Source organism: Micromonospora inyonensis (genome assembly GCF_900091415.1).
GTDB classification, from domain to species: Bacteria; Actinomycetota; Actinomycetes; order Mycobacteriales; family Micromonosporaceae; genus Micromonospora; species Micromonospora inyonensis.
In genome coordinates this window covers 3434915-3600009 of the sequence record NZ_FMHU01000002.1, presented here as the reverse complement: position 1 = coordinate 3600009, position 165095 = coordinate 3434915, and the positions used below count along the sequence as shown (strand labels likewise).

At 72.7% G+C, this 165095-nt stretch carries 155 protein-coding genes, 6 pseudogenes and 1 riboswitch (1 of these 162 cut by a window edge); of the genes and pseudogenes, 101 read left to right on the top strand and 60 right to left on the bottom strand.

Going from position 1 to position 165095, the window contains the following annotated elements:
- Positions 1-101: 101 nt before the first annotated feature.
- Complete coding sequence (locus GA0074694_RS30375) at positions 102-728, top strand: ATP-binding protein (protein ID WP_091463277.1); 627 nt, start codon at positions 102-104, stop codon at positions 726-728.
- A gap of 640 nt (positions 729-1368) precedes the next feature.
- Positions 1369-1611, top strand: a complete 243-nt coding sequence (locus GA0074694_RS30365; RefSeq protein ID WP_091458390.1) for a hypothetical protein — start codon at positions 1369-1371, stop codon at positions 1609-1611.
- A 61-nt stretch (positions 1612-1672) separates the two neighbouring features.
- Here GA0074694_RS30365 and GA0074694_RS30360 read toward each other — a convergent pair whose 3' ends face one another.
- From GA0074694_RS30360 to GA0074694_RS32080, 9 genes are all read right to left on the bottom strand, one after another.
- The gene (locus tag GA0074694_RS30360) at positions 1673-1945 is read right to left on the bottom strand and encodes a hypothetical protein (protein ID WP_091458392.1); all 273 of its coding nucleotides are present in this window, start codon (positions 1943-1945) and stop codon (positions 1673-1675) included.
- Positions 1932-2108: a hypothetical protein gene (locus tag GA0074694_RS32090; protein ID WP_176737908.1), complete on the bottom strand. Its 177-nt coding sequence runs from the start codon at positions 2106-2108 to the stop codon at positions 1932-1934. The genes GA0074694_RS30360 and GA0074694_RS32090 overlap by 14 nt, the downstream gene beginning before the upstream one ends.
- Positions 2105-2506, bottom strand: coding sequence for a hypothetical protein (locus tag GA0074694_RS30355; RefSeq protein ID WP_218105690.1), 402 nt, complete (start codon positions 2504-2506; stop codon positions 2105-2107). Before GA0074694_RS30355 ends, GA0074694_RS32090 begins: the two co-directional genes overlap by 4 nt.
- Positions 2507-2780: 274 nt before the next feature.
- Positions 2781-3353, bottom strand: coding sequence for a hypothetical protein (locus tag GA0074694_RS30350; protein ID WP_091458395.1), 573 nt, complete (start codon positions 3351-3353; stop codon positions 2781-2783).
- 107 nt (positions 3354-3460) lie between these two features.
- A complete protein-coding gene (locus tag GA0074694_RS30345) occupies positions 3461-4099 on the bottom strand; it encodes a hypothetical protein (protein ID WP_091460910.1) in 639 nt (212 codons plus the stop codon).
- Positions 4096-4386 carry a hypothetical protein gene (locus GA0074694_RS30340; protein ID WP_091463275.1) on the bottom strand — a complete coding sequence of 97 codons (291 nt, stop codon included), beginning with the start codon at positions 4384-4386 and terminating at the stop codon, positions 4096-4098. The genes GA0074694_RS30345 and GA0074694_RS30340 overlap by 4 nt, the downstream gene beginning before the upstream one ends.
- A 262-nt stretch (positions 4387-4648) precedes the next feature.
- A complete protein-coding gene (locus GA0074694_RS30330; protein ID WP_091460905.1) occupies positions 4649-7282 on the bottom strand; it encodes a phage/plasmid primase, P4 family in 2634 nt (877 codons plus the stop codon).
- A complete protein-coding gene (locus tag GA0074694_RS32085) occupies positions 7279-7455 on the bottom strand; it encodes a hypothetical protein (protein WP_176737955.1) in 177 nt (58 codons plus the stop codon). The genes GA0074694_RS30330 and GA0074694_RS32085 overlap by 4 nt, the downstream gene beginning before the upstream one ends.
- Complete coding sequence (locus GA0074694_RS32080; RefSeq protein ID WP_176738043.1) at positions 7445-7648, bottom strand: helix-turn-helix domain-containing protein; 204 nt, start codon at positions 7646-7648, stop codon at positions 7445-7447. Before GA0074694_RS32080 ends, GA0074694_RS32085 begins: the two co-directional genes overlap by 11 nt.
- Positions 7649-7777: 129 nt before the next feature.
- Here GA0074694_RS32080 and GA0074694_RS32075 point away from each other — a divergent pair, with 129 nt between their 5' ends.
- Complete coding sequence (locus GA0074694_RS32075; RefSeq protein WP_176738042.1) at positions 7778-8362, top strand: hypothetical protein; 585 nt, start codon at positions 7778-7780, stop codon at positions 8360-8362.
- Positions 8363-8486: 124 nt separating this feature from the next.
- Here GA0074694_RS32075 and GA0074694_RS30320 read toward each other — a convergent pair whose 3' ends face one another.
- The 3 genes and pseudogenes from GA0074694_RS30320 to GA0074694_RS30310 all read right to left on the bottom strand — a co-directional run bounded on the left by GA0074694_RS30320 (position 8487) and on the right by GA0074694_RS30310 (position 11731).
- Positions 8487-9905, bottom strand: coding sequence for a recombinase family protein (locus GA0074694_RS30320; RefSeq protein ID WP_176738041.1), 1419 nt, complete (start codon positions 9903-9905; stop codon positions 8487-8489).
- A 20-nt stretch (positions 9906-9925) separates the two neighbouring features.
- A pseudogene (locus GA0074694_RS30315) lies at positions 9926-11356 on the bottom strand (YifB family Mg chelatase-like AAA ATPase); the annotation flags it as partial.
- A gap of 15 nt (positions 11357-11371) precedes the next feature.
- A complete protein-coding gene (locus tag GA0074694_RS30310; RefSeq protein ID WP_091463271.1) occupies positions 11372-11731 on the bottom strand; it encodes a YraN family protein in 360 nt (119 codons plus the stop codon).
- A gap of 234 nt (positions 11732-11965) precedes the next feature.
- Between GA0074694_RS30310 and GA0074694_RS34050 the strand changes: the two genes are divergently transcribed.
- The 9 genes and pseudogenes from GA0074694_RS34050 to GA0074694_RS34430 all read left to right on the top strand — a co-directional run bounded on the left by GA0074694_RS34050 (position 11966) and on the right by GA0074694_RS34430 (position 21312).
- On the top strand, positions 11966-13174 hold the full coding sequence (locus GA0074694_RS34050; RefSeq protein ID WP_425413656.1) for a hypothetical protein: 1209 nt from the start codon (positions 11966-11968) through the stop codon (positions 13172-13174).
- A 335-nt stretch (positions 13175-13509) separates the two neighbouring features.
- Positions 13510-14346 (top strand): 30S ribosomal protein S2, encoded by an 837-nt coding sequence (gene rpsB / locus GA0074694_RS30300; protein ID WP_091463269.1) that lies wholly within the window; start codon positions 13510-13512, stop codon positions 14344-14346.
- Between the two features lie 200 nt (positions 14347-14546).
- The gene (tsf, locus tag GA0074694_RS30295; protein ID WP_091463268.1) at positions 14547-15374 is read left to right on the top strand and encodes a translation elongation factor Ts; all 828 of its coding nucleotides are present in this window, start codon (positions 14547-14549) and stop codon (positions 15372-15374) included.
- A 161-nt stretch (positions 15375-15535) separates the two neighbouring features.
- Positions 15536-16303 (top strand): UMP kinase, encoded by a 768-nt coding sequence (gene pyrH / locus GA0074694_RS30290; RefSeq protein ID WP_091463267.1) that lies wholly within the window; start codon positions 15536-15538, stop codon positions 16301-16303.
- Positions 16304-16359: 56 nt separating this feature from the next.
- On the top strand, positions 16360-16917 hold the full coding sequence (frr, locus tag GA0074694_RS30285) for a ribosome recycling factor (RefSeq protein ID WP_091463266.1): 558 nt from the start codon (positions 16360-16362) through the stop codon (positions 16915-16917).
- A gap of 312 nt (positions 16918-17229) precedes the next feature.
- Positions 17230-18555, top strand: a complete 1326-nt coding sequence (locus GA0074694_RS30280; protein WP_091463265.1) for a phosphatidate cytidylyltransferase — start codon at positions 17230-17232, stop codon at positions 18553-18555.
- Positions 18556-18677: 122 nt separating this feature from the next.
- Positions 18678-19817 carry a dual-specificity RNA methyltransferase RlmN gene (gene rlmN / locus GA0074694_RS30275; protein ID WP_091463264.1) on the top strand — a complete coding sequence of 380 codons (1140 nt, stop codon included), beginning with the start codon at positions 18678-18680 and terminating at the stop codon, positions 19815-19817.
- Positions 19818-19848: 31 nt separating this feature from the next.
- Positions 19849-20028, top strand: a pseudogene (locus tag GA0074694_RS34435) (DivIVA domain-containing protein); the annotation flags it as partial.
- A gap of 393 nt (positions 20029-20421) precedes the next feature.
- A complete protein-coding gene (locus GA0074694_RS34430) occupies positions 20422-21312 on the top strand; it encodes a DivIVA domain-containing protein (RefSeq protein WP_425413680.1) in 891 nt (296 codons plus the stop codon).
- A gap of 96 nt (positions 21313-21408) precedes the next feature.
- Here GA0074694_RS34430 and GA0074694_RS30255 read toward each other — a convergent pair whose 3' ends face one another.
- Positions 21409-21630 (bottom strand): DUF2631 domain-containing protein, encoded by a 222-nt coding sequence (locus tag GA0074694_RS30255; protein ID WP_091463263.1) that lies wholly within the window; start codon positions 21628-21630, stop codon positions 21409-21411.
- 202 nt (positions 21631-21832) lie between these two features.
- Between GA0074694_RS30255 and GA0074694_RS30250 the strand changes: the two genes are divergently transcribed.
- Complete coding sequence (locus GA0074694_RS30250) at positions 21833-23398, top strand: Rieske 2Fe-2S domain-containing protein (protein WP_091463262.1); 1566 nt, start codon at positions 21833-21835, stop codon at positions 23396-23398.
- Here the strand turns inward: GA0074694_RS30250 and GA0074694_RS30245 are convergent.
- Positions 23316-24059, bottom strand: a pseudogene (locus GA0074694_RS30245) (phytoene desaturase family protein); the annotation flags it as partial. The gene GA0074694_RS30250 and the pseudogene GA0074694_RS30245 overlap by 83 nt on opposite strands.
- 11 nt (positions 24060-24070) lie before the next feature.
- A complete protein-coding gene (locus GA0074694_RS30240; RefSeq protein ID WP_091463261.1) occupies positions 24071-24832 on the bottom strand; it encodes a TetR/AcrR family transcriptional regulator in 762 nt (253 codons plus the stop codon).
- 110 nt (positions 24833-24942) lie between these two features.
- On the opposite strand from GA0074694_RS30240, the gene GA0074694_RS30235 reads away from it, so the two are divergent.
- Entirely contained in the window at positions 24943-27117 is a 2175-nt protein-coding gene (locus tag GA0074694_RS30235) for an MMPL family transporter (protein ID WP_091463260.1), read from the top strand.
- A gap of 68 nt (positions 27118-27185) precedes the next feature.
- A complete protein-coding gene (locus tag GA0074694_RS30230) occupies positions 27186-28352 on the top strand; it encodes an alkaline phosphatase PhoX (RefSeq protein ID WP_091463259.1) in 1167 nt (388 codons plus the stop codon).
- Between the two features lie 54 nt (positions 28353-28406).
- On the opposite strand, the gene GA0074694_RS30225 is transcribed toward GA0074694_RS30230, so the two are convergent.
- Positions 28407-29264 carry a YhjD/YihY/BrkB family envelope integrity protein gene (locus tag GA0074694_RS30225; RefSeq protein ID WP_091463258.1) on the bottom strand — a complete coding sequence of 286 codons (858 nt, stop codon included), beginning with the start codon at positions 29262-29264 and terminating at the stop codon, positions 28407-28409.
- A 51-nt stretch (positions 29265-29315) separates the two neighbouring features.
- Here GA0074694_RS30225 and GA0074694_RS30220 point away from each other — a divergent pair, with 51 nt between their 5' ends.
- On the top strand, positions 29316-29870 hold the full coding sequence (locus tag GA0074694_RS30220; protein ID WP_091463257.1) for a GNAT family N-acetyltransferase: 555 nt from the start codon (positions 29316-29318) through the stop codon (positions 29868-29870).
- A 47-nt stretch (positions 29871-29917) separates the two neighbouring features.
- On the opposite strand, the gene GA0074694_RS30215 is transcribed toward GA0074694_RS30220, so the two are convergent.
- Positions 29918-30202, bottom strand: a complete 285-nt coding sequence (locus tag GA0074694_RS30215; protein WP_245714987.1) for a hypothetical protein — start codon at positions 30200-30202, stop codon at positions 29918-29920.
- A gap of 349 nt (positions 30203-30551) precedes the next feature.
- Between GA0074694_RS30215 and GA0074694_RS30210 the strand changes: the two genes are divergently transcribed.
- Complete coding sequence (locus tag GA0074694_RS30210; protein ID WP_091463255.1) at positions 30552-31358, top strand: helix-turn-helix domain-containing protein; 807 nt, start codon at positions 30552-30554, stop codon at positions 31356-31358.
- On the top strand, positions 31349-31555 hold the full coding sequence (locus GA0074694_RS30205; RefSeq protein ID WP_091463254.1) for a DUF397 domain-containing protein: 207 nt from the start codon (positions 31349-31351) through the stop codon (positions 31553-31555). The genes GA0074694_RS30210 and GA0074694_RS30205 overlap by 10 nt, the downstream gene beginning before the upstream one ends.
- 50 nt (positions 31556-31605) lie before the next feature.
- Here GA0074694_RS30205 and GA0074694_RS34425 read toward each other — a convergent pair whose 3' ends face one another.
- Together GA0074694_RS34425 and GA0074694_RS30195 are read right to left on the bottom strand one after the other, a co-directional pair.
- Entirely contained in the window at positions 31606-31839 is a 234-nt protein-coding gene (locus tag GA0074694_RS34425) for a hypothetical protein (protein WP_425413655.1), read from the bottom strand.
- A complete protein-coding gene (locus GA0074694_RS30195; protein WP_218105838.1) occupies positions 31731-33071 on the bottom strand; it encodes an RNA-guided endonuclease InsQ/TnpB family protein in 1341 nt (446 codons plus the stop codon). The genes GA0074694_RS34425 and GA0074694_RS30195 overlap by 109 nt, the downstream gene beginning before the upstream one ends.
- 92 nt (positions 33072-33163) lie before the next feature.
- Between GA0074694_RS30195 and GA0074694_RS30190 the strand changes: the two genes are divergently transcribed.
- From GA0074694_RS30190 to GA0074694_RS30165, 6 genes are all read left to right on the top strand, one after another.
- Positions 33164-33475 (top strand): Uma2 family endonuclease, encoded by a 312-nt coding sequence (locus tag GA0074694_RS30190; protein ID WP_176738166.1) that lies wholly within the window; start codon positions 33164-33166, stop codon positions 33473-33475.
- A gap of 43 nt (positions 33476-33518) precedes the next feature.
- Complete coding sequence (gene dxr, locus GA0074694_RS30185) at positions 33519-34730, top strand: 1-deoxy-D-xylulose-5-phosphate reductoisomerase (RefSeq protein ID WP_091463251.1); 1212 nt, start codon at positions 33519-33521, stop codon at positions 34728-34730.
- Complete coding sequence (locus GA0074694_RS30180) at positions 34730-35980, top strand: M50 family metallopeptidase (RefSeq protein WP_091463250.1); 1251 nt, start codon at positions 34730-34732, stop codon at positions 35978-35980. The genes dxr and GA0074694_RS30180 overlap by 1 nt, the downstream gene beginning before the upstream one ends.
- A 9-nt stretch (positions 35981-35989) precedes the next feature.
- Positions 35990-37162, top strand: a complete 1173-nt coding sequence (ispG, locus tag GA0074694_RS30175; RefSeq protein ID WP_091463249.1) for a flavodoxin-dependent (E)-4-hydroxy-3-methylbut-2-enyl-diphosphate synthase — start codon at positions 35990-35992, stop codon at positions 37160-37162.
- Positions 37163-37313: 151 nt separating this feature from the next.
- A complete protein-coding gene (locus tag GA0074694_RS30170; RefSeq protein ID WP_091463248.1) occupies positions 37314-38153 on the top strand; it encodes a GNAT family N-acetyltransferase in 840 nt (279 codons plus the stop codon).
- A gap of 100 nt (positions 38154-38253) precedes the next feature.
- The gene (locus GA0074694_RS30165) at positions 38254-41913 is read left to right on the top strand and encodes an ATP-binding cassette domain-containing protein (protein ID WP_091463247.1); all 3660 of its coding nucleotides are present in this window, start codon (positions 38254-38256) and stop codon (positions 41911-41913) included.
- A 162-nt stretch (positions 41914-42075) separates the two neighbouring features.
- On the opposite strand, the gene GA0074694_RS30160 is transcribed toward GA0074694_RS30165, so the two are convergent.
- From GA0074694_RS30160 to GA0074694_RS30150, 3 genes are all read right to left on the bottom strand, one after another.
- Positions 42076-43143, bottom strand: a complete 1068-nt coding sequence (locus GA0074694_RS30160) for an NADH:flavin oxidoreductase/NADH oxidase (RefSeq protein ID WP_091463246.1) — start codon at positions 43141-43143, stop codon at positions 42076-42078.
- Between the two features lie 98 nt (positions 43144-43241).
- A complete protein-coding gene (locus GA0074694_RS30155; protein WP_176738212.1) occupies positions 43242-44552 on the bottom strand; it encodes a dicarboxylate/amino acid:cation symporter in 1311 nt (436 codons plus the stop codon).
- 268 nt (positions 44553-44820) lie between these two features.
- Positions 44821-45453 (bottom strand): DUF998 domain-containing protein, encoded by a 633-nt coding sequence (locus GA0074694_RS30150; protein WP_091463244.1) that lies wholly within the window; start codon positions 45451-45453, stop codon positions 44821-44823.
- A gap of 78 nt (positions 45454-45531) precedes the next feature.
- Between GA0074694_RS30150 and GA0074694_RS31265 the strand changes: the two genes are divergently transcribed.
- The 6 genes from GA0074694_RS31265 (at position 45532) to GA0074694_RS30125 (ending at position 54960) form a co-directional block, all read left to right on the top strand.
- Complete coding sequence (locus GA0074694_RS31265; protein ID WP_141714309.1) at positions 45532-45747, top strand: hypothetical protein; 216 nt, start codon at positions 45532-45534, stop codon at positions 45745-45747.
- Between the two features lie 98 nt (positions 45748-45845).
- On the top strand, positions 45846-47051 hold the full coding sequence (gene pcaF / locus GA0074694_RS30145) for a 3-oxoadipyl-CoA thiolase (RefSeq protein ID WP_091463243.1): 1206 nt from the start codon (positions 45846-45848) through the stop codon (positions 47049-47051).
- 96 nt (positions 47052-47147) lie between these two features.
- Complete coding sequence (locus GA0074694_RS30140) at positions 47148-47966, top strand: SAM-dependent methyltransferase (protein ID WP_091464412.1); 819 nt, start codon at positions 47148-47150, stop codon at positions 47964-47966.
- A gap of 42 nt (positions 47967-48008) precedes the next feature.
- Positions 48009-50189, top strand: coding sequence for a putative bifunctional diguanylate cyclase/phosphodiesterase (locus GA0074694_RS30135; RefSeq protein WP_176738211.1), 2181 nt, complete (start codon positions 48009-48011; stop codon positions 50187-50189).
- A 268-nt stretch (positions 50190-50457) separates the two neighbouring features.
- The gene (locus GA0074694_RS30130; RefSeq protein WP_091463241.1) at positions 50458-51009 is read left to right on the top strand and encodes a pyridoxamine 5'-phosphate oxidase family protein; all 552 of its coding nucleotides are present in this window, start codon (positions 50458-50460) and stop codon (positions 51007-51009) included.
- Between the two features lie 243 nt (positions 51010-51252).
- A complete protein-coding gene (locus GA0074694_RS30125; RefSeq protein ID WP_425413654.1) occupies positions 51253-54960 on the top strand; it encodes a SpoIIE family protein phosphatase in 3708 nt (1235 codons plus the stop codon).
- 24 nt (positions 54961-54984) lie between these two features.
- On the opposite strand, the gene GA0074694_RS30120 is transcribed toward GA0074694_RS30125, so the two are convergent.
- Entirely contained in the window at positions 54985-55299 is a 315-nt protein-coding gene (locus tag GA0074694_RS30120; protein ID WP_245714986.1) for an STAS domain-containing protein, read from the bottom strand.
- Between the two features lie 98 nt (positions 55300-55397).
- Here GA0074694_RS30120 and map point away from each other — a divergent pair, with 98 nt between their 5' ends.
- Together map and GA0074694_RS30110 are read left to right on the top strand one after the other, a co-directional pair.
- Entirely contained in the window at positions 55398-56255 is an 858-nt protein-coding gene (gene map, locus GA0074694_RS30115) for a type I methionyl aminopeptidase (protein WP_091463239.1), read from the top strand.
- Complete coding sequence (locus tag GA0074694_RS30110) at positions 56252-56968, top strand: VIT1/CCC1 transporter family protein (RefSeq protein ID WP_091463238.1); 717 nt, start codon at positions 56252-56254, stop codon at positions 56966-56968. The genes map and GA0074694_RS30110 overlap by 4 nt, the downstream gene beginning before the upstream one ends.
- A gap of 91 nt (positions 56969-57059) precedes the next feature.
- On the opposite strand, the pseudogene GA0074694_RS33505 reads toward GA0074694_RS30110, so the two are convergent.
- From GA0074694_RS33505 to GA0074694_RS30085, 6 genes and pseudogenes are all read right to left on the bottom strand, one after another.
- Positions 57060-57227 (bottom strand): annotated as a pseudogene (locus GA0074694_RS33505) (nucleotidyltransferase domain-containing protein); the annotation flags it as partial.
- A 75-nt stretch (positions 57228-57302) separates the two neighbouring features.
- The gene (locus GA0074694_RS30105; RefSeq protein WP_091463237.1) at positions 57303-58070 is read right to left on the bottom strand and encodes an SDR family oxidoreductase; all 768 of its coding nucleotides are present in this window, start codon (positions 58068-58070) and stop codon (positions 57303-57305) included.
- A 21-nt stretch (positions 58071-58091) separates the two neighbouring features.
- Positions 58092-58808: a triose-phosphate isomerase gene (locus tag GA0074694_RS30100; protein ID WP_091463236.1), complete on the bottom strand. Its 717-nt coding sequence runs from the start codon at positions 58806-58808 to the stop codon at positions 58092-58094.
- A complete protein-coding gene (locus GA0074694_RS30095; protein ID WP_091463235.1) occupies positions 58805-59611 on the bottom strand; it encodes a sugar phosphate isomerase/epimerase family protein in 807 nt (268 codons plus the stop codon). The genes GA0074694_RS30100 and GA0074694_RS30095 overlap by 4 nt, the downstream gene beginning before the upstream one ends.
- Positions 59608-61068 (bottom strand): FGGY-family carbohydrate kinase, encoded by a 1461-nt coding sequence (locus GA0074694_RS30090; RefSeq protein ID WP_176738165.1) that lies wholly within the window; start codon positions 61066-61068, stop codon positions 59608-59610. Before GA0074694_RS30090 ends, GA0074694_RS30095 begins: the two co-directional genes overlap by 4 nt.
- Before the next feature lie 17 nt (positions 61069-61085).
- A complete protein-coding gene (locus GA0074694_RS30085; protein ID WP_091463233.1) occupies positions 61086-61583 on the bottom strand; it encodes a YjbQ family protein in 498 nt (165 codons plus the stop codon).
- 123 nt (positions 61584-61706) lie between these two features.
- Between GA0074694_RS30085 and GA0074694_RS30080 the strand changes: the two genes are divergently transcribed.
- The 3 genes from GA0074694_RS30080 to GA0074694_RS34420 all read left to right on the top strand — a co-directional run bounded on the left by GA0074694_RS30080 (position 61707) and on the right by GA0074694_RS34420 (position 64821).
- On the top strand, positions 61707-62612 hold the full coding sequence (locus GA0074694_RS30080; RefSeq protein WP_091463232.1) for a LysR family transcriptional regulator: 906 nt from the start codon (positions 61707-61709) through the stop codon (positions 62610-62612).
- A gap of 115 nt (positions 62613-62727) precedes the next feature.
- Positions 62728-64299: an APC family permease gene (locus tag GA0074694_RS30075; protein WP_091463231.1), complete on the top strand. Its 1572-nt coding sequence runs from the start codon at positions 62728-62730 to the stop codon at positions 64297-64299.
- Between the two features lie 177 nt (positions 64300-64476).
- Positions 64477-64821 carry an Orn/Lys/Arg family decarboxylase gene (locus GA0074694_RS34420; protein ID WP_218105837.1) on the top strand — a complete coding sequence of 115 codons (345 nt, stop codon included), beginning with the start codon at positions 64477-64479 and terminating at the stop codon, positions 64819-64821.
- A gap of 40 nt (positions 64822-64861) precedes the next feature.
- Here GA0074694_RS34420 and GA0074694_RS30065 read toward each other — a convergent pair whose 3' ends face one another.
- From GA0074694_RS30065 to GA0074694_RS32065, 3 genes are all read right to left on the bottom strand, one after another.
- Entirely contained in the window at positions 64862-65290 is a 429-nt protein-coding gene (locus GA0074694_RS30065) for a ferritin-like domain-containing protein (RefSeq protein ID WP_091463230.1), read from the bottom strand.
- A complete protein-coding gene (locus GA0074694_RS30060; protein ID WP_176738164.1) occupies positions 65287-65736 on the bottom strand; it encodes a hypothetical protein in 450 nt (149 codons plus the stop codon). Before GA0074694_RS30060 ends, GA0074694_RS30065 begins: the two co-directional genes overlap by 4 nt.
- 78 nt (positions 65737-65814) lie before the next feature.
- Positions 65815-65991: a hypothetical protein gene (locus GA0074694_RS32065; protein ID WP_176737959.1), complete on the bottom strand. Its 177-nt coding sequence runs from the start codon at positions 65989-65991 to the stop codon at positions 65815-65817.
- On the opposite strand from GA0074694_RS32065, the gene rimP reads away from it, so the two are divergent.
- From rimP to GA0074694_RS30010, 10 genes are all read left to right on the top strand, one after another.
- The gene (rimP, locus tag GA0074694_RS30055) at positions 65969-66610 is read left to right on the top strand and encodes a ribosome maturation factor RimP (RefSeq protein WP_091464401.1); all 642 of its coding nucleotides are present in this window, start codon (positions 65969-65971) and stop codon (positions 66608-66610) included. The two genes, GA0074694_RS32065 and rimP, sit on opposite strands and share 23 nt — an antisense overlap.
- On the top strand, positions 66607-67650 hold the full coding sequence (gene nusA / locus GA0074694_RS30050; protein WP_091463229.1) for a transcription termination factor NusA: 1044 nt from the start codon (positions 66607-66609) through the stop codon (positions 67648-67650). The genes rimP and nusA overlap by 4 nt, the downstream gene beginning before the upstream one ends.
- A gap of 16 nt (positions 67651-67666) precedes the next feature.
- Positions 67667-67999, top strand: a complete 333-nt coding sequence (locus GA0074694_RS30045; protein WP_091463228.1) for a YlxR family protein — start codon at positions 67667-67669, stop codon at positions 67997-67999.
- A 93-nt stretch (positions 68000-68092) separates the two neighbouring features.
- A complete protein-coding gene (gene infB / locus GA0074694_RS30040) occupies positions 68093-71104 on the top strand; it encodes a translation initiation factor IF-2 (RefSeq protein WP_091463227.1) in 3012 nt (1003 codons plus the stop codon).
- Between the two features lie 88 nt (positions 71105-71192).
- Entirely contained in the window at positions 71193-71486 is a 294-nt protein-coding gene (locus GA0074694_RS30035; protein WP_091463226.1) for a DUF503 domain-containing protein, read from the top strand.
- Between the two features lie 148 nt (positions 71487-71634).
- The gene (rbfA, locus tag GA0074694_RS30030; RefSeq protein WP_091464397.1) at positions 71635-72123 is read left to right on the top strand and encodes a 30S ribosome-binding factor RbfA; all 489 of its coding nucleotides are present in this window, start codon (positions 71635-71637) and stop codon (positions 72121-72123) included.
- A 53-nt stretch (positions 72124-72176) separates the two neighbouring features.
- On the top strand, positions 72177-73205 hold the full coding sequence (locus GA0074694_RS30025; protein ID WP_425413679.1) for a DHH family phosphoesterase: 1029 nt from the start codon (positions 72177-72179) through the stop codon (positions 73203-73205).
- A gap of 52 nt (positions 73206-73257) precedes the next feature.
- Complete coding sequence (locus GA0074694_RS30020; protein ID WP_091463225.1) at positions 73258-73665, top strand: hypothetical protein; 408 nt, start codon at positions 73258-73260, stop codon at positions 73663-73665.
- Positions 73665-73874 carry a DUF6186 family protein gene (locus tag GA0074694_RS30015; RefSeq protein ID WP_176738210.1) on the top strand — a complete coding sequence of 70 codons (210 nt, stop codon included), beginning with the start codon at positions 73665-73667 and terminating at the stop codon, positions 73872-73874. The genes GA0074694_RS30020 and GA0074694_RS30015 overlap by 1 nt, the downstream gene beginning before the upstream one ends.
- Positions 73875-74379: 505 nt before the next feature.
- On the top strand, positions 74380-75702 hold the full coding sequence (locus GA0074694_RS30010; protein WP_091463223.1) for an MATE family efflux transporter: 1323 nt from the start codon (positions 74380-74382) through the stop codon (positions 75700-75702).
- A gap of 27 nt (positions 75703-75729) precedes the next feature.
- Here GA0074694_RS30010 and GA0074694_RS30005 read toward each other — a convergent pair whose 3' ends face one another.
- Positions 75730-76056, bottom strand: coding sequence for a hypothetical protein (locus GA0074694_RS30005; RefSeq protein WP_245714985.1), 327 nt, complete (start codon positions 76054-76056; stop codon positions 75730-75732).
- A 202-nt stretch (positions 76057-76258) separates the two neighbouring features.
- Between GA0074694_RS30005 and truB the strand changes: the two genes are divergently transcribed.
- The 6 genes from truB (at position 76259) to dapB (ending at position 83524) form a co-directional block, all read left to right on the top strand.
- On the top strand, positions 76259-77143 hold the full coding sequence (gene truB / locus GA0074694_RS30000; RefSeq protein WP_091464385.1) for a tRNA pseudouridine(55) synthase TruB: 885 nt from the start codon (positions 76259-76261) through the stop codon (positions 77141-77143).
- A gap of 48 nt (positions 77144-77191) precedes the next feature.
- A complete protein-coding gene (locus GA0074694_RS29995) occupies positions 77192-78121 on the top strand; it encodes a bifunctional riboflavin kinase/FAD synthetase (RefSeq protein ID WP_091463222.1) in 930 nt (309 codons plus the stop codon).
- Positions 78122-78311: 190 nt separating this feature from the next.
- The gene (rpsO, locus tag GA0074694_RS29990; RefSeq protein ID WP_043962418.1) at positions 78312-78581 is read left to right on the top strand and encodes a 30S ribosomal protein S15; all 270 of its coding nucleotides are present in this window, start codon (positions 78312-78314) and stop codon (positions 78579-78581) included.
- Between the two features lie 232 nt (positions 78582-78813).
- Complete coding sequence (locus tag GA0074694_RS29985; protein ID WP_091463221.1) at positions 78814-81180, top strand: polyribonucleotide nucleotidyltransferase; 2367 nt, start codon at positions 78814-78816, stop codon at positions 81178-81180.
- A gap of 109 nt (positions 81181-81289) precedes the next feature.
- The gene (locus GA0074694_RS29980; RefSeq protein ID WP_425413653.1) at positions 81290-82690 is read left to right on the top strand and encodes a M16 family metallopeptidase; all 1401 of its coding nucleotides are present in this window, start codon (positions 81290-81292) and stop codon (positions 82688-82690) included.
- A gap of 69 nt (positions 82691-82759) precedes the next feature.
- The gene (dapB, locus tag GA0074694_RS29975; protein ID WP_091463220.1) at positions 82760-83524 is read left to right on the top strand and encodes a 4-hydroxy-tetrahydrodipicolinate reductase; all 765 of its coding nucleotides are present in this window, start codon (positions 82760-82762) and stop codon (positions 83522-83524) included.
- Between the two features lie 67 nt (positions 83525-83591).
- On the opposite strand, the gene GA0074694_RS29970 is transcribed toward dapB, so the two are convergent.
- A complete protein-coding gene (locus GA0074694_RS29970) occupies positions 83592-85712 on the bottom strand; it encodes an amylo-alpha-1,6-glucosidase (RefSeq protein ID WP_091463219.1) in 2121 nt (706 codons plus the stop codon).
- A gap of 144 nt (positions 85713-85856) precedes the next feature.
- Between GA0074694_RS29970 and GA0074694_RS29965 the strand changes: the two genes are divergently transcribed.
- From GA0074694_RS29965 to GA0074694_RS33490, 6 genes are all read left to right on the top strand, one after another.
- On the top strand, positions 85857-86852 hold the full coding sequence (locus tag GA0074694_RS29965) for a LacI family DNA-binding transcriptional regulator (RefSeq protein ID WP_091463218.1): 996 nt from the start codon (positions 85857-85859) through the stop codon (positions 86850-86852).
- A gap of 39 nt (positions 86853-86891) precedes the next feature.
- Positions 86892-87446, top strand: coding sequence for an extracellular solute-binding protein (locus GA0074694_RS33855; RefSeq protein ID WP_281190365.1), 555 nt, complete (start codon positions 86892-86894; stop codon positions 87444-87446).
- Positions 87447-87469: 23 nt separating this feature from the next.
- Positions 87470-88138: a sugar ABC transporter substrate-binding protein gene (locus tag GA0074694_RS33850; protein ID WP_281190364.1), complete on the top strand. Its 669-nt coding sequence runs from the start codon at positions 87470-87472 to the stop codon at positions 88136-88138.
- Positions 88139-88226: 88 nt separating this feature from the next.
- A complete protein-coding gene (locus GA0074694_RS33500; protein ID WP_245714984.1) occupies positions 88227-88859 on the top strand; it encodes a carbohydrate ABC transporter permease in 633 nt (210 codons plus the stop codon).
- Complete coding sequence (locus tag GA0074694_RS33495; protein WP_245714983.1) at positions 88781-89344, top strand: carbohydrate ABC transporter permease; 564 nt, start codon at positions 88781-88783, stop codon at positions 89342-89344. The genes GA0074694_RS33500 and GA0074694_RS33495 overlap by 79 nt, the downstream gene beginning before the upstream one ends.
- Before the next feature lie 209 nt (positions 89345-89553).
- Positions 89554-89820 carry an ABC transporter permease family protein gene (locus tag GA0074694_RS33490; protein ID WP_245714982.1) on the top strand — a complete coding sequence of 89 codons (267 nt, stop codon included), beginning with the start codon at positions 89554-89556 and terminating at the stop codon, positions 89818-89820.
- Positions 89821-89867: 47 nt separating this feature from the next.
- Here GA0074694_RS33490 and GA0074694_RS29945 read toward each other — a convergent pair whose 3' ends face one another.
- Together GA0074694_RS29945 and GA0074694_RS29940 are read right to left on the bottom strand one after the other, a co-directional pair.
- The gene (locus GA0074694_RS29945) at positions 89868-90245 is read right to left on the bottom strand and encodes a VOC family protein (RefSeq protein ID WP_091464378.1); all 378 of its coding nucleotides are present in this window, start codon (positions 90243-90245) and stop codon (positions 89868-89870) included.
- Positions 90246-90360: 115 nt separating this feature from the next.
- A complete protein-coding gene (locus GA0074694_RS29940; protein WP_091463217.1) occupies positions 90361-90942 on the bottom strand; it encodes a GNAT family N-acetyltransferase in 582 nt (193 codons plus the stop codon).
- Positions 90943-90977: 35 nt separating this feature from the next.
- Between GA0074694_RS29940 and GA0074694_RS29935 the strand changes: the two genes are divergently transcribed.
- Positions 90978-92264, top strand: a complete 1287-nt coding sequence (locus GA0074694_RS29935) for a glycosyltransferase family 87 protein (RefSeq protein ID WP_091463216.1) — start codon at positions 90978-90980, stop codon at positions 92262-92264.
- Here GA0074694_RS29935 and GA0074694_RS29930 read toward each other — a convergent pair.
- Positions 92160-92714, bottom strand: a complete 555-nt coding sequence (locus GA0074694_RS29930) for a GNAT family N-acetyltransferase (protein ID WP_091463215.1) — start codon at positions 92712-92714, stop codon at positions 92160-92162. The two genes, GA0074694_RS29935 and GA0074694_RS29930, sit on opposite strands and share 105 nt — an antisense overlap.
- A gap of 77 nt (positions 92715-92791) precedes the next feature.
- On the opposite strand from GA0074694_RS29930, the gene GA0074694_RS29925 reads away from it, so the two are divergent.
- The 5 genes from GA0074694_RS29925 (at position 92792) to GA0074694_RS29905 (ending at position 98358) form a co-directional block, all read left to right on the top strand.
- The gene (locus GA0074694_RS29925; protein WP_091463214.1) at positions 92792-94021 is read left to right on the top strand and encodes a winged helix-turn-helix domain-containing protein; all 1230 of its coding nucleotides are present in this window, start codon (positions 92792-92794) and stop codon (positions 94019-94021) included.
- Complete coding sequence (locus GA0074694_RS29920; RefSeq protein WP_091463213.1) at positions 94011-94598, top strand: DUF2752 domain-containing protein; 588 nt, start codon at positions 94011-94013, stop codon at positions 94596-94598. Before GA0074694_RS29925 ends, GA0074694_RS29920 begins: the two co-directional genes overlap by 11 nt.
- A gap of 224 nt (positions 94599-94822) precedes the next feature.
- Positions 94823-95566: an FAD-dependent thymidylate synthase gene (thyX, locus tag GA0074694_RS29915; protein ID WP_091464374.1), complete on the top strand. Its 744-nt coding sequence runs from the start codon at positions 94823-94825 to the stop codon at positions 95564-95566.
- 124 nt (positions 95567-95690) lie between these two features.
- Positions 95691-96614 carry a 4-hydroxy-tetrahydrodipicolinate synthase gene (dapA, locus tag GA0074694_RS29910; RefSeq protein WP_091463212.1) on the top strand — a complete coding sequence of 308 codons (924 nt, stop codon included), beginning with the start codon at positions 95691-95693 and terminating at the stop codon, positions 96612-96614.
- A 55-nt stretch (positions 96615-96669) separates the two neighbouring features.
- Positions 96670-98358, top strand: a complete 1689-nt coding sequence (locus tag GA0074694_RS29905; RefSeq protein WP_091463211.1) for a ribonuclease J — start codon at positions 96670-96672, stop codon at positions 98356-98358.
- Positions 98359-98429: 71 nt separating this feature from the next.
- Here GA0074694_RS29905 and GA0074694_RS29900 read toward each other — a convergent pair whose 3' ends face one another.
- The 3 genes from GA0074694_RS29900 to GA0074694_RS29890 are packed head-to-tail and all read right to left on the bottom strand — an operon-like array spanning position 98430 to position 100827.
- Positions 98430-98678 carry an isocitrate lyase/phosphoenolpyruvate mutase family protein gene (locus GA0074694_RS29900; RefSeq protein WP_281190363.1) on the bottom strand — a complete coding sequence of 83 codons (249 nt, stop codon included), beginning with the start codon at positions 98676-98678 and terminating at the stop codon, positions 98430-98432.
- Positions 98679-98698: 20 nt separating this feature from the next.
- Positions 98699-100399 (bottom strand): YbjN domain-containing protein, encoded by a 1701-nt coding sequence (locus GA0074694_RS29895; protein WP_425413678.1) that lies wholly within the window; start codon positions 100397-100399, stop codon positions 98699-98701.
- Complete coding sequence (locus tag GA0074694_RS29890) at positions 100348-100827, bottom strand: type III secretion system chaperone family protein (RefSeq protein ID WP_091464368.1); 480 nt, start codon at positions 100825-100827, stop codon at positions 100348-100350. Before GA0074694_RS29890 ends, GA0074694_RS29895 begins: the two co-directional genes overlap by 52 nt.
- A 124-nt stretch (positions 100828-100951) precedes the next feature.
- On the opposite strand from GA0074694_RS29890, the gene GA0074694_RS29885 reads away from it, so the two are divergent.
- Entirely contained in the window at positions 100952-103432 is a 2481-nt protein-coding gene (locus tag GA0074694_RS29885; RefSeq protein ID WP_091463209.1) for a DNA translocase FtsK, read from the top strand.
- Positions 103433-103660: 228 nt separating this feature from the next.
- Here GA0074694_RS29885 and GA0074694_RS29880 read toward each other — a convergent pair whose 3' ends face one another.
- Together GA0074694_RS29880 and GA0074694_RS29875 are read right to left on the bottom strand one after the other, a co-directional pair.
- Positions 103661-103903, bottom strand: coding sequence for a hypothetical protein (locus GA0074694_RS29880; protein WP_091463208.1), 243 nt, complete (start codon positions 103901-103903; stop codon positions 103661-103663).
- A 141-nt stretch (positions 103904-104044) separates the two neighbouring features.
- A complete protein-coding gene (locus GA0074694_RS29875; RefSeq protein WP_091464365.1) occupies positions 104045-104359 on the bottom strand; it encodes a DMT family transporter in 315 nt (104 codons plus the stop codon).
- A gap of 60 nt (positions 104360-104419) precedes the next feature.
- Positions 104420-104488, bottom strand: a riboswitch (guanidine-III (ykkC-III) riboswitch).
- Positions 104489-104595: 107 nt separating this feature from the next.
- Between GA0074694_RS29875 and GA0074694_RS29870 the strand changes: the two genes are divergently transcribed.
- The 7 genes from GA0074694_RS29870 (at position 104596) to pspM (ending at position 110879) form a co-directional block, all read left to right on the top strand.
- Complete coding sequence (locus GA0074694_RS29870) at positions 104596-105522, top strand: ornithine cyclodeaminase family protein (RefSeq protein ID WP_091463207.1); 927 nt, start codon at positions 104596-104598, stop codon at positions 105520-105522.
- A gap of 127 nt (positions 105523-105649) precedes the next feature.
- Entirely contained in the window at positions 105650-107143 is a 1494-nt protein-coding gene (gene rimO, locus GA0074694_RS29865; protein WP_091464362.1) for a 30S ribosomal protein S12 methylthiotransferase RimO, read from the top strand.
- 68 nt (positions 107144-107211) lie between these two features.
- Positions 107212-107802 (top strand): CDP-diacylglycerol--glycerol-3-phosphate 3-phosphatidyltransferase, encoded by a 591-nt coding sequence (gene pgsA / locus GA0074694_RS29860; protein ID WP_091463206.1) that lies wholly within the window; start codon positions 107212-107214, stop codon positions 107800-107802.
- Positions 107803-107851: 49 nt separating this feature from the next.
- Positions 107852-108406: a CinA family protein gene (locus GA0074694_RS29855; RefSeq protein ID WP_091463205.1), complete on the top strand. Its 555-nt coding sequence runs from the start codon at positions 107852-107854 to the stop codon at positions 108404-108406.
- 158 nt (positions 108407-108564) lie between these two features.
- Positions 108565-109008 carry a helix-turn-helix domain-containing protein gene (locus tag GA0074694_RS29850; RefSeq protein ID WP_091463204.1) on the top strand — a complete coding sequence of 148 codons (444 nt, stop codon included), beginning with the start codon at positions 108565-108567 and terminating at the stop codon, positions 109006-109008.
- Between the two features lie 195 nt (positions 109009-109203).
- The gene (locus tag GA0074694_RS29845) at positions 109204-110070 is read left to right on the top strand and encodes a PspA/IM30 family protein (protein WP_091463203.1); all 867 of its coding nucleotides are present in this window, start codon (positions 109204-109206) and stop codon (positions 110068-110070) included.
- Positions 110071-110093: 23 nt separating this feature from the next.
- Positions 110094-110879, top strand: a complete 786-nt coding sequence (pspM, locus tag GA0074694_RS29840; protein ID WP_091463202.1) for a phage shock envelope stress response protein PspM — start codon at positions 110094-110096, stop codon at positions 110877-110879.
- Between the two features lie 9 nt (positions 110880-110888).
- On the opposite strand, the gene GA0074694_RS29835 is transcribed toward pspM, so the two are convergent.
- The 4 genes from GA0074694_RS29835 to GA0074694_RS29820 all read right to left on the bottom strand — a co-directional run bounded on the left by GA0074694_RS29835 (position 110889) and on the right by GA0074694_RS29820 (position 116612).
- Positions 110889-114536 carry a hypothetical protein gene (locus GA0074694_RS29835; RefSeq protein WP_425413652.1) on the bottom strand — a complete coding sequence of 1216 codons (3648 nt, stop codon included), beginning with the start codon at positions 114534-114536 and terminating at the stop codon, positions 110889-110891.
- Positions 114537-114561: 25 nt separating this feature from the next.
- Positions 114562-115404, bottom strand: a complete 843-nt coding sequence (locus GA0074694_RS29830) for a DNA-formamidopyrimidine glycosylase family protein (protein WP_091463201.1) — start codon at positions 115402-115404, stop codon at positions 114562-114564.
- 131 nt (positions 115405-115535) lie between these two features.
- Positions 115536-115778: a CPCC family cysteine-rich protein gene (locus GA0074694_RS29825; RefSeq protein WP_091463200.1), complete on the bottom strand. Its 243-nt coding sequence runs from the start codon at positions 115776-115778 to the stop codon at positions 115536-115538.
- Positions 115779-115826: 48 nt separating this feature from the next.
- Positions 115827-116612, bottom strand: a complete 786-nt coding sequence (locus GA0074694_RS29820) for an SAM hydrolase/SAM-dependent halogenase family protein (protein WP_091463199.1) — start codon at positions 116610-116612, stop codon at positions 115827-115829.
- Between the two features lie 187 nt (positions 116613-116799).
- Between GA0074694_RS29820 and GA0074694_RS29815 the strand changes: the two genes are divergently transcribed.
- A complete protein-coding gene (locus GA0074694_RS29815; protein WP_091463198.1) occupies positions 116800-117390 on the top strand; it encodes a hypothetical protein in 591 nt (196 codons plus the stop codon).
- 15 nt (positions 117391-117405) lie between these two features.
- Here the strand turns inward: GA0074694_RS29815 and GA0074694_RS29810 are convergent, their stop codons facing one another.
- A complete protein-coding gene (locus GA0074694_RS29810) occupies positions 117406-121947 on the bottom strand; it encodes an ATP-dependent helicase (RefSeq protein ID WP_425413651.1) in 4542 nt (1513 codons plus the stop codon).
- Positions 121948-122128: 181 nt separating this feature from the next.
- Here GA0074694_RS29810 and GA0074694_RS29805 point away from each other — a divergent pair, with 181 nt between their 5' ends.
- From GA0074694_RS29805 to GA0074694_RS29760, 10 genes are all read left to right on the top strand, one after another.
- On the top strand, positions 122129-122500 hold the full coding sequence (locus GA0074694_RS29805) for a hypothetical protein (RefSeq protein ID WP_091463197.1): 372 nt from the start codon (positions 122129-122131) through the stop codon (positions 122498-122500).
- Between the two features lie 105 nt (positions 122501-122605).
- Positions 122606-125440, top strand: coding sequence for a Na+/H+ antiporter subunit A (locus tag GA0074694_RS29800; RefSeq protein WP_091463196.1), 2835 nt, complete (start codon positions 122606-122608; stop codon positions 125438-125440).
- On the top strand, positions 125437-125895 hold the full coding sequence (locus GA0074694_RS29795; protein ID WP_245714980.1) for a Na(+)/H(+) antiporter subunit C: 459 nt from the start codon (positions 125437-125439) through the stop codon (positions 125893-125895). Before GA0074694_RS29800 ends, GA0074694_RS29795 begins: the two co-directional genes overlap by 4 nt.
- Entirely contained in the window at positions 125892-127394 is a 1503-nt protein-coding gene (locus tag GA0074694_RS29790; RefSeq protein ID WP_091463195.1) for a Na+/H+ antiporter subunit D, read from the top strand. Before GA0074694_RS29795 ends, GA0074694_RS29790 begins: the two co-directional genes overlap by 4 nt.
- Positions 127391-128017: a Na+/H+ antiporter subunit E gene (locus tag GA0074694_RS29785; protein WP_245714979.1), complete on the top strand. Its 627-nt coding sequence runs from the start codon at positions 127391-127393 to the stop codon at positions 128015-128017. The genes GA0074694_RS29790 and GA0074694_RS29785 overlap by 4 nt, the downstream gene beginning before the upstream one ends.
- Positions 128014-128277 (top strand): MrpF/PhaF family protein, encoded by a 264-nt coding sequence (locus GA0074694_RS29780; protein ID WP_091463194.1) that lies wholly within the window; start codon positions 128014-128016, stop codon positions 128275-128277. The genes GA0074694_RS29785 and GA0074694_RS29780 overlap by 4 nt, the downstream gene beginning before the upstream one ends.
- The gene (gene mnhG, locus GA0074694_RS29775) at positions 128274-128609 is read left to right on the top strand and encodes a monovalent cation/H(+) antiporter subunit G (RefSeq protein ID WP_091463193.1); all 336 of its coding nucleotides are present in this window, start codon (positions 128274-128276) and stop codon (positions 128607-128609) included. The genes GA0074694_RS29780 and mnhG overlap by 4 nt, the downstream gene beginning before the upstream one ends.
- A gap of 147 nt (positions 128610-128756) precedes the next feature.
- Positions 128757-130100 (top strand): hemolysin family protein, encoded by a 1344-nt coding sequence (locus tag GA0074694_RS29770; RefSeq protein ID WP_091463192.1) that lies wholly within the window; start codon positions 128757-128759, stop codon positions 130098-130100.
- A complete protein-coding gene (locus tag GA0074694_RS29765; protein WP_091463191.1) occupies positions 130097-131161 on the top strand; it encodes a hemolysin family protein in 1065 nt (354 codons plus the stop codon). Before GA0074694_RS29770 ends, GA0074694_RS29765 begins: the two co-directional genes overlap by 4 nt.
- Before the next feature lie 7 nt (positions 131162-131168).
- Positions 131169-132092, top strand: coding sequence for a sporulation protein (locus tag GA0074694_RS29760; protein ID WP_091463190.1), 924 nt, complete (start codon positions 131169-131171; stop codon positions 132090-132092).
- 84 nt (positions 132093-132176) lie between these two features.
- Here the strand turns inward: GA0074694_RS29760 and leuE are convergent, their stop codons facing one another.
- Positions 132177-132848: a leucine efflux protein LeuE gene (gene leuE, locus GA0074694_RS29755; RefSeq protein WP_091463189.1), complete on the bottom strand. Its 672-nt coding sequence runs from the start codon at positions 132846-132848 to the stop codon at positions 132177-132179.
- Positions 132848-134095: a bifunctional pyridoxamine 5'-phosphate oxidase family protein/GNAT family N-acetyltransferase gene (locus GA0074694_RS29750; RefSeq protein ID WP_091463188.1), complete on the bottom strand. Its 1248-nt coding sequence runs from the start codon at positions 134093-134095 to the stop codon at positions 132848-132850. Before GA0074694_RS29750 ends, leuE begins: the two co-directional genes overlap by 1 nt.
- Positions 134096-134133: 38 nt before the next feature.
- Here GA0074694_RS29750 and GA0074694_RS29745 point away from each other — a divergent pair, with 38 nt between their 5' ends.
- From GA0074694_RS29745 to GA0074694_RS29715, 9 genes and pseudogenes are all read left to right on the top strand, one after another.
- Positions 134134-135474 (top strand): aminotransferase class I/II-fold pyridoxal phosphate-dependent enzyme, encoded by a 1341-nt coding sequence (locus tag GA0074694_RS29745; protein ID WP_091463187.1) that lies wholly within the window; start codon positions 134134-134136, stop codon positions 135472-135474.
- 104 nt (positions 135475-135578) lie between these two features.
- Positions 135579-136283, top strand: a complete 705-nt coding sequence (locus tag GA0074694_RS29740; protein WP_091463186.1) for a UdgX family uracil-DNA binding protein — start codon at positions 135579-135581, stop codon at positions 136281-136283.
- A gap of 61 nt (positions 136284-136344) precedes the next feature.
- Complete coding sequence (locus GA0074694_RS29735; RefSeq protein ID WP_091463185.1) at positions 136345-137487, top strand: acyl-CoA dehydrogenase family protein; 1143 nt, start codon at positions 136345-136347, stop codon at positions 137485-137487.
- 85 nt (positions 137488-137572) lie between these two features.
- Positions 137573-138913: an MFS transporter gene (locus GA0074694_RS29730; RefSeq protein ID WP_091463184.1), complete on the top strand. Its 1341-nt coding sequence runs from the start codon at positions 137573-137575 to the stop codon at positions 138911-138913.
- A 21-nt stretch (positions 138914-138934) separates the two neighbouring features.
- Positions 138935-139135 carry a DUF3046 domain-containing protein gene (locus GA0074694_RS29725; RefSeq protein ID WP_091463183.1) on the top strand — a complete coding sequence of 67 codons (201 nt, stop codon included), beginning with the start codon at positions 138935-138937 and terminating at the stop codon, positions 139133-139135.
- 180 nt (positions 139136-139315) lie between these two features.
- Positions 139316-140167 (top strand): annotated as a pseudogene (gene recA, locus GA0074694_RS33845) (recombinase RecA); the annotation flags it as partial.
- 60 nt (positions 140168-140227) lie between these two features.
- A pseudogene (locus tag GA0074694_RS34415) lies at positions 140228-140776 on the top strand (LAGLIDADG endonuclease); the annotation flags it as partial.
- Between the two features lie 177 nt (positions 140777-140953).
- Positions 140954-141454: a hypothetical protein gene (locus GA0074694_RS33835; protein WP_425413677.1), complete on the top strand. Its 501-nt coding sequence runs from the start codon at positions 140954-140956 to the stop codon at positions 141452-141454.
- Positions 141455-141462: 8 nt separating this feature from the next.
- Complete coding sequence (locus tag GA0074694_RS29715; RefSeq protein WP_091463181.1) at positions 141463-142200, top strand: regulatory protein RecX; 738 nt, start codon at positions 141463-141465, stop codon at positions 142198-142200.
- Positions 142201-142840: 640 nt separating this feature from the next.
- On the opposite strand, the gene GA0074694_RS29710 is transcribed toward GA0074694_RS29715, so the two are convergent.
- The gene (locus GA0074694_RS29710; RefSeq protein ID WP_091461346.1) at positions 142841-144085 is read right to left on the bottom strand and encodes an IS110 family RNA-guided transposase; all 1245 of its coding nucleotides are present in this window, start codon (positions 144083-144085) and stop codon (positions 142841-142843) included.
- A gap of 239 nt (positions 144086-144324) precedes the next feature.
- On the opposite strand from GA0074694_RS29710, the gene rny reads away from it, so the two are divergent.
- Complete coding sequence (gene rny / locus GA0074694_RS29705) at positions 144325-146091, top strand: ribonuclease Y (protein ID WP_091463180.1); 1767 nt, start codon at positions 144325-144327, stop codon at positions 146089-146091.
- Between the two features lie 500 nt (positions 146092-146591).
- Here rny and GA0074694_RS29700 read toward each other — a convergent pair whose 3' ends face one another.
- From GA0074694_RS29700 to GA0074694_RS29685, 4 genes are all read right to left on the bottom strand, one after another.
- Positions 146592-147458, bottom strand: a complete 867-nt coding sequence (locus tag GA0074694_RS29700; protein ID WP_091464343.1) for an amino acid ABC transporter permease — start codon at positions 147456-147458, stop codon at positions 146592-146594.
- Positions 147455-148111 carry an amino acid ABC transporter permease gene (locus GA0074694_RS29695; RefSeq protein WP_091463179.1) on the bottom strand — a complete coding sequence of 219 codons (657 nt, stop codon included), beginning with the start codon at positions 148109-148111 and terminating at the stop codon, positions 147455-147457. The genes GA0074694_RS29700 and GA0074694_RS29695 overlap by 4 nt, the downstream gene beginning before the upstream one ends.
- Positions 148112-148192: 81 nt before the next feature.
- On the bottom strand, positions 148193-149128 hold the full coding sequence (locus GA0074694_RS29690; RefSeq protein WP_091463178.1) for a glutamate ABC transporter substrate-binding protein: 936 nt from the start codon (positions 149126-149128) through the stop codon (positions 148193-148195).
- 56 nt (positions 149129-149184) lie between these two features.
- Positions 149185-149931 (bottom strand): amino acid ABC transporter ATP-binding protein, encoded by a 747-nt coding sequence (locus GA0074694_RS29685; protein ID WP_091463177.1) that lies wholly within the window; start codon positions 149929-149931, stop codon positions 149185-149187.
- A gap of 274 nt (positions 149932-150205) precedes the next feature.
- On the opposite strand from GA0074694_RS29685, the gene selD reads away from it, so the two are divergent.
- Positions 150206-151192 carry a selenide, water dikinase SelD gene (gene selD, locus GA0074694_RS29680; protein WP_091463176.1) on the top strand — a complete coding sequence of 329 codons (987 nt, stop codon included), beginning with the start codon at positions 150206-150208 and terminating at the stop codon, positions 151190-151192.
- Between the two features lie 219 nt (positions 151193-151411).
- Entirely contained in the window at positions 151412-151891 is a 480-nt protein-coding gene (locus GA0074694_RS29675; protein WP_091463175.1) for a hypothetical protein, read from the top strand.
- A 60-nt stretch (positions 151892-151951) separates the two neighbouring features.
- Here GA0074694_RS29675 and GA0074694_RS29670 read toward each other — a convergent pair whose 3' ends face one another.
- Positions 151952-152224, bottom strand: coding sequence for a DUF2277 family protein (locus GA0074694_RS29670; RefSeq protein WP_091463174.1), 273 nt, complete (start codon positions 152222-152224; stop codon positions 151952-151954).
- A 53-nt stretch (positions 152225-152277) separates the two neighbouring features.
- On the opposite strand from GA0074694_RS29670, the gene miaB reads away from it, so the two are divergent.
- Positions 152278-153831, top strand: a complete 1554-nt coding sequence (gene miaB / locus GA0074694_RS29665; RefSeq protein WP_091463173.1) for a tRNA (N6-isopentenyl adenosine(37)-C2)-methylthiotransferase MiaB — start codon at positions 152278-152280, stop codon at positions 153829-153831.
- A gap of 173 nt (positions 153832-154004) precedes the next feature.
- Here the strand turns inward: miaB and GA0074694_RS33485 are convergent, their stop codons facing one another.
- The 3 genes from GA0074694_RS33485 to GA0074694_RS29655 all read right to left on the bottom strand — a co-directional run bounded on the left by GA0074694_RS33485 (position 154005) and on the right by GA0074694_RS29655 (position 156586).
- On the bottom strand, positions 154005-154244 hold the full coding sequence (locus GA0074694_RS33485) for a cellulose binding domain-containing protein (RefSeq protein WP_245714978.1): 240 nt from the start codon (positions 154242-154244) through the stop codon (positions 154005-154007).
- 2 nt (positions 154245-154246) lie between these two features.
- Positions 154247-155167, bottom strand: a complete 921-nt coding sequence (locus GA0074694_RS29660; protein WP_245714977.1) for a glycoside hydrolase family 5 protein — start codon at positions 155165-155167, stop codon at positions 154247-154249.
- A gap of 210 nt (positions 155168-155377) precedes the next feature.
- Entirely contained in the window at positions 155378-156586 is a 1209-nt protein-coding gene (locus GA0074694_RS29655; RefSeq protein WP_091463172.1) for a DUF349 domain-containing protein, read from the bottom strand.
- A 255-nt stretch (positions 156587-156841) separates the two neighbouring features.
- Here GA0074694_RS29655 and GA0074694_RS29650 point away from each other — a divergent pair, with 255 nt between their 5' ends.
- From GA0074694_RS29650 to dapF, 4 genes are all read left to right on the top strand, one after another.
- A complete protein-coding gene (locus GA0074694_RS29650) occupies positions 156842-157291 on the top strand; it encodes a Cif family virulence factor (RefSeq protein ID WP_091464340.1) in 450 nt (149 codons plus the stop codon).
- A gap of 80 nt (positions 157292-157371) precedes the next feature.
- The gene (locus GA0074694_RS29645) at positions 157372-158094 is read left to right on the top strand and encodes a class III extradiol dioxygenase subunit B-like domain-containing protein (RefSeq protein WP_141714308.1); all 723 of its coding nucleotides are present in this window, start codon (positions 157372-157374) and stop codon (positions 158092-158094) included.
- Positions 158079-158996, top strand: a complete 918-nt coding sequence (miaA, locus tag GA0074694_RS29640) for a tRNA (adenosine(37)-N6)-dimethylallyltransferase MiaA (protein ID WP_245715061.1) — start codon at positions 158079-158081, stop codon at positions 158994-158996. Before GA0074694_RS29645 ends, miaA begins: the two co-directional genes overlap by 16 nt.
- 43 nt (positions 158997-159039) lie before the next feature.
- Positions 159040-159867 carry a diaminopimelate epimerase gene (gene dapF / locus GA0074694_RS29635; protein ID WP_091463171.1) on the top strand — a complete coding sequence of 276 codons (828 nt, stop codon included), beginning with the start codon at positions 159040-159042 and terminating at the stop codon, positions 159865-159867.
- Positions 159868-159973: 106 nt separating this feature from the next.
- Here dapF and GA0074694_RS29630 read toward each other — a convergent pair whose 3' ends face one another.
- Positions 159974-161497: an NAD-dependent malic enzyme gene (locus GA0074694_RS29630; RefSeq protein ID WP_245715060.1), complete on the bottom strand. Its 1524-nt coding sequence runs from the start codon at positions 161495-161497 to the stop codon at positions 159974-159976.
- Positions 161498-161652: 155 nt separating this feature from the next.
- On the opposite strand from GA0074694_RS29630, the gene hflX reads away from it, so the two are divergent.
- On the top strand, positions 161653-163146 hold the full coding sequence (hflX, locus tag GA0074694_RS29625) for a GTPase HflX (RefSeq protein WP_245714976.1): 1494 nt from the start codon (positions 161653-161655) through the stop codon (positions 163144-163146).
- Between the two features lie 4 nt (positions 163147-163150).
- Positions 163151-164800, top strand: a complete 1650-nt coding sequence (locus tag GA0074694_RS29620; protein ID WP_091463169.1) for a hypothetical protein — start codon at positions 163151-163153, stop codon at positions 164798-164800.
- 44 nt (positions 164801-164844) lie between these two features.
- Here GA0074694_RS29620 and lexA read toward each other — a convergent pair whose 3' ends face one another.
- A protein-coding gene (gene lexA / locus GA0074694_RS29615) for a transcriptional repressor LexA (RefSeq protein WP_091463168.1) crosses the window boundary here: on the bottom strand, positions 164845-165095 show its 3' portion. The gene runs 535 nt beyond the window's last position; 251 of the gene's 786 nt are visible here — the last part of the coding sequence; its start codon lies beyond the right edge, outside the window; its stop codon occupies positions 164845-164847.

Below are 165095 nucleotides of genomic sequence, written 5' to 3'. Positions count from 1 at the left end.
CGCCGGGTTCCGGCTTCCCGTCGACCAGGTGTGGCCCGACCCGGTGCGCGGCGAGCACCCGGCATGCTGGAAATCTACGTGTCCGACAAGCCGTCAGCGCGATGCGGCAACCGCCGTGGCCGCTGCTGGAGGAGGGCACCACCGACTACTTCGAGCCGTTCCCCTACGGGGCCGACGTGCGGCTCCGCCCCGTCACCTGGTCACTGGCCGAACGGAACAGCCTGTTCGGTGGGGTGCCCGGCTCCGGCAAGTCCCTCGCCGCCCGCAACGTGCTGCTGGGTGCGGTGCTCGATCCGCTGGTCATCCCCGTCATCAGCGAGCTCAAAGGCTCCGGTGACTACGACTGCTTCGAACAGCTGTGCCGCCCGGCATGTACGTGGTGCGGCGCAGACGAACGGTCCATCGCCCGCACGTTGGACATCATCGAATGGCTGTACGGGCTGTGCGAGGAACGCGGCCCCCTGGTCGCCAAGTACGCCCGCGCCGGCATGAACAGCGTGAAGAAGGTCAACCGGGCCATGGCCGAACATGACGAACGGCTCCGCCCGGTGGTGGCGATGTTCGACGAGGTACAGGAGTTCATGTCGTCGAAGCACGGCATCAAGGGGCCGGGTGCGCCGATGCTGCTGGTCCACCATCAAACGGGCCCGCGCCCTCCGGCATTCACGTCATCGTCGCCACCCAACGCTTCGACAAGGACTCCTTGCCGAAAGCGATTTCCAGCCTGATCACCAAACCGGGCCGCCCTCGCGGTCCCGGCGCAGCCGGAAACGGACATGATCCTCGGCACGTCGGCGTACCGCACCGGGCCCGGCCGACGGCGTTCGTGCCCGGTGAGGACTCCGGTTGGATGGTCCGCGCCGGGTTCACCGCCGGCTACGAAACCGTCCGCGCCGCGCTCGTCGACGACGACCAGGCCGCCGCCGTCTGCGCTCGTGCCCTGGCGCTGCGCTCCCGGTGTCCGCCCCGAGCCGGGTCCGGTCCGCGTGCACGCCCGGAACCTGCTCGACGACGTCCGTCGGGTGTGGGACGGCAGTGAGCCGGCCCTGTGGTCGGAGCTGATCGTGCCGCGGCTACCGGCACCTCGACCCCGAGGTGTACGGGGACCTGACCGTCGAGATTTTCGGCGCTCGGATGGCCGCCGCCGGGTGCCCACCGCCGACATCGGACGCCGCATCGACGGCAAGGCCACCACCCGCAAGGGCGTCCGCCTGGCGGCCCTCGACGCCCGGATCAAGGCCGCCGAACTCGAATCGCGCTAGCACCCGGCAGGGGCTAGCGATAGCCCCACCGCTAGCCCGCTGGCCAGCGGAAACGCGGCTAGCCCCACCAACCCACCAACCCCCGAAACCCGCCCCAGGAGGGCACATGCAGGCCACGTTGACCGCTATCGCAATCGGCACCCTCGCCGCCCTCGGCTACGCCGTGTCGTGCGCCGTGTGGCCGTTCGCCCGCTGCTGGGTGTGCGACGGCAAAGCCCACCACACCCCGAAGGGCAACACCCGGATCTCCCGCCCCTGCCGCTGGTGCAAGGCCACCGGCCGGCGGTTGCGGCTCGGCCGCCGCGTCTGGAACCGCATCAGGGTCGCCCACCACAACGGCACCCGCTGACTCACAGACGCAGCGAACGGCCCGCCAGGGACGATCCTGGCGGGCCGTTGTTGTGGCAGGGCTACGGATGCCGCTCCGCGCTCTCGTGATCGGTCCACCGCGACCACTCGGGGCGGAACGTCTCGACGTAGCTGCGGCCTGTCTCGGCGCACCAGCGGCGGCGGGCGTGCAGGTGCCGGCGGAACGCCCGGATGTGCCGCCACGACGGCCACGACTCACCCGCGTGATGCGGCGGCTGCTGCTCCGACTCGTCCGCCCAGTCGGCGTACCGGAACCGCACCAGCGTCGGCGGCGGCCCGTCGCCCAGCGGAACGGGCCGCTCACGCCGCCGCATCGACGCCCCAGCGGGCCCGGTGCGCGTCACGGCGGGCGAACAGCACGTCGAGCACCCGGTAGCCGTTCTGCGCGCACCACGCCCGGGTGTCGGCCGCCGGCACGCCCTGGGCGAGCAGCCACGCCGGCATCACCGGCCGTTCGCCGTCACCGCGGCGCCTCACGCCACACCCCGAATGCCGTACGCGCCCCGGGCGGCACCACGACGCTGTGGACGCCGCAGGTGCGCCGGCTGGTCGCCTTCCTCACCCGCCGGCAGACGCAGCGACGCCGACAGCCGCGACAGAGCGATCCGCATCTGCCGGGCCTCCACGATCGCCGGGTGCACCCGCTGAGTCAGGCCCGGACCGGGAACCATCGTCCCCTCGGCGGCGACGATCGCCGCCAGGTCGTCGAGCAGGTCGACGGTACGGACCATCTCCCGCAGCAACGCCACCTCGTGTTGCTCCAGCTCGTACACGTCGAGCACCGACCGCCACAGCCTCAGCCCTGACTCCCGGGTGCCAGGGGGCGGCAGGGCGATGTCACCCTCAGTGGTTTGGTTACTGTCTGTTACTGCCACGAGCAGACTCCAATCGGACTCTCGTTCGATTCAGACCACAGCCGCACCCGAAAGCCTGGCCCCGGGGGTCCGGAGGCCGACTGGTCTTGCGTGTCGACCCCATCCCCCTCACCGTGCGTCACCAGGGGGATGGTGACGCACGGTGAGGTTCGGCGCTGGTCGGTTCATCGCGCGCGATGGAATTGACCCGCTCACCGACCATCGATCCACTGACCTGCGCAAGCGTTGACGCAGCAGCGGTGACGTTGACGCCGGGCATGGGGTCAGCGGCCGTTCACCGGGCGCGTCCGGTGCGTGCGTCGCGCCGGGCCTTGGCCTGCTGCACCCAGCTCGTGTCGTACCGCGCGGGCGCGGGGACGTCGGGGGCGTCGGCGGTGAGGATCTCGCGCCCGCGGCGGGTGTCCTCGAGGTCCTGCACGGCCGAGAAGTAGCGCAGGGCCTCGGCCTTGGTGCGCCCGGAACGCGGGTCCTGCACGTCCTGGAGGGCGGCGTGGTACCGCTGGGCCTCGGCCCGCGCCTCCTCCTCCTGCCTACGCGCCCGGGTGTCCTCGAGGTCCTGCACGGCCGAGTAGTACGACAGCGCCTCGGCCTTGGTGCGGCCGACCGCGGCACCGCCGGTGCGCCACACCTCGGCCGGGTTCACGACCGCGCCCTGCTGCTCGGCCAGCAGCATCGCCGCGCGGATGGCCTGTTCCTCGGCGGTGCCGGCGACGGCACGGCGCCGCTGGTTGTCGGCGGCGAGTTCTCGCAGGTAGTCGCGGTTGTCGGCGTCGCACCGGGCGCGCAGGGCCGGGGACATGCGGTCGTAGCTGGCACCCCAACCGCCGGGGGTGGTGATGGTGTCCATGTCTTCTCCTTGTGCCGCATCGTGTTCGGCGGGTGGCCCGGTGCGGCTCCGGGCTTCCGCCACCTTCGTGACCGTCACGGCACGAAGTCGTCTGAGAGGGCGCCCGTTCACCGGCGGGGCCCTTTGCCCCGGCCGCGTCCACGTCGACCGCGTGGGCGGGCCCTTCCCGTACCCCTCGGCCGGTCCTGTTCGGCCGTCTGCGTGGCGCTGAGCGGGCCGGGGTCGGCGGTGATCGGCTTGCAGTCGCCGCACACGCCGTACTGGTAGACGAGCGGACCGAGCTGCACCATGCCCGGGTGGATGCCGTCGCCGTGCTCGACGCCGGCGCACACCCTTCCGCAGGCGTCGCAGGTGCGGTCCCGGTCGCTGCCGCGAGGCAGGGCGGTCAGGTAGGTGCAGGCGTGGCAGACGATGAGGCCGGGTTTCCACGCGGCGGCCACCACCGGGCGCGGCCGGTGCGGGTCGGGTTGGTGCCGGCACGTCGACGCCCGGCCGCCGATCCATGCGGTGACGGTGTCGAGCAGCGGCAGGCGCAGCCATCCGGGCACGTCAGCGGCGTCGAGGCCGCAAGCGTTGCTCTCCCCGAACACAGTCCGCGCGGTGTCGGTCATCAGCCGGTGGGCGTCGACGCTGGCCGCGTCGACCTGGTCGACGACGTGTACCGGGGCGTGGGCCCGAAGGTACGCGGCCAACTCGGCGTAGCGGGGGTGCAGCATCAGCGCTTCGAGGGCCAGGGCGGGGTTCACCGGGCCAGCCCTTCGCCGAGGGACTGGCCGGGCTGCCACGCGGTGAGTGCCTCGGCCCACGCCTCCGCACCTACGGCGGCGGGGCCGAGGGCGGCGACAAGGTGAAGCAGCGGGTAGGCGAGGCGGGCCACGTTGGTGGAGGCGAGCACAGCGGCGGCGCCCCGGTGGTCCCCGCGGTGCATGGCGGCGAGGCAGGCGATGACGTCGGCGTTCGCGTCGTCGAAGTCGAGCAGCGCCGGATCGATGTCGGCCGGGGCCTGGTGGGAGGGGGTGAACGGTTCGTTCACCCTGGGGTGGGCGGTGCCGGCCTGGGTGAGCTGCCGGAGGTTCCACGCGGCGTCGTCGTCGGTGGGCCCGTAGGCGAACCGCCGGTCGGGATCGAACGGGAGCGCCTGGGGGCCGTCGGGGGTGTCGATGACGGGGGTGAGGTGGCCCCATCCCTCGCCGGGGTTGCCCCAGCCGACGACGGGCCAGGTGATGAGGGTGCCGCTGTCGGGGTGGTGTAGGCGATGTGCTGGGCGCCGTGGTCGTCGTTGGGCTGGTAGGTGGTCATCGGGTTGCCTCGCAGTTCTGGTAGTGGGCGGCGGCGTCGTACGGCCAGCCGCAGTCGGGGCAGGCGGGCGGTTCCTCGGGCCACAGCGGGACCGACCCCGCCTCGCGCTCGATCGATGCCCGCTGATTTGGCAAGGGTGGCAAGGCAGAGTCTGGTGAACTCTCGCGCGTATAGGAATCTCTGTTCACCGGAACTTGCCTTGCCACCCTTGCCACCGGGTCGCCGTCGCCGCTTTCGTCCAGGTCAGCGGCTCGATCCGTCTCGGTGGCGAACCGAATGCCCAACCACGCCGTGTAGCGGGCTGGTATCGCTGCGCTGTTGAGGTTGAACGTCTCCGTGGGACGGCGTGAGAGCCCTGTCCGGTCCCGCATCTGCCGCTTCTCGACGCGGTGTTTGGCCAACTCGTCGTGCTCTCCGAAGCGGCTGGTGAACATCTTGTCCGCCCATGCGCGGTGGCCCCGGGCGGTCAACCACTCGTTGAAGTCGGCCAGCAGCTCTGTGGAGATGACGTGGCTGTCGCGGTCGGCCACCAGGCGATCGTCGACGTAGGCCAGCACCAGGTCGGATTCGGCCCGCCACGCGCGGGTTGCCTCCACGACCCGCGGCGGCTGCTCCGGCATCACCCGCCCCGCCTGATACCAGCGGTGGGCACCCTCGACCATCCATGCGAGGGCAGCCTCACGGGCCTGCTCGCTGGCCATCAGCCGCTCACGCAACGTCGGGTCGCCGAGCCGGTCGTCGGGCCCGGTGAGGTCCGCCTCGCGCTTGACGAAGCGGTACGGGAACCGGACCAGCGCCAGCCGCCGCCACGTCCCGTGGTCGGTTTCTTCCACCACCGGCCGGTAGTTCGTCGACAGGAACAGGCTGTGCGTGGCCGTGAACGTGACCGAGTCCTGCCGGATGTACCTGGCCTCGATCTCCGGCGTGCCGACGACCTTCTTGAGCCGGCCGACGGACAGCCGCCGCGCCTCGGGCGTCTCCTCGACCAGCGCCAGCCGTGCGCCACGCAGCTCCATCAGTTCGGTCGGGTGCGCCCCCGCGTCGGCCAGCAGCACCCGGTCGGACACGAGCACGTAGTAGCTGCCAAGGACCTTGCTCGCGGTTCCGAGGACGGTGGTCTTGCCGTTCTCCCCGCCGCCCTGGTTGACGACCAGCACGTCGTCGGGCGTCATGTGGCCGGTGATGCCCTGCCCGACGCGCACCTGGTACCAGTCGCGCACGTCGCCAGGGATGGCCTGTAGCGCGGTCGTCCAGTCGGGGTGCACGGCGTTGGGCCGGTAGGCGACGGCGGTCATCTTCGTGAGCAGCAGTGCCGGGTCGTGCGGCATGAGCTGCTTGGTGCGGAGGTTGACCACACCCGAGGGCGTGTTGAGCAGGTCGGGGTGCTGATCGAAGCTGGCCGCGTCCTGGAGGAGAATGCCCTTGGCCAGTGAGGCGATGGCACCGATGCGGCCCCGGCCGAGCAGCCCGGATAGCATCTTGCGCCGCTCGCCGGCGGCTCCGGCCTGCACTTCGCGGCTGAACAGGTCGAGCACGTACTGCCGGACGACCTCGACGACGGCGGCTTCGTTGCTGCGCCTCCACACCTGGCCGTCCCACTCCATCCAGCCGAGGGCGGCGGTCCAGCAGAACCGGTCGCCGAGCACTCCGGTGCTGATGGTTTCGGCCATCCGCGCGTCAGAAAGGTCGTCGGCGGCCCCGCCGGTTGCCGGCCGCTCGGCGCCCGTGGCCGTGTTGCGACCGGGCTTGCCCCACGACCGGGCGACCTCGGCGGCGACCCGGCCGACGTACTTGCTGTGCCGCTCGCACCAGGGCGTGAGGACGGTGACGGCCTGGCCCTGGGTGAGTCCGGCCTCGGCGAGCTCCCGCACGATCCGGTGGAACCGTTCCGACCGGTCCCCGGGGTCCGCGTCGAGCAGCTCGGCGACCCGGCGCGGCAGCGGGCCGGCGAGGGGTTCGGCGGCGACGGCCGACAGCGGCGGCGCGGCCTTCACGGTGAGCGCGTCGGCCAGCCACCCGGGCAGCTCGGCGAACGGCGCGGCCGGGTCCTCGGGGGCGTAGACCGCGCCGGACTGGTGGACGCTGCCGGGCCCGACGACGTAGCCGCCCACCCCGCGTACGTCCACCCCGGCGGGCAGTGCACCGCGGGCGGTGCCGAGCTTGCTGCCTCGGGGGGCCCGGAAGTACAGGTGCCGGCCCCCGCCCGCCCGGCCGGTGGCCACGGTGAAGGTGCGGGGGATCGTGTGGCCGTGCTCGTCGGCGTACCGCTGGAACGCGCCGGGTGTGTCTTCGTCGATGACGAGCAGGTGCGAGGCGCGGCAGTCGATGCCGTAGTTGCGGAGGGTGCCGGCGAAGTGCGCGGCGATGTCGACGACCTTCGCGGTGGACTCGATCGACCACTTCCCCACGGCCGGGTGCTTGCCCCGTTTGGTGCAGGCGTCGGGGTCGTGGTCGGGCGTGCGCACTCCGACGCACTTGGGCAGTTCGGGGTGGTCGACGGGGAAGATGTAGCAACCTCGGTCGACCATGGCCAACGCAGCGTCGAGGGTCGTACCCCCGTCGTAGGTCTCGTCAACCTGTTCGCCGGCCGCCTCGTTCACCGCGAGGCGGCCGTTTTGCGTGATGCTCATGCGGCGGCCGCTCCCTGCTCGCGGGCGGCCGGCGCGGTCCGCTGCCGGGGCGCCGGGCGGTCGGCGACCGGTCGGAGGATGGTGGCGAGCCGGGACCGCTGCCCTTCGCTGAGCGGCGGAGCGGCGTCGACCAGGCGGCGGATGTAGTCGGCGTGCGGGTGGTCAGGCAGCATCGACGGTCACCGCCTCGCCCATCTGCCGGGCCAGGTACTCGTCGGCGGCCTTGACGGGGATGCGCCTCAGCGCGCCGATCTTCACTGACCGGAGTTCGCCGGAGTCCATCAGCTTGTAGATGGTGCTCTTGCCGCACCGGAAGAGGTCGCAAACCTCGTCGATGGTGTAGAGCCGGTTGTCCGTGGTCGCCACTTCCGTACCTCCGAGGGGATGCGCGGCTTGACCGAGTAAGCCGCGCTGATCTTCGGAGGTAGATAAGCACGTCCAGGGGGGTGTGCGCAAGCCGGCTCGCTTACGCGGGTGTGCGTCGGTGCTTGCGCGGTGAAGTCGCGCGGTGCGATGCTGGCCGGCATGCGTTGGGTGGAGTTCGGCTCGCAGGGCTGGGTGCGTGTGAACGGCCTGAGCGACGGTGACGAGAAGTTCGTCGTGATCGCCAAGACGAAGGAGTGGGAGGGCCGCCGGATCATCGTTGACCTGGTCATCAGCTCCGACCCCTGGTCGCCGGGGGTCACTGCCGGGAAGTTGAAGGCGGTCCCGATCGGCTGGATTGAGAGCGCGGTCAACACCCCTGAGGCTCTGGAGTGGCTCGCCCAGCGGGACGACGGGGACCAGAAGGCCGACCCGACGCGGACGGCGCTGCACGAGCGCAAGCGCGAGTACTTCGAGCAGCTCGCGCCGTTCAGCACGGAGGAGATGCCGAAGCTGACCAGGCCGGACGGCACGAACCCGGATGGCTTCTACCGCCTGGTGGCTGCCGCGTACGTGGCTGCGGTGGCCAGCTCGGGCAAGCCCGCTGCGGTGATCGCGGAGCGGAGCGAGGTACCGGTGGCCACCGTGCACCGGTGGATTGCTGAGGCGCGGCGGCGGGGTTTCCTGCCGCCTGCTCGGAAGGGCCGGGCCGGCTGATGCGCGGGCACGGCAGGGCCTAGGATCCTGCATGGGTCTGCTCGCTTTCTGTGGGAGCGGAGCGGATCAAGTCGTCCCCGGCAGGCGTTGCAGTCGCCTCGCCGGGGGCGCGTTCAGTTGTGGGTCAGTGCTTCCATTCGATCTCGACCGTTTCCGGTCGGAACGTTCGTGTACCGCGCCCAGGAGGGTGCAGGCGAACGGTCATGAGCGTGTCGATCACGGCGCGCTGCCGTTCGACATCAAGGGCATCCCAGGCTGCGCGGATGTCGTCGGCGTCGATGAGCGGGCCGAGGATGTCGACTCGTCCGGCGTCGGCCAGCTTCGCCTCTACCGCCGCGATCTTCTCGGCGAGTCGGCCCGCCCGGTCGCGTATCTCAGCGTCGGTGTAGGTGCCGTCTTCGACCAAGCCGAGCAGCGCCTTTCGTCGACCGCGCAGGGCAATTGCTTCGGTGCGGAGCTGCTCAACGTCGGCTCGGTCGCGGTCGATCAGGAGGTCCCGGGCGTCCGGCCGACTGAGACGCTCCAGGGCAACGGCGGTGACGAACTCGTCGACCGGCTCGGCGGCCCGCCCGACGTGTCCGTACGCGGCTCGGCACCGGTACGTCCGGTAGCCCTCTCGGCCCTTCCGGCTCGGCGCCGCGCCGGCGTGCACGGTGGCCGGGGTGTCCTCACCGCAGACGCCGCAGAAGGCGAGGCCGGTGAGCAGGGACCGACCGCCACGCGGCGGGTTGGCACGTGCAGGGTCGGCGATCACCGCGACGGCGGCCCGCCAGGTCGACTCGGGCACGATTGCCTGCCACTCGGCGGCGGCCATCACCTGCTGGCTCTTACCGCGCCCACGGGCGCGCAGACCGGCGTACCGAGGGTTCAGCAGGGTCGGACGGACGGTCTGTGACGTCCAGAGCGACGGGCTCCCGTCGCGCTTGCCCTGGGGCGTGTGGAGGCCGCGGGTGTTCCAGTCGCGGGCGACGCCGCCGAGTGATACCCCGGTGAGCACGGCCGCGTAGGCGTCGCGGAGGGCCGCCGCCTCTGCCTCACGGATCGTGCACCCATCGGCCTCGTATCCGAAAGGCCGGCGGCCACCTACCCATCGTCCCTGCTCCGCGGCTTGCAGCGCGGCCCGCCGCTGCCGGTCGGACTTCACCGCGATCTCGTTGCGCGCCACGCCGGCGAGGATGTCGGCGATGAGTCCGCCGGCCGGGGTCGACAGGTCGAGGTCCGTGCCACGAACGAAAGCGAGGGTGATCTTCGCGCGCTCTCCGGCCTCCAGTAGACGGACCGTATCGCGCCGGTTCCGGCTCAGCCGGGTCATGTCCCACGCGATGACGGCCCCGACTTCTTGCGCCTCGATGGCGGCTAGGACAGCTTCGAACTGGGGCCGCTGCCGCTTGCCCGATGCACTGGTGTCGTTCTCCGGCAGCTCACGGATCACCTCCCATCCGCGCAGCTTGGCGAGTTGGCGGGCGTCCGCGAGTTGGCGGGCGATGCCAAGCTCTTCGCCGGACCGATCCTGCGACTGTCGAACGTAGATCAGGGCCTTCACATCGGCGAGTATTGCATACTTGCCAGCCGGATGATCCGGTCGAAGCCCCGGGCGGAGAGCGATCCGCTGTCCAGGCGTCGGCGCAGCTCGACGGTGTCCCGGGCGGGCAGTCGGAACGGCGGGCGGCGCAGCACCGGGCCGGGCAGCTCCGCGTTGAGGCGGTGACCGACGGCCGCCCACCGTTCGGCGGCCGCCGAACGGGCCGCCGCCACCCGGACCGCCACCACCGCCGACGGCTCGCCCACCTCACCGGTCTCCATCAGTTGGGCGGCGCGCAACGGCGGTACCGTCACCTGGACGTCGATCCGGTCCCGCAGCGGGCCGGACAGCCGGCCGAGGTAGCGACGGCGGGCCAGCGGGCTGCACTCGCAGGCGGTGTCCCCCACCGGCCTGGCGCACGGGCAGGGATTGGCGGCCAGCACCAACTGGATCCGTGCCGGATACTCGGTGGCCCCCCGGGCGCGGGCGAGATGGACGTGCCCGTCCTCCAGGGGTTGCCGCAGGGCCTCCAACGCGCCCCGGCTGAACTCCGGGGCCTCGTCGAGGAAGAGAACCCCACGGTGGGCCAGCGAGACCGCCCCGGGGCGGGCCAGCCCCGGGCCGCCACCGACCAGCGCCGGCACGGTCGCCGTGTGGTGCGGGGCCTGGAACGGCGGCCGGCGCAGCAACCCGCCGGCGGGTGGCAGCAGACCGGCGATCGAGTGCAACGCGGTGACCTCCAGGGCAGCCTCGTCGTCCAGCGCCGGCAGGATCGACGGGAGTCGCTCGGCGAGCATGGTCTTCCCGGTACCGGGTGGCCCGAGCAGCGCCAGGTGGTGACCACCGGCGGCGGTCACCTCCAGCGCGCGGCGGGCGTACTCCTGCCCGGCCACGTCGGCGAGGTCCGGGCCGGGCGCGATGGTGGTCGCCGCGACGGGTGGCGGATCGGCCAGCGGCGTGCCCTCCCGGACGAAGGCGACCAACTGGTGCAGGGTGCCGGCCGCGCGGACCTGCACCCCGGGGATCACCGCGGCCTCGGTGGCGTTCCGCACCGGAACGATCGCCCGGGTCACGCCGGCGCGGGCCGCCGCGGCGACCATCGGCAGGACGCCCCGGACCGGCCGCACCGCCCCGTCGAGTCCCAGCTCGCCGAGGAGCACCACCCCCTCCAGGGGCAGCAGCGGCAGCTGACCGGCGCTGCCGAGCAGGGCCGCCGCGATGGCCAGGTCGAAGGCGGAACCGTACTTCGGCAGCGTCGCGGGGAGCAGGTTGAGGGTGATCCGGCGGTTGGGCCAGGTCTCGCCGGAGTTGACGATCGCCGCCCGGACCCGGTCGCGGGCCTCGTGCAGGGCGGTGTCCGGCAGTCCGCTGATCGTGAGGGCGGGTAGTCCCGGCGCCAGGTCGGCTTCCACCTCCACCAGGTGCCCGGTCATCCCGACCAGGCCGACGCCGAGCACCCTGGCGTAGCTCATCGGTGGCCGCCCATCTCAGAACGCGCCCTTGAGATGCTCGACGCGGGCGGCCCCGGCGGCGGACAGGTGCACCGAGAGCACGTCGAAGCGCAGGTCGTCCGCGCGCGTCCCGGTCTCGGCCAGCCACCGCACCGCGAGCCCGCGCAACCGACGGGCCTTCGCCGGGACGACGGCCTCGGCGGGGCTGCCGAAGCTGCCGTCGCGGCGGGTCTTGACCTCGCAGAAGGCGAGGATGTCGCCGTCCCAGGCGATGATGTCGATCTCGCCGTCCGGGCAGCGCCAGTTGCGGGCGACCGGGCGCAGCCCCGCCCCGATCAGGTGTCGGACGGCGCACCGCTCGCCGTACGCGCCGACCGCCTGGCTTCGTCTCGTCATGCCGGCACGGTGCCCCGGACCGACCTGCGCCCGCAGCCCGGACGGCCCCGCCTGTGGACGACGGGGGCGGCTGTGGACAGCCGGACGATCATGCCCCTGCTGTGCTATGACGGCCCGCGCCGGACCCGGTGCGCAGCCCGTCGATCTGCACTCCGGGTGACGGCCGTGGTCGGTAAAGGTGATCTCGGAGCGGCGAATGGCGCGCGATGGCTCCTGTCACATACCGTGCCGGTCGTGGACGGACGACGGAGCTTTCCCGAAGATCAGGAGTCACGCTGGTACTCCGGTGACCGTGGCTACGGCGAGTCCGAGTGGCACACCGGTGGCGATGATCGCTACCGGGGTGACGACCTCCGGACGCCTGAGCAGCGCGGTGACACCGGTGAGCGACGGTACGGCGACCTGACCGACCCGCCGGCCAGCCGGTATGCCGAGTCGGGCCGGTACCACGCGGACGACCCACTGGGGGTGGAGCGTCCGGATGCGGAGAGTTACCGGGCGCCTCGGTCCCGGCGCGCCGAGCCCACCGCCAGCGGAGTCACCGCGAGTGACCTGCGGGGCGAACGCCCGTCCCGCCGCTCCCGCGAGGCGCGATCCGCCGGGGAGGAGTTGGCCTTCCGCGACGACGTCGACTCCTTCCGTGACGGCGTGGAGGTGCCGGAGCGGGAACGGGTTCCGGACCCCATGCGGCAGTCCCCGCTCGCGGGGTACCCGGTCATCGAACCGTCCCGCCCCGGGGAGGTGGGCCGGGGGGTCGAGCCGGGCCGGACGGTCGACGCCGACCTGGGCACGGACCCGGGCCGGACCGCCGAAGCCGACCACGGTCGTGGGGTCGTCCTCGACCGTCGGGGTGGCGACCTCGACCGGGGTGCCGACCTCGACCGTGGCGTGGACGCCGGCCGGAGCTTCGACGGGGGCCGGGGTGTCGAAGGGGGCCGGGGTGTCGACATCCCCCGGGCCGCCGACCTCGAGCGTGGTGCCGAGGTCGGGCCGCCCGTCGAACCGCCCCACCCGCTGGAGATGCCGACCGGTCCGATGCCGCCGGTCACCCCGCGTCCGGACCTGCCGCCGCCGGGGGTGGATCCGCTGGGCTACCCCGCCGTGGGAGCGCTCGGCCGTCCCGGCCCCGTCGCCGGCGACGGCGTCTACCGGACCCGGCGTCCGGCACTCGCGGTCCCCATCGCCCTGCTGGTGCTGCTCTTCGAGGTTCCCGCCCTGCGGGTGCTGCTGCACGGGCTGACCGCCGATCCGGCACCGGTGTCCCACGTCGTCGTCGGGATCCTCCTGGTCGGCGGTCTGCCGATCTTCGGTGCCGGCCTCTACGGGCTGCGTACCGGCGGCCTGGCGCTGGCCGACGGCAGCCGCGGCTGGCTACGCCCGCCCACCGCGTACCTGACCGTCGGGTTGGTGCTCTTCGTCGCGGCCGCCCTCGCCGCCGGCTGAGCACCGACCCCGACCCCCCGAGGGCCACCCACCCGGCGTCGACGTCCGGGTGTGGGCGCCGTCCGTGTCGACCTCCGGGGGCGGGCGGGGCCGTGACCACGGGCCCGTCCGTCTGCTACACCCCGGGGGTAAGGGGTCGGGTGGGGGCGTACACTTGTCGACTGGCGACCGCCTCGCGCGGTCGACTTCGCGCGTCCTCTCCACGGTCGTCCCGTGGGGCGACGGTCCCCTGGTCCCGATGCCGATCGGGCCCACCATGACCGGCGACCAGACGCCAGGACGCCCGGCCGCCGGCCGGGCGTGACAACCAGGGACCTTCTGAGGAGTACCCCACCATGGCCGTCGTGACCATGCGTCAGCTGCTGGAAAGCGGTGTCCACTTCGGGCACCAGACCCGGCGCTGGAACCCGAAGATGAAGCGCTTCATCATGACCGAGCGCAACGGCATCTACATCATCGACCTGCGCCAGACCCTCGACTACATCGAGAAGGCGTACGACTTCGTGCGCAACACGGTCGCCGAGGGCGGCAGCGTGCTCTTCGTCGGCACCAAGAAGCAGGCCCAGGAGGCCATCGCCGAGCAGGCGACCCGGGTCGGCCAGCCGTACGTCAACCACCGCTGGCTCGGTGGCATGCTGACCAACTTCCAGACGGTGTACAAGCGGCTCCAGCGGATGAAGGAGCTCGAGGCGCTCGGTGACCTGAGCGGCACCGCCGCCGGTTACACCAAGAAGGAGACGCTCCAGCTCTCCCGCGAGAAGATCAAGCTGACCCGCACCCTCGGTGGCCTGCGGGACATGCAGAAGCTCCCGGCCGCGATCTGGGTGGTCGACACCAAGAAGGAGCACATCGCGGTCGACGAGGCGCGCAAGCTGAACATCCCGGTCATCGCGGTACTCGACACCAACTGCGACCCGGACGAGGTCGACTTCCCGATCCCGGGCAACGACGACGCGATCCGCTCGGCCGAGCTGCTGACCAAGGTCGTGGCCGCCGCCGTCGCCGACGGTCTGATCGCCCGCTCCGGCCGTCGCCGGGGCGCGGACGAGAAGCCCGAGGCGGGTGCCGTCGGTGCGGACGAGCCGCTGCCCGAGTGGGAGCGCGAGCTGCTCGAGGAGCCGAAGAAGGCCGACGAGGAGCAGCAGCAGCCGGCGGCCGTCGCCGCGGAGTGATCGCGCCGCCGCTCCCCGCCCGTCGGCACCGGCCGGCGGGGAGCGGCGGAACCGCCGGTCGCGCCCGACCCGCCGGTCGCGCCCGACCCCGCGCCGCGCCCGACCCGCCGGTCGCGCCCGACCCCGCGCCGCGCCGGCCCGCCTGCGGACGACCGGTAACCCAGACCATCCCACCGAGCCTCAACACCGAAGAGAGAGCCATGTCCAACTTCACCGCCGCGGACGTCAAGAAGCTCCGCGACCTCACCGGCGCCGGCATGATGGACTCCAAGAAGGCGCTGACCGAGGCCGAGGGCGACTTCGACAAGGCCATCGAGATCCTGCGTGTCAAGGGCGCCAAGGACGTCGGCAAGCGGGCCGGTCGGACCGCCGCCAACGGCCTGGTGGCGCACTCCGGCAAGGCGCTGCTGGAACTCAACTGCGAGACCGACTTCGTCGCCAAGAACGACGCCTTCGTCGCCCTGGCCCAGCAGCTCGTCGAGCACGGCGAGCGCAGCGGTGCCACCACCGCCGAGGAACTGCTGGCCAGCACCCTCGACGGCAAGACCGTCGCCGACCTGGTCCAGGAGCAGTCCGCCAAGATCGGCGAGAAGCTGGTGCTGAACCGCTTCGCCAAGCTGGACGGCGCCACCGCCGTCTACCTGCACCGCAAGAGCCAGGACCTGCCGCCGGCCGTCGGTGTCCTCGTCGAGTACACCGGCAGGACCGACGAGGCCGCCGACTCGGACGCCCGCGCCGTGGCCATGCAGATCGCCGCGATGCGGCCGAAGTACCTCACCCGGGACGAGGTGCCCGCCGAGGTCGTCGAGTCGGAGCGGCGCATCGCGGAGCAGACCGCCCGCGAGGAGAACAAGCCCGAGGCCGCGCTGCCGAAGATCGTCGAGGGCCGGGTGAACGCCTTCTTCAAGGACTACGTCCTGGTCGAGCAGGCGTCGGTCGCCGACAACAAGAAGACGGTCAAGCAGGTGCTGGCCGACGCCGGCATCGAGGTGACCCGCTTCCTGCGGTTCGAGGTCGGCCAGGCCTGAGCCGACCACCGGGCGCGGGGCGCCCGGTGGGCAGGAACGTCGAGGAGGAGGTCGCGGGTGTACGTCACAGGCACCGCGGCCTCCTCGTCACATAGGGTCGACATCGGGCAGAGTCGCAGGACGGCGGCGCGCGGAACGTGCGCGAGGGGAAGGGCGGTCGGATGACGCAGGTTGTGAGTGATCGGACCCGGGCGGAGGACGATCCGACGGCACCGCCACCCGGCCGGGCCCGGCGGGTCGTGCTGAAGCTCTCCGGCGAGGTCTTCGGTGGCGGCGCGATCGGCGTCGACCCGGACGTCGTACAGGCCATCGCCCGGCAAATCGCCACCGTGGTCCGTCGCGGCGTGCAGGTCTCCGTGGTGATCGGTGGCGGTAACTTCTTCCGCGGCGCGGAGTTGCAGAAGCGTGGCATGGACCGCGCCCGCGCCGACTACATGGGCATGCTGGGCACCGTGATGAACTGCCTGGCGCTACAGGACTTCCTGGAGAAGGAGGGCATCGAGACGCGGGTGCAGTCCGCGATCACGATGGCCCAGGTCGCCGAGCCCTACATTCCGCTGCGCGCGATTCGGCACCTGGAGAAGGGCCGCGTGGTCATCTTCGGCGCCGGTGCCGGCATGCCGTACTTCTCCACCGACACGGTTGCCGCCCAGCGGGCGCTGGAGATCCGCGCCGACGTGGTGCTGATGAGCAAGAACGGTGTGGACGGCGTCTACACCGCCGACCCGAACCTCGACCCCACCGCCAGCAAGATCGACTCGATCACCTTCTCCGAGGCGCTGCGCCGCAACCTCCGCGTGGCCGACGCCGCCGCGTTCAGCCTCTGCATGGAGAACGGTCTGCCGATGCTGGTCTTCGGCGCCCAGGGTGAGGACACCATCATCCGTGCGGTGGCCGGCGAACGGATCGGCACGCTGATCACCGCCTGACCGGCCATCCGACACGACAGGCACACAACGAGCACAAGAAGGAGGCGAGGGGACAGGTGATCGACGACACCCTCCTCGAGGCCGAGGAGAAGATGGAGCGTGCGGTCGAGCACGCCAAGGAGGAGTTCGGCGCGATCCGCACCGGGCGGGCCACTCCGAACATGTTCTCCAAGGTCATCATCGACTACTACGGCACCCCCACGCCACTGACCCAGATGGCCTCGGTCGCGATCCCGGAGCCGCGGATGGCGATCATCAAGCCGTACGACAACTCGCAGCTGGGCGCGATGGAGAAGGCGATCCGCGACTCCGACCTGGGCGTCAACCCCAACAACGAGGGCAACCAGTTGCGCATCCTGCTCCCGCAGATGACCGAGGAGCGCCGACGCGACATGATCAAGGTCGCCCGGCAGAAGGGTGAGGAAGCCAAGGTGGCGATCCGCAACGTGCGCCGCCGGGGCAAGGAGGAGCTGGACCGCATCGTCAAGGACGGCGAGGCCGGCGAGGACGACGGTCGCCGTGCCGAGAAGGAGCTCGACGACCTCACCCAGCGGTACGTCGCCAACGTCGACGAGCTGGTCAAGCACAAGGAAGCCGAGCTGCTCGAGGTGTGAAGCGGCGCGACGACCGCTGGTCGTCCGCGCTCTCCGGCACCGGTGCGCTGTCCGCCCTGTCGGCGGCGGGCACCGGTGCCGTCGGCTGTCCGGCGCCGTCGGGTCGCACCCGGCGTACGGCGGGCCTCGTCTGCGGGAGTGCGCGGCCCGCAGGTGCAGTAGGCTCGGCTCGATTCGCCACTGCCGGAGCGTGAACAGTGGGAATCTCCCGACCGTCGGGCGGGAGTGCCGGACGGACAACAGTCGCGTGCAGGGGATGGTCTTGGTCTTGCGTCTTGCGGTGGAACTCGCCTCGCATCCGTTCGGTGCGTGATGTCCCACCTCGACTCCTACGGCAGCATCGAGCCCCGCGGCAGGGACCGCGTGGCCCGTCCCGCCCTTCCGTGGCCGGAGCCCGACCTGGAACCCGGTAGCCGGGTGCGGCACGTGTACGCCGAGCAGCCCGCCGAGACCTGGACCCCCGAGGAGTACGAGGCGCGGCCGGACGACCAGCCCACCCTCGTACCCGGTCATCCCGACTTCGAGCGGGCCTGGTCCGCCGAGCCGGTGCCGACCGGTGGCCTCGACCCGTACCACCCTGCCGGCGCACCGGAGCCCGACCCGCCTCCCGGGCCGGACGGCGACCCGTACCCCGGACCGGGGCCGGTCGCCGGCACCGAGCCGGAGCCGCAGTCCGGGAGCGCACCGGACCCGTCGGAGCACGGGTGCCCCCCCACGGGGCCGGTGGGGGCGGAGCCCGCGCCGGAGCGACCCCCGGGGCGCTGGCGCGGCCGGCGACGCCCGGTCCGGGGCGGCGGATCTGCCGCCGGGCACAGCCGGTCGAGCCGGGCCGGCCGTAACCTGCCCGCCGCGATCGGGGTGGGTGTCGCGCTCGGCGCGCTGATTCTGGTGCCGCTCTTCACGGAGATCAGGGCCTTCCTCGCCGTGCTGGTGGTGGCGGTGGCGGTCGGCATGTGGGAGATGGGGCGGGCGGTGCGCCGCGCCGACGCCCGGCCGCCGCTGGTCCCGCTGATCGCCGGTGGCGTGCTCACCGTCGGGATGGCCTGGTGGTCCGGGCCGGACGCGCTGACGCTCGGACTGCTGGTGACGGTGGCGGCGACCCTGGTGTGGCGGCTCGCCGACGGTAAGGCCGGGCTGGGCCGCGACATGGTCGCGGCCACCCTGATCGCCGTCTACGTGCCGTTCCTCGCCGGATTCGCGGCGCTGCTCGCCGCCGTGCCCGGGGACGGCCACCTGCGGGTCCTGGTCACCCTGGCCGGGGTCGTCCTCTCCGACACTGGGGGTTACGCCGCCGGCGCCAACTTCGGCAAGCGCCGGATGGCTCCCACGATCAGCCCGAGCAAGTCCTGGGAGGGCTTCGCCGGCTCGGTCGGTGCGGCGGCGCTCGGTAGCGCCCTGCTGATCTGGGCGCTGTTCGACGTGGCGCCCTGGTGGGGGGCCCTGTTCGGAATGGCCGTGTCGGTGGCGGCGGTCCTCGGTGACCTCGCCGAGTCGATGATGAAGCGGGATCTCGGCATCAAGGACATGAGCAATCTGCTCCCCGGCCACGGCGGGCTGATGGACCGGCTCGACTCGATCCTCTTCGCGGTGCCGACGGCGTACCTGCTGCTCGCGGTCTTCGTGCCGGTGGTGAACTGAGGCATGGATCACGACGGGATTCCGTCCTGGTCAGGAATTCCGTCCTGGTCAGGGGTTCCGACAGCGGCCGGACACCGGTGGACGGGCCGGGGGCGGCGCGGGCGTGGGAGACTGGACAGGCCATGACGAGCCTGCCCATGATCCCGGTCGATCCGGACGCCGCCGCTGCCCGACGGGCCTCTCTGCCCCCGCGCCACCTTGCCGACCTCGACCTCGCGGGTCGCCAGGCCCTCCTCGCCGAGATCGGGGAGCCGGCCTTCCGGGCGCGGCAGATCTCCACGCACTACTTCGGGCGACTGGTCCGGGACCCGGCACTGATGACCGACCTGCCCGCGGCGGCCCGTGAGCGGCTGACCGGCACCCTGCTGCCGAGACTGCTCAACCCGGTGCGCGAGCTGGCGTGCGACGACGGGGCCACCCGCAAGGCGCTCTGGCGGCTGCACGACGGCTCCCTGGTCGAGAGTGTTCTGATGGGCTACCAGGATCGGGTGACGGTCTGCATCTCCAGCCAGGCCGGCTGCGGCATGGCCTGCCCGTTCTGCGCGACCGGCCAGGCCGGGCTCACCCGTAACCTCTCCACTGCGGAGATCGTCGACCAGGCCGTCTACCTCGCCGGGGTGGCCGCCTCGGGTGTGGTCGCCGGCTCACCGGCCCGGCTGTCGCACGTGGTGTTCATGGGCATGGGCGAGCCGTTGGCGAACTACTCCCGGGTGGTCGCGGCGATCCGCCGGTTGACCGCACCGGCGCCGGAGGGCCTGGGCCTGTCGCAGCGGCACATCACCGTTTCCACGGTCGGCCTGGTGCCCGCCATCCGACGCCTGGCCAGCGAAGACCTCTCGGTGACCCTTGCGCTCTCCCTGCACGCCCCCGATGATGAGCTTCGGGACGAGCTTGTGCCGGTCAACCAGCGCTGGAAGGTCGCCGAGGTGCTGGACGCCGCATGGGACTACGCGGCCCGGACGGGGCGTCGGGTGTCGATCGAGTACGCGATGATCAGGGACGTCAACGACCAGCCCTGGCGGGCGGACCTGCTCGGCCGGTTGCTGGCCGGCAGGCTGGCGCACGTGAACCTCATCCCGCTCAATCCGACCCCCGGCAGCCGGTGGGACGCCAGTCCCAAACCGGTCGAGCGGGAGTTCGTCCGGAGGCTGCGTGCCGCCGGGGTCTCCACCACCGTGCGGGACACGCGTGGGCGGGAGATCGACGGCGCGTGTGGGCAGCTGGCCGCGGCCGAGGGGGAGAAGGACGGAGCGACGGCGTGACGGGGCGTAGCGAACTGAACCAGGAGACATAGTGGCGAGTCAGGGTCAGCGTTTCCGGCGAAAGGCGCTCCGCCGGGGCTACAAGGTCGACGAGGTGGACGCCTTCCTGGACCGGGTCGAGGCGACCCTCGCCGGTGAGCCGGTCGGTGCGCCCGTGGCCTCCCAGGAGGTGCACGACGTCGTCTTCCGCGTCCGCTTCAACGGGTACGACGAGTGGCAGGTCGACCTCCACCTGGACCGGGTCGAGCGGCAGCTCGCCGAGCTGGAGGAGCGCGGCGGAGCCGTCCCCGCCAGGGTCGGTGACCGGATGGGTCCCCCTGACCGCATGGGTCCGCCCGAGCATCGGATGGGTCCCCCTGACCGCATGGGCCCACCGGAGCACCGGATGGGCCCGCCCGACCGCATGGGTCCCCAGGACCGCATGGGTCCCCAGGACCGCATGGGTCCCCAGGACCGCATGGGTCCCCAGGACCGCATGGGTCCCCAGGACCGCATGGGTCCCCAGGACCGCATGGGTCCCCCGGCACACATGGGCCCGCCTGACCGCATGACCCCGCCGGATCGCCTCGGCCCACCGGACCGGATGGGTCCGCCCGAGCATCGGATGGGTCCGCCCGATCGCATGGGCCCACCGGAGCACCGGATGGGCCCGCCTGACCGCGTGGGCCCGCCTGACCGGATGGGCCCACCGGAGCACCGGATGGGTCCGCCTGACCGGATGGGCCCCCCAGACCGGATGGGTCCGCCGGACCGGATGGGTCCGCCGGACCGGATGGGTCCGCCGGACCGGATGGGCCCTCCGATGCGTGACGAGCGGGGCAGGCCCGTCCCGCCGCCGCTACCGCCTCGACCGATGCCCGCGCAGGCCAACCCCGCCGACCGGTACGGCCGGTACGACGAGCCGACCGGTGGCTTCCCGGGCGGGTTCGACGCGCCCCGGGAGGACTACGACGCGCCTCGCGGTCACGGCGGACCTCCGCCCGGGCCCGGCGGCCCGCCGCCCCGTGGTGTTCCCGCCGGTCCCGGCGGGTACGGGCCGGACGACCGGTTCGACGGGTTCGAGGCCGGACGGCGTGGTCGGGCGGACATGACGGCGGAGATCCGGATGCCCGACCGGGAGCTGCGCGGGCGTGGCCCGGCTGGTCCGCCGGTCCCCGGCCCGCCGCCCGGGATGCCCCCGGCGCTGCCCGCGCAGCCGGCCAGTGGCCCCCCGGCCGGTCCGCCGCCGATGGCCGGTCCACCCGGCAGTGACCTTCACCGCGTGGACCAGATCCGGCGTGGATTCCAGGTCCGGCGCTTCGGCAGCGGGTACGACCCGGATCAGGTGGACCGCTTCTTCGACAGCCTGCTCGGGGGTATGTCGGGGCGGGGTCCGATGCCGGTCAACCCGAAGGACCTCGACAGCATGCGCTTCCCGCTCGTCCCGGGCGGCTACTTCGAGGCGGAGGTCGACGCGGCACTGAAGGACGTACAGGAGATCCTGCTCGGCCGTTGACGCCGAGCAGGCGGACCCGGGAACGACCGAGGGCCCGCACCCCGAAGTGGGGAGCGGGCCCTCGGCACGTCGTCGCGCGGGTCGACCGGCCGACGGTCAGGACCGCAGGCCGTTGCGGCGCAGCACCACGTCGCCGATGACGACCAGCAGCAGCAGCGCCGCACCCGCGATCAGGAAGATGTTCTCGACCCTGCCCTCGTGGTTGCCGCAGAGCATCGCCAGCAACGCCAGCGCGGTGAGGACCGCGCCGATCTGACCGGCCTTGCGGTGCCCCGGCTCGTGCTGGTCTGGCGACGTTACCGGCTCGCTTCCTGCCACTGTCGGTCCTTCCCTCGCGATCGGATCTCCGATTAGTCTGGCACGCCCCGTACCGGGCGCGGCGCAGGGTCCGGCCGGCCGGCTCGGCGGCTGCCGGCGTCCGGGGGCCAGGGGCACTACCGGCGTCGCGGTGAGCGGGCCAGGGCCACTCCGGTAGCGTCTTGTCGTACACCTTGGTTGTCGTTTTGAGGGGGACTGTACGGTGCGAGTGACCGGTACGGGGCATGCCAGCATGCGAATCGACACGGTGGCGGGCAGCATCCTCTGCGACCCCTGGGTCAACCCGGCCTACTTCGCGTCGTGGTTCCCGTTCCCGGACAATTCCCAGCTCGACTGGGAGACGCTCGGCCGGGTCGACTACCTCTACGTCTCGCACCTGCACCGGGACCACTTCGACGCGGCGCACCTGAAGCGGTTCGTGTCCAAGAAGGCGACCGTGCTGCTGCCCGCCTTCCCCACCTCCGAGATGGAGGACGAGCTGCGCGAGCTGGGCTTCACCAGCTTCCTCCGGACCCGCAACGAGGAGGTGCACGAACTCGACGGCGGGCTGAAGATCATGATCCAGTCGCTGACCAGCCCGACCGACGGGCCGATCGGCGACTCCTCGCTCTGGGTGGAGTACGACGGCGTCCGCCTGCTCAACCAGAACGACGCCCGTCCCACCGACCTGAGCACCTTCGCCGAGCTGGGGCACGTGCACGCGCACATGCTCCAGTTCTCCGGCGCGATCTGGTACCCGATGGTCTACGAGCTGCCGCAGGCCGCCAAGACCGCCTTCGGCAAGCAGAAGCGGGACCGGCAGTTCGACCGCACCTGGCGCTACATCGACGACCTGAAGGCCGACCACGTCTTCCCGATCGCGGGTCCGCCCTGCTTCCTCGACGACGAGCTGTGGCAGTTCAACGACATCCACGGCGACGAGGGGAACATCTTCCCCGACCAGTCGGTCTTCCTCTCCGAGTACGCCAGGGTCGGCGGCACCAACGGCGTGGTGCTGCTGCCCGGCAGCGTCGCCGAGATCACCACGGACTCCTGCGAGACCACCCACCCGGTGCCGGTCGACGAGTTCTTCGCCAACAAGGTCGCCCACCTGGAGGAGATGCGGGAGCGCAAGCGTCCGGTCATCGAGGCGGAGAAGGCGTCCTGGCGGCACCCGGAAATCGACGTCCTGAAGGAGATGAAGCGCCGCGTCGAGCCGCTGCTGGAGGAGTCGGTCTACCTGGCCAAGGGGGTCGGCGGCCCGGTCCGCTTCGATCTGGTCGGCACTGACAGCTCAGGCGGGGAGACCATTGAATCGATCGTGGTGGACTTCCCGGGCAAGGAGGTGCGGCCGTACGCGGACGAGAAGGTCCGGTACCGCTTCCGCACCGAGCGCGCCCTGGTCGAGCACCTGTTGCACATCGGCGAGGTGGACTGGGTCAACTCGCTCTTCCTCTCCTGCCGCTTCTCGGCGGCCCGGATCGGCCAGTACAACGAGTTCGTCTACGCGTTCTTCAAGTGCCTCTCCCGGGAGCGCCAGCAGTACGCCGAAGGCTGGTACGACGAGCACGAGCGCAGCAGCGACGCCGAGGACGTCACCATCGGGGACTGGGTGGTGCAGCGGCGCTGCCCGCACCTGAAGGCGGACCTGACCCGGTTCGGCATCGTCGAGGGCGACCAGCTCACCTGCCAGCTGCACGGCTGGAGGTTCGACCTGGCCAGCGGGCGCTGCCTGACCAGCGTCGGCCACAAGATCCGCGCCCACCGCGCCGAGACCCCGGCCTCCTGACCAGGAAGTTGTGCCCGGTGCCCGGGTCGTCGGGGCCGGCGTTGAGCCCGGAGAGCCCGTCGGTGACCGCGTACATGCTGACCAGCAGTTCGGAGCGGAAGTCGAACCGGGCCAGGTAGTCGGCGACGGAACCGCGTACCAGCGCGACGAAGGTCTCGCGCAGGGCGGGGCGGACGTACCGCTGCGCGGTCTCCTCCACCGGCAGCGGCTCGGCGAGCCAGGCCGGGGCGAGGTCCTCGCGGAGCGCGGCCAACTCGGCCTGCATGGCGTCGTCGGCGGCCACGTCGGCGGGGGAGAAGAACTCCGTGAGCTGGGCCCGGGTGGCCGCCCGGTCGCTCCCCACCAGCAGGTACGGCGAGCCGGGTCCGCCCGGGGTGGGCAGGAAGTAGTGCGGATCGCGGCGCAGCACCGGGATGCGCACGTCCAGCGTGGCGAGCAGCTCGGGCGGCATCAGCCCGAGCAGGTACGAGCCGGTGGAGTGGCGCAGGCCGGGGACCTTCGGGAACGGGTTCTCCGTCCGGGCGGCCCCGCCGATGGTGTCGGCGGCCTCCAGCACCACCACGCGCAGGCCGGCGCGGGCCAGCAGGACGGCGGAGACCAGACCGTTGTGCCCGGCTCCGACGATCACGACGTCGGCTCGGGACGGCAGCTCGGTTGTCATGCCCGGGCAGCCTAGTGTGACCGGGCCCGCTGCGGGGCCAACCGGACCGTCGCCCGGGGCGTACCGGAGGGGGCCGCGGCGGGGCTGAGCTGGGCGACGAAGGTGGCCAGTTCGGTCTCGAAGAGCGCTTCCGGTTCGGTGACCGCCCAGCGCAGGTGGTCGAAGACCTCCATGGCGATCAGGCCGTAGATCCGGGTCCAGCCGCTGAGGAAGGCGTACGCGACCTCCAGCGACAGGTCGCCGTGACTGCGGCGCAGCGGTGCGAGCCGGTCGCCGAGGTGCTCCTCCAGGAACTCCCGGGGTGGGGTCCGCAGCCCGGCCCGCTCGGCGAGGGTGGCCAGCGGACGGACGAAGACCGTGCCGAGCCGCGCGCCGGGGTGGTCCTCGTCGCCGCAGGCGTCGGTGAACTCCTCCAGCCCCGGCACCGGGTTGCCGAAGATCAGGGTGAACTCGGCGCGGTTGCCGACCCCCCAGCGGCGGAACGCCCGGCTCATGGCGAGCAGCTGGTCGAGGGGGTCGTCCCCGGCGGCGTCCCGGGCCGCCTCGACGGCCTCGCGCAGCTCGTCGTAGAAGTCCGCGGCCAGGCCGGCGATGAGCGCCTCCAGGCTGGGGAAGTAGCGGTAGATCGCGGGGGCGGTCATGCCCATGTCGCGCGCGATGGCCCGCAGCGAGACGGCGTCGAGTCCACCCGTCACCAACAACCGTCGTGCTCCGTCCTTGATCTCGGAGACGGTTGCCGTACGGAGGCGTTCGCGCCGACTCGATGGGGTCACTGCGGCAGGGCTCCTTGACGGCCGAGAACGCCGTTGCGTAAGTTAACGGTGTTCACTCAAATGATCGACAGTTACATCCTACGACCTCGGGGTCGGTGAAGGGAGATGCGATGTTCGCCTGGTGGGGGCGGGTGGTGGTGCGGCTTCGCTGGGCGGTGCTCGCCGCCGCGCTGGCCCTGGTCGCGGTCGGCGCGACCTGGGGTGCGGCGGTCTTCGACCAGCTGACCGGCGGAGGCTTCGACGATCCGGCCAGCGAGTCGAGCCGGGCCGTCGTCCGGATCACCGAGGAGTTGGGGCCGCAGGGCGCGGACGTGATCGTCCTCTTCTCCAGCGACACGGCCACCGTCGACCAGCCGGCCTTCCGGGACCCGGTCGCGGCGACCCTGACCCGGTTGCGCGGGCACGCCGAGGTGAGCCAGGTCACCAGCTGGTACGAGACCCAGGCGCCCACCCTGGTCAGCGACGACCGGCGGGCCACCTACGCCCTGGTGCAGCTGCGCGCCACCGACGTGGACGACAAGACCGCCGCGTACGGCGACCTCGTCCCGGTCTTCGACACCCCCGGCGTGCGCACCGAGACCGGGGGCACGGTGCCGTTCAACCACGTGGCGAACGAGCAGACCACCGAGGACATCACCAAGGCCGAGATCCTCTCCATGCCGGTGCTGCTGGTGCTGCTCATCCTGATCTTCCGGGGCCTGGTCGCCGCCATGACCCCGCTGCTCATCGGTGGCCTGGCCATTCTCGGCGCGTTCATCGCGGTCCGCCTGCTGAACATGGTCACCGAGGTGTCGATCTTCGCGATCAACGTGATCACGCTGATCGGCCTGGGCATGGCGATCGACTACGCGCTCTTCGTCGTCAGCCGGTTCCGTGAGGAACTGGACGCCGGGCGCGACGTGGGATCCGCCATCAGCCGGACCATGGCCACCGCCGGCCGTACCGTGCTGGTCTCCGGGGTGATCATCGCCCTGGCCATGTCCAGCCTGCTGATCTTCCCGATGGCGTTCCTGCGTTCCATGGCCCTCGGTGGGGTGGCCGCCGTCCTGATCGCCATGCTGGCCTCGTTGACCGTGCTGCCGGCCCTGCTCGTGGTGCTCGGCCCACGGATCAACGCGCTGCGCGTACCACTGCCGAAGCGGCGGCGCGCCCAGCCGGCGGTGACCGGTGGCGCCTGGGCCCGGATCGCCCGCAGCGTGATGCGTCGCCCGGTGCCCTACCTGCTCGGGGTGCTGGCGGTGCTCGCGGTCCTCGCGGTGCCGTCGTTGCGGATGGAGTTCGGCGGCTTCGACGAGCGGGTGCTGCCGGCCGGCTCCGAACCGCGGGTGGTCGCCGACCGGATCAGCGAGGACTTCCCGGGCGGCACGGTCGCCCCGATCGACGTGCTGGTCTCCGGCGCCCCGGTCGAGCAGGTCCAGCCCTTCGCCGACCGGGTGGCCGGGGTGGAGGGGATCACCGGGGTGACCGTGGCCGCCAACCGGGGCACCTCGACCCTGCTCAGCGTCACCTACACCGGCGAGCCGACCGGGGACGTCGCGCAGGACGCGGTGCGGGCGATTCGGGAGCTGCCCGCGCCGGACGGTGCGGAGGTGCTCGTCACGGGGCGTCCCGCCGCCGACTACGACCTGCTCGAGAGTCTCTCCGCCGGGCTGCCCTGGATGGCGCTGCTGATGGCGGCGGCCACGCTGATCGTGCTCTTCCTCGCCTTCGGGTCGGTGGTACTGCCGATCAAGGCGGTGCTGATGAACCTGGTCTCGATCGGCGCGTCCTTCGGCGTCGTGGTCTGGATCTTCCAGGACGGGCACTTCGCCGACGCGCTCGGCTTCACCCCGACCGGCTTCGTCGAGCCGAGCAACCCGATCTTCATGCTCGCGGTCCTGTTCGGCCTCGCCACCGACTACGAGGTCTTCCTGCTGTCCCGGGTGCGGGAGGAGTGGGACCGCAGCGGCGACAACACCGCGTCGGTCGCGGCGGGCCTTCAGTACACCGGGCGGATCATCACCGCCGCCGCGTTGCTGCTGATCGTCGTGGTGGCCGGGTTCGCCACCGGCGGCATGGCCTACATCAAGCTGGTCGGCATCGGCATGATCGTGGCGATCGTGGTGGACGCCACGCTGGTCCGGGCGCTGCTGGTGCCGGCGAGCATGCGTCTGCTCGGTCGGTGGAACTGGTGGGCCCCGGGCCCGCTCGGCCGGGTCTACCGCCGGTACGGCATCCGCGAGTCGGAGTCCGGGGACGACGAGACCGCCCCGACCGGTGAGCGTCACGCCGCGTTATCCAGATAGGGACTGCGATCAATGCCCTGACGGCCGTAGTGTCGTCGGGGCATTGACATTTATATCTGGATGTAACCGTGGAGCGTCGTACCGTCCTGCGCGCCGCCATCCTCGGCGCGGGCACCGCCACCTTCGCCGGAGCGCTCTGGCAGCAGGCCTTCGCCGCCGTCGCCCAGCCCGGCCCCAGCCCGTACGGCGACCGGCTCCCCGTCGACGCCAACGGGGTCGAGCTGCCTGCCGGCTTCACCAGCCGGATCATCGCCCGCTCCGGCCGGGTCGTCTCCGGCACCGGCTACCTGTGGCACGCCGCGCCGGACGGCGGGGCCTGCTTCCCGACCGCAGACGGCTGGATCTACGTCTCCAACTCGGAGATCCCGCTGCTCGGCGGGGCGTCCGCGGTGCGCTTCCGGGCCGACGGGTCGATCGCGTCGGCGTACCGCATCCTCTCCGAGACCAACCTGAACTGTGCCGGCGGTGCCACCCCGTGGGGCACCTGGCTCTCCTGCGAGGAGACGCCGCTCGGCGTGGTCTACGAGACCTGGCCGGACGGCAGCCGCGCGGCGGAGGAGCGCAGCCGGATGGGCCGCTTCAAGCACGAGGCCGCCGCCTGCGACCCGGACCGGAAGGTGGTCTACCTGACCGAGGACGAGGGGGACGGCTGCTTCTACCGGTTCGTCCCGGACGTCTGGGGCGACCTGCGCAACGGCCGGGTGCAGGTGCTCTGCGCCCCCGCCGACCAGGTCGCCGGCCCGGTCACCTGGGCCGACATCCCGGACCGGGACGGCTTCCCGACCCCCACCCGCAAGCAGGTCGGCGCGGCCAAGCGCTTCGTCGGCGGCGAGGGCTGCTGGTACGACCGGGGCGTCTGCTACTTCACCACCAAGGGCGACGGTCGGGTCTGGGCGTACGACGCGGTCGACCAGCGCCTCGACCTGGCGTACGACGACTCGCTGGTGCCGGCCGGAACCGCCACGCTGACCAACGTCGACAACATCACCGGCACCCGGGGCGGTGACCTCTACGTGGCCGAGGACGGCGGCAACATGGAGATCAACCTCATCACGCCGGGCGGGGTCGTCGCCCCGTTCCTGCGCCTGCCCGGACAGTCCGAGTCGGAGATCACCGGCCCGGCCTTCTCCCCGGACGGCCGCCGCCTCTACTTCTCCTCCCAGCGTGGCCCGGGTGGCGGCATTGCCGGCACCGACGGCATCACCTACGAGGTCACCGGCCCGTTCCGGTCCTGACACCACCGCCACCCCCGGTGATCATGTGCTCGGGTCGTCCCCGGCCCGGCAGGGTCACCGGGAGGTGACGTGCCCGGGGGAGAGGGACCGGCGGGCGCGCCAGCGGGAGAGGGCGAGGGTGGCCGAGTAGCCGGCGAGCACGATCACGTGGAAGAGGTAGAGCCAGAGCAGGACGGCCACGCCCGCGCCGACCGAATCGAAACCGCCGAACGGCACCCCGAGATCCAGTGGTAGCGAACAGAACAGCACGAAGCCGTGCACGAACCCGGAGAGGTTCGCGGCGGTGAACGAGCCGACGGCCAACGCGGAGAGCCAGTCCGGGGTCGCCGGCCCGACCACCCGGAACACCCAGAGCAGCACCGGGGTGAGCACCAGCCACACCGACAGGAACGACAGCACCACGCCGAGCGCGCCGATCCAACCACCCTGCCGGACCAGCCGGGTGGTCAGCGGCAACGCCACCAGGATCGACAGCAGCAGGGCGGGGGCCGGCGCGAGCAGCGGCAGCAGCAGGAGCCGACCGCGCCAGCCGACCAGCGACTCGTCCGGATCGGGCGGGGTGGCGACCGAGACGAACGCGCGGCGGAAACCCTCGCCGTACAGCGACGCCGGCAGCAGGGAAGCGAGCGCGAACATGGGGGTCAACTCCAGGCCGCCGTCGACCAGCGCGGCCACCGCCCGGTGCGCGCCGATCTCGGTGGGCAGCGTCTCCACCGCGTACGACGCGAGCCGGCGGACCCGGTCCGCGCCGGCGAGCAGCCCGGTCAGCCAGATCGCCAGCAGGGCGACCGGCACCACGGCGATCGCCCCGTAGAACGTGATCGCGGCGGCGTGCAGCGACAGGTCCCGGCCGCGTACCGGCCGGAAGGCCCCCCGGGCGATCCGTGTCGTGCGCTGCCATCCGCTGCCCATCGCCGGCTTATTCCCCGCGGCAGGCGACGGCACGCATTACGATCCCGCGACATGGCTGTCATCACCGAGACGGAACGCCTGCTGGTCCGCCCCTGGACGCGGGAGCCGGCCGACCTGGAGGCCCTCTACGACATGTACTCCCGGCCCGAGGTGGTGCGCTGGTTCGGCGGCGGCATCCTGCCGCTCACCGCCCCGGAACAGGCGGTCGAGCTGCTGCGTCGCTGGGAGCTGCGCGGTTCCCGCGACGGCTGGTACGACATCTGGGCGGTCGAACTGCGCGGCACCGGGCAGGTGGTCGGCACCACCATGATCAAGCAACTGCCCGGCCCGGACGACCCGGTGCTGACCGACGACATCGAGGTGGGCTGGCACCTGCACCCTGACCACTGGGGCCACGGCTACGCCACCGAGGCGGCCCGGGCGCTGATCGACCGGGAGTTCGCCCACACCCCGACCGAGACGATCCACGCCGTCGTCCACCCGGGCAACGAGCCGTCCAAGGCGGTGGCCCGCCGGCTCGGCATGAGCTACGTCGGCCGGCGCACCGACTGGTACGGCGGCACCGAGGTCGACACCTTCGTCCTGCACCGGCCGGCGCCCCGCTGAACCTTGTCGGCCCGATGCTGACCAGCAGGGAGCGCGGTCAGCGTCGGTCACCGCACCCGGGTCCAGCCGACGAACCGGGCGAAGAGGGCGTCCCTTCCGGCGTCGGGTGAACCGGTGTCGATCCGGTCGGCGATCGCGTCGTACAGGAGCGCGGAGAGGTGAAGCGTCAGGGCGATCCGGTTGTCGGCGTACTCGGTGCGCAGGCCCAGTTTCGCGGGCTGGCACGGCCACGGTGCGGCGCAGACCCGACACCGCCAGGTCGGCCGCGCGGCCACGTGCCGGCGCAGGTCGGCCAGGGACACGCCGCTCACCGCCATGGCCCCCGTCCGCACCACGTGACGATCCGGGGCACGCTGGTCCGCCGGCCCGGCCGGGCAGGCGGTGGTGGCGGTGCGGGTGGTTCCACCGGTACGGGAGCCAGCCGATCCGGGCAGGGCCAGCGCAACCCGCAGACGCAGTACCGACCGAACCGCGACCAGTCGCGGCGGTGCCGAGGAGCCAGCGGTACGGGGCCGTGACGACGTGCCATGTCGATCCTCTCGTCGGGGCGCGTGTTCACACTCTGCGTCGACTCGACTACGGTCAGGAAGATGGCTGGTCGTCCCAGCGGAGGGCGTGCTCGTCCGCGCCGGTCCGGTGGCGGATGGTGGCGGCGGTGGGCGCACGTGTGGTGGAGGTGTGATGGCCGGTGGTCGGGTGTCGACTTTGGAGTTCCTCGGTGGGGAGTTGCGCCGGGCGCGCAAGGAGTCCGGGCTGAGTCAGGAGGAGCTGGCCCAGCGGATCAACTACTCGTCCTCGCTGATCGGCATGGTGGAGATCGGCCACCGTACGCCCTCGCAGGACTTCGTCGCCCGGGTCGACGCGGAGTTGCGGGCCGGTGGCCTCTTCGAGCGGCTGCTGAACCTGGTCCGCGCCGACGCCGCGCCGCCCTGGCTGCGTGAGTGGATCTCGGTGGAGAAGGAGGCCACCCTGATCCGCTGGTTCGAGCCCTCCCTCGTCCCCGGTCTGCTGCAAACCGAGGCGTACGCCCGCGCGGTGCTCGGTGGTGGTGGCATGCTCCGGCAGAGCGAGATCGAGCAGCGGGTGAGTTCACGTCTGGAGCGGCAGGCGATTCTGTCCGGTGACGATCCACCCGAGCTCGTAGTCGTCATCGATGAGGCTGTCCTGCACCGCAGGGCCGGTGAGCCTGCGGTGATGCGTGAACAGTTCGAACACCTGCTTCGGATCTCCGAGCGACCGCATGTCCACCTGCATGTGGTGCCGGCGGACGTCGGCATGTATGCCGGCCTGGCCGGGCCGTTCATCCTCGCCAAGACGCCGGACGGTGCTGAGGTGGCACACCTCGACAACCCACTGTGGGCGCACGTCACCGATCGGCCCGAGGACGTTGATAGCCTTCAGCGCAGATGGGAGAACCTACGTGGTGAGGCTTTGCCGCGCAGGGCAGCTCGGGACCTCGTTCGAGGGGTGGCGAAGTCATGGACCTGACCGACGCGGTGTGGCGGAAGTCCACCCGTAGTGACAACGGTGGTTCCACCTGTGTCGAGGTGGCAACGAACCTGCCCGACGCGGTGGGGGTACGCGACAGCAAGGACCAGCAGGGACCGGTACTCACCTTCGAGCCTTCGGCGTGGGTCACTTTCGCGCAGGCCACCGCAGCCGGAGGGTTCGTACCGCGTAGCTGAACGGGCGAGACAGTGGCCCGACTCCGACCGGAGCCGGGCTGCTGCGTCTGTCAGGTGACGGGTAAGCCGAGTTGCTGGGCGGCTCGGTAGACCTGTGCGACGGCCGTCGCGGCGGCCTTGGTTAGTTCCTTGTTGTTGCCTTGGTGGAAGAGGGACTCCTCCCCAGCGAGCACCATCAGGGATTCGTACCGGTCGGGCAGTTCGGTGAGCGGGAAGGCGAGCAGTGGGGCGTTCGGATACTTGCCCGGTTCCCAGATCTCGATCTGGTGGAACGAGCAGAGCACGACGAACTGCGGGGCCGGTCGACTACTCGCCACGCCGTCTGGAAGCTCGCCCTGGTGTGGCGAGGTCCTGAGCGGAAGCTTGGCTTCTTCCCCCGCTTAAAGTCGGGGGATTTCCACCCTCGCGAGTGGGGTTTCCTGGTTGATCGCGGACCGCACGGAAGGAGAACTTCCGCGTCTGACGTCCGCTCCGCAGGCGTTTCGTGTCTCCGCCAGCCCGGCGGCGACGGCGATGAGAGGGTGGCGAGCAGGTGCCCGCATGTGGAGCAGGTCTTGCTGGACGGGTACCAGCGGTCGACCACGGCGAGGTGCCGGCCGGCGCGCTGTGTCTTGTAGGTGAGCATGTGGCGGAACTCGGCCCACCCGGTGCGGGAGATCGCCTTCGCCAGACACCGGTTGCGGACCATGTTCGCCACGGCGAGATCTTCCACGGCGATGGCGTCGAACCGGCGCACCAGGGCCGTGCTGGTCTGGTGGAGGAAGTCCCGGCGGGCGTCGCGCACCCGCGAATGCGCCCGCGCCACTTTCCGCTTCGCTGTGGCCCGATTCGCGGAGCCTTTCTGTCGGCGGGCCATCATCCGCTGGTAGCGCTTCAGGCGGCGCTCCCGCCGCTCCATGTGTTTCGGGTGGGGGATGCGTTCGCCGGTGGACAGCACCGCGAAGTCGGTCAGGCCGAGGTCCACGCCGACCACCTGCCCGGTGGGCTCGGGCAGAGCAGGGGTGTCGATGTCGACGGCGAGGGTCACGTACCAGCGGCCGTCCGGGTCACGGGACACCGTCACCATGGTCGGATTCAGCTCGGCCGGGTCGATGTCGGGCCGCGACCACACGAACGCCAGCGTTCCTGGTGTCTTCCCGAGGGACAGCCTGCCGTCGCGCAGGCGGAATGCCGACCGAGTGTAGGAGGCGGACTGCCGGCCATGGCGGGACTTGTAGCGCGGATACCGGGCCCGCTTGGCGAAGAACGCGGTCATCGCCGCGTGTTGGTGCCGCAGGGTCTGCTGCAACGGCACCGAACTGACCTCGCCCAGGAACGCCAGGTCGGACTGCTTCTTCATCCCCGTCAACGCCCGGTCGGTCTCGGCATACGACGTCGACATGCGGTCGGTGCGCCAGCGGGTGGTGCGGGCGGCCAGGGTGCGGTTCCAGACGACGCGGACGCATCCGAACGTGCGGTTCAGTACCGCTGCTTGTTCCGGGGTGGGGTACGCCCGACACCGGTACGCCGTCCGCATAGGACAAACCTACCCGAAAGGATGATCATGGGTGGCAGTGGGGCCGCCATTCCTCTCCGCCCTGAGGGATGGGGCATCCTGGCGGCGATCCGGTGAACATCATCCTCAGCGACATCGTGTCGCCGGGTGACCGACGCAAGGACGTGATCGACCGGCCGCGCGAGTACGCAGCCGCCGGTGTTCCGTTCTTCCTCCGCGTCGACCTACGTGATCGGGTGCCCACCATCGCCCTGTTCGAGTTGACCGAGGGGCAGTACCAACCCCTCAGCGCGGCGACGGCCGGCAGCACCTTCACCATGACGAGGCCCTTCGCGTTCGCCGTCGACCCGGCTGACCTCCTCGACGAGGAGGCGTCGGAGGAAGGCGAGGGCGGTCCGGAGAAGCAGGACGACGCGGAGAGCTGAGGCTCCCGGCGGGCCGTTCGCGCGGCTGGGGAAGAATGGCCGGGTGACTTCTCCCCGGAACCTCGTCCTGCTCGGTTCCACCGGTTCCATCGGCACCCAGGCCGTCGACATCGTGCGACGCAACCCGGACCGCTTCCGGGTGGTGGCGCTCGGCGCGGGGGGCGGCAACGTCGCGCTGCTCGCCGCCCAGGCCCTCGAACTGGGCGTCGAGGCGGTCGGGGTGGCCAAGGCGTCCGCCGCCCAGGACCTCCAGCTCGCCTTCTACGCCGAGGCGAGCCGGCGCGGCTGGGCCACCGGCGACTTCAAGCTGCCGAAGATCGTGGCCGGGCCGGACGCGATGACCGAGTTGGCGCAGTGGCCCTGCGACGTCGTGCTCAACGGGGTGGTGGGTTCACGCGGGCTCGCGCCGACGCTGGCCGCGCTGCGCGCCGGGCGTACGCTCGCGCTCGCCAACAAGGAGTCCCTCGTCGCCGGCGGCCCCCTGGTGAAGGCCGCCGTCACGCGGCCGGGGCAGATCGTGCCGGTCGACTCGGAGCACTCGGCGCTCGCCCAGTGCCTGCGCTCCGGCTCGCGGCGCGAGGTGCGACGGCTGGTCGTCACCGCCAGCGGCGGCCCGTTCCGGGGCCGGCGGCGGGACGAGCTGACCACGGTCACGCCCGAGCAGGCCCTCGCCCACCCGACCTGGAACATGGGACCGGTCGTCACCATCAACTCGGCCACCATGGTCAACAAGGCGTTGGAGGTGATCGAGGCGCACGAGCTGTTCGACGTGCCGTACGCCGACATCACCGTGATGGTGCACCCGCAGTCGGTGATCCACTCGATGGTCGAGTTCGTCGACGGCTCCACCATCGCCCAGGCAAGCCCGCCGGACATGCGGCTGCCGATCGCGCTCGGCATCGGCTGGCCGGACCGGGTGCCGGACGCCGCCCCGGCGGTGGACTGGACGACCGCCCACACCTGGGAGTTCACTCCGCTCGACGACGAGGCGTTCCCGGCGGTCGCGCTGGCCAAGGCGGCCGGGGGGGCCGGGCGGTGCCGCCCGGCCGTCTACAACGCGGCGAACGAGGAGTGCGTGGCCGCCTTCGTCGACGGTCGACTGCCCTTCCTGGGCATCGTCGACACTCTGGAGCGGGTGCTGGAGGAGGCTCCCGACTTCGACGAACCAGGTACCGTCGAGGACGTGCTCGCCGCTGAGTCCTGGGCGCGCGCGCACGCGCAGCAGATCTTCGCGGCGTCGGTGGAAGGAGCTTGATGGCGTACCTGCTCGGGGTGGTGCTCTTCGCCCTTGCCATCCTCGTCTCGGTCAGCCTGCACGAGGCGGGGCACATGCTCACCGCCAAGGCGTTCGGGATGAAGGTCACCCGCTACTTCGTCGGGTTCGGCCCCACTCTCTGGTCGTTCAAGCGGGGTGAGACCGAGTACGGCCTCAAGGGCATCCCGCTCGGCGGCTTCTGCAAGATCGTCGGGATGACCCCGCAGGACGACGACGTCGACCCGGCCGACGAGCCCCGGGCGATGTGGCGGTACCCGGTCTGGAAGCGGACCATCGTGATGTCCGCCGGGTCGGCCACCCACTTCGCCCTCGCCATCGTCGCCCTCTGGCTTGCCGCCGTCTTCATGGGGCTGCCCAACCCCGACTTCCCGACCAACGAGGAGCAGGCCCGGCAGGAGCCGGCGGTGATCGCGCTCGGCGAGTGCGTGGTGCCGGAGAACGTCGTCCGCGAGTGCACCCCCGCCGACCCGGCCAGTCCGGCCGCCCAGGCCCAGCTACGCAGCGGCGACCGGATCACCTCCCTCAGCGGCACCCCGATCGACAACTACGGGCAGCTGCTCGTCGCGTTGCGTGCCGCCGCCCCGGGCAGCACCGCCGAGATCGGGTACGTCCGCGACGGCCAGCCGGCCACCGCCCGGGCCACCCTGGCCACCACCCAGCGGCCCCCGCTGGACGACACCGACGGCCCGGTCGGGCCGGTCGCCGCGCTCGGCGTCGGGCTGCGTCCCAGCACCCCGGCGATGGTCACCTACGGCCCGGTCGACGCGTTCGGGGCGACCGCCGACTACACCGGCAACATGGCCGTCGGCACGTACGAGGCCATGAAGCGCATCCCGGAGAAGGTCCCCGCCCTCTGGGAGGCGATCACCGGCGGCGAGCGGGACGTGGACACCCCGATCAGCGTGGTCGGCGCGAGCCGGCTCGGCGGGGAGGCGGTCGCCAACGACGCCTGGGAACTGTTCGTCCTGCTCTTCATCTCACTGAACTTCTTCGTCGGCGTGTTCAACCTGCTGCCGCTGCTGCCGTTGGACGGCGGCCACATCGCCATCGCCTGGTTCGAGCGGGCCCGCTCCTGGCTCTACGCCCGGTTCGGCCGGACCGACCCCGGCCGCGTCGACTACCTCAAGCTCATGCCCCTCACGTACGCGGTGATCCTGGTCGGTGGCGTGTTCACGCTGCTGACCGTCACGGCGGACGTCGTCAACCCGATCACGCTCTTCTCAAGGTGAGTGCCTGAAGTGACCGCTGTCAGTCTCGGTATGCCCGTCGTGCCACCCCCGGCCCTGGCGCCCCGCCGCGCCAGTCGGCAGATCATGGTCGGCCCGGTGCCCGTCGGCGGCGGTGCCCCGGTCTCCGTGCAGTCGATGACCACCACCCTCACCGCCGACGTCAACGCCACGTTGCAGCAGATCGCCGAGCTGACCGCGTCCGGCTGCCAGATCGTCCGGGTGGCCGTGCCGAGCCAGGACGACGTGGAGGCATTGCCGGCCATCGCCAGGAAGTCGCAGATCCCGGTGATCGCCGACATCCACTTCCAGCCGAAGTACGTCTTCGCCGCGATCGACGCCGGCTGCGCCGCCGTCCGGGTGAACCCGGGCAACATCCGCCAGTTCGACGACAAGGTCAAGGAGATCGCCAAGGCGGCCGGCGACGCGGGCGTGCCGATCCGGATCGGCGTGAACGCCGGCTCGCTGGACAAGCGACTCCTCGCCAAGTACGGCAAGGCCACCGCCGAGGCCCTGGTCGAGTCGGCGCTCTGGGAGTGCTCGCTCTTCGAGGAGCACGGCTTCCGGGACATCAAGATCTCGGTGAAGCACAACGACCCGGTGGTGATGATCCGGGCGTACCGGCAGCTCGCCGAGCGGTGCGACTACCCGCTGCACCTGGGCGTCACCGAGGCCGGTCCGGCGTTCCAGGGGACCATCAAGTCGGCGGTCGCGTTCGGCGCGCTGCTCGCCGAGGGGATCGGCGACACCATCCGGGTCTCGCTCTCCGCCCCGCCGGTCGAGGAGATCAAGGTCGGCAACCAGATCCTGGAGTCGCTGGGCCTGCGGGAGCGCGGCCTGGAGATCGTCTCCTGCCCGTCCTGCGGGCGGGCCCAGGTCGACGTCTACAAGCTCGCCGAGGAGGTCACCGCCGGCCTGGAGGGGCTGCCGGTGCCGCTGCGGGTGGCCGTGATGGGCTGCGTCGTCAACGGCCCCGGTGAGGCGCGCGAGGCCGACCTCGGGGTCGCCTCCGGCAACGGCAAGGGGCAGATCTTCGTCAAGGGCAAGGTCGTCAAGACCGTGCCCGAGGCGCAGATCGTGGAGACGCTGATCGAGGAGGCGCTGCGGATCGCCGAGGAGATGGGCGCGGAACTGCCCGAGGACCTGCGCGGTCTGGTCGGCGGTGCCACGGTCACCGTGCACTGAACCACGACCAGCCGCGCGGCGGCCCGGTGGCGCACCGCCACCGGGCCGCCGCGCGTCGTAGCCGGGCCAGCGCGTCGGCCCGCACCTCGGGCGGCGTCGGGCTCGCCACTCGCCCGGCGCGGCGGCGGGTGCATCTGGCAGGCTGGTATCCGTGCTGACGGTGCCGGTGCGGCAGTTGGGCGAGTCGGAGCGCCGCTCGGTGGAGCGGCTCCTCGACCGCGACCCCTACGCGGGCGCGCAGGTCGCGGAGCGGGTCGCCGCCCGCGGGCTGGCCTGGTGGCGGGCGGAGGGGCGGATCCTCGGCTACGGCCCGCGCCGCCACGTCGAGTCGCTCTGCTGGCTCGGCGGCAACCTGACCCCGGTACTCGCCGACCGGTCCGCCGTCGCGGCCTTCGCCGACCTGCTCAGCGGCGAGGAGCGGATCTGCTCCTCGATCGTCGGGCGGGCGGACGCCGTCCTCGGGCTCTGGGACCGCCTCTCCGCCGCCTGGGGGCCGGCCCGGGACGTCCGCCCGAACCAGCCGCTGCTGGCCACGGACGCGCTGCCCTGCGTGTCCGTCGACCGGGAGGTACGACAGGTCCACGCCGGTGAGATCGACGTGCTCTTCCCGGCGGCGGTGGCCATGTACACCGAGGAGGTCGGCGTGTCGCCGCTGGTCGACGACGGCGGTCGCAGCTACCGGCGACGGGTGACCGAGCTGGTCCGCGCCGGCCGGGCGTACGCCCGGTTCGTCGACGGCAAGGTGGTGTTCAAGGCCGAACTGGCCGTGGTGACCCGGCGTACCGCCCAGGTCCAGGGGGTATGGGTCGACCCGCAGTGGCGGGGCCGGGGGATCGCCACGGCGGCGATGGCGGCCGTGGTGCGCCACGCCCTGCTACGGGTCGCGCCGACGGTGAGCCTGTACGTCAACGACTTCAACCTGCCCGCGCGTCGGGTGTACCAGCGGTGCGGTTTCCGGCCGGTCGGCACCCTCGCCACCGTGCTGTTCTGAGCCGGGCCAGCCATCTGCCGGTGGCGTAAATGCGTTGAGTTGTCCCGCGTCGCCGGAGAGGCTGGACGTTCCGCCACCCGGGACCGGAGGATTTCCTTCCATGCGCCTGCTCCGCGACCTGTGGGTCACCTCGCCCCGCCGGGTGACGCTCGTGGCCGTCCTGATCCTGCTGGGTGCCGCCGGCCAGTCCGCCGCCGCCGCCCTGGCCGGGCCGGTGCTGCTGCACCGTTCCGGGGCTCTCTTCGGGGTCCTGGCCGCGGCCCTGGTCGCCGCCGTGCTCGCCGACCTGGTGATCGGCCTGGTGATGGCGGGGCTGACCGCCGACTGGACGGCGGACGTGCGGCGACGGCTGTGCCGGGTCGCGTTCGGCCAGGATCTGCCGACCCTGGAGGGCACCCCGGTCGGCGAGCTGCTCGACCGGATCGACGGCGACGTCTACCAGGTCGGCGCGGAGGTGCGCCACGTCGGCGTCCGGCTGACCCAGGCGGTGGCCACCGGGGCGCTCTCCACCGTGGTCGCCCTGCTGGTCTGGTGGCCGGCCGGACTCGGCATGCTGCTGCTGACCGTCCTGCTGCTGTTCGTGCTGCATGGCCCGACCTCGCGGATCGCCCCGGCCCGGATGGCCGAGGAGGAGGCCTGGTCCGACATGGCCGCGGTGATGGAGGAGGCCATCCACGGTCAGGACGACGTCCGGACCACCCTGGCCCGCCCGTACGTGCTGCGGCTGTTCGCCCAGCGCGCGGCCATGGTGCTGCGCAAGGGCGAGCGGGTGTGGAAGCTCACCGCCCAGGTCAGCACCGCGGCCACCGTGGTCACCCGGTGCGGGATCGCCGCGGTGGTCCTGGCCGGCGGCTGGGCACTGGTCACCGGCCGGGTCGACGGAGCCCGGCTGACCGCCATCTGGCTGCTCGTGCTGGCCTTCGGCGGCACCGTCGAGCAGGTCACCCGGATGGTGCCGCAGCTCCAGGCGGCCCTCGGCGCGTGGGCCCGGGTGCAGCTGCTCGCCGACGCCCGGCAGGAACCGGCCGGCGGTGCGCCGCCGGTCCCGGGGCGGCTGGAGATCCAGGGCCTGACCTTCCGGTACCCGACCAGCGACAGCGGACGCGGCCCGGCCCTGCGCGACGTCCACCTGACCTTCGTACCGGGCCGCTCGTACGCGGTGGTCGGGCGGACCGGGTCGGGCAAGTCGACGCTGGCGAAGGTGCTCTCCCGCGCCGTCGAACTGCCCCCGCGGACGGTCTTCCTCGCCGGCACGGACCTGCTCACCCTGGACATCGAGCAGCTGCGCCGGTTCGTCGCCGTGGTGCCCCAGCGCACCGAGATCCTCGCCGGCACGCTGGCGGAGAACGTCGCGCTCTTCGACCCGGACCTGCTCGACGCCGCCACCCACGCCCTGCACGAACTGGGCCTGGACGGTTGGCTCGCGGAGCTGCCCGACGGCGTGCACACCCGGCTGGGCGAGGGCGGGTACGTCCTCTCCGCCGGTCAGGAGCAGCTGGTCGCGTTCGCCCGGATCCTGGTCCGCGATCCGCACGTGGTGATCCTCGACGAGGCGACCGCCCGGTTGGACCCGGTCACCGAGGCGCGGGTGCAGCGGGCCACCGAACGTCTGCTCACCGACCGGATCGGCATCGTCATCGCGCACCGGCTCTCCTCGGTACGGCGGTGCGACGAGGTGGTGGTGATGGCCGACGGCGCGGTGGTCGAGGCCGGTCCGCTGCACGAGTCGGAGCGCTTCGCCCGGTTGCTCGCCGCCAGCCACACCACGCACGCCGACGCGCCGTCGACGAACGGCGGGGGCCCGGACGCGCCGATCGGCCCGGAACCGGACGGCCGGTGGCCGGCGGCGGAGAACGACGGCCCACCCGGTGTCCGGGCGGGCGGACCGCGGGGCGGTCAGGAGCGGGTCCTCGTCACGACCGGGGGCGGCCCCGACGGCGGCAGCCCCGGCACGAGTCGTGAGGGCGGCGGGTCCGGCGGGGCGGCGGCACCCGCGCCCCGATCGGCGGTGGCCGTGGCGGACCGCCCGGCACCGGCCGGGGCACGGGTGGCGAAGGTCGAGGCGCCGCCGCTGCCGGCGACGCCACCGGCCCGGACCATCCGGGAGATCCACCGTCTCGTCGTCAACGACGCCCGGTACGGCATGGTCGCGCTGGTGATGTTCACCGTGGTCGCGGTGCTCGGGCTGGACGGCGTGGTGCTGCCGTGGCTGTGGGCCGATCTCGTCGACGACGTCGGGAGCCTGTGGCTGCCCGCCGTGGGTATCGTCGCCGCGCTCCTGGTCACGCTGCCGGTGCCGTACCTGACCAACCTGTGGTTCCCGCAGTGGTGGGTCCGGCAGAGTCTGCGGATCAGCGCCCGGCTGGTGTACGGGCAGACCGGTCCCCGCCGGGTCAGCGGGCACACCCCGGCCGAGGTGGTCGCCCAGGGCGGCGACACCGAGCGGGTGGTCCAGCTCGCCGACAACGTGATGGACAACGCCACCAGCCTGGTGGTCCTGGTGGCGATGACCGCGGTCTCCGGCAGCGTCGTACCGGGACTGTTCTTCCTCGGCACGATGGTGGTCTCCGCGCTCGCCGCGACGCTGTTCGGGCCCCGGCTGGAACGGTCCGCCCGGGCCACCGTGGCAGCCCGGGCCGCCTTCGCCACCGCCCTGGTGTCCTCGCTGTCGGCGGCCCGTACGGTGAAGCTCGCCGGGGCCACCGCCCCGGTGCTGGGCCATCTGGCCACCCTGGACACCGTCCGCAGCGACCGGCAGCGCCGGGAGATCAAGGTGCAGGTGTGGTCCCGGTCGACCCCCTCGGTGGTCAGTGGCCTGCTGCCGATCGGTGTGTGGGCGCTCTTCCTCTCCGGCGGGCTGTCGGCGGGCGCGACCCTGGTCGCCGTCTCCACCCTCGGCGCCGCCCGCTGGTTCGCCTGGACCACCGCCTCGCTGATCGCCCAGTACCCGTCGGCCCGGGTGTGGACGCGGCGGACGGTGGCGATGACCGGTGTCGCGGCGTACTCGGCGACGGTGCCGGGGCTCGACTTGGCCGACGGCACCGCACTCGCGCCGGAGCCGGCCCCCCGGCGTCCGCTGCGGCGGCTGACCCTGACCGGGTTCTCGGCGGTGCACGAGGACGGCACGGTCGCGGTCCGCGACGTCGACCTGACCGTGGAACGCGGCCAGCTCGTGCTGGTCGTCGGGCCGGTCGGCGCGGGCAAGTCGTCGCTGCTGCGGGCGCTGGCCGGCATCGTGCACCACACCGGTGGCCTGGCCTGGAACGGGGACCCGGTCACCGAGCCGGAGCTGTTCCTCCGCCCCAACCAGGTCGGCTACGTCAGCCAGCTGCCCCGGGTGCTCTCCGGGACGGTGGTCGACAACATCACGCTCGGGCACGCGGTGGACGCCGCCGGTGCGGTCTCCACCGCGCAGCTCGAACACGACCTGGCGGCGGCCGGAGCCGGGCTCGGACTGGTGATCGGGCACAAGGGCACCCGGCTCTCTGGCGGGCAGTTGCAGCGCCTCGCGTTGGCCCGTGCGCTGGCACCCCGTACCGAGCTGCTGATCGCCGACGACGTCTCCTCCGCCCTGGACGTCACCACCGAGTTGGCGCTCTGGTCGGCGCTGCGGGCCACCGGGGTGACGGTGGTCGGGTCGACGTCGAAACGGGCGGCCCTGCTCCAGGCCGACCACGTGGTGGTGCTGGTGGGCGGCCGGGTGGCCGCGCAGGGGCCCTGGCACGACCTGACCGAGCACTGGTCCCACCTGGCCGGCTGAACCGGTGCCGACCCCCGTTCGCCGCGGGGTCGGCACCGCGCCGCGTCGAGCGGTGGGCCGTGCCGGCCGGTACGCCGCAGGGTCCTTCGCCGGTACGCCGCAGGGTCCTTCGCCGGTACGCCGCAGGGTCCTTCGGCCGGTACGCCGGTCGGGCGTGCCGGGTCAGACGGCGCGGGCGTACGGGTCGGGCCAACCCAGGTCGGCGCCGAGCTTCGCCGCCGCCCGGCGTGGCCAGTACGGGTCGCGTAGCAGCTCCCGGCCGAGCAGCACCAGGTCGGCCTCGCCGTCGGCGACTATCCGTTCCGCCTGCTCCGGCTCGACGATCAGCCCGACCGCGCCGGTCGCCACGCCCCCGTCGCGGCGGACCCGGGCGGCGAGCGGCACCTGGTATCCCGGCCCGACCGGGATCCGCGCGTCCGGGGAAGCTCCGCCGGAGGAGCAGTCGACCAGGTCCACCCCGGCGGCGGCCAGTTCCCCGGCCAGCACCACGCTGTCGTCGGCGGTCCAGCCGCCGTCGACCCAGTCGGTGGCGGAGATCCGGGCCAGGACGGGGACGTCCGCGCCGACCGCCGCGCGCACCGCGCGGGCGACCTCGACGGTGAGCCGCATCCGGTTGGCCCGGTCACCGCCGTAGCCGTCGGTGCGATGGTTGGTCAGCGGAGAGAGGAACTCGTGCAGCAGGTACCCGTGCGCGGCGTGGACCTCGACGGCAGCGAAGCCGGCGTCCACGGCCCGTGCCGCCGCCGCCCCGAACGCCTCGACCACCGCCTCGATGCCGGCGATGTCCAGGGCGGTGGGGGTCCGGTAGCCGGGCGCGAAGGGGGCCGAGCCGGGGCCGACCGGCGTCCAGCCGCCGTCGGCGTCCGCCACCCCGCCGCGCCGTGGCGCCCAGGGCCGGTACGTGGACGCCTTGAACCCGGCGTGGGCGAGCTGGACCGCAGGCACGGAGCCCTGCCTGGCGAGGAAGGCGGTGATCGGGCGCCACGCGTCGACCTGTGCGCCGGACCAGATACCGGTGTCGTGCCGGCTGATCCGACCCTCCGGAAGTACGGCGGTGGCCTCGGTCAGCACCAGGCCCGCGCCACCGACGGCACGGGCCCCGAGGTGCACCCGGTGCCAGTCGTTGGGCTGCCCGTCGGCGTCGGCGCGGTACTGGCACATCGGGGCCAGGCCGACCCGGTTGGGGAGGGTCACCCCGCGTAACGGCAGGGGGGTGAAGAGGGCGCTCATGCCGGTCCTCTCAGGGGATGGGTGATTGCCGGGGGTTGCGTGGTTGCAGGGGACCCCTGCTACCCAAAAAGCGGTAGCAGGGGTCCGCTGCAGTCAGGTCAGGCCGGGGCTGGCGCGAGGTCGCCGGCCGGGCGGCCGGCGGCGGTCGAGTGGTCCGCCGGCGCCGGATCCGTCACGTCACGCCGGCCGGCGGAGTCGTACGCGTCCCGATCGAGGATGCCCTCCCGGGCGGCGACGACGGTCGGCACCAGTGCCTGCCCGGCCACGTTGGTGGCGGTGCGGATCATGTCCAGGATCGGGTCGATGGCGAGCAGCAGCCCCGCGCCGGCCAGCGGCAGGCCGAGCGTGCCCAGGGTCAGGGTCAGCATGACGATGGCACCGGTCAGGCCGGCGGTGGCCGCCGAGCCGACCACCGAGACGAAGGCGATCAGCAGGTAGTCGGTGACGCCGAGGTCGACGCCGAAGACCTGGGCCACGAAGATCGCGGCCAGGGCCGGGTAGACCGCCGCGCAACCGTCCATCTTGGTGGTCGCGCCGAAGGGCACCGCGAAGGACGCGTACTCCCGGGGGACACCGAGGCGTTCGACGGACCGCTGGGTCACCGGCATCGTGCCGACCGAGGAGCGGGAGACGAAGGCCAGCTGCACGGCGGGCCAGGCACCGGCGTAGAAGCGCACCGGGTTGAGCCGGCCGGCGGCGACCAGCACGAGTGGGTAGACCACGAACAGCACGATCGCGCAACCGACGTAGACGGCCGTGGTGAACCGGGCGAGCGGGGCGAGCAGGTCCCAGCCGTACGAGGCGACCGCGTTGCCGATCAGGCCGAGCGTGCCGAGCGGGGCGAGTCGGATCACCCACCACAGAGCCTTCTGCACGATCTCCAGCAGCGCCCGGTTGACCGCCACGAACGGCTCGGCGGCCGGGCCGACCAGCAGCGCCGCCGCTCCGACGACGAGGGCGAGGAAGACGATCTGGAGGACGTTGCCCTCGACGAACGCGCCGACCGGGTTGGTCGGGACGATGCCGGTGAGGAAGTCGGTCCAGGAACCGGTCCGCTGCGGGGCGGTCGCCCCGGCGGTGTCCAGGGTGACGCCCCGGCCGGGGTTGGTGAGCAGGCCGAGGCCGATGCCGACGCCCACCGCGACCAGGGCGGTGACGCCGAACCAGAGCAGGGTCTTCAGTGCCAGCCGGGCGGCGTTGGTGACGCCGCGCAGGCTGACCACGCTGACCACGATGGCGGTGAAGACCAGGGGCGGTACGGCCAGCTTGAGCAGCTGGACGAAGAGTCCGCCGACGGTGTCGAGAGTGCTGGTCAACCAGCTCAGGTCGTTGGCGCGGGCCAGGAAGCCGAGCAGGGCGCCGACGACGAGGCCGAGCAGGATCTGGAGCGAGAAGGGAAACGTGCGCAGGAAGGTGGGCATGGGACGTCCAAGGGTCTGGGGAACGGCGACGGCGTCAGCGGAGCAGCCGCGCCGGACAGACACCGCTGGCCTGCCGTCGAAGGTCGACGTACAGGCGGACGGTGAGATCCCAGACGTTGGTCATCGCCTGGCGACGATACGCCGGCCATACGTCGCACCGAAAGGAGCCGCTCGGGTGAGGCTCCTTACATGCCCACGGTCGGGTGTGTGTGCAGGGGACCCCTCCTCGACAAAAAGCGGTAACAGGGGACCCCTCCTACCACCAGGGCGGGCGGCGCGGGCGGGCGGGCAGGGTGAGGAGGGCAGCCGTCACCAGGCCCCAACCGGCGGTCTCCGCCAGTAGCAGCCGCTCCAGCACGCCGACCAGGGTGCTCCGACCCACGACCAGCATCGCCAGCCCCACCGCGGCCGCCAGCGGCAGGGCGAGCAGCGCGCCCACGGCGGCCACCCGGCGCACCCGTGTGCCGGCGCCGGGGCACGGGACGACCGCCACCATCGCGAAGAACACGGTGGCCACGGCGGCCACGCTCGCCCCGCCGTGCACCAGATCGGCCGTGGTGGCCTGCTCGAACGGGGGGAGCGGACAGCCGTCGCTGCACGTCACCGACCCGGAGAGCAGGGTGCAGAAGCTTCCGGCGACCAGCAGTGTGGCAGCTGCCCGGGCGGTCGCCGACAGTGCCACGGCGAGCAGCAGCAGGCCGGCGGTCAGCGCGAACACCCCGGCCCGGTAGGTCGGGGCGTACCCGCTGTCGGTGACGCCCGCCTCGCTGACATACCCGATGAGACCCGGACCGGGACCGGCGACCACGGCGACGACGACCGCGACCGTGCCGCCGAGCACACAGGCGGTCGCGCCCCCTGCGGCGACCCGTCGGGTGAGTTCGGTCATGCCCGGACGGCCCCGTGGAGGCGGAGGGGCCGGGATCCGGCAGGCACAGGCCCCCCGGTGGTGGTCTCGGCGCGGCCCATGCCGGCCAATCTAACCCGCCCCGGCGGCCGACCCGCCCCGGCGGCCGACCCGCCCCGGCGGCCGACCCGCCCCGGCGGCCGACCCGCCCCGGCGGCCGACCCGCCCCGGCGGCCGACCCGCCCCGGCGGCCGACCCGCCCCGGCGGCCGACCCGCCCCGGCGGCCGACCCGCCCCGGCGGCCGACCCGCCCCGGCGGCCGACCCGTTCCGCTGACCGACTGCGCCGTTCCGGCGGCCGATATCCTGGCCCGGGTGCCGCCGTGACCCGGCCGGCACCGCCCCCGCCCCTTCCCACCCCGAAGGACAGCAGCGATGAGCGTGGCATACCTGGTGGCCGGAGTCCGCACCCCGATCGGCCGGTACGCCGGCGCGCTCGCCGGGGTCCGCCCCGACGACCTCGCCGCACATGTGATCCGCGAGCTGGTCGCCCGCCACCCGACGGTGGACTGGGAGCGGGTGGACGACGTCGTCCTCGGCTGCGCCAACCAGGCCGGGGAGGACAACCGCAACGTGGCCCGGATGGCGGCGCTGCTCGGCGGCCTGCCGGAGAGCGTTCCCGGCAGCACCGTGAACCGGCTCTGCGGTTCCGGCCTGGACGCGCTGGCCACCGCCGCCCGCGCGGTGGTGGCCGGGGAGGCGGAGCTGGTGGTCGCCGGTGGGGTGGAGAGCATGAGCCGCGCGCCGTTCGTCATGCCGAAGGCGGCCACTCCGTACTCCCGTACCGCCGAGGTGTACGACACCACGATCGGCTGGCGGCTGGTCAACCCGCTGATGAAGAAGGAGTGGGGCATCGACTCGATGCCGGACACGGCGGAGAACGTCGCCACCGAGTTCGGCGTCGACCGGGCCGAGCAGGACGCCTTCGCGCTCCGCTCCCAGCAGCGCGCCGCGAAGGCGCAGGCGGACGGGCGGTTCGCCGAGGAGATCGTGCCGGTGAGCGTCCCGGAGGGGCGCAGGGGCACCCGGCTGGTCGACACCGACGAGCACCCCCGGGAGACCTCCCTGGAGAAGCTCGCCGCCCTGCCCACGCCGTTCCGGGAGGGTGGGACGGTGACCGCCGGCAACTCCTCGGGCGTCAACGACGGCGCGGTGGCGCTGCTGGTGGCCGGCGAGGCGGCCGTCGCCCGGTACGGGCTGACCCCGCTGGCCCGCGTCGTCGGCGCCGCGGCGGCCGGGGTGCCGCCCCGGACCATGGGCATCGGACCGGTGCCGGCCACCGGGCGGCTGCTCGACCGGCTCGGCCTGCGGCTGACCGACGTGGACGTGATCGAGCTGAACGAGGCGTTCGCCGCGCAGTCCGTCGCGGTCCTGCGCGAGCTGGGCCTGCCCGCCGACGCCGAACACGTCAACCCCAACGGCGGGGCGATCGCGCTCGGCCACCCACTGGGCGCCAGCGGGGCGCGGCTCGCGCTGACCGCCGCGTTGGAGTTGCGGCACCGGGGCGCGCGGCGCGCCCTGGCCACCATGTGCGTCGGAGTCGGTCAGGGGATCTCGCTGATTCTGGAGTCAGCGGCCTAGAGTGGGCACACCACACGACCTGCGGGTCCGTCGGTGATCGCCCGCGTCCCTGGCCGCGGGGCCGCCGGCGTCCGCGGCCACGGACTGGGGTGGACGATGCAGCAGCCGGACGGAACGCCCGCCGGGATCGACCTGAGCCGCCCGAGCGCGGCCCGGGTGTACGACTACTTCCTCGGCGGCGCGCACAACTTCGAGGTCGACCGGCAGCTCGCCGAGCAGATCGCCGCCATGACCCCGAACCTGCCCGCCACCATGCGGGCCGGGCGGGAGTTCCTGCGCCGGGCGGTGCGGGTGCTGCTCGACGCCGGCATCGACCAGTTCCTGGACATCGGCTCCGGGATTCCGACCGTGGGCAACGTGCACGAGGTCGCCCAGGCGGCGAACCCGGCGGCCCGGGTGCTCTACGTGGACATCGACCCGGTGGCGGTGGCGCACAGCCGGGAACTGCTCGCCGGCAACGAGCGGGCCGGGGTGCTCCACGCCGACCTGCGTGACCCGGAGCGGATCCTCGCCGAGGCACGCGCCTCCGGCCTGCTCGACCTCGACCGTCCGGTGGGCATCCTCCTCGGCGGCGTGGTGCACTTCGTCCCGGACGTGGACCGTCCGGCCGAGATCCTGGCCACCCTGCGGGCCGCTGCCGCACCCGGGAGCTTCCTGGTCGTCTCGCACTCCACCTTCGAGGACCAGCCGCCGGAGATGCTGGACGCGCAGCGGCTCTCGGCGCGTACCGACACCGAGATCACCCTGCGGTCGCGGGCCGCGGTCGCCGCGTTCCTCGGCGACTGGACGGTCCTCGATCCGGGCGTGGTACACATGCCGCTCTGGCGGCCGGATTCGCCCTCCGACGTGGACGAGCACCCGGAGCGGTTCGGTGCGTTCGGTGCCGTCGCCCGGTACGACGGTACCGCCGGCTAGGCGACGGTGAGCGGCTCCACCGGGGAACCGGACGACGAGGGGCTGCGCCACCCCGGGGCCCGGCGGTACGCCGCCGACTGGGCGCGGGCGGTGCGCCGGCTGGGGTTCGTGCCGCTGAGCGCGGCCGAGACCGAGCGACTGCTGCTGGTCCACACGGTACGGCTGGCCGACGCGCTCCGTGCCGCCGTCTTCACCTCCCAGCCGGCCGAGGACGTCGGGCGGGCGCTGGTAGAGGCGCACCTGACCGAACCCCGGGTGCTCGACTGGTCGGTACGTGCCCTCGGTACCCGGTTCCTCGCCGAGGTTCTTCCCGAGCAGCCTGAGGCCCCCGAGCAGCGTGAGGTCCCCGAGCAGCCTGAGGCTTCCGAGCAGCGTGACGTTGCGGACGTCGCCGGCCGGGTCGCCGCCCTCCAGGGCGCGCTCGCCGCCGGGTTCGCCCGGGCGCTGCGCGACCGGACCTTCACCCAGCAGGAGCGGATCGCCCGGTCCGCGTGGCAGGCCCGGGACGACGTGGAGCAGGCGCTACGGGACAGCGAGGCCCGGTTCCGGGCGGTGTTCACCGGCGCGGCGATCGGGATCGGTATCGCCGGCACCGACGGGCAGATCATCGACGTCAATCAGTCCTTTGCGGACATGCTCGGCTACACCCCGGCGGAACTGCGCGAGACCAACGTGGCCGCGCTGTTCCACGTCGACGACGCGGCCGGGATGTGGGAGCTGTACCAGGATCTGATCGCCGGCCGGCACGACTCGGTCCGGACGGAGAAGCGGTACCGCCGCAAGGACGGCAGCGTCGTCTGGACCGACCTGGCCGCCTCCCTGATCCGGTACGACGACGGTCGGCCGAGGTTCACCGTGGCGATGATCGAGGACATCACCGACCGGCACGAACTCCAGCAGCGGCTGCGCTTCCAGGCCCTGCACGACCCGCTGACCGGTCTGCCCAACCGGACGCTGTTCTTCGAGACCCTGGGGGGACTCTTCGCCCAGGCCACCCCGGAGCACCGGGTGGGGGTCTGCTTCCTCGACCTGGACGGCTTCAAGGCGATCAACGACAGCCTCGGCCACGACCTCGGTGACCGGCTGCTGGTGGTGATCGGCGAGCGGTTGGCGAGCTGCGTCGCCGAGCACGGTCACCTGGTCGCCCGCATGGGCGGGGACGAGTTCGTCATCCTGGTCGACGGCGGCGACGGGCTCGACCGCGCGATCGAGGTCGCGGAGAGCGCCCTGACCGCCGTGGCCGCCCCGGTGCACGTCGCCGGGCAGCAGCTCGCCGTCTCGGCGAGCGTCGGCATCGTCGACTGCGCGGTCGGGCAGACCAGTGTCTCGGAGCTGATGAAGGCCGCCGACACCACGCTCTACTGGGCCAAGGCGGAGGGGCGGGGCCGGTGGGCGGTCTACGACCCCGAGCGCGGCGCCCGGGACATCGCCCGCTCCGCGCTGGCCGCGGGCCTCCCGGCGGCGCTGGAACGGGGCGAGTTCGTGGTCCACTACCAGCCGATCGTCTCGCTGCTCGACTCGACCATGGTGGCGGTCGAGGCGCTCGTCCGCTGGCAGCACCCGGAACTGGGCCTGCTCGGGCCGGACGCCTTCATCGGCCTGGCCGAGGAGACCGGTCTGATCGTGCAGCTCGGCCGCTGGGTGCTCGACCGGGCCTGCCGGGACGCCCGTGGCTGGCTGACCGAGTTCCCCGACGCCCGGTTGGTGGTGAGCGTCAACCTCGCCGCCCGGCAGGCCGACGACCCGGCGATCGTGGCCACCGTCGCGGAGGTGCTCTCCAGCAGCGGTCTCCCCGCCGACCTGCTCCAGTTGGAGCTGACCGAGAGCGCGGTGATGGGGACGGCGGGCGAGCCGTTGCGGTCCCTGCACCGCCTCTCCGACCTCGGCGTACGACTCGCCATCGATGACTTCGGCACCGGTTACTCGAACCTGGCGTACCTGCGGAGGCTGCCGATCCACTCCCTGAAGCTGGCCGGGCCGTTCGTGGAGGGGATCCGCGCCGACGGTCCGGACTCGCCCGCCGGACACCGGGACGAGCGGATCGTCGACGCGCTGGTGCGGCTGGCGCACGCGGTGGAGCTCTGGGTCACCGCCGAGGCGGTGGAGACGGCGGCACAGGCCGAACTGCTCCGCGCGCTGCGTTGTGACACCGGGCAGGGAAGGTTCTTCGGTCCACCCGCGCCGGCCGACGAGATCACCGCCCGACTGCGCGGCGAACCGTGACGTGACCCACACGCGGGAGGCGGCGGCGCGGGGCGGTTGTCGGGTACGGCGGATCGCCGTACTGGTGAGAGAGAGGTGACCGACGCCCCGCGCCGCCGCGGTGCCGGGTTCCGAGTGCCCGGCGGTGGCCCGGATCGGGCCTGGTCACGAGGTCAAGGATGCGCCCGGTGTCAATGGGCCGGCAAGGCAATTAGGCGCGCCGGGGACGGCGTCCCAACCGGCGGGCAGGGGGCACCGGGAACGACGCGACGGTGTGAGGATGGCTGGTATGGGCACGGTGTACCCGGAGATCGGCGGGCGGCTGCGCACCTTCATCGAGGCGCAGCCGGTCTTCTTCGTGGCGACCGCCCCCACCTCGGTCGACGGGCACGTCAACCTGTCGCCGAAGGGCATGCGGGGCACGTTCGTGGTCCTCGGCCCGCACCGGGTGGCGTACCTCGACTACCACGGCAGCGGCGCGGAGACCATTGCCCACCTGCGGGACAACGGCCGGATCACGCTGATGTTCTGTGCCTTCGCCGGCCCGCCGAAGGTCGTCCGGTTGCACGGGCGGGGCGACACGGTCGCCGTGGGCACGCCCGACTTCGCCGCCCGGCTCGCCGACTTCCCCGACCCGCCCGACCCGCACGCCGTCCGGGCGGTGGTCACCGTCGAGGTCGACCGGGTATCCGACTCGTGCGGGTTCTCGGTGCCGCTGATGGAGTACCAGGGCGACCGGGACATGCTCCTCGCCTGCCACTCCCGGCGGACGACCGAGGACCTGGTGGTCTACCGGGCGACGAGGAACGCCACGAGCATCGACGGCCTGCCGGTCTTCTGACCTGCCGGCCCTCCTGCCGTCGACGGTCCGCCGCCGGTGGTGTGCCGGCGGGCCGAGCCCGGCGTACCCATCCGGGCCGACCTGACGATCCGGACGTCGACCGGGGACGTCAGGATGAGACACGGGTAAACAGCGTTGCGTGGACGGCATGCGTTACGTTGCTGTTCCGCTTGGGTACAACTCGGCGCACGGGCGGGCGAATATTCAAGGGGCGCGCCGGACATGGCCGGAGCGGGAGGCAGCATGAGCTCGGCCCAGGGGGGCGTGGACGAGCGTGGCCTGTGCGGGGGCACCACCGGGGGTGGACTGCCCCCGCAGTTGGTGGCCGCCTTCGCGGCTGGTGGCGAGATGGGCGCACGGATTCGTGACCTTGACTGGGCCGACAGTCCGGTCGGCAGCCCGGAGCAGTGGCCCTCGGCGCTGGCCAACGCGGTCGCCATGCTGCTCACCTCCAAGGCCCAGATCGTGATGTTCTGGGGTGCCGACCACCGGGCCTTCTACAACGACGCCTACCTGCCGACCATCGGCACCAAGCACCCGCACGCCCTCGGCCGGCCCGCTCGGGACCACTGGACGGAGACCTGGGCCGACCTCGCCCCGCTGCTGGACGGCGTCCGCCGCACCGGTGAGTCCTACCGGGCCGAGGACCGGCCCTTCCTGCTGCATCGGCACGGCTTCCTGGAAGAGGTCTACTTCGACGTCTCCTACGACCCGATCCGCGTCGACGACGGATCGATCGAGGGGGTGTACTGCATCGTCAACGAGACCACCGGGCGGGTGCTCGGTGAGCGACGCCTGCGGGCCCTGGCCGACCTCGGTGCCCGGCTCGTCGACGTGGGGAGCGGTGCCGAGTTGGGCCGGGCCACGGCCGAGGTGCTCGACGCGCACCACGAGGACCTCCCCGTCGGTCTGCTCTACCTGACCGACGCCTCCGGTCGGGTCACGCTGGCCGGGTGCAGCGGTGTCGACGCCGACCGGGTGACGTCCCCCGGTGCGCTGCCCGAGGCGGTCCGCCAGGTGGTCGCCGGTGCCGACGCCCGGTCGGTCGACCTCACCGACCTGGTCGACCCGGCACCACCCGGAAGCGCACCGAGAGCGGTGGTGCTTCCCGTGCTCGCCGCCCACGAGACCGTCGGGGCTCTCGTCCTCGGCACCGCCGAACGGTTCCCGCTGACCACCGAGTACCGCACCTTCCTCGACCTCGTCGCGGCCCAGGTCTCCCGCGCCGTGGCCCGGCAGCGGGCGTACGAGCAGGAGCAGGTTCGCGCCGCCGAACTGGCCGCGCTCAACCGGGCGAAGACCAACTTCTTCGCCAACGTCAGCCACGAGTTCCGCACCCCGCTGACCCTGGTGCTCGGGCCGCTGGAGGACCTGCTCGCCGATCCGGACCTGCCGGTGGACCACATCGAGCGGTTCACCGTGATGCACCGCAACGCGCTGCGTCTGCTCAAGTTGGTCAACACCGTCCTGGACTTCTCCCGGCTGGAGTCCGGCCGCCTCGCCGCCGACTACCGTCCCACCGACCTGGCCGACTACACCTCCCGGCTGTCCAGCACCTTCCGCTCGGCCGTGGAGCGGGCCGGGCTGCGGCTGACCGTGGACTGCCCACCGCTGCCCGCGCCGGTCTTCGTCGACCGGGACATGTGGGAGAAGATCGTGTTCAACCTGCTCTCCAACGCGGTGAAGTTCACCTTCGACGGGGAGATCCGGGTCCGCGTTCTCGCGGTGCCGGGCGGTGCGCGGCTGGAGGTGACCGACACCGGCGTCGGTATCGCCGACGACGAACGTGCGCAGGTCTTCGAGCGGTTCCACCGGGTGCCCGGGGTTCGCTCGCGTACCCACGAGGGGACGGGGATCGGCCTGGCGCTGGTCCGTGAGCTGGTGGAGATGCACGGCGGCGAGGTCGGTGTCGCCAGCCGGGTGGGCGAGGGGAGCACCTTCACCGTCACCGTTCCGTTCGGTTCCGCGCACCTGCCGGCCGACCGGGTCGTCGACCGACCCGTAGCGCTGACCGACTCCCAGCAGGCCCGGCTGTACGTCACCGAGGCCGCCTTCTGGTCCGCCGGTCCGGCACCGGCGTACGGAACGGACGAACCGGCCGGTCCCCGGGCGGGCCGCATCCTGGTCGTCGACGACAACGTCGACCTGCGGGAACATGTCACCCGGCTGCTCGCACCATCCTGGGAGGTCGTCGCGGTCGAGGACGGTGTCGCCGCCCTGGACGCGATCGAGAACACCTCGTTCGACCTGGTGCTGGCCGACGTGATGATGCCGAGACTCGACGGCTTCGGCCTGGTCACCGCGTTACGGGCCGATCCGCGTACCCGGTACGTGCCGATCGTGCTGCTCTCCGCCCGGGCCGGCTCGGTCGAGGCGGTCGCCGGGCTCGCCGTCGGCGCCGACGACTACCTGGCCAAGCCCTTCTCCGGGCAGGAACTGATCGCCCGGGTGCGGGCCAACGTCGAACTCGGGCAGCTGCGCGGGCAGATCATCCGGCGGCTGCGCGCCCTCGCCGACGCGGCGGTCGCGATCAACACCGCCCGCTCCACCGCCGACGTGGTCTCGGTCGCCGCCGCGCACGCGCTCAGCCTGGTCGACGCGGTACGGGCGGTGGTCACCGCCGGGGACGCCCGCTCCGAGGCGCACGGTGCCGGCGACGCGTCCGGAGACCCGTCGGTCGTCCTGCCGTTGGCCGGTACCACCGGCGAACCCCTCGGCGAACTACGGATCTGGCAGCCGGCCGCAGCCCGCGTGGACGCCGAGCAGGCCGTGCTGACCGAACTGGCCCGGCTGATCGGCGTGCGGTTGGAGAACGCCCGGCTCTACGAGGCCGAGCACCGCATCGCCACCACCCTCCAGCACAGCCTGCTGCCCCGCTCCCTGCCGCAGCGGCCCGACGCGGTGGTGGCCAGCCGCTACCTGCCCGGTAGCGGTGACGTCGAGGTCGGCGGCGACTGGTACGACGTGATCGAGGTCGACGACGAACTGGCGCTGGTCATCGGAGACGTGGTGGGCAAGGGTGTGCACGCCGCCGCGGCGATGGGACAGCTCCGTAACGCGCTGCGCGCGTACCTGCTGGAGGGCTTCGATCCGGGCGAGTCGCTGACCCGGCTCAACCGGCTGGTCGGCTCCGTCGAGCGGCGCTCGTTCGCCACTGTCGTCTGTCTCTGCTTCAATCCCCGAACCGGGCGGTTACGGTACGCCAGCGCAGGCCATCCGTCCCCGCTCCTGATCCGAGGAGGCGACGTGGCGTTCCTGCACGACCGCGCCCTGGGCCCGCCGGTCGGTGCCATTCCCGACACGTCGTACCGGACCGAGACGGACACGCTGGAGGCGGGCGGCCGGCTGCTGCTCTACACCGACGGCCTGATCGAGGACCGGACCCTCGGCATCGACGTCGGCTTGGGTCAGCTCAGGTCGGACGTGGCGGGCTTCAGCGGGCACGTCGCCGACCTGGTGGACTCCGTCGTCGAGCGGGTCGTCGATTGTCCACGCCGGGACGACGTGGCGGTGCTCGCGTTGGAGGCGACCGAGCGGGACCGCTTCGCGCTGCGGCTGCCCGCCGACCCGACCCGGCTGAGCGTGCTGCGCAAGCGGGTGGAGGACTTCCTCGTCGCCCACGACGTCGGCGAGATAGATCTGTTCGACCTGACCGTGGCGGTCTCCGAGGCGGCGGCGAACGCGATCGAGCATCCGGTGGCTCCGGCCGAGCCGGTGATCGACGTGGAGGTGACCATCGAGGACCGGACGGTGGTCGTCACCGTCCAGGACAGCGGCCAGTGGCGGGAGTCGTCCGGGTCGACGTTCCGGGGCCGGGGGCTCTCCCTGATCCGCGCGCTCGGCGACCTCTCGGTCCGCCGTACCGCGACCGGCACGGAGGTGACCCTGCGTCGCCGGCTGGCGGGCCGCCGCGGGGAGCACGAGCGGTCGGGTCGCGGCGAGGCGGCCTGAACGGCCGGTGGTGACGTGGGCCGGTCAGCTCGGGTCGAACCAGTCCTGGCCGGCGAGACCGGAGATCTCCAGCACCCGGCGCACCTGGCGGGACGGCAGCACGGCCAGCGTGCCCGGGAACCGCTCGGCGATCCGGACGACGGCGTGGATGGCGGCGGAGTCGAAGAAGGCGACCGCCCGCAGGTCCAGGGTCAGCCGTCGGGCCGGTTCCCGTAGCGCGATCTGGAGCATGGTGTCGGCGGTCGCCATGTCGACCTCACCGGTCACCACGACCCGGAGGTGGTCGCCGTCGACCTGCACGCTGGCAGCGAAGACGGGAGCGCTTCCCCCTTGATCCACGCCTGACACCATGGCACAGCACCCCGGTGGGGGCAACAGCCGCCCCCGGGCCGCCCGCTGCGTGCCGACCCTGTCCGGGGCGGCGATAGGCTTGGCGGATGACCGTCCGAGCGCCGTTGACCCCAGGCACGCTCTCTCCGTGGCGACCGGTGCCGTCGCACATCCGCCGCCCGGAGTACGTGGGCAAGAAGCGTCCGCAGCAGTGGACCGGCTCCCATGTGCAGAACCCGGAGACCATCGAGCGGATGCGCGTCGCCGGGCGGATCGCCGCGCAGGCGGTGCAGCTCGCCGGTGAGCACTGCAAGCCCGGCGTGACCACCGACGAGATCGACCGGGTGGTCCACGAGTTCCTGGTCGACCAGGGTGCCTACCCGTCGACGCTGGGCTACCGGGGCTTCCCCAAATCCTGCTGCACCAGCCTCAACGAGGTGATCTGTCACGGGATCCCGGACTCCACCGCGCTGCACGACGGTGACATCGTCAACGTCGACGTCACCGCGTACATCGGCGGGGTCCACGGGGACACCAACGCCACTTTCGGTGTCGGCGAGGTCAGGGAGGAGGCCCGGCTGCTGGTCGAGCGGACGCACGAGGCGATGATGCGGGGCATCCGCGCGGTCGCGCCCGGCCGTCAGATCAACGTCATCGGCCGGGTCATCGAGTCGTACGCCAAGCGGTTCGGTTACGGCGTCGTGCGCGACTTCACCGGCCACGGCATCGGGGAGGCCTTCCACAGCGGCCTGTACGTGCCGCACTACGACAGCCCGCGTCCCACCGACGTGATGGAGCCGGGGATGACCTTCACCATCGAGCCGATGATCACTCTCGGCACCCACCAGTACGACATGTGGGACGACGGTTGGACCGTGGTCACCAAGGACCGGAAGTGGACGGCCCAGTTCGAGCACACCGTCGTGGTCACCGAGAGCGGCCACGAGATCCTGACACTGCCGTGACCGACACACCTGCGGCGCTGCGGGAGGGGCACCACGCGGACGTCTCCGGCGGCTGGCTGCGTCCGGCGGTCTTCGGCGCGATGGACGGCCTGGTCACCAACATCGCCCTGATCGCGGGCGTGGGCGGCGGCGGGGTCTCGCCCCGGGCCGTCGTGCTCACCGGCACCGCCGGGCTGGTCGCCGGGGCGATCTCCATGGGGCTCGGCGAGTACACCAGCGTCCGCTCGGCCAACGAGCAGGTCGCCGCCGAGGTCGCCAAGGAACGCCGGGAGCTGGAGCGGCACCCCGAGGCGGAGGCCCGGGAACTGGCCGACGCCTGGGCCGCCCGCGGCCTCCCGTACGACCTGGCCCGCGAGGTCGCCGAGGCGGTCAGCCGCAACCCGGAGGAGGCGTTGCGGGTGCACGTCCGGGAGGAGTTGGGCGTCGACCCGGACGAGCAGCCCAGCCCGTGGACGGCGGCCTTCTCGTCGTTCGTGTTCTTCTCCATCGGGGCGCTGGTTCCGCTGCTCACCTACCTGGTCGGGTTCACCAATCTCTGGCTGGCTCTCGCGGTGGGTGGGGCCGGGCTCTTCGCCGCCGGGGCGATCGTCGCCCGGTTCACCAACCGGCCCTGGTGGACCAGCGGGCTGCGGCAGCTTCTCCTGGGCGCGGCGGCGGCCGCCGCGACGTACCTGATCGGGGCGCTGATCGGCGTCCAGGGCGGGATCGGCTGACGCGACCGGCGCGGTCCTCCCTGCGGCGTGCCCGGTCCCCGTCCACGGCGGGGCCGTCCTCCAGGCTGGACCCGGCCGCGGGGTCGGCGGCTCAGCCGTCGAGCAGGTCGTCGACGGGTGCTGTCCACCGGCCGGCCGCGCGCGGCCAGCTCGCCGGCCTGCCGCCGTAGCACCGCGCCCACCTCGGTCATGTCCGCCCCGGCAAGTCCGGTACGCCGTACCGCGTCCCCCGCGCGTCCCGGTAGTACGTGCGGCTCAGGTCGGCAGAGTCGATCGGGCGAGCGGGTCTTGTCGGGGCGGTCGGGTCAGGAGGGGCGGGCGGGTCTAGTCGGTACTAGATCGCGGTGTAGCCGCCGTCGATGACGATGTCCTGCGCGGTTAGGTACGTCGAGGCGTCGGACGCCAAGAAGCGGACCAGCCCGGCGAGATCCTCGGGCTTGGCCATGCGGCCCTGCGGGATACGGGCGACCCAGTCGTCGTGCAGCTCCGGCTCCCGGTCGAGGATGGCCTTCGTGAGGTCGGTGAGCACATATCCGGGCGAGATCGAATTTACCCGGATCCCGGCGGGCGCCCACTCGACGGCCAGCGACCTTCCCAGGTGCGCGACGGCGGCCTTGGACGCGTTGTACGACGCCGCCCATTGCGGCACGTTGACGATCGAGCCCGACATGGACGCGATGAAGATCGCGCTACCGGGCATTCCGGCCGTCAGTAGTCCGTTGGCGAATGCCTGGGCCGCGAAGAACGTGCCGGTGAGGTTGACGTCGATCACCCTCCGCCACTGCTCCGCGGTGACCTTGACCGAGTCGCCGTTGATTTCGATACCGGCGGCCGTGACCAAAACGGACGGAACGCCGAAGGTCTGCCGGACGGCCCGGAACGCGTCGGCAACCCCGTCCTGATCGGTGACGTCGATCTTCTGTCCGTGCGTGGCGACCCCGTACTCGTCGGCGATGGCCTTCGCGCTCTCCTCGACGGTGTCTAGCAGGTCGAGAAGGGCGACGTTCATGCCGTCTGCCGCCAAGGTTCTGGCGAGCGTCAGGCCAATGCCGCGGGCGCCTCCGGTGAGGACCGCGGTGCGGCTCGTCAGGTTGCTGGTCATGGCGCTCTCCCTCAACTGATCTCACCTGGTGGTGGCGGGCCAGGCGCGGCGCGCCTCGTCCCAGCCGATCCTGGTGGCGGCGATGAACTGGCGCGCTGCCGCCTCGCGGTCCGGGGCCGACAGCACGCCGCTGGTGGAGCCCGTGCCCTCGGCACCGGCCGCCATGACGGCCCGAGCTGTCGCGGGCGTCGAAATGCCACCGGCATGCATGGCCAACACGGCGTGGCCGGCCCGATGGATGGCTTCGGTCGACGTGGCGATCCAGTCGCGGCGGCCGGCCCTACTGGTGCCGATGAGACTGGGCGGCTCGTAGAGCACGACGGTCGGCTCCAAAGCGGCAAATCGGACCGCCTCGTGCTGGGTGGCGGCACACACCACCGTTTCGAGGCCTACCTCTACCGCGCGCTGCAGCGCTAGCTCCAGCTGCGTGCCGTCGAGCGGGTCGGCGTCGTGGTTGAGCATCACGCCCCAGGCGCCGGCATCTGCCAGCGACTCCGCCGTGACCCGGTTCATCGACGGACCGAGTCGATCGGTGTGCATGCCCTGCGCCAGCACGCGTACACCGCAGCCGAGCCCCTCGACCGGTGCGACCAGTGCGGTGGGCACAGTGAGAAGAACCGTGACGCCGTGGTCGTCGCCCGCGCGGCCGGCCGCGACCGCGACAGACTCGATCTCGCGGCGGCGGAGCAGGTTCTTCGGACCGATCTCGAAGAACGGCGGGGTCAGGGAGCCGGTCATTTCCCGATCAGCTTCCGCAGCCGCTCGGCGGTCGCGGGCAGGGTCACGGCCGGGTCGCCTTCGGTCGAGCATTCGAGGTTGACCGCGCCGTCGAAGCCGATCTCGTGCAGCGCGCCGAAGATGGACTCCCAATCGAGCCGGCCGTGCCCCGGTAGCAGCCGGTTGTTGTCGCCAAGGTGGACGTGGGCGACCCGGTCGCCGGCGCTGCGGATGGCTGCGGCGGGGTCTGCCTCCTCGATCGACATGTGGAAGGTGTCCGGCAGCAGCGCGGCGTTCGGGTGGGCGACAGCGTCGAGAATCTCGAGGTTGTCGGTCACGAGGTTGAGGTACCGGCACTCGTATCGGTTGATCGGCTCCAGCAGCACGCGACCGGGCGTTCCCTCGACTACGGCCAGTACCTCGCGGTAGAAGTCGATGAACTGCTCGGTCTGGCCGGCGTCGAGCTTCTGGTAGGGATGGAAGAGGGGCAACGGGTCGCGGGCGCCGTACTCGTACTCGATCTCGGTAACCGTGCCGATCTCGGCGCAGACCGAAGCGGCCTCCAGGTACATCGCGCGGCAGCGGGCCCGGCGGTCGGCGTCCGGCGACATCGCGTTGCCGTAGATCTCGTCGATGAGCACGAACTCCACGGGCCGGACGCCGGTGCGCTGTTCCAGAGTGACGAGCTCACGGCGCACGCCGTCGTTCCATTCCGCCAACGGGTGAAACACGGCGAGGGCGTCGTAACCCCACCGCTTCAGCGACTCGGCCTTGGCGGTCAGCGACTCTCCCGGGACCATCGGGGACGAGCAGGCCAGCATCATCGTGGATCTCCTTCCGGGTCGTTCATGAACAGGCGTCTCAGGTATTCGCCGAACAACTCGTACCGCGCGTCCCGCTCGGCGGACCGGCGCGGCTGGTAACGGGCGGTCGGCGGCCGACTGAGGTGGGCTGACTCACCAATTCCGTCAATCTGCCCGGAGGCGACGAGGGCGAGCGCGGCCGCTCCGCGGCAGGTGGCCTCCCGCTCGGCCGGGACGAGCACGTCGACGCCGCACACGTCGGCCTTGAGCTGGTTCCAGAACGGGGACGACGAACCACCGCCGGTGGAGACGATCTCGCGTACGCGAGCAGGGGTGAGATAGTCCACGTTGCGGCGCAGGAGGTGGGCCACGCCCTCCTCGACAGCGTAGGCGAGGTCGATCCGGTCGTGCGCGAGGTCCAGACCGAGGAACGCCCCCCGGGCGTGGGGGAAGTGGTCAGGTGGGTTCACCCCGGTGAGGTAGGGCAAAAAGATCGGTGCGTTGCCGGCGGTACGCGCGGCGAGGCGTTCCTCCAGATCGTCGTACGACATACCGCCGAGACCCTCGCGGCGGAACCATTCGAGCGAGACGCCCCCGCTGTCGACGCCGTTGAACAGGACGATGTCGCCGGGGCGCAGCCCGGCGTGGAACGACACCTTCCGCTCGGGATCAAACGACCAGCCCGCGGTGAGCATGGACAGCGACAGCACCGTTCCGGCGGATTCACTCACGGCCCCCGGCGTGTAGGAACCCGTGCCGGCCATGGCACAGAAGTGGTCGAGCGCTCCGGCGTTGACCCGGTAGGAACGGGCCGGCGGGAGGCGGTCGGCGATCTGCGGAAGTACGCGGCCGACGTCCGTCCCGGCCGGCACGATCGGGGCGAGCGACCCCGCCGGTACGGAGACGAAGTCGAGCATTTCCTCCCAGTAGCGACCGCGTCGTACGTCGTAGAGGTAGGTGAATCCTCGCGTCGTCACCTCGCCCACCGCGGTTCCCGTGAAGCGGCGGAGCAGGTCGTCCTTGACCATGAGGACGGCCGCCGTCCGGTCGAGCGTCCGTGGTTCGTGCTTGGCGAGCCAGCGCAGCTTGGCCGCCGGCCAGGTCGCCGACGGGCCGGGCTCGCCGGTGACCGCGAAGGCATTCTCGACGCCGAAGCGTTCGCCCAGCTCGCCGGCTTCGGCGGTGGCACGGTTGTCCAGCCACGAGAGCGCTGGTCGCACGGGATCGCCGCGCCGGTCGTTGAGCACCAACGACTCTGCCTGGCCGGTCAGGGCGATCACCGCGTCATGGCGGGCGGCGTCCCCGATCGACCCGGCACATTGGGCAATCAGCTCGATGACGAGGTCGAAGACTTCCTCGGGACGGAACTCGACGCGGTCGCCCGTGCGCTGGTACACCGCGGGCGCGGCGGCGACGGCCAGCCGGCGGAGGCACTCGTCGAAGACGACGACCTTGATGTTGGTGGTACCGACGTCCACCGCGTAAGCGAGCATGGTCAGGCGCCGAGCACCTGGAAGTGAACGGTCCGGGTCCGGGCACGGACGGCGTCGAGGTCGCCGAAGTAGACTCGGCCGAACTCCCCGAGCAGCAGCGTGCCGTCAACGAGCGGAATGCTTTCCGAACGGCCCAAAATCGAAGAGATGATGTGCCCGTCGGTGTTCAGGCCCCATTCCGGAAGCTCGTCGCGCAATTTGGCGGCATTGCGGATGTGGATCGGGCCAGGATGCAGGTACTGTCCCTCGTGCCGGGTCGGAGGCGCGATCTTGGCGAAGACGTTGAGGGTATCCTGCAGCAGTAGCTGGGTGCCGTAGTACGTGACGTCCTCGGACTCCTCCTGGAGCAGGACGCAGCAGCTCGTGTGGGCCGAGTAGGCGATGGCGAGCCCGTCACGTACACCGGTGCCGGCGACGAATTCCTCCAGCTGGGCGGTCACATCGTAGAACTCCTGCCGAGCCGGGGTCTCGATCGTGACGGACGTGTAGTAGGCGGACATCGGCTACCTCTCGCTCTCCGGATGATTCGGCGAGATCAGGATGCGACGAACGCTCTTGCAACGGAAGGGAAAGATTGCGATGATCTGATAAGCGGCGCCTATCACGAACCCCTGGGAGGTGCGATGAACCATGGCGCGAGCCTTCGCTTGCTGAAATACTTCGATGCCCTCGCTAGTACACTGAATTACCATAAAGCGGCCGAACGGCTCTTCATTTCCCAGCCGGCCTTGTCGGCGGCGATTCGACAACTCGAGAGCCACATCGGTGGCCGGCTGTTCGAGCGGGACACACATTCGGTCGCGCTTACCGTACTCGGTCGGGAGTGGCTGCCCCACGTCCGGAAGGCGCTGCACGAGGTCGAAGCGGCGTTCGACGTCGTCGAAAACCTCGTCGGCAGCGCCCAGATCCGGGTCGGTTACCTGACCGGCATGGGCGCCGACCTGCTGTTCGAGTTGCTTGACGGGGTGGAGAAGAGCCTGCCCAAGCTGTCCCTGGAGATCACCGAGTACGACTTCTCAGACCCGACCGTAGGCCTCCGGTCGGGCGCGTGCGAGATCGCGCTCCTGCGGCTCCCGGTGGACGTCCCCGATCTCGAGTCGGTGGTCGTCGCCAAGGAGTCCTGGGTCGCCTGCCTACCGCGTACGCATCGCTTCGCCGACCGCGCCCAGCTGCACATCGGCGAGCTGCTGGACGAACCGATCGTCGTCGCCCCCCAATCGGCTGGTGTCTGGCGCGACTACTGGATGGCTAGCGACGTCCGAGACGGCAAACCGGCGAACGTCGCCGCGGAGGCGGCCACCTACGAGGCCGAGACGACGATGGTCTCCCGCGGAGTCGGGATCAGCTTCACGACGTCCTCGCTCACGCGTCTCTACGATCGGCCGGGGATCAGGTTCGTCCCCATCGTCGACCGACCGGCTAGCGTGACAGCCGTCGCCTGGCGCCCGAACCGCCTGTCGGCCGGCGGGCGACAGGTGGTGCGGTACATGCTCAGACGCGTCCCTCGCACGAGCCAGCGGCGGTCATAACCCCTGGTTACCGGTAGATAGAAGCTCCGTCCTTCCAGTCCGGCCACTGCCAGAGATTCACTGCTGACAGCCCTCGGCCGTGCGGGCCCGAGGTCGTCAGCAGAGGGAGTGCGGCATGACTGACCGGGCGTCACGACCCAGACTCGACACCGACCAACCGACAGGACCCAGACTTGACCTCGCTCCACCGCCGCGAGTCGTCGGCGAGGACGAGGATGCCCGGCTTGCCGAGTTCGGGTACGAGCAGAAGCTCGACCGCTCGGTCGGCAAGATCGCCTCATTCGCCATCGGCTTCTCGACGATCAGCGCGACCACCGCCGTCTTCACCGGGTTCGGGGCCGGCTATTTCAATGCCGGGTCCCCGTTCATCTGGACCCTCTTCCTGGCGATCCCGGTGTTCCTGCTGTGGACCGTGATCGCCGCCGACATGGCCGCCAAGATCCCCCTGGCCGGGTACGCCTACCAGTGGACGAGCCGGCTCAACGGCTCCAGCTACGGCTGGTTCACCGGGTGCGCGGCGCTCATCGGCTGGGTCAGCGGAATGACGAGCCTGGGTTACATCTTCGCCGGCTATCTGGGCAGCCTCCTGGGGTGGGACCTCACCCAGGCCGGGCAGATCTTCATCGCCATCGGCGTGGTCAGCATCTGCACCCTTATCAATGCCTACCGGTTGCGTCTGGCCACGCTCCTCAACAACATCGGCGTCGGCCTCGAGCTGGTCATCACCATCGCCGTCACGCTCATCGTGGCGGTGGTGGCGTTCGCCGTCCACGACGACGCCCAGCCGATCAGCTCGCTGTTCCAAGGTACGACGCCCGACGGCCAGACGCAGTCGTACTTCCTCGCCTGGCTGACCGCGTCGCTGGGACCGTTCTTCGGCCTGGTCGGCGTCGAAGCGGTCGCCGACGTGGCCGAGGAAACCAAGGGTGCGCGTCGGATCATTCCCCGCACGATGTTCTACGCGTTCGCGACCTCGTGCGTCATCGAGTTCCTCATGTACTTCGTGTACGTCCTCGCCATCAGGAACCCGAGTGAACTCACCGACTCGTCCGCCCCGATCGAGGTGATCATCACCCAGCAGCTGGGTCCGGTGTTCTCGCGCATCACCGTGGCGATCGCACTGACGAACATCCTCGTCTGCCTGCTCGCCAACGTCTTGGTGGCGACGCGGCTGCTGTACTCCCTCTCGCGCGACAACATGATGCCGTTCTCCCATGCCCTCCGGCACGTCTCGCCGACCCGCAAGACGCCGTCCACCGCCGTCGTCAGCCTCGGTGTGGTCTCGGTGCTCATGCTGCTGTCCGCCCTGGTCAACGCGCGTGCATTCAACTACTTCTTGGGAATCGCCACGCTCGCGTTCTTCACCACCTACGTCCTGCAGACCATCGGACTGCTCGTCGCGAGTCGGCAGGGACGAGTTCCTGCGGCGGAGCCCGGGACCTACGACCTGGGGAAAGCGCGGACCCCGGTGCTGGTGACCAGCCTGGTGGTCTTCCTCCTGGTCGAGGCCGCCCTGCTGTTCCTCCCTGCGTTTGCCGGGAACGGCCTCGTGTTCGCCGGCATCCTCGGACTCCCGCTGCTCTGGTGGCTGCTGGTCCTCCGGCGCAGGTTGAAGGCCGGCGGGGCGGGAACGCGATACGCCCAGCAACACCCGGACGAAAATCAGTCCGCGGGACTACGCGTCTGAACGTTCTGACGACGGTCCTTGGGGACGGCGGATCATGCCTGGCCGGATCGAGACACGATCGCAGGCGGACCTGCCCGAACCGCGGACCCTGGAACTCGAGAGCGTCATGTCGCCGCGCGACGCGTTCGTCGGCCGCGCCGAGCAGGTTCCCATCGAGGACGGCCGGAGCGCCGCGAAATGGTCAGCCCGTACCCGCCGGGCGTTCCGGTGCTCGTGCCGGGTGAACGGATCAGCCAGGCCGCCCTCGACTACCTGACCAGCGGCGTGCGAGCCGGCATGCTCATCCCCGGGTTATTTTTCTGCGAGCCCTCAGCTAAGGGCTCGCAGAAAAATAACACGTCGGTTCCGAATCTGGCGGCCACGAATGTGATGTGTGGATCCCGCCACCTGCTGAGATCCGCGCACAGGCTCGGGTGCCAGGCTGACAGGAACCCCGGCATCGCTGCAGGCCATTGGCATCTAGCAGATGGAAATCCGCGCGGGCGGAAATCTGCGCGTTATTCTTCTGCGAGCCCTAACTGAAACGGCGTTGGGTCTAGTCGGGGCGGTCGGGGCGGTCGGGTCAGGAGGGGCGACCGGGGAACGGGACGGTCGACGGCGTGATGCCGGCGGTGCGCCGCCAGCGGGTCGCCCGCAGCGCGCAGTCGGTCAGCGCCGCCAGGGCCCGGGTGCGTTCCGCCCCGGTGGTGGCGGCCAGCGCCGCCCGCCAGTACCCGGCGGTGCGTTCCTCCACCTCGACCGCCAGCCGCAGCGCACTCGTGGCGTCGGTGACCGGGTAGGGCAGCGCGTAGCCGGCCCGGTCGGCCGGGACGGTGCCGCCGCCGGTGCTCAACCGCAGCACCAGGTCGTCGCGGCGGCGCCGGTGCGCGGACTCCGCCTCCCGGGCGGCCCGCTGGGCGGTGCCGGTGAGTCGCACCCCGATCGGCCCGTACGCGAAGATCGCCGCGTACTCGGCGGTCAGCGCGGCGCCGAGCGCCTCCTCGGCGGTCACCGGAGCACCTCCACGTGCGTGGCGCGGGCCGCCGCGATCGAACCGACCAGGGCGGCCCGGTCGGCCGGGGCCTGCGCGCAGAAGGTCGCCGCCTCGGCGCGTCCGCGCTCCTCCTCCGCGCGCAGCCCGGCGAGGACGGTGCCGGCGTCCCCGGTGGGACCGCCGGCCGGCGCGGACGGGCTGGGCGAGGGGAGTGCCAGCCCGATCGCGGCGGCCAACTCGGTGGCGTGTGCCCGGTGCGCCTCGGCGATCGGGGTGAGCCGGGCGGCGAGCGCCGGGTCGGCGTCCATCGCGGCCCGGTACCGGTCCGCCAGGGCGAGCGCGCCGTCGACCAGGGGGGTCAGCGGGTCGGGCGGGGGCGGCGGGTCGTCCCGGTCGAGGAGTCCGCAGCCGGCCACCGACGCGGTGGCTCCGCCGAGGACCAGGGCCACTCCGGTACGCAGCACCCTCCGCCGGGAATGTCCGGCCGCTCCGTCGCGCTGTGTTGCTCTGCCGATCGCCACCGGACAAGTCAACACCATCCGCTACCGTTCGCGGGCAAGGGCGTCGGTGCGCCGCCCGGCCGGTCCGGCCGACGGCGCGTTACGCTCTGCGCAGCCACCGGCGGCGAACCGCCCCGGTGGCGTGCCGCCGTGGCTGCCCGCCCGGGTGCCGTCGATGTCGAGAGGGGTGCGCCAGATGACGCAGCGTGGCCGTGCCACCAGGTCGACGGGGAGACCCCGTCCCGCCGGTGCGCCGCGCGGGGATCTCGCCGCCCGTCGGTCCCGGCTGCGGTCCGTGATCGAGCCGGTGGTGGTCGCCGCCGGGTACGACCTGGAGGATCTCTCCGTCTCGCGGGCCGGACGCCGGCACGTGGTCCGGGTGATCGTCGACGGTGACCGGGGCGTCAGCCTCGACGCGGTGGCCGACGTCTCCCGGGCGGTCTCCTCGGCGCTGGATGCGGCGGAGGAGGCGAGCGGCGACATCGTCGCGGGGGAGTACCAGCTCGAGGTGAGTTCGCCGGGCGTGGACCGCCCGCTGACCCTGCCCCGGCACTGGCGCCGCAACGTCGGCCGGCTGGTACGGGTGACGGCCCGGGTGGCCGTGCCGGACCAGCGTGCCGGGGAGCCGGGGGACCGTCAGGTCACCGGCCGGGTGCTGGACGCCGGTGACGAGCGGGTGGTGCTCGACGTGGACGGCGAGCGGTGGGAAAGGGCCTACGCCGAACTCGGCCCCGGCCGCGTACAGGTCGAATTCAGCCGCCTCGACGAGGTGGCGGACGACGAGTTCGGCGACGACATCGACGACGACGAAGATGAAGTGGAGGACGAGGAGAGGTGAACATCGACCTCGCGGCGCTGCGCGCACTGGAGCGCGAGCGGGAGATCCCGTTCGACACGATCCTCGCGGCGATCGAGACCGCGCTGCTGACCGCCTACCGGCACACCGAGGGTGCGCAGTCGCACGCCCGGGTGGAGATCGACCGCAAGACCGGTCAGGCCCTGGTCTACGCCCAGGAGCTGGACCCCGACGGCACCGTCGTCCGGGAGGTCGACGACACCCCGCACGACTTCGGCCGGATCGCCGCGATGACCGCCAAGCAGGTGATCCTCCAGCGCCTGCGGGAGGCCACCGACGAGGTGCACTTCGGCGAGTACGTCGGACGCGACGGGGACCTGGTCACCGGCGTGGTCCAGGCACACGAGGCCCGCGCCGAGAAGGGCATCGTCAGCGTCGACCTCGGCAAGCTGGAGGGTGTGCTGCCGCAGTCGGAGCAGGTGCCCGGCGAGCGGTACACGCACGGAGAGCGCATCCGCTGCGTGGTCGTGCATGTCGCCAAGGGCATGCGCGGTCCGCAGATCACCCTCTCCCGGTCCCACCCGGCGCTGGTGAAGAAGCTCTTCGCCCTGGAGGTGCCGGAGATCGCGGACGGCACCGTGGAGATCAGCGCCATCGCGCGTGAGGCAGGTCACCGTACGAAGATCGCGGTCCGCTCCACCACGCCCGGGGTGAACGCCAAGGGCGCCTGCATCGGCCCGATGGGGCAGCGGGTCCGCGCCGTGATGAGTGAACTGCACGGCGAGAAGATCGATATCATCGACTGGTCGGACGACCCGGCGACCTTCGTCGGCAACGCGTTGTCGCCGGCCAAGGCACTCCGGGTCGAGGTGGTCGACCTGGCCACCCGGACGGCACGGGTCACCGTGCCCGATTTCCAACTTTCGTTGGCTATCGGGCGGGAAGGGCAGAACGCCCGGCTTGCTGCCCGACTGACCGGATGGCGGATCGACATCCGGTCCGACGCCGAGCAGTCGGCCCCGGCGGGACGGCGCGGTGCTGATCACGTCCCGGAGCCGGGCGGCGCGATCTCGAGCAGCTAGGGGTAGACTTTCTCAAGTGGTACGACGCGCGCAGCCGGAGCGCACCTGTGTGGGCTGCCGGAAACGGGCGCCGGCCAGTGAACTCCTGCGGATCGTCGCGGTTGGCGACGAGGCTGGTCACAGCCTCCGACCCGATCCGGCCCGTAGGCTGCCGGGTCGGGGAGCGAACCTGCACCCGGATCCGGCCTGCTTCGCGCTGGCGGTGCGACGCCGCGCCTTCGGGCGTGCGTTACGGATCGCCGGGGTTCCCGATCATGGTGAGCTGGCGAAGCACGTCGACGCGCCAAGCTTCACGTCCGGTCAGCCCGACCGGACGGGAGTCGCTAGCAAGGTAGGACGACCGACATGAGCACACGATGAAGTCCCTGAAATGACCAGGCTTCAAGTGCAGGAGTGAGGTCGCTGCGGGTGCTGCCCGCACGACCTCGGAGTGAGGAGTGCAGTGGCAGGTAAGGCCCGCGTACACGAGCTGGCAAAGGAGCTCGGGGTCGAGAGTAAGACCGTTCTCGCCAAGCTGAAGGAAATGGGCGAGTTCGTGAAGTCCGCGTCCAGCACCGTCGAGGCGCCCGTCGCCCGACGGCTGCGGGGCGCATTCGTCGCGTCCGCCGATGGTTCGGCACCGTCCGCTCCGGCGGCGGCCACCCCGAGCCCGGCCCCGCGACCGACCCCGACCCCACCGCCGACCCCCGGCGAACCCCGGATCTCGGCCAAGCCGATGCCGCCCCGGCGGCCGGTGCCCGGTCCGAAGCCGAAGGGGCCGGTCCCCGGCCCGCCGGCCGCGGCGACCCCGGTCGCCAAGCCGGCGAGTGCCCACGACATCGAGGTGGCCGCCGCCGAGGCGCGCGCCGCCCAGCTGAAGGCCGACCAGGAGGCCGCGGTCAAGGCCGCCCAGGCCGCCCGGCAGCAGCAGCGTGAGAACGTCCGCCGGGAGCCCCCGACGGACGGCACCAACCGCCCCGGCCCCCGGCCGGGTCCGGGTCCGGGTCCGGGCGCGATGCCGCCCCGCCCGGGTTCGCTGGCCGCCGGTCGTACCGGCACGCCGGCCCCGGGTCGTCCCGGTCCCGGCGGACGCCCGCCGGCCCGTGGCGCGGGCAACAACCCGTTCGGTATCCAGGGTGGCGGCCAGGCCCGGCCGCCGGCGAGCAGCGCCGGCGGACCACGGCCGAGCCCGGCCTCGATGCCGCCCCGGCCGAGTCCGGCCTCGATGCCGCCCCGGCCGAGTCCGGCTTCGATGCCGAGCCAGCGTCCCGGTCGTCCGGGCGGGCCCGGCGCGGGTCGTCCCGGCGGCGGCGCGGGCCGTCCCGGTGGCGGTGGCGGCGGCGGTGGCTTCCGCGGTGGCCCCGGTGGCGGTGGCGGCGGCGGTGGCTTCCGCGGTGGCCCCGGTGGTGGCGGCGGTGGCGGTGGCTTCCGTGGCGGTCCCGGTGGTGGCGGCGGCGGTGGCGCCGGTGCCGGTGGCGGGTTCCGTCCCGGTGCGCCCGCCGGTGGCGGCGGTCGTCCCGGTGGCGGCGGCCGTGGCCGTGGCGGCGGTGCCGCGGGTGCCTTCGGGCGTCCGGGTGGCCGGCCGACGCGTGGTCGCAAGTCCAAGAAGCAGCGCAGACAGGAGTTCGACAACCTGTCGGCTCCGACCATGAGCTCGGGTGCGCCCCGGGGTCAGGGTCAGGTCGTCCGGCTCTCCCGTGGCGCCTCGCTGTCGGACTTCGCCGACAAGATCAACGCCAACCCGGGTTCGCTGGTCCAGGAGATGTTCAACCTGGGCGAGATGGTCACCGCGACCCAGTCCTGCTCTGACGACACCCTGCTGCTGCTGGGTGAGCACCTCGGCTTCAACGTGCAGATCGTCAGCCCGGAGGACGAGGACCGCGAGCTGCTCGCGCAGTTCAACATCGACCTCGACGCCGAGGTCGCGGAGGACCGCCTGGTCAGCCGTGCGCCGGTGGTGACCGTCATGGGTCACGTCGACCACGGTAAGACCAAGCTGCTCGACGCGATCCGCAAGGCGAACGTCGTGGCCGGCGAGGCGGGTGGCATCACCCAGCACATCGGTGCGTACCAGGTCCACGTCCCGCACGACGGCGAGGACCGGGCAGTGACCTTCATCGACACCCCGGGTCACGAGGCGTTCACCGCCATGCGTGCCCGTGGTGCCCAGGTCACCGACATCGTGGTGCTGGTGGTCGCGGCCGACGACGGCGTGATGCCGCAGACGATCGAGGCGCTCAACCACGCCAAGGCGGCGGACGTGCCGATCGTGGTCGCGGTCAACAAGGTCGACAAGCCGGAGGCCAATCCGGACAAGGTCCGCCAGCAGCTGACCGAGTACGGCCTGGTCGCCGAGGAGTACGGCGGCGACACCATGTTCGTCAACGTGGCGGCCAAGCCGGGCATCGGCATCGACGAGCTGCTCGAGGCCGTCCTGCTCACCGCGGACGCGTCGCTGGAGCTGACCGCTCCGATCGACGGGCCGGCGCAGGGTGTGGCCATCGAGGCGCACCTGGACAAGGGCCGTGGTGCGGTCGCGACCGTGCTGGTGCAGAAGGGCACCCTGCGGGCGGGCGACTCGATCGTCGCCGGTGGGGCGCACGGCCGGGTCCGGGCGATGCTCGACGAGAACGGCAACCAGGTCGCCGAGGCCGGTCCGGCCCGTCCGGTCCTGGTGCTCGGTCTGACCGCGGTGCCGGGTGCGGGTGACACCTTCCTGGCGGCCGAGGACGACCGTACGGTGCGCCAGATCGCCGAGCAGCGGCAGGCGCGGCGGCGGGCGGCGAGCTTCGCCAACTCCCGTGGCCGGGCCACCCTCGAGACGCTCATGGAGCAGCTCAAGGAGGGCGAGAAGACCTCGCTCAACCTGGTGCTCAAGGGCGACGTCTCCGGTTCCGTGGAGGCCCTCGAGGACGCGCTGTTCAACCTCGACATCCCCGAGGAGGTCCAGCTCAGGATCATCCACCGGGGTGTCGGCGCGATCACCGAGAGCGACGTCATGCTCGCGAGTGCCTCGTCCGAGGCGGTCACGATCATCGGCTTCAACGTGCGGGCCGCCAACAAGGTCCGTGAGATCGCCGACCGCGAGGGCGTGGAGATCCGGTACTACACCGTCATCTACCAGGCCATCGAGGAGATCGAGGCGGCGCTCAAGGGCCTGCTCAAGCCGGAGTACGAGGAGGTCGAGCTGGGCACCGCGGAGATCCGCGACGTCTTCCGCTCGTCCAAGGTCGGCAACATCTCCGGTTGCATCGTCCGGTCCGGGATCATCCGGCGGAACGCCAAGGCGCGGCTGCTGCGCGACGGGGCGGTCGTGGCGGACAACCTCACGATCAGCTCGCTCAAGCGGTTCAAGGACGACGCGACCGAGGTGCGCGAGGGCTTCGAGTGTGGTCTGACCCTGGGCGGTTACAACAACGTCCAGGTCGGCGACGTCATCGAGACCTTCGAGATGCGCGAGAAGGCCCGTAGCTGACGCTCGGGACACCCGATCAAGGGGTTTACGCCGGACGGGCGTAAACCCCTTGATCATGGGGGGCGGTGGGCGGGTATCGTCCGAGGCGATGTTCACCGGAACCGCGGTCTTCGACCTGCTGCTACCGGGTGATTCCCGGTCGCTCAAGGCCAAGAGATCATACGTACGACCGATCGTGGCGGCGTTGCGCCGCTTCGAGGTGTCGGCTGCCGAGGTGGGAGCGCTCGACCTGCACGGTCGGGCCCAGATTGCCGTGGCCGTGGTGGCCGCGGAGGCGGGACACGTCCGCGAGGTGCTCGACTCGTGCGAGCGTCTGGTGGCGGGCCGCCCGGAGGTGGAACTGCTGTCGGTGCGTCAACGCCTCCACGGCGTGGACGACTGACAGTGGAGGCCGGCGGCCCGGGGCCGCCGGTGCTCCGGCGTGACCGACTGGTCGCGCGGGTAATGTTCGAGTTGTTGGCCCGGTTCGGTCACCGGTGGCGTCCGCGCCCCGGTCCGACCGGGACGTCGATGCCGTGGAGGTGGCGGAGATGACGGATCCGGCCAAGGTACGCCGGCACGCCGAACGGGTGCGTGAGCTGGTCGCGTCGGTGGTGCGGAGCCAGATCAAGGATCCCCGCCTCGGCATGATCACCATCACCGATGCCCGGATCACCGCCGACCTGCGGGACGCCACGGTCTTCTACACCGTGCTCGGTGACGCCGCCGAGCAGGCCGGCACCGCCGCCGCGCTGGAGAGCGCGAAGGGCATGTTGCGCAGCACGGTGGGCAAGGCGCTCGGACTGCGGCACTCGCCGACCCTGACGTTCGTGCTGGACAACGTCCAGGACCACGTCAAGCACATCGACGATCTGCTCGCCCAGGCCCGCAGCGCCGACGCCGAGGTGCAGCGGATCGCCGCGCGGGCGGAGTACGCCGGGGAGGCCCAGCCGTACCGGCTCGACGAGGACGAGGACGACGACACCGAGGCCGACGACGAGTCCGACGACGTCGCGTCGGCCGCCCAGGAACGGCGGTGACGGACGATCCGGGCGGGTCAACCAGCGGGTTGCTCGCCGGAGAGGACCCGTCAATCCGGTCCGGCCCGACCGACGCCGACTGGGCCGCCGCCGTCGACGCCCTGCGGGGGCTCGACCCCGACGCCCGGGTGCTGCTGATCTGCCACGTCAATCCGGACGGGGACGCCCTGGGCAGCATGCTCGGTTTCGGGCTGGGGCTGTGCCGCCTCGGGTCGCGCCGGGTGCAGGCGACCTTCCCCGGTCCGCCGGAGGTGCCCGAGCCCTTCCGGGACCTGCCCGGTCTCGAGCTGCTGGTGCCGGCCGTCGAGGCGTACCACGACCCGGATCTGGTCCTCTGCTTCGACGCGGCGAGTGAGTCCCGCCTGGGTGACCTGGTCGACCGGTTGGCGCTCGCGGCCCCGGCGGTGGTCCTCGACCACCACGCCTCGAACACCGGCTTCGGTGACATCCACCTGGTCGACCCGCGGGCCGCGGCGACCTCGGTGGTCGCCGAGGAGCTGCTGACCCGCCTCGACGTGCCGCTCGACGCGGGGATCGCCGAGTGCCTGTACGTCGCGCTGGCCACTGACACCGGTTCGTTCCGTTTCGACGCCACCACCCCGGACGTGCACCGGATGGCGGCCCGGCTGCTCGCCACCGGCATCCGGCCGGGGGAGATCTCCCGGCGGATCTTCGACACCCGGCCGTTCGGCGCGGTCCGTCTCCACGGCGACGTGCTCAACCGGACCCGGCTGGAACCGGCGGCGGCCGGTGGCCACGGCTTCGTCTGGACCTACGCGACCCTGGCCGACCTGGCCCGGCACGACCAGCAGCCGTACGTGCTGGAGCCGCTGATCGACTCGGTGCGGTGCACCGCCGAGGCGGACGTCAGCGGGGTGCTCAAGCAGATCGCCGAGGACGGCTGGGCGGTCTCGCTGCGCAGCAAGGGAGCGGTGGACGTCAGTCGGGTCGCGGTGGCCCTGGGCGGCGGTGGGCACCGTTTCGCGGCGGGCTTCACCGGGCGCGGCACGGCGCAGGACGTGGTGGCCCGGATCCGGGCCGAACTCGACACGGCGCTGCTCCGGGCGGTGGAGCGGGACTGATCGCGGGGAGTGTCGGCCTTCCCGCTGCGTGACGGAAGGGGAGAATCGCGGGATGGAGCAGCCCCACGAGATTGCCGCCGAGGCACCCCGGGCCTGGGACCGTCCGGTGGTGGTCGTTCCGGTACTCGCCTTCCTGTCTCTGGTGGGCGGCCAGTTCCCCTCCTTCTCGACGTCGGCGAACCTCTACACCCTCGGTACCGGCGGGGTGCTGGTCTGGCTCGGGCTGAGCCACCGGGTGCCGCGTCGCCCCGCGCCGGAGCGGCTGCGCTCGGGCGCGATCTGGTGGGCGCTGCCGGTGGTGGTCTTCGGGGTGTTCGAGGGGGTCACCTTCGTCGCGGCGGCCGGCGACGACTTCCCCACCTTCTCCCGCCTGGCCGATCCCCTGCTGGAGGACCCGGTGGTCCGGACGGCTGCCTGGTTCGCCTGGCTGGCGGCGTTCTGGGGCCTGGTGCGGCGATGATGCGGGCCCTGGCCATCGGCGGCTTCCTGGCCTCGCTGGTGCTGCTCGCCGCAGTCGAGTGGGCGGCCCGCCGGGAGGGCTCGCGGGTGCCGTCGTTCGGTGACGTCTGCGCGTACGTCATGCAGTACGAGGTCGGCGCGGTGCCGGTGGGGCGGATCGGCCTCTTCGGCTTCTGGTGGTGGCTCGGCTGGCACTTCTTCGCCCGCTGACCGCGTCCACGTGTTGGGAAGCGTGGGCAACATGTGGAACTTAACGATAGCTTGGGTGCGGGCCGGCGCGTACTGCTGGCGTCGCCCACTGGTGGTGGCTCCCACCGGACGCCACCTCCCTCCAGGGTCGAACCGACCCCGGGCCACGCTGCCCGGGCCAGCCGAGCCGGTCACCCCCGGCCGCTGGCGGGGGGTCCAGCAGGAACGCCCACGTGTGCCGCGTCGTCGACGCGTGCCTCCCCTGGAAGGGAACCGTCATGCCGACCAAGCCCCAGCCCGAGACCGTCGACGAGGCTCGTGAGCAGGCCCGTCGCGCCCTCCAGACCTCCATGGACACCCGTCAGTAGCCCGTCCGACCCGCTCGCGCGCTCACGGGTCGCCCGGACGCTGGGCGGCCCTCCGTGCGGCCGGTGACGGTCACGTGAGCGGCGGGGGCCCCGGCCGGCGGGACGGTAAGGGGCGAGCAGAGTTGTAAACGTTACGCGGGGCATGCCAGGATCGGGCGGTGACCGCCTCCGCCACCCCCGCGGCACCGGTGGCGTCGGCGCGGCGGATCGCCGGGCTGGCCCTGCCGGCGCTGGTCGTGCTCGCCGCCGAACCGCTCTACGTCCTGGTCGACACGGCCGTGGTCGGCCACCTCGGCCGGTTGCCGCTGGCCGCCGTCGCGGTCGGCGGGACGGTGCTCACCCTGATCGCCTGGCTCGGCAGCGTCCTGGCCTACGGCACCACCGGCCGGTCGGCCCGTCGCTTCGGCGCCGGTGACCGGGCCGCCGCGGTGGCCGAGGGAGTCCAGTCGTCCTGGCTCGCCCTCACCGGCGGGCTGATTGTCGCGCTCGGCATGCAGGTCCTGGCCGGACCGCTGGCGCGTGCCCTGGCCGGGTCGGCGGGCGACGTGGCCGACGCGGCCGCGCAGTGGCTGCGGATCGCGGCCCTCGGCGCGCCCGGCCTGCTCCTGGCCGCTGCGGGCAATGGCTGGCTGCGCGGCGTCCAGGACACCCGGCGCCCGCTGTGGTACGTGCTCGGTCCCAACCTGCTCTCCGCGCTGCTCTGCCCGCTGCTGGTCTATCCGGTCGGGATGGGTCTGGTCGGCTCGGCGGTGGCCAACGTCGTCGCGCAGACCCTCTGCGGTGTCCTGTTCGTCACGGCGCTGGTCGGCGAGCGGGTGTCGTTGCGACCCCGGCCGACGGTCATCCGCCACCAGTTGGCCCTCAGCCGGGACCTGCTCGTCCGGGGCGTCGCCTTCCAGGCCAGCTTCCTCTCCGCGACGGCCGTCGCCGCGCGGTTCGGTGCCGCCGCGGTCGGCGCGCACCAGATCGTCGTGCAGCTCTGGTTCTTCACCGTGCTGCTGCTCGACGCCCTCGCCATCACCGCCCAGGCGCTGGTCGGGGCGGCGCTCGGCGCCGGGGACGAGGCCGGCGCCCGCGCGCTGGCCCGCCGGATCGGCCTGCTCGGCGGGGTCTGCGGACTGGCGTTCGCGCTGGTCATCGCCGTCGGCGCGAACCTGGTCCCGGCCCTGTTCAGCTCCGATCCCCAGGTGCGCGAGCAGGCCGCGGCGATCTGGCCGTGGTTCGTGGTGATCCAGCCGCTCGGTGGCGTGGTGTTCGCCCTCGACGGGGTGCTGATCGGCGCGGGGGACGTCCGCTACCTGCGCAACCTGGCCGTGGTCGCCGGCCTCGGCGGATTCCTGCCGGCGATCTGGTTCACCTACGCGTTCGACCTGGGCCTCGGCGGCATCTGGGCGGGTCTCACCCTGTTCGTCGTGATCCGGCTGGTCGCGCTGGCGCTGCGGCTGCGCTCCGGGCGCTGGGCGGTGACCGGCGTCCGCTGACCGCCCGGCCGCGTGGACCTGGCGTCGTCAGGCCAGCGAGAAGAGGGCGTACGCGGCGAGCAGCAGGGCCACGGCGAGCCCCCAGGAGACGAAGAAGGCCACGATCTTGAAGGAGTTCGGAAAGCGCTGGTGCAGCCGTTGCCGGTCCCGCCACATCCACCAGGCATGCCGTAACCGGGGTGCTCCCGGCACTCGCAGCAGCCTGGCGGTGACCCGGTCGCCGAGGGTGAGCCGGGCCGGCGGCGGGTCGCGCATCCAGTCGGGCAGCTGCGACGGCTGACCGGTCGGGCGCGACCGGGCCGGCGGGTCGGCCCGGTCCGGCCCGTCGGTGTTGGTGTCGTACGCAGTGGACATCGGGGGCTCCTCTGTGACCGGTCGGTCCGCTCCACGCACGGGAAGCGGGTGCCTGATGATGGCACCGCATCGCGGTCTCCGCCGTCCCGTTTCCGACCCTACGCGCCGGCCGGCCGGCTGCTTTCGTCGGCGCGGACCGCCCGGCTCCCGGCGGGCGGTCCGGCGCGGACCGGTCCCGGACGGTCTGGCAGGCTTGGCCGACGTGAGCGCAGACGGTCTGATCGTGGTCGACAAGCCCGGTGGCATGACGTCCCACGACGTGGTGGCACGGATCCGGCGGCTGGCCCGCACCCGGCGGGTGGGGCACGGCGGCACGCTCGACCCGATGGCCACCGGGGTGCTGGTCATCGGGGTCGGCCGGGCCACCCGGCTGCTCACGTACGTGATCGGCGCGACGAAGAGCTACACCGCCACCATCCGGCTCGGGCAGACCACGGTCACCGACGACGCCGAGGGGGAGGTCACCGCCACCACCTCCGCCGCCGGAGTGACCGACGAGGCGGTCCGGTCCGCCCTGGCCGCCCTCACCGGCGAGATCGACCAGGTGCCGAGCGCGGTCAGCGCCATCAAGGTGGACGGCCAGCGGGCCTACAAGCGGGTCCGGGACGGCGAGACCGTGGCGCTGGCCGCCCGCCGGGTCACCGTCTCCCGGCTGGCCGTGCTCGCCGTCCGTCGCGGCGCGCCGGACCTGGTCGACGTGGACGTCGACGTCACCTGCTCCTCCGGCACGTACATCCGGGCCATCGCCCGGGACGCCGGCCTCGCGCTGGGCGTCGGTGGGCATCTCACCGCGCTGCGCCGGACCGCGGTCGGCGGGTTCACGCTGGCCGAGGCGGCGACCCTGCCGGAGCTGGAACAGCGGGCCCCCGACGTGGTCCCGCTCCCGCTCGCGGCGGCGGCCGACCGGTTCTTTCCGCGCCGGGACGCCAGCGGTGACGAGGCCCGGGTGCTCTCCCACGGTGGACCGTTGGTCCCGGCCGGCATCGCCGGCCCCTACGCGGTCTTCGGCCCCGCCGGGGAGCTGATCGCTATCGTCAGCGAGCGGGAGGGCCGGGCCCGCGCGGAGATCGTGCTCGCCCCGGCCTGACGCCGGGGACCGCACCGGCCGACACCGGTGCGGCAGGGGAGGAGAGAGATGCAGCGCTGGCGGGGTTACGAGGCGGTGCCCGGGGGCTGGGGGCGTTCGGTGGTCACCATCGGCGTCTTCGACGGGGTGCACCGCGGTCACCAGGCCACCATCGGCCACGCCGTGGCACGGGCCCGGGAGTTGGGCGTCAGGTCGGTGGTGGTGACCTTCGACCCGCACCCGGCCGAGGTCGTCCGCCCCGGATCCCATCCGGCGGTGCTCACCGAGCCGGCGCGCAAGGCCGAACTGGTCGAGGCGCTCGGCGTGGACGTGCTCTGCGTGGTGCCCTTCACGCCCGAGTTCTCCCGGCTGCCGGCCGAGCAGTTCGTGCACGACATCCTGGTGGAACACCTGCACGCCGCGCTGGTGGTGGTCGGCGAGAACTTCCGTTTCGGCCACCGGGCCGCCGGTGACGTGGCGCTGCTGGAACGACTCGGCCGGACGTTCGGGTTCGCCGTCGAGGGCGCGCCCCTGGTCGCCGCGGACGGCACGGTCTTCTCCTCGACGTACATCCGGGCCTGCGTCGCCGCCGGCGACGTCGGGCCGGCCGCGGCGGCGCTCGGTCGCCCGCACCGGCTGGAGGGGGTGGTGGTCCGGGGGGACCAGCGCGGCCGGGAACTGGGGTTCCCCACCGCCAACCTGCTCTGCCACCGGTACGCGGCGGTGCCCGCCGACGGCATCTACGCCGCCCGGCTGAGCTGGCGGGGCCGGTCGGAACCGCTCGCGGCGGCGGTCTCCATCGGCACCAACCCGACCTTCTCCGGCCGTGAGCGTCGGGTCGAGGCGTACGCGCTGGACTTCAGCGGGGACCTCTACGGCGAGCGGCTCGCGCTGGACTTCGTGGCACACCTGCGTGAGCAGCGCCGGTACGACGCGATCGAGCCGCTCGTCGCGCAGATGAACGAGGACGTCGCGCGTACCCGCGCGGCGCTGGGCTGAGCGGACGGACGCGTCCCGCGGCCCTTCGGCGGGTGGCTTCCCGGGATGCTGGTAGTCTGGCGGAAACGTCATTCAACGACGTGGGGCCTCGCGCGCCTGCTCGACGCCGCGGGTGCGAGGTTCGCCTCCGCTTCCGATCCCGTACGGGACGGGCGGATCCTGACGAACAACCCATCGAAACAGGGAGAACATGGCGCTCGACCAGGAAGCCAAGGCCAAGATCCGCGCGGAGTACGCGACCGCCGAGGGGGACACCGGTTCCCCCGAGGTCCAGGTGGCGGTGCTCACCAAGCGGATCGCCGAGCTCACCGAGCACCTGAAGGTGCACAAGCACGACCACCACAGCCGTCGTGGGCTGCTGCTGCTGGTCGGCCGTCGCCGTCGGCTGCTCAACTACGTCCAGAAGAAGGACATCAACCGCTACCGGTCGCTCATCGAGCGGCTCGGCCTGCGCCGGTGACGTGACGGGGGAGTGACCAACCGGGTCACTCCCCCGACCGGCGTCACCAACCGACAATCCAGGGCCGCGCGACCACCCGAGACGGGAGCCGGTCAGCGTACCGGTCTCCGGTAGTGGCCCCCGGGATCCCCGGCGTCGAATCCGCCGGCCCCCGGGCGCTTCGATCGAAGACCGGCCGTCTGAGCAGCTTCCGCGCGTCGTGGGCCCCCGACGTGAGGAGTAAGACCTACCCATGACCGAGAACCGACTCGGCACCGAATCCCGTACCGCCGTGATCGACAACGGTGCCCTCGGCACCCGCGAGATCACCTTCTCCACCGGCCGGCTCGCCCGGCAGGCCGCCGGTTCCGTCATCGCCCAGCTCGGCGAGACGGTCGTCCTCTCCGCCACCACGGCCGGCAAGCAGCCGAAGGAGCAGTTCGACTTCTTCCCGCTGACCGTCGACGTCGAGGAGCGGATGTACGCCGCGGGCCGGATCCCCGGCTCGTTCTTCCGCCGCGAGGGCCGGCCCAGCGAGGACGCGATCCTCACCTGCCGGCTGATCGACCGGCCGTTGCGCCCGTCGTTCGTCAAGGGCCTGCGCAACGAGGTCCAGGTCGTCGAGACCATCCTGGCGCTCGACCCGCAGCACCCGTACGACGTGGTGGCGATCAACGCCGCGTCGATGTCGACCAAGCTCTCCGGCCTGCCGTTCTCCGGCCCGATCGGGGCGACCCGGATGGCGCACGTCGACGGTCAGTGGGTCGCCTTCCCGACCCGCGACGAGCTGGCCCGGGCCACCTTCGACATGGTGGTCGCCGGCCGGGCGCTGGCCGACGGCGACGTCGCGATCATGATGGTCGAGGCCGAGGCCACCGAGCACACCGTGGCGCTGGTCGCCGGTGGCGCGACCGCCCCGACCGAGGAGGTCGTCGCCAGCGGCCTGGAGGCCGCCAAGCCGGCCATCCGTGAGCTGTGCCGGGCGCAGAGCGAGCTGGCCGAGGTGGCCGCGAAGCCGGTCGCCGAGTTCCCGGTCTTCCTGGACTACCAGGAGGACGTCTTCGCGGCGGTGGCCGACCTGGTCCGCGCCGAGGTCGCCGAGGCTCTCAAGATCGCTGGCAAGGCCGACCGCGAGGAGGCTCTGGACCGGATCAAGGCCAAGGTCGCCGAGGAGCTCGGCCCGCGCTTCGAGGGCCGGGAGAAGGAACTCAGCGCCGCCTTCCGCTCGCTGACCAAGTCCGAGGTGCGCAACCGGGTGCTGCGCGAGCAGGTCCGCATCGACGGCCGGGGCCCGCGCGACATCCGTCCGCTGACCGCCGAGGTCGGGGTGCTGCCCCGGGTGCACGGCTCGGCGCTCTTCGAGCGGGGCGAGACGCAGATCCTCGGCGTCACCACGCTGAACATGCTGCGCATGGAGCAGATGCTGGACACGCTCGCGCCGGAGACGCGCAAGCGCTACATGCACAACTACAACTTCCCGCCGTACTCGACCGGTGAGACCGGCCGGGTCGGCTCGCCGAAGCGGCGCGAGATCGGCCACGGCGCGCTGGCCGAGCGGGCGCTGATCCCGGTGCTGCCGTCGCGCGAGGAGTTCCCGTACGCCATCCGGCAGGTCTCCGAGGCGCTCGGCTCGAACGGCTCGACGTCGATGGGTTCGGTCTGCGCCTCCACCCTGGGCCTGCTCTCGGCGGGTGTGCCGTTGAAGGCTCCGGTCGCCGGCATCGCCATGGGCCTCATCTCCGACGAGGTCGAGGGCAAGACCGAGTACGTGACGCTGACCGACATCCTCGGTGCCGAGGACGCCTTCGGTGACATGGACTTCAAGGTCGCCGGCACCCGGGACTTCGTCACCGCGCTCCAGCTCGACACCAAGCTCGACGGCATCCCGTCGGACGTGCTGGCCGCCGCGCTCCAGCAGGCGCACGAGGCCCGGCAGACCATCCTCGACGTGATGCAGGCGGCGATCGAGGCCCCGGCCACGATGTCGGAGTACGCGCCGCGGGTCACCACCGTCAAGATCCCGGTCGACAAGATCGGCATGGTGATCGGCCCGAAGGGCCAGACCATCAACGCCATCCAGGACGAGACCGGCGCCGAGATCTCCATCGAGGACGACGGCACGATCTACGTCGGTGCCACCAACGGCCCCTCCGCCCAGGCGGCGGTCGACCGGATCAACGGCATCGCCAACCCGACCCTGCCGAAGGCGGGCGAGCGGTTCCTCGGCACGGTGGTCAAGACCGCCGCGTTCGGGGCCTTCATCTCGCTCCTGCCGGGCCGCGACGGCCTGCTGCACATCTCCAAGGTGGGCGACGGCAAGCGGGTCGAGAAGGTCGAGGACTTCCTCAACGTCGGCGACAAGGTCGAGGTGGAGATCGCGGACATCGATGCCCGCGGCAAGATCTACCTGGACAAGGTCCGTCCGGAGGGCGCCGAGGCGCCGGCCGCCGCCGAGGAGGGCGAGCGTCCGGCCAGCCGGGACCGGGGTGACCGTGGTCCGCGTGGCGACCGGGGCGAGCGCCCGAGCCGGGGCGAGGGCGGCGAGGGCGGCGAGCGCCCGCGCCGGGAGGGTGGCGAGGGCGGCGACTCCCGTCCGCGTCGCCGGACCCGGCACAGCTGACCCACCCGTTCTGTTCTGACGAACCAGCCCGGCTCGCCGAGCCGGGCTGGTTCGTCGGAGGACACGGCACCACCCCCACCGGCGTCGTCCAGTCAGGAGCCAGCCACCTGTGAGTCGGGTCGACCACGCAACCTTCCCCGCAGGCCGACGGGGTACGGGTCACCGGGCCCGCGCCGCCGGTGCCGACCGGCCGACCGCCGCCGCCCGGGCGGTGACCCGGACACTGAGCGACGACCCGTTGGGCGGAACGGTACGGCGTACCGTGCTCCCCAGCGGGCTGCGCGTGCTCACCGAGGCGATCCCGGCGATGCGCAGCGTCTCGTTCGGGATCTGGGTGGCGGTCGGCTCGCGGGACGAGACCGGCCCGCAGTCCGGTGCCGCGCACTTCCTGGAGCACCTGCTCTTCAAGGGCACCCACAAGCGGACCGCGCTGGACATCTCCGCCGAGATCGAGGCGGTGGGTGGTGAGACGAACGCGTTCACCACCAAGGAGTACACCTGCTACTACGCCCGGGTGCTCGACGAGGACCTGCCACTGGCCATCGACGTGATGTGCGACCTGGTCGCCGACTCGCTGATCGAGGCGGCGGACGTCGAGACCGAGCGCGGGGTGATCCTCGAAGAGATCGCCATGCACGACGACGAGCCCGGCGACGAGGTGCACGACATCTTCGCCCGGGCGGTCTACGGCGACCACCCGCTGGGCCGGCTGATCTCCGGTACCGAGGAGACGGTCACCCCGATGACCCGCCGGCAGATCCAGGGCTTCTACCGGAAGCGGTACGTCGCACCGCAGATCGTCGTCGCCGCCGCCGGCAACCTCGACCACGCCACCGTGGTGAAGCTGGTCCGGCAGGCGCTGCGCGACACGCCGCTGGACACGGAACCGGCGTCCCCGGCCCCGCAGCGGGCGAACCGGCCGGCGGTCCGGACGAGGTCCGCCACCACCGTGGTCGAGCCGAAGGAGACCGAGCAGGCGCACGTGATCCTCGGCTGCCCCGGCATCGACCGGCTGGACGAGCGTCGTTTCGCCCTGGGCGTGCTCAACAACGTGCTCGGCGGCGGCATGTCCAGCCGGCTGTTCCAGGAGATCCGGGAGCAGCGCGGGCTGGCGTACTCGGTCTACTCCTACGCCAGCCAGTACGCCGACTCCGGGCTGTTCGCCGTCTACGCCGGCTGCGCGCCCGGGAAGGTGGACGAGGTGCTGGAGCTGGCCCGCGCCGAGCTGCGCCGGGTGGCCGCGGACGGGCTGACCGGGGCCGAGGTGGCCCGGGGCAAGGGCATGTCCAAGGGCTCCTTCGTGCTCGGCCTGGAGGACACCGGCTCCCGGATGAGCCGGCTGGCCAAGGGGGAACTGCTCTACGGCGAGCTGATGCCCGTCGACGAACTGCTGTCCCGGGTGGACGCGGTCACCGTGGACGACGTCAACACCCTCGCCGCCGAGCTGCTCAGCCGACCCATGTCGCTGGCCGTGGTGGGCCCGTTCGGCGAGGGCGACTTCCCGGGCTGACCGTCCGCCCGGTGGGCGTCCCCGGTTCCGCAGGCCGGACCATGCCCGGCTTGGGATAGGTTGTGCCGCGTGACTGACGAGCAGGGAAAGCGACGTGGTGGGCCGGTCCGGGTGGGCGTACTGGGTGCCCGGGGTCGGATGGGTGTCGAGGTGTGCAGGGCGGTCGACGCCGCCGACGACCTCGACCTGGTGGCGACGATCGACCAGGGTGACGACCTGTCCGTCGCCGCCGGCGCCCAGGTGGTCGTCGACTTCACCACGCCGGACGTGGTGATGGACAACCTGCGCTGGCTGATCGACCGGGGGATCAGCGTGGTGGTGGGCACCTCCGGTTTCACCGAGCAGCGGCTCGACCAGGTGCGCGGCTGGCTGGCCGGCAAACCCGACGTCGGCGTGCTGATCGCCCCGAACTTCGGCATCGGCGCGGTGCTGATGATGCAGTTCGCCGCGAAGGCCGCCCGGTACTTCGAGTCCGTGGAGATCGTCGAGCAGCACCATCCGCGCAAGCTGGACGCGCCGAGCGGCACCGCCACGCACACCGCCCGGCTGGTCGCGCGGGCCCGCGCCGAGGCCGGGCTGGGGCCGTCGCCGGACGCCACCACCAGCGAGGTGCCGGGCGCACGGGGTGCCCACGTCGACGGGGTACGCGTGCACGCGGTCCGGGCCACCGGTCTGGTCGCCCACCAGGAGGTGCTCTTCGGCACCACCGGCGAGACGCTCACCATCCGGCACGACTCCTACGACCGGGCCTCCTTCATGCCCGGCGTCCTGCTCGCCGTCCGCCAGGTCCCGCAGCGACCCGGCCTGACCATCGGCCTCGACCCGCTCCTCTGAGCCGCTGGGCGCCACGCTGGCGGTGGCGGCGGTCGCGGCGCACCCCGACCGCCGCCAACCGTCACGGTCAGCGGAACGGGAGCGCCTCCGTCCCGGTGCGCGGGGCGGGAACGGTGGGCAGGTGCCCCGGGGCCAGGTGGGCGGGGGCGTTGGTCAGGCTGACCTCGCCGTAGCCGGTGACGGTGACGTCGACGGGGGTGCCGGCGATCCGGAGTCCGCTCACCGCGACGGCGCCCAGCTCGGGACCGGCCAGCGGGCGGAGCGCCACCCGCCCGCTGGGGACGTCCGGGTAGAGGCCGACGGCGGCCTGGAGGAGGAGGACGGCGCTCGCCGCCGACCACGCCTGGGGGCGGCACGCCGCCGGGTACGGCACCGGACGGCCCAGGCTGTCCCGGTCGTCGCCGCCGTACAGCTCCGGCAGCCGGTAGTCGAACGCCTCGGCGGTGCGGAGCAGCCCCTCGGCCAGGGTGCGCGCGGCGTCGTGCAGCCCCGTCCGGGCCAGCCCGCCGAGCACGATGGCGGTGTCGTGGGTCCAGATCGACCCACAGTGGTACGACAGCGGGCTGAACCCGCCGTCGGCCCGGGACATGGTGCGCAGCCCGAAGCCGCCGGTCATCTCCTCGGTGGCGAGCAGCCGCGCGACCTGGGTCGACTCGTCGTCGTCGAGCAGGCCGGTGCCGAGCAGGTGACCGATGTTGCTGGTGAGTGAGTCGACCGGGCGCTTGTCCCGGTCGAGGGCGAGAGCGGGCTGCGGGCCGTGCCGGCCGTCCACCCAGAACGTGGCCCGGAACCGCCCGGAGAGCCGCTGGGCGTACTCGCGCCAGGCGTCCCCGCCGGGGCGACCGATCGCGTCGAGCAGGGCCGCGCCGTTCACCGCCGCCTCGTACGCGTACCCCTGCACCTCGGCCAGCACGATCGGGGCCCGCGCGATCGTGCCGTCGGCGAAGCGCACCGCGTCGCCGGAGTCCTTCCAGCCCTGGTTGGCCAGGCCGTGCCCGGTGGTGTCGACGTACTCGACGAGCCCGTCGCCGTCGGCGTCGGCGTGTGTGCCGAGCCAGTGCAGCGCCGCCTCCAGGTGGGGCAGCAGCGGTTCGACCTGCTCGGCGGCGAGACCCCAGCGCCACGCGTCGTGCAGCAGGTTGATCCAGAGCATGGTGGCGTCGACCGTGCCGTAGTAGACCGGTGGGAGCCGCAGGCCGGCGTCGGAGAGGGCGAACTCGTGGCGGCGCAGCTCGTGCAGGATCTTGCCGGGTGCCTCGCCGGTGGACGGGTCGACCCGGGTGCCCTGCCGGCGGGCGAGTACCCGCAGCGTGCTGGCGGCCAGGCCGGTGCCGAGCGGGAGCATCATCCGGGCCGCCCAGAGGCTGTCCCGGCCGAAGAGGGTGAGGAACCAGGGCACGCCCGCGCCGAGGAAGACGTCCTCCGGGTGGCTCGGTTCGGCCAGTCGCAGCGCGCGCAGGTCGGCCAGGGAGCGGTCGAGGAGGCGGGCCAGGCGGCGGTCGTCGGCGCGTACCTCGGGACGGGCCCAGTCGGGGCCGTCCACCGGGGCCACCACGACGGCGCGGGGGTCGGTGACGGTCAGTCGCCAGCGCAGCACGGCGCTGCCACCACCGGCGGGGAGATCGACCGGCCAGGCGAGCCGGGGGGCGGTGGCGTGCTCGCCGTCGACGTACGCGGTCGCGCCCTCGCCGTGGACCGCGACGGTGACCCCGCCGGCGGCCCAGCCGAAGCCGCCGTCCGGTCCGGGGCGGGCCGGCAGCGCCGGTCGGCTGTCACCGGACTTGACCACCTCGATCGGGGCCAGGTCGCAGCCGAGGTCGACGCTGACCGTGGCCCGGACGCCGACCGAGGCGGTGGAGGCCACGTGCAGTTCCTCGACCAGACCGTCGCGGGTGACCCGACGCAGCCGGTCGACGCGGACGGTGGGGTCGGGGTGCGGGTCGCCGAGCCAGCGGGCGACGCTGACGAAGCGGGCGCCGTCGGGGCCGTCCGCCCCGGCGGCCAGCCCTTCCGGTTCCCGGTCGTCGACGCGTAGCTCGGCCCGGGACAGCACCCGGGCGTCGGCGTGGAAGACGCCCTGCACACCGACCGGCCGGATCTGCCCGGCCGCGTCGCCGAGTGCGCTGGTCGGGGCGTGGACGACTCCGACCAGCTCGTGCAGCAGGGGTTGCAGGTGCCGTTCGGTCATAGGGGAACTCCAGGTCGTCGGCGGAACGGAGGGCTCTTGACAGATCGTTTCGGGGAGTGCAGAGTGCGAAACATTCCAACAACTTTGAACGATCCAATCCTGCCTTATCCAGTTTGGAACGTTCAAGATGGCGAGAGGGATTTCGTGGCACAGAAGGTGACCATCGCGACGGTGGCCCGGCGGGCCGGGGTCAGCCGTCAGACCGTCTCCAATGTGCTCAACGCCCCGCATGTCGTCCGCGAGGAGACCCGGCAGCGGGTGCAGGAGGCGATCGACGCCCTCGGCTACCGGACCAACCAGGCCGCCCGGCAGATGCGCACCGGCCGGTCCCGGCTGATCGCCGTGCGCATCGAGCCCACCCGGGACGGCATCAACGGCTCCGTGCTCGACCGCTTCCTGCACGGCCTCTCCGAGACCGCGGGCACCGCCGGCTACCGGGTGATGCTCTACACCGCCGTCGACGACGAGCAGGAGATCCGGGAGTACGGCGACCTGCTCGGCGCGTACGACCTCGACGCCTTCGTGCTCACCGGCACCAAGCGGGGCGACCCGCGTACCGCCTGGCTCGCCGCCCGGAACGTGCCCTTCGTGACCTTCGGACGGCCCTGGGACGACCCGACCGCCCACCCGTGGGTCGACGTGGACGGGGCCGACGGCACCGCCCAGGCGACCCGGCGGCTGCTGGCGCTCGGCCACCGGCAGATCGGCTTCGTCGGCTGGCCGGTCGGCTCCGGGGTCGGCGACGACCGACGCCTCGGCTGGGAGCACACCCTGCGGGCCGCCGGGGTCGACCCAATCGACCTGGACCGGCGGACCGAGGACGGCATCGTCGAGGGTGAGCGGGCTGCCCGTTCATTGCTCGATGCGGCCCGTCCGGCGACGGCCCTGGTCTGCGTCAGCGACTCGCTCGCCCTCGGTGCCCTCCAGGCCGTCCGCACCGCCGATCCCGCCGTCCCGGTGATCGGCTTCGACGACACCCCGGTCGCCGCCGCGGTCGGTCTGACCAGCGTCTGCCAGCCCCTGCACCAGGCCGCGGTGCGGTGCGTGGAACTGCTGGCCGGCCTGCTCGACGACACCCCCCGACAGATCCACCCCCAGGTGCTGCTGAAGCCCCACCTGGTGCTCCGGCAGACCGCGTGACACCTTCCCCCACCCGAATCCCCCACCAGGAGAGTAGAAATGGCTCCTCGATCGATCCGCCGCGCGGCGGTGGCCGGCCTCGCCGTCGCCGCCCTGTTCGGCTCGACGGCCTGCGGCAGCGGTTTCGACGACTCCGGCGACGAGGCCCAGTCCAGCGGCCCGGCGAAGCTGGAGATCCTGATCGGCTCCTCCGGCGAGGCCGAGACCAGGGCCGTGCAGGAAGCGGCGGCGAAGTGGGCCGGCGCCTCCGGGAACACCGCCACGGTCACCCCGGCCCAGGACCTCACCCAGCAGCTCGGGCAGGCGCTCGCCGGAGGTGACCCGCCGGACGTCTTCTACGTCGACGCCAGCCGCTTCGCCGACTACGCCAGCGTCGGCGCGCTCGAACCGTACGGCGACAGGATCAGCAAGCCGGAGGACTTCTACGGGAGCCTGCGGCAGACGTTCACCTACGACGGCACGTTCTACTGCGTGCCGAAGGACTTCTCCACCCTCGCCCTCCAGATCAACACCGACCTCTGGGCGAAGGCCGGCCTCACCGACGCCGACATCCCGACCACCTGGGACCAGCTCACCGCCACCCCCGCAAGCTGAAGGCGGCCGGGCAGGTGCCGCTGGTGGTCGCCGACACCCGGGACCGGATCGGCGCGTTCATGGTGCAGGCCGGTGGCTGGTTGACCAGCGAGGACGGCAAGCAGGCCACCGGCGGCACCCCGGCGAACGTGCAGGCGCTCGGCTACGTCAAGACGCTGCTCGCCGAGGGGCTGGCCCGCTACCCGAAGCAGCTCGACGCCGGCTGGGGTGGCGAGGCGTTCGGCAAGGGCAAGGCGGTGATGACCATCGAGGGCAACTGGATCAAGGGGGCCCTCCAGAACGACTTCCCGAACGTGAAGTACAAGGTCGTCCCGCTGCCGGCCGGGCCGAAGGGGCCGGGCACCCTCTCCTTCACCAACTGCTGGGGCATCGCCGCCAAGAGCAGGCACAAGGAGCAGGCGACCAGGTTCGTCGAGGCGATGACCGCCGGTGAGCAGCAGATGACCTTCGCCAAGGCGTTCGGCGTGCTGCCGTCCCGGCAGTCGGTCCGTGACCAGTACACCCGGCAGTTCCCGAACGACAAGCCGTTCATCGACGGTGCCGAGTACGCCCAGGGGCCGGTGAACGCCCCCAAGATGGACAGCGTCCTGAAGGACCTCGACACCGGCCTGAACACCCTCGCCACGGGTGACCCGAAGGCGATCCTCGCCCGTTTCGACCAGAACGCCAAGGCGGCGCTCGGCGGTAGCTGAGGGGGTTGCAGGGGCCCCTTGCTACCGCTTTTTGATGAGCAGGGGGCCCCTGCATCCCACCAACCCCCGGAGGGAGGAGGGAGGGAAGATGGCGATCGACGCGCCGGTCGCGCCGGCCACCCCGCCGGCCCCGCCGCGCGGCGGGCGACGTCGCGGCGGCGTACGCGGTGACGAGACCCTCGCGGGTTGGCTCTTCGTGGCGCCCGTGGTGGCGATCCTCGGGTTGTTCCTGCTGCTGCCGATCCTGATGGCGTTCTGGGTGAGCCTGACCGGCTGGAACGGCCAGGGCAGCCCGTTCACGTCCGAGGTGCCCTTCGTGGGAGCCGACAACTACACCCGGCTGTTCACCGAGGAGGGGCTGGCCCGCCGGGACTTCATGACCAGCATCCGGAACAATCTCTACTACGTGGCGATCGTGGTGCCGACGCAGACCGCGCTGGCGCTCGGTCTCGCCCTGGTCGTGAACAACCGGATGCTGCGGGGGAAGTCGTTCTTCCGGTCGGCGTTCTACCTTCCCTCGGTCACCAGATCGGTGGCGATCAGCGTGGTGTTCCTCTTCCTGTTCGCAACTCCGGAGCGGTCAACGCGCTGCTCGGCGCGTTCGGCGTCAACGGGCCGCAGTGGTTCGCCGACGCCCGCGGCGTGCTCCACATCCTGCTCGGCGCGGTCGGGGTCGACCAGCCGCCGGCCGCGCTCACCGACGGCGGCCCGTTCGGCCTGACCTGGTGGGAGTGGCTCTCCGGGCCCAGCGTGGCGATGGTCTCGATCATCACGCTGGTGGTCTGGACCACCGCCGGGACGTTCATGCTGATGTACCTCGCCGCGTTGCAGAACGTGCCGGTGGCCCTGGACGAGGCGAGCACCCTGGACGGGGCGACCCGCTGGCAGCGGTTCCGTCACGTCACCCTGCCGCTGCTGCGGCCGACCACGTTCCTGGTGGTCACCCTCGGCCTGATCGGCACCTGGCAGGTCTTCGACCAGGTGTACGTGATGAGCCAGGGCGACCCGGCCAAGACCACGCTCACCCCGGCGTACCTGTCGTACCGGACCGCGTTCCGGGACTTCGAGTACGGCTCGGGCGCGGCGATCTCGTTCGTCCTGTTCCTGATCATCATCCTGCTGGCCCTCGGGCAACGCCGGCTGATGCGGGAGAAGGACCAGGTCGGGCGGCGGTCGTGGCGTCGAGGCGTACCGGGGAGGTCCTGACATGGCCGTGGTGACCGGGCCGGCGGGCCCTCGGTCGGCCCCGGCGACCGCCCGTCGCCGCCCCGCCGGCGCGCGTGGCCTGGCGACGACCTTCCTCGGATACACCACCCTGGTCTTCTTCGGGCTGGTGTTCCTCTACCCGTTCGTCATCCAGATCGCCAACTCGTTCAAGACCGAGCCGGACGCGGCGGCCAACCCCGCTCTCCCCGTTGCCCGACCCGATCGACCTGGCCGGCTTCCAGCGGATCGTCGAGGGCACCGAGTTCCCGCACAGCCTGGTCGCCGTCCAGGACCCGGGCCTGTTCACCCTGCCCCGGGGGCTGGCCGACCTGGTCGGCGGGTCGCTCGGCGCGGGCACGCAGTACCCGCTCAAGCTCGGCGCGGCGTTGCTGGCCACCATCCCGGTGGCGATCGTCTTCGTGGTCTTCCAGCGCTACTTCGTCCGGGACGCCAACGACGGCGCCGACAAGGGCTGAGGACGGTGCTGGTTCCCGCGCCGTGGGCCGGGAACCAGCACCGGACCCTACTGCTCGATGACGGACATGATGTTGCCGGCCGGGTCGGTGAACCAGGCGATGGTCGGACCGTTGTCGCGCATGATCCCCTTCTCGTCCTGCGGCATCCCCGGGTACCGGGCGAACCGCACACCCCGCGCGGTCAGCTCCTCGACCGCCCGGTCGACGTCGTCGACCGGGAAGTTGAGCACCGTGAAGGCCGCCGGGGTGTGGTCCGCCTTCGGGTAGACCAGGACATTCCGGTCCCCGGCGAGGTGCAGCGTCAGCAGCCCGCCCGTACCCCCGGTCTGCGACACCCGCAGGCCGAGGGTGCGCTCGTAGAACTCCCGGGCGCGGTCGGTGTCGTCCACCGAGAAGCTGCCGAACGCCGGCGTGTCCCTGAACATGGTCGTCTCCGTTCCGGCCGTGGTCGCGTCGTCCGTGTGGTCGACGGGTCCGGGTCGGCCCCGGTGTCGTGCACGCGGCACGACCCGCGGTCGGCGTACCCGGCCCGGTGACCCGTCAACCCTGCGGAACCGGCTCGGTCGGCACCGCGACGTGGAGGCGGAGCTGGGGCACGAGCATGTCGTCGACGTCCAGGGCGCGGGCCGCTCCGTCCGGCTCCCAGCCGGTGCCGGTGAGGAACTTCCGGGTCGCCTCGTCTCCCTCGAACGCCCAGGCCACCGCGCGGGTGAAGCCGTCGGTCCGCCAGTGGTCGACGGCCGCCGCCAACAGCCGGCTGCCGTGCCCGCGTCGACCCCAGCGCGGCTCGATCAGCAGGTCGGTCACGGCCACCACGTCCGGCCCCAGCGACTCCGCCGGCTCCTCGGGGGCGAGTGCCTCCGCGTCGGCCGGACCGGACGCGGTGAAGCCCACCAGATACGATGATTCGGCCTGCTCGACGGCGACCAGCACCCGGTGGGCGGCCGACGGCGGCTCCTGCACCGCGGCGGTCCACCGTCGGGCGAGGTACGCCTCGTCCAGGTTGTCCAGCACGTGCCGTGGCAGAATCCGCCGGTAGGCGACCCGCCAGGTCGCGAGCTGGATTCGTGCGATCTCGCCGGCGTCCTCGGGACGCGCCGGGCGGACGTACCCGAGAGCCATGGGACGCAAGCCTACGCAGGGCGAGGGAGGCGACGGTGCCCCAGGGTGCCAGACGGACGGTCGCACAGGTCGCGGGCGTGATCGGGCTCGCCATCGCGGTGGCCCTCTTCCTCTCCGTGGCGGCCGTTCGGCACGGCTTCTTCGACCTGGAGGTCTACCACGGCGCGCTGTCGTACTGGGTGCACGACGGCGGCGAGGTCTACGACTACCTCAAGCCCCGCAGCAAGTACGGCTTCACGTACCCGCCGTTCGCCGCCCTGGTCATGCTGCCGATGGCGTACCTCTCCTGGAACGCCGCGATCCTGGTCAGCGTGACCCTCAGCGTGCTGGCCAGCACCGTGGTGATCTGGTGGCTGCTCGATCCGGTGGCGGTCCGTGCCGGGTGGAGCCGCTGGTTCACCCTGGCCGTGGCGCTCTGCCTGGCCGCCGCCTTCGAGCCGATGCGCGAGACGGTCAACTTCGGCCAGGTCAACATGCTGCTGCTCTTCCTGGTCGCGGTGGACCTGCTCTGGCTCGCCCCACGGGGCAGCCGCTGGCTCGGGGTGGGGATCGGGCTGGCCACCGCGATCAAGCTGACCCCCGGCATCTACCTGGTCTACCTGCTGGTCACCGGTCGCTGGCGGGCCGCGGCCACCGCGACCGCCGCGGCCGGCGGGGCCACCCTGCTGGCCGCCGCGCTCTTCCCGGACGCCTCCCGCGAGTACTGGACCCAGGCGTTCTGGAACACCGACCGGGTCGGGGAACTGGCGTTCATCTCCAACCAGTCGTTGCAGGGCGTGGTGGCCCGGCTCGACCCGGGGCACCCGAGCACCCTGCTCTGGTTGCTGCTGGTCGTGGTCACCCTGCTGGTCTGGGCCCGCCGCTGCCGGGCGGCGGTGTCGGTCGGCGACGAGGCCACCGGGTTCGCCCTGACCGGCGTGGTGATGTGCCTGGTCAGCCCGGTGACCTGGGTGCACCACCTGGTCTGGCTGATTCCGGCGCTGATCCTGCTGGTCGACGACGCCATGGCCGCGCCGGCTGGCGGGCGCCGTCGACGCGGGCTGCTCGCCTTCGCCTCCGTCGCGTACCTCGTGCTGATCAGCCGGCTGGTCTGGCACTGGGAGCGGGGTTTCGGCGGGGTGGACGGCTTCATGTTCAGCAACTTCTACGTCTGGATCAGCCTCGCGCTCCTGGTGGCCCTGCCGGTCCGCCGGCCCGCGCCGACCCCGGAGGCCGGCTCAGCCGCCGTCGACACGGCCGGCGTACCGCAGCTCGGCGAGGGCGAGCGGGGCGCGTCCACCGGAGCGCGGTACCGGATAGGTCGACTCCTCGCCGTCCGGTGACAGCCCGGCCCGCACGTAGAACCGGCGGGCCCGCGCGTTGTCGGCGAGCACCCAGACCCGGTAGGTCGTCCACCCCCGGTCGGTGAGTCCGGCCCGCGCCGCCGACAGCAGGGTGACCGCCGTCCCGTCGCCCCAGCACGCCGGGTCGACGTAGAGCCCGACCACCTCACCGCAGGTCGGGTCCAGCTCCGCGCGGCTCTGGTTGATCCGGTACGGGCCGAAGGTGGCGAACCCGGTGACCTGCCCGTCGGCCTCGGCGAGGAGGGTGGTGAACGGGTTCTCCGGATCGGCGGTGGCCATGTCCCGCCGCCGCTGTGCCCACGCCGCGACGTTGAGCCGCCCGAGCACCTCCGGCGGCATGATGCCGGCGTAACCGGCCTGCCAGCCCCGTACGTGCACCCGGGCGACCGCCTCGGCGTCGTCGGGCTCCTCTCGGCGGATGGTGCGCATCTGACCGTTGTATGCCCGAACGGGCGTGCGGTCCAGTGCTTTCGTTCGTGTCGTACCGCTCGGTTAGGGTGCCGGCGATGGCCGCACCGGAATCGCTCTCCCTCGCCCAGGCACGACGCGTGGCACTGGCCGCCCAGGGCTTCGCCGACCCGCCGCCGGCCGGCGTGCCCACCCGGCGGCACCTGCGCCGGGTGCTCGACCGGGTCGGGCTGATCCAGATGGACTCGGTCAACGTGCTGCAACGGGCGCACTACCTGCCGCTCTACAGCCGCCTCGGGCCGTACCCGACCGACCTGCTCGACCGGGCCGCCTACCGCCCGCCCCGCGACCTGTTCGAGTACTGGGGCCACGAGGCGTCGCTGGTGCCGGTGGAACTGCATCCGGCGCTGCGGTGGCGGATGGCGCTGGCCCGGGAGAAAGCCTGGGGCGGCATGCGGCGGGTGGTCGAGGAGCAGCCGGAGCTGGTCGCCTGGGTCCGTGACGAGGTCGCCGCCCGGGGGCCGATCACCGCCGCCGAGATCGAGCACGACGCGCCCCGGGAGACCGGCAACTGGGGGTGGAACTGGTCGGTGGTGAAGCAGGCCCTGGAGTACCTCTTCTGGGCCGGCGAGGTCACCGCCGCCGAGCGGACGACCGCCTTCGCCCGCCGGTACGACCTGCCCGAGCGGGTGCTCCCCGCCGAGGTGCTCGACGCGCCGACCCCGACCGACGCGGAGGCGTACCGCACCCTGGTCGCGGTCGCGGCGCGCTGCCTGGGCGTGGCCGCCGAGCCGGAGCTGCGCGACTACTTCCGGCTGCCGGCGGTCGGCACCCGGCAGGCCGTCGCGGAGCTGGTCGGGGCGGGGGAGCTGACCCCGGTCACCGTGGAGGGCTGGCGACAGCCGGCGTACCTGCACGCGCAGGCCCGACTGCCCCGATGGATCCGGGCGAACACCCTGGTCAGTCCCTTCGACCCGGTGGTGTGGGAGCGGGCCCGCGCCGAGCGGCTGTTCGGCTTCGGCTACCGCATCGAGATCTACGTGCCCGCGCCGAAACGGGTGTACGGCTACTACGTGCTGCCGTTCCTCTCCGGCGACCGGTTCACCGCCCGGGTCGACCTTAAGGCCGACCGGAAGGCGAAGGTGCTGCTGGTGCCGGCGGCCTGGGCCGAACCGGGCGTCGACCCCGGCGAGACCGCGCTCGCCCTCGCCGCCGAGCTGTACCGGCTGGCCGGCTGGCTCGGGCTGGACGCGGTCGCCCCACCGGCCGGCGGGGACCTGGCCGGGCCGCTCGCCGCCGCCCTGGCCGGCACGGCCGGTGTACGGTGAGCAGGTGACCAGCGTTGACGGACCGGCCGCCCAGCCGGCCCCGCCGATTCCACCGGCCGCCGCGACGCCGACCAGCCCACACCCGCACCCGCACCCGCACTGGCCGGCGGGCGCGGTCCAGGTCGCCGAGCCGGACCGGTTCACCCGCTTCGTGGTCGGCCTCTACGACCGCGCGCCCCGCTGGGCGGTGCCGTTGGCCGCCCTCGGCTGCGTCGGCGTCGGCGTGGCGTACGCCCTGGTCAGTGACCCGACACGGGCCGCGCCCGACGCGCTGCCGACCTGCCTGCTGAAGCTCACCACCGGGCTGGACTGCCCGGGGTGCGGCGGTACGCGGGCCCTCTGGTACGTGCTCCACGCCGACCTGCCCGCCGCCGCGCGGCACCACTTCCTGTTCGTCTTCGCGTTGCCCTTCCTGGCGTACCTCTTCGTCGCCTGGGGGGCGAAGCAGGCCTTCGGCTGGCGACTGCCGGAGCTGCGGATCAGCTCGAAGATGATCGGCGGCTTCCTGGTCGCCTGGCTGGTCTTCTCAGTGGCCCGGAATCTGCCCTGGGTTCCCTTCACCTCGCTCTACGTCTGAGCGGTCCGGATCCGGCGGGACCACGCGACCCCTCCGGTGACGCGTGTCGTGTCGCGGGGTGAGGGGTGGTCGACGGCAGCCGCTGTCGCCACGGGCGACCCGACGAGACATGGAACACGCATCCGGCGAAGCGGGTGGGGTCGACGGTGATTCCGCAGGTGGCAGCAGGTGGGTCGGGTTCGGTCGACGCCGGTGGGGCCACTACAGTCCGAGGAATGCCGGAGATGGTGCAACCTCAGGTCAAGCTCGTCGCGTGGACCCACTTCGAGGCTCCCGACGACGTGCCGTGGTCGACCGACGCCGACGGCGGCCAGGCGCTCGCCGAGTTCGCCGGCAGGGCCTGCTACCAGAGCTGGAGCAAGCCGAACCCGGCCACCGCGACCAACGCCGGCTACCTGGCGCACATCCTCGAGGTCGGCCACCTGTCGGTGCTGGAGCACGGCTCGGTGACCTTCTACTTCAGCGGCGTGTCCCGTTCCTTCACCCACGAGCTGATCCGGCACCGCCACCTCTCGTACTCCCAGCTCTCCCAGCGGTACGTGCCCGAGCGGGACGCCGCCATGGTCGAGCCCCGGGTGATCGCCGAGGACCCGGAGCTGCACAAGCGCTTCGTGGAGGCGACCGAGGCGGGCGTGCGGGCGTACAACGAGCTGCTGGAGGGCCTCGAACGGCGCTTCGTCGACGAGCCCAACCCCACCCTGCGCCGTAAGCAGGCGCGGCAGGCCGCCCGCGCGGTGCTGCCGAACGCCACCGAGACCCGGATCGTGGTGACCGGCAACTACCGGGCGTGGCGGCACTTCGTAGCGATGCGGGCGACCGAGCACGCCGACGTGGAGATCCGCGAGCTGGCCGTGGAGTGCCTGCGGCAGCTGCAGCGGGTCGCGCCGAACGTCTTCGGTGACTTCGTCGTCTCGACCCTGCCCGACGGCACCGAGGTCGCGACGAGCCCGTACGCCGAGCGGTCCTGACGACGTACGCCGAACGTGGCCGGGCCGGCACGGCGAGCGTGCGTGGGCCGGCGGTGTCCGGCCGGCCGACCCCGCTGAGCCCTTCCCCGCCGGAGGCGTCCCGGTCGGTTGCTAGGTTGTCAGCATGACCCACGACCACCCTGTCGCCTCGGAGCGGGCGTTGTCGCGTCCCTTCGGGCGACTGCTCACCGCCATGGTGACCCCGTTCACCTCCGACGGTTCGCTCGACCTCGAGGGCGCTGCCCGGCTCGCGACCCACCTGGTCGACTCCGAGGGCAACGACGCGCTGGTGGTCAACGGCACCACCGGCGAGTCGCCGACCACCACGGACGCGGAGAAGGAACGCCTGGTCCGGGCCGTGGTCGAAGCGGTCGGTGACCGGGCCCGGGTGGTCGCCGGGGTCGGCACGAACGACACCCGGCACACCATCGAGCTGGCCGCCGCGGCGGAGAAGGCCGGTGCCGACGGGCTGCTCGTGGTGACCCCGTACTACAGCAGGCCGCCGCAGGCCGGTCTGCTGCACCATTTCACCGCGGTCGCGGACGCCACCGGTCTGCCGGTGATGCTCTACGACATCCCGCACCGGTCCGGGGTGGCCATCGCCACCGACACCCTGGTGCGGCTCGCCGAGCACGGCCGGATCGTGGCCGTCAAGGACGCCAAGGGCGACGTGACCGCCACGAGCTGGGTTACCAGCCGGTGCGACCTGGCGGTCTACAGCGGTGACGACGCGCTCACCCTGCCGCTGCTGGCCGTCGGCGGGGTCGGCCTGGTCGGCACCTCCACCCACTTCACGGGTGCGCTGACCAAGCAGATGATCGAGCGGTACGACGCGGGGGAGACCGCGAGCGCCCTGGCGCTGCACCGGCGGCTGCTGCCGCTGTTCACCGGGATCTTCCGTACCCAGGGCACGATCCTGGTGAAGGCGGGCCTGACGGCGTCGGGACTGCCGGCCGGGCCGGTCCGCCCGCCGCTGGTGGACGCGACCGCCGACGAGATCGCCCAGCTCCGCGCCGACTGCACGGCAGCGGGCCTGGACCTACCCTGATGACGACACGACACGGCGGGCGCCGGATGCCGGCCCCGCAGAATGAGGTGGCTGCGTGACCGAGGCGCACATCGAGGCGGAACTTCCCCCGCCGCTTCCGGAGGGTGGTCTAAGGATCATCCCGCTTGGCGGGCTCGGCGCCATCGGGCGGAACATGACCGTCTTCGAGTACGACGGCAAGCTGCTCATCGTCGACTGCGGCGTGCTCTTCCCCGACGTGGAGCAGCCCGGCGTCGACCTGATCCTCCCCGACTTCGCCCCCATCCTGGACCGACTCGACGACGTCCAGGCGATCGTGCTCACCCATGGGCACGAGGACCACATCGGCGCGGTGCCGTACCTGCTCGCGCACAAGCAGGACATCCCGCTGGTCGGCTCCCAGTTCACCCTCGGCCTGGTCGAGGCGAAGCTGGCCGAGCGGCGGATCGAGCCGTACACCCTGACCGTGCGGGAGGGGGGCCGGGAACGGCTCGGACCCTTCGAGTGCGAGTTCTTCGCGGTGAACCACTCCATCCCGGACGCGCTCGCGGTGGCCATCCGCACCCCGGCCGGGCTGGTCCTGCACACCGGCGACTTCAAGATGGACCAGCTCCCGCTGGACGGCCGGATCACCGACCTGGCCGGGTTCGCCCGGCTCGGCGCGGAGGGCGTGGACCTGCTCCTGTCCGACTCCACCAACGCGGAGATCCCCGGTTTCGTCACGCCGGAGCGGGAGATCGGCCCGGTCCTCGACTCGATCTTCGCCAAGGCGAAGGGCCGGATCATCGTCGCCTCGTTCGCCTCGCACGTACACCGGGTGCAGCAGGTGCTCGACTCGGCCGCCGAGCACGACCGCAAGGTCGCCCTGATCGGCCGGTCCATGGTCCGCAACATGGGCATCGCCCGCGACCTCGGCCTGCTCAACATCCCGCCCGGACTGGTGGTCGGCCTGGACGAGGCGACCAGCCTGCCCCCGGAACGGATCGTGCTGATGTCCACCGGTTCGCAGGGCGAGCCGATGAGCGCGCTCGGCCGGATGGCCAGCGGCGACCACCGGCACATCACCATCGCCCCCGGCGACACCGTCGTGCTGGCCAGCTCCCTGGTGCCCGGCAACGAGACCTCGGTGTACCGGGTGATCAACCGGCTCGCCCGGGCCGGCGCGGTGGTGGTGCACAAGGACGTCGCCAAGGTGCACGTCTCCGGCCACGCGCCCGCCGGTGAGCTGCTCTACCTGCTCAACGTGGTCCGGCCCAGCAACCTGATGCCGGTGCACGGCGAGTGGCGGCACCTGCGGGCGCACGCCCGGCTGGGCATCGAGTCCGGCGTCGACCCCGACCGGGTGGTGCTCTGCGAGGACGGCGACGTGGTCGACCTGGTCGACGGCCGGGCCAGCCTCGTCGGGCACGTGACCAGCCGCTACGTCTACGTCGACGGGCTGGCCGTGGGGGACGTCGGCGAGTCGCTGCTGACCGAGCGGCGGATCCTCGGCGACGGCGGCTTCATCGCCTGCACCGTGGTGGTCGACTCGGTCACCGGCAAGGTGGTCGGCGGGCCGACCGTCTCCGCGAAGGGCTTCTCCGAGGACCCGGCGGCGTTCAACGCGGTCGTGCCGCTGGTCACCGAGGCGCTCAACCGGGCCGCCTCCGACGGGATCACCGATCCGCACCAGCTCCAGCAGATCGTCCGGCGGACGGTCGGTCGATGGGTCAACGACGCGTACCGGCGTCGGCCGATGATCGTCCCGTTCGTGGTCGAGGTCTGACCCACCCGGGTGGTCCGGCGGCGCGCCGGACCACCCGGGTTCCCGGGCTCAGGCCCCGGCGACCAGCGCGTTCAGCTCCGGGTACTCGACCGGGTCCGCCAGCGACGTGTACGTCCCCGGGCCGCCCGCAGCCGGTCGCACTGCTCGTCGGTGTCCCGCAGACCGGGGCCGCCCGACGCGCCGTCCTCGATGTTCACGCCGACAGCGGCGGCCGCGAGCACCCGCCGTACGGTGTCGGCGACGCCGGCCGGGTCGGTGGCGAAGCCGGTCTCGATGTCTGCGGTCACCGGCACGGTCACCGCGGCGGCGAGCCGGGTCACAGGCCGCGTGGGCCGGCGGCTCAGGGCAGGGCGGCCACCGCGTCGGCGTACGCGGTGCCGGTCCTGACCACCGCCTCGACCAGCACCTCCACCTGCACCGGCGCCACCCCGTGTGCCAGGTCCGTGGTGACGTCGCCGGCCAGCACCAGTTCGCCGCCGACCACCTCGTGCACGTACGCCTTCGGCAGCAGCCGGTCGCGGTTCCAGGCGTTGACGAACTCGTACGCCTCGGCGCGCCGGCCGACCGGCAGGCGACGGGTGGCGACCACCCGGGCGTGCAGGATCTCGGCCCGTGTCCCGACCCGCTCGAACCGGATCACCGCCTCGCCCCAGCGGCCGACCACGGTGCCACCCGGTTCGACGGCACACCGGTCACCCCGACGCTCGACGGCGGAGACGATCAGGGCGACGGTCAGCGGGGCGGGCTCGTCCGGCGGACCGTCGTCCGGGTCCGGCCCGGTGTCGGCGTCGAACGCCCCGGGGCCGTCGGCCACCGGATCGGCCGGCAGCGGGGGCGGCGCGGTGGTCAGCGGCCGTTCGGCCAGCCGGGCGGCGATCCGGCCGGACTGGTGCCCGGTGCCGTTGCGGGCGTCGAACCGCCCGGCGAGGTCGGTGGCGGTGGCGAGCAGTTCCCCGCCGAGCGCCGCCAGGCTCGGCGCACCGCCCGGCGGGGGCACCCGGACCAGCCCGAACGCCTCGGCCAGCCGGGTCGCGTGGTCCAGGCCGAGCGTCCGCCCCGGCGTCCGGGCGGGCCCCGCGTCGACCGGCCCGGACGGGTGACCCACACCCGACTCGGCGGCCAGCCGGCAGAGCAGGGCACCCGCGGCGGTGAACTCCATCGCGGACCGCTCGTCCACCGGCCGGGCCAGCCGGGGCAGCTGCTCGACCAGGATCTCCACCCCGCGCGCCGGGTGCCCGCCGAGCGCGCAGAACAGCAGGTGCGCCGGGAGGTGCCCGAAGGCTGTCCACTCCCGCCGGTGCCGGCGGTACGCCCGCACGTGCGCCCGCCCCGCGTCGTCGTGCCGTCCCAGTCGCAGGTACGGCAGGAGCAGCGCGGCCAGGGCGGCCTCCGGTTGGTCGGTGCAGTCGCCGGGGTCGGCGACCACGGGTTCCAGCATCCGTACCGCCTCGGCCCACTCGCCCCAACCGGTGAGCAGCTCGGCCTGGCGTACCGCCACGCAGGCGGCGCAGTCGCGCCCCGGACGGGCGGCCCGCCACCGGGCGAACCACTCCCGGGCGGCCGGTTCGTCCCCCAGGTGGTCGGCGAGCCGGCAGCGCAGCTCCGCCACCGTGCCCGGCTCCGTCCCGCCCAGCCGGCGGTCGAGGTCGTCCAGGAGGACACGGGCCTGGTCCAGCCCGATCCGAGGGCTGGCGGGCAGCGCCTCCACGGCGGCCCGCTGGCCGCTGCGCAGCATCGCGACGTCGTCGGCGTCGAACAGGGCGGGATGCTGGTCCATCGCGGCGACACAACGGTCCAGCGGTTCGACCAGCCGCCACCGCTCGCCCCGGTACCGGTGCGTCTCGATCAGCGCGAGCCGGGCGTCCACGCCGAGCCGGACGTCCCCGGCGGCGTCGGCGTGCGCGGCGATCCGTTCCAGTTCGACGAGTCTCGCCTCCCCGTCGGGCAGGTCCCGGGCCGCGTCGAGCGCCGCACGCCCCGCGTCGCCACTCACGCCCGGGCCCCGTCGTTCAGTTCCGCCACGGCGGTGGCCAACCGGCAGCCGGCCGAGATGCCCCGGTCGAGAAGCTGGTCGAGTTGGTGCGGGGTGACTCCCCGTTCCAGGTCGGTGATGACCTCGCCGCAGACCCGGGCCCGCCCGTCGTCGTCGACCTCGACGAACGCCTTCGGCCAGTACCGTGAGTGGTTCCAGTCGTTGCAGAAGGCACGCAGCGCCGGAACGTGTTCGATCCCGAACAGCGGCGCGGTGACGGTCCGCACCTGGAGCACCTCACCGGTCCCGCCCAGCCGGCGGAACCAGACCAGGCTCGTCCCCCAGCGGCCGACCAGGTTGCCGTCGGTGTCCGGGCGGCAGGCGTACCCCCGGGTGGCCAGCACCGCCGCCACCAGCTCCCCGGTCAGCGGACGCAGCGTGTGCGGGTGTCCGCCCAGCGGGCCCTCCGGGCCGTCCCCGAACTCCGGCGGCACCATCGGCGGCACCCCTCCCTGAGGTTCCTGAGGCGAATATCACGGCTGAGTGCCGACAGCGCGCTGCGACGCACGGACACGACGGTAAAAGCGGCGAACTACCGGGTCGCGCCGTTACCGTGACTCTATGGCGGGCCGTACCTCTCAGGCGAGCCGGCGACGCGGCGCGTCGCCGCGCGGTACCACGAACAACCGTGCCCGCCAGCCGGCCAAGAAGACCCGCGCGACCGCCCGGAGCCGCCGTCCGGCGGCCCGGCCCGCGCCCGGCGCCTACCTGGGCCGTGCGATCACCAGTGTCTGGATGGGACTCGCGCACGGTGTCGGGTGGACGGTCCGGGCCGCGGGTCGGCAGGCCGCCACCGCCCGTGAGGTGGGCCCGGAGCACCGGCGCGACGGCGCCGGCCTGCTCCTGTTCGGGCTCGCGATCCTCAGCGCGGTGGCGATCTGGTTCTCCGGGGCGGGACCGGTCGGGGCCCGGCTGGCGGACAGCGTCCGACTCTTCCTCGGCGCGATCTCCATCATCGTTCCCGTGCTGCTGACCATCGGCGCCTGGCGGATGATGCGCGAGCCCGCCGACCCGGCGCACCGGGGGCGCGGCCTGGTCGGCTGGGGGTCCATGATCGTCGCCACCGCCGCCATGCTGCACATCGGACAGGACCCGGTGGACCACGTGCAGCGCGACTACGCCGGTGGCCTGGTCGGCATGGGCGTCGGCGGGCTGCTGGACCGGGCGGTCACCGCCTGGGTAGCCGTACCGCTGCTGATCCTGCTGCTGGTCTTCGGTCTGCTGGTGGTCACCGCGACGCCGATCAACAAGGTCCCCGAGAGGCTCGGCCTGCTCACCGGTGGGGTGCTCGGCGTGCCGCCGGCCCCGGCGACCGACGAGGTCGAGGTGGTGGAGGTGGGCGAGAAGCCGGCCCGCCGCCGTCCGGCCCGCAAGTCCGCGCCGCCGCCGGAGCCGGACGACCCGGCGGAGGTCGACGACGCCTACGCCGACGGCGTCGACCTCCAGGAGACCCTGGTGCTGCCCCGCAAGCCGCCGGCCCGGGTACCCTCCGCCCGGCGCAAGCCGGAGCCGCCGGAGCACTCCGTGCCGCCCACCCGGGCCGAGCAACTCGCGCTCACCGGGTTGGCCGGCGACTACACCCTCCCCCCGGCCAACCTGCTCAACACCGGGGCCGCGCCGAAGACCCGGAGCAAGGCCAACGACGAGGTGATCGCCGCCCTCACCGGGGTGTTCGACCAGTTCGGGGTGGACGCCGAGGTCACCGGCTTCACCCGGGGGCCGACGGTCACCCGGTACGAGGTCGAGCTGGGCCCCGGTGTGAAGGTCGAACGGATCACCCAGCTCTCCCGCAACATCGCGTACGCGGTGAAGTCCCCGGACGTGCGGATCCTCAGCCCGATCCCGGGGAAGAGCGCGGTCGGCGTGGAGATCCCCAACACCGATCCGGAGAACGTGGCCCTCGGCGACGTGCTGCGCTCCCGGGCGGCCACCAGCGACCACCATCCGATGCTGGTCGCCCTCGGCAAGGACATCGAGGGCGGCTACGTGGTGGCCAACCTGGCGAAGATGCCGCACATCCTGATCGCCGGGGCCACCGGTGCGGGCAAGTCGAGCTGTCTCAACTCGCTGCTGGTGTCGATCCTCACCCGGTCCACCCCCGACGAGGTGCGGCTGCTGCTGATCGACCCGAAGCGGGTCGAGATGACCGGCTACGAGGGCATCCCACACCTGGTCACGCCGATCGTGACCAACGCCAAGAAGGCCGCCGACTCGCTGGAGTGGGTGGTCCGCGAGATGGACATGCGCTACGACGACCTCGCCGCCAACGGGGTCCGGCACATCGACGACTTCAACCGCAAGGTGCGCACCGGCGAGATCACCGCCCCGCCGGGCAGCGAGCGGGAGATGAAGCCGTACCCGTACCTGCTGGTGATCGTCGACGAGTTGGCCGACCTGATGATGGTCGCCCCGCGCGACGTGGAGGACTCGGTCGTCCGGATCACCCAGCTCGCCCGGGCCGCCGGCATCCACCTCGTGCTGGCCACCCAGCGCCCGTCGGTCGACGTGGTGACCGGTCTGATCAAGGCGAACGTGCCGTCCCGGCTGGCCTTCGCCACCTCGTCGCTGGCCGACTCGCGGGTCATCCTCGACCAGCCGGGTGCGGAGAAGCTGCTCGGCCGGGGCGACGGCCTCTTCCTGCCGATGGGCGCGTCGAAGCCGATCCGGATCCAGGGCGCCTGGGTCACCGAGCAGGAGATCAGCGACGTCGTCAAGTTCTGCAAGGACCAGCGTGAGCCGGAGTTCCGGCCGGACGTGCTAACCCCGGCGCAGGACGGCAAGAAGAAGATCGACGAGGAGATCGGCGACGACCTCGACCTGCTGGTGCAGGCGATCGAGCTGGTGGTGACCTCGCAGTTCGGGTCCACCTCGATGCTCCAGCGCAAGCTGCGGGTCGGCTTCGCCAAGGCGGGCCGGTTGATGGACCTGATGGAGACCCGGGGCATCGTCGGCCCGTCCGAGGGTTCCAAGGCCCGCGACGTGCTGGTCAAGCCGGACGAGCTGGAGGAGGCGCTGGCCGCCCTCCAGCCCGCCGACAGCTGACCCGGCCGGCAACTCCGCCGCTCCGCACCACCCCCGCCGCCGCACCGCTCCGCACCGTCGCACCGCTCCGCCCGGGTGGTTGCAGGGGACCCTTCCTACCGTTTTTTGTCGAGGAAGGGTCCCCTGCATCCACCCCGACCCACCCCGCAGAGGGTGTCGGGCCGGTGCACGCGTCGGGCCCGCCGGAGACCGGCGGGCCCGTGGGTACGCGCCCGGGTGGGCGGGTCCTTAGTTGATCAGGGCGGCGACGAGCAGGGCGCCGACGAGCGCGCCGACCACGCTCGCGATGGCCGCGTACCAGCCGAGCGGCCTGTCGCCGAGGACCGCGCCGACGATGCCGAGCACCAGGCCCGCCACCCCGAACAGCAGTGGGGAGATGAAGACCGCGAGCACGGCGAAGACGAAGGCCAGGACCGTGCAGATGCGTGCGGCGTTGCTGCGCGGGCGGGCGGTGCTGTGCATGTTCGCCATGTCGTCCTCCGGGTGCGGAAACCGATGTCGTCGACCGGTCTCTACCCATTCGAACCAGCCGTTACGCGTCACGGCGGAGCAGCCGCCCGTCCCGTTCGGCGGCGGCCGGCATCGACCGGAGACGGGCGGCGACCGGCCCTGCTAGTGGAACACCTTCAGTCCCACCACGCCTGCCACCACCAGCAGCAGGCTGGCCAGTCTGGGCAGGTTGGCCGACTCGCCGAGCGCCAGGATGCCGACGGCCGCCGTGCCGACCGCGCCGATGCCCACCCAGACGGCGTACCCGGTGCCGACCGGGATCTCCCGGAGCGCGTAGGCCAGCCCGGCCATGCTGAGCACCAGCGTGACCGCGAAGACCGCGGTGGGCAGAGGACGGCTGAAACCGGCGCTGCGATCGAGGGCGACCGCCCACGCCGTCTCCAGAAGTCCGGACACCACGAGTACGAGCCAGGCCATGACGTCACCCCTGTCACAGGCGCCCGGGACCGGCCCGGACGGGTCGAGGACCACCACTGTCCGGGGGCGTCTTCGCGTGACCGGGTACGCCCACCACTCGTCCGGGACACCCTGGTCGCAAGTGCCGAGGCCGACCGTAGCACCGGTGTGGTGGCGCGGGCCGGTGTCGACCGGGAGCGGGTGATCGGGACCACCGGGGTTGACCTGAAGGTACCTTCATGTTCAAGGATTGACGTATGACTCTGCTCTTCACCGACCAGGAGGTGGCCGCGGTCCTCGACGCGCCCGGCACGATCGACGCCATGCGGGCCGCCCTGCTGGCCGCGTACGAGGGTCGGCTGGTCGCCCCGCCCCGCGCGTCCGCCCCGCTGGGCGGGGGCCGGCTGGTGCTCACCGCCGGCCACCTCACCGGCGAGTGGTACGGCTTCCGCTCCTACGACACCTTCGGCCATCCGGAGGCGGAGCAGCTGGTCGTGCTGCACGACGGTCGTACCGGGGCGGTGCGGGCGGTGGCCGTCGGCGAGGAGTTGGGTTCCCGGCGGACCGGGGGACTGGGCGGGGTCGCGGCGGACGTGCTGGCCCGGCCGGACGCCACCACCCTCGGTGTGATCGGGGCGGGTGGGCAGGCGTGGAGCCAGGTCTGGGCCGTCGCCGCGGTCCGGCCGCTGCGGGAGGTGACCGTGCACTGCCGTACCCCGGCGGATCGGGAGCGGTTCGCCGCCCGGGTCCGGGCCGAGCTGGGCGTGCCGGCCCGCGCGGTGTCCACCGCCGCCGAGGCGGTGCGGGACCGCGACGTGGTGGTGCTCGCCACCACCAGCGCGACCCCGGTGCTCGACGCCCGGGACGTCGCCCCGGGCACCCACGTCACCACCGTCGGGTTCAAGCAGCACGGGCGCACCGAGTTCGGGACCGACCTGCTGGACGCCGCCGACGTGCTGGTCACCGACTCACCCATCCAGGCCGCCGCGTACGACCCGCCGATGCTCGCCGCCCGGCCACCGTACGCGGGACGGCTGGCCGACCTGGGCGCGGTGCTGGCCGGCGCGGCGGCCGGACGGGCCAGTCGGGACGACGTGAGCGTCTTCTGTTCGGTCGGTCTGAGCGGCACCGAGGTCTTCCTTCTCGACCGGCTCGTCCGGCTCGCCGCCACCGTGCCGGCATGACCGGACGAATGGCGCGGCGGTGCGCGCCGGGCCGGTCGTGTGGCCGGGCGTCGGTGGGCGGCCCCGCCGCGCCCGGTACCCTCGGGTGGTGTCTGCCACCTCTTCCGACAGCTCCCGCTCGGCGCGTCTGACGCCGTCGTCCCCCGCTGACGGTCGCCGGGTCGCCCTGCTGACCCTGGGCTGTGCCCGCAACGAGGTCGACTCGGAGGAGTTGGCCGCCCGCCTGCACGCCGACGGTTGGCAGGTGACCACCGACGGCGAGGGGGCCGACGTGGTGGTCGTCAACACCTGCGGCTTCGTGGCCAAGGCCAAACAGGACTCCATCCAGACCCTGCTGGCCGCCGCCGACACCGGCGCCAAGGTGGTCGCGGCCGGGTGCATGGCCGAACGGTACGGGCGGGAGTTGGCCGACAGCCTGCCCGAGGCGCAGGCGGTGCTGAGCTTCGACGACTACCCGGACATCTCCGCCCGGTTGACCTCGGTGGTCAACGGCGAGGCGGTCGGCGCGCACACCCCCCGGGACCGGCGTGAGCTGCTGCCCCTGACCCCGGTGGCCCGTCGGGGCAGCGGGGTGTCGCTGCCCGGCCACGCCACCGGAGTCCGCACCGAGGCTCCGGAGACCGACGCGCACACCCCGGCGCACCTGCGCCAGGTGCTGCGCCGCCGGCTCGACACCGGCCCGGTCGCCTCGCTCAAGCTGGCCAGCGGGTGCGACCGGCGCTGCGCGTTCTGCGCGATCCCCGCCTTCCGGGGCGCCTTCGTCTCCCGTACGCCGGACGAGCTGCTCGCCGAGGCGGAGTGGCTGACCAAGACCGGCGTACGGGAGCTGGTGCTGGTCAGCGAGAACTCCACGTCGTACGGCAAGGACCTGGGCGACCCCCGCGCCCTGGAGAAGCTGCTGCCCCAGCTCGCCGCGATCGACGGCATCGTCCGGGTGCGGGCCAGTTACCTCCAGCCCGCCGAGACCCGTCCCGGCCTGGTCGAGGCGATCGCCACCACCCCCGGCGTGGCCCCGTACTTCGACCTGTCCTTCCAGCACTCCAGCGAGCCGGTGCTGCGCCGGATGCGCCGCTTCGGCTCCACCGACCGCTTCCTGGAGCTGCTCGCCACCGCCCGCGAGCTGGCCCCGGAGGCGGGTGCCCGGAGCAACTTCATCGTCGGTTTCCCCGGCGAGACCCGGGGCGACGTCGAGGAGCTGGTCCGCTTCCTGACCGCCGCCCGGCTCGACGCGATCGGCGTGTTCGACTACAGCGACGAGGACGGCACCGAGGCCGCCGACCTGCCCGGCAAGGTCTCCGCCGCCACCGTCAAGCGCCGGTACGACAAGATCAGCGCACTCGCCGACGAACTCTGCTCGCAGCGCGCCGAGGACCGGCTCGGCGCGACCGTCGAGGTGCTGGTCGACGCGGTCGACGGCGGCGTGGTCGAGGGCCGGGCGGCCCACCAGGCCCCCGAGGTGGACGGATCCACCACGCTGGTCGCCCCGTCCGGCGGCGGTGTCGACCTGGCCGCGTTGCGTCCGGGCGATCTGGTCCGGGCGACGGTCACCGGCACCGAAGGGGTGGACCTGATCGCGGTTCCGGATGAGATGATCTCGGCGGCGCCCGGCGCGGCACGGTGACGGCGGGCCCTGACGGAGCGGGGGAGCCACGTGGTGCGTTGCCGGGAACGCCGGATCGGGGCGGACGGGTGACCGGGACGGCCGACTCGACGCCGCCGGCCGTGGTGGCCCCGGTGCCGGTGCTCAACGCGGCCAACGCGCTGACCGCGTTGCGGTTGCTGCTGGTGCCGATCTTCATGGTTCTGGTGGTCGCCTCCCAGATGACGCACGCCGGCTGGCGGCTGGCGGCCTGCCTGGTCTTCGCCCTCGCCTCGCTGACCGACTTCGTGGACGGCTGGATCGCCCGCCGGTTCGCCCTGATCACCTCGGTCGGCAAGGTCGCCGACCCGATCGCCGACAAGGCGCTCACCGGGGCCGCCCTGCTGCTGCTCTCCTGGTATGCGGTGGTCCCCTGGTGGGTGACCGTGGTGATCCTCACCCGGGAGCTGGGGGTGACCCTCATCCGGTTCTGGGTGATCCGGCACGGGGTGATCGCGGCCAGCCGGGGTGGCAAGGCCAAGACCGCGTTGCAGATCCTCGCCATCGTCTGGTACCTGTGGCCGATGCCGGCCGCCGTGGCCGGCGCCGCTGGGTGGATCATGGCCGCCGCGGTGGCCGTCACGGTGCTCACCGGCTTCGACTACGTCGCCCGCGCGCTGCGCCTGCGTACCGTGCGGTGAACGTTCCGGCGACGGTTCATCCGGGCGCGCCGGGGGAAGGACTGCGGGCATGGTGGTGCGCAGCAGTGGGACGACGACGTCGGGCGGTCCGGACGACCGGCCGGTGATCAACCCGGCGGCCGGGGTCGTGCACCGGCTCTCCGAGCGGGGGGAGACCCTCGCCTCGGTGGAGTCGCTGACCGGCGGGTCGCTGGCCGCCTCGATCGTCGAGATCGCCGGGGTGAGCGGGATCTACCGGGGCGGGCTGGTGGTGTACGCGACGGAGCTGAAGGCACAGCTCGCGGGCGTACCCGACGGGTTGCTCGCGGACCGTGGGCCGGTCGATCCGGACGTGGCGGTCGCGCTCGCCGAGGGTGGACGGCGTCGCTGCGACGCGGACTGGGGGGTGGCGACCACCGGGGTGGCCGGTCCGGAGCCGCAGGACGGCAAGCCGGTCGGGCTGGTCTTCGTCGCGGTCGCCGGACCGAACGGGACGGCGGTCCGCGAGCTCGACCTCGACGGCGGCCGTGACCGGATCCGGTCGACCGCCGTCGTCGAGGCGTTGCGGCTGCTCACCGAACGGATCGTGGCTGCCGGGGAGGTCACCGCCGGGGCGGGGCGCTGACCGCTGCGGGGGCAGGACCGGGCGGGGTGGTATGTCGCGGGGGCCCTCAGCGGGTACGGTTGCGGGAAGGCTCCGACGGTTCGGTTTCGGTGTCGGGACGGCTGAGGTCGCCCGGCGTGATCCGGTCGCCGGGCAGAGGTCCCGTCAAGGGAGGTGCGATGGTCCTGCTACGCCGGGTGATCGGTGACGCACTGCGGGCACGCCGGCAGGGGCAGCACCGCACCCTGCGCGAGGTCTCCTCGGCCGCGAACGTCAGCCTGGGCTACCTTTCCGAGATCGAACGCGGCCAGAAGGAGCCCTCCAGCGAGCTGCTGGCCGCCATCTGCGACGCGCTCGGCGCCCGCCTCTCCGAGGTGCTCCGCGAGGTCAGCGACACCGTGGCGCTGGCCGAGCAGATGCCGGGCGTGCTGGTGCCGGTCGCCGGCGAGCCGGCCGAGCCGGTGGCCCGCCCGTCGGTCCGCAAGGTCGCCCCGCAGGGCGTCCGGCAGGTGACCGCCGACGGCCCGGTCTCGGTGGCCGTCCGGCAGGACTCGCCGCTGAAGGCCACGCTGCGCACCAACCGGGTCCGCCCGGCCGAGCGGGACGTGGTCTGCGCCGCCTGACCGGCTCCGCCCCCGATCGTCGCGTGGTCGACCTGGCGCCGGCCGCGTAGGGTTGATCAGCAGATCGTCCGGTCCACGCCACAGCCGACGCCAGTGGCGCCCGGCTGCGACGATGGACAGGCCGCCGGCGTGCCGGGCGGCCCGTCCGGCACAGGTCACCGGGCGCAGCGACGCGACTGAGGGGATACCGCGGAGATGGCGAACCCGTTCGTCAAGGGTTGGAAGTACCTGATGGCGCTCTTCGGCGCCCGGATCGACGAACACGCCGACCCGAAGGTGCAGATCCAGCAGGCCATCGAGGAGGCGCAGCGCCAGCACCAGGCACTGGTGCAGCAGGCCGCGGCGGTGATCGGCAACCAGCGCCAGCTGGAGATGAAGCTCTCCCGGCAGATGTCCGAGGTCGAGCGCCTCCAGGGAATGGCCCGCCAGGCCCTCGTCCTGGCCGACCAGGCGCGAGCCAAGGGTGACGAGGCCGAGGCCACCAGGTACGAGCAGTCCGCGCAGGTCCTCGCCACCCAGCTCGTCTCGGCCGAGCAGGCGGCCGAGGACCTCAAGACCCTGCACGACCAGGCCATCGGCGCGGCGGCCCAGGCCCGGCGCGCGGTGGAGAACAACTCGATGATCCTCCAGCAGAAGCTGGCCGAGCGCACGAAGCTGCTCAGCCAGCTTGAGCAGGCCAAGATGCAGGAGAGCGTGGCCCGCTCGCTGGAGTCGATGTCCGCCCTCACCGCACCCGCCAACACGCCCAGCCTGGACGAGGTGCGCGACCGGATCGAGCGGCGGTACGCCAACGCGATGGGCCGCGCCGAACTGGCCGGCAACTCGGTCGAGGGCCGGATGCTGGAGATCCAGAAGTCCGCGCTCGACTCGGCCGGGTCCTCCCGGCTGGAGCAGATCCGGGCCAGCATGGCCGGCGAGCAGCTCGCCGGCCGGCAGCAGCGGCCCGGCGTCGAGCAGGCGGCAGCGGCCGCCGACCCGGCCGCGGCGGCCCGGCTGGACGAGCTTCGCGCCAGCATGGGCCGCGACCGGGGCACCGGGGACACCACCACCGCCGCCGGCTGAGCGGACGGGTCGAGGAGGTAGGCGTGGCAGACGAGCGAGCGCGATACTTCCGGCGGCTGCACCGGTTGCGCCGGTCCGCCCGACGGTGGAGCGTCACCGCCGGTGGGCTCGGCGGCGCGGCGGCGGTCCTCACCCCGTACGCCGGCCTCGGCCTGCCTGACGCGGCCTGGGCCGGCGCGGCGGGCAGCGCCCTGATGCTGGCCGCCTGGCGCTGGGTCGACCTGCGGGCGCACGCGGCACGGCCGGCCCCGCCCCCGCTGGACCCGACCGAGGCCGCCGCCCGTTCCCGGGCCCGGCTGGTCGCCGCCGTGGAACGCCTCCCGGCCGGCCCGAACGTGCTCGCCGAGGTGCGTCGGGCCCGCGCCCGGATGGCGCTGCGCGGCACCGCCGCGGCCGAGCCGTGGGCCCGCCTCGACCGGGCCGCGTTGACCCTCGCGGGAATGGCCGGCCGGCTCACCGGGCTGGCCGACCCGGCGGTGCTCGAAGCGGCGGCGGCCGACCGTTCCCTGCGGGATCTCGCCGAGCGGGTGGCGAACGTGGAACGGGCGATGCGACTCGCGCCGGCACCGGCCGGCGAGTCGCTGGCCGAGACCCACCGGGTGCTGGTGGGGCAGCTGCACGAGGGGGTGGCCGCGTACGAGCAGCTCGTCGTCGCGGCGGCCGGTTACGTCGCCGAGGACGCCCGTCCCACCGGCACCCATCCGGCCGCCTCCCGGCTGACCGAGGCGACCGACCTGCTGCATGGGGTGGCCTCGGCCCTGGCGGAACTGCGCGCGGTCGGCGACCCGCGACGGGCACCGAGCCACTAGCCGACCGGCTCAACCCGGTGTGGTCACCGGCACCGGCGCGGTGAACGCCGAGCTACCGACCACGTTGAACGCGCGTACCCGGTACCAGTAGGAGACCCCGCGCCGTAGCCCGGTGTTGGTGAAACCGCGTCCGGAGACGGTGAAGGCGGTCAGCTCCCGGGAGAAGGCCGCGTCGGCGGCACGTTCGACGACGAACCCGCAGCCCGCCCCGGTGGCCGTGCCGGAGGTCCAGCGGAGGATCACCGTGGCACTCTCCGGGCCTGCCGTACAGGCCGTGGCGATCACCGCGGTCGGGGTCCTGGGCACGGGTGGGGTGGTCACCACGCCGACCGTGGACCAGGGCGAGACGGCACCCAGGTAGGTGGTGCGGGCCCGGTAGTAGTAGGTGGTCTCCGGGGCGACCCTCGGGTCCAGGTGCTGGTCGGTCACCCCGACCGCCGTGGTGACGGGGCCGCTGGTGAAGGTCGGGTTGGTGGCCCGCTGCACGTCGACGCCGGTGGCGAAGGACCGGTTGGTCCACCGCACCGCGACCCGCAACGGCGCGGCGGCGGCGACCACCGCGCTCAGGCCGGTCGGCGCGGCCAGCCGGACCGTCGCGAGGACGCTGTTCGACCAGGTCGAACAGGCCGTCGCGTTCTCCGCCCGGATCCGGTAGTGGTAGGTCACGCCCGGGGTGACGGTGGCGTCGACGTACCGGGTCGCGGCGGCGGCCACGGCCAGCACGGTGACCGGGCCGGCGAAGGCGATGTCGGTCGCCCGTTCCAGCCGGTGCCGGGTGGCCGGCGGCCGGTCGCCGTGGCCGGTCCAGGCCAGCGCGATCGCGGGCAGGGCGATGGCCGAGCCCGGGACCGGGGTGGCGGTCAGTCCGGTGGGCGCCCGGGGGGAGACCCGCACCACCAACGGACGGTCCATACCCTGGTCCCGATGGGCGGCGAGCTGGCTGTGCCAGCGGTACTCCCAACCCAGGTCGACCGGGCGGGCGTCGCCGTCGGTCGGGTCGAGGGGACGGACACAGTCGCCGACGGTGAACGGCAGGCCGGGCGGGACGGGCCGCACGGCGACCACCACGTCCTCCCGGGGGTCGACGCGGACGGTCTCCTTCCAGCCCCGTTCGTCCGCCGCCGGAGGGCGGACCGTGCCGTCCCGGGCCACCCGGTTGACCAGTTGCACGTCGCCGCCGCCGAGGTGCAGCGGCTGGGTCAGCCGTCCCTCGCCCCGGATCCGCCAGAGCTGGGTGCCGTCGGCGGGTGATCCGACCGGCACGGCCGGGTCGGTGGCGTACAGGATCTCGGTGGGCGGGTCCTCCGGTTCGCGGGCCACCGGGTCGCCGTCGGTCCTCCCGGTGCCGGGGAGCGGGGCGGCGAGCCGACCGGTCAGCCGGCCGTGCTCCGGCTCGAAGACCTGCTGGACCGCCCGGTCGACCACCGGCAGGGTGACCGGGCCGGTCGCGCCGGCCGGGGTGAAACTGACCGAGGTGGCGTGCACGGGGACGGCCGTGTCCTGCTCGGTCCGGGTGCCGAAGGCCCGGTCGTACGCCGGCTGCGGCACGATCGGTGGCGCCTGGCTGGCCGCGTACGCGACGGGCAGATGTTCCCGCAGCCGGTCCACGTCGTACCGGTCGGCCGGCGTGCCCGCCACCCGGAACTGGAGCAGGGTACGGGTGTCCGGGCCGTACCCGGGCACCGCGCCGGGCGAGGTGGCGTGGTGGTCGTACCGGGGGTCGCCGCCGGGGAGCGGGGCCGGGCAGTCGTTGTACAGGATCAGGGTGCTGCCCGGGGCCACGGCGGCGAAGTCGACGACCACGTCGGCCCGCTCGCCCGGGGTGAGCAGCAGGGTGTGCCCGTCGACGTTGAGCACCCCCGGGTCGAGCCGGTCGTACCGGTAACCGACCGGACGGTTGGCCAGCACCACCGGGGCGGGCAGCAGGCCGCACTCGTTGCCGAGCCGGACGATCTCCGGACCGGCCGCCCGGGGATCGGGCACGCCGCCGTCCCGCCCGTCGGTCGGCCAGTACGCCGGGTGGCCGGGAGTGCGGACCGCCTCGACCATGGGCACCTCGCCCGCCCCGGCGTCGGTGAGGTTGCCGTCGTCGTCCCACATCGGCTGGTCCGAGCGGGCCCGGTAGAGCTGGAGGTTGAGGCTCCGGTCCGGACAGGCGTTGAGGATCCGGAACCGGTAGGCCCGGGGTTCGACCGTCAGGTACGGGTAGGCGACGCCGTTGACCAGCGGGGTGTCCCCGTACACCTGGGGAACGGCCGACGGGTGCGGCACGCCCGGGGCCAGCGGCGGCTGGTCGGGCGCGTCGACCGGGTCGTGGTACGGATTCGGTGTCGGCCCGTGTCGCACGGCCGCGCTCTCCGGGTGCCGGCACCACGGGCCGTAGTCCCAGCGGCCGGTCGGGTTCCGTCCGTCGGGGCGGAACGGGTTCTGCCGGGGCTGGTAGACGTGCGGGTACCAGAGGCTGCCACAGGCTCCCCAGCGGTCCCGGTCCCAGGTCGGGTCCTCGGCGGCGAGTTGCGCGTCGTCCGGGACGAAGGTCCGGTCGGTGATCACCAGCGGGACCTGGTCGGCCGGGAGGACGCCGTCGGCGACCAGCCGCTCCTCGGCCGGGTCGACGAGCAGGTACGGGGCGAGCTGCCCGGAGTAGGTGGTGAGCCGGGACAGGCCGAGGGTGTTGTCGTGGAACCACATCAGCCGGCCGCTCTGGTCGTTCGGGTAGTACAGGGTGGTGGCTCCCGGGCCGGGCGGCGGCATGTCCGGCACGGGGGTCAGCCCGGGTCCGGTCGGATACGGGGTGATCTCGGCGGCCGGCGTGACCCACTGGGTGGGGTTGCCGGCACTGATCCAGGCGGTCCGGGCTCCCTGGAGGCGGAGCACCGCCCGGTTCTGCGGGTACGGTGCCGGCCCGTCCAGCGGTCCGCTCCCGGCTCCCGGCAGGGTCGCGTCGACCGGTAGGAACAGCTCCCCGGCACGCCCGGTGGGCAGCTGGTTGATGAACTTGACCCGGACCGGCCGGTCGCGGCGCGCCACGATCATCGGCCCCAGGTGGTACGCCCGCGCGGGCGGGCCGACCGTGTTGTGCCCGTGCCGGTCGGTGCCGAGGTTGAGCTGGCGGTACCCGCGCAGCCGGGTCGGCGGCAGGTCCCGGTGCAGGCGTTGACGGTACTCCTGGAGGCCGATCTCGTAGTAGTCGCAGCCCGGGTAGCTGATCGTGTCGGGCACGGCCACCGGTAGGTAGCCGCCCAGCGCGTCGGCCTGCCCGGGGCCCGGCCGGGGCAGCGGGTCGACGAACTTGCGCAGGCCGGTGCCCGGCACCACCCGGCCGGTGCCGTCGATCCGGGGGCGGGGGCTGGTGGCGACGTTCGGCTCCGGGCCGAAACATCGCGGGACGGCCTCCGGGTCCAGGACGGCGGGTGGGTTCGTCCCGGTGCCCGGCGCGGGCACCGTGCCGGCTGTGCCCGTCGGCGGGGTCGCCCGGTCGGGCGTGGGCGGGTCGGCGGTGCCCCGGGCCACCGGAACCGTCCGGGCGGGGCGGAGTCTGCGGAAGATGGCCATGGTGTCCCCCGGGGACGGGGGTACGACGACCGCCACCCCGGTGTGGTGGAGGTCGTACCCGTGGCGCCGCGCTGACGGTGGGTGAGCGCGTAGACGCAGCATGCGACAGTCGCCCCGGGCCGGGGAATTACCCAATCGTGTCAATCTGGGTGCCGCCGGAACGTTCCGGCTGGCAGGTGGGGCACCAGTAGGTGACCCGGTTCCCCAGGTCGCGCTTGCGGACGGCGGTGCCACAGCGCCGGCACGGCTGGGCGCGGCGGCCGTAGACGTAGCTGGTCTCGCCCCGGCGCAACGAACCGGTGCTGCTCTGCGTCCACCGGCCCCGGTTGGCGGCGAGCAGTCGCTGGGCGAGGCCGACCAGACCGGGCAGGTCCGGCACCTCGCCGACGGGTGTCCACGGGGAGACACCGCGCAGGAAGAGCAGCTCGCACTTGTAGAGGTTGCCCACCCCGGCGAGGTTGCGCTGGTCGAGCAGGGCCTCGCCGACGGGGACCGTCGGGCCGGCCGCCAGCCGGCGGACCGCCTCGGCCGCGTCCCAGTCCGGGCCGAGCAGGTCGGGGCCGAGGTGACCGACGAGCGCGTCCTCCTCGGCGGTCGGCACCAGGGCGACCTCGTGCAGGTGGTAGCCGACGGCGACCGCGTCGGCCGTACGCAGCACCACCCGGATCAGGTGCGCCGGGCGCCCCGTCCACCGTTCGCCCGGCGCGTACGCCCGCCAGGCCCCGTCCATCCGCAGGTGCGAGTGCAGCGTCCAGGCTCCGTCCCGGTCGCCGGCAGGGGACTCGGCGGGCGGTGACGTCAGCCGGAGCAGCAGGTGCTTGCCCCGGCTGACGCAGCCGTGCACCGTCGCGCCGGTGAGATCGGTGGTGGCGAGCTGCGGCACCCGGAAGTCGGACCCGGTCAGCCGGCGACCCGCCAGCGCGCGGTCCAGCACGCGGGCGGTGTTCCAGACGGTGTCACCTTCGGGCACCCGTCCATCCTGCCTCGCCGTACCGGGCCGGGCACGGGGAGCGGGCCGGGTGCGGGGCGTGGTCGTGCGGGCCCGGCGCGGTCATCCGGGCTGCGGCCGGACCTCCGGCTCCGGGGCAGGCGGTGCGGACGTCAGGGCTGCTCGTCCGGACGGGGTGGGCGGACCATCTCCTGGTAGCGGGGGTGGCTCGCGCCGTAGATGGCGAAGTTGAGCCGCGCGTGGGACAGGCTCAGGTCGCCGTTGGGGCCGCCCCGGACCACGTCGGCGTCCGTGTCGCCCTGGCCGTCGTCTGTCCAGAAGCAGACCGGACAGGTGCCCCCACCGGTCCGGTAACCGCAGCAGGGACAGGTCGTTGGAACCCACTGCTCGCCCACCCTTCGAGCATTCCACAGTAGGTGATACCGGCGCAGGCGGGGACCGGCTCAGTCCGGATGCCGGACCGGTACCGGATCGCCTGGTCGTACCCCCAGGCGGTCCGCTGCCCGGCCCCCGTTCACCGCCACCGCGACCCGGTCGGCGGAGTCGACGTAGATCACGATTTGGCCCGGGGGCGCGTCGCCGAAGGTCCGCCCGTGCACCGCCTCGTGCCCGCCCACCCGGAGCGTCGGCGGGCGGTCGGCCAGGACCGACGGGGGTGCGGCGAGCTGGACGTTGCCGAAGTGGTCGACGGTGAGCACCTCGGCGGTGAAACCCGTCGGGGTCACCTCCAGCACCGGCTCCGGCAGTCGGACCAGGTCGGCCGGGTCGAGCGCGGGGCCCGCCTCGGCCAGGGACGCCCCGGTGGCCAGCCGGGCGGCGACCGGGGCGAAGACGTCCCGTCCGTGGAAGGTGCGGGACACCTCCGGGGCCAGCCACCGTGGGTTCGTCAGCTCGACCGCCGCGCGGACGCCGCCCAACGCCTCGGCGGCCGGCACCAGCAGCCCGTTGTCCGGCCCGACCAGCAGCCCACCGGGAGCCTCGACGGCGATCCCCCGCCGGCTGGTGCCGACGCCCGGGTCGACCACCGCGACGTGCACCCCGGCCGGCAAAAACGGCACGGTCTGGGCGAGCACCGCCGCCCCGTGCCGTACGTCGGTCGGGGGCACCAGGTGGGTCACGTCGATCACGCGTACCTGCGGCGCCAGGCGGGCGATGACGCCGTGGCAGGCCGCGACGAACCCGTCCGAGAGCCCGTAGTCCGTGGTCAACGACACCCATCCGAACCCCATGGACCCACCCTAGGTCGTCACGTCGGGTCGTCGTCGCCCCGGCTGCCCTCGACCCCGGTCGCACCCGGCCCGACCACCCGTCACGCCGGCCGTCGGCGGATGCCGGGCGTCGACCGGGGCGGGCGGTGGCCGGTCGCCGACCGACCGGCCCTCCCGTGGGCGCGGACGGTTCGGCAGACTACGAGGGGTGACCTCCGCACCCCGTACCCTGACCGTCGCCGCCCTGCTCGTGCTCGCCACCGCCCTCGCCGGCTGCGGTGACGACACCGACGACCGTGCCGACAGTGCCCCCTCGGCCAGCGCGCCCGTGTGGGCCACTCCGGCGGAGAGCACCCCGCCGGCTGCCCCCTCCGTGACGCCGAGCCCGGGTGCCACCCCGAGCGGCCCACCCCGGACCGGACGGCCCACCCCGCCGGTGACCAGCGAAGCGCGCCCGTCCCGCACCCCGCAGTTCGTCATGCCGACCCGCTCGGCCGGTGCGCCCGGTGCCCGGCAGGTGATGGACGCGTTCCGGGCCGCGAAACTGCCGGTGTCCGGCGTCCGGGACCGCTCGGTCGACTGCGGACCGAACGGCGCTGGGCTGGGCTGCGCCGAGCTGCTCGTCACCGACACCGTCTCGGTGTACGTCTTCCCCGACGAGGCGAACGCGGTGAACCGGGCCGACATGTGGGGCGCCGACGCGTACCGGAAGGGCACCGTCGTGCTCAGCTACCTGGGCACCACCACCAGCACCGAGCAGCGCAGGCGCTACGAGGCCGTCCTCGCCGACCTGGGCTGAGCCTCGGCCGGTGCGTCAGCCGCGCAGGCGCAGGCCCCGGGGCGTGGCCCGGAAGCCGGCGGTGGTCAGCGCGTCGCGCAGCGGGGAGACGTGCACCGCCTCCCCGTCCGCGCGTTCCACCGAGATCGCGCCGAGCGCGCCGGAGTGCACCGCGTCGGCCAACGCCTTGGCCGCGCCGGTGAGCGCCTCTGCCTCGGCGCTGAACGACAGGATCGTCCGCCCGCCGCGTTCGACGTAGAGCACCAGCTCCCCGTCGACCAGCACGACCAGGGCACCGGCCTTGCGGGCGGCCCGGTGGCCGGTGGCGGGGGCGGTGCCGTCGCCGGAGTCGACCACCCGCTCCGGCCAGGGCAGCGCCGCCCCGTACGGGTTGGCCGGGTCGGTCGCCGCCAGCACCAGGGGTGCCCCGCCGCGCGTCCGCGTCCCGTCGGCGGTGTCGGCGAGGGCACGGAGACGGTCCACCGCGCCGGGCACCGCGAACTGCGCCGCCCCCAACCCCTCGACGAAGTACCCGCGTCGGGCCGCCCCCCGTTCCTCCAGCCCGGACAGCACCGGGTAGACCGCGCTGAAACCGCCGGTGACCTGCTCGGCGACGACCGCGCCCCGGGTGAGCACCCCGTGCCGTTCCAGCAGCAGATCGGCCAGGGCGGCGGCCCGCCGGGTCGGGTCGGTGTCCCGCTCGGGCAGCCGGGACCAGCGTCCGGCCACCGTCGGGGGACCGCTGCGGGCGGGTAGTGCCATCCGACCGGGGCGGCGGTAGCGGGTGCGCGGGGCGGCGGGTCGGGCCCGGTGCGCCCCGCCTCCGCCGAGCGAGGCGCGCAGTGGGGCGAGCGTGTCGTTGGTGAGGTGCCCGGCCCAGACCAGGTCCCACAGCACGGCGGTGAGTACCGCGTCGTCGCCTGAGCCCACCCGGTCGGAGAGGGACCGGAAGAAGAGGGCCTGCCCGTCGGCCAGCGCGTCCAGCACCGCCTGGTGTGCCGGGGTGAGGGCCAGCGCCTCGTCCGGCGCAGGGAGCAGCAGCGGCGCGGCGTCGGCGTACGCCAGGGTGACCCAGCCGTCGCCGCCGGAGATCGCCCCCGACCCGGCCCAGACCAGCTCACCGCTGGCGCACAGTTCGTCGAGGAAGGCGGGGGAGTAGTCGGCCACCCGGGCCGGCAGCACCAGCCGTTCCAGCGCGGACGCCGGCACCGCCACGCCCTGGAGCTGCTCGACGGCGGCGGCGAGCGCCTCGACGCCCCGGGCCGCCGCGCCGATCTGCTGCCAGCGGGGCAGGAAGGTGGCGAGCGTGCGGGGCGGCACCGGCTCGATCTCCCGACGCAGCGCGGCCAGCGACCGGCGGCGCAACAGGCGCAGCACCTCCGCGTCGCACCACTGGGTGCCCGCGCTCTGGGGTAGGAACTCCCCGGAGACCACCCGCCCGGTCGCGGCGAGCCGGCGCAGCGTCTGTTCCACCACGGCGACCCCGAGCCCGAAGCGGGCCGCGCAGGTCGCCGCGGCGAACGGGCCGTGGGTGCGGGCGTACCGGGAGACCAGGTCGCCGAGCGGGTCGGCGACCGGCGCGAGGTACGCCTCCGGCACGCCGACCGGCAGCGCCACGCCGAGCGCGTCCCGCAGCCGGGCGGCGTCCTCCACGCCGACCCAGCGCTCCTGGCCGGCGATCCGCAGCCGCAGCACCCGGCGGGCGGCGGCCAGTCCGGTCGGCCAGTCCGCCGGTACGCCCCGCTCGGCCAGCTCCGCGTCGGTCAGGTCGCCGAGCACCCGCAGCAGTTCCACCACGTCCTCGGCGTCGCGGGGCCGGCGCTGCTCGGTCAGCCAGCGCAGCTGCCGGTCGGTCTCGGCGAGCACCGTGGGGTCGAGCAGTTCGCGCAGGTCGACCCGGCCGAGCAGCTCGCCGAGGAGACCGGAGTCCAGCGCCAGGGCAGCGGCCCGCCGTTCGGCCAGCGGGGCGTCCCCCTCGTAGAGGAACGCACCGACATATCCGAACAGCAGCGAGCGGGCGAACGGCGACGGCGGGGACGTCTCCACCTCGACCAGGCGGACCCGCCGGGTGGCCAGTTCCCGCATCAGCGTGGTCAGCGCGGGCAGGTCGAACACGTCCTGGAGGCACTCGCGGGCCGCCTCCAGGGTGACCGGGAAGTCGCCGTACTCCCGGGCGACGTCGAGCAGCTGCGCGGCCCGTTGCCGTTGCTGCCAGAGCGGCTGGCGGCGGCGTGGGTCCCGGCGGGGGAGCAGCAGCGACCGGGCCGCGCACTCGCGGAACCGGGCGGCGAAGAGCGCCGACGTGCCGACCGACTCCTCGACGAGCTGGGTGATCTCGTCCGGGTCGAAGGCGACCACGTCGGCGCCGGGCGGGGCGTCGGCGGTGTCCGGAAGGCGGACCACGATGCCGTCGTCGGCGGGCATCACCTGGGCGTCCACGCCGTACCGTTCGGCCAGCCGGCGGCCGATCGCCAGCGCCCACGGCCCGTTGACCCGGGCGCCGAGCACGCTGTGCACGGCCAGCCGCCAGTCGCCCAGCTCGTCGCGGAACCGCTCGACCACCACCGTCCGGTCGTCCGGGAGGGACCGCGTGGCGGCCTGCTGCTCGCGCAGGTAGGCCATCAGGTTGCCGGCGGCCCAGTCGTCCAGCCCACCGGCGCGCAGCGTCGCCAGCGCGGACTCGTCGTCCTGCCGTAGCAGTGCCCGCACCCGGGCTCCGATCGCCCGGCCCAGCTCGACCGGGCGGCCCGCCTGGTCGCCCTTCCAGAACGGCATCCGGGCGGCCTGCCCGGGGGCGGGGGAGACCAGCACCCGGTCCGGGGTGATCTCCTCGATCCGCCAGGACGAGGAGCCGAGCAGGAAGACGTCACCCACCCGGGACTCGTAGACCATCTCCTCGTCCAGCTCGCCGACCCGGGCGGCGCGTTCCGCCCCGGCCAGGAAGACGCCGAACAGCCCCCGGTCCGGGATGGTCCCGCCGCTGGTGACCGCGAGCCGCTGCGCGCCCTGCCGGCCGGTCAGCACGTCGGTGGCGCGGTCCCAGACCAGGCGGGGACGCAGCTCGGCGAAGGCGGTCGACGGGTACCGCCCGGAGAGCATGTCCAGCACCGCGTGCAGGGCGGAGTCGGGCAGTTCGGCGAAGGGGGCGGCCCGGCGGACCACGGCGGCCAGCTCGTCGACCCGCCACGGTTCGAGCGCGACCATCGCGACGATCTGCTGGGCGAGCACGTCGAGCGGGTTGCGCGGGTGGTGCAGTTCCTCGATCGCCCCGGCGGCCATCCGGTCCGCCACCACCGCGCACGAGAGCAGGTCGCCCCGGTGCTTGGGGAAGACCACGCCCCGGGAGACCGCGCCGACCTGGTGTCCGGCCCGGCCGACGCGTTGCAGGCCGGCCGCCACGCTCGGCGGCGCCTCGATCTGCACGACCAGGTCGACCGCGCCCATGTCGATGCCCAGCTCCAGGCTGGAGGTGGCGACCACGCAGGGCAGCTGCCCGGACTTGAGCGCCTCCTCGATGTGCTTGCGCTCCTCCCGGGAGACGCTGCCGTGGTGGGCGCGGGCGATCACCGGGGCGGCCCCGTCGGCGGTGCCGGACTGGGCGACGATCTCGGCCGGCGGTCGGGGTGACGCCGGCTCGGGTGGCGGGTCGGCGGCCAGCTCGTTGAGGCGGGCGCAGAGCCGTTCGGCACTGCGTCGCGAGTTGGTGAAGACGATCGTCGAGCGGTGTGTCCGGACCAGGGCGAGGACCCGCTCCTCCACCGCCGGCCAGATCGAGGCCCGGCGGGGGCCGGGGCCGCCGAGGTCGTCCTCGGAGGGTTCGACCTCGTCGAGCCGGGCCATGTCCGCCACCGGCACCTGGACGCTGAGCTCGATGGTCTTGGCGGACGGTGGCTGCACCACGTCGACCGGCCGGGAGCCGCCCAGGAACCGGGCGCAGGCGTCGATCGGACGGACCGTCGCGGACAGGCCGATCCGCTGCGCCGGCCGGGGGAGGAGTTCGTCGAGGCGTTCCAGGGAGAGCGCCAGGTGCGCGCCGCGTTTCGTGCCGGCCACCGCGTGCACCTCGTCGAGGATGACCGTCTCGACTCCGCGCAGGGAGTCCCGCGCCGCCGAGGTGAGCAGCAGGAACAGTGACTCCGGGGTGGTGATGAGGACGTCCGGCGGGGTGCGTGCGAAGGCCCGGCGCTCGTCGGCGGGGGTGTCACCGGTGCGCATCCCGACGGTGACGTCCGGCGGTGCGACCCCGAGCCGGGTGGCCGCCTGCCGGATGCCCGCCAGCGGGGTGCGCAGGTTCCGCTCGACGTCCACCGCCAGGGCCTTGAGCGGACTGACGTAGAGCACCCGGCAGCGTCGCCGCCGGTCGTCCGGCACCGGCTCCCGGGCCAGCCGGTCCAGGGACCAGAGGAACGCGGCGAGCGTCTTGCCGGAGCCGGTGGGGGCGACGACCAGCGCGTGTCGTCCGGCGGCGACCGCCCGCCACGCGCCCGCCTGCGCGGGCGTGGGCGCGGCGAAGGCGGCGGTGAACCACTCCCGCGTCGGTGCGCCGAACTCCGCCAGCATCTCCGTCACGTCTCCCATCCTGCCGCGCGGGTCCGACAACGCCCCGTCCGCGCGTCGGTCGGACCGGGAACGGTGTCCGGCTGGGCTTCTTACGGGAGAAGATGGGGGGCTTGCACGTTAAGTCTTACTTAACTGCTTGCTTCTGCATGGAGACTTACAGTAACTTCTCCCGCATCGCCGGTCGGGGGAGGGGAGCCGGATGGCCGTGGAGCGAGGCTCGGAGCCCGGCACCGATGTGCTCATCCGAAAGGTCGACAGTCATCTCGCCGCCGTCCGCGTCGGTCTGCACGGGCCCGAGCTGGAGCTGGCCGAGCGGCTCGCCCGGTGCCTGCGGGAGCTGGTCGTGCAGACCGCCCAGGCCAGTGCCGCCGACCGCGCCCAGGTGCGGGCCGCCGTGCACTACTTCGTCCTGCGCCGGGAGAGCCGGGGTCAGTTGCTCTCCGTGCGGTCCCTCGCCGCCGCGCAGCGGCTGGCCAACCGGGTCGCCCTCCAACTCGGTCGCCCGGACCTGCTGGTGGAGACCCGCCGCGAGCGCGCGTTGCGCGAGCCCCCCGTCCCGACCGGGTGGTAATCCGGGTGTTTTTCGCGAAACGCCCCATAGGTCCCGTCCGCTGACGTGTGATCCCTGGTAGCCGGAGAGTGCCCTGCCGGGCGCTGCCACCGACCGGGAGGACGCGTGCTCGTACTGCTGATCCTCCACTTCGTGGCGGCTCTGCTCGCGCCGCTGCTGGTCCGGTGGTGGGGACCACGGGCCTGTTATCCGCTGGCCCTGGCACCTGCCGCCGCGTTCGGCTGGGCGCTGGCGTGGACCCCGGCGGTACGTGACGGGGCCGCCCTGGTCGAGAACCACTCCTGGATCCGCCACCTCCAGCTCGACCTGACGTTCCGGATGACCACCCTCTCCTGGCTGATGACCCTGCTGGTCGGCGGGATCGGTGCGCTGGTGCTGGTGTACTGCGCCGGCTACCTAGCCCCGGGTGAGCCGGAGCTCGGCCGGTTCGCCGGCGTCCTCGTCGCCTTCGCCGGGGCGATGCTCGGGCTCGTCCTCGCCGACAACCTGCTCCTGCTCTACGTCTGCTGGGAACTCACCACGGTCTTCTCGTACCTGCTGATCGGGCACGATCCGGAGCGGCGGGCGAGCCGCTGGGCCGCCGCCCAGGCGTTGACCGTCACCACGCTGGGCGGGCTGGCGATGCTGGTCGGGTTCGTCATGCTCGGGCAACGGGCCGGCACCTACCGCTGGTCGGAGATCACCGAGGTGCCGCCCGACGGTGGGTACCTGACCGTCGCCGTCCTGCTCGTGCTGACGGGGGCGCTGGCGAAGTCGGCCCTCCTGCCGTTCACCGCGTGGCTGCCGGCGGCGATGGCCGCACCCACCCCGGTCAGCGCCTACCTGCACGCGGCGGCCATGGTCAAGGCCGGCGTCTACCTGGTCGGGCTGCTGGCCCCGGTACTGGCCCACACCCCGCCCTGGCGGCCGGTCACCACCGTGGCCGGGCTCGCCACCCTGGTCGTCGGCGGCTGGGCGGCGCTGCGCCAGACCGACCTGAAGCTGCTGCTGGCGTACGGGACGCTGAGCCAGCTCGGCCTGCTCGTGGCGGTGACCGGCGCGGGCACCCGGGAGGCGGCGCTGGCCGGACTGGCGCTGCTGCTGGCCCACGCCCTGTTCAAGGCGACCCTGTTCCTGGTGGTCGGCGTCGTCGACCACGTCACCGGCACCCGGGACCTGCGCGAGCTGACCGGGCTGCGGCGTCGGCTGCCGCTGCTCTGGATCGTCGCCGTTCTCGCCGCCGCGTCGATGGCCGGCGTCCCGCCGCTGGTCGGGTTCGTCGCCAAGGAGGCCGTGCTGTACGCGTTCCTCGACGACCCGCTCGCCCTCGGCGTCGTGCTGGTCGGGTCGGTCTTCACCGTCGCCTACAGCGTCCGGTTCCTCTGGGGGGCCTTCGGCGGGAAACCCGGCGTCGACCCGGTGCCCGTCGAGCGGCCGGCCGGCGCGCTCGTGGTCCCACCGGCCCTGCTGGCCCTCACCGGTCTCCTCCTCGGGCCGCTCGCCGGGCCGGTCGGTGCGCTCCTCACCCCGTACGCCGAGGCGTTTCCCGGCGGCGACCACCCGCTGGCGCTCTGGTCCGGGCTCCAGCCCGCGTTCTGGTTGTCCCTGCTGGTGCTCGGCACCGGTGGGCTGCTCTTCCTGCTGCGGGGCGCGCTCGCCCCCGTGCTGGCCCGGCTACGCGCCCCGGTGCCGGGCGTGGACGTGTACGAGCGGACCGTCCACGCCTTCGACCGGGTCGCGATCGAGCTGACCAGCCGGATCCAGCGCGGCTCCCTGCCGCAGTACCTCGGCACCATCCTCGTCGTCCTGGTGGTGCTCCCCGGCGGGGCGATGCTGCTGGTCCGGCCCTGGCCGGTGCCCACCCGGCTCTGGGACAGCCCGGTGCAGCTGCTGGTGGGCCTCGTCGTCGCGGTGGCGGCGGTGCTCGCCGTGGCCGCCCGCACCCGGCTGACCGCGATGTTGCTGGTCGGGGTGACCGGATACGGCACCGCGATGATCTTCGTGGTGCACGGCGCACCCGATCTGGCGCTGACCCAGATCCTCGTCGAGACCGCGACGATCACCTTCTTCGTGTTGGCGTTGCGCCGGCTGCCGCCCCGCTTCTCGGTCCGCCCCCTGCGGCGCAGCCGGTGGATCCGCCGGGGGATCGGGGTGGCGGTCGGCGCGGCCCTCGCCGGGCTGGCCGTCGCGGCGGCCGGCAGCCGTCGCCTCCCCCCGGTCTCGGTGGACTTCCCGCCACTCGCCGTCGAGGAGGGACACGGCCGGAACGTGGTCAACGTGATCCTGGTCGACATCCGCGCGTGGGACACCGTCGGCGAGATCTCGGTACTCGTGGTGGCGGCCACCGGCGTGGCCAGCCTGATCTTCGAACGGTCCCGCACCGACCCCCGCCCGCGTCGCCGGGGCGTGTCCGGCGGCCGCCCCGAGCCGGGTCGACGGGTCTGGCTGCGGGGCGGGCCGACCCTGCACGAACGCCGACGGTCGCTGGTCTTCGAGGTGGTCACCCGGCTGATCTTCCACAGCGTCGTGCTCTTCTCCCTCTTCCTGCTCTTCTCCGGGCACAACGCGCCGGGGGGCGGCTTCGTCGGTGGGCTGGTGGCGGGGTTGGCGTTGACCCTGCGCTACCTGGCCGGCGGCCGGTACGAGCTGGAGGACGCCGCCCCGGTGGGAGCCGGCACGGTGCTCGGCGTCGGGCTGGGGACCGCCGTGGGCAGCGGGGTGGTCGCGCTGCTGGCCAGCGGGACGCTGCTGGAGAGCAGCCGAATCGACCTGAGCCTGCCCGGAATCGGCGACTTCTACCTGGTCACGTCCCTCGTCTTCGACATCGGGGTCTACCTGGTCGTCGTCGGCCTGGCGCTGGACGTCCTGCGCACCCTCGGCGCGGAGGTGGACCGCCAGATCCAGATCGGCGGGGAGGCGGACCGGGGACTGGCCGCCGAGCGGCGGGGAGGGCAACGGTGACCAACTCCGGGAACGCCCCGACGCTGGTGCTGGCGCTCGTCGTCGGGGTGTTCGTCGCGGCGGGCGTGACCCTGCTGCTGGAGCGGAACCTCACCCGGATCCTGCTCGGTGTGATCCTGGTCAGCAACGGGGTCAACGTGCTCATCCTACTCAGCGGCCCGGCCGGGGAGGCCCCGCTGGTCGACGGCACGCCGGTGGACCGGATGAGCGACCCGCTGCCCCAGGCGATGATCCTCACCGCCATCGTGATCACCCTGGGGCTGTCCGCGTTCCTGCTGGCGGTGGCGTACCGGAGCTGGTTGCTCACCGGCCACGACGAGACGAGGGACGACCCGGAGGACCGGCAGATCGTGGGGCTCGCCGCCCGGGACGCCCCGCAACCGGCCGACCCGGGCGGCGAGGGGCCGGGGGACGACCCCGAGCAGGTGGACCCCGGTCCGGGAGGTCACCGATGACCGCCCTGGTGCCGCTGCCGGTGGTGATGCCGTTGCTGGGCGCCGCCCTGACCCTGGTGCTGCCGTGGGCGCGGGCGCAGCGGGCGGTCAGCGTGCTGGTGCTCGTCGCGACCCTGGCCGTGTCGGTGGTGCTGCTCGTCCGGGCGTACGCCGACGGCCCGCTGGTGGTCCGGATCGGTGGCTGGACGCCACCGGTCGGCATCGTGCTGGTCGCCGACCAGTTCGCCGCGCTGATGCTGACCGTCTCGGCGGCGGTGACGCTCTGCGTGTTGCTCTACTCCATCGGCCAGGGGCAGTCCGACCTCGGTGAGGGCACCCCGGTCAGCATCTTCCACCCCACCTACCTGGTGCTGACCGCCGGTATCACCAACGCCTTCCTCGCCGGTGACCTGTTCAACCTCTTCGTCGGCTTCGAGGTCCTGCTGACCGCCAGCTACGCGCTGATCACCCTGGGCGGCACCGACGTCCGGATCCGTACCGGCTCGACGTACGTGGTGGTCAACGTCCTCGCGTCGATGATCTTCCTGAGTGGGGTGGGGCTGGTGTACGCGGCGACCGGCACGCTCAACCTCGCCCAGCTCGCCGGCCGGCTCGACACCCTGCCGGCGGACCTGGGGCTGGCACTGCACCTGATGTTGCTGCTCGCCTTCGGCATCAAGGCCGCCGTCTTCCCGTTGGCGGCGTGGCTGCCGGACAGCTATCCGACCGCGCCCGCCCCGGTCACCGCGGTCTTCGCCGGCCTGCTCACCAAGGTCGGCGTGTACGCGATCATCCGTACCGAGACGCTGCTCTTCCCCGGCGGGCGCGTCGACGGGCTGCTGATGGTGGTGGCCGGGCTGACCATGCTGGTCGGCATCCTCGGTGCGGTGGCCCAGTCCGACCTGAAGCGACTGCTCTCCTTCACCCTGGTCAGCCACATCGGCTACATGATCTTCGGGGTCGCGTTGAGCACCGTGGCCGGGCTCGCCGGCGCGATCTTCTACGTGATGCACCACATCACCGTCCAGACCACGCTCTTCCTCGTCGCCGGCCTGATCGAACAGCGGGCCGGCAGCACCGACCTGCGCCGCCTCGGTGGCCTGGCCCGGGTCACCCCGCTGATCGCCGTGCTGTTCTTCGTCCCGGCCATGAACCTCGCCGGGATCCCGCCGTTCCCGGGTTTCCTCGGCAAGCTCGGCCTCTTCCAGGCCGGGGCGGCGGTGGGCGGTGCGCTGCCCTGGGCCCTGGTGGCCGCCGGGGCGGTGACCAGCCTGCTCACCCTCTACGCCGCCTCCCGGGTGTGGAACATCGCCTTCTGGCGGTCGCCCCGCCCCCTCCCCGACGACCCGCCCTCCCGGCTGCCCCGGCTGATGGTCGGCTCCACGGTGGCGCTGGTCGCGCTCGGTGTGGCGTTCACCCTCGCCGCCGGGCCGCTCTTCACGGTCACCGCGGACGCGGCGGACGACCTGCACCGGCGGACCCCGTACGTGCGGGCCGTCTTCCCCGGGGGCACCCCGTGATCCCCGACCCGCCGGTCCCCGGGTCCGGCCCGCGCCGGCGGTTGGTCCCCGGGGCGGCCCCTGGCCGGGCCCGCGCCGCCCGCTGGCGGGAGCGGCTGATCGCCGCCGCCTGGATGGTGCTCATCTGGAACCTGTTCTGGGGGCGGTTCACCCTCGGCAACCTGGTCGGTGGGTGCGCCGTCGCGGCGGTGGTGCTGGTGTTCTTCCCCCTGCCCCCGGTCTCCCTGGAGAGCCGGCTGCGCCCCGTCCACCTGCTGCGCTTCGGGGCGCGGTTCGCCGCCCAACTGGTCAGCGCGAGCATCCACGTCGCCTGGGTCGCCGTCCGCCCGCGGTACCGGCCGCGCAGCGCGATCATCGCGGTACGGCTGCGGGTGCGGACCGACCTGAACCTGGCACTCACCGCCGAGGTGCTCTCCCTGGTGCCGGGGAGCCTGATCATCGACGTCGATCGGAGCGCCGGGCTGCTCTACGTCCACGTCCTCGACGTTCGTGGACCGGAGGACCTGCGCCGTGCCCGCTGGCGCATTGAGGACGTCGAGCGACGCATCGTCCGCGTCGTCGGCTCGCCCGCCGAGGTCCGGCTGCTGGCGGGCGCCCCCGTCGAGAAGGGAACCGCCACGTGAACCCGGCCGTGATCGTCGCCCTCACCGTCCTGCTCTCCGCCACCGCCCTGCTCGCGCTGGCCCGGATCGTGCGCGGCCCGTCCCTGCTCGACCGGCTGGTCGCCACGGAACTGCTGCTGGCCACGATGATCGCGGCGGTGGGTACCGAGGCGGCGGTGAACCGGCACACCAGGACCCTGCCGGTGCTGGTGGTGCTGTCGCTGCTGGGGTTCCTCGGTTCGGTGGCCCTGGTCCGCTTCGCCGCCGGGGAGGAGTCGTGAACGCCGCCGACCTGGCCGACCCGCTCGCCGCCGTCTGCCTGGTGGCCGGGGCGCTGCTCAGCCTGGCCGCCGGGATCGGGGTGCTGCGCCTGCCGAACGCCCTCGACCGGATGCACGCGGTCACCAAGCCGCAGGTGCTGGGGGTGCTGCTGATCCTGCTGGGCCTGGCGCTGCGCCTGCGCAGCCCCACCGACCTGGGCATGCTCCTGCTGGTCGGGCTCTTCCAACTGGCCACCGCACCGGTCGCCGCGCAGATGATCGGCCGGGCCGTCTACCGGTCGGGTCGCCTCGACCGGAATCTGCTCGACGTCGACGAACTCGCCGACCGGTGACACCGCTTCCCGGGACATCCAGGCAGCACCCAGCCGGGGCCGATAAAATGGCGGCATGATCGACTCTTCTGCCCAGGAGGGCAGCAGTAGCCGGCCGGGTACGACCCGGCCTTCCCCGCCCGCGACGTCGGGAGCCCTGAGCCTCCCGTGTTGATCGTCGTCGGACTCGCCCTGATCATCGTTCTCACCGCCGCGACCGGCTACTTCGTGGCCCAGGAATTCGGCTACGTCGCGGTCGACCGCGGCAAGTTGCGGCAGATGGCCGACGACGGCGACCCGGCCGCGGCCCGCGCCCTACAGGTCACCAGCCGGCTCTCCTTCATGCTCTCCGGTGCCCAGCTCGGCATCACCGTCACCGCCCTGCTCGTCGGATACGTGGCCGAGCCGTATCTCGGTGCCGGCCTGGCCGAACTGCTCGGCGGCGTCGGCGTCTCCACCGCGGTCAGCCTCCCGCTCTCCGTGGCACTGGCCCTGATCATCGCGACCGTGGTGCAGATGGTCCTCGGTGAGCTGGCCCCGAAGAACCTCGCCATCGCCCGGCCCGAGCCGCTGGCCCGGGCCCTCAGCCGCTCCACCCTGGTCTATCTCGCCGTGGCCGGCCCGTTGATCAAGCTCTTCGACCGGGCCGCGGTACGACTGCTCCGGCGGGTCGGCATCGAGCCGATCGAGGAACTGCCCAGCGGGGCGACCCCGCAGGACCTGGAGCAGATCATCGCCGAGTCCCGCGAGGAGGGACACCTCGACGCAACCATGTCCGACCTGCTCGACCGGGGGCTGGACTTCCGTGAGCTGACCGCCGGGGAGGCCATGGTGCCCCGGGTCGACGTGCACACCGTCCGGGCCGACGAGCCGATCAGCCGGGTGGTGCAGCTGCTCGACACCGGCCACTCCCGGTTCCCGGTGCGGGGTGCCGAGGGCGTCGACGACCTGGTCGGCGTGGTCGGGATCGCCGACGTGCTCGGCGTGCCCCCGGCGCGGCGCGCGACGACGCCGGTGAGCGCGGTGGCCGTACCGCCGTTGCTGGTGCCGGAGACGCTGCCACTGCCGACGGTGCTCGACCGGCTACGGGTCGGGCACCGGCAGCTCGCCTGTGTGGTCGACGAGTACGGCGGGTTCGCCGGCGTGATCACGCTGGAGGACATCGCCGAGGAACTGGTCGGCCCGATCCGGGACGAGGACGACCCGCCGGAGCGGGCCCCCGCCCGGCAGGACGACGGGTCCTGGGTGGTCCCGGCCCGCTGGCGGATCGACGAGGTCGCCGACAGCACCGGCATCGCGCTGCCCGAGGGGCCCGAGTACGACACCCTCTCCGGACTGGTCATGCGGGAGCTGGGCCGGGTCCCCGAGGTGGGCGACCTGCTGGAGATCGGCCTGCCCGCCGAGGACGGCGAGCCCGCACCCCGGGCCCTGGTCGAGGTGCTCGTGGTGGACCGGCACGTCGCGGACTCCGTCCGGCTGCGGGTCATCGGGACCAGTGAGGTGGCGGCATGAGCACCGGACTCGCGCTGATCATCTCGGTCGTGCTGCTGGCGCTGAACGCCTTTTTCGTGGCCGCCGAGTTCGCCCTGGTGGCGAGCAAGCGGTACCGGCTGGAACACGCGGCGACCGGCGGTGGCCGGGCGGCCCGCGCGGCGCTCGACGGCGTCCGCGAGCTGTCCCTGATGCTCGCCGGCGCGCAGCTCGGCATCACCCTCTGCACGCTGGGACTCGGCGCGCTCGCCGAGCCGGCGATCGAGCACCTGCTCAGCCCGGTGCTGCACGCGGTCGGCCTGCCCACGGCGGCCAGCCACGTCGTCGCGCTGGTCTTCGCGCTGAGCCTGGTCACCTTCCTGCACCTGGTGGTCGGCGAGATGGCCCCGAAGTCGTGGGCGATCACCGACGCGGAGCGCTCGGCGCAGTTGCTGGCACTGCCCTTCCGGGCCTTCGCCCGGGTGGCCCGGCCGGTGCTGTCCCTGCTCAACGCGCTGGCCAACGCGATGCTGCGCCTGGTCCGGGTCAACCCGCAGGACCAGCTCGCCCAGGTACACGGCCCGGAGGAACTGCGGATGCTGCTGGAGCAGTCCCGTGAGCACGGGCTGCTCGGTGCCGAGCAGCACCAGATGCTCACCAGCATGCTGGAGTTGCAGGGCACCAAGGTGGCCGACGTGATGGAGCCGTTCGGGCAGATCGTGACGGTGCGCCGGGACGACCCCGCCGAGCGGGTCGAGGAGGTCTCCCGGGACAGCGGCCGGTCCCGCCTGGCAGTGGTCGATCCGGCCGGCGACGTGGTGGGCCTGGTGCACGTCCGGGAGGCCGTCCGGGTCACCACGACCGGCCGGTCGGCGACCGCCGGCGAGCTGATGACCGACGCGTTCACCCTGCCCGCCACGGCCTCGGTCACCGAGGCGGTGGCCGCGATGCGGGGGGTGCAGGCGCAGCTCGCGCTGGTGCGCAACGGTGGCGGCCCGACCCGCCCGATCGGGTTCGTGGCGCTGGAGGACCTCCTGGAGGAGGTCATCGGCGAGTTCGACGACGAGACCGACCCGGTGCCCCGCGGGCGGCGGATGCGGTAGGGCCACGGTGCGGTTCACGGGGGTGTCACCGGGGTCCGGCGCGACCGGACTGACCGTGCACACCTGCGTGACCAACCCGAGCACCCGCCCCGGCCTGCGTCTGCCGGGGCGGGTGACGCTCACCGCCGGCTCGACCGACGTGCCGGTCGGGCACATCCGGCTGGGACTGATCGGCACGGCCGAGCCGGAGGACCCGGACCAGCCCCGCCGCCTGGTGCAGTTCCACCAGGCGGCGGTGGCCGGCGGGTTCGTCGTGCCGGCCGGGCGGCGACGGTCGGTGGCCTTCGCGCTGCCGCTGCCCTGGGAGACACCGGTGACCATCTTCGGTGGGGTGCCGCTGCTCAGCCTCCGGACGGGACTGCGCACCGAGGTGGCGCTGGACGGACTGCTGGACCAGGGCGCGATGGTGCCGGTCTTCGTCCATCCCCTTCCCGCCCAGCAACACGTGCTGGCCGCCCTGGACACCCTCGGCTTCACCCTGCGCCAGGCCGGGCTCCAGGCCGGCCGGCTGCCCGGGGTGGCCCAGACCCTTCCCGTCCACCAGCGGATCAACTATTGGGTGGGGCCGCTCTACGCCGGTCCGGTCACCGAGTTGGAGCTGATCTTCGTGGCGGATCCGGCGGCCCTCGAGGTGATCTTCTGGATGGACCGCCGGCTTTCCCTGGCCGGCGTGACCCACCAGAGCATCAGCCGGTTCAAGGTGTGGCACGTCGACTCCAGCCAGCGGGACTGGGTCAGCCTGGTGGACGGTTGGCTGCGCGCGGCGATCAACCGGCACGCCGAGGCGGCGGCGCACGCCGACTGGTCGGCCCAGATCACCGGGTCGGCCCACGTCAGTCGTCCGCCCGACCGCCCGGTGGCCCCGGGGGAGGGGCTGGGCGGCACCGCCGGTGGTGCCGGCATCGGCGGTGGGTCCGGCGACGGCACCTGACCTCCGGTCGGCGGTGCCGGCAGCCGCGCCTCACGCGGCGGTGACCGAACCCCTGACATCGGCCGGCGGTGGCGGCGCCCGACCTCAGCCGGCGGTGGCGGTGGCGAGCTTGACGCTGAAGCCCAGAAAGAGCGCCGCGACCCCGGTGGTGGCGGTGGCGGCGAGCCGGCGGCGGGCCCGGAACTGGCTGGCCAGGTAGGTGCCGGCGAAGATCAGCGCGGTCAGGTACAACACGCTGGTCACCTGGACGACCAGACCGAGCGCGAGGAAGGAGAGCGCCGGCCAGGCATAGGTCGGGTCGACGAACTGGATGAAGAACGAGACGAAGAAGAGGATCGCCTTCGGGTTGACCAGGCTCACCACCAGGGCGCGCCGGAACGGTGCCCGGATCGCCGCCGGCTCCGGGGCCTCCACCAGGCGAGGCGCGGTCGGGTCGTGCCGGGTGCGCCAGCGTCGCCGGGCACCGCGCAGCATGCTCAGTCCCACGTAGCCGAGGTACGCCGCACCGGCGTACTTGATCACGAGGAAGAGCGGTGGGTACGCGGTGAGCAGCGAGGCCACCCCGGCCGCGGAGAGGACCATCAGCACGGCGTCGCCCACGAACACCCCGGCGGCGGCCCGGTAGCCGGCGCCCACCCCCTGTCGGGCCGCGGCCGAGAGCACGAAGAGCGAGTTGGGCCCGGGCAGCAGAACGATCGCCACGGTACCCAGCACGAACGTCCAGAAGTCGGTGATGCCCAGCACGCCGGTCATCATCACGCCGTCGTGGTCCCCGCGCGAAGCTTTTCCCGCAGCCGGCGCTGTGCTTCCGGCCACTCGTCGACGATCATCGAATACTGGACGGTGTCCCGCCAGGAGCCGTCGGCGCGTCGCCGGTCCATCCGGAGTACCCCCTCCCGGGTCGCGCCGAGCCGCTCCACGGCCCGCTGGGAACGCTCGTTGCGGACGTCGGTGTGCCACACCACCCGGCGCGCTCCCAGCTCGTCGAACGCCCGGCCGAGCAGGAGCAGCTTCGCCTCGGTGTTGACCGCGGTGCGCCACCACGGCCGACCGAGGAAGGTGTAGCCGATCGCCACCGACCCCCGGCCGGGGTCGATCTCGTAGTACGAGGTGGTGCCGACCACCGCCCCGGTCACCGCGCAGCGCTGCACCCAGGGCACCCGCTCGCCCCGGTGGTGGGCCGAGAGCGCGTCGGCGACCAGCTCGCGGACACCGGCGGCGTCCGTGGGCCGGGGGCTGGGCAGGTGCCGCCAGACCTCCGGGTTGGCGGTGGCGTCGAAGAGCTCGTCGGCGTGGGTCAGGTCGAGTGGCTCCAGCGTCACGTGTGCGCCGCGCATCGGTGCCGGTTCGTACCACGGTGGGCGGGCCGGGCGCAGGCACGCCGGGACCGGCGCGGTGACCCCGGCATCCGGCTCGGGCAGCGCCGGGGTCAACCGCAACGGCACCACCCCGGCCCAGTACGGCAGGGCCAGGTCGGCCGGATCGTCGCGGACCCCGCCGGTGCGGGCCCGGACCGACACCTCACGCAGGGGCAGCGCCAGGACGGCCGTCTCGGCCAGTTCCCGCCGGCTCGGTGGGCGGCTCTCCGCGCTACGGCCGGTGCCGACCTTCTCCACCAGCGCGGTCAGCACCGCGGACCTCTCCCCGGCGTCGGTGACCAGACGCGCGACGCCGTGCGCGACCACCGAGCGGTAGTTGGCGCTGTGGTGGAAGTGGGAGCGGGCGTAGACCAGGCCGTCGAGCAGGGTGACCCCGACGCAGACCGGCAGCCCGTCCGGGCGGCCCCGGGCGGCCAGCAGGGGCCGGCTTCCGGTGGAGCCGTGCAGGTAGAGGGTGTCGCCCATGCGGACGTGGAGAGTGGGCAGCAGGCGCGGTTCGCCGTCGACGGTGAAGCCGAGCATGCAGTGGTACGCCTCGTCGAGCACGGCGTGGGCGGCGGCCCGGTCGTAGCTCATCCGTTCCCGCGAGCGGTGGGGGGTGGTCCGGGCGGTCGGTGTGTACATGTGACATCCCGCCTTCGTGCTAGTACAATCTTCGAACTGTGGCAGTACGTTATCAGATCACCGGCGGTACGGCGGCCGATATCTCGGCCAGTGTCGAGTCGGGCGTCCGTACCGGGGCGCTTCCTCCCGACAGCCCCCTGCCCCCGGTCCGCGCCCTGGCCGCCACCCTCGCGGTCAGCCCGGCCACCGTCGCCCGGGCCTACCAGGAGCTGCGGCAACGCGGCCTGGTGGCGACCGCCGGCCGGCACGGCACCCGGGTTCGTCCCCGACCTCCGGTCGCCACCCGGGGCGCCGCCCGGTACCCGACGCCGGGCCCCGGGGTCCGTGACCTCTCCCGGGGTCAGCCCGACCTCCGGCTGCTGCCCCCGCTCGGTCCGCACCTGGCCCGACTGGCCGACCGGAGCGGCCCACCGGCCGGCTACGCCACGGCCGGCGTCCTGCCCGAGCTGGCCGAGGCCGCGCGCGCCCGGCTCACCGCCGACGGGGTCCCGGTCGACGGGCTCACCGTCACCGGCGGGGCCCTCGACGGCATCGAACGCCTGCTCGCCGCCCACCTTCGCCCCGGTGACCCGGTGGCGGTGGAGGATCCGGGCTGGGCCAACCTGCTCGACCTGGTCGCCGCGCTGGGTCTGCGGCCGGTCGCCGTGCCGGTCGACGACGACGGCCCGACCGAGGCCGGGGTCCGGGACGCGCTGGCCCTCGGGGCGCGGGCCCTGATCGTCACGAGCCGGGCGCAGAACCCGACCGGGGCCGCCGTCTCCGCCGACCGGGCCGCGGCGTTGCGCACGCTGCTCGCCGGCCGTCCCGACGTGCTGCTCGTCGAGGACGACCACGCCGCCGAGCTGGCCCGGCTGCCGCTGCACACGCTGGCCGGGGTGACCCCGTCCTGGGCCTTCGTCCGCTCGGTGAGCAAGCCGTACGGCCCGGATCTCCGACTCGCCCTGCTCGCCGGCGACGAGACGACCGTGGCCCGGGTGGCGGGCCGGATGAGCGTCGGTCCCGGCTGGGTCTCCACCCTGCTGCAACGTCTGGTGCTCGCCCTCTGGGCCGACCCGGCGGCCAGCGAGTTGATCGTCCGGGCGGAGGAGAGCTACCAGCGGCGGCGTGCCGCCCTGGTCGCCGCCCTCGCCGGGCACGGCCTCACCGCCCACGGCCGCAGCGGCATCAACGTCTGGCTTCCGGTGCCCGACGAGACCAGCGCGGTGACCGCACTGCGGGACGCCGGCTGGGCGGTCGCCCCCGGCGGGCTGTTCCGGATCGGTGCGCCCCCGGCGGTCCGGCTGACCGTCAGCCCGCTCGACGACGCGGAGATCCCGGCACTGGCCGACGCGGTCGCCCGCGCGCTCCGACCGGCCCGGCCGGCCGGCTTCACCGCCTGACCGGTGACCGGCCCCCGGGTCGCGGGCTGCGCGGATCGTCGCGACGCGCCGGGGCGACCAGGGATCGCCGCGTGACCGGGGCGCGTCCGGGTACAACAGTCGCCATGTCCGAGCAGACCGAGACCGCCCCGGGCGCGCAGCGGTTCATTCCACCCCGCGCCGACACGATCGACGAGCTGCGGGCCGCCGCGACCTCCTGCCAGGGCTGTGAGCTGTACCGGGACGCCTCGCAGACCGTCTTCGGCCGGGGCGGTGCGGACGCCCGTGTGGTCCTCGTCGGCGAGCAGCCCGGCGACCTGGAGGACCAGAAGGGCCTCCCGTTCGTCGGGCCGGCCGGGCGGCTGCTCCGCCGCGCGGTCGACGACGCCGGCCTCGACCCCACCGGTCTCTACCTCACCAACGCGGTCAAGCACTTCCGGTTCGAACTGCGCGGCAGGCGACGCATCCACCAGACGCCCGACCGGGTGCACATCACCGCCTGCCGTCCCTGGCTGGTCGCCGAGTTCGCCCGTCTCCGCCCGGAGATCGTGGTGGTGCTCGGCGCCACCGCCGCCAAGGCACTGCTCGGACCGGCGTTCCGGGTCACCCGCCAACGCGGTGAACTGTTGCCCTGGCCAGCCTCGGCCGAGCACCCCGAGGACTTCACCCGGGTGCCGGTCGACTCCGCCGGCGGGGTCGCCGACGCGCCACCGGCCCGGCTCCTCGCCACCATCCATCCGTCCGCCGTGCTGCGCGCCGACAACCAGGACATCGCCTACCAGGGACTGGTCGCCGACCTCACCATCGCCGCCCGGGCCCTCGCCGGCTGACGCGCCACCGGTGGAGCGCCGACCCTGGGCAGGGCGGAGGGCCGGTGCCACACTGACCGCCATGCAGCAGCATCTCTACGAGCCCGTCCACGAAGAGTTCCGGGACCTCTGCCGGGAGTTCCTCGCCCGGGAGGCGGTGCCGTACCACGACCGCTGGGAGGCCGAGGGCATCGTCGACCGGGACGTCTGGCGGAAGGCGGGCGTCGCCGGCCTGCTCGGCACCGACGTGGACCCCGCGTACGGTGGCGGCGGCCAGCGGGACTTCCGGTTCAACGCGGTGCTCGCCGAGGAGGTCGTCGCCGCCGGCTGCTCGGGTCTCGGCTTCAGTCTGCACAACGACGTCGTCGCGCCGTACCTCACCGACCTGACCACGGAGGAGCAGCGCCGCCGCTGGCTGCCCGGGTTCTGCTCCGGCGACCTGGTGACCGCGATCGCGATGAGCGAGCCGGGTGCCGGCTCCGACCTGGCCGGCGTCCGCACCACGGCGGTGCGCGACGGCGACGGGTGGGTGCTCGACGGGCAGAAGACCTTCATCACCAACGGCGAGCAGGCCGACCTGGTGGTCGTGGTCGCCAAGACCGCACCCGGGCAGGGCGCGCACGGCGTCAGCCTCATCGCCGTGGAGAGCGGCACCCCCGGCTTCACCCGGGGCCGCCGCCTGGCCAAGGTGGGGTTGAAGGCCAACGACACCGCCGAACTCTTCTTCGACGGCTGCCGGGTGCCGGCGGCGAACCTGCTCGGCACCGAGAACCACGGCTTCTACCACCTGATGGCGAACCTGCCCCGGGAACGGCTCGGCATCGCCGTCGCCGCGGTCGCCGCCGCCGAACGGCTGCTCGCGATCACCCTCGACTACGCCCGCGGCCGGGAGGCGTTCGGCCGGCCGGTCGGCTCCTTCCAGCACAACCGCTTCCTCCTCGCCGAACTGGACACCGAGGTCACCATCGCCCGGACCTTCGTCAACCACTGCGTCGCCGAGTTCAACGCCGGCCGGCTGACCGTGGTCGACGCGGCCAAGGCCAAGTGGTGGACGACCGAGTTGCAGAACCGGGTGGCCGACCGCTGCCTGCAACTGCACGGCGGGTACGGCTACATGCTCGAGTACCCGGTGGCGAAGGCCTGGCTGGACGGGCGGGTGCAGACCATCTACGGCGGCACCACCGAGATCATGAAGGAGATCATCGGTCGGGGCCTCGACCTGTGACGGGTCGCCCGGCCGGGTGGAACCGACCGTCGGGCGGCGCCACCCGTACGCCAGGATGGGACCGCCCCCTCCCGAGGAGCCGCAGATGACCACCCACCTCGCCGTCCCGGCCGGCGTTCGCCCGGACGTCGCCCCGATCCAGCGCCGCACCCTGCGACTGCTCTTCACCACGCAGGTCATCGGCGGGGTCGGGGTCACCATCGGCATCTCCGTCGGCGCGCTGCTCGCCGAGCGGATCGCCGGTGCGGCCGTGGCCGGCCTGGCGCAGAGTGCCGGCGTGGTCGGGGGCGCGCTCCTCGCCGTCCCGGTCACCCGTGTCATGACCGGGTACGGCCGCCGCCCCGGCCTGGTCCTGGCGTACCTGACCGGCGCGCTCGGCGGCGTCCTGGTGGTGACCGCCGCGGCCGCCCGCTCGGTGCCGCTGCTCTTCCTCGGCATGCTCCTCTTCGGCGGGGGCACCGCCGCCAACCTCCAGGCCCGGTACACCGCCGTCGACCTGGCCGAACCGGCCCGGCGTGGCCGGCAGCTCTCCCTGATCGTCTGGGCCACCACCGTCGGCGCGGTCGCCGCGCCGAACTTCGCCTCCCTCGCCGACGACACCACCAGCGGTTGGGGGCTGCCCCGGCTGGCCGGACCGTTCGCGTTCAGCGCCGTCGCCTTCCTGGTGACGGCTGTGGTGATCTTCGCGTTGCTGCGTCCGGACCCGCTGCTCACCGCTCGTCGGATCGCGGCGTCGGAGGTCGGTGACGGGGACCACCCGGACGGGCCGGGGCGGCGGAACGGGGCCGGGCTGGCGCTCCCCGGCACGCGGCCCCGGGCGGCCGGCATGTGGTCCGCCTGGCGGACCGTGCGGCAGCGCCCGGCCGCCCGGCTGGGCATCGCCGCGGTCGCCATGGGCCACCTGGTCATGGTCGGGGTGATGGCGATGACCCCGGTGCATCTCGGCGAGTCGCACGGTGACGCCGAGGTGCTGCACGTGGTGGGCGTCGTGCTCAGCCTGCACATCGCCGGCATGTACGCGCTCGCTCCGGTGGTCGGTTGGCTCACCGACCGGGCCGGTCGGCGGCCGGTGATCCTCGGCGGCACCGCACTGCTCCTGGCCGCCTGCGCGGTGGCGGGTACCGCCGGACACGACACCGTGCCGCTCTCGGTCGGGCTGGTCCTGCTGGGGCTGGGCTGGTCGGCCACCATGGTCGCCGGTTCCACGCTGCTGTCGGAGTCGGTGCCGGTGGCCGAACGCCCCACCGTGCAGGGCCTGTCCGACCTGACCATGGGACTGGCCGGCGCGGCGGCCGGCGCGGCCAGCGGGTTTGTCGTGCAGGTGGCCGGCTATCCCGTGCTGACCCTGCTCGCGGCGGTCGCGGTCGTGCCGTTGGTGGCGCTAGCGTTGCGGCCGGCGGCGGTGTCCGCGCCGGAGGAGGAGTGACGTGCGGGACGGGGGAACACGGTGCGGCTGACCGACTTCTGGAGCCGGCTCGAGGAGGCGTTCGGTCCCGGCTACGCGGCCAGCATCGCCCGGGACCAGGTCCTCGCCCAGCTCGGCGGGCGGACCATCGAGCAGGCCTTCGCCTCGGGTGAGCAGACCCACGTGGTGTGGCGGGCGGTGTGCGCCGCGTACCCGGACCGGGTGCCCGCGCGACTACGCTGAGCTGCTCTTCCGTCGCGCGGGTGTGTCGCCCGTCGTCTCGTACAGGTGTTCGGCTATTGTCCACAGCGGGGTGCTCGTCCACAGGCCACGGCCGGTCGGCTGGTTCTTGTCGGACCCAGCGCCTAGCGTGTCCGCGTGACGAGAAGCTCAGGAAAGACGCCGGCGAAGGCAGGGGTAACCATGGCGGCAACGCCCGACCGGGAGAAGGCACTTGACCTTGCTCTCGCGCAGATCGACAAGCAGTTCGGCAAGGGTTCGGTGATGCGGCTGGGGGAGCGGCCGGTCGTCCAGACCGCGATCATCCCCACCGGCTCGATCGCGCTCGACGTGGCGCTCGGCGTGGGCGGTCTGCCCCGGGGCCGGGTCGTCGAGATCTACGGTCCCGAGTCCAGCGGTAAGACCACGGTCGCCCTGCACGCGGTCGCCAACGCCCAGCGGGCCGGCGGCATCGCCGCCTTCGTCGACGCCGAGCACGCGCTCGACCCGGAGTACGCCAAGGCCCTCGGGGTCGACACCGACGCGCTGCTGGTCTCCCAGCCCGACACCGGTGAGCAGGCCCTCGAGATCGCCGACATGCTGGTCCGCTCCGGTGCGCTCGACATCATCGTGATCGACTCGGTCGCCGCCCTGGTGCCGCGCGCCGAGATCGAGGGCGAGATGGGTGACAGCCACGTCGGTCTCCAGGCCCGGCTGATGAGCCAGGCCCTGCGGAAGATCACCGGTGTGCTCAACAACACCGGCACCACGGCGATCTTCATCAACCAGCTCCGCGAGAAGATCGGCGTCATGTTCGGCTGTATGTCGTACTCGACCAGGGTCACCCTGGCGGACGGCACGCAGGAGAAGATCGGCAAGATCGTCAACCAGCGGATGGACGTCGAGGTTCTCTCCTACAACCCGGAGACCGACCGGGTGGAGCCGAAGCGGATCACCAACTGGTTCAACAACGGCCCGGCGGAGGAGTTCCTCCAGTTCACCGTCGCCAAATCGGGAGGCAACGGTCGCGCGCAGTTCGCCGCCACGGCGAACCACCTGATCCGGACGCCCGGGGGGTGGCGGGAGGCGGGCGAGTTGATCGCGGGTGATCGCGTCATGCTCGCCGAGTCACGCCAGCTCAGCGAAGAGCAGTGGCAGGTTGTGCTCGGTTCCCTGATGGGGGACGGTTCCCTCTCCCCGAACCGGCGTGACCGTTCCGGCGTCCGGTTTCGGCTCGGTCACGGTGCCGAGCAGGCCGCTTACCTCGACTGGAAGGTCTCCCTGCTGGGCAATCTCGCCCACTCCCGCCGGACCGACTCCCGGGGTGCGGTCTTCGCGGACTTCACCCCGGTGCCCGAGTTGGACGAGCTGCGTCGCGCCGTCTACCTCGGTGATGGGAAGAAGCACCTCAGCTGGGACTATCTCAAGGCGCTGACTCCGCTCGCCCTTGCCGTGTGGTACATGGACGACGGCTGCTTCTCCCTCCGTTCCAAGGGGGTGCAGGAGCGCACCGAGGGCGGCTCCGGCCGTATCGAGATCTGCGTCGAGACGATGGCGGAGGGCAGCCGTGCACGGCTGGTCGAGCACCTGCGCGACGCGTACGGACTCGACGTGACGTTGGGTGTCCGGGGTGCTCGGCAGATGTCGTACGTCCAGTTCACCACCGCTGCCTCGGCGGTGTTCCAGGAGCTGGTGGCCCCGTACGTGCCGGCCGCCATGGAGGCGAAGCTGCTGCCGAGGTTCCGCGGTCGGTGCGTGGTCGAGCCGCAGTTCGTCCCGGCTGAGCTGATGCCGGTTCCGGCGCGGGTCATCGACATCCACGTCAAGCCGAAGACCCGCTCGATGAACCGGTTCGACATCGAGGTGGAGGGCAACCACAACTACTTCGTCGACGGCGTCATGGTGCACAACAGCCCCGAGACCACCACGGGTGGTCGGGCGCTGAAGTTCTACGCGTCGGTCCGGCTGGACGTCCGCCGGATCGAGAGCCTGAAGGACGGCACCGACGTCGTCGGCAACCGCACCCGGGTCAAGGTCGTGAAGAACAAGGTCGCGGCCCCGTTCAAGCAGGCCGAGTTCGACATCATGTACGGCAAGGGCATCTCCCGCGAGGGCTCGCTGATCGACGTGGGTGTCGAGCAGTCGATCATCCGCAAGTCCGGCGCCTGGTACACCTACGACGGCGACCAGCTCGGCCAGGGCAAGGAGAAGGCCCGCGAGTTCCTCCGGGAGAACCCGGACGTGGCCGCCGAGATCGAGAAGAAGATCCTGGAGAAGCTCGGCGTGGGTGCCGGGGCGGGCGACGCGGCTGGCGGTCCCGAGCTGCCGCCGGTCGACTTCTGACCGGCCGCGTGGCGGGACGACGGGCCCGTTCGGGGCGGGGCTGGGACGCCATCCCTCCCCGGACGGGTGACACCCCTGCGCGACCCCGGCGGGGGCGACCGAGCCGTTCCGGGCCGGGCGCGACCGCCGACCCGTTCGACGAGGGCGCCCGGCCGGCCGGATTCCCGGACGACTCGACCGGCGAGCCGTCCCGCGCCGAGCCTCGTGACGAGGCGGAGGCGGCCCGGGAGATCTGCCTCCGGCAGTTGGCGGTGCGGCCGTGTACCCGGGCGGAACTGGCCGGGGCGCTGGCTCGCCGGGGCATCTCCTCGGAGGTCGCCGCCGAGGTGCTCGACCGTTACGACGAGGTCGGCATCATCGACGATGCCGCGTTCGCCCGGGCCTGGGTGTCCAGCCGGCACGCCGGACGAGGGCTGGCCCGGCGGGCGCTCGCCAACGAACTGCGCCAACGCGGGGTGGATGGTGAGGTCGCCGGCGCGGCGCTCGGCGAGCTGGACGAGGCCACCGAGGCAGAGACCGCCCGTGCCCTGGTGGACCGCAAGCTCCGGTCCGCCCGGGGCGAGCCGGACGCGATCTTCCGGCGGCTGGTCGGGATGCTCGCCCGCAAGGGCTACCCGCCCGGGCTGGCGATCCGGGCGGTCAAGGACGCCCTGGCGGCGCGGAGCGCGGAGGCCGCCGAGTTCGCCGACCAGATCGACCCCGACGCCCTCACCCCGGACCTCGACCCCGACCTCCCGTCTATGTGATCATGAAGTACATGGGTGGGACAACGCTTTCCCCGCCCCGTCACCGTGGTTGTCATGTCCAGGTGGCGGATCGGGGCGCGGCGACGGAATGGTCGAGGGAAGTCTGATGGGTCCGGTCATACACCCAGCACCCTGGGTAGTAGCCCCGGGGTGCTTCGCCGGGGGCAACTGCCCGCTTTGTCAAAGCCCGTCCGGGTGGGTGTGAGCGTGGCGTGACCGTCCGACTGCCCTGCGTTGGCTTATTTTGATCATGAGTCCTTGACCGGAGGGGCCCCCGACACCTAGCCTCGCCTTACAGGCTCACATTGCCCGACCAGCGCAGGCTAAGCGCACAACATAGATCGTGTAACAGAACAGCATCAGTTCGGCCAGGTCGTCTGGCCGCGCGGCGGTGTCGGACCACCCGGTGCGACACCGCGAGACAACTGCACCCGGCCGTCGGCGATGACCAAAGGGGGTCACCGTCGACGGAGACCTACCCATGGCCAGTCGCTCCGGTCGGGCGTCTAACAGCCGCAGGGTCACGTGCTCACCGGCACGTCACCACTGCGGCGCTGACGGTTCCAGGGGAGGCGGCCATGACGGGGCGGCAGAGGATCAGCGGTGGTCCCCGCGGGGTGCCGGCATGAGTTGCCCTGTGTCAAGCCGCCACTTGATGATCTTGTTTGAGCAGGTGTTGGAGGGCTCGGTGGCGGTCCGGGTCGTAGGGGGTGTTGGTGGTCCAGCACTTCCAGATGATGTCCAGCCAGGCGCGGGCCAGGATACGGACCGCGTGGGGATGGTCGTGGCCGCGGGCTCGGGCTCGTTGGTAGAGGTCGGCGGCCCAGGGGTTGGCGTGGCGGCTGTCACCGGCAAAGTCGCAGACGGCGTCGCGCAGTTGTTTGTCCACGGCCCAGCGGAAGGTCACGATGCGGACTTTGCCGGATTCGCGGGTCGAGGGTGCGACGCCGGCGAGGCAGGCCAGGGACGCCGGGGTGGGGAACCGGCCGCGGGCGTCGCCGATCTCGGCGAGCAGCCGGGCGGCGCGGACGGTGCCGGAGCGGGGCAGGCTGGTGAAGATGTCCCGGTCGGGGTGCAGGTCGAGGGCTTCGGTGATCTGCTGGTTCAGGGCGTCGATCTGGGCCACGATGGCGGCCAGGGTGGCGAGGTAGGCGCGGGTGATGCCGGCCAGGGTCTGTCCGTAGTTTCCGGTGGCGCCGCGAGGCGCGGCGTCGATGCGGGCGTGCAGCACGGCTGGGTCGGTGCGGCCGCAGTAGCTCGCGCTCTTCAGCCAGGCGGCCAGGCGCTTGGGCGACAGCCAGTCCAGGGCATCCTGGGTGGTGAACCGGGTCAGGAACTGCCGGCTGATCGACGAGTCGATCTCGTTGAACAGCTCGACAGTGGCCGGCAGCGTCGTGGCCAGGTGGGCGCGCAGCTGGTTGGCGACCGCGATGCGGTGGGCGACCAGGTCTTTGCGAGCGCGGCACAGCTTGCGCAGCCCGGTGGTTGTCTCGCTGTCCAGCACGAGCGGGGTCAGCCGGCGCCGGTCGGTGCGGACGGTGTCGGCCAGGACGTAGGCGTCAAACCGGTCGTCCTTGTTCCCGGCCGAGCCGTACCGTCGGCGCAGTGCCTTGACCTGCGAGGGTGGGATCACGTACACGGTCGTGTCGGCGGCCAGCAACGCATCTACGATCGGCCCGTCCGGGCGTTCGATGCCGACCGCGTCCACCCGATGCCGGTCAAGCAGGTCGATCAGCCGTCTCAGGCCGGTCCTGGTGTATTTCAGCGCCAGCCGCTCCAGCGGCTCACCGTCGGCGTCGACCACGCAGACCGCGTAGTCGTCCTTGGCCCAGTCCACCCCGGCCGAGTTGCCTCGCGCCGGCACGGCGGTGTCGGTCACACTCATAGTTGCCTCTCCGCTGCGCTACCAGTGGGGAAGCACCTGGCGGTTCCGGGACACCACTGCCGGTCGCTCATTGAGCGGCGCTCGATGGCGCATAGCCCTGTTGCCAGTCGGGGTGTCCCGGGCCGCCGGGCCTCGCAGAACTCATGCTGGACCTCGAAGGTCGAGCGAGCTGGGCGATGGCCCGACGGTCACCGGTGCACTCGAACCAACCTCAGCTCGAGTGAGACAAGGGTGCACCAATGAGCGCCGTTGACGTCGTCCTCCTCGGGGCGGTCGTGGTCCTGACCCTCGTGGTGGTCGGCGCGGTCGTCCTCGGCGCCCGGACCCTGCGCCGGGTCGGCGCGGCACCGGCACCCGAGGACCCGGCCTTCGTCGCCGAGAAGGACCGCCAGGAACAGTCACTGGCGGCGCTGCGCACCGCCGCCGACGAGGCACACTCGACCGCCGACGTGGCCAAGTCCGCGGCGGCGGCGGCCCGGGCGGAGGCCGCGGCGGCCAAGGCTGAGGCGAGCGCAGCCCGGGACGAGGCGCGCCGGGTGCTGGAGGCGGCCCGGCTGGAGGCGGACACCGTCCTGGAGCGGGCTCACAAGCAGGCCGAGGCGGACGCCGAACAGCTGCGGGCAGCGGCCCGGCGCAGCGGCGAGCGGGAGGTGGCCGTGCTCGCCTCCACCACCCGCGAGCAGGCCGCCGAGGTGGAGCGCCGGGCGGCCCGGATGGACGAACGGGAGCGGCTGCACACCGAGGAGGCGGAGCGGCTCGCCGAGCGGGAACGGCAGCTCACCGCCGCCAGCGCCGCCCTGGCGGCCCGGGAGGCGGCGCTGGTCGAACGGGAGCAGGCCCTCGTGGAGGCGGAGGAGCAGCGGCGCCGGGAACTGGAGCGGATCGCCGGACTCACCGTCGAGGCGGCCCGCGCGGAACTCGTCGAGGCAATCGAGACGCAGGCCAAACGGGAGGCCGCGTTGCTGGTCCGGGACATCGAGGCGGACGCCCGCAGTACCGCCGAACAGCGGGCCCGGCACATCGTGGTGGACGCGATCCAGCGGGTCGCCAGCGAGCAGACCGCGGAGAGCGTGGTCAGCGTCCTGCACCTGCCCGGTGACGAGATGAAGGGGCGGATCATCGGCCGGGAGGGCCGCAACATCCGTGCCTTCGAGTCGGTCACCGGGGTCAACCTGATCATTGACGACACCCCCGAGGCGGTGCTGCTCTCCTGCTTCGACCCGGTACGCCGGGAGGTCGGCCGGCTCACCCTGGAGAAGCTGGTCCTGGACGGGCGGATCCACCCGCACCGGATCGAGGAGGTGCACGACCTGGCCCGGCAGGAGGTGGACGAACTCTGTCAGCGGGCCGCCGAGGACGCCCTGGTCGAGGTGGGCATCACCGACATCCACCCCGAACTGGCCACCCTCCTGGGCCGGCTGCGCTACCGGACGTCGTACGGGCAGAACGTGCTCAAGCACCTGGTGGAGACCGCGCACATCGCCGGGATCATGGCCGCCGAGCTGCGGCTGGACGTGCCGACCATCAAGCGGTGCGCCTTCCTGCACGACATCGGCAAGGCACTGACCCACGAGGTGGAGGGCAGCCACGCGCTCATCGGTGCGGACCTGGCCCGCAAGTACGGCGAGAGCGAGGACGTCGTCCACGCCATCGAGGCGCACCACAACGAGGTGCCCCCGCAGACCATCGAGGCGGTGCTGACCCAGGCGTCGGACGCCTGCTCGGGCGGCCGTCCCGGGGCCCGGCGGGAGAGCCTGGAGGCGTACGTCAAGCGGCTGGAGCGGATCGAGGAGATCGCCGCCGGCAAGCTCGGGGTGGAGAAGGTCTTCGCGATGCAGGCCGGTCGGGAGATCCGGGTGATGGTCAAGCCGGACGACGTGGACGACATCGGTGCTGCGGTGCTGGCCCGGGACGTGGCCAAGCAGATCGAGGAGGAGTTGACCTACCCGGGGCAGATCCGGGTCACCGTGGTCCGCGAGTCCCGGGTCACCGAGATCGCCCGCTGAACGGGCACGTCGAGGGCCGGCGGGCAAGCCGGCCGGCGTCGAGGTGGGACAGGCGCTCGCCCGGAGCGAGTGCGAATGGGGCAACCGATGGTTCGGTTGCCCCATTCCGGCGTTCGCCCCACCCGCTGCCGGTGTCGGATCGACCGCGTCAGGAAAGGTGGGCCGACGGCACGGGCGAGGGAGCCTCACCCAGTCCGGCCGCTGCGCGCCGTCGGGTCAGCCCGACGGTGGGATCGCCCGCCCACCGCACCCGTCAGACCTGGTACTGGTAGGTGACGCTCGCGAGCCACGTGCCAGCCTGGCAACGCGCGCTGGAGATCGAACCGGGGCCAACCCAGTTGCCGGACACGACGCCTGGTTCCCGCCGCAGTTACTTGTCGTGTTCGTGACATAGCGGCGCGCACGTGGATTGCTCGTGGTACCTGGGTGATCCGTGAGGCGCATACGCCGGGGGGCGGACGGCTGTGGCCGTCCGCCCCCCGGCGTATGCGTCCTCCGGTTCAGACCATCCGGGCGGCGTCCGCTCCGGTGTCCTGGGCCGGCATCACCTTGGCGGCGGTCCGGGGCATCCGACCCAACCGGCGCTGCAACCACCAGGCGAAGAGCGAGAGCAGGCCGCAGATGCTGATGTAGATCGCGGCGACGAGGAGGTACGTCGGCACGTAGGGCAGGCCGAACGGCAGTCGTCCGCCGATCTGCTTACCCACGAAGAGCAACTCCGGGTACGTGATGATGAACCCGAGCGCGGTGTCCTTGAGCAGCACCACGAGCTGGCTGACGATCGCCGGCAGCATCGACCGGAACGCCTGCGGCAGCAGGATCAGCCGCAGCACCTGGTTCTTGCGCATGCCGATCGCGTACGCGCCCTCGGTCTGGCCGTACGGCACGGCGTTGATGCCGGCCCGGAAGATCTCCGCCAGCACCGAGCCGTTGTAGAGCATCAGACCGATGACCAGCGCCCACAGCTTGTCGATCGACCAGCCGTACTGCAACGGCACGTAGTAGCCGAAGAAGATCAGGATCAGCAGCGGGATGGCCCGGAACAGCTCCACCACGAAGGTCGCCGGGGACCGCAGGATCCACTTGTCGCTGAGCCGGGCGCTGGCGAAGACCGCGCCGAAGAGCAGCGCCAGTACGGCCGCCATGCCGGCCGCCTTGAGGGTGGCCCAGAGCCCGCCGAGGAGTTCCCGCTGCACCGAGGCGTACTGGAACTGCTCCCACTTGCGCGCCTCGAACTGGCCGGTCGCGTTGAACTTCCAGACCACGTACGCGACGAGCGCGACGATGCCGACGGTCGAGACGACGCTGAGGATCATGTTGCGCCGACGGGCCTTCGGCCCCGGCAGGTCGTAGAGCACCGACGTCATCGCGCCACCGCCCACTTGCGCTCGAGGAATCGTTGCAGGGCCACCAGCGGCAGGATCAGGATCAGGAAGCCGATGGTGATCCAGAGCAGTACGGCGAACTGCGGCTCACCCCGCTCGGCCATGTACGCCGGGATGGCACCCGCCTCCAGCACCGAGAAGCCGGCGGCGATGGTGGTGTTCTTCAACATGGCGATGAAGACGCTCATCATCGGCGGCACCATCGCGCGCAGTGCCTGCGGCATCACGATCAGCGTCAGCACCTGGCCGAAGGTCATGCCCAGTGCACGGGCCGCCTCGGCCTGGCCGGGGGCGACGGTGTTCACGCCGGAACGGACCACCTCGCAGACGAAGGCCGCGGTGTAGACGGTCAGCGCGGTGACCGCGCTCTCGAAGTAGTCGATGTTGACGTCGAGCTTCGGTACCGCGAAGACGAGGAACGCGAAGACCAGGGTCAACGGGGTGTTCCGGACCAGGTTGACGTACGTGGCGCCGAAGGCCCGAAGTGCCGGGACCGGGGAGACCCGCATCGCGCCGAGCACCATGCCGAGGACGAGGCTGCCCACGCCGGCGATCAGGAACAGTTGGACGGTGGTGGTGAAACCGTCGCGGAACAGGGCCGCGTTGTCCGTCAGGACGCGGAAGAACTCGCCCATGCCTCTCGCTCTCAGTCCTCGGACGGGCGGCGGGCGAAAGGCCCGCCCGCCCGCCGCCGCGTCACGTATGGAACCGGTCGGTCAGTACCGCTCGAGGGCCGGCGGGGTGGCCGGCGAGCCGGACTTGCCCAGCGTGCCGTCGTAGATCTTCTGCCAGGTGCCGTCGGTGAAGGCGGCCTGGATCTGGTCGTTGATGTAGTCGCGCAGGGCCTTGTCGTCCTTGGGCAGGCCGATGCCGTACTTCTCGGTGCTGAACGGCTTGCCGACGACCTTGAGCTCGGTCGAACTCTGCGCCGCGTAGCCCTTGAGGATGGCGTCGTCGGTGGTGACGGCGTCGACCTTCTTGTCGAGCAGCTGCGAGACACACTCCGAGTAGGTCTTGAACTCGACGATGTTCTCCGGCTCGGTCAGCCCCTCGTCCCGGACCCGCTGGATCGGGGTGGACCCGGTCGCCGAGCAGACCTTCTTGCCCTTGAGGGTCTCCTTGCCGGTGATCGCGGTCTCGTCCTTGCGGACCAGCAGGTCCTGGCCGGCGACGAAGTACGGGCCGGCGAACGAGATGTCGTTCTTGCGCTTGTCCGTGATCGAGTAGGTGCCGACGTAGTAGTCGACCTCACCACCATTGATCGCGGTCTCCCGGTTGGCGGACGCGATCTCCTTGTACTCGATCTTCGACTTGTCGATGCCGAGGGTGCTGGCCACGTACTGGGCAATCTCGATGTCGAAGCCGCACCGGTTGCTCTGGGCGTCCTTGTAGCCGAGGTTGGGCTGGTCGAACTTGACGCCGATGACGACCTTGCCGGCGCTCTTGATCTTGTCGAAGGCAGGGCTGCCGGTGATCGCGGCGTCGGTCTTCGGCGTGAAGGTGACCCCCGAGCTCTGGCAGGTGTCGGACTTGGCGCCGCCGGGGGCGTTGCCGTCCCCGCTCGGGGTCGGGTCCCCCTCCTTGCCGCACGCCGCGACCGAGAGGGCGAGCGACGCCATCATGGCTGCCGCCGCCACGCGCTTGAACCGCATGATCTTCTCCTTCTTCGACTGAGCTTGCCGGGGAACGGCGCGCTCCGGACGGACGCCTAGTGCGTGAGGATCTTGGAGAGGAAGTCCCGGGCCCGCTCGCTGCGCGGGTTGGCGAAAAACTCGCTCGGGGGAGCGTCCTCGACGAGTTGACCGTCGGCCATGAAGATGACCCGGTTGGCCGCGTGCCGGGCGAAGCCCATCTCGTGGGTGACCACGACCATCGTCATGCCGTCGCGGGCCAGCGAGGTCATCACCTCCAGCACCTCACCGACCATCTCCGGGTCCAGCGCGCTGGTGGGCTCGTCGAAGAGCATCGCCTTGGGCTGCATGGCCAGGGCGCGGGCGATCGCGGCGCGCTGCTGCTGGCCGCCGGAGAGCTGGGCGGGGAACTTGTCCGCCTGGTTGGCGATGCCGACCCGGTCGAGCAGCGCCATCGCCCGTTCCCGGACGACCGCCGGCTTCTCCTTGCGGACCTTGACCGGGCCGAGCATGACGTTCTGGACGATCGACTTGTGCGCGAAGAGGTTGAAGGACTGGAAGACCATGCCGACCTCGCTGCGCAGCTTCGCCAGCGCCTTGCCCTCGGCGGGCAGGGGCCGCCCGTCGAACGTGATCGTGCCGGAGGTGATCGGCTCGAGCCGGTTGATCGCGCGACACAGCGTCGACTTGCCCGAGCCGGACGGGCCGATCACCACGACCACCTCGCCCCGACCGACCGAGAGCGAGACGTCGTTCAGCACGTGCAGCGGACCGAACCACTTGTTGACCGAATCGAGCACGATGAGCGGTTCGCCCGTCGTCACCGTCGTCCACCGTCCCTCGTCGTCGCCTGGGCGCGGAGGTCGGACGACCTCCGGTGGGGCCACTCTAGGCGGGCCGGCGCGGCGGAGCGCAACTCGGCGGGTCACGGAGCGGTAACACCGGCGGCTATCGTCGCGGAATGTTCGAGATCCGGCACCTCTGCGGCCGGCGGCAGGCCGCGCGGCGGGCGGACGGCGTCCGACCAGCGGTGTAGGAGCGCCGGGGCCGGATGCCGGACCGGTGCCACCGGTCCGGCCGAGTGAAGGTGAGGCAGTCATGGAACCGGTCCGGTTGACCCGGTACGCCCGCGGGGGTGGCTGTGCGTGCAAGATTCCGCCCGGCGAACTGGAGCGGATGGTGGCCGGGCTCGGGCCCACCGGCGGCACCACCGAACTACTGGTCGGGCTGGACCACGGCGACGACGCGGCCGTCGTCCGCCTCGACGAGCGGACCGGACTGGTCAGCACCGCCGACTTCTTCACCCCGGTGGTCGACGACGCGTACGACTGGGGTCGGATCGCCGCCACCAACGCCCTCTCCGACGTCTACGCCATGGGTGGCACCCCGTTGCTCGCGCTCAACCTGCTCTGCTGGCCCCGGGAGGTGCTGCCGCTGGAGTTGGCCCGCGAGGTGCTGCGCGGCGGGCAGGACGTGGCCCGGGCGGCCGGCTGCCACCTCGCCGGCGGGCACAGCGTCGACGACGACGGCCCCAAGTACGGCCTCGCGGTGACCGGGGTGGTCCGTCCCGAGGAGCTGATCACCCTGGACGCCGGCCAGGCCGGGTTGCCGCTGTCGTTGACCAAGCCACTCGGTGTCGGGGTGCTCAACACCCGGCACAAGGCGACCGGGGAGAGCTTCCCCGAGGCGGTGGCGACGATGACCACCCTGAACCGGGACGCCGCCCGGGCCGCGGTCGCGGCGGGGGTGCGCTGCGGCACCGACGTGACCGGGTTCGGGCTGCTCGGTCACGCCAGCAAACTGGCCCGGGCCAGTGGGCTGACCGTGGCGCTGGACGCCGCCCGGGTGCCGTACCTGTCGGGGGTGCGGGAGGCGGTGCGGGACGGGTACGTCAGCGGCGGTAGTCGCCGCAACCTGGAGTGGGTCTCCCCGTGGACGGACTTCGGCCGGGTCGGCGAGGACGACCGGCTGCTGCTGGCCGACGCCCAGACCTCCGGTGGCCTGCTGGTCGCCGGCGAGCTGCCCGGTGCCACCGTGATCGGCGAACTGCTGCCGAGGGGGGAGCGGATGGTGCTCGTCCGCTGACGCCGGACCGGGGCCGGGGTCTCCGCCGCGGACCGGAGGGGCACCATACCTGACGAAGTGTCAGGTTTCTGTCAGGTCCCGGGAGTGGGGGCAGGGAAATTTTGCCCGGAATGGTCACAGACCGGTAACTTGCCCCCGCCTCCGGCCAAATCACCTCCACCATCGTCAGTAAGGCCCGATCCGGAGGCCCCTGGGGAACGAGCACAGCGAGGAGGCGGCATGACCGAGCTGTGGAGCTGGAGAATTGACCGGGTACGACCGGTGGAGGTCTACCCGGCGTTGGCGGAGGCGCTCGGTCGGGTGGTGATGCCGCTCGCCGCGGCCGACCCCGGTCGGCTCCCGGTGCACGCGGTGATCTGCGACGTGTGGCAGGCGCCGGGGGAGTTCGCCACCGTCGTGGACTGCTACGGGGTGCCCGAGGGGCTCGGCGAGCACACCAGCGTGGCGGCGCTCGCCCGCCTGCTGGACCGCCCCTGCGTGCTCCGCGACGACACCCTCGACGCGGGACGGCACCTGCTGGTCACCCCGGACGGGACGATCCGTCCGGTGCACTTCGAGGTCCGGGAGACCGACGACGGCGAGGAACTCACCGACCAGCGGCTGTGCACCCTGGCCCACCCCGGCTGTCGGGGCTGGTCACAGTGTCACCGCTCGCGCTGGGCCCCGGACTCGGTGGTGCCCGCGCTCGCGGCGGCCTGAGCGCCGTCCGCCCGGAGCGGTCCGCCGCGCCCGGCGGGCCGGGCGGTCGACGCCGCAGGGCTACCCGGGAAGGTCGGCGGTCTCCTCGGAGCCGTCAGCGGCAGCGCGGGGTGGCCCGGGACGGGTGGCGCCCCGGACCACGAGCTGGTCGAGCAGCGTCCGCGTGGCGGCGGCGACGGCGGTCACCGCCGCCTCGAACGCGGCGGCGTTGTGCGCGGCGGGGGCGCGGAACCCGGAGATCTTCCGGACGTACTGCAACGCCGCGGCGTGCACGTCCGCGTCGGTGACCGCCGGGACGTAGGGCTCCCGCAGGGTCTTGATGCTCCGGCACATGGTTCCTCCTCGGTTCCGGCCGGTCCACCCGGCCCGGATAGGCTGTCACCGTCATGACTACCGCAGCCGTGGGCAGCCCGCGCACCTACCAGGTGCGTACGTACGGCTGCCAGATGAACGTGCACGACTCCGAACGCATCTCCGGTCTGTTGGAACAGGCGGGCTACGTGCGTGCCCCGGAGGCCGACGACCATCCCGACGTGGTCGTCTTCAACACCTGCGCGGTCCGGGAGAACGCGGACAACCGACTCTACGGCAACCTGGGTCACCTGCGTCCGGTCAAGAGCCGGAACCCCGGGATGCAGATCGCGGTCGGCGGCTGCCTGGCCCAGAAGGACCGCGGTGACATCGTCCGCCGTGCCCCCTGGGTGGACGTGGTCTTCGGTACGCACAACATCGGCTCCCTGCCGGTGCTGCTGGAACGGGCCCGGCACAACGCCGCCGCCGAGGTGGAGATCCTGGAGTCCCTGGACGTCTTCCCCTCGACGTTGCCCACCCGGCGCGAGTCGACCTACGCCGGCTGGGTCTCGATCTCGGTCGGCTGCAACAACACCTGCACGTTCTGCATCGTGCCCTCGCTGCGGGGCCGGGAGAAGGACCGCCGCCCCGGCGACATCCTCGCCGAGGTCCGCACCCTGGTCGACTCCGGCGTGCTGGAGGTGACCCTGCTCGGGCAGAACGTCAACTCCTACGGGGCGGAGTTCGGCGACCGGCTCGCCTTCGGCAAGCTGCTGCGGGCCTGCGGTGACGTGGACGGGCTGGAGCGGGTCCGGTTCACCAGCCCGCACCCGAAGGACTTCACCGACGACGTGATCGCCGCGATGGCCGAGACCCCGAACGTCTGCCACTCGCTGCACATGCCGTTGCAGTCCGGTTCGGACGACGTGCTGAGGGCGATGCGCCGCTCGTACCGGGCCGAGCGTTACCTCGGCATCATCGAGAAGGTCCGTGCGGCGATGCCGGACGCGGCGATCACCACCGACATCATCGTCGGCTTCCCCGGCGAGACCGAGGCGGACTTCCAGCGCACCCTCGACGTGGTCCGCGAGTCCCGCTTCGCCTCGGCGTTCACCTTCCAGTACTCCAAGCGCCCCGGCACCCCGGCCGCCACCATGGACGGGCAGTTGCCCAAGGAGGTCGTGCAGGAGCGCTACCAACGGTTGATCGCCTGCGTCGAGGAGATCACCTGGGCGGAGAACAGGAAGCTGGTCGGCGAGACCGTCGAGGTGCTGGTGGCGGTCGGCGAGGGGCGTAAGGACGAGCGCACCGGCCGGATGTCCGGCCGGGCCCGCGACGGCCGCCTGGTGCACTTCGCGACCGGCGCACCCGAGCCGACCGGCTCGCAGGGCGTGACCGGAGCGGCCGGCGACGCCGGCAGCCCGGCCGGGCGGATCCGCCCCGGCGACATCGTGCACACCACGATCACCTATGCCGCCCCGCACCACCTCAACGCCGACGGCGCACCGGTGGCGCACCGGCGTACCCGGGCCGGGGACGCGTTCGAGGCGGGGCTCGCACCGCGTACCCCCGGGGTGCTGCTCGGGCTGCCCACGGTCGGCGCGCCGGCCGCGTCGCCCGCCCCCACCTCCGGCTGCGCCGCGCACTGACCGGGTCGGGGCCCGCCGCGAACGACGGGCCCCGACCGGTACGCCGAACGGGTCGACCCAGACGTTCGTGGCCGGCTCCTGGGCGTTGACCGCGTCGTCGTTCCAGCTCCGGAAGGCCGGCACCGGCGCGCTCCGGTGGCTGGCACCTCGACCGGTGCCGGCCACCGGCGGGGTCAGCAGGCGGTGCCGTCGAGCGTCACCGCGCCCGGCGTGCTGGTCGGGCCGTTCGCGGTGAAGCCGATCGTCACCGAGGCACCCGCGCCCAGCGACGGCGTCCAGGTCGGCGCCGTCGCGGTCACCGTGCCGACGCTCTGGGTCACCGTGGCGTTCCATCCGCTGGCCAGGGTCACCACGGTCGGCCAGGACCAGGTGACCCGCCACGGGTTGACCGCCGTGCCACCGGTGTTGGTCACGGTCACCTCACCCTGGAAACCGCCCTGCCAGGTATCGGTCGTCCGGTGGGCGACCGTGCAGCCACCACCCGGAGGCGGGGACGACGGCCCGCCGGTCGGCGTGGGGAGAGGCCGCCGCCGACCGGGGCGATCAGGTACGGCTGGAGGATGGCCTGCTTGGTGGTGTTGATGGTGGTCCAGTCGTCCAGGGCGATCCCGCCGGTGTCCCCGGAGTTCGGGTTCCACGACCAGTAGGTGAAGGACATCCCGTTCACCCCGCTGCCCGTGTAGGCCATCAGGCGCTCCAGCCAGACCTTGTCCCGGGGATCGGCGAGCGTGCTGCCGAACTCGCCCATCATGATCGGCGCGATGTTCTGCTTGTACAGGTAACCCCAGTACCGGTCCCAGATCCCGGGCAGGTTCGCCGGGAAGTCCGGCGCCTCGAACCAGTCCTGCTCGTAGACCGATGTGGCGTACTCGTGCGGCGAGTAGACCAGCCGGTTCGCCACGGTCAGCCGCACCGGGAACGCGCCGGCCTTCGACAGGTTGCCGCCCCACCAGCCGCAGTCCTCGTCGTTGCTGGGGTCGCTGGCCGTCGCGCCCGGCTTCAGGGCGTCGTTGGAGTACGGCACCCGCAGGGTGTTGTAGCCGAGGCGGGCCATGGTGTCGATCTGGTTGCGCCACGGGTTGGTCGACCAGAGACCGTGGAAGGTCTTGTTGTCGGTCTCCATGCCGAACCAGTTGATGCCGGTGATGCGGACCGTGGTGCCGGTGCCGTCGACGATCCGGTTGCCGTCGGTGTGCAGGTAGCCGGTGCCGGTGCCGGCGCTCGCGGCGACGGCCGGCGCGGGGGTGGGGGCGGCGGCGACGAGCACGCCGACGGTCGCGGTCACCACGGCGGCGAGAACGCCGCCGAGCGTGCCGCGACGGAGGGTACGGGACATTGCCAGAGCTCCATTCCGAGGAATCCGTGCCCGGACCTGCGGTGCGGAAGATGGCCACGCGTGCGTGGCGAATGCCCTGGCTCCGCGCTCATTCTGGTCGCCGTCGATCGCCCCCGTCAACGGCGGGGACGGTCCGTCCCGGCCGGCGCACGACGACGAAGCCCCCTCATGCCGGCGGAACCGGGGCGTGAGGGGGCTGGCGACCGTCGGTCAGCCGGCCTGCTCGGCCAGCTGGAGGAACTGCCGCTTGGACGCGAGCGCCTGCTCGGCCTCCCGGATCCGCTTGGCGTCCCCGGCGGCCCGGGCGCGGGTCAGCCGCTCCTCGGCCTCGGCGACCTGCGCGCGCATCTGGGCCAGCAGCGGGTTGTCCTGCGGCGCGGTACGCCGCCACGCGGAGTCCATCGCCTCGCGGACCCGGTCGTCCACCGCCCGCAGCCGCCGCTCCAGGCCGGCCGCCGCTTCCCGGGGGACCCGGCCGGCTTCGTGCCACTGCGCCTGGATGTCACGCAGTCTCGCCTGGGCGCCACGCGGGTCGCCGTCGACGTTCAGCGCCTCGGCCTCGGCCAGCAGGGCCTGCTTGCGCTCCAGGTTGGCGCGCTGCTCGTTGTCCCGCGCGGAGAAGACCTCGCTCCGGCGGGTGAAGAACTCGTCCTGCGCCGCCCGGAACCGTTCCCAGAGCTTCTGCTCGGCCTCCTTGGAGGCGCGCGGTGCGGCCTTCCACTCGGCCATCAGTTCCTTGAGCCGGTTGGCGGTGGCCGCCCAGTCGGTCGACTCCTTCACCGACTCGGCCTCGGCTACCAGCTGCTCCTTGGCGGACTGCGCCTGCTTGCGCTGCGCGTCGAGGGTGGCGAAGTGCGCCCCCCGGCGCCGGGTGAACCCGTCCCGGGCAGCGGCGAACCGCTTCCACAGCTCACCGTCGGTCTTCTTGTCGATCCCGCGGATGGTCTTCCACTCGTCGAGGATCTCCTTGAGCCGGTCGCCCGCGGTCTTCCAGCCGGTGGACTCGGCGGCGAGCTTCTCGGCCTCCTCCACCAGGGCGGTCTTGCGGGCCACGGCTTCGACCCGCGCGGCGTCGCGGGCCGCCCGCGCCTCGCCGGCCTTCTCCTCCGCGAGCGCGGCGAGCTTCTCCAGCCGGGCGGCGAGCGCGTCGATGTCCCCGACGACGTGCGCCTCGGCCAGCGAGTCCCGGAGCCGGCGGATCGTGGTCACTGACCCGCTGGCGTCGGCCGCACCCGAGTTGAGTCGGGCCTCGGCCAGGTCGACCTCGGTCACCAGGTCGGCGAAGCGGCGGGCGAAGTGGGCCAACCCCTCCTCCGGTGCTCCGGCCTGCCAGGATCCGACCACTCGCTCGCCGTCGGCGGTCTTGACGTACACGGTGCCGTCCGCGTCCACCCGTCCGAAGGCAGTCCAGTCGCTCATGTGCCCATCCTCGTTCTCCCGGCGTCGACGGGGACAGTCCCGTGATCGCCGCCACGGCGCAGCAAGTTTCTCCCCGGCATTGTCACAGGTCCCACCGGGTCCGCGTCGAGCGCCTATCGCCGACCGTGACCATACGGTGTCCTACCCCGGACCGGCGTCTTTCGGCGGTCGGCTTGTCGGGGGTTGACGTACGCTGTACGGTACAACGTACCAATGCTCGGTGCCCGTGGCCGGGCCCCGCAGGAGGAGGACCGAATGACCCAGGCCCGTTCGCGGACCGTCCCGCCGGCCGACCCCGCCTACACGCCGGGCCCGGAGGAGCTGGCCGCCCTGGACGACTGGTTCCGGCGCTACGACGCGTACGCGGCGGCCGGCGACGTGGCCGGCACGGCGAGCCTGGCCGTGTTCCCGCTGAACACCGTCACCGACGACTCGTCCGGGGAGGGTTCCGCCCGGCAACTCGACCGGGAGGAGTACCTGCGGGTGATGGGCGGGGCCCTCGGCGCCCCGGGCGATCTGACGATGACCTCGACCCGCACGCCGTACCTGCTCACCCCCAGTCTCGCGGTGGTCTTCACCGAGGCGGAGTTCACCGTCGACGGGCAGTCCCAGCGGGTCCGCTACGCCGACGTGCTGGTCCGGACCGGCGGTGAGTGGCGGTTCCAGACCATGATCCAGGGCGGTTGGGGCGACCAGGCCGGATAGCCTCCGCCGGGGTCGTGGCGCGGGCGGCGCCCCGGTGGACCCCGGGGCGCCGTCCGCGTCTCGGCCGCTACGGTTGCCTGGTGTCCCTGGTCGCCGCCGCCGTCTGCCCGCACCCGCCACTGCTCGTGCCCGAGGTCGCCGGTGCGGCCGCCGGTGAACTCGACGACCTCCGTGCGGCCTGCGACGCGGCGGTCGCCCGGCTGCTCGACGCCCGGCCGGAGCAGCTCCTGCTGATCGGCTCCGGGCCCCGGACGGCCCGCTTCAACACCGCCGACCACGGCTCACTGCGGCCGTACGGGGTGGACCGGCAGGTCCGGCTCTGGAAGGTCAACTGCGCCGGCGGCCCACACCTCCCGCTCAGCCTCACCGTCGGCGCGTGGCTGGTCGGTCGCTCCGGCACGGAACTGCCCCGGTTCGCCCACTCCGTCGCCACCGACGCCACGGCCGACGAGTGCGCACGGCTCGGGGCGGAACTGGCCACCGCCGCCGCCGAGCCGCGTACCGCGCTGCTGGTGCTCGGGGACGGGTCGGCCTGCCGGGGGCAGAAGGCACCTGGATACGACGACCCGCGCGCGCAGGCGTACGACGACGGGGTGGCCGCTGCCCTGGCCCACGCGGACACCGACGCGCTGCTCGGCCTGGACCCGGTGCTCTCGACGGAGCTGCGAGCCGCCGGCCGGGCCCCCTGGCAGGTGCTGGCCGGCGCGGTGCGCGCGGCCGGCGGCGACTGGCGGGGCGAACTGACCCACCACACCGCCCGGTACGGCGTGGCCTACCTCGTGGCGACCTGGGAGCGGGCGTGAGGGTCGTCGCGGTGGTCGGACCGACCGCCGCCGGCAAGTCCGCGCTGAGCATCGCCCTCGCGCACGCCCTCGACGGGGAGGTGGTCAACGCCGACTCGATGCAGCTCTACCGGGGCATGGACATCGGCACCGCCAAGCTCACCCCCGCCGAACGGGGGGGCGTGCCGCACCACCTGCTCGACATCTGGCCGGTCACCGAACCGGCGAGCGTCGCCGAGTACCAACGGCTCGCCCGGGCGGCGGTCGACGACATCCTCGCCCGGGGACGGGTGCCGCTGCTGGTCGGTGGCTCCGGGCTCTACGTGCGCGCGGTGCTGGAGCGGTTCGAGTTCCCCGGCACCGACCCGGAGCTGCGCGGACGACTGGAACGCGAACTGGCGGCTCTCGGCCCGGCCCCGCTGTACGAGCGGCTCCGCGCGGTCGACCCGGCCGCCGCCGCCGGGATCCTGCCCGGAAACGGCCGGCGCATCGTCCGGGCGCTGGAGGTCGTCGAGCTGACCGGCGCGCCGTTCGCCGCCTCGCTGCCGGAGCCGACCCCGTTCTACCCGTCGGTGCAGCTCGGCGTCGACCTGGACACCGCCCTGCTCGACGAACGGGTCGCCCGGCGGGTGGACCGGATGTGGGCCGCCGGGCTGGTCGCCGAGACCCGCGAGCTGGTCGGCCACGGCCTCCCCGAGGGCCGTACGGCCAGCCGGGCGCTCGGCTACCAGCAGGTGCTCCGGTTCCTGGCCGGTGGGTCGACCGAGGCCGAGGCGCACGACGAGACGATCCGGGCCACCCGCCGGTTCGTCCGCCGGCAACGTTCCTGGTTCCGCCGCGACCCCCGGGTGCACTGGCTGGACGCCACCGCCCCCGACCTGGTCGATGTCGCCCTGCGGGTGGTGCGGGCCGCGGAGGAGTGAGTCACCCGCCGGTCGCCGCGGACCGCTGCGCGATGATGGGGGCGTGGAGTTCACCAAGGGCCATGGCACCGGCAACGACTTTCTGATCCTGTCCGACCCGGACGGGTACCTGACGCTGACCCCCGAGCGGGTCGCCGCGCTCTGCGACCGACGACGCGGCGTCGGCGCCGACGGTGTGCTGCGGGTGGTCCGGGCCGCGGAGGACCCGGACGGCGCCGGGCAGGCCGGCGAGGCCGAGTGGTTCATGGACTACCGGAACGCCGACGGCTCCCTCGCCGAGATGTGCGGCAACGGCGTCCGGGTCTTCGTCCGCTACCTCGTCGACACCGGGCTCGCCGTCCCGACCCGCGGTCTCGTGCCGGTGGCGACCCGGGCCGGTGTGGTGCGTGCCCGCCTCGATGGGGACGACATCGCCGTCGAGATGCGCCACCCCCGCCTGTACGACACCGGGGTGGCCACCCTCGGCGGGCTGACCCTGCCCGGCACCGCCGTCGACGTCGGCAACCCCCACCTGGTCTGTGCGCTTCCGGCCGGGCTGGACCTGGCCACGCTGGACCTCACCCGGCCGCCCGGGGTCGACCCGGCGCTCTTCCCGGCCGGGGTGAACGTCGAGTTCACCAGCCCGGGTGAGCCCGTGGACGGCACCGACCGGCACGTGCTGATGCGGGTGTACGAACGCGGTTCGGCCGAGACGCTCTCCTGCGGCACCGGGGCCTGTGCGGTGGCGGCCGTGGCCCTGCGGGACGCCGGCCGGAGGGTCGGTGTGGTCGCGGTCGACGTCCCCGGTGGTCGCCTCACGGTGACTCTCGACCCGCACGCCTGCTGGCTCGCCGGCCCCGCCCTCCTGGTGGCCACCGGCACCCTGCTCTGACCCGCACTCCTCGCTCTGACCCGCACTCCTCCGTGTCGCTCAGGACGTCGGCCGGGCGGGTCCGTCCGGTCGACGTCCCGATCGAGTCGGGTCGGGAGGGCGGTGGTCAGGGGGTGGCGGAGGAGGCGGCCGCGATCTCGGTGAGGTCTGCGGGGCCGGAGTCGGCCGCCGGGGGAGCGGTGGCGCCGGGGTTCTGGGCGGCGGCGCGGACGGCCGCGGCCACCGCGGGGGCGACCCGGGAGTCGAACACGCTCGGCACGATCACCGTCGGGTTGATCTTCTCTTCGCCGACCACGTCCGCGATGGCCCGGGCGGCGGCGATCGCCATCTCCTCGGTGAACTCCTCGGCGTGCGCGTCCAGCATGCCCCGGAACACCCCGGGGAAGGCGAGCACGTTGTTGATCTGGTTCGGCTGGTCGGAACGGCCGGTCGCCACCACCGCCGCGTGCTTGCGGGCCTCCCGGGGGTCGACCTCCGGGTCCGGGTTCGCCAGCGCGAAGACGATCGCGTCCTTGGCCATGGTGGCGATGTCCTCGCCGGTGAGCAGGTTCGGCGCGCTCACCCCGATGAAGACGTCCGCGCCGGCCACCGCACCGCGCAGGTCGCCGGAGTAGTTCTCCTTGTTGGTGTTCTCGGCCAGCCACTGCCAGGCCGGGTTGAGCCCGGGGAGCCCACGGTGCAGCGCGCCCTGCCGGTCGTACGCGACGATGTCGCCCACGCCCTGGCGCAGCAGCAGCTTCATGATCGCGGTGCCGGCCGCACCCGCGCCGGAGACCACCACCCGGACGTCCGAGAGCTGCTTGCCTACCACGCGCAGCGCGTTGGTCAGGGCGGCGAGCACGCAGATCGCGGTGCCGTGCTGGTCGTCGTGGAAGACCGGGATGTCCAGCAGGTCCCGCAGTCGGGCCTCGATCTCGAAGCAGCGCGGCGCGGCGATGTCCTCCAGGTTGATCCCGCCGTACGCCGGCGCGATGGCCCGGATGATGTTGACGATCTCGTCGGTGTCCTGGGTGTCCAGCACCACCGGCCAGGCGTCCACCCCGCCGAACCGCTTGAACAGGGCGGCCTTGCCCTCCATCACCGGCAGCGACGCGGCCGGGCCCAGGTTGCCGAGGCCGAGCACGGCCGAGCCGTCGCTGACCACGGCCACCGTGTTGCGCTTGATGGTCAGTCGCCGCGCGTCGGCCGGGTTCTCCGCGATCGCCTGGCAGACCCGGGCCACCCCCGGCGTGTACGCCCGGGACAGCTCGTCGCGGTTGCGCAGCGCCACCTTCGGGGTCACCTCGATCTTGCCGCCCAGGTGCAGCAGGAACGTCCGGTCGGAGACCTTGCGGACGTCCACCCCGTCCAGCTCGGTCAACGCCTGGACCACCTGGTCGGCGTGGCCGGCGTCGGCGGTGTCGCAGGTCAGGTCGACCAGCACGTGGGTCGGGTCGGAGTCGACCACGTCCAGCGCGGTGACGATCGCCCCGGCCTCCCCGACGCAGGTGGTGAGCCGCCCGATCGACGAGGCGTCGGCGGGCACGGCGATCCGGATGGTGATCGAGAATCCGGCGCTCGGCAGTCGGGTGATGGCCACAGGGTCCCTCCAGTCACGGCTCGGCGGCCCCGGGCGACGCCGCCCCCGCATTTCTACCGGTTCGCCGGATCGGACCGACACGCGGCCCGGTCGAGGGTGACGTGACCCGCGCGTGTTTTGCCGGAGAGCGGGCAAATAGCAGGTGCGGTGGGGCCGACCGCGTGACACGATTGCTTCGTACTTACCAAAACGGACAGGAGAGCGGTTTGCGAGAGCAGCAGGGCTTCGTCCCGGTCGAGGACGAGGAACTCGACGCCACCACCGGCGAGCTGGAACTGGAGGAGCGTCAGGCGCTGCGTCGGGTGCCCGGTCTCTCCACCGAGCTCAGCGACATCACCGAGGTCGAGTACCGCCAGCTCCGGCTGGAGCGGGTGGTGCTGGTCGGCGTCTGGACCGAGGGCACGGTGACCGACGCGGAGAACTCCCTCACCGAACTGGCCGCGCTCGCCGAGACCGCCGGTTCCCAGGTGCTGGAGGGGCTCATCCAGCGGCGCAACCGTCCGGACCCGGCCACCTACATCGGCCGGGGAAAGGTCGACGACCTGGGCGCGGTGGTCCTCTCCACCGGTGCCGACACGGTGATCTGCGACGGGGAGCTCTCTCCGTCCCAGTTGCGCAACCTGGAACAGCGCACCAAGGTCAAGGTCGTCGACCGGACGGCGCTGATCCTCGACATCTTCGCCCAGCACGCCAAGAGCCGGGAGGGTAAGGCGCAGGTCGAGCTGGCCCAGCTCGAATACCTCCTGCCCCGGCTGCGCGGCTGGGGTGAGACCCTCTCCCGGCAGACCGGCGGTAGCGGTCGCGGCGGCGGCGCCGGCGGCGGCGTGGGTCTGCGTGGTCCCGGTGAGACCAAGCTGGAGACCGACCGGCGGCGCATCCGCCACCGGATCTCCCGCCTGCGTCGCGAGATCAAGGCCATGCGGACGGTACGCCAGACCAAACGCGCCCGTCGCTCCCGTAACGCGGTGCCCGCGGTGGCCATCGCCGGCTACACCAACGCCGGCAAGTCCAGCCTGCTCAACCGGCTGACCGGCGCGGGTGTGCTGGTCGAGAACGCGCTCTTCGCCACCCTCGACCCGACCACCCGGCGGGCCACCACCGCCGACGGTCGCCTCTACACCCTCTCCGACACCGTCGGCTTCGTCCGGCACCTGCCGCACCAGATCGTCGAGGCGTTCCGCTCGACGCTGGAGGAGGTGGCCGACGCCGACCTCGTGGTGCACGTGGTCGACGGCACCCACCCCGACCCGGAGGAGCAGGTACGGGCGGTCCGTGAGGTGCTCGCCGAGGTCGGCGCCGACCGGCTGCCCGAACTGCTGGCGGTCAACAAGATCGACGCTGCCGACGAGGAGACGCTGCTGCGCCTCAAACGCGCCTGGCCGGACGCGATTTTCGTCTCCGCCCACTCGGGACGCGGGACCGACGAGCTGCGGGCCGCCATCGAGGCACAGCTGCCGCGTCCAGCCGTCGACGTCCGCGCGGTGCTGCCGTACGACCGGGGTGACCTGGTCGCCCGGGTGCACCGGCAGGGCGAGGTGCTCAGCACCGCCCACCTGCCGGAGGGGACGTTGCTGCACGTCCGGGTCGGTGCGGCGCTCGCCGCCGAGCTGGCCCCGTTCCAAACGGAGGAGAACGCGCCGCACGTCGTCCATAAGGGGCCTCCGGGTCGTCCGAACGGCGAGGGGAACATGCGACACTGAGCCCATGCGGCGCGCGGTTTCCTCGATCACGGTTGCCTTCGGCCTGCTCACGGCAACCGTGGGAATCGCCGGGGCGGCGGTCGCCGCCCCGGCCCCCTCTCCCTCGGACGCCGCTCCGGCGGCCGGCAAGAAGCGTTGCTCGGTCACCGACGAGAAGCTCCGCGAGCTTTCCGGGCTGGTCGCGACGAAGAGCGGCTACATCGTGGTCAACGACAGCACCGACGTCGACAGCCACAAGCGGATCTTCTACCTGAACACCAAGTGCGCGGTCACCAAGAGCGTCCGGTACTCCGGCCAGGGGCCGCTGGACCCGGAGGACCTGGCCCTCTCCCCGGACGGGAAGACGCTCTGGATCGCCGACATCGGCGACAACCTCACCAGCACCAACCGGCGCGAGCGGGTGGCCCTGTGGAGCATGCCGGTCAGCGGCTCGGAGCAGCCCGAACTGCACCGGGTGGCCTACCCGGAGCGCAAGCCGCACGACGCCGAGGCGCTGCTGATCGGTGACGACGGCAAACCCCTGATCATCACGAAGGCGCTCGGCGGCAAGGCCGAGATCTTCACCCCGACGGCGGCGCTCAAGAAGAACAACGCCGAGCCGGTGCCGATGTCGAAGGTCGGCGAGATCACCCTGCCGAAGACCACGACCCCCAACGTGCTCCAGGGGCCCGGCCGGATCGCGGTCACCGGGGCCGCCCGTGCACCGGACGGCAGCAAGGTGGTGCTGCGCACCTACGCCGACGCGTTCGAGTACGACGTGACCGGCGGCGACGTCGTGGCCGCCCTGACCAAGGGCGAGCCCCGGGTCACCCCGTTGGCCGACCCGTTCGGCGAGGCCATCTCCTACACCCCCGACGGCAAGCTCTTCGTCACCGTCTCCGACGTCGGCGAGCTGGGCGAGGACGCGCAGGTCGACATCCTGGCGTACCCGCCGTCGACCAAGGGCGCCCCACCGGTGGCCGACAAGTCGAAGGCCAAGGAGGGGGCCGACCGCTCCCTGCTGGACAGACTGAGCCTGGACGACATCACGTATCTGATCGCGGCGGTGGGCGTGTTCGGCGCACTGCTGGTCGGGGCGGGCATCGTCGGCATCGTCCGGGCCCGTCGCCGTGCCCCGGCGGCTCCCCGACGCGGCGGCAAGGGCGACCCGTACGTCAGTGGCGAGTTGCCCGACCGCGCGGACGTCGACCGCCGTGCCGACGGCCGCCCCGGCGCTGCCCCGCCAGCCGGCCGGGAGCCCCCGCGGGGCGCGGTCTACGGTGGCGCGCCGCCCGCTGCTGCTCGTCCGACCGGTCCGGCCGGCGGGGGGAACGTCTACGGCGGCGCCGCCCCGCCCGCCGGGGGCGCGGTCTACGGCGGTCAGGGCGGAGCGAACGTGTACGGCGGCCCGCCCGGCGGTGGACAGGGCGGCTACCGGGGCGGCGGTGGACGGGGTCCCTCGGGCGGCCGGGGCGGCTACGGCGGCGACGGTGCGTACCGTGGCGGCTCCTCCGCCGGCGGGTACGGCGGCCGGGCCGAGCCGCCGCGCCGGGGTGCGCCGCCCGGTCGTCGGCGGGACGAGCCGGACGAGTACCGCCGCCGGGGCGGACCCGACCCGGAGGACTACGGACGCGCCAACGGCCCCGGCCACGACTACCGGGGCACCCGGTACTGATCCGCCGACCGCCGTACCGACCCGGGACGGCTGGCCGGCCCTGGTCAGATGCGGCGGAGAACCGCCACGACGCGGCCCATGATGGTGGCGTCGTCACCGGGGATCGGGTCGAAGGCCGGGTTCTGCGGCATCAGCCAGACGTGCCCGTCGCGGTGCCGGTAGGTCTTGACGGTCGCCTCGCCGTCGAGCATCGCGGCCACGATCTCACCGCTGTCGGCGGTGGGCTGTTGCCGGACCACGACCCAGTCCCCGTCGCAGATGGCGGCGTCGAGCATCGAGTCGCCCTTGACCTGGA

What these genes read in the sequence shown, in the direction of transcription:
- GA0074694_RS33500 (WP_245714984.1), top strand. Translation starts at nt 88,227, where the DNA reads ATGGCGATCGACGCGCCGGTCGCGCCGGCCACCCCGCCGGCCCCGCCG.
- GA0074694_RS30095 (WP_091463235.1), bottom strand. Translation starts at nt 59,611, where the DNA reads ATGATGCTGGCCTGCTCGTCCCCGATGGTCCCGGGAGAGTCGCTGACC.
- GA0074694_RS29810 (WP_425413651.1), bottom strand. Translation starts at nt 121,947, where the DNA reads ATGGGAGACGTGACGGAGATGCTGGCGGAGTTCGGCGCACCGACGCGG.
- GA0074694_RS30360 (WP_091458392.1), bottom strand. Translation starts at nt 1,945, where the DNA reads ATGCGGCGGCGTGAGCGGCCCGTTCCGCTGGGCGACGGGCCGCCGCCG.
- GA0074694_RS34430 (WP_425413680.1), top strand. Translation starts at nt 20,422, where the DNA reads ATGGGTCCGCCCGATCGCATGGGCCCACCGGAGCACCGGATGGGCCCG.
- GA0074694_RS30080 (WP_091463232.1), top strand. Translation starts at nt 61,707, where the DNA reads ATGAACCATGGCGCGAGCCTTCGCTTGCTGAAATACTTCGATGCCCTC.
- GA0074694_RS34420 (WP_218105837.1), top strand. Translation starts at nt 64,477, where the DNA reads ATGGTCAGCCCGTACCCGCCGGGCGTTCCGGTGCTCGTGCCGGGTGAA.
- GA0074694_RS29970 (WP_091463219.1), bottom strand. Translation starts at nt 85,712, where the DNA reads ATGACCGAACGGCACCTGCAACCCCTGCTGCACGAGCTGGTCGGAGTC.
- GA0074694_RS29730 (WP_091463184.1), top strand. Translation starts at nt 137,573, where the DNA reads ATGACCACCCACCTCGCCGTCCCGGCCGGCGTTCGCCCGGACGTCGCC.
- GA0074694_RS29820 (WP_091463199.1), bottom strand. Translation starts at nt 116,612, where the DNA reads ATGGGGTTCGGATGGGTGTCGTTGACCACGGACTACGGGCTCTCGGAC.
- GA0074694_RS30310 (WP_091463271.1), bottom strand. Translation starts at nt 11,731, where the DNA reads ATGACGAGACGAAGCCAGGCGGTCGGCGCGTACGGCGAGCGGTGCGCC.
- GA0074694_RS29880 (WP_091463208.1), bottom strand. Translation starts at nt 103,903, where the DNA reads ATGGCGAACATGCACAGCACCGCCCGCCCGCGCAGCAACGCCGCACGC.
- GA0074694_RS31265 (WP_141714309.1), top strand. Translation starts at nt 45,532, where the DNA reads ATGCCGGCCAATCTAACCCGCCCCGGCGGCCGACCCGCCCCGGCGGCC.
- GA0074694_RS30210 (WP_091463255.1), top strand. Translation starts at nt 30,552, where the DNA reads ATGGCCGGTGGTCGGGTGTCGACTTTGGAGTTCCTCGGTGGGGAGTTG.
- GA0074694_RS30330 (WP_091460905.1), bottom strand. Translation starts at nt 7,282, where the DNA reads ATGAGCATCACGCAAAACGGCCGCCTCGCGGTGAACGAGGCGGCCGGC.
- thyX (WP_091464374.1), top strand. Translation starts at nt 94,823, where the DNA reads ATGGTGCAACCTCAGGTCAAGCTCGTCGCGTGGACCCACTTCGAGGCT.
- GA0074694_RS29740 (WP_091463186.1), top strand. Translation starts at nt 135,579, where the DNA reads ATGTCCGAGCAGACCGAGACCGCCCCGGGCGCGCAGCGGTTCATTCCA.
- GA0074694_RS30035 (WP_091463226.1), top strand. Translation starts at nt 71,193, where the DNA reads ATGTTCACCGGAACCGCGGTCTTCGACCTGCTGCTACCGGGTGATTCC.
- GA0074694_RS29855 (WP_091463205.1), top strand. Translation starts at nt 107,852, where the DNA reads ATGGTGGTGCGCAGCAGTGGGACGACGACGTCGGGCGGTCCGGACGAC.
- GA0074694_RS29765 (WP_091463191.1), top strand. Translation starts at nt 130,097, where the DNA reads ATGAGCACCGGACTCGCGCTGATCATCTCGGTCGTGCTGCTGGCGCTG.
- GA0074694_RS29805 (WP_091463197.1), top strand. Translation starts at nt 122,129, where the DNA reads ATGGCCGTGGAGCGAGGCTCGGAGCCCGGCACCGATGTGCTCATCCGA.
- GA0074694_RS29845 (WP_091463203.1), top strand. Translation starts at nt 109,204, where the DNA reads ATGGCGAACCCGTTCGTCAAGGGTTGGAAGTACCTGATGGCGCTCTTC.
- GA0074694_RS29670 (WP_091463174.1), bottom strand. Translation starts at nt 152,224, where the DNA reads ATGTGCCGGAGCATCAAGACCCTGCGGGAGCCCTACGTCCCGGCGGTC.
- tsf (WP_091463268.1), top strand. Translation starts at nt 14,547, where the DNA reads ATGTCCAACTTCACCGCCGCGGACGTCAAGAAGCTCCGCGACCTCACC.
- GA0074694_RS30225 (WP_091463258.1), bottom strand. Translation starts at nt 29,264, where the DNA reads ATGGGCAGCGGATGGCAGCGCACGACACGGATCGCCCGGGGGGCCTTC.
- GA0074694_RS30130 (WP_091463241.1), top strand. Translation starts at nt 50,458, where the DNA reads ATGGGCACGGTGTACCCGGAGATCGGCGGGCGGCTGCGCACCTTCATC.
- dapA (WP_091463212.1), top strand. Translation starts at nt 95,691, where the DNA reads ATGACCCACGACCACCCTGTCGCCTCGGAGCGGGCGTTGTCGCGTCCC.
- GA0074694_RS30160 (WP_091463246.1), bottom strand. Translation starts at nt 43,143, where the DNA reads ATGAGCGCCCTCTTCACCCCCCTGCCGTTACGCGGGGTGACCCTCCCC.
- pcaF (WP_091463243.1), top strand. Translation starts at nt 45,846, where the DNA reads ATGAGCGTGGCATACCTGGTGGCCGGAGTCCGCACCCCGATCGGCCGG.
- GA0074694_RS29885 (WP_091463209.1), top strand. Translation starts at nt 100,952, where the DNA reads ATGGCGGGCCGTACCTCTCAGGCGAGCCGGCGACGCGGCGCGTCGCCG.
- GA0074694_RS30375 (WP_091463277.1), top strand. Translation starts at nt 102, where the DNA reads ATGCGGCAACCGCCGTGGCCGCTGCTGGAGGAGGGCACCACCGACTAC.
- GA0074694_RS29835 (WP_425413652.1), bottom strand. Translation starts at nt 114,536, where the DNA reads ATGCTGCGTCTACGCGCTCACCCACCGTCAGCGCGGCGCCACGGGTAC.
- GA0074694_RS30140 (WP_091464412.1), top strand. Translation starts at nt 47,148, where the DNA reads ATGCAGCAGCCGGACGGAACGCCCGCCGGGATCGACCTGAGCCGCCCG.
- GA0074694_RS30280 (WP_091463265.1), top strand. Translation starts at nt 17,230, where the DNA reads ATGTCCCACCTCGACTCCTACGGCAGCATCGAGCCCCGCGGCAGGGAC.
- GA0074694_RS30180 (WP_091463250.1), top strand. Translation starts at nt 34,730, where the DNA reads ATGGCGTACCTGCTCGGGGTGGTGCTCTTCGCCCTTGCCATCCTCGTC.
- GA0074694_RS29660 (WP_245714977.1), bottom strand. Translation starts at nt 155,167, where the DNA reads ATGTCCCGTACCCTCCGTCGCGGCACGCTCGGCGGCGTTCTCGCCGCC.
- GA0074694_RS30220 (WP_091463257.1), top strand. Translation starts at nt 29,316, where the DNA reads ATGGCTGTCATCACCGAGACGGAACGCCTGCTGGTCCGCCCCTGGACG.
- GA0074694_RS29925 (WP_091463214.1), top strand. Translation starts at nt 92,792, where the DNA reads ATGGCCGCACCGGAATCGCTCTCCCTCGCCCAGGCACGACGCGTGGCA.
- GA0074694_RS29710 (WP_091461346.1), bottom strand. Translation starts at nt 144,085, where the DNA reads ATGAGTGTGACCGACACCGCCGTGCCGGCGCGAGGCAACTCGGCCGGG.
- GA0074694_RS29695 (WP_091463179.1), bottom strand. Translation starts at nt 148,111, where the DNA reads ATGGGCGAGTTCTTCCGCGTCCTGACGGACAACGCGGCCCTGTTCCGC.
- GA0074694_RS30105 (WP_091463237.1), bottom strand. Translation starts at nt 58,070, where the DNA reads ATGACCAGCAACCTGACGAGCCGCACCGCGGTCCTCACCGGAGGCGCC.
- GA0074694_RS30075 (WP_091463231.1), top strand. Translation starts at nt 62,728, where the DNA reads ATGACTGACCGGGCGTCACGACCCAGACTCGACACCGACCAACCGACA.
- GA0074694_RS29930 (WP_091463215.1), bottom strand. Translation starts at nt 92,714, where the DNA reads ATGCGCACCATCCGCCGAGAGGAGCCCGACGACGCCGAGGCGGTCGCC.
- GA0074694_RS29700 (WP_091464343.1), bottom strand. Translation starts at nt 147,458, where the DNA reads ATGACGTCGGTGCTCTACGACCTGCCGGGGCCGAAGGCCCGTCGGCGC.
- pyrH (WP_091463267.1), top strand. Translation starts at nt 15,536, where the DNA reads ATGACGCAGGTTGTGAGTGATCGGACCCGGGCGGAGGACGATCCGACG.
- GA0074694_RS29630 (WP_245715060.1), bottom strand. Translation starts at nt 161,497, where the DNA reads ATGCGGGGGCGGCGTCGCCCGGGGCCGCCGAGCCGTGACTGGAGGGAC.
- leuE (WP_091463189.1), bottom strand. Translation starts at nt 132,848, where the DNA reads ATGATGACCGGCGTGCTGGGCATCACCGACTTCTGGACGTTCGTGCTG.
- GA0074694_RS30125 (WP_425413654.1), top strand. Translation starts at nt 51,253, where the DNA reads ATGAGCTCGGCCCAGGGGGGCGTGGACGAGCGTGGCCTGTGCGGGGGC.
- GA0074694_RS29655 (WP_091463172.1), bottom strand. Translation starts at nt 156,586, where the DNA reads ATGAGCGACTGGACTGCCTTCGGACGGGTGGACGCGGACGGCACCGTG.
- GA0074694_RS29875 (WP_091464365.1), bottom strand. Translation starts at nt 104,359, where the DNA reads ATGGCCTGGCTCGTACTCGTGGTGTCCGGACTTCTGGAGACGGCGTGG.
- rimP (WP_091464401.1), top strand. Translation starts at nt 65,969, where the DNA reads ATGACGCAGCGTGGCCGTGCCACCAGGTCGACGGGGAGACCCCGTCCC.
- GA0074694_RS29985 (WP_091463221.1), top strand. Translation starts at nt 78,814, where the DNA reads ATGACCGAGAACCGACTCGGCACCGAATCCCGTACCGCCGTGATCGAC.
- GA0074694_RS30020 (WP_091463225.1), top strand. Translation starts at nt 73,258, where the DNA reads ATGGAGCAGCCCCACGAGATTGCCGCCGAGGCACCCCGGGCCTGGGAC.
- GA0074694_RS30150 (WP_091463244.1), bottom strand. Translation starts at nt 45,453, where the DNA reads ATGACCGAACTCACCCGACGGGTCGCCGCAGGGGGCGCGACCGCCTGT.
- GA0074694_RS29675 (WP_091463175.1), top strand. Translation starts at nt 151,412, where the DNA reads ATGACCGAGCTGTGGAGCTGGAGAATTGACCGGGTACGACCGGTGGAG.
- GA0074694_RS29940 (WP_091463217.1), bottom strand. Translation starts at nt 90,942, where the DNA reads ATGGCTCTCGGGTACGTCCGCCCGGCGCGTCCCGAGGACGCCGGCGAG.
- selD (WP_091463176.1), top strand. Translation starts at nt 150,206, where the DNA reads ATGGAACCGGTCCGGTTGACCCGGTACGCCCGCGGGGGTGGCTGTGCG.
- GA0074694_RS33855 (WP_281190365.1), top strand. Translation starts at nt 86,892, where the DNA reads ATGGCTCCTCGATCGATCCGCCGCGCGGCGGTGGCCGGCCTCGCCGTC.
- GA0074694_RS29690 (WP_091463178.1), bottom strand. Translation starts at nt 149,128, where the DNA reads ATGCGGTTCAAGCGCGTGGCGGCGGCAGCCATGATGGCGTCGCTCGCC.
- GA0074694_RS29945 (WP_091464378.1), bottom strand. Translation starts at nt 90,245, where the DNA reads ATGTTCAGGGACACGCCGGCGTTCGGCAGCTTCTCGGTGGACGACACC.
- rbfA (WP_091464397.1), top strand. Translation starts at nt 71,635, where the DNA reads ATGACGGATCCGGCCAAGGTACGCCGGCACGCCGAACGGGTGCGTGAG.
- GA0074694_RS30235 (WP_091463260.1), top strand. Translation starts at nt 24,943, where the DNA reads ATGTTCGCCTGGTGGGGGCGGGTGGTGGTGCGGCTTCGCTGGGCGGTG.
- GA0074694_RS29850 (WP_091463204.1), top strand. Translation starts at nt 108,565, where the DNA reads ATGGTCCTGCTACGCCGGGTGATCGGTGACGCACTGCGGGCACGCCGG.
- rpsB (WP_091463269.1), top strand. Translation starts at nt 13,510, where the DNA reads ATGGCCGTCGTGACCATGCGTCAGCTGCTGGAAAGCGGTGTCCACTTC.
- GA0074694_RS29995 (WP_091463222.1), top strand. Translation starts at nt 77,192, where the DNA reads ATGCAGCGCTGGCGGGGTTACGAGGCGGTGCCCGGGGGCTGGGGGCGT.
- GA0074694_RS30005 (WP_245714985.1), bottom strand. Translation starts at nt 76,056, where the DNA reads ATGTCCACTGCGTACGACACCAACACCGACGGGCCGGACCGGGCCGAC.
- GA0074694_RS29735 (WP_091463185.1), top strand. Translation starts at nt 136,345, where the DNA reads ATGCAGCAGCATCTCTACGAGCCCGTCCACGAAGAGTTCCGGGACCTC.
- GA0074694_RS29750 (WP_091463188.1), bottom strand. Translation starts at nt 134,095, where the DNA reads ATGTACACACCGACCGCCCGGACCACCCCCCACCGCTCGCGGGAACGG.
- GA0074694_RS29890 (WP_091464368.1), bottom strand. Translation starts at nt 100,827, where the DNA reads ATGGTGCCGCCGGAGTTCGGGGACGGCCCGGAGGGCCCGCTGGGCGGA.
- GA0074694_RS30350 (WP_091458395.1), bottom strand. Translation starts at nt 3,353, where the DNA reads ATGGACACCATCACCACCCCCGGCGGTTGGGGTGCCAGCTACGACCGC.
- GA0074694_RS30100 (WP_091463236.1), bottom strand. Translation starts at nt 58,808, where the DNA reads ATGACCGGCTCCCTGACCCCGCCGTTCTTCGAGATCGGTCCGAAGAAC.
- GA0074694_RS29790 (WP_091463195.1), top strand. Translation starts at nt 125,892, where the DNA reads ATGACCGCCCTGGTGCCGCTGCCGGTGGTGATGCCGTTGCTGGGCGCC.
- GA0074694_RS32085 (WP_176737955.1), bottom strand. Translation starts at nt 7,455, where the DNA reads ATGCTGCCTGACCACCCGCACGCCGACTACATCCGCCGCCTGGTCGAC.
- map (WP_091463239.1), top strand. Translation starts at nt 55,398, where the DNA reads ATGACCGTCCGAGCGCCGTTGACCCCAGGCACGCTCTCTCCGTGGCGA.
- miaB (WP_091463173.1), top strand. Translation starts at nt 152,278, where the DNA reads ATGACTACCGCAGCCGTGGGCAGCCCGCGCACCTACCAGGTGCGTACG.
- rlmN (WP_091463264.1), top strand. Translation starts at nt 18,678, where the DNA reads ATGACGAGCCTGCCCATGATCCCGGTCGATCCGGACGCCGCCGCTGCC.
- GA0074694_RS30195 (WP_218105838.1), bottom strand. Translation starts at nt 33,071, where the DNA reads ATGCGGACGGCGTACCGGTGTCGGGCGTACCCCACCCCGGAACAAGCA.
- rny (WP_091463180.1), top strand. Translation starts at nt 144,325, where the DNA reads ATGAGCGCCGTTGACGTCGTCCTCCTCGGGGCGGTCGTGGTCCTGACC.
- GA0074694_RS29870 (WP_091463207.1), top strand. Translation starts at nt 104,596, where the DNA reads ATGACTCTGCTCTTCACCGACCAGGAGGTGGCCGCGGTCCTCGACGCG.
- GA0074694_RS29650 (WP_091464340.1), top strand. Translation starts at nt 156,842, where the DNA reads ATGACCCAGGCCCGTTCGCGGACCGTCCCGCCGGCCGACCCCGCCTAC.
- GA0074694_RS30205 (WP_091463254.1), top strand. Translation starts at nt 31,349, where the DNA reads ATGGACCTGACCGACGCGGTGTGGCGGAAGTCCACCCGTAGTGACAAC.
- rpsO (WP_043962418.1), top strand. Translation starts at nt 78,312, where the DNA reads ATGGCGCTCGACCAGGAAGCCAAGGCCAAGATCCGCGCGGAGTACGCG.
- GA0074694_RS30165 (WP_091463247.1), top strand. Translation starts at nt 38,254, where the DNA reads ATGCGCCTGCTCCGCGACCTGTGGGTCACCTCGCCCCGCCGGGTGACG.
- GA0074694_RS30015 (WP_176738210.1), top strand. Translation starts at nt 73,665, where the DNA reads ATGCGGGCCCTGGCCATCGGCGGCTTCCTGGCCTCGCTGGTGCTGCTC.
- GA0074694_RS30365 (WP_091458390.1), top strand. Translation starts at nt 1,369, where the DNA reads ATGCAGGCCACGTTGACCGCTATCGCAATCGGCACCCTCGCCGCCCTC.
- GA0074694_RS30085 (WP_091463233.1), bottom strand. Translation starts at nt 61,583, where the DNA reads ATGTCCGCCTACTACACGTCCGTCACGATCGAGACCCCGGCTCGGCAG.
- GA0074694_RS29620 (WP_091463169.1), top strand. Translation starts at nt 163,151, where the DNA reads ATGCGGCGCGCGGTTTCCTCGATCACGGTTGCCTTCGGCCTGCTCACG.
- GA0074694_RS33835 (WP_425413677.1), top strand. Translation starts at nt 140,954, where the DNA reads ATGAACCGGTTCGACATCGAGGTGGAGGGCAACCACAACTACTTCGTC.